Source organism: Agreia sp. Leaf335, assembly GCF_001423605.1.
Taxonomy (GTDB): Bacteria; Actinomycetota; Actinomycetes; order Actinomycetales; family Microbacteriaceae; genus Agreia.
This window is the reverse complement of sequence record NZ_LMOQ01000001.1, coordinates 504405-735090: the sequence shown is the minus strand read 5'-3', so window position 1 is coordinate 735090 and position 230686 is coordinate 504405. Positions and strand designations below refer to the sequence as shown.

211 protein-coding genes, 3 tRNA genes, 1 other RNA gene and 1 riboswitch (2 of these 216 only partly in view) are annotated in these 230686 nt (G+C 65.8%); of the genes, 77 read left to right on the top strand and 138 right to left on the bottom strand.

Annotated features, from left to right (window positions below):
* Together ASF79_RS03545 and ASF79_RS03540 are read right to left on the bottom strand one after the other, a co-directional pair.
* Positions 1–1639, bottom strand: partial view of a hypothetical protein gene (locus ASF79_RS03545; RefSeq protein ID WP_156366145.1) — the 5' portion only. 602 nt of this gene lie to the left of the window's left edge; only the first 1639 of its 2241 coding nucleotides appear in the window; the start codon lies at positions 1637–1639; its stop codon lies beyond the left edge, outside the window.
* A 651-nt stretch (positions 1640–2290) separates the two neighbouring features.
* Positions 2291–3172, bottom strand: a complete 882-nt coding sequence (locus ASF79_RS03540; protein ID WP_055851945.1) for a hypothetical protein — start codon at positions 3170–3172, stop codon at positions 2291–2293.
* A 221-nt stretch (positions 3173–3393) separates the two neighbouring features.
* On the opposite strand from ASF79_RS03540, the gene ASF79_RS03535 reads away from it, so the two are divergent.
* Both ASF79_RS03535 and ASF79_RS03530 read left to right on the top strand, forming a co-directional pair.
* On the top strand, positions 3394–4410 hold the full coding sequence (locus tag ASF79_RS03535; RefSeq protein WP_055851944.1) for a hypothetical protein: 1017 nt from the start codon (positions 3394–3396) through the stop codon (positions 4408–4410).
* Positions 4406–5353: an NAD-dependent epimerase/dehydratase family protein gene (locus tag ASF79_RS03530; protein ID WP_055851940.1), complete on the top strand. Its 948-nt coding sequence runs from the start codon at positions 4406–4408 to the stop codon at positions 5351–5353. Before ASF79_RS03535 ends, ASF79_RS03530 begins: the two co-directional genes overlap by 5 nt.
* Positions 5354–5397: 44 nt before the next feature.
* Here the strand turns inward: ASF79_RS03530 and ASF79_RS03525 are convergent, their stop codons facing one another.
* The 6 genes from ASF79_RS03525 to ASF79_RS03500 form a co-directional block, all read right to left on the bottom strand.
* Positions 5398–6588 (bottom strand): ABC transporter ATP-binding protein, encoded by a 1191-nt coding sequence (locus ASF79_RS03525; protein WP_055851937.1) that lies wholly within the window; start codon positions 6586–6588, stop codon positions 5398–5400.
* A 2-nt stretch (positions 6589–6590) separates the two neighbouring features.
* Entirely contained in the window at positions 6591–7517 is a 927-nt protein-coding gene (locus ASF79_RS03520) for an ABC transporter permease (RefSeq protein WP_055851935.1), read from the bottom strand.
* Entirely contained in the window at positions 7514–8503 is a 990-nt protein-coding gene (locus ASF79_RS03515) for a glycosyltransferase (protein WP_156366143.1), read from the bottom strand. The genes ASF79_RS03520 and ASF79_RS03515 overlap by 4 nt, the downstream gene beginning before the upstream one ends.
* On the bottom strand, positions 8500–9429 hold the full coding sequence (locus tag ASF79_RS03510; RefSeq protein ID WP_055851928.1) for an NAD-dependent epimerase/dehydratase family protein: 930 nt from the start codon (positions 9427–9429) through the stop codon (positions 8500–8502). The genes ASF79_RS03515 and ASF79_RS03510 overlap by 4 nt, the downstream gene beginning before the upstream one ends.
* Positions 9422–10654 (bottom strand): rhamnosyltransferase WsaF family glycosyltransferase, encoded by a 1233-nt coding sequence (locus ASF79_RS03505; protein WP_055851927.1) that lies wholly within the window; start codon positions 10652–10654, stop codon positions 9422–9424. The genes ASF79_RS03510 and ASF79_RS03505 overlap by 8 nt, the downstream gene beginning before the upstream one ends.
* Positions 10655–10767: 113 nt before the next feature.
* Positions 10768–12000, bottom strand: a complete 1233-nt coding sequence (locus ASF79_RS03500; RefSeq protein ID WP_055851924.1) for a rhamnosyltransferase WsaF family glycosyltransferase — start codon at positions 11998–12000, stop codon at positions 10768–10770.
* 72 nt (positions 12001–12072) lie between these two features.
* Between ASF79_RS03500 and ASF79_RS03495 the strand changes: the two genes are divergently transcribed.
* Genes ASF79_RS03495 through ASF79_RS03485 form a run of 3 tightly spaced genes read left to right on the top strand, consistent with a single transcriptional unit; the run spans position 12073 to position 15638 of the window.
* Entirely contained in the window at positions 12073–13173 is a 1101-nt protein-coding gene (locus tag ASF79_RS03495; protein ID WP_162239060.1) for a glycosyltransferase family 2 protein, read from the top strand.
* Positions 13174–13206: 33 nt separating this feature from the next.
* Positions 13207–14754, top strand: a complete 1548-nt coding sequence (locus tag ASF79_RS03490; RefSeq protein ID WP_156366142.1) for a DUF2142 domain-containing protein — start codon at positions 13207–13209, stop codon at positions 14752–14754.
* The gene (locus tag ASF79_RS03485; protein WP_055851916.1) at positions 14751–15638 is read left to right on the top strand and encodes a glycosyltransferase family 2 protein; all 888 of its coding nucleotides are present in this window, start codon (positions 14751–14753) and stop codon (positions 15636–15638) included. The genes ASF79_RS03490 and ASF79_RS03485 overlap by 4 nt, the downstream gene beginning before the upstream one ends.
* Here ASF79_RS03485 and ASF79_RS03480 read toward each other — a convergent pair.
* Positions 15635–16378 carry a glycosyltransferase gene (locus tag ASF79_RS03480; RefSeq protein WP_055853096.1) on the bottom strand — a complete coding sequence of 248 codons (744 nt, stop codon included), beginning with the start codon at positions 16376–16378 and terminating at the stop codon, positions 15635–15637. The two genes, ASF79_RS03485 and ASF79_RS03480, sit on opposite strands and share 4 nt — an antisense overlap.
* A gap of 58 nt (positions 16379–16436) precedes the next feature.
* Here ASF79_RS03480 and ASF79_RS03475 point away from each other — a divergent pair, with 58 nt between their 5' ends.
* Genes ASF79_RS03475 through ASF79_RS03445 form a run of 7 tightly spaced genes read left to right on the top strand, consistent with a single transcriptional unit; the run spans position 16437 to position 23617 of the window.
* Positions 16437–17378 carry a glycosyltransferase gene (locus ASF79_RS03475; RefSeq protein WP_055851911.1) on the top strand — a complete coding sequence of 314 codons (942 nt, stop codon included), beginning with the start codon at positions 16437–16439 and terminating at the stop codon, positions 17376–17378.
* A 45-nt stretch (positions 17379–17423) separates the two neighbouring features.
* A complete protein-coding gene (locus ASF79_RS03470; protein ID WP_055851907.1) occupies positions 17424–18161 on the top strand; it encodes a glycosyltransferase family 2 protein in 738 nt (245 codons plus the stop codon).
* A complete protein-coding gene (locus tag ASF79_RS03465; protein ID WP_055851904.1) occupies positions 18158–18523 on the top strand; it encodes a DUF2304 domain-containing protein in 366 nt (121 codons plus the stop codon). Before ASF79_RS03470 ends, ASF79_RS03465 begins: the two co-directional genes overlap by 4 nt.
* Positions 18520–20073, top strand: coding sequence for a DUF2142 domain-containing protein (locus ASF79_RS03460; protein ID WP_055851902.1), 1554 nt, complete (start codon positions 18520–18522; stop codon positions 20071–20073). The genes ASF79_RS03465 and ASF79_RS03460 overlap by 4 nt, the downstream gene beginning before the upstream one ends.
* A complete protein-coding gene (locus tag ASF79_RS03455) occupies positions 20066–21634 on the top strand; it encodes a DUF2142 domain-containing protein (protein WP_055851900.1) in 1569 nt (522 codons plus the stop codon). The genes ASF79_RS03460 and ASF79_RS03455 overlap by 8 nt, the downstream gene beginning before the upstream one ends.
* The gene (locus tag ASF79_RS03450) at positions 21606–22757 is read left to right on the top strand and encodes a glycosyltransferase family 4 protein (RefSeq protein ID WP_055851897.1); all 1152 of its coding nucleotides are present in this window, start codon (positions 21606–21608) and stop codon (positions 22755–22757) included. Before ASF79_RS03455 ends, ASF79_RS03450 begins: the two co-directional genes overlap by 29 nt.
* Positions 22754–23617, top strand: a complete 864-nt coding sequence (locus tag ASF79_RS03445; protein WP_055851894.1) for a glycosyltransferase family 2 protein — start codon at positions 22754–22756, stop codon at positions 23615–23617. The genes ASF79_RS03450 and ASF79_RS03445 overlap by 4 nt, the downstream gene beginning before the upstream one ends.
* 41 nt (positions 23618–23658) lie before the next feature.
* Here ASF79_RS03445 and ASF79_RS03440 read toward each other — a convergent pair whose 3' ends face one another.
* Genes ASF79_RS03440 through rfbA form a run of 4 tightly spaced genes read right to left on the bottom strand, consistent with a single transcriptional unit; the run spans position 23659 to position 27810 of the window.
* Positions 23659–24603, bottom strand: coding sequence for a glycosyltransferase (locus tag ASF79_RS03440; protein ID WP_156366141.1), 945 nt, complete (start codon positions 24601–24603; stop codon positions 23659–23661).
* On the bottom strand, positions 24575–25807 hold the full coding sequence (locus tag ASF79_RS03435; protein WP_055851887.1) for a hypothetical protein: 1233 nt from the start codon (positions 25805–25807) through the stop codon (positions 24575–24577). Before ASF79_RS03435 ends, ASF79_RS03440 begins: the two co-directional genes overlap by 29 nt.
* Entirely contained in the window at positions 25804–26940 is a 1137-nt protein-coding gene (rffA, locus tag ASF79_RS03430) for a dTDP-4-amino-4,6-dideoxygalactose transaminase (protein ID WP_055851884.1), read from the bottom strand. Before rffA ends, ASF79_RS03435 begins: the two co-directional genes overlap by 4 nt.
* A gap of 3 nt (positions 26941–26943) precedes the next feature.
* Complete coding sequence (gene rfbA / locus ASF79_RS03425; RefSeq protein WP_055775506.1) at positions 26944–27810, bottom strand: glucose-1-phosphate thymidylyltransferase RfbA; 867 nt, start codon at positions 27808–27810, stop codon at positions 26944–26946.
* Positions 27811–28025: 215 nt separating this feature from the next.
* Here rfbA and ASF79_RS03420 point away from each other — a divergent pair, with 215 nt between their 5' ends.
* A complete protein-coding gene (locus ASF79_RS03420; RefSeq protein WP_055851881.1) occupies positions 28026–29168 on the top strand; it encodes a glycosyltransferase family 4 protein in 1143 nt (380 codons plus the stop codon).
* Positions 29169–29218: 50 nt separating this feature from the next.
* Here ASF79_RS03420 and ASF79_RS03415 read toward each other — a convergent pair whose 3' ends face one another.
* The 8 genes from ASF79_RS03415 to ASF79_RS03380 form a co-directional block, all read right to left on the bottom strand.
* Positions 29219–29761 carry a GtrA family protein gene (locus ASF79_RS03415; protein ID WP_082495717.1) on the bottom strand — a complete coding sequence of 181 codons (543 nt, stop codon included), beginning with the start codon at positions 29759–29761 and terminating at the stop codon, positions 29219–29221.
* Entirely contained in the window at positions 29650–31185 is a 1536-nt protein-coding gene (locus ASF79_RS03410) for a DUF2142 domain-containing protein (protein WP_082495656.1), read from the bottom strand. Before ASF79_RS03410 ends, ASF79_RS03415 begins: the two co-directional genes overlap by 112 nt.
* A gap of 145 nt (positions 31186–31330) precedes the next feature.
* Positions 31331–32695 (bottom strand): LCP family protein, encoded by a 1365-nt coding sequence (locus ASF79_RS03405; protein ID WP_055851873.1) that lies wholly within the window; start codon positions 32693–32695, stop codon positions 31331–31333.
* Positions 32692–33192: a 5-(carboxyamino)imidazole ribonucleotide mutase gene (purE, locus tag ASF79_RS03400; RefSeq protein WP_055851871.1), complete on the bottom strand. Its 501-nt coding sequence runs from the start codon at positions 33190–33192 to the stop codon at positions 32692–32694. Before purE ends, ASF79_RS03405 begins: the two co-directional genes overlap by 4 nt.
* A 16-nt stretch (positions 33193–33208) precedes the next feature.
* Positions 33209–34345, bottom strand: coding sequence for a 5-(carboxyamino)imidazole ribonucleotide synthase (locus ASF79_RS03395; protein WP_156366140.1), 1137 nt, complete (start codon positions 34343–34345; stop codon positions 33209–33211).
* 9 nt (positions 34346–34354) lie between these two features.
* Positions 34355–34561: a hypothetical protein gene (locus tag ASF79_RS03390; RefSeq protein ID WP_055775518.1), complete on the bottom strand. Its 207-nt coding sequence runs from the start codon at positions 34559–34561 to the stop codon at positions 34355–34357.
* A 19-nt stretch (positions 34562–34580) separates the two neighbouring features.
* Positions 34581–35342 carry a PH domain-containing protein gene (locus tag ASF79_RS03385; RefSeq protein WP_055851865.1) on the bottom strand — a complete coding sequence of 254 codons (762 nt, stop codon included), beginning with the start codon at positions 35340–35342 and terminating at the stop codon, positions 34581–34583.
* Positions 35343–35349: 7 nt separating this feature from the next.
* Positions 35350–36177: a biotin--[acetyl-CoA-carboxylase] ligase gene (locus ASF79_RS03380; protein WP_055775524.1), complete on the bottom strand. Its 828-nt coding sequence runs from the start codon at positions 36175–36177 to the stop codon at positions 35350–35352.
* A 162-nt stretch (positions 36178–36339) separates the two neighbouring features.
* Here ASF79_RS03380 and ASF79_RS03375 point away from each other — a divergent pair, with 162 nt between their 5' ends.
* A complete protein-coding gene (locus ASF79_RS03375; RefSeq protein WP_044441817.1) occupies positions 36340–37911 on the top strand; it encodes an acyl-CoA carboxylase subunit beta in 1572 nt (523 codons plus the stop codon).
* A gap of 7 nt (positions 37912–37918) precedes the next feature.
* On the opposite strand, the gene ASF79_RS03370 is transcribed toward ASF79_RS03375, so the two are convergent.
* Positions 37919–38734, bottom strand: a complete 816-nt coding sequence (locus ASF79_RS03370) for an SDR family oxidoreductase (RefSeq protein WP_055851861.1) — start codon at positions 38732–38734, stop codon at positions 37919–37921.
* Positions 38735–39040: 306 nt separating this feature from the next.
* On the opposite strand from ASF79_RS03370, the gene ASF79_RS03365 reads away from it, so the two are divergent.
* On the top strand, positions 39041–39991 hold the full coding sequence (locus ASF79_RS03365) for a hypothetical protein (protein ID WP_156366139.1): 951 nt from the start codon (positions 39041–39043) through the stop codon (positions 39989–39991).
* A gap of 89 nt (positions 39992–40080) precedes the next feature.
* Here the strand turns inward: ASF79_RS03365 and ASF79_RS03360 are convergent, their stop codons facing one another.
* Complete coding sequence (locus ASF79_RS03360; RefSeq protein ID WP_055851856.1) at positions 40081–42579, bottom strand: bifunctional lysylphosphatidylglycerol flippase/synthetase MprF; 2499 nt, start codon at positions 42577–42579, stop codon at positions 40081–40083.
* Positions 42580–42622: 43 nt separating this feature from the next.
* Here ASF79_RS03360 and ASF79_RS03355 point away from each other — a divergent pair, with 43 nt between their 5' ends.
* Positions 42623–42865, top strand: coding sequence for an acyl-CoA carboxylase subunit epsilon (locus tag ASF79_RS03355; RefSeq protein ID WP_082495655.1), 243 nt, complete (start codon positions 42623–42625; stop codon positions 42863–42865).
* A 281-nt stretch (positions 42866–43146) separates the two neighbouring features.
* Here ASF79_RS03355 and ASF79_RS03350 read toward each other — a convergent pair whose 3' ends face one another.
* The 4 genes from ASF79_RS03350 to ASF79_RS03335 all read right to left on the bottom strand — a co-directional run bounded on the left by ASF79_RS03350 (position 43147) and on the right by ASF79_RS03335 (position 47532).
* Positions 43147–44166 (bottom strand): hypothetical protein, encoded by a 1020-nt coding sequence (locus tag ASF79_RS03350; protein ID WP_055775537.1) that lies wholly within the window; start codon positions 44164–44166, stop codon positions 43147–43149.
* Complete coding sequence (locus ASF79_RS03345; protein WP_055851854.1) at positions 44163–45479, bottom strand: ATP-binding protein; 1317 nt, start codon at positions 45477–45479, stop codon at positions 44163–44165. The genes ASF79_RS03350 and ASF79_RS03345 overlap by 4 nt, the downstream gene beginning before the upstream one ends.
* Before the next feature lie 4 nt (positions 45480–45483).
* Complete coding sequence (locus ASF79_RS03340; RefSeq protein ID WP_055851851.1) at positions 45484–46182, bottom strand: response regulator transcription factor; 699 nt, start codon at positions 46180–46182, stop codon at positions 45484–45486.
* Positions 46183–46245: 63 nt separating this feature from the next.
* Positions 46246–47532, bottom strand: coding sequence for a class I SAM-dependent RNA methyltransferase (locus ASF79_RS03335; RefSeq protein WP_055851848.1), 1287 nt, complete (start codon positions 47530–47532; stop codon positions 46246–46248).
* Positions 47533–47568: 36 nt separating this feature from the next.
* On the opposite strand from ASF79_RS03335, the gene ASF79_RS03330 reads away from it, so the two are divergent.
* Positions 47569–48213 (top strand): Maf family protein, encoded by a 645-nt coding sequence (locus ASF79_RS03330; protein ID WP_082495716.1) that lies wholly within the window; start codon positions 47569–47571, stop codon positions 48211–48213.
* A gap of 82 nt (positions 48214–48295) precedes the next feature.
* On the top strand, positions 48296–50068 hold the full coding sequence (locus ASF79_RS03325) for an acetyl/propionyl/methylcrotonyl-CoA carboxylase subunit alpha (protein WP_055775550.1): 1773 nt from the start codon (positions 48296–48298) through the stop codon (positions 50066–50068).
* 112 nt (positions 50069–50180) lie between these two features.
* On the opposite strand, the gene ASF79_RS03320 is transcribed toward ASF79_RS03325, so the two are convergent.
* The gene (locus ASF79_RS03320) at positions 50181–51617 is read right to left on the bottom strand and encodes an NAD(P)H-quinone dehydrogenase (RefSeq protein ID WP_055777326.1); all 1437 of its coding nucleotides are present in this window, start codon (positions 51615–51617) and stop codon (positions 50181–50183) included.
* 98 nt (positions 51618–51715) lie between these two features.
* On the opposite strand from ASF79_RS03320, the gene ASF79_RS03315 reads away from it, so the two are divergent.
* Both ASF79_RS03315 and ASF79_RS03310 read left to right on the top strand, forming a co-directional pair.
* Entirely contained in the window at positions 51716–52549 is an 834-nt protein-coding gene (locus ASF79_RS03315) for a purine-nucleoside phosphorylase (protein ID WP_055775552.1), read from the top strand.
* Entirely contained in the window at positions 52546–54246 is a 1701-nt protein-coding gene (locus ASF79_RS03310) for a phospho-sugar mutase (protein ID WP_055851843.1), read from the top strand. Before ASF79_RS03315 ends, ASF79_RS03310 begins: the two co-directional genes overlap by 4 nt.
* A 4-nt stretch (positions 54247–54250) precedes the next feature.
* On the opposite strand, the gene ASF79_RS03305 is transcribed toward ASF79_RS03310, so the two are convergent.
* The 5 genes from ASF79_RS03305 to ASF79_RS03285 are packed head-to-tail and all read right to left on the bottom strand — an operon-like array spanning position 54251 to position 58071.
* The gene (locus ASF79_RS03305) at positions 54251–54523 is read right to left on the bottom strand and encodes a PTS sugar transporter subunit IIB (RefSeq protein WP_055851841.1); all 273 of its coding nucleotides are present in this window, start codon (positions 54521–54523) and stop codon (positions 54251–54253) included.
* Positions 54524–54547: 24 nt separating this feature from the next.
* Positions 54548–55003 (bottom strand): PTS sugar transporter subunit IIA, encoded by a 456-nt coding sequence (locus tag ASF79_RS03300; protein ID WP_055851838.1) that lies wholly within the window; start codon positions 55001–55003, stop codon positions 54548–54550.
* 3 nt (positions 55004–55006) lie between these two features.
* Positions 55007–56128, bottom strand: coding sequence for an adenosine deaminase (locus ASF79_RS03295; RefSeq protein WP_055851835.1), 1122 nt, complete (start codon positions 56126–56128; stop codon positions 55007–55009).
* A 9-nt stretch (positions 56129–56137) separates the two neighbouring features.
* Complete coding sequence (locus tag ASF79_RS03290) at positions 56138–56893, bottom strand: IclR family transcriptional regulator (RefSeq protein WP_055851833.1); 756 nt, start codon at positions 56891–56893, stop codon at positions 56138–56140.
* Positions 56894–56895: 2 nt separating this feature from the next.
* On the bottom strand, positions 56896–58071 hold the full coding sequence (locus ASF79_RS03285) for an adenosylhomocysteinase (protein WP_082495654.1): 1176 nt from the start codon (positions 58069–58071) through the stop codon (positions 56896–56898).
* A gap of 69 nt (positions 58072–58140) precedes the next feature.
* Between ASF79_RS03285 and uriH the strand changes: the two genes are divergently transcribed.
* On the top strand, positions 58141–59088 hold the full coding sequence (gene uriH / locus ASF79_RS03280) for a uridine-preferring nucleoside hydrolase UriH (protein ID WP_055853089.1): 948 nt from the start codon (positions 58141–58143) through the stop codon (positions 59086–59088).
* A 35-nt stretch (positions 59089–59123) separates the two neighbouring features.
* Here the strand turns inward: uriH and ASF79_RS03275 are convergent, their stop codons facing one another.
* From ASF79_RS03275 to ASF79_RS03225, 11 genes are all read right to left on the bottom strand, one after another.
* Complete coding sequence (locus ASF79_RS03275) at positions 59124–59582, bottom strand: hypothetical protein (protein ID WP_156351615.1); 459 nt, start codon at positions 59580–59582, stop codon at positions 59124–59126.
* Complete coding sequence (locus ASF79_RS03270) at positions 59579–60055, bottom strand: LpqN/LpqT family lipoprotein (protein ID WP_055851829.1); 477 nt, start codon at positions 60053–60055, stop codon at positions 59579–59581. The genes ASF79_RS03275 and ASF79_RS03270 overlap by 4 nt, the downstream gene beginning before the upstream one ends.
* A gap of 67 nt (positions 60056–60122) precedes the next feature.
* A complete protein-coding gene (locus ASF79_RS03265) occupies positions 60123–61289 on the bottom strand; it encodes a WXG100 family type VII secretion target (protein WP_055851827.1) in 1167 nt (388 codons plus the stop codon).
* Positions 61290–61415: 126 nt separating this feature from the next.
* Positions 61416–62705 carry a thymidine phosphorylase gene (locus ASF79_RS03260; RefSeq protein WP_055775579.1) on the bottom strand — a complete coding sequence of 430 codons (1290 nt, stop codon included), beginning with the start codon at positions 62703–62705 and terminating at the stop codon, positions 61416–61418.
* Positions 62706–62752: 47 nt separating this feature from the next.
* Positions 62753–63196 (bottom strand): cytidine deaminase, encoded by a 444-nt coding sequence (locus ASF79_RS03255; RefSeq protein WP_055775580.1) that lies wholly within the window; start codon positions 63194–63196, stop codon positions 62753–62755.
* A 10-nt stretch (positions 63197–63206) separates the two neighbouring features.
* Positions 63207–64490, bottom strand: coding sequence for an ABC transporter permease (locus ASF79_RS03250; protein WP_055853084.1), 1284 nt, complete (start codon positions 64488–64490; stop codon positions 63207–63209).
* A 17-nt stretch (positions 64491–64507) separates the two neighbouring features.
* On the bottom strand, positions 64508–65794 hold the full coding sequence (locus ASF79_RS03245; protein WP_235500614.1) for an ABC transporter permease: 1287 nt from the start codon (positions 65792–65794) through the stop codon (positions 64508–64510).
* Positions 65791–67326: an ABC transporter ATP-binding protein gene (locus ASF79_RS03240; protein ID WP_055851824.1), complete on the bottom strand. Its 1536-nt coding sequence runs from the start codon at positions 67324–67326 to the stop codon at positions 65791–65793. The genes ASF79_RS03245 and ASF79_RS03240 overlap by 4 nt, the downstream gene beginning before the upstream one ends.
* A gap of 108 nt (positions 67327–67434) precedes the next feature.
* On the bottom strand, positions 67435–68514 hold the full coding sequence (locus ASF79_RS03235) for a BMP family lipoprotein (RefSeq protein ID WP_055775586.1): 1080 nt from the start codon (positions 68512–68514) through the stop codon (positions 67435–67437).
* A 217-nt stretch (positions 68515–68731) separates the two neighbouring features.
* The gene (locus tag ASF79_RS03230; protein ID WP_055851822.1) at positions 68732–69787 is read right to left on the bottom strand and encodes a BMP family lipoprotein; all 1056 of its coding nucleotides are present in this window, start codon (positions 69785–69787) and stop codon (positions 68732–68734) included.
* Positions 69788–69825: 38 nt separating this feature from the next.
* The gene (locus tag ASF79_RS03225) at positions 69826–70944 is read right to left on the bottom strand and encodes a mannose-1-phosphate guanylyltransferase (protein ID WP_055775592.1); all 1119 of its coding nucleotides are present in this window, start codon (positions 70942–70944) and stop codon (positions 69826–69828) included.
* Between the two features lie 141 nt (positions 70945–71085).
* On the opposite strand from ASF79_RS03225, the gene ASF79_RS03220 reads away from it, so the two are divergent.
* The 5 genes from ASF79_RS03220 to ASF79_RS03200 all read left to right on the top strand — a co-directional run bounded on the left by ASF79_RS03220 (position 71086) and on the right by ASF79_RS03200 (position 75881).
* On the top strand, positions 71086–72237 hold the full coding sequence (locus ASF79_RS03220) for a glycosyltransferase family 4 protein (protein WP_055851819.1): 1152 nt from the start codon (positions 71086–71088) through the stop codon (positions 72235–72237).
* Positions 72238–72422: 185 nt separating this feature from the next.
* Entirely contained in the window at positions 72423–72857 is a 435-nt protein-coding gene (gene sdhC, locus ASF79_RS03215; protein ID WP_082465943.1) for a succinate dehydrogenase, cytochrome b556 subunit, read from the top strand.
* Positions 72857–73309: a succinate dehydrogenase hydrophobic membrane anchor subunit gene (locus tag ASF79_RS03210; protein ID WP_055775601.1), complete on the top strand. Its 453-nt coding sequence runs from the start codon at positions 72857–72859 to the stop codon at positions 73307–73309. The genes sdhC and ASF79_RS03210 overlap by 1 nt, the downstream gene beginning before the upstream one ends.
* Before the next feature lie 11 nt (positions 73310–73320).
* Positions 73321–75123, top strand: coding sequence for a succinate dehydrogenase flavoprotein subunit (gene sdhA / locus ASF79_RS03205; protein ID WP_055775604.1), 1803 nt, complete (start codon positions 73321–73323; stop codon positions 75121–75123).
* The gene (locus ASF79_RS03200) at positions 75123–75881 is read left to right on the top strand and encodes a succinate dehydrogenase iron-sulfur subunit (RefSeq protein WP_044441787.1); all 759 of its coding nucleotides are present in this window, start codon (positions 75123–75125) and stop codon (positions 75879–75881) included. The genes sdhA and ASF79_RS03200 overlap by 1 nt, the downstream gene beginning before the upstream one ends.
* A 74-nt stretch (positions 75882–75955) precedes the next feature.
* On the opposite strand, the gene ASF79_RS03195 is transcribed toward ASF79_RS03200, so the two are convergent.
* Entirely contained in the window at positions 75956–76873 is a 918-nt protein-coding gene (locus ASF79_RS03195; RefSeq protein ID WP_055851816.1) for a DUF559 domain-containing protein, read from the bottom strand.
* A 196-nt stretch (positions 76874–77069) separates the two neighbouring features.
* On the opposite strand from ASF79_RS03195, the gene ASF79_RS03190 reads away from it, so the two are divergent.
* From ASF79_RS03190 to trpS, 3 genes are read left to right on the top strand one after another with little or no spacing between them, the layout of a single operon-like run.
* Positions 77070–78179: a YihY/virulence factor BrkB family protein gene (locus ASF79_RS03190; protein ID WP_055851813.1), complete on the top strand. Its 1110-nt coding sequence runs from the start codon at positions 77070–77072 to the stop codon at positions 78177–78179.
* A 9-nt stretch (positions 78180–78188) separates the two neighbouring features.
* On the top strand, positions 78189–79037 hold the full coding sequence (locus ASF79_RS03185; protein WP_055851810.1) for an exodeoxyribonuclease III: 849 nt from the start codon (positions 78189–78191) through the stop codon (positions 79035–79037).
* 57 nt (positions 79038–79094) lie between these two features.
* Positions 79095–80105: a tryptophan--tRNA ligase gene (gene trpS / locus ASF79_RS03180; protein ID WP_055775618.1), complete on the top strand. Its 1011-nt coding sequence runs from the start codon at positions 79095–79097 to the stop codon at positions 80103–80105.
* Between the two features lie 19 nt (positions 80106–80124).
* On the opposite strand, the gene ASF79_RS03175 is transcribed toward trpS, so the two are convergent.
* Positions 80125–81258 (bottom strand): FUSC family protein, encoded by a 1134-nt coding sequence (locus tag ASF79_RS03175; protein ID WP_235500613.1) that lies wholly within the window; start codon positions 81256–81258, stop codon positions 80125–80127.
* Positions 81259–81300: 42 nt separating this feature from the next.
* Here ASF79_RS03175 and ASF79_RS03170 point away from each other — a divergent pair, with 42 nt between their 5' ends.
* Positions 81301–81735: an RbsD/FucU family protein gene (locus ASF79_RS03170; RefSeq protein ID WP_055851808.1), complete on the top strand. Its 435-nt coding sequence runs from the start codon at positions 81301–81303 to the stop codon at positions 81733–81735.
* A 98-nt stretch (positions 81736–81833) separates the two neighbouring features.
* On the opposite strand, the gene ASF79_RS03165 is transcribed toward ASF79_RS03170, so the two are convergent.
* From ASF79_RS03165 to ASF79_RS03135, 7 genes are all read right to left on the bottom strand, one after another.
* On the bottom strand, positions 81834–82820 hold the full coding sequence (locus tag ASF79_RS03165; protein WP_055775624.1) for a D-ribose ABC transporter substrate-binding protein: 987 nt from the start codon (positions 82818–82820) through the stop codon (positions 81834–81836).
* A 62-nt stretch (positions 82821–82882) separates the two neighbouring features.
* Positions 82883–84004, bottom strand: a complete 1122-nt coding sequence (locus tag ASF79_RS03160; RefSeq protein WP_055775627.1) for an ABC transporter permease — start codon at positions 84002–84004, stop codon at positions 82883–82885.
* Positions 84001–85620 carry a sugar ABC transporter ATP-binding protein gene (locus ASF79_RS03155; RefSeq protein WP_235500612.1) on the bottom strand — a complete coding sequence of 540 codons (1620 nt, stop codon included), beginning with the start codon at positions 85618–85620 and terminating at the stop codon, positions 84001–84003. The genes ASF79_RS03160 and ASF79_RS03155 overlap by 4 nt, the downstream gene beginning before the upstream one ends.
* Positions 85617–86264 carry a DUF2291 family protein gene (locus ASF79_RS17520; protein ID WP_055851805.1) on the bottom strand — a complete coding sequence of 216 codons (648 nt, stop codon included), beginning with the start codon at positions 86262–86264 and terminating at the stop codon, positions 85617–85619. The genes ASF79_RS03155 and ASF79_RS17520 overlap by 4 nt, the downstream gene beginning before the upstream one ends.
* Before the next feature lie 56 nt (positions 86265–86320).
* Positions 86321–88141 carry a hypothetical protein gene (locus ASF79_RS03145; RefSeq protein WP_055851802.1) on the bottom strand — a complete coding sequence of 607 codons (1821 nt, stop codon included), beginning with the start codon at positions 88139–88141 and terminating at the stop codon, positions 86321–86323.
* Between the two features lie 24 nt (positions 88142–88165).
* Positions 88166–88918 (bottom strand): SDR family NAD(P)-dependent oxidoreductase, encoded by a 753-nt coding sequence (locus ASF79_RS03140; RefSeq protein WP_235500611.1) that lies wholly within the window; start codon positions 88916–88918, stop codon positions 88166–88168.
* A gap of 172 nt (positions 88919–89090) precedes the next feature.
* Entirely contained in the window at positions 89091–89621 is a 531-nt protein-coding gene (locus tag ASF79_RS03135; RefSeq protein WP_055851797.1) for a GtrA family protein, read from the bottom strand.
* A 278-nt stretch (positions 89622–89899) separates the two neighbouring features.
* Between ASF79_RS03135 and ASF79_RS03130 the strand changes: the two genes are divergently transcribed.
* The 5 genes from ASF79_RS03130 to ribH all read left to right on the top strand — a co-directional run bounded on the left by ASF79_RS03130 (position 89900) and on the right by ribH (position 94454).
* On the top strand, positions 89900–90673 hold the full coding sequence (locus ASF79_RS03130; protein ID WP_055851794.1) for a polyprenol monophosphomannose synthase: 774 nt from the start codon (positions 89900–89902) through the stop codon (positions 90671–90673).
* Between the two features lie 31 nt (positions 90674–90704).
* A riboswitch (FMN riboswitch) is annotated at positions 90705–90878 on the top strand.
* Positions 90879–90966: 88 nt separating this feature from the next.
* Positions 90967–92022 carry a bifunctional diaminohydroxyphosphoribosylaminopyrimidine deaminase/5-amino-6-(5-phosphoribosylamino)uracil reductase RibD gene (gene ribD / locus ASF79_RS03125; protein ID WP_055851791.1) on the top strand — a complete coding sequence of 352 codons (1056 nt, stop codon included), beginning with the start codon at positions 90967–90969 and terminating at the stop codon, positions 92020–92022.
* Position 92023: 1 nt separating this feature from the next.
* A complete protein-coding gene (locus ASF79_RS03120) occupies positions 92024–92635 on the top strand; it encodes a riboflavin synthase (protein WP_055775647.1) in 612 nt (203 codons plus the stop codon).
* Complete coding sequence (locus tag ASF79_RS03115; protein WP_055851788.1) at positions 92632–93978, top strand: bifunctional 3,4-dihydroxy-2-butanone-4-phosphate synthase/GTP cyclohydrolase II; 1347 nt, start codon at positions 92632–92634, stop codon at positions 93976–93978. Before ASF79_RS03120 ends, ASF79_RS03115 begins: the two co-directional genes overlap by 4 nt.
* A complete protein-coding gene (ribH, locus tag ASF79_RS03110) occupies positions 93975–94454 on the top strand; it encodes a 6,7-dimethyl-8-ribityllumazine synthase (protein WP_055775653.1) in 480 nt (159 codons plus the stop codon). The genes ASF79_RS03115 and ribH overlap by 4 nt, the downstream gene beginning before the upstream one ends.
* A gap of 34 nt (positions 94455–94488) precedes the next feature.
* On the opposite strand, the gene ASF79_RS03105 is transcribed toward ribH, so the two are convergent.
* Entirely contained in the window at positions 94489–95304 is an 816-nt protein-coding gene (locus ASF79_RS03105) for a PfkB family carbohydrate kinase (protein ID WP_055851786.1), read from the bottom strand.
* Between the two features lie 275 nt (positions 95305–95579).
* Between ASF79_RS03105 and ASF79_RS03100 the strand changes: the two genes are divergently transcribed.
* From ASF79_RS03100 to ASF79_RS03090, 3 genes are all read left to right on the top strand, one after another.
* Positions 95580–96980 carry an MFS transporter gene (locus tag ASF79_RS03100; protein WP_055775659.1) on the top strand — a complete coding sequence of 467 codons (1401 nt, stop codon included), beginning with the start codon at positions 95580–95582 and terminating at the stop codon, positions 96978–96980.
* An 82-nt stretch (positions 96981–97062) separates the two neighbouring features.
* Positions 97063–97257: a hypothetical protein gene (locus ASF79_RS03095; protein WP_055851783.1), complete on the top strand. Its 195-nt coding sequence runs from the start codon at positions 97063–97065 to the stop codon at positions 97255–97257.
* 107 nt (positions 97258–97364) lie between these two features.
* A complete protein-coding gene (locus ASF79_RS03090; RefSeq protein ID WP_055851780.1) occupies positions 97365–99197 on the top strand; it encodes an ABC transporter ATP-binding protein in 1833 nt (610 codons plus the stop codon).
* A 73-nt stretch (positions 99198–99270) separates the two neighbouring features.
* Here the strand turns inward: ASF79_RS03090 and ASF79_RS03085 are convergent, their stop codons facing one another.
* The 11 genes from ASF79_RS03085 to topA all read right to left on the bottom strand — a co-directional run bounded on the left by ASF79_RS03085 (position 99271) and on the right by topA (position 113439).
* The gene (locus ASF79_RS03085; RefSeq protein ID WP_055851778.1) at positions 99271–100737 is read right to left on the bottom strand and encodes an NAD-dependent succinate-semialdehyde dehydrogenase; all 1467 of its coding nucleotides are present in this window, start codon (positions 100735–100737) and stop codon (positions 99271–99273) included.
* Between the two features lie 21 nt (positions 100738–100758).
* A complete protein-coding gene (locus ASF79_RS03080) occupies positions 100759–102987 on the bottom strand; it encodes an MMPL family transporter (RefSeq protein ID WP_082495651.1) in 2229 nt (742 codons plus the stop codon).
* Between the two features lie 2 nt (positions 102988–102989).
* Entirely contained in the window at positions 102990–103583 is a 594-nt protein-coding gene (locus ASF79_RS03075; protein ID WP_055851775.1) for an isochorismatase family protein, read from the bottom strand.
* A gap of 101 nt (positions 103584–103684) precedes the next feature.
* Positions 103685–105142 carry a D-alanyl-D-alanine carboxypeptidase/D-alanyl-D-alanine endopeptidase gene (gene dacB / locus ASF79_RS03070; protein ID WP_156366138.1) on the bottom strand — a complete coding sequence of 486 codons (1458 nt, stop codon included), beginning with the start codon at positions 105140–105142 and terminating at the stop codon, positions 103685–103687.
* Positions 105143–105185: 43 nt separating this feature from the next.
* Positions 105186–106172: a Gfo/Idh/MocA family protein gene (locus tag ASF79_RS03065; protein ID WP_268751122.1), complete on the bottom strand. Its 987-nt coding sequence runs from the start codon at positions 106170–106172 to the stop codon at positions 105186–105188.
* A gap of 63 nt (positions 106173–106235) precedes the next feature.
* Positions 106236–106311: transfer RNA gene (locus ASF79_RS03060), tRNA-Thr, on the bottom strand.
* A 74-nt stretch (positions 106312–106385) separates the two neighbouring features.
* A complete protein-coding gene (locus ASF79_RS03055; RefSeq protein WP_055853065.1) occupies positions 106386–107024 on the bottom strand; it encodes a TetR family transcriptional regulator in 639 nt (212 codons plus the stop codon).
* A 2-nt stretch (positions 107025–107026) separates the two neighbouring features.
* Positions 107027–108604, bottom strand: coding sequence for an alpha/beta hydrolase (locus ASF79_RS03050; RefSeq protein ID WP_055775676.1), 1578 nt, complete (start codon positions 108602–108604; stop codon positions 107027–107029).
* Positions 108601–109758, bottom strand: a complete 1158-nt coding sequence (locus ASF79_RS03045; RefSeq protein WP_055851773.1) for a DNA polymerase III subunit delta' — start codon at positions 109756–109758, stop codon at positions 108601–108603. Before ASF79_RS03045 ends, ASF79_RS03050 begins: the two co-directional genes overlap by 4 nt.
* Positions 109759–109792: 34 nt before the next feature.
* The gene (tmk, locus tag ASF79_RS03040; protein ID WP_055851769.1) at positions 109793–110446 is read right to left on the bottom strand and encodes a dTMP kinase; all 654 of its coding nucleotides are present in this window, start codon (positions 110444–110446) and stop codon (positions 109793–109795) included.
* The gene (gene topA / locus ASF79_RS03035; protein ID WP_055851767.1) at positions 110443–113439 is read right to left on the bottom strand and encodes a type I DNA topoisomerase; all 2997 of its coding nucleotides are present in this window, start codon (positions 113437–113439) and stop codon (positions 110443–110445) included. Before topA ends, tmk begins: the two co-directional genes overlap by 4 nt.
* A 223-nt stretch (positions 113440–113662) precedes the next feature.
* Between topA and ASF79_RS03030 the strand changes: the two genes are divergently transcribed.
* The gene (locus ASF79_RS03030) at positions 113663–113905 is read left to right on the top strand and encodes a hypothetical protein (RefSeq protein WP_055775688.1); all 243 of its coding nucleotides are present in this window, start codon (positions 113663–113665) and stop codon (positions 113903–113905) included.
* 11 nt (positions 113906–113916) lie between these two features.
* Here ASF79_RS03030 and ASF79_RS03025 read toward each other — a convergent pair whose 3' ends face one another.
* The 5 genes from ASF79_RS03025 to ASF79_RS03005 form a co-directional block, all read right to left on the bottom strand.
* Positions 113917–114675, bottom strand: coding sequence for a M15 family metallopeptidase (locus ASF79_RS03025; RefSeq protein ID WP_055851764.1), 759 nt, complete (start codon positions 114673–114675; stop codon positions 113917–113919).
* Positions 114672–115061, bottom strand: coding sequence for a TadE family protein (locus ASF79_RS03020; RefSeq protein WP_055775694.1), 390 nt, complete (start codon positions 115059–115061; stop codon positions 114672–114674). Before ASF79_RS03020 ends, ASF79_RS03025 begins: the two co-directional genes overlap by 4 nt.
* Before the next feature lie 13 nt (positions 115062–115074).
* Positions 115075–115305: a DUF4244 domain-containing protein gene (locus ASF79_RS03015; RefSeq protein WP_082495649.1), complete on the bottom strand. Its 231-nt coding sequence runs from the start codon at positions 115303–115305 to the stop codon at positions 115075–115077.
* A 100-nt stretch (positions 115306–115405) separates the two neighbouring features.
* Positions 115406–116341 (bottom strand): type II secretion system F family protein, encoded by a 936-nt coding sequence (locus tag ASF79_RS03010; RefSeq protein ID WP_055851760.1) that lies wholly within the window; start codon positions 116339–116341, stop codon positions 115406–115408.
* Positions 116338–117462, bottom strand: a complete 1125-nt coding sequence (locus tag ASF79_RS03005; protein WP_082495648.1) for a CpaF family protein — start codon at positions 117460–117462, stop codon at positions 116338–116340. The genes ASF79_RS03010 and ASF79_RS03005 overlap by 4 nt, the downstream gene beginning before the upstream one ends.
* Positions 117463–117864: 402 nt before the next feature.
* Here ASF79_RS03005 and acs point away from each other — a divergent pair, with 402 nt between their 5' ends.
* Positions 117865–119817 (top strand): acetate--CoA ligase, encoded by a 1953-nt coding sequence (gene acs / locus ASF79_RS03000; RefSeq protein ID WP_055851757.1) that lies wholly within the window; start codon positions 117865–117867, stop codon positions 119815–119817.
* A gap of 13 nt (positions 119818–119830) precedes the next feature.
* On the opposite strand, the gene ASF79_RS02995 is transcribed toward acs, so the two are convergent.
* Entirely contained in the window at positions 119831–120301 is a 471-nt protein-coding gene (locus tag ASF79_RS02995) for a RidA family protein (RefSeq protein WP_055775701.1), read from the bottom strand.
* Positions 120301–120471: a hypothetical protein gene (locus tag ASF79_RS17515; protein WP_181035762.1), complete on the bottom strand. Its 171-nt coding sequence runs from the start codon at positions 120469–120471 to the stop codon at positions 120301–120303. The genes ASF79_RS02995 and ASF79_RS17515 overlap by 1 nt, the downstream gene beginning before the upstream one ends.
* A gap of 110 nt (positions 120472–120581) precedes the next feature.
* Between ASF79_RS17515 and ASF79_RS02990 the strand changes: the two genes are divergently transcribed.
* The 4 genes from ASF79_RS02990 (at position 120582) to ASF79_RS02975 (ending at position 124974) form a co-directional block, all read left to right on the top strand.
* Positions 120582–123059, top strand: coding sequence for a transglycosylase domain-containing protein (locus ASF79_RS02990; protein WP_162239059.1), 2478 nt, complete (start codon positions 120582–120584; stop codon positions 123057–123059).
* A gap of 13 nt (positions 123060–123072) precedes the next feature.
* Positions 123073–124011: a metallophosphoesterase gene (locus ASF79_RS02985; RefSeq protein WP_055851752.1), complete on the top strand. Its 939-nt coding sequence runs from the start codon at positions 123073–123075 to the stop codon at positions 124009–124011.
* A 57-nt stretch (positions 124012–124068) separates the two neighbouring features.
* A tRNA-Pro gene (locus ASF79_RS02980) sits at positions 124069–124145 on the top strand.
* A 112-nt stretch (positions 124146–124257) separates the two neighbouring features.
* Positions 124258–124974, top strand: coding sequence for an SGNH/GDSL hydrolase family protein (locus ASF79_RS02975; protein ID WP_055851750.1), 717 nt, complete (start codon positions 124258–124260; stop codon positions 124972–124974).
* Here the strand turns inward: ASF79_RS02975 and ASF79_RS02970 are convergent.
* The 4 genes from ASF79_RS02970 to ASF79_RS02955 all read right to left on the bottom strand — a co-directional run bounded on the left by ASF79_RS02970 (position 124971) and on the right by ASF79_RS02955 (position 128516).
* The gene (locus ASF79_RS02970; protein ID WP_055775712.1) at positions 124971–125585 is read right to left on the bottom strand and encodes a thymidine kinase; all 615 of its coding nucleotides are present in this window, start codon (positions 125583–125585) and stop codon (positions 124971–124973) included. The genes ASF79_RS02975 and ASF79_RS02970 overlap by 4 nt on opposite strands.
* A 73-nt stretch (positions 125586–125658) precedes the next feature.
* Positions 125659–126753, bottom strand: a complete 1095-nt coding sequence (locus ASF79_RS02965; protein ID WP_055851748.1) for an Rv2578c family radical SAM protein — start codon at positions 126751–126753, stop codon at positions 125659–125661.
* 51 nt (positions 126754–126804) lie between these two features.
* The gene (locus ASF79_RS02960; RefSeq protein ID WP_055851745.1) at positions 126805–127743 is read right to left on the bottom strand and encodes a ThiF family adenylyltransferase; all 939 of its coding nucleotides are present in this window, start codon (positions 127741–127743) and stop codon (positions 126805–126807) included.
* On the bottom strand, positions 127740–128516 hold the full coding sequence (locus ASF79_RS02955; RefSeq protein WP_055775721.1) for a hypothetical protein: 777 nt from the start codon (positions 128514–128516) through the stop codon (positions 127740–127742). Before ASF79_RS02955 ends, ASF79_RS02960 begins: the two co-directional genes overlap by 4 nt.
* Positions 128517–128812: 296 nt before the next feature.
* Here ASF79_RS02955 and ASF79_RS02950 point away from each other — a divergent pair, with 296 nt between their 5' ends.
* Entirely contained in the window at positions 128813–129583 is a 771-nt protein-coding gene (locus ASF79_RS02950) for a hypothetical protein (RefSeq protein ID WP_055851742.1), read from the top strand.
* Positions 129584–129587: 4 nt separating this feature from the next.
* Here ASF79_RS02950 and ASF79_RS02945 read toward each other — a convergent pair whose 3' ends face one another.
* From ASF79_RS02945 to ASF79_RS02910, 8 genes are all read right to left on the bottom strand, one after another.
* A complete protein-coding gene (locus ASF79_RS02945) occupies positions 129588–130226 on the bottom strand; it encodes a response regulator (RefSeq protein WP_055851740.1) in 639 nt (212 codons plus the stop codon).
* Positions 130223–132550 (bottom strand): putative bifunctional diguanylate cyclase/phosphodiesterase, encoded by a 2328-nt coding sequence (locus tag ASF79_RS02940; RefSeq protein ID WP_055851737.1) that lies wholly within the window; start codon positions 132548–132550, stop codon positions 130223–130225. The genes ASF79_RS02945 and ASF79_RS02940 overlap by 4 nt, the downstream gene beginning before the upstream one ends.
* A 35-nt stretch (positions 132551–132585) precedes the next feature.
* Positions 132586–134076, bottom strand: coding sequence for a malate:quinone oxidoreductase (locus tag ASF79_RS02935; protein WP_055851736.1), 1491 nt, complete (start codon positions 134074–134076; stop codon positions 132586–132588).
* The gene (locus ASF79_RS02930) at positions 134064–135215 is read right to left on the bottom strand and encodes a hypothetical protein (RefSeq protein ID WP_055851733.1); all 1152 of its coding nucleotides are present in this window, start codon (positions 135213–135215) and stop codon (positions 134064–134066) included. The genes ASF79_RS02935 and ASF79_RS02930 overlap by 13 nt, the downstream gene beginning before the upstream one ends.
* Positions 135212–136354 carry a sensor histidine kinase gene (locus tag ASF79_RS02925; RefSeq protein ID WP_156366137.1) on the bottom strand — a complete coding sequence of 381 codons (1143 nt, stop codon included), beginning with the start codon at positions 136352–136354 and terminating at the stop codon, positions 135212–135214. The genes ASF79_RS02930 and ASF79_RS02925 overlap by 4 nt, the downstream gene beginning before the upstream one ends.
* Positions 136355–136425: 71 nt before the next feature.
* Positions 136426–137013: a response regulator transcription factor gene (locus tag ASF79_RS02920; RefSeq protein ID WP_268751125.1), complete on the bottom strand. Its 588-nt coding sequence runs from the start codon at positions 137011–137013 to the stop codon at positions 136426–136428.
* Between the two features lie 126 nt (positions 137014–137139).
* Positions 137140–137844 carry an SGNH/GDSL hydrolase family protein gene (locus tag ASF79_RS02915; RefSeq protein WP_055851725.1) on the bottom strand — a complete coding sequence of 235 codons (705 nt, stop codon included), beginning with the start codon at positions 137842–137844 and terminating at the stop codon, positions 137140–137142.
* A gap of 5 nt (positions 137845–137849) precedes the next feature.
* Positions 137850–140192, bottom strand: coding sequence for a glycosyltransferase family 2 protein (locus ASF79_RS02910; protein WP_082495647.1), 2343 nt, complete (start codon positions 140190–140192; stop codon positions 137850–137852).
* Positions 140193–140290: 98 nt separating this feature from the next.
* On the opposite strand from ASF79_RS02910, the gene ASF79_RS02905 reads away from it, so the two are divergent.
* Positions 140291–141868 (top strand): chitinase, encoded by a 1578-nt coding sequence (locus ASF79_RS02905; RefSeq protein ID WP_055775745.1) that lies wholly within the window; start codon positions 140291–140293, stop codon positions 141866–141868.
* Here ASF79_RS02905 and ASF79_RS17645 read toward each other — a convergent pair.
* Both ASF79_RS17645 and ASF79_RS02895 read right to left on the bottom strand, forming a co-directional pair.
* Positions 141865–142494 carry a DUF1707 SHOCT-like domain-containing protein gene (locus ASF79_RS17645; protein WP_055851722.1) on the bottom strand — a complete coding sequence of 210 codons (630 nt, stop codon included), beginning with the start codon at positions 142492–142494 and terminating at the stop codon, positions 141865–141867. The two genes, ASF79_RS02905 and ASF79_RS17645, sit on opposite strands and share 4 nt — an antisense overlap.
* Positions 142495–142565: 71 nt before the next feature.
* Positions 142566–143633 (bottom strand): aspartate-semialdehyde dehydrogenase, encoded by a 1068-nt coding sequence (locus ASF79_RS02895; RefSeq protein ID WP_268751120.1) that lies wholly within the window; start codon positions 143631–143633, stop codon positions 142566–142568.
* A 271-nt stretch (positions 143634–143904) separates the two neighbouring features.
* On the opposite strand from ASF79_RS02895, the gene ASF79_RS02890 reads away from it, so the two are divergent.
* On the top strand, positions 143905–145029 hold the full coding sequence (locus tag ASF79_RS02890) for a hypothetical protein (protein ID WP_156366135.1): 1125 nt from the start codon (positions 143905–143907) through the stop codon (positions 145027–145029).
* 83 nt (positions 145030–145112) lie between these two features.
* On the opposite strand, the gene ASF79_RS02885 is transcribed toward ASF79_RS02890, so the two are convergent.
* The 4 genes from ASF79_RS02885 to ASF79_RS02870 all read right to left on the bottom strand — a co-directional run bounded on the left by ASF79_RS02885 (position 145113) and on the right by ASF79_RS02870 (position 151055).
* Positions 145113–146408, bottom strand: coding sequence for an aspartate kinase (locus ASF79_RS02885; protein ID WP_055851717.1), 1296 nt, complete (start codon positions 146406–146408; stop codon positions 145113–145115).
* 61 nt (positions 146409–146469) lie between these two features.
* Positions 146470–148167, bottom strand: coding sequence for a bifunctional 3'-5' exonuclease/DNA polymerase (locus ASF79_RS02880; RefSeq protein WP_235500610.1), 1698 nt, complete (start codon positions 148165–148167; stop codon positions 146470–146472).
* A 2-nt stretch (positions 148168–148169) separates the two neighbouring features.
* Positions 148170–148769 (bottom strand): recombination mediator RecR, encoded by a 600-nt coding sequence (gene recR, locus ASF79_RS02875; RefSeq protein WP_055775757.1) that lies wholly within the window; start codon positions 148767–148769, stop codon positions 148170–148172.
* Positions 148770–151055, bottom strand: coding sequence for a DNA polymerase III subunit gamma and tau (locus ASF79_RS02870; RefSeq protein ID WP_055851715.1), 2286 nt, complete (start codon positions 151053–151055; stop codon positions 148770–148772).
* 85 nt (positions 151056–151140) lie between these two features.
* Here ASF79_RS02870 and ASF79_RS02865 point away from each other — a divergent pair, with 85 nt between their 5' ends.
* Together ASF79_RS02865 and ASF79_RS02860 are read left to right on the top strand one after the other, a co-directional pair.
* A complete protein-coding gene (locus ASF79_RS02865; protein WP_055851712.1) occupies positions 151141–151557 on the top strand; it encodes a GNAT family acetyltransferase in 417 nt (138 codons plus the stop codon).
* Between the two features lie 156 nt (positions 151558–151713).
* The gene (locus tag ASF79_RS02860; RefSeq protein ID WP_082495646.1) at positions 151714–154428 is read left to right on the top strand and encodes a helix-turn-helix transcriptional regulator; all 2715 of its coding nucleotides are present in this window, start codon (positions 151714–151716) and stop codon (positions 154426–154428) included.
* Positions 154429–154469: 41 nt separating this feature from the next.
* Here the strand turns inward: ASF79_RS02860 and ASF79_RS02855 are convergent, their stop codons facing one another.
* From ASF79_RS02855 to ffs, 7 genes are all read right to left on the bottom strand, one after another.
* Positions 154470–155654, bottom strand: a complete 1185-nt coding sequence (locus tag ASF79_RS02855; protein ID WP_055851708.1) for an acetate/propionate family kinase — start codon at positions 155652–155654, stop codon at positions 154470–154472.
* On the bottom strand, positions 155651–157801 hold the full coding sequence (gene pta / locus ASF79_RS02850) for a phosphate acetyltransferase (protein ID WP_055851706.1): 2151 nt from the start codon (positions 157799–157801) through the stop codon (positions 155651–155653). The genes ASF79_RS02855 and pta overlap by 4 nt, the downstream gene beginning before the upstream one ends.
* A gap of 95 nt (positions 157802–157896) precedes the next feature.
* Entirely contained in the window at positions 157897–158403 is a 507-nt protein-coding gene (locus tag ASF79_RS02845; protein ID WP_055851703.1) for a hypothetical protein, read from the bottom strand.
* Entirely contained in the window at positions 158403–159014 is a 612-nt protein-coding gene (locus ASF79_RS02840) for a signal peptidase I (protein ID WP_055851701.1), read from the bottom strand. The genes ASF79_RS02845 and ASF79_RS02840 overlap by 1 nt, the downstream gene beginning before the upstream one ends.
* Positions 159011–159682, bottom strand: coding sequence for a SipW-dependent-type signal peptide-containing protein (locus ASF79_RS02835; RefSeq protein WP_055851699.1), 672 nt, complete (start codon positions 159680–159682; stop codon positions 159011–159013). The genes ASF79_RS02840 and ASF79_RS02835 overlap by 4 nt, the downstream gene beginning before the upstream one ends.
* A gap of 2 nt (positions 159683–159684) precedes the next feature.
* Entirely contained in the window at positions 159685–160317 is a 633-nt protein-coding gene (locus ASF79_RS02830; RefSeq protein WP_082465858.1) for a SipW-dependent-type signal peptide-containing protein, read from the bottom strand.
* Positions 160318–160483: 166 nt separating this feature from the next.
* An RNA gene (ffs, locus tag ASF79_RS17005) (signal recognition particle sRNA small type) lies at positions 160484–160580 on the bottom strand.
* Between the two features lie 53 nt (positions 160581–160633).
* On the opposite strand from ffs, the gene ASF79_RS02825 reads away from it, so the two are divergent.
* The gene (locus tag ASF79_RS02825) at positions 160634–161287 is read left to right on the top strand and encodes an SDR family oxidoreductase (RefSeq protein WP_055775780.1); all 654 of its coding nucleotides are present in this window, start codon (positions 160634–160636) and stop codon (positions 161285–161287) included.
* 74 nt (positions 161288–161361) lie between these two features.
* Here ASF79_RS02825 and ASF79_RS02820 read toward each other — a convergent pair.
* The 8 genes from ASF79_RS02820 to arfA (ASF79_RS02785) form a co-directional block, all read right to left on the bottom strand.
* Positions 161362–161449: transfer RNA gene (locus tag ASF79_RS02820), tRNA-Ser, on the bottom strand.
* Between the two features lie 80 nt (positions 161450–161529).
* On the bottom strand, positions 161530–162480 hold the full coding sequence (locus ASF79_RS02815; RefSeq protein ID WP_055851696.1) for a 3-hydroxyacyl-CoA dehydrogenase family protein: 951 nt from the start codon (positions 162478–162480) through the stop codon (positions 161530–161532).
* Between the two features lie 46 nt (positions 162481–162526).
* Positions 162527–164254, bottom strand: coding sequence for a dihydroxyacetone kinase family protein (locus ASF79_RS02810; protein WP_055851693.1), 1728 nt, complete (start codon positions 164252–164254; stop codon positions 162527–162529).
* A 30-nt stretch (positions 164255–164284) separates the two neighbouring features.
* The gene (locus tag ASF79_RS02805) at positions 164285–165298 is read right to left on the bottom strand and encodes a sugar phosphate isomerase/epimerase family protein (protein ID WP_055851690.1); all 1014 of its coding nucleotides are present in this window, start codon (positions 165296–165298) and stop codon (positions 164285–164287) included.
* A 43-nt stretch (positions 165299–165341) separates the two neighbouring features.
* A complete protein-coding gene (locus ASF79_RS02800; protein ID WP_200933518.1) occupies positions 165342–166241 on the bottom strand; it encodes a carbohydrate ABC transporter permease in 900 nt (299 codons plus the stop codon).
* Positions 166225–167127: a carbohydrate ABC transporter permease gene (locus ASF79_RS02795; RefSeq protein ID WP_055775792.1), complete on the bottom strand. Its 903-nt coding sequence runs from the start codon at positions 167125–167127 to the stop codon at positions 166225–166227. Before ASF79_RS02795 ends, ASF79_RS02800 begins: the two co-directional genes overlap by 17 nt.
* Entirely contained in the window at positions 167128–168441 is a 1314-nt protein-coding gene (locus ASF79_RS02790) for an ABC transporter substrate-binding protein (protein WP_055851687.1), read from the bottom strand.
* A 33-nt stretch (positions 168442–168474) separates the two neighbouring features.
* Positions 168475–169986 carry an arabinosylfuranosidase ArfA gene (gene arfA, locus ASF79_RS02785; protein ID WP_055853046.1) on the bottom strand — a complete coding sequence of 504 codons (1512 nt, stop codon included), beginning with the start codon at positions 169984–169986 and terminating at the stop codon, positions 168475–168477.
* A 205-nt stretch (positions 169987–170191) separates the two neighbouring features.
* On the opposite strand from arfA (ASF79_RS02785), the gene ASF79_RS02780 reads away from it, so the two are divergent.
* From ASF79_RS02780 to ASF79_RS02750, 7 genes are all read left to right on the top strand, one after another.
* Positions 170192–171250, top strand: a complete 1059-nt coding sequence (locus tag ASF79_RS02780) for a LacI family DNA-binding transcriptional regulator (protein ID WP_055851685.1) — start codon at positions 170192–170194, stop codon at positions 171248–171250.
* Between the two features lie 139 nt (positions 171251–171389).
* The gene (locus ASF79_RS02775; RefSeq protein WP_055775801.1) at positions 171390–172412 is read left to right on the top strand and encodes a LacI family DNA-binding transcriptional regulator; all 1023 of its coding nucleotides are present in this window, start codon (positions 171390–171392) and stop codon (positions 172410–172412) included.
* A gap of 49 nt (positions 172413–172461) precedes the next feature.
* On the top strand, positions 172462–173721 hold the full coding sequence (locus ASF79_RS02770) for a sugar ABC transporter substrate-binding protein (protein WP_055853042.1): 1260 nt from the start codon (positions 172462–172464) through the stop codon (positions 173719–173721).
* Positions 173722–173776: 55 nt separating this feature from the next.
* Positions 173777–174748: a carbohydrate ABC transporter permease gene (locus ASF79_RS02765; RefSeq protein ID WP_055851681.1), complete on the top strand. Its 972-nt coding sequence runs from the start codon at positions 173777–173779 to the stop codon at positions 174746–174748.
* A complete protein-coding gene (locus tag ASF79_RS02760) occupies positions 174745–175563 on the top strand; it encodes a carbohydrate ABC transporter permease (protein ID WP_055851680.1) in 819 nt (272 codons plus the stop codon). The genes ASF79_RS02765 and ASF79_RS02760 overlap by 4 nt, the downstream gene beginning before the upstream one ends.
* A 49-nt stretch (positions 175564–175612) precedes the next feature.
* The gene (locus tag ASF79_RS02755) at positions 175613–177493 is read left to right on the top strand and encodes a glycoside hydrolase family 127 protein (RefSeq protein WP_055851677.1); all 1881 of its coding nucleotides are present in this window, start codon (positions 175613–175615) and stop codon (positions 177491–177493) included.
* Between the two features lie 47 nt (positions 177494–177540).
* Complete coding sequence (locus ASF79_RS02750; RefSeq protein ID WP_055851672.1) at positions 177541–179286, top strand: amylo-alpha-1,6-glucosidase; 1746 nt, start codon at positions 177541–177543, stop codon at positions 179284–179286.
* Here ASF79_RS02750 and ASF79_RS02745 read toward each other — a convergent pair.
* A complete protein-coding gene (locus ASF79_RS02745; protein ID WP_055851669.1) occupies positions 179267–180307 on the bottom strand; it encodes a LacI family DNA-binding transcriptional regulator in 1041 nt (346 codons plus the stop codon). The genes ASF79_RS02750 and ASF79_RS02745 overlap by 20 nt on opposite strands.
* A gap of 172 nt (positions 180308–180479) precedes the next feature.
* Here ASF79_RS02745 and ASF79_RS02740 point away from each other — a divergent pair, with 172 nt between their 5' ends.
* Together ASF79_RS02740 and ASF79_RS02735 are read left to right on the top strand one after the other, a co-directional pair.
* Entirely contained in the window at positions 180480–181196 is a 717-nt protein-coding gene (locus tag ASF79_RS02740; protein ID WP_055851667.1) for a ThuA domain-containing protein, read from the top strand.
* A complete protein-coding gene (locus ASF79_RS02735; RefSeq protein ID WP_055851664.1) occupies positions 181181–182278 on the top strand; it encodes a Gfo/Idh/MocA family protein in 1098 nt (365 codons plus the stop codon). Before ASF79_RS02740 ends, ASF79_RS02735 begins: the two co-directional genes overlap by 16 nt.
* A 4-nt stretch (positions 182279–182282) precedes the next feature.
* Here the strand turns inward: ASF79_RS02735 and ASF79_RS02730 are convergent, their stop codons facing one another.
* Entirely contained in the window at positions 182283–182816 is a 534-nt protein-coding gene (locus ASF79_RS02730) for an RNA polymerase sigma factor (RefSeq protein ID WP_055851662.1), read from the bottom strand.
* Positions 182817–183054: 238 nt separating this feature from the next.
* On the opposite strand from ASF79_RS02730, the gene pgi reads away from it, so the two are divergent.
* From pgi to ASF79_RS02700, 6 genes are all read left to right on the top strand, one after another.
* Positions 183055–184782, top strand: coding sequence for a glucose-6-phosphate isomerase (gene pgi, locus ASF79_RS02725; RefSeq protein ID WP_055775823.1), 1728 nt, complete (start codon positions 183055–183057; stop codon positions 184780–184782).
* A gap of 27 nt (positions 184783–184809) precedes the next feature.
* On the top strand, positions 184810–185439 hold the full coding sequence (locus ASF79_RS02720) for a dihydrofolate reductase family protein (protein ID WP_055851660.1): 630 nt from the start codon (positions 184810–184812) through the stop codon (positions 185437–185439).
* Positions 185440–185621: 182 nt separating this feature from the next.
* Entirely contained in the window at positions 185622–186110 is a 489-nt protein-coding gene (locus ASF79_RS02715) for a glutathione peroxidase (RefSeq protein WP_055851657.1), read from the top strand.
* A gap of 53 nt (positions 186111–186163) precedes the next feature.
* On the top strand, positions 186164–186757 hold the full coding sequence (locus tag ASF79_RS02710) for a J-domain-containing protein (protein ID WP_055851655.1): 594 nt from the start codon (positions 186164–186166) through the stop codon (positions 186755–186757).
* A gap of 121 nt (positions 186758–186878) precedes the next feature.
* Positions 186879–187208, top strand: coding sequence for a hypothetical protein (locus ASF79_RS02705; RefSeq protein ID WP_055851652.1), 330 nt, complete (start codon positions 186879–186881; stop codon positions 187206–187208).
* Between the two features lie 71 nt (positions 187209–187279).
* Entirely contained in the window at positions 187280–187915 is a 636-nt protein-coding gene (locus tag ASF79_RS02700; protein WP_082495645.1) for a TMEM175 family protein, read from the top strand.
* Between the two features lie 31 nt (positions 187916–187946).
* Here the strand turns inward: ASF79_RS02700 and msrA are convergent, their stop codons facing one another.
* The 5 genes from msrA to ASF79_RS02675 all read right to left on the bottom strand — a co-directional run bounded on the left by msrA (position 187947) and on the right by ASF79_RS02675 (position 191001).
* A complete protein-coding gene (msrA, locus tag ASF79_RS02695; protein ID WP_055851649.1) occupies positions 187947–188465 on the bottom strand; it encodes a peptide-methionine (S)-S-oxide reductase MsrA in 519 nt (172 codons plus the stop codon).
* Positions 188462–188950: a peptide-methionine (R)-S-oxide reductase MsrB gene (gene msrB / locus ASF79_RS02690; protein WP_055851646.1), complete on the bottom strand. Its 489-nt coding sequence runs from the start codon at positions 188948–188950 to the stop codon at positions 188462–188464. Before msrB ends, msrA begins: the two co-directional genes overlap by 4 nt.
* An 89-nt stretch (positions 188951–189039) precedes the next feature.
* Complete coding sequence (locus ASF79_RS02685; protein WP_235500608.1) at positions 189040–189540, bottom strand: DNA alkylation repair protein; 501 nt, start codon at positions 189538–189540, stop codon at positions 189040–189042.
* Positions 189540–189977: an SRPBCC family protein gene (locus tag ASF79_RS02680; protein ID WP_055851643.1), complete on the bottom strand. Its 438-nt coding sequence runs from the start codon at positions 189975–189977 to the stop codon at positions 189540–189542. The genes ASF79_RS02685 and ASF79_RS02680 overlap by 1 nt, the downstream gene beginning before the upstream one ends.
* 37 nt (positions 189978–190014) lie before the next feature.
* On the bottom strand, positions 190015–191001 hold the full coding sequence (locus tag ASF79_RS02675; protein ID WP_055851641.1) for an EamA family transporter: 987 nt from the start codon (positions 190999–191001) through the stop codon (positions 190015–190017).
* Positions 191002–191073: 72 nt separating this feature from the next.
* Here ASF79_RS02675 and ASF79_RS02670 point away from each other — a divergent pair, with 72 nt between their 5' ends.
* Positions 191074–191631, top strand: coding sequence for a CGNR zinc finger domain-containing protein (locus tag ASF79_RS02670; RefSeq protein WP_082495644.1), 558 nt, complete (start codon positions 191074–191076; stop codon positions 191629–191631).
* Between the two features lie 9 nt (positions 191632–191640).
* Positions 191641–192120: a PPOX class F420-dependent oxidoreductase gene (locus ASF79_RS02665; RefSeq protein ID WP_055851638.1), complete on the top strand. Its 480-nt coding sequence runs from the start codon at positions 191641–191643 to the stop codon at positions 192118–192120.
* A 32-nt stretch (positions 192121–192152) separates the two neighbouring features.
* Here ASF79_RS02665 and ASF79_RS02660 read toward each other — a convergent pair whose 3' ends face one another.
* Both ASF79_RS02660 and ASF79_RS02655 read right to left on the bottom strand, forming a co-directional pair.
* Positions 192153–192716, bottom strand: a complete 564-nt coding sequence (locus ASF79_RS02660; RefSeq protein WP_055851636.1) for a manganese efflux pump MntP — start codon at positions 192714–192716, stop codon at positions 192153–192155.
* Between the two features lie 101 nt (positions 192717–192817).
* Positions 192818–193933, bottom strand: a complete 1116-nt coding sequence (locus ASF79_RS02655) for an AI-2E family transporter (RefSeq protein WP_055851633.1) — start codon at positions 193931–193933, stop codon at positions 192818–192820.
* A gap of 51 nt (positions 193934–193984) precedes the next feature.
* On the opposite strand from ASF79_RS02655, the gene ASF79_RS02650 reads away from it, so the two are divergent.
* Positions 193985–195310, top strand: a complete 1326-nt coding sequence (locus ASF79_RS02650) for an MFS transporter (protein ID WP_055851631.1) — start codon at positions 193985–193987, stop codon at positions 195308–195310.
* A gap of 115 nt (positions 195311–195425) precedes the next feature.
* Here the strand turns inward: ASF79_RS02650 and ASF79_RS02645 are convergent, their stop codons facing one another.
* Both ASF79_RS02645 and ASF79_RS02640 read right to left on the bottom strand, forming a co-directional pair.
* Positions 195426–195929: a dihydrofolate reductase gene (locus ASF79_RS02645; protein ID WP_055851629.1), complete on the bottom strand. Its 504-nt coding sequence runs from the start codon at positions 195927–195929 to the stop codon at positions 195426–195428.
* Entirely contained in the window at positions 195926–196732 is an 807-nt protein-coding gene (locus ASF79_RS02640) for a thymidylate synthase (protein WP_055851627.1), read from the bottom strand. Before ASF79_RS02640 ends, ASF79_RS02645 begins: the two co-directional genes overlap by 4 nt.
* Positions 196733–196786: 54 nt before the next feature.
* Here ASF79_RS02640 and ASF79_RS02635 point away from each other — a divergent pair, with 54 nt between their 5' ends.
* From ASF79_RS02635 to ASF79_RS02625, 3 genes are all read left to right on the top strand, one after another.
* Positions 196787–197143 (top strand): hypothetical protein, encoded by a 357-nt coding sequence (locus ASF79_RS02635; protein WP_055775891.1) that lies wholly within the window; start codon positions 196787–196789, stop codon positions 197141–197143.
* Between the two features lie 82 nt (positions 197144–197225).
* A complete protein-coding gene (locus ASF79_RS02630; RefSeq protein ID WP_055851625.1) occupies positions 197226–197531 on the top strand; it encodes an SHOCT domain-containing protein in 306 nt (101 codons plus the stop codon).
* Between the two features lie 83 nt (positions 197532–197614).
* On the top strand, positions 197615–198748 hold the full coding sequence (locus ASF79_RS02625) for a DNA alkylation repair protein (RefSeq protein ID WP_055851622.1): 1134 nt from the start codon (positions 197615–197617) through the stop codon (positions 198746–198748).
* Here the strand turns inward: ASF79_RS02625 and ASF79_RS02620 are convergent.
* Positions 198694–199290 (bottom strand): DUF6328 family protein, encoded by a 597-nt coding sequence (locus ASF79_RS02620; protein ID WP_200933516.1) that lies wholly within the window; start codon positions 199288–199290, stop codon positions 198694–198696. The genes ASF79_RS02625 and ASF79_RS02620 overlap by 55 nt on opposite strands.
* Before the next feature lie 53 nt (positions 199291–199343).
* The gene (locus ASF79_RS02615) at positions 199344–199850 is read right to left on the bottom strand and encodes a GNAT family N-acetyltransferase (protein WP_055851619.1); all 507 of its coding nucleotides are present in this window, start codon (positions 199848–199850) and stop codon (positions 199344–199346) included.
* Positions 199851–200057: 207 nt separating this feature from the next.
* Between ASF79_RS02615 and ASF79_RS02610 the strand changes: the two genes are divergently transcribed.
* Entirely contained in the window at positions 200058–201467 is a 1410-nt protein-coding gene (locus tag ASF79_RS02610; protein ID WP_055777393.1) for a protein kinase domain-containing protein, read from the top strand.
* Here the strand turns inward: ASF79_RS02610 and ASF79_RS02605 are convergent.
* A complete protein-coding gene (locus ASF79_RS02605; protein WP_055851616.1) occupies positions 201464–202405 on the bottom strand; it encodes an aldo/keto reductase in 942 nt (313 codons plus the stop codon). The genes ASF79_RS02610 and ASF79_RS02605 overlap by 4 nt on opposite strands.
* Before the next feature lie 272 nt (positions 202406–202677).
* On the opposite strand from ASF79_RS02605, the gene ASF79_RS02600 reads away from it, so the two are divergent.
* Entirely contained in the window at positions 202678–203229 is a 552-nt protein-coding gene (locus ASF79_RS02600; RefSeq protein ID WP_146077610.1) for a TetR/AcrR family transcriptional regulator, read from the top strand.
* Positions 203230–203352: 123 nt separating this feature from the next.
* Positions 203353–203979, top strand: coding sequence for a hypothetical protein (locus ASF79_RS02595; protein ID WP_055851608.1), 627 nt, complete (start codon positions 203353–203355; stop codon positions 203977–203979).
* Here the strand turns inward: ASF79_RS02595 and ASF79_RS02590 are convergent.
* Positions 203976–204386: a DUF3224 domain-containing protein gene (locus tag ASF79_RS02590; RefSeq protein ID WP_055851603.1), complete on the bottom strand. Its 411-nt coding sequence runs from the start codon at positions 204384–204386 to the stop codon at positions 203976–203978. The two genes, ASF79_RS02595 and ASF79_RS02590, sit on opposite strands and share 4 nt — an antisense overlap.
* A gap of 25 nt (positions 204387–204411) precedes the next feature.
* On the bottom strand, positions 204412–206253 hold the full coding sequence (locus tag ASF79_RS02585) for a helicase HerA-like domain-containing protein (protein WP_055851600.1): 1842 nt from the start codon (positions 206251–206253) through the stop codon (positions 204412–204414).
* Positions 206254–206670: 417 nt separating this feature from the next.
* On the opposite strand from ASF79_RS02585, the gene ASF79_RS02580 reads away from it, so the two are divergent.
* The gene (locus tag ASF79_RS02580) at positions 206671–207324 is read left to right on the top strand and encodes a hypothetical protein (protein WP_156366134.1); all 654 of its coding nucleotides are present in this window, start codon (positions 206671–206673) and stop codon (positions 207322–207324) included.
* An 87-nt stretch (positions 207325–207411) separates the two neighbouring features.
* Here the strand turns inward: ASF79_RS02580 and menC are convergent, their stop codons facing one another.
* The 15 genes from menC to chvE form a co-directional block, all read right to left on the bottom strand.
* On the bottom strand, positions 207412–208521 hold the full coding sequence (gene menC, locus ASF79_RS02575; protein WP_055851592.1) for an o-succinylbenzoate synthase: 1110 nt from the start codon (positions 208519–208521) through the stop codon (positions 207412–207414).
* Positions 208522–208534: 13 nt separating this feature from the next.
* The gene (locus ASF79_RS02570; RefSeq protein ID WP_055851589.1) at positions 208535–209821 is read right to left on the bottom strand and encodes a saccharopine dehydrogenase family protein; all 1287 of its coding nucleotides are present in this window, start codon (positions 209819–209821) and stop codon (positions 208535–208537) included.
* Positions 209822–209830: 9 nt separating this feature from the next.
* A complete protein-coding gene (gene arfA, locus ASF79_RS02565; RefSeq protein ID WP_055851586.1) occupies positions 209831–211342 on the bottom strand; it encodes an arabinosylfuranosidase ArfA in 1512 nt (503 codons plus the stop codon).
* A 54-nt stretch (positions 211343–211396) separates the two neighbouring features.
* Positions 211397–212278 (bottom strand): carbohydrate ABC transporter permease, encoded by an 882-nt coding sequence (locus tag ASF79_RS02560; RefSeq protein WP_055775930.1) that lies wholly within the window; start codon positions 212276–212278, stop codon positions 211397–211399.
* Positions 212275–213195: a carbohydrate ABC transporter permease gene (locus tag ASF79_RS02555; protein WP_055775933.1), complete on the bottom strand. Its 921-nt coding sequence runs from the start codon at positions 213193–213195 to the stop codon at positions 212275–212277. The genes ASF79_RS02560 and ASF79_RS02555 overlap by 4 nt, the downstream gene beginning before the upstream one ends.
* A 100-nt stretch (positions 213196–213295) precedes the next feature.
* Positions 213296–214663: an ABC transporter substrate-binding protein gene (locus tag ASF79_RS02550; protein WP_055775938.1), complete on the bottom strand. Its 1368-nt coding sequence runs from the start codon at positions 214661–214663 to the stop codon at positions 213296–213298.
* Between the two features lie 369 nt (positions 214664–215032).
* Positions 215033–216043 (bottom strand): LacI family DNA-binding transcriptional regulator, encoded by a 1011-nt coding sequence (locus ASF79_RS02545; RefSeq protein ID WP_055851582.1) that lies wholly within the window; start codon positions 216041–216043, stop codon positions 215033–215035.
* A gap of 32 nt (positions 216044–216075) precedes the next feature.
* Positions 216076–216780, bottom strand: coding sequence for a phosphatase PAP2 family protein (locus ASF79_RS02540; RefSeq protein WP_055851580.1), 705 nt, complete (start codon positions 216778–216780; stop codon positions 216076–216078).
* Positions 216781–216832: 52 nt separating this feature from the next.
* On the bottom strand, positions 216833–218074 hold the full coding sequence (locus tag ASF79_RS02535) for a multidrug effflux MFS transporter (RefSeq protein ID WP_235480479.1): 1242 nt from the start codon (positions 218072–218074) through the stop codon (positions 216833–216835).
* A gap of 104 nt (positions 218075–218178) precedes the next feature.
* Positions 218179–219312: a glycerate kinase gene (locus ASF79_RS02530; RefSeq protein WP_055853032.1), complete on the bottom strand. Its 1134-nt coding sequence runs from the start codon at positions 219310–219312 to the stop codon at positions 218179–218181.
* Between the two features lie 25 nt (positions 219313–219337).
* On the bottom strand, positions 219338–220534 hold the full coding sequence (locus ASF79_RS02525) for an ROK family transcriptional regulator (protein WP_235500607.1): 1197 nt from the start codon (positions 220532–220534) through the stop codon (positions 219338–219340).
* A 52-nt stretch (positions 220535–220586) separates the two neighbouring features.
* Positions 220587–221819: an ROK family transcriptional regulator gene (locus tag ASF79_RS02520; RefSeq protein WP_055775950.1), complete on the bottom strand. Its 1233-nt coding sequence runs from the start codon at positions 221817–221819 to the stop codon at positions 220587–220589.
* A 44-nt stretch (positions 221820–221863) separates the two neighbouring features.
* Positions 221864–223075: a multiple monosaccharide ABC transporter permease gene (gene mmsB, locus ASF79_RS02515; RefSeq protein ID WP_055851578.1), complete on the bottom strand. Its 1212-nt coding sequence runs from the start codon at positions 223073–223075 to the stop codon at positions 221864–221866.
* 5 nt (positions 223076–223080) lie between these two features.
* Entirely contained in the window at positions 223081–224646 is a 1566-nt protein-coding gene (gene mmsA, locus ASF79_RS02510; RefSeq protein WP_055775956.1) for a multiple monosaccharide ABC transporter ATP-binding protein, read from the bottom strand.
* A gap of 97 nt (positions 224647–224743) precedes the next feature.
* The gene (chvE, locus tag ASF79_RS02505) at positions 224744–225871 is read right to left on the bottom strand and encodes a multiple monosaccharide ABC transporter substrate-binding protein (protein WP_055851574.1); all 1128 of its coding nucleotides are present in this window, start codon (positions 225869–225871) and stop codon (positions 224744–224746) included.
* 398 nt (positions 225872–226269) lie between these two features.
* Here chvE and xylA point away from each other — a divergent pair, with 398 nt between their 5' ends.
* A complete protein-coding gene (gene xylA, locus ASF79_RS02500) occupies positions 226270–227463 on the top strand; it encodes a xylose isomerase (protein WP_055851571.1) in 1194 nt (397 codons plus the stop codon).
* Positions 227464–227569: 106 nt separating this feature from the next.
* Positions 227570–228973 carry a xylulokinase gene (locus ASF79_RS02495; protein ID WP_055851568.1) on the top strand — a complete coding sequence of 468 codons (1404 nt, stop codon included), beginning with the start codon at positions 227570–227572 and terminating at the stop codon, positions 228971–228973.
* Between the two features lie 74 nt (positions 228974–229047).
* Here ASF79_RS02495 and araA read toward each other — a convergent pair whose 3' ends face one another.
* Together araA and ASF79_RS02485 are read right to left on the bottom strand one after the other, a co-directional pair.
* Positions 229048–230565, bottom strand: a complete 1518-nt coding sequence (gene araA, locus ASF79_RS02490; RefSeq protein ID WP_055775968.1) for an L-arabinose isomerase — start codon at positions 230563–230565, stop codon at positions 229048–229050.
* A protein-coding gene (locus ASF79_RS02485) for an L-ribulose-5-phosphate 4-epimerase (protein ID WP_055851564.1) crosses the window boundary here: on the bottom strand, positions 230562–230686 show its 3' end. Its footprint extends 598 nt past the window's final position; 125 of the gene's 723 nt are visible here — the last part of the coding sequence; the start codon falls outside the window, past its right edge; the stop codon is at positions 230562–230564. Before ASF79_RS02485 ends, araA begins: the two co-directional genes overlap by 4 nt.

Genomic DNA, 230686 nt, shown 5'->3' with positions numbered 1-230686 from the left:
CCGGGCGCATGGTCGATGCATCGAGCATGTAAACGGACGACGAGTTGGTGCCCTTGAAAAACGAGCCCCGCTTTAGTTCAACAGAGCGAGGATAACTCTGCAGGAACTCATCTGTGACGTTGGTGTAGGGCAGGACCGAAACCGGAGTTCCACCGGGCACATCAAGCCGCCCGATGGTAGAGAGCACGCTATTCGTCGTATTTCCCGGGGCCCGGACAACGCCGGAAAACGCGGTCGCAGCCGATGGGATGCGACTCAAACTCGACGCCGACAACGAGCCCGCAGAACGGCCGGGTATGCCCACAACCGTTTCGCTGCCAGCCGAGATGTACGTTTTCCGCCCCCCAGCCAGAAGGAAGTAGTCAGCTGCGCCACGCTGAGCAACATAAGCCGAGTCTCGGAAGATCGGTGAACCGACAGAAAGATCAGCGACCGCGTTCTCGCTGAGCACGTTCATAGGGGCTGGTATGCCCGCCTCTGCTTGCGAACGGGCGTCGAGAATCTCTCTCTTGGAGCCGACGGTGATGTAATAACGACCGCCCGCATTCGTTCCCATAACTGGCGTTACACCGGGGCCGGAGACAAACGATGAAACCTGCGCATCTGTCAGCTGCGTGTATCCGCCCGGCGAGCACGATCCGCCATAGTCAGCGACCAGCCCGCAAGACGGTATCGGCAGCTTCATACCAGAGTCGATAAAGAAGATCGCTCCAGCGTCGCTGCGAACGATTCGGTTGGCGGGCTGCTTTGTCGGGTACTTATCGAGATAACCCTGTGAGACGAAGCCGACTTGCCCGAGAGCAGAATAGCTGGCGATCAGGCCCATATTGGAGATCGGGTACTTTACAGATCCAGAAACAAGGAAAACGCTGGGATTGGCCTCTGTCCGCACGAGCGCACTCCCGACAGTTGGCGAGCCAAACCAGTCGCTATAGATTCGCCAGAAATTACGGTTGCCGTAGGCACTGCAGCCGTCACCCGTGCCGTAGAGATTATTCAACGCGGCGGCGTTCGGCTGGTAGGGAGTGTAATTGTAGAGTCCCGCAGTCGCCTGATTTACGATCAACACAGGACTCGATCCGCACGACGAGTTAGGGCTGAATCTGATGTTGTTGACGCGCCCGGCAATGTGATTGAAGTACGTCGGATTCGCGGAATAGATCTTGAACTGCTTCGCAGCGTAGTAGACCTGGTACATGAATCCGCCGTAGCCCGGGTCACACGGAGCCGTATCGGGGCATCCCATTCCTGTTGCCGACTCGAACCGCCCCTGGCCTGGCGTCGACGAGGTGACGAGGCTCTGCTCTTTCTCCAAGAGAACGAGTAGGGCTTTCTGACTAATTCCGCAAGCAGCCCCGACTCGGGCGATAATGCTTGCCGCCGACTCGTTCGCCTGTCCGACGTAGGTGTCGCATCGACCCGCCGTTCCGGCGATGGTCGGAGTGTTCTGGGAGTAAGTACTCAGACAGGCATAGCTACTTCGACAAACTGGAACTTGAGCGACAAGGAAATTCTGGATGTCCTGCGCACTCATAGCAGTACCATCAAAAAATTGTTCGTCGCTGATGATGTTGCCTGCGTTGAAGTCCGACGCGTCAGCCGCGCTCGCTGTCTGGGCAGGGGCAATGAAGGCGATCAAGCCAAGGAGGAGTGTTACCGCCGCCGTTACCGCCGTAGCCTTCCTGCTGCGAGTTATCGTCACGGGATCTCCAATGTGGTCGGTTCGGAGGCGGTAGCCGACACCGCTTCAGATGAATAAGTCACCGTGACTGTCCACGTGCCTCGGCTGAACGCCTCTATCGGTACCTGAACGAGACCACATGATGTCGTCCGTACGTCAGACCTGCCGACGCTCGAAACGTCCGTGGATGCACCGGACCCGGAGAAGGTAAAGGTGCAGGTGCCCCCGTCTTCGACGATTCCCGCAACATAGCCCGAAGAGGAGACGTGCAAGCCGTCGACGTCGATTCCGGCCACAACTATTACGGGCTCGATTTCGAGAGGGGTTGGCTCTGGGACGACGGTCGACGTGTCATCCGGAAGAGGCGGGCCTGGCGACGTAGAGGGTGCGGTAGATCCGGAGGAGCTGGAAGTTGGTTTGGGATCCCCAGAGGACGTTGGCACGCACGCGCTGACTCCGAGAACGATGACTGCGACCAGAACAAGCGAACGCCCGAAGTTACGCACCTGCCCGCCACCCTCTGCTTTATAGCCGCTAATACCACGTTGTAATAAACGCGCTTTCTTGCAACAGATTAGCGTGACGTTCGCCGCTCGTGCGCAACGAGTGTTAGTCAGCGAAAAGGCGCCTCAATTCCTCCCCAATTCGTTTGGGCGATGTTCGCTCTCGAATCTCAGCCATCCTCCTCAACCCGAAGCACCAGTCGGATGAGCCGACGCTACGGCCGGCGCGTTCGATCGCTGCAAGTATCGAGTCCTCAGAGATCGGCCCCCGGTGAAGGAATGGATAATCCTCGCCGAGCCATTCGACAGCTTCACGCTCGGTGTCCTGGATGAGGATGTTTGCGTTCAGGTGCGCTGCGGTGAACCCCTTCAGAAACGGCTTGAAATTGTCGGCGCCAGGATTTTGTCTCATCGCGTAATGCATGCTGTAGCCCGGAAGCTTCTTCATCCACGCAATACCGGTGTCGGAGGTATCGACGTGGACGACGTCCACATGAGACTCGATGCTCTCACCAAGAATTGCATTGAGCGGTTCTCCGAAGTAGCCGAGCCGCATAGGTTCCTCTCCCGATCGGATAGGTGTGGCGGGAAGTCTCGGATCCACGTGATGATTCACCAAGACGACGGGCACGGCGGGGTAGTCCCTAGAGTGATTCGTGAACGCCACGATAGACGACGCGACAAGTGCATCTGCGAACTCTGACGTCGTCGGAGGGGGTAGCTCGTCGACGGCATCGAAATACAGGCGGTTTCCGTTTCGCTTCAGATCAGCCAACGCTTCTGGTGTCAGATCCTTCAGAGCGCCCTTGGTGAGGAACAAGTCCGACTTTCGGTGAGAATCGGAGATCGAGCTGTATGACACACGCCTTGACCCGGCATACTCAGCCGCCGCAATTTGAGAGAGCTGATACCCCCTCATGATCGTCGAGCCTGCCTTGGTGAACCGATCGGAGTACAAGAATTTCAAGGGTCGGTTACTCCGGAACATTTCACTCCTCTTACCGGGTCAGCGTTATAGCCCAAGGCTAATGGGCGACCTGGGCAAGCCACACCCGGCGCTCGTCTAGCGAGAACTCTGGTCGCAACGGGGCTGATAGGTTGGTTTCTTGCTTCTCATCTTGTCGACGAAAGAGATGCGCGGTGGCTGTCGTGCCGCCGGAATGTCGGCAGAGTTGCCGCAGGTGCGAGTTACCGGAAAGAGACCAACAGATGCCAACAAAGCGTGCGGTCTACACCGCCCTTCTCGGAGGCTACGAGCGTCTCAACGATCAGGCCGTCGCCGAGGAATCCGGAATTCCTTTCATCTGCTTCACGGACGACCCTGAGTTGAAGAGCGACACCTGGGAGATCCGTCTCGTGGAGCCGCTTCTTCCTCTAGATATGGTCCGCAGTCAGCGAGACTTGAAAATCCGAGGCCACGAAAGTCTCGATGAATTCTCCGAAACCCTCTACATAGACAATTCCGTAGCTCTGAAGCGCAGCGCGTCGGACATCCTCGACGAGTGGCTCGGCGGCTCAGACTTCACGGTCGCACACCACAGTTACCGCGACCGAGTCATCGACGAGTTCGATGAGGTTGTCGCCTTGGGATATGACGACGGCGCGCGCGTCAACGAGCAACTCATCCATTACTCAGAGTTGTACCCCGACATTCTGCTCGAACGGCCTCACTGGAACGGCATTCTTGCTCGGCGGCAGTCGCAAGCGGTCAATCGGACGATGGATATATGGTTCGATCATGTCTTGCGGTACTCACGGCGTGACCAGCTGTCCGCGAACGTCGCTTTCTCCCTCGGAGGAGTGCAGCTTCGCAGTCTCGAACTCGACAATTGGCTATCTCCGTCGCACGCTTGGCCTGTAGAGGCACAGCGGAAAGCGCACCTGGGCAAGGTTTCTCGCCGGAAAGTCGGGCCCCTGCTCGCGGAAGTGGCGCGAGCAGAGCGGGAAACCGCCGCCGCTCGTGCGTCACTCGACGAGCTGACCGCGAAAGCGGACGAGGCTAATGCCCACCATGCGACTCAGGTATCGAAGTTCGAGACTGAGGTAGCCAATGCACGTCGCGCGGCTGAGGAGGAACGCTCTCGTGGCGACGTCCTCGAGAAAGAACTCATCGAATACATCCGACAACTCGAGGACCTTCGGAATAGTGCGTCATGGAAAATGACCGCTCCCATTAGGCGCGTTCTTCAAAGACCTCGAGGGCTCGGAAAGGAGAAGACCCATTAAGGCACTCGTCACAGGTGCGGCTGGATTCGTCGGCAGCACTCTCTCTCGCAGACTTCTCGAACAAGGTCATGGCGTCCTCGCCATCGACAATCTGTCGAGCTACTACGATCGCCCACTTAAGACCAGGAACGTCGAATCTTACTCCGCCCTCCCCGGCGCCACTTTCATCGAAGCCGACCTGAACACCGTAGATCTTGATGCACTTTTATCTGACGGAATCGACGTCGTCTTCCACCTCGCGGGTCAACCGGGGATTCGAGGTTCGTGGGGGCAGGATTTTGCCCTCTACACCCGCGCAAATGTAGACGCGACACAGCGCTTGCTCGAAGCCTCCATGCGCTACGGGAAGCTGCAGCGGTTTGTCTACGCATCCTCCTCGTCTGTGTACGGACAGGCAGAGACATACCCGACCACGGAAACGATGCTGCCTCAGCCATTCAGTCCTTACGGGGTGACAAAGCTGGCCGGCGAGCATCTGACAGGCCTTTACCGGGCAAACTACGATCTGCCGACGGTGGCCTTCCGTTTCTTCACGGTCTACGGGCCCGCGCAGCGCCCTGACATGGCGTTCACGAGATTCCTTCGGGCCGCAGCATCAGGCGCGCCTATCTCGATCTATGGCACCGGCGAGCAGGTGCGCGACTTCACCTTCGTCGACGATGTCGTTTCGGCTCTGACGCTGTCCGGTCAAAGCCCTAAAGCACTGCCTCCAGTCATGAACTTGTCTGGCGGCTCGAGCGTCTCAGTCAACGAAGTGCTCGATACGATCAGAGATGTCTCTGGGAAAAACCTCGTCGTCGACTACGTCGATGCGGTGAAAGGCGATGTCACTCGAACCGGTGGTGACAGTTCTCTCGCTCTGACGAGCCTCGGATGGGCGCCCCAGACATCGCTTTCAGAAGGATTGAAACGTCACTTCGACTGGATCCTAGCGACACAGTAGGGCGGTTCGGCGGCGTGGTCACACGCCGCCGAACCGCTCAGAAATTACTGTCTGACTAGCCCTTCGGCGTCAATACTCACCATGCCTGATCCGATCGTGGGTACGTCGACCTCGAAAGTCGAAGCAGGATTCAATCGGTCGAGCGACTTCCCAGCAAGCTCCTCGAGACTTCCGCGAACAAGGTACTGCCCGGCGCCAAGTGACTGGTTCCGCAGCACGAAATCGACCGTGTGCGTCCCAACGACGTCGGGGATGGACATTCCTAACATGCGGGTATTGAGTCCATATACAGGCTGGCCGGTCAACGTCTCAATGGCGATCCCAGCCACAAGGGGTTCCTGTTTGCGCTGAAGCTCGTAGGTGTAAGAAAGCGTGAGATCGGACTTCGCGACGATCGCACCCTTGTCATTCTTCTCACGAGAATCAGCGCTGATCGAGGAAATCTTTGCGTGTGAAACCTCCTCAGGCTTCTTCTCCTCTTCTTCGAGCAGCCGCGCCTGCTCGAAGCCATAACGAAGAACTCGAAGACCGTCGACGGCATTGCCGTCGTGGATCATGTCCCCATGATCCAGCACGACTACGCGATCACAGAGTCGTCCGACCTGTTCAGAAGAATGGCTCACAAGAACAATGGTGCGGCCCTCACGCTGGAACTCGCCGATCTTGTCCATGCACTTGCGTTGGAACGGTTCGTCACCGACGGCCAATACCTCATCAACGAGAAGAAGGTCTGGATCTACGTGTACGGCCACCGCGAAAGCAAGGCGTACGTACATACCGGAGCTATAGAACTTCACCTGCGTGTCGATGAAGTCTTCGATTCCTGAGAAATCGACAATGGCGTCGAAATATTTATCGGTCTGCTTTCGCGTCAGCCCGAGGATCGCCGAGTTGAGATACACGTTCTCGCGGCCCGTGAGGTCCTGGTGAAAACCAGCACCAAGTTCGAGAAGTGCCGCGAGCCGACCTCGTCGCCTCACAGTGCCCGATGTGGGCTCGATGATTCCGCCTATCACCTTGAGCAGGGTGCTTTTGCCGGAACCATTGTGGCCGACGAGTCCTACAGTGCTTCCCGCCTCGATATCGAGGTTGATGTCCTTAAGAGCCCAGAAATCGTCTCGATGCTTCTCGGCCGCCTTGAGGTTTACGAGCCTTTCTTTGATCGTCTTGTCTTTGTGCATAATGAAGCGCTTAGAGACGTCTTGGACTTCAACAAGTGTTCTGGACGATGACATAGTTACAGCTCCTGTGCGAAGTTGCCCTGAAGGCGGGCGAAGATACGTTGCGCTAGCCAAAGAAGTACCAGGCTGACCAAGAAGGTCACTACCAGGCGCAGCTCGAGGTTCGGCGGCCAATACTGTTCAAGAGCACCTGTTGCCGTACTGCCTTCAGCCCAGAGAGCTTTTTGCATCCCCAGCACGGCAGTGGTCACCGGGTTCATGAGATAGACCTGCTCGAGCCAGTTGCCGTTCAAAGCCTTGTGCACAAAAGTGAACGAGTAAACGATTGGCGAAGCCCAGAAGAGGATGATCGTCGCGATCTCGACGAGATGCTGCACATCTCGAAAGTAGACGTTGACGGCAGAGAGAACGAGTCCGATCGCCGTGGCAAATGCGACCAGCGAGAGGATGGCCAGTGGTGCCAGCAGCAGGTTCGGCCCCAGGGGGAAAGTCGAAAGCACCAGAATTGCTGCAAGAAGCACGATCACCTGCATGGCGAAGTTGAAGAGCGCGCCTCCCACCGTACTGAACGGGAATATCTCGCGAGGCAGGTAAACCTTCTTTACCAGGCCCGAGTTGTTCAGAATCGATGTCGTGCTGTTGTTGAGGATCTCATTGAAAAGACCCCACATCGTGATCCCGATGAAAATGAATATCGCGAAGTCGGGCACAGACCGTGCCGCTCCGAGAATTTGTCCCACTGCAAAGTAGTAGATCGCCAACTGAACCAGGGGCCGGAGGAGGCTCCATACGATGCCCAACGAGCTGTCTTTGTATCTTGCTTTGATCTCGCGCCTGACGAGAAGACCGAGCAACTCCCTGTGACGCCAGATATCAGCGATAGACGACGCTGAACCGCGGAAGAACTTTTGCTTTTCCCCGACCGTCACGTAGTCCATCGTCGAGATCTTCTCGGCGCGTCTTTCTGCGTCCGCCAATGTCATACTTCGTCCTTCGTTTTTCGACTGTGCTCGAGCGACCCGGCACGAATTGCCTCATTGTCGCTGAGGTCAACCGATGATGCGACTCGATAGCTCGCCCATTTGGCGACGTGATATCGGGGGTTGGAAGCGAGCCAAAAAAGCTTTCGTTTCCAGCTGTACTCGGAGTCCTTCATAATACGGACGGAATCGGCGAGTATGCCGCGAGCTGTCAGGATGAGCTGTCCTTTCCGAGCCAAGGGCTGAATCGGCTTACCAATCTGCCTCAACGCGACGGTCTCATCAAAAATGCGTCGACGATATTCCGCCAAGGTCAAGTCGTTGGAATGAACGACGGAGGCTCTAGGCGCATATGCCTTCCTCAACCCTGCCTTGATGATGTCCTCACCGAACATCATGTCTTCGGAGTAGCGAACATCGCGATACGGGATATGGTCGCGGAGAAACTCGGTAGTTGTAGCCGAATTCACATCAGAGTAGAAAGCAAGGGCATCGACGAGACCTTGATTATCCGCGAATCCATCGTCGTAGAAAACTGTTGTTCCGAAATCGGGGCCGAACCCAGCGAAGACCATCCTGATCTCATACTTGAGCAGAGGAAAGCATGCGGGCCTGGGGATCTGCTTACCCATGACACCCTTGACCTCGAGTCCACTATCCCGGAGGGGAGCCGTGATCTCGTGCAGCCAACGATCTGTGGCGGGGATGGCATCGTGAGTCAGATACGCGATATATGTACCATTGGCCAACTCGGCAGCAAGATTTCTTGTTCGACCGTGTCCGAAATCGGAGTTCGGAATCTGATGCAGCCTTACTTCAGGGTGCCGCCGAACAATGTCGAGCGTCGCGTCCGTCGAGCCGGAATCGATGACCAGTACCTCGAACGTTCCATCGAAGCGCTGCACCGATAGTGCTCCGAGGATAGCTTCAAGATATGTCTCGCCGTTGTAGGTCAGGATTGCGACTGTTGTGTCAACAGAAGGGGTCATCGGTGTACCTCCGAGACGAGATGATTCCATGTTGATCGAATTCCATCCTCAAGTGTCATGGGCGTTAACACTCCGAACTGCTTCTCGTACCTCGAGGTATCCAGTACCACTCGATCGAGGTAAGTCGACGGGATCGGCTTGTGTTCCACGAGCGGGTCGATGCCGGTCACGGCTCTCATGACCTCGAGGACCTCGGTCAGGGTGGCACCCCTGCCGCTGCCAATGTTGTAGACATCATGATCAAGTTCTCGTCCCACCGTGCCCACCATCATCTTCACGGTGTCGTCGACGTATTGATAATCCCGGACCATGCTGCCGTCTCCAAATACTGTGATTGGAAGACCTTGCTGCATTCGGTTCAGAAAGATAGGGATCACGCCTTGCTTTTTGTGGGCACGCTGTCGGGGGCCGTAAGGATTTGATATCCGAAACGCGACCGTTTCTATGCCGTACTTGGTCCGGAAGTAGCGAAGGTACCCCTCGATGGCGAGTTTGCCGATCGCGTAGGGCGAGACAGGTAGTGGGCGAAGACTCTCGTTGAGAACCGGCTCCGGTTGGTTGCCGTAAATCGCGCCGCCAGTAGAAGCGAAAAAGATCTTCTGGACTCCCGCGTCGACACTGTGCTGAAAAAGCTCGATGCTCGACGCGATGTTCGTTCGAACATCCATGGTGGGATCGTTTTCAGCCGTTGCGGGCGTCGTGGTGGATAGGAAATGGAAGACGAAATCTTGCCCATCAACAGCTTCACCTATGTCCGAGACATTCATGAAGTCCCCGGCGACAGCGCGCACCCCCGGTGAGGTGTACATAGGTGTACTGCCGGAGAACCGATCGAACGCGGTTACCTCGTGGCCGGCTCGAACGAGCTCGTCGACGAGATGAGAGCCGATGAATCCGTTGGCACCGACGACAAGGCACTTAGCCACGAATAGCTTCTTCGAACAGTTTGACGAAAGTTCGGCCGGAGGTCGCCCAGTCAGTGGCCTGCACACTTTGGGACGCTTCGCGCGCGTACTGCGGCAGATCGGTCCGATCGACGATCTCTACCATTCTCTGACCCAAGGCATGGGGCGCTGCGGCCGTGTAGGCGAGATACGGGTTGTCGCTGACGAGGCGATTATTCGGACCCTCGTTGACCACCGGGATCACCCCGGCAGCTAACAGCTCGAGTGGAAGCAACGACATGTTTGTCAAGGAGATGACAAGGCCCGTCGCGCACCTGTTGTAGACCTCATTAAGCTGATCAATTTTGAGGTCCTTCAGGTTCGTGTATTCGAACGGAATATCGTAGGAACTCACGTCCCATCCAGCCAAGTTGATGGTGTAATCCGGTCGAGCCTTGGCGAAATGTTCCAGCGCAAGGATTCCGAGTTCAAATCCCCGACGAGCCGTCACCGGTCGCGCATAGAAGAAGACTTCTTTTCGTCGCGCCTCATTCGTAATTTTGTACATCGTACTGTCGGCGCCGAAGTCGAAAGACGACGTCGTCATACCAAAATCACTGGCGAGTTTGTGAGCGAGGAAGCCACCCGCCGTGATTCCATGGAAGCCGAATCTGTAGGTGTTCTCGGCGAGAATCGCGTCGGAACCAACGGAATAGAAATAAGGCTCGTAGTCCTGCACGAAGTAGAAGCGTCTCGCTGGAGACGAGTCGAGGAAGGATGGATAAGCAGTTTCCCACCCGGTCGCGAATATCGCGTCGACATCACTCGAGACGCCTGCATCCGTGTACGTCTCGATGCTTGCACTGATATTGGGATAGGACGGCGACGACCGGATCATCTCTTTGATGAGCGGAATGGAATACGGAGCGTGGGCGCTGTAGATGTAAATCTTGACGGTGTGCCCCGCCGCCTCTAGGAAGCTCATGAAGCGGAAGATGTTTTGATGTCCTCCGCTTGATTCACCGGGAGGCGACATGATCCACGCCACCGTGACCCGGTCCTTATCAATCACGATCGGGTCTACGACAGCCGGATGCGGGATGCTCCAGTCGACTCGACTGGCGTCTTCCGTCTTAACGAGGAAGCCGATCTTGACAGTCCCCGGAACCGGGGGCGGAACTGCGCGGAAGCGCTGGCGTACCTTATTGATCAGAGCAATGACGCCTTGCTCTTTTAGGACGATCAGGGCCTTATTTAGGGAGCTCACCGATACAGGGTACTAGGCGCCCGCAGTAACCCACGATCCGAACGATATCTACGAGGAGATTGTCGGTGTGTCACGGTCGCGACTCCAACTGACACGACCTCGGTGTCCAAAAGTCACGACTCGGCCATGGCCCGGTCGAAGGCGTCGATGAACATATCACCCGGGTCGACCCAGTCGATGCGGGCGACCGACTCGGCCATCTCGCGTGCGTGCTCAACCTGGCGCGCATCATCCACGATCTCGATCATGCGCCGAGCCATCGCGCCGGGCGACAGCGGCTGGTAGTCCATGTAGGGGCTCTCGAAGATCTCGCGCGTGTTCGGCCCATCGTTCACCACGGGCACGACGCCACTCGACATGACCTCCATCGGCAGCAGCGACATGTTTGTGAGAGACAGAATGAGCCCGGCAGCGCAGCGGTTGTACACCTCATTGAGCTGCGAGATGTCGAGCGCAGTGTGGTTCACGTAGGGAAACGGCACCCAATAGGGCGAAATGTCCCAGCCCACCATGTTGATCGTGATCTCCGGCCGCAGGCGGTGAAGCTCCGTGAGTACGAGGCGACCGAACTCGAAAGCGCGACGGGATGTCGGGGGCCTGGCATAGAACAGCACCTCACCTCGCCGACAGGTATTGGTGAACGAGTAGTGCTGCTTATCGACCGCGTAGTCGTAGTGATCGCCGGGCATGCCGTAGTCGTCGGTGAGCTTCTTCGAGAGCCATTTACCCGCGGAGATTCCGTGAAAGCCGAAGCGGTAGGTGTTCTCGGCGAGCACGTAGTCGCTGCCTGACGCGTAGAAAGCAGGCTCGAAATCCTGCGTGAAGTAGAAGCGGCGGGCGTTCGTCGGATGACGGTGGGCCGGATAGGCGGTCTCCCATCCGGTCGCGAATATGGCCTGGGTGTCGGCATCGAGCCCGGTGGCCTGGTCATAGATACGCAGCTCGCCCCGGAGGTCGGGGTAGGCACTCGTCGTCTGCAGCATGAGCCGGATCGCGGCGAGATCGATCGGCTTGGACTCGGTCGTGTAGAAGTACACCGTCACGGAGTGCCCGGCCTTCTCGAGGAAGTCCATGAACCGGAACGCGTTCTGGTGTCCCCCGCTCGTGCGGCCAGGGGGCGAGATGATCCACGCGGTCTTCACGTTCTTGGTGACCGGAACAGGTGGATCGGTCTCGAACAGGGCCGGAACGGTCCAGTCCACCGCCACGGCATCGTCGGGGTGCACGAGAGACTCGCCGGGCTTGTTGGTGTTGAGGTCGAGGGCGAGTCGGTTGAAGACCCGCGAGGCCGCCTGGCGTGGGCCTTCCGACTTCAGCGACGTGATTGCACGAGAGAACAGACTCACCGGGGCTCCTTCAACTGTGTTCTCGTGATCGACCCCGATCGGTGGTCGCGGAACAGCTAGTAGCCTAACCATGTGCCGATCGACCGAGGAGAAGCCATGCCGCACGCCGACTTGCGGGCAACCGTCGTTGTCGTGAACTTCAACGGCGGGGCCTTTGTACTCGAGTGCATCGAGTCGCTTTCTCAGCAAAAGACGCCCGGCATCCACGTCGAGGTGGTCGTCGTCGACAATGCCTCCACTGACGGATCAGATCGACAGATCGCGCAGTTCTATCCGGACGTGCGCATCATTCGCAGCCCCAAGAACATCGGTTTCGCCGGCGGGGTGAACCTCGGCATCGCGAACTCCACCGGCGATGTCATCGTGCTGATCAACAATGATGCCGTTGCTGCTCCGGGCTTCATCTCGGCGATCGTCACGCCTCTCGTCGAAGACGGCAACGAACGGGTCGCCGCTGTCACCGCGCGGATTCTACTCAGCGGACGCTTCATTCCCACGCCGGGATCGCCCACAGCCTACGTCTCAGCTTCCGGCGCGAGGTGGGAGCGGGTAGCGCGCAATGCCACACCCGGGTCGGGCGTCGCCCTTATTAACAGCACCGGCAATCAGGTCTCTCGCTCCGGAAACGGCCGGGACCGCTCCTGGCTCGACACCACCGACGACGAGGCGAATCCCCAGGAGGTTTTCGGATTCTCGGGGGGTGGCGCGGCTATTCGGCGTACAGCCCTCGATTCGGTCGGACTCTTCGACGAACGACTTTTCATGTATTACGAAGACACCGATCTGGCCTGGCGCCTGCGCCGAGCCGGCTGGAAGGTGTTGTACGCAAAAGGCGCAACGGTTTGGCATCGTCACGCCGCGTCCAGCGGCATCCGATCGCCTTTCTTTCTCAGGCACAATGTGCGAAACCGCATTCTCGTCACAGCCCGTAACGGCACCGTCCGTATGCTCTTATCTGCCGTGGTGCGCACCGGCGGAAGCCTTGCCAAAGCGCTCCGGCGGCTTGCACGCAACCGGCGCGACAAGGATGCTCGAGTTCAGGTCCGAGCGACTACGCTCGGGCTCCTGCAGGCTCTCGCGATGATGCCCGGGTACATTACCGACGGACGACTGCGAGATGCGGGTTCTCGCCTGCCCCGTTCATTCATCAAGCAATGGACAGTTGACGATTAATTCTTGCCCGAAACACCCGAAGAGAATGACCTGATGACGACGACTCCCCCGAAACGCAACCGCGCAAGGCAGACCCGGTTGATGCTCTTCGTGGTGTTTCCCCTCGCCATGTTCCTCAGTTTGGCGAGCTGGGCTCTGGCCTCCCCTGTCGGCGCCAGCCCCGACGATGACTTTCACCTCGCCAGCACATGGTGCGGGCTCGGAATCCGCGACGGGATATGCGAGACAGGCGCCCAACCCAATGAGCGCCTCGTTCCTCAGCTCGTACGTGACGGAGCCGAGTGTTACAAATTCGCACCCGCAGTAAGCGCAGCGTGCCAAGAGCCCATTTCGGGTAGCGCGGCGTCAAAGCTGGTGCCGACCGTCCGGCTCAACTCCACCGGGCTGTATCCCCCCGTCTACTACGCAGTGATGGGAGTATTCGCGTCGGAAGACGTCGAGAGGTCGGTGGTCGTCATGCGAATGGTCAGCATCGCCATCTTCGTCGCGCTCTGGACGGCGCTCTATGCCCTCCTTCCCCGGCGACGCCGCAGCACGCTCGTCTGGTCGTGGGTTGTGGGTATCGTTCCGCTCGGCATGTTTTTACTCGCCTCGAACAACCCCAGTTCCTGGGCGATCATCTCGGGCGGCTCGGTCTGGATTGCTCTCGTGGGCTATTTCGAGACGACGGGCAGGAGGCGCATCGCCCTCGGGCTGCTCGCGCTTCTCGCGGCCGGGCTCGGTGCCGGAGCTCGTGCCGACTCAGCCCTCTACGCGATCATCGGCGCAGGGGTAGCCGTCGCTCTCACGGTCAAGCGGACAGACGGGTATTGGCGCCTGACCATACTGCCGATTCTCATCGTCATTGGGTCGATCGCCCTTTACTTGACCTCGAATCAGGTCGCGGCAGCATCGTCGGGGATGGGTACGGACACCACGATCGCGACGACCGACACAGGCTTCCTCTTGACGAGCAATCTTCTCGACCTCCCGCTCCTCTGGGCGGGCGTTTTCGGCTCCTGGGCGCTCGGATGGTTCGATACGAGGATGCCCGGAATCGTCTCAGTGGTGAGCCTCGCAGCCTTTGCCGTAGTCGTCTTCGCGGCCCTCGCGCACACGACCTGGCGCAAACTTCTGGTTCTCGGTCTCATCGCCGGCGCCCTCGTCGCTATCCCCGTGTACATCCTCGTCCAGAGCAGTACTGTCGTTGGCAGCGGGGTGCAGCCGCGGTACGTGCTTCCGCTCATCATCATGTTCGCCGGTGTCGCTCTCTTCCACCTGCGTGATCGCGAACCTCAGCTCGGCCGGGTTCAGGTCTACCTCGTCGAAGTGTCGATCATCGTGGCGAATGCTATCGCGCTGCATGTGAACATGCGCCGGTACCTCACGGGCGTGGACATGGGCGGCTGGAACCTGAACAATCAACGCGAGTGGTGGTGGGCTCTTCCCGTTCCCCCGCTAGCCGTCTGGGCGATCGGAGCACTGGCGTTCGCTTTCGCCGTTCATCTGCTCCTCCGTTATCACAGCGTTCTCAGCTCGACGCCCCATCAGCAGTTTGGTGACGGCCACTCTTCGCCTCGACTGAGATCCACTGCCGTATGACTCTCGACATACTGATGCCTTTCTACGGAAGGGCGGACCAGTTTCGCCTGGCTGTGGAAAGCGTGCTGGCGCAAACAGATGACGACTGGCGTCTCGTCATCGTCGACGATGTATACCCCGACCTTTCCGCCGGCGACTGGGCACGTGGGCTGAACGACCCCCGCATCACCTATCTCCGAAACGAACACAACCTCGGTGTGAGCGGCAATTTCAATCGTTGTGTCTCGCTCATCGAGAACGACTTCGCCGTGATCATGGGGTGTGACGACGTGATGCGGCCGGGTTACGTGGCGCGCGTAGCGCGACTGCAGTCCCAGAACCCGAATGCCGACTTGATCCAACCGGGTGTCTCGGTTATCGACGAGAACGGAGAACCGTCGAGTCCTTTGCCCGATCGGGTGAAATCGCTTCTTCGCCCTCGTGGATCGAAGCCGCAGGTCCTCGCCGGAGACGAACTCGCTGCCAGCCTCCTCCGTGGCAACTGGTGCTACTTCCCGTCGCTCTGCTGGCGAAGCGACCGGTTAAGAGAGTTCGGTTTTCGCGAAGACCGCCGGGTCGTTCAAGATCTCACTCTGATCTTGCAGATCGTGCTGTCGGGCGGAGCCCTCGTGCTGGATGACGAGACGGTTTTCGATTATCGCAGACACGCGGCAAGCGTCTCCTCATTGGGCGGCGTCGACGGATCAAAGTTCGCTGAAGAGCGCGACGTGTTCTACGAGGCCGCCGACCGCTGCGAAGCGATGGGATGGTATCGAGCTGCCCGTGTCGCCCGGAGGCATGTACCATCAAGGCTCAGCGCGCTGTGGTCGTTGCCTAAAGCTCTCCGATGGCGCGACACGGGTGGCCGACGGGCATTGCTTCGCCACGCTCTAGGCGGGCGTTAGGCGATCGAGCGCGGAGGCCGCCGCCGAACCCGTCGCCGGGCGATCAACATGCCACGCGCGAGCATCAGCCGCGCGGTGAGGATCGTTCCGAGCGGGCGCCACTTCAGCGGAGTGACGTTGTAGTCGTGCAGGCGCCGCTCGACGACCACCTCGCTCAGGTGCGAGATCGAACGCGTCGCATTGCCGAGGATCGCCAGCCAGAGATCGTGCGACTCTATGAAGATCTCTGGGAACGGTACGAGATCGCGCACAAGCTCTCGTCGGAATCCCATCGCGCATCCGAAGTAGGGGCGATACCCCACAAGGATCGCCAGAGTGTTCCAGCCGAACTGCCGGTCGTAACCGGACCTCAGCGGCCGGCGTGCGGGCATCCGGCCGTTTTCACCCAGCACCGAGTAGTTGCCGGCAACGACAAGGTGCGTGTCCAAATGCGCGATCATCAGCCCTAGTCGCCCGGGAGTCCAGACATCATCTTGATCGGAGAGCATGATGTACTTTCCGCGAGCGCGGCGAATGGCGTTCTCGAAGGTTCGCACGTATCCGCGATTGACCGGCTCCGCGTGCAACCGAACGCGCGGATCATCGATGCCCTGGATGACGGCGACCGTGTCATCGGGTGATGCGTCGTCGACGATCACGAGCTCATCATCGTCGTGAAGCTGCTCGAGAATCGACTCGATCTGCTCCCTCACGAACGGCGCGCCTCGGTAGGTGGCCATGCACACGCTCGCCCGGATCATGCCACCATAGTATTCGCCCGCCACAGCTCTTCCGGCGTCCGACGAGAAGGAGGCCGCCGTGCCCCGAGCAGATTCGACCACCCCGTCGACGCGTGTCGTCGCCGTGATCTCAGCGTTCAATCCGGGGCCCGCTCTGCTCGACGCGTGTACCTCGCTGCTACCGCAGACGAGCTCTGTCACGATCGTCGACGACGGCAGCACGATCGATGTGACAGAGATTCTGGATGCGTGCGCTGCGGCCGGGTGCCAGATCGTCCTGCTCGGGCAGAACTCGGGCATTGCATCCGCACTGAACGCGGGCGTCGATATGGCGTTCGCGAGCGAGCCCGATGCTGAGTTCGTGCTGACGCTCGACCAGGATTCGACGCTTCAAAGCGACTACGTCGAACGCGCACTTGCCGCGTTCGGCTCGGCCAGGACGGCGGGCGTGCAGGTCGGCCTGGTCGCGCCTCACTCCGTCGAAGGACTCCCCTCCCGCGTCGCGGAAGTGCGGAACGGGGTCGTCCTGGGGCTGGAGCCTATCCAGTCGGGTCTGGTCATCCCCCGCTCTGTCTGGCAGAGCGCCGGTCCGTTCCGCGCCGGACTCTTTATCGACTCTGTCGACACCGAGTACTTCATGCGTCTTTCCGACCTCGGTTTCGAGACCGTACTCGCGGCTGGTACCCACCTCGGGCATAGCCTTGGCGGTCGATTCCATCCCACGATCTTCGGCCGTCGCTTGCGTTTCGGCGGCAACGAGGTGTCGCTCGTGAGAAGCTCGCCATTCCGCTACTACTACATCGCCCGCAACCGGGTTCTCATGAACAGGGCATTCGGCTCGCGTCATCGCGCATGGTCGGTTAAGGAGACCCTTCTCGATGCGCGGCACTTCGCCATCGTGCTGGCACTGTCGAAGAATCGGGTCGTCCTCGGCCGCCTCATCGTCGCCGGATGGCTCGATGGCATCCGGGGCAGACAGGGTCGCATGCCGAGCTCCGCCGAACGGATCGCTCGCCGCTGACCGCGCCTTCGCTCGCCGGCCACGGCAGGCGCTTATGATGGTCGGATGCCCACCCCCTTCGACGGCACACTAATTGTGATGCCTGCATTCAACGAGGAAGAGGCCGTCGGCAACGTCGTTCGCGAGGTTCTCGGCACTTTTCCCGGCATCCATTGCCTCGTCGTCGACGACGGCTCGACCGATGCGACATTGGCAAAAGCCGCCGCGGCTGGAGCTATCGTCGCGTCCTTGCCGTTCAACCTCGGCGTGGGCGGGGCCATGCGCGTCGGCTTCAAGTACGCGCTCGAACACGGATATGCCAACGTCATCCAAATCGATTCAGACGGCCAGCACGATCCCGTGGGCGTGCCCGCTCTTATCGAGCAGCTCGCCACACACGACCTCGTTCTGGGCGCCCGCTTCGCGGGAGAAGGAGAATACTCGGTGCGCGGGCCTCGGCGCTGGGCGATGCTGATGCTCTCAGGAATCCTCAGCCGTCTCGCGGGCACCAGACTCACCGACACCACATCCGGCTTCCGCGCAAGCGGGCCCCGCGCTGTCCGTCTCTTCGCCGCCCACTACCCCGCCGAGTATCTGGGCGACACCGTCGAATCTCTTGTTATCGCATCACGGGCCTCTCTCACCGTCAGTCAGGTGGCCGTCGCGATGCGCCCACGCGCCGGCGGACGCCCGTCGCACAACCCGTTCAAAGCGGCGATCTACCTCGGTCGCGCGGTGATGGCTCTGTTCATCGCTCTTCTCCGCCCGCCTGTGATCCTGCCCTCGGAGGCGTCGACCCGATGACCATCGCCACATACCTGCTCGGGGTTTTATCCGCCCTGCTCACCCTCGGTGTCGTCATAGAAATGCTGCGTCGGCGGCGACTGCGCGAACGCCACGCCGTGTGGTGGCTCTTAGCGGGAACCCTCGCGCTCCTGGTGGGTCTGTTTCCCGACATTCTCGGCTGGGCTGCTAGCCTCGTCGGGGTCGCAGTGCCGACCAACCTCATCTTCTTTGTGAGCATGGCGGTTCTCTTTCTCGTGTCGATCCAGCACAGCGCCGAGCTCACCGACCTCGAGACGAAGACGCGGGTTCTCGCCGAGACCGCGGCCCTCCAGCAGCTCCGAATCGAAGAACTCGAGAAATCGATTCGGAAAGAGCCGTGAGTTCTGGTTCGCCGAGCATCGGCAGAGGCCGGTGGAGGGTCTTCGCCGGAGCGTGGATTGCGCTTTCACTTCTCGCAGCCGCGTGGGCGATCTCATCGCCGATATCGTCGGGTCCAGACGAACCGGCTCATATCATCAAGGCTGCATCCGTCGTCCGCGGTGAGTTCGTCGGGCCGCAGGGCACGTACGGCAACGAGGTCGATGTCCCGAACTACGTCTCGTGGACCAATGCGCAGACCTGCTTCGTCTTTCAACCGACTGTGCCAGCGAATTGTGCACCGGCGGTCGAAGGCGACCCGGGCAAGATAGTTCCTGGTTCTACGACCGCTGGCTATAACAACCCCGCATATTATGCTCTGGTCGGGTGGCCGACCCTGATCTTCTCCGATTCAACGGGTATTTACGCTATGCGTATCGTGAGCGGAATCCTTTCGTCTGGCATGCTCGCGCTCGCGTTCATGCTCGTTTCCACATGGCGTCGACCGACCATTCCAACTGTCGGCCTGCTCGCGGCGATCACTCCGATGGTCCTCTACGTCAACGGCCTCGTGAACCCGAGCTCGTTTGAGATCTCAGGCATAATTACGGCGTTCGTAGCCATGATGACTATCGTGTCCCAGCCAAATGAGCGGATGCTTCGCGAACAGGCCATTGTTCTGGTCTCCGTCTCTGTCCTGGCGGCAAACACGCGAACGATTTCGCCTTTGTGGGTTGCCCTTGCCATCGTCCTTCCCTTGCTGTTACTCAGGGGCCGCGAACTCGGGGTCCTGCTCAGAAAACGCGTCGTTCTCGTTTCCGCGGCAGTAGTTGCGCTGGGCGCTGCCTTGGCGATCGCGTGGACTCCGATCAGCACGAGGCTCGCTACGGATGCCGCGGCGGGCGCTCCCGCGACTCCGGTGATCACGACGTTGTTCCCCGATGTGGGCCAGAGTCCCTTCTTCGGCTTCGTGAAGATGGTGACGCTGACCTTCACCAATGGCGCGGACATGATCGGTAACTTCGGCTGGCTAGACACTCCTGTGCCCGCGACGACGATCGTGATTTGGACGATGCTACTCGGCGTCATCCTGCTGGCTGGTTTCGTCCTGTTGCGTGGACGGCGCGCTTTCGTCGGCGCCACCCTCCTGCTCCTCGCACTTATTCTCCCCGCCCTCATCCAGGCTGCGTTCATCACAACCGGGGGCTTCATCTGGCAAGGCCGTTATGGTCTCCCGATCTTCGCCATGCTCATCTTCGGTGTCGCCGCTCTCGTCGGTACCTCTCTCGAGAACTCGCGTTTCTCCGCCACCGCCCTCAGCCGTCTGATCTTCGCCGTAATCGTCGGCTTCATTGCGGGTCAGGGTTACGGATTCCTCAAAGCGATGCGCCGAAACGTCATCGGCAGTGACACCTCGTGGAAGCAGCTGATCACCGACCCACAATGGATTCCGCCCGGGGGTGTCGCGCTGTCGCTCGCACTCTTCGTGGTCGGTCTTCTCATCTTGGCCGTCGTAGTCTTCCGCCTGCGTTCGACCGAGCGGCGCATCGAGGTCGTCGGCTCGGATGCGTAAGAGGTTCTCACCTAGGGTCGCCTTCTTCACGGCCTGGATCGCCCTCTCGCTGATGTCTATCGCGTGGGCGTTCGCGTCTCCCCTCGGCTCCGGCCCAGACGAGCCGGCGCACCTCATCAAGGCCGCGTCAGTCGTCCGTGGGGAACTCGTGGGCCCCCAAGGCGACACCGGCAACATCGTCGACGTTCCCGCCGCGGTGGCCTGGACCGCCACGCAAGACTGCTACAGGTTCGACCTCAATCAAGATGCTGGATGCGCGCCGGCCCTCGAGGGTTCCGGTTCCGAGACCGTCACGACCGAGACGTCGGCCGGCTACAACAACCCCGTCTACTACGCCGTCGTCGGCTGGCCGACCTTGCTCTTGACCGGCGAGGCTGGCCTCTACGGAATGCGCATCGTCTCGACGATCATCTCATCGGCCATGCTCGCCTGCGCTTTTCTGCTCGTCGCCGGCTGGCGTCGCCGATCCGTTCCCGCCGTCGGCTTGCTCGTCGCTCTGACCCCCATGGTCATCTACGTCAACGGGGTGGTCAATCCGAGCGCATTCGAGATCTCGGGCAGCCTCGCCGTCTTCGCCGCCATGCTGTCGATCGTGCTGCACCCCTCCCGGGAGCTACTCGCGGGTCGACTGACGATACTCGTCGTCACGGCGGCACTCGCTATGGGCGCACGCACTGTGTCGCCGCTGTGGGTCGCCCTGGCCATCGCGCTCCCCCTTCTCCTCCTCGGATGGCGCGGAGTCGTTCAGTTGTTGCATCAGCGAGCCGTCATCGTGAGCACCGCAGTACTCGCCGTGCTCGCCGTTGCCGCCCTCGCATGGAACCCGATCAGCACCCGCCTCGCCACCGACGCGAGAACGACCTCGACCGGCGGTTTCGAGGTGTTTCCCGATGTCGGGAGCAGCCCGCTCTTCGGCTTCATGAAAATGATCACGCTGAGTGTCACCAATGGAAACGACATGATCGGCAACTTCGGTTGGATGGACACCCCCGTTCCCGACACCACCGTGGTCGTCTGGACCGTGCTGCTCGGTGCCGTCGTTCTGGCCGCCGTCTACCTCCTGCGACGGAGGTATGCCATCTTCGGCATCGCCTTGGTGCTGAGCTTTTTCCTGGTTCCGCCGCTCATTCAGGCCGCCTTCATCACGACCGGCGGTTATATCTGGCAGGGCCGATACGGGCTGCCGACTCTGACCATGCTGGCATTCGGGCTCGCTGTGGTTCTCGCGTGCGCCATTCCGCGCCGTGTTGCAAGCCCGGCTACCTCGGTCGGCGGCACGCGCGTCGTCGCTGTGATCGCGGCCGCGTTCATCTACGCGCAGTCGTATGCGTTCGCTAGTGCGCTGCATCGATTCACGGTGGGTAGCGCGACGGCGTGGAAGCAGATGATCACCCAACCCGCCTGGTCGCCGCCTGGCGGAGCCATCCTGTCGCTAGGCGCCTTCGGGCTCGGCGCCGTGCTGTTGACCCTGATTGTGATGTCATTGCACCTGTCGAAGAATCCGTTCGATCAAGACGAGAAGGAGGGACATCGTGAAGACCTCACCCCGCGTGCTGTTTGACGCCACATCGATTCCTCCGAGCCACGGCGGCGTGGCCCGTTTCATTTCAGGGCTGCTGTCTGGTCTGGAAGAAAATGGCCAGCTCGTCGACGTCGTCGCCAAGCGACAAGACATACCGGCGTTGCACGACGTCGCTCCGGGACACACATACCTCGTTGCTCCAGCGCGGGTCTCGCGACGCGGTGGGCGCTTCCTCTGGGAGCAGACAGGGCTTCCTGCGCTCGCCCGCCGACGCCGGGCAGACGTCATCTACTCTCCGCACTACACGTTTCCCTTGGTCACCCGCGCTCGGCGCGTGGTCACCTTGCATGATGCAACCTTCTTCAGCTCTCCGGATGCCCACTCGAGGCTGAAGGGCGTCTTCTTCCGTTCGTGGATCCGCCGGGCCAATGCCCACGCCGATCGACTCGTCGCCGCCAGCCGGGCCACGGCCGATGAAGTCCAGCGCTACGTTGCGCACGCCCAGAGCACGATCGATGTCGGCTATCTGGGCGTCGATCCCCTCGTGTTCACGCCGCCGACGCCCGACGCCATCGCCGAAGCGCGCCGCGAGATCGGTCTCGCGCCAGAACAGCCGTGGATCGCCTTCCTGGGCACCATCGAGCCGCGCAAGAACATCCCCGCCCTCATCGCCGCACACGCGAGCCTGCGCGAAGCCGATCCGGCTACGCCCGTGCTCGTGCTGTCGGGAGCCCGCGGATGGGATGAGGCCGCGAACGATGCCCTCGATCGCAACGCGCGGCTGGCTGTCGAACAGCGTCCCGTCATCGAGGCCGGTTACCTTCCCCTCGCGCTTCTGTCCGCGTTCCTCGGAGGCTCTGAACTCGTCGTGTATCCGAGTTTGGGCGAAGGGTTCGGTCTGCCCGTCCTCGAGGCGATGTCGAGCGGGGCTGCCGTTTTGACGACCCGACGCCTCTCCATTCCCGAGGTGGGTGGCGACGCCGTCGCTTATGCCGAACCCGACGCAGAATCGCTCGCCGCAGAGATGCGCGCGCTCCTCGATGATCCTGATCATCGGGCCGAACTCGCTCAGTCGGGCCTCGCCCGCAGCTCTCGTTTCACCTGGAGCGAGTGCGCCGCGGTGTACTCCGCTGCCTTCGCCGACGCGGGAGATCGTGCATGAGCGCCGCCACGGCGGGCGTCGTCACGGTCAGTTACGGCTCCGAAGGGGTACTCGACGGCTTCTTCTCCTCCCTCGACGCGGCAAGCGCCCTACCGCTGCAGGCGGTCGTCGCAGACAACCGTCCTGAGGCCGGCGCAGCCGTGCGAGAACTCGCGGAGCGGTATCGGGTGACGTATCTGCCCATGACCGGCAATCTGGGCTACGGCGGCGCGATGAACGCCGCGGTGCGGAGTCTGCCGGCGAACATCTCCTGGGTACTCGTGAGCAATCCCGATATCGAGATCCAGGCAGGTGCCGTCGATGAATTGGTGCGCGTCGGCGAATCGGATGCCCGGATCGGCGCCGTCGGACCGCTGGTCGAGACCGACGGCGAGATCTACCCCTCCGCCCGCGCCATCCCGTCGCTGCGCATGGGACTCGGACATGCCCTCTTCGCCAACATCTGGCCGTCGAATCCCTGGAGCCGGCGGTACCACAGCGACAACGAACGGCCCCCTCGAGAACGCGACGCCGGTTGGCTGTCCGGATCCTGCCTTCTCGTTCGTCGCGAGGCGTTCGACGCCGTCGGTGGCTTCGACGATCGATTCTTCATGTACTTCGAAGACGTCGACCTCGGCTACCGCCTCGCGAAGGCCGGCTGGCGCAATAGGTACGCGCCATCCGCAAAGGTCATGCACTCGGGTGCCCACTCGACCGACGAGCACTCCGCGAAGATGGTACTCGTGCACCACGAGAGCGCCTATCTCTTCCTCTCGAGCAAGTACCGCGGCTGGTACCTGGCTCCGGTACGGCTGGCTGCCCGCATCGGTCTCTCGGCGCGCGCGTTCCTCGTGACGAGGGTCTTCAACCGACGGCGGTAGCCCGCCCTGCGCGCATCATATGTCGGCGGGCCGAAGCCAGCTCAGCGGAGCCGGCGGGACAACGACGGCGGCACCAGACCGTCGCGGCCCCGAAACGAATCCCTGTACCCCGCGGCCATCGCAGCCGCGATCGAGCGCCGGTTCGGGCTGAAGGCCAGACGCAGCACATGCGCCTTGGTCTCCTCGCTGAGCCGGCGCAGCACCCACGACGGGTCCTTCAGAAGGTAGCGTCGTGTCAGGGTCGTCCCGTTGCGGGCGATGTAATAGACCCTCGTCGGCGAGTGGTAGTTGTAACTGATCTCGTGGCCCAGCACGCGCAGCGGCCGCCCGAACAGCCGCGCCGGGTCGCGCCGTCCGAGTTGATGCAGGATGTCACATCCGGCCCCCACGAGCACGTCGAGGCCGGCCGCGCGCGCCCGAGCCGTGTACTCGCTGTCGACGCCGTCGATCACGAGCCCCTCGTCGAGGTGGCCGATGGCCTGGATCGTCTGGCGGGCGATGACGAAGCCCGATTGCATGGGGTCGAAGGCGATGGCGAACCCGTCGACGTTTCCGCGCACGTGCACGGCGTGCCCGCTGTACGACGAGGCGACCACGAACCCGACTCGGCGACCCGCTGCCCGCGCCTGGCGGAACGTCGCCAGCGCCCGATCGGCGTAGTCGTCGACCGGCACCGAATCCTGGTCGAAGGTCACGAAGAAGTCAGGGCGCCAGCTCTCTTCGGCCGCGCGGATTCCGGCGTTCAGGGTTGCGGCGATGCCCGCGTTCCGCGGCCGACGGATGACACGAACACCCGTGGCCTCGATGGCATCGAGACGATCTGCGAACTCCGCAGGAGATCCGTCGTCGACGATCACGACGTGCTCGAACTGCTCGGCCAGAGACACGACGGTGGCGACCAGCTCTGCATCGGGGCGGTACGACGCCACGATCGCGACGACGCTCGAAGCGCTCAGCTCAGCCGACATGGTCTTCGTCTTTCTCACGCCGCAGTTCTCGGAAGGCGGGGATGGCGAGGGCCGCGCACAGCACGGCCTCGCTGAGGGCCATTCCCAGAGCGATCAGCGGAGCATGACCAGACAAGCCGGCCACGAGCATCGCGCCGATTCCGAGCACTGCAGAGATCAGCGTCCAGCGCAGGATCAGCCGTTGGCGTCCGGCGGGAATCAGCACGTTGCGCATCAGGGGTGTTCCGGCCGAGAGGAAGAAGAACGCGATGCCGTAGTAGAGACACACCTCGACGGTGGCGCGGGCCTGCCCCGCGAACAGGATCTCGCTGACCCAAGGCCCCGCCAAAACGAGGATGACGAGGCCCGCCGCGCCGAGACCGATGTGCGACCACAGAGCGAACGCGTGCCGCTGGCGCCTGTTGGCGATCCCGGGCTCGATCGTCCAGCTCTGAAAGGCATTGCCCAGCGCCACAACGGTGAACAGACCGAAGCGATACAGGGTGTCGGCGGTCGACAGGCTCCCGGACGCGAGGGGGCTCGTCGTCGCCGTCGCGATCGGCGCCGGTGTGGATGCGTATGCGCTGCCCGCCATGCTGATGCCGGCGGTGTGACGCTGCGATCGAAGATCGCTGAGCGCTGCGCCGATCGGTTTCGGGAGCCACACACCCCCGGGCGAGAAACGGCGGTGGAAGAGCATGAGGCTGATCACCGTCGCGACCGCGAGGACGAGCGTGTAGCTCCACACCTGCTGCGTCACGAGCAACAGCGGAACGGCGACGAGGGTCGCCGCGAACCTCGGAATGGTGTCGTAGTAGGCGAGCAGCTTGGGCTGGCCGAGCCCTATGCAGAACCAGGCGGGAGACATGCCCACGAGCGCCGTGGCAAGAGTCATCGACACCGCCTCGACACGGAACTCCGGCACGGCGACGAAGGCCGCGATGACGGACGCGATCGGAAGAGCGAACACCATCAGCACGATCCTCGTGCGAACGCTTCGAAGATAGACCGTCGCTCTTTCGTCGGGTGTGGTCGCTCGAGCGATGGCAACCGGCCCATCGACATTCCACCCCCACATGAGCGCGGTGGCAGCGAAGGTACCGATCGCCTGGCCGGAGATCACACTCGACACCCCGTCGCCGCCGACGATGCCGGAGACGATCGGCAGGAGCAGGAACGGGGTGATCAGGGAGAGAAGAGGAAAGACCGTGAAGCCCGAGAGCCGCAGGAGAACGGTCTTCATCGGTGAAACGAGGTGACGGCCGCGATCACTCGGTCGACCTGGTCGTCGCTCATATCGGCCCAGAGCGGCAGACGCACCAGTCGGTCGGAGAAGCTCTGGCTCGACGTCAATTCGCGCAGCCGACGCCCGAAACGCAGGCCCGCCGGTGCCGAATCGAGAGGAATGTAGTGGAACGTGCCCACGACGCCCATCGAGCGCAGATGCGCGAGAAGAGCAGTCTGATAGTCGTGATCGGGGGCTTGGAGAAAGAACAGGTGCGCCGGGTGTCGGCGGTCGTCCGGCACATCCATCAATCGCACGTTCTCTGCCTCGGCCCAGGCAGGAAGGCGATCCGCGTAGCTGTTCCAGATGGCGTGCCTCTTCGCCTGGATCAGGTCGAAGGACTCGAGCTGCGAGTCGAGCACCGCCGCGTTGTACTCGCTCATGAGATAGCTCGACCCGGCGTCGACCCAGGTGTACTTGTCGACCTGGCCGCGCAGGAACCGTGCACGGTTGGTGCCCTTCTCCCGAACGATCTCGGCTCGTTCCAGCATCGACGGATCGTTGATGAGAATGGCACCACCCTCACCGGAGTGCACGTTCTTCGTGTCGTGGAAACTCTGGATGGCGACCACTCCGAACGTGCCCAGCTGGCGACCGCGGTATTCCCCGCCCAAGCCGTGCGCGTTGTCCTCGATGACGGCCAGCCCGTGTTGCTCGGCGATGCGCTCGATCGAATCGAAGTCGACGGCCACTCCCCCGTAGCTGACCACAGAGATCGCCTTCGTGCGCGGCGTGATCGCCTCGGCGACCTGCTGCGGGTCGATGTTGCCGTAACGCAGGTCGACGTCGACGAACACGCACGTTGCGCCGGTGAGAGCGATGGCGTTGGCAGCGGAGGGAAAAGTGAAGCTCGGAAGGATCACCTCGTCGCCCGGGCCGAGGTCGAGGAGCCGACTCGCGAGTTCGAGCGCGTGCGAACCCGACGTCGTCAGCAGCGCCGCCGGAGCTCCGGTGATGCCAGTCAGACGACGCGTGGCCGAACGAGTGAATTCCCCGTCACCGTGAGCGTGATCGCTCTGCACGACGCGCGCGAGATTCTCCATCTCCCGAGGCGCGTGAAACGGCTTCGAGAAGAGGATGTCTGCGGTCATCTGTCAGCGCGCGTCGAGCAGGGTATTGAGGTATGCCCCGTAGCCGCTCTTGACGAGAGGGGCCGCAAGGACCCGGAGCTGCTCGTCGGAGATCCATCCGGCGCGCCAGGCGATCTCCTCGATGCACCCGATCTTGAACCCCTGGCGGTCTTCGACCACGCGCACGAACTCCGTGGCCTGAACCATCGACTCGAATGTTCCCGTGTCGAGCCAGGCCGTGCCTCGATCGAGGACCTGAACGCGAAGGTTGCCCTGCTTGAGATAGCGCTCGTTGACCGTCGAGATCTCGAGCTCTCCCCGAGCACTCGGCTCGATGGTCTTCGCGATCTCGACAACGGAGTTGTCGTAGAAGTAGAGGCCGGGAACGGCGTAGTTGCTCTTGGGCTCGAGGGGCTTCTCTTCGATCGACACAGCAACGTTGGCGTCATCGAACTCGACGACGCCGTAGGCACGCGGGTTGGCGACGTGATAGGCGAAGATCAATGCACCGTCGAAGTCGGTGTTGTTCCGCAGGCTCGAACCGAGGCCCGTGCCGTGGAAGATGTTGTCGCCGAGAACAAGAGCGACGCTCTCGTCGCCGATGAACTCCTCACCGATGATGAAGGCCTGAGCGAGACCGTCGGGCGACGGCTGCACCGCGTACTCGAGACGGATGCCAAGGTCGCTGCCATCGCCGAGGAGCGCTTTGAACTGCTCGTTGTACTCGGGCGTCGTGATGATGAGGATCTCGCTGATGCCGGCCATCATCAGCGTCGAGAGGGGGTAGTAGATCATGGGCTTGTCGTAGATCGGCATCAGCTGCTTGCTGATGCCCTTCGTGATAGGCCAGAGCCGGGTACCTGAGCCGCCGGCGAGAATGATTCCGCGCATGGTCGAGAAGTCTACCGGGCAGCCTTTCAGGAAGCCTCATTTGTCCCTGATAGGGTCGAGCGCACGGACAGTTCGTCGTCTTGTTCGTTCCGCCCCGCGGCTTGTCCACCCGGTTATTTCCAGACCTGTCGCAGGTCCCGAGCGGAATTCGAACGCATGCGCGACCGTCCAGTGAGCTGCACTCTGCTGCTCACTCGGGAAGTATTTGGAGACTGATGACGACCCTCAGGGTGATCATTGATCAGATGGTGGCGACGGTACCGGGGGGCATCGGTCGCTATACAGAAGAATTGACACGTGAGTTGATCGCCACGAGACCACGCGGCTGCGATGTCGAGGGCATCATCTCGAAGGTGCCGAATGAAACGTACGACGAGACTCTCTCTCGCCTGCCTGACCTCGAGAAGCTCACGCGTCTGCCTTTGCCTCGCCGCGAACTCGCCCGTGCATGGCAGCACGGCTTCTCGACCGGCGCCAAGGGTCGCGGCATGATTCACGCACCGAGCCTTCTCGCGCCATTGCGCAAGATCGACCGCGTTAACTCGATCGGCGAGCAGGTCGCCGTCACCATCCACGATGTCGTTCCGTGGACGCATCCGGAGACCCTCACCAAGCACGGCGTGGCCTGGCATAGAGGGCTGGCCAAACGCGCGCGACGCTACGCAGACGCCATCGTGGTTCCCACCCACGCCGTGGCCGCGGAACTGGGTGAGTTCATCAACTTCGGCGATCGCGTTCGTGTCATCGGCGGCGCAGTCAGCTCGAAACTGGTCGTTCCCGGAAACGCCGACGAGCGCGCTTCCGAGCTCGACCTGCCAGCCGAATACATGCTCACGGTCGGCACCCTCGAACCCCGCAAGGGGCTCGCGCCGTTGATCCAGGCTCTGGCCCGGCCGGGAGTTCCCGACCTTCCCCTACTCATCGCTGGTCCCGACGGATGGGGTGACCTGAACGTAGCCCGCGTCGTCGCCGACGCCGGCCTGCCGCCCGAACGCGTGCGCACCATGGGATTCGTCTCCGACTCCGACCTCGCCCTGCTCCTCGATCGCGCATCGCTCTTTGTGTACCCGAGTCTCGCCGAGGGTTTCGGTCTGCCCGTGATCGAAGCGATGAACTTCGGAACCCCGGTGATTCACTCCGACGTCGCGGCTCTTCTCGAGGTCACCGCCGGGGCCAGCGTGTCAGTCGAACGAGACGACGCTGCAGGTTACCCAGAGCGCATCGCCGCGGCGATCACGCGAGTTCTTGGCGACACCCAACTGTTCGAGCGTCTATCTGTCGGAGGCTACGACCGGTCTCGCGCCTTCAGCTGGCGCGATTCCGCAGAAAAAGTCTGGCAGCTCCACGCCGACCTCTAACCGGCGATATGACCATCGGAATCAGACCGACGGCGCCTGTCAAATGAGGGCTACGGAGCCTGAGCGTCGAGGTACGGCGTCGCCGCTGCGGCCCCAGAAGTACCGTGGAAAATCCAGAAGCGGTAGATGAAGTAGTTCCAGATCGTGATGGCGGCGGTGGCGGCAACTTTGCCGAAGACGTAGTTGATTCCGGTCGACTCGACAAGGTGGATGATGAGCAGAGTAGCTCCCCAATTGAAGGTAACGAGGAGCGCATATTTCCACAGACTGTGCCACGACACTTTCGATTGTCTGAAAGTGAAGAATCTCTGCATCAGGTAGCTGGCCACAAGACCAGCCATCAGCGCGCACGCTGTGGCAACGGGAAGAACCCAACGAGCCACGTCTCGCAAAAAGACGAGAGTTCCCAGGTCTATAACGAAGGCTGTTCCCCCGACCAACCCATATACGATGACGGACTTCAGATTTGATCTCGAGAAGATCAACGTGCCACGCCCTCTACCGGACGCGAGGATAGCCCCACGGAACGAGTGGTCAGCACCAGGGCCACGCTGAGATACAGCGCTGCGACAAGGATACAGACGGCGAACCATCCAGTTGATGAGAAGAACGGCGGAATCCACCGCGGGCCTTCGAAGAACACGCTCCAATCCTGCGAAGAACCCACAACATAGCGCTTCAGATTCGTCAGTAAAGATGCGATCTGCGCGACCGTGGTCACGGCCAGTACGACAACGACAAGCCGACGCGAATCGGTGGTAGGCACCTCGGAAAAGCGGTTAGACGCCACGACCGCTGCCATGACCGCAAGCATGACGATCAGAGGCAACGTGTATCGGCCCTGCCAGACGTAGCCCGACACGGTTACAGTCGATGCCTGTATCAGGGGTGGCATGAGTAAACAGGCTGCGAGGGCGACCCACAATGCCGCCACCGCACGGGACCGACGCGAGAAGACGAGCGCGTACGCTGTGATTGTCGTAAGAAGCACGTAATAGAGGACGAGGACCCACGCGGGGGCAGGCGAGTCGAGCCAGCCGAAGACGCCCACCGCCATACGCAGGTAGTCGACGGTGTTCGAGAGCATCGTGGTGAACCCTTGCCCAAAAGTCGAGCCTACCCCCGGGTATTCTCCGACAGCAGGAAGCGAATTCGTCTTGAGGGTCCAAACCAGTGCAAGGCCCGCAGCAACCGCAACGAGCCCGACAGCTATCAGAAACGGGGGACGACTCATCCTTTTGACGAAGGGGAGAACTCCTACAGACACCGCGACGATCACGACCGCGAATCCGAGCCACGCGGGAGCAAGGCCCCGTGAGTTTGCGAGCATGGCACCCGAGAGCACGAGGGACCCCGCGGTCCACCAATCCGCTCGCCTCGATGGCCGACCCATCACCGCGTATAGAAGGGCTGAGAAGAAGGCGCCCGTTGTGACTATCTCGAACGCGTTGGGATTGACAGAGCCGCTTAGGAACAACGTCGTAGGCGTCATCACGACGATTCCTGCAAGCACTGGTAGGACGGGGCGGGCCAGTTGGGAAAGAAAAGTGATCGTCGTAGCAAGGAATAGCGAACACACTAGCGCGCTGGCGAACCGCATGAAATATAGAGCGGATGGCCCCGAATCCAGCAGCGAAGGCCATCCAACGAGCACGTAATACGTTGGGTTGTACAGCCCAGCGGACGTCCTCGTCTCGACCATTTCTTTTGCAGAACCGAAGGATGGGAGACAGTCTCCCGTAGCGTCCGATTTGAACGCGAGACAACTGACATTGAGGGTGTTCGCGACCGTCTCGGGGACACTGACAATACGGTCTTGCGGACGCGGGCCCGGTTCACCGATAAGTTGCCCCCGCACAACCGAGGCGGCCTTGATATAGTGCGCCGGCTCATCCGGACTCGCTCCGATCGGCGACGTCGCCGCCCAGAGGACTGACATGGCTCCGAAGGCCATCAACGACAAGATGAAGACAAACCACGGTCGTCGAACGACTTCTCTAGCCTGTCGTGATGTCATGTCGTCCCCGCGTCCGTATCTATTGCTTCAGCCGAAGCCTCTGCGATACTACCCGCCGATCCGGGCTCCGTTCGCGAACCCTTGTGCACTCCGCGTATCGACCAGCGGTCCCGACTTTACAGGGCGAACGGTACGCCCCGTGCGCCTACTGCGTCGCGGTCTTCGACGAACTGAGCACGAGCGCGTTGCTCACGGACTGCCTCACGGAGTCCCAATCCGGATCCTCCGGGTCGACCGCCGGTGGAACGAGTTCGACGTTGTCGACCGGAAGGTTCTTGGTCTTCAGCGCGAGGTCGAGGAAATAGGCCAGCGTCGACTGCGGTACGTCTGTCTTCACGACGTCGGCACCGGCCTGGGCGATGCCCTGGAACTTGCTCAGTACGTTGGCGGGCTGGAACTGCGTCAGAATCGCCGTCTGCAGCTCACGCTGGCGGCCCATGCGGTCGTAGTCGCTCGTCGTGTGGCGGGAGCGCGCGTACCAGAGGGCGGTGGTCCCGTCCATGTGCTGCTGACCCGGCTCGATCCAGCCCTCGACCTCGTTGAGGTTCTCGTCTCCACCGATGGGCAGACGCTCGGTCACGTTGATATCTACTCCGCCGAGCGCATCGATGAGTTGAGCGAAGCCCTGCATGTCGATCAGCACGTAGTACTGGATCGTGAGATTGAGTGCACCCTCGACCGCATCTTTCGTCGCCTCGATTCCCGCGTTCGATCCCTCGGCTTCGGCGTTCGGGTAGAGGTCCTGGTCGTAGGCCTCGACCCGCGGATAGAGGAAGCTGATCTGGCAGTCGGAGCCGCAGTCGTAGACGCCCGTGCCGTTTTCGTCGTAGTCGGAGCCAATGAGAGGAGAACCCTCGGGGAACGGCACCTGCTGGAGGTCACGTGGCACACCGATCATCGTGGCGCGACCGGTATCGGCTTCGATGCTCACCACAGTGATGCTGTCGGGGCGCAGGCCGTCACGGTCGGCGCCTGCGTCGCCGCCGAGAAGCAGGATGTTGTACCGGCCGTCGACCGGAGGCTCGGCATTAGCCTGCACGGCGAAGATCGACGCGACCGTGTCGCGAGTCACGTTGACGAGGTAGGCGCCGTAGCCGGCGCCACCCGCGAACAGAACCAGGAGCACCGTGGTGAAGCCTGCGATCCAGCCGCGAGCGTTGGGTCGCGTGCGAACGAGCCGCACCAGGCGGAGGGTATCGAGAGCCAGGATGACCCAGAGAACGGCGTAGGCCATGAGGATGATCTGCACTGCCCAGAGGCTCCACTCGTTCGTGAAGACCGAGAAGATCATCTGGGGCCAGATGAGATAGACGATGCCGGCCACGATCGCGAGTCCGACGAGCGCGAGCGTGCAGCCGAGTCCGAAGCGCCCGAGGCGTCTACTGCCGGCGAGCACCTGAGCGGATCCGGGGAGCACGAAGTTGAGTACGACCAGTACCCAGGCTCGGGCGGTCATCACCTTCGGAGAGGCCACATCCGGGTAGCGGATGGGTGCATTCACAGTAGTCATAGGCGTGCTTGCAGGTCCTGGTTCTTCTGCTCGACGAGGGCCGTGAGCTCTTCGCGGTAGTCGCCGAGCTTTCCCGCGAGGGTGTCGTCGAAGGTCGAGAGAATGCTCACAGCGATGAGGCCCGCATTCTTGGCGCCGCCGATAGACACGGTGGCCACGGGGATACCGGCGGGCATCTGCACGATCGACAGCAGCGAGTCGAGGCCGTCGAGACGGGCGAGGGGAACGGGAACGCCCACGACCGGGAGGGTCGTGACAGCGGCGATCATACCCGGAAGGTGAGCGGCACCACCGGCGCCGGCGATGATCACCTTCAGACCGCGATCGCGAGCGGTGCGGCCGTAGTCGATCATCTTCTCGGGAGTGCGGTGGGCCGAGACGACCTGCACCTCGTGGGCGATGCCGAAGTCGTTGAGGACGGCGACGGCGTCGGCCATCACCGAGAAGTCAGAGTCTGACCCCATGACGACACCGACGAGAGGCGTGATTGCGGGCATTGGCCCATGGTAAACGTCAGTTCTGGAAGAAAGCCGCTGCGGCACGCGCCTCGAACACAACCTGGTCGAGGTCGTCGCCGCCGGCGGTGACGTGTCCGACCTTGCGGCCCGGGCGCGGAGCTTTGCCGTAGTTGTGGAACTTCACCGTGGGCTGGTCCGCGAAAGCGGCGGGATAGCGGTCGGCCAGGGTTCCCTCGGCGGGCCCGCCGAGCACGTTGACCATGACTGACCAGGTGTCGCGGCATCCTGTAGCACCCAAGGGCAGATCGAGGACGGCTCGCAGGTGCTGCTCGAACTGACTCGTGGTCGAGCCGTCGATCGACCAGTGGCCGGTGTTGTGCGGGCGCATCGCCAGCTCGTTCACGAGAAGACGCTCGTCGGTGGTCTCGAAGAGCTCGACGGCGAAGACTCCGGTCACGCCGACGCCCTCCGCGATCGTCGTGGCGATGTCGGCCGCGACGTCGGCGACGCGTCCGGCGCTCCGCGGCGCGGGAGCGATGACCTCGGCGCAGACCCCGTCTCGCTGAATCGACTCGACCACGGGCCACAGCTGCATGTCGCCCGAAGGTCGGCGAGCGACCATCTGAGCGAGCTCGCGACTGAAGTCGACCCGCTCTTCGGCGAGCAGCGATCCCCCGTTGCCGTCTTCGGCGAGTGCGAGAAACCAGTCTGCGACCTCGTCGGAATGCGACACGACGCGCACGCCCTTACCGTCGTACCCGCCGCGCGGCGTCTTCACGACAGCGTGGCCACCGTTGTCTGAGATGAATGCGGCGAGCTCGTCTGCGTTCGACACCGCCGCCCAGATAGGAACCGGCACTCCGAGCTGCTCGAGCTTCTCGCGCATCAGGATCTTGTCCTGCGCGTACAGCAGCGCATCCGGCCCAGGCCGCACGTCGTGGCCCGCCTCGACGAGGGCGTGCAGGATGGCCTGCGGCACATGCTCGTGGTCGAAGGTGATCACGTCGACGGTCTGGGCGAAGGCCAGTACCGTGTCGCGATCGAGATAGTCACCCACCTCGCTCGCCGCGAGCGCCGCCGACGATCCGGGGTTCTCGGCGAGCACCTTGAGGTCTATGCCGAGATTCACCGCCGCGGGAATCATCATTCGAGCCAGTTGACCGCCACCGATGACACCTACGCGATATTCCACGCGTCCAGCTTAGTTCGGGCGGCCCAGAATGCTGTCGGAGTGCTGTGCGACCCAGAGCTCTGCGAGGTGCAGGTCGGCCGCCTGATGGATCTCGACGCCGTCGACCGTCTCGATGATGAACGGCCCTTCGCCGTGACCCGAGGCCTCGCGAATGCTCGCGACGTGCTCGTTGCCGACCCAGACCTGCTCGAGTTTCTCGCCCTTGAATTCCAACATGCTCCAGAGGCTACTCCGCCTAACGAGGCTGCTGCTCGTCCCACCACGGATTGTCTTCATCGGTTCGTCGGAATCTCACGGCGTGCGCCGGAACGTGCTGCGCCTCGATGAGGTCTCCGATCGCCTCGGATACCAGGTCGGGCCGAGGCACATCGCGAAGCACCGCGTACTCCCCCGGCGCCGTGCCGATGCGCACGTCTCCCGTGCGGAACATCACCTGGAGCACGGACTTGCGCACGGTCAGGTCGCCCGCACGAGAGAGCATCACCTCGCTGCGGGTATTCACCAGCAGACCGCGGCGCAGGATGACGCGCCGAGTGGTGAGCACGTAGCGCACGCTCAACCACTTCACCGCGGGAATGACGAAGAACAGAACGGCGAGCAGCGCGCCCGCGGCGAGCACAGACCAGTTCTGCCATTCCTCGGCGAACCATCCGGAGAAGTAACCCGTCGCTCCGGCGATGGCGATGAGAAGAATCGTCGGAAAGAACAGGCGCCGACCGTGAGAGCGGAACTTGGCGACTACACGCTCAGGCTCTGCCTGCTCGGCGGCCGGGCCCGTGGCATCCGAGGCGCCGTGGGCGTACTGACCGTGGGCAGCCGGGCTTTGTGGCGGCTGGCCCTGGGGCCGGATGCGTTCGGTCACCACGGTCTCGTCGTAGGCGCTCTGCGCACGGGCCGGGGCTGGCGCCGAGCGCTCGGCCGCGAAGACCTCCGTCTGAGCATCCGAACCGTGGATGAGCGCACCGAAGCTCGGACGCGGATGCTGCGGAGCGGGCATGGGCCTATTAAACCTTCAGGTGGGTGATATCTCCTGCGGCCACGACGACTCTCCAGCCATCCGAGTCGCGATCGATACCGATGCGTCCCAGCTCGTCGATCTCGCGGGCGATGCCCGAGACGACCTCGCCTCCGGGAAGCTCGGCCAGAACGGGGCTGCCCAGCGTGCCGCACAAAGCGGTAACCAGGGCATGCAGCCCGCTCTGCACGGCATCGCCCTCGAAGCGCACGAAATCTCGGTAGAGACGCGACAGGTTGATCACGTAGCCGGCGAGCGCCGCGTCGAGCGAGGCGTGCCGAACTCCGGCGAGAAGCAGAGAGGTGGCCGTGGAGACCGGGAGCTCGTTCTCGGTGAGCGAGACGTTCAATCCGGCGCCGACGATGACCCCGGTCGACGGCACGAGCTCGCTGAGGATTCCGCTGACCTTCGCACCGTCGATCAGAACATCGTTGGGCCACTTGAGCGACGCCACCGGGCGGTGGTGCACGCTCGTCGCGTGACCGATCTCTCCATCGATGAGCGAACGCACGACCTGCGTCATCGCCACCCCCGCCATGAGTGGCAGCCAGCCCAGGCTGTCGGGCGGCAGAACAGACGACCCGATCGGCTGCCGCAGCAGAACGGACACGGCGAGACACTTTCCGGCGGGCGCGGTCCACGTACGGCCGAGTCTTCCCCGGCCCTGAGTCTGCGTGTCTGTGGCGACCACCGACAGATCGGGCCAGGCCGAGGCATCCGGCCCTGTGGCCCGCTCGCGCAGCGCATCGTTCGTCGAACCGACGCGCGGAAGCCACTCGAGGCGCTCGGCGACCGCGGAACTGAGGGGCAGTTTCATAGGCATCACCCTAGGCGCAGCACCTGTCGCTTGTCGGCGCGGCGCACGGGCTCGAACCAATGGATGCGCGGCAAATTTGTAGCAACCAACCAACGGTTGGCGGCGATGGCTGGCCGGTAGAGTGAACCGGTGAGCGAAGACGTAACTGCACAGGCGCCGGACATGTACACCACAGCGGGCAAGCTGGTCGACCTGAAAAACAGGTACCACGAGGCCGTGACCGCCAGCGGTGAGGCGGCCATCGCCAAGCAGCACGCCCGGGGCAAGAAGACCGCCCGCGAGCGCATCGAAGAGCTGCTCGACGCGGGCTCGTTCGTCGAGATCGACGAGTTCGTTCGCCACCGCACCGTGGCCTTCGGCATGGAGAAGTCGCGCCCCTACGGCGACGCGGTCGTCACCGGCACGGGCACGATCCACGGGCGCCAGGTCGCCGTCTATTCACAGGACTTCACGATCTTCGGCGGGTCGCTCGGCGAGGTCGCCGGCGAGAAGATCATCAAGGTCATGGACCTCGCCCTCAAGACCGGCGTGCCGATCATCGGCATGCTCGACTCCGGCGGAGCCCGCATCCAGGAGGGCGTCGTCGCTCTCGGCAAGTACGGCGAGATCTTCCGCCGCAATACGCAGGCCTCGGGAGTCATCCCGCAGATCTCGATCATCATGGGCCCCGCGGCGGGCGGCGCGGTCTACTCCCCCGCCCTCACCGACTTCGTGATCATGGTCGACAAGACCAGCCAGATGTTCGTGACCGGCCCCGATGTCATCAAGACGGTCACCGGCGAAGACGTGGGCATGGAGGAGCTCGGCGGAGCACTCACCCACAACACCGTCTCGGGCGTCTCGCACTATCTGGCCAGCGATGAGGAAGACGCGCTGGACTTCGCGCGCGGACTGATCAGCTACCTGCCCGACAACAACCTGTCGGATGCCCCGGTGTACGACAGCGAGGTCGAGCTCGAGATCACGGATGCCGACCGCAAGCTCAACACGCTCATCCCGGATTCGCCCAACCAGCCCTACGACGTGCACACGGTGATCGAACACATCGTCGACAACGGCGAGTTCCTCGAGACCCAGCCGCTCTACGCGCCCAACATCGTGGTCGGCTTCGCCCGCGTCGAGGGTCGCTCGGTCGGAATCGTGGCCAACCAGCCCAACGCCATGGCCGGAACGCTCAATATCGAGGCCGGTGAGAAGGCCGCGCGGTTCGTGCGCTTCTGCGACGCGTTCTCCATCCCGATCCTCACCCTCGTCGATGTGCCCGGCTACCTCCCGGGAACCGATCAGGAGTGGACGGGTGTCATCCGGCGCGGCGCGAAGCTGCTCTACGCCTACGCCGAGGCCACCGTTCCCCTCATCACCGTGATCACCCGCAAGGCCTACGGCGGCGCGTACATCGTGATGGGCTCCAAGCAGCTCGGCGCCGACATCAACCTCGCGTGGCCCACCGCCGAGATCGCCGTCATGGGCGGCCAGGGTGCCGTCAACATCCTCTACCGCGGCGAGATCAAGCGGGCAGAAGAGGCCGGCGAAGACGTGGCCGCTGTGCGCACGAGGCTCGCCAACGAGTACACCTACAACGTCGCGTCGCCGTTCCTCGCCGCGGAACGCGGAGAACTCGACGGCGTGATCGAGCCGGCGGCCACCCGCGTCGCGGTCGTGAAGGCGCTCAGGGCACTGCGCACGAAGCGGGCGAGCCTGCCCACCAAGAAGCACGGCAACATCCCGCTGTAACGCGGGGTTACTCCGTCGCCGCTCCGCGCCAGTCGTCTGTCGTGAGGTGCGATCCGCCCTGCGGGCCCATCTGCAGCATGCCGCCGTCGACGGCCCACGATGCGCCCGTCACGTAGCTCGAGGCGGGTGACGCCAGGAACGCGATGACCGACGCGATCTCACCGGCGATGCCCGAGCGGCCGAGCGGGATGCCGGGGCGGTGGGTGTTGAACGCGTCCTCGTCGGTCATGTCGTTCATGGGCGTGGCGATCTCGCCCGGAGCCACCGCGTTGACGGTGATGTCGTGCTGCCCCAGCTCGAGCGCCGCCGTCTTGAGCAGTCCGCCGAAGCCGTGCTTCGCCGCGTCGTAGGCGCTCGACCCGACCCGCGGCTGATGTTCGTGCACGCTCGTGACCCCGATGATGCGCCCACCGGCGCCCTGTTCGACCATCGTCTTCGCGGCGGTCTGGATGGCGATGAATGCGCCGTCGAGGTCGGCGGCGATCGTGTGACGCCAGGTCTCCAGGTCCATCTCGAGAAACGGTGCGACATCCATGACGCCGGCATTGTTGACGAAGACGTCGAGACCGCCGAGCTTCTCGATCAACGAGGTGATGGTGCCCGAGACCGAGTCGAGCTCGCCGGTGTCGAGCTGCGCGATGTGCGCGTCGCGCCCGAGGGAGCGCACCATGTCGGCCGTCTCTTCGGCGCCGTCGGAATCGGAGTGGAAGGTGATGCCGACATCCATGCCCGCCTCGGCGAGGGCGAGGGCTGTAGCCCTGCCGATACCCGAGTTCGATCCGGTGACGATGGCGCGGCGTGGTGAGAAGTTCGATGTGCTCATATGTACGACGCTACGGCGGCGACCCCCACCGGCGGCAGGGCTTGACGCATGTGAGCCACTCGCCCGCGAGCGCCTCTCAAGGCTCCAAGCCCGAACGCTCTCTTAGCGGGCGAGCGCGCCTGCCCTGACCGCGCGTTCGCCCGCCGACAGCGCGTTCGCCAACGACATCCTTGTGTTCGCCGTTCCTCCACGGAAGGCGCCGACGCTGAATCGTGCACATTCGCGAGAAAGTCCACCCTCATTGCCTCGACCCCACGGCATTCTGGCGCCATGCCTCAAGGAAACCCCGAAGACAGACTGCTCTACGTGCGCGACCGCTCGTTGCTTGTCGGTGACGACTCGGCTCTTCGCAGACGAGCCTCTCGCGGCGAGCTTCTGCGCGTCAGCCACGGCGTGTATGCGCCCGAACAGGAATGGGATGGCTGGAACGCAGCTGACCGATATCGTGCGCTTGTTTTCGGCGTGGCCAACAGCCGCCGTGCGGAGGCTGTGTTGTGGGGCGTCTCCGCCGCGGCGCTGTGGCGCCTTCCCGCGATCGGAGCATGGCCGACCCAGGTGCATCTGCTCACCGAGAAAGCGGGTGGTGGCCGATCGCACGACCACATTCGACGACACGCCCTTGGGTTTGAGCATGCAGATCTCACCATCATCGATGGTCTTCGAGTGACCGGCGTAGCTCGAACCGTCATCGATATGGCGGCCTCTGCACCCTTTATGTCGGCAGTCGCGGCTGCCGATTTTGCGTTGCACAACGAGATGGCGAACCAGGCCGAACTCCGCGCCCTTCTCTCCGCCCTCGGACGCTTCCGAGGTTCGGCCCGAGCCGCCCGCGTCGTCGACTTTGCAACTCCACTGTCGGAGTCCGTAGCCGAATCCGCGAGTCGGGTGACGATGGCACGCTGCCGTTTTCCTCAGCCCGAGCTTCAGAAAGAGTTCTGGGGCCCGAACGGAGAACACGCCTTTGTGGACTATTGGTTCCGAGGCGCGAAGACCATCGGTGAAGTGGATGGCCGTGCCAAGTACGAAGATCCCGTATTTCTGAGAGGAAGAACGCCGGAACAGGCACTCTGGGACGAGAAGCTTCGCGAGGACTGGTTGCGGCTGCAGAGCGATGGATTCGGCCGTTGGGACTGGTCGATCTCCGTATCTCCTCGCAGGCTCACTCAGCGACTTCTAGAGATGGGGGTGCCCCAGGTGCCGCCAAACCATCCCGACGCATTCCGCATCCGGCCGCTGGACAGCGAAAAGCGGCAGTGAGCGCGCCGTTAGCGGGCCACCGCGCGCTCTAGGGTGGCGCGTTCGCCCGCTAACGGCACGCTCGAGGCTGCGCGAAGGATGCGTGGGCGCTACTTCTTCGCGGCCAGCGTGCGCACCAGCGAGACGGCCTCCTTGGCCGACACGGTAGGCAGGTAGGCCTTGCCCACTGCTGCCCCGATCGCCGGCAGCTCCAGTGGATCGGCGTAGGCCATGTAGATCGTCTCGTACGTCGGGTTGAACTTCGCTTTGAAGCGGAAGAGCGTGGAGAAGCCATACGCGGGCTCGAGCGTCTTGGCGAGGAACTCGAGGAGCCCCGTCAGCACGGTCGGAGCCGGCGGCTCCTCCCCTGCGGCCAGAGGCTTGGACGCCAGCGGCGCCCCCGACAGACTCAGCACCTCGATGCCGTCTTTCTGCATGGCCAGTGCGGCAGATGCGATGAGGAACTCCATCGTTCCGTTCATGCTCCCATCTGCCCGACGCATGAAGTCGATCGTGTACCCCACCGGCACCCCGTCGCGGTACATGGGCAACCAGCTCGTGACGGCCTGGATCGTGCCCTCCGGATCGAGCGCGAGCATCAGCTTCACGTCGGAGTCCTTGATCTCCTCCAGGGCGCCGAGCGTGAATCCCATCTCGGGCAGCTCCTTCTCAGAGACCCAGGCCTCGGAGATCGCGTTGATCTGGTTCGCCTGCGAGAGCGTGAGCTCGTCGTAGCTCAGCCACTGGGTGGTGAGCCCCTCCTTGATGCCCCGGTTCAGTGCCTGCCGCACCTTCTGCCAGGGCTTGCCCGCCATGTCGAGGGTCACCGGATGCATCAGCGTCTCCTCGCCGACGGACATGTACTGCCACCCGAGGTCATCGAACGAACGCAGGTATTGCGGGTGCACGCTGTAGAACACCGGAGTCCAGCTGTTGGCGTCGCAGAAGTCGGCGAACTCGCGGATCGTCTGCGTCGCGCGACCGTCTCTGCACACCGGATCGCTCATGGTGATCGCGATGTCGTTGATCACCCGGTACGCCACGGCCGCCTCGCCATCGGCGCTGAACCAGTAGACGTTGCCGGGCCAGGTGCCCATCCACCCCATGGTGCCGCCGCCGCCGCGCTTGAGCAGCGCCCTGAACCGCTGAGGATCGCCCACCCGCACGGTCTGATCCGTGGCCGCGAACACCCTCAGGATGCCTGCCACCACGATCGCCCAGAACAGCGGACCCACCCAGTGGAAGACAGCCCGGGTGAGCTCGTCGCGTGGAACCATCACGTGTCCGGTGGTTCCGAGGAAGTTGACCGGGATGAAGCGCCGGAACACGTCGGCCGTCAGCTGCGACAGCGTCGCATCCGGCACATAGCTGCCGAGCGTCAGCCAGCCGACGATCAGGTACAGAACCGAGAGCGCCACGAGAGAGACGAGAGAGACGAGCGTGAACCGGATGAGCGCTTCGCGCGGCGCCCTGATACCGAAGTGAGCACGGCGAGCCACGAGCATCGCGGAGATCACGATCGGCACGACCACCGCGCTTCCGAGCCAGACCACGTAGTCGACGACATCGAGCGACGGCCCTCCCTCACCCTGGGTCTGCAGCGTCTGCATCACATCGAGCGAGAACCACGCCAGCAGTGCGAAAGCGATATTCACCAGCACCGCGAGCCACAGGGCGAATCGTCGACCCTTGCGAAGACCCCACGCGGCGACGAGCAGCAACACCAGCGGAATGAAGGTGAGCAGCAGGGGTCCGGGGCCGGCGAGGCTCAGCAGGGCCAGCTGGTGCACGCAACGGGCGCTCGTCGCTCCGGCGCACTCCGCCGTCGTGGAGGCCGCGTCGGGAAAGGTGCGGAACAGCTCGCTGGCGGCCGCGAAAGGCCCGAACCCGTCGGGGTTGATGAGCGCGATGACGGGGCCGACCGCCGTGACCGCCACGATCGTGGCGAGCAGCACCCGCACCTCGGCGTGGGAGCTGCGCTGCGGCGCGACGGGCTCTCCGCGGCGCGCCAGCAGCCGACCGAGAACGAGCCCCAGCACGGCCGCCGACAGCCTGTACGAGTTCGACGAGTCTCCGTCGTAGAGAACGAACATCAACAGAATCGAGAAGGTCACGATGCGAACCCGTCGCCGCCACAGCGCCGACAGAAACGCGGATGCCGTGAGCAGGGTCCCGACGATGGGCGTCAGGGGGTCGAGGGTCAGGTCGAGCGACGTGCCGGCCGCCCACCACTCACCGGCGAGGCTGCCGATCCACTGGAAGAAGACTCCCACGACGAGTCCGAGGACACCCGTGACCACGAACGACGCGATCACTCGTCGCGCACCCATGGCGCGCTCGGCCGTGCCGAGAAGCACGAGAGAGAGAAGCACGCCGGCTACGAGCTGAGCAGGATCGCCCGGAATGACGAGTGCAGTCACGAACGTCCACCACTGACCGTTCGACGCGGTCGCGACGCCCGCGCCCCAGGTCTCTTCGGCCGGATCGGAGTACACGAAGTCGCCGATGGTGCCGGTCACGATCGACGTGATGATGAGCAGCGCGGCGAACCCGACGCTCAAGGGAACGGTGCGCAGATACTGCGCGATGAATCCAAGCGTCGACGACATCCGCCCCTCCCCCAGGTCGTGCTCCTAATGTAGCCTCGACTTCGTGACTGCACCGACACCGCGCCATGCCGCCGAACCCGAGCCGATCGAGTTCACCATCACCACGCCGAACCTCGAGCCCGAAGAGATCGCGGCGGTCACGGCGGTGCTCCAGGCAGCCATCGCGAACCCGTCCGACTCCTCGCCAGACGCGGTCGTACCGGTGGCGAGCGGCTGGGAGAAGTCGCGCCGCGATCTGCGCACGCCCATCCACCCCGGTGCCGGAGAATGGCGCCGCGCGAAGTAGCGCCAGCCCGCCAGAGCCGCACGAGATCTGCGGCTCGGCGGCTTTCGAAAACATGTCCTCATTTATGCCGACTGGTGCCATCCACACGCGGCGGGCCATGATGACTTTGCTAGGTGTTCTCCTTCGGGATGAACATCGCCAGTCCACTGCCATCTAGGGTAAGCGGGCAGTGAACTGGGGGCGAGTCAGAGCACTATTCGGGTTAGTGCTCTGACTCGGATTCGTAACTGTGGGGCCGATGGATTACCGTCGGCCCCACTTTTACGTTCGGGCTCATGCAGTTACGGCCGCCGGATCTCGTGCCACAGGGTCACTTCGTCATCGCCGTCGTCGTCTCCGAGCGCCGCGGCGGTGCCGTCTTCACCGGTCTCCCGCAGGCCCACGACCGATACCGCCGTGTCCGAGCTCTCGGTGCCGGTTCTGATGATCAATCGATCGGCATCGATTCCGCCCACCACGTCGACCAGTTCGGCCAGGGCCGCGAGCCTGTCCGACTCTGGTAGCGCGTCGAGTCCTCCGTCGTCGAGCATCGTGACGTGCACGCCGCGTCGACGCGCCGCCATCACCTCGGCGCGCACGTCGTCGGTGAGCAGCAGCCGGCCTCGGATCTCGTCTCGGATCGCGGCCTCGAGGTGCAGGCACTCTCGACGCTCCTCTGGCCCGAGATCGCCACCGGATGCGACGATGCGGCGCAGCATCGGAGCCGCCAGCTTGTCCATCTGCTCGAGACGGTGCCGCCGTTCGTAGAGGAGCGCCTCCTGGTTGGCCTGCCATTCGGCCGCCTTGATGCCGGCGCGGGCATACTGGGCGGCATCCTGCTCGGCGCGCACGAGCGCGATCGAGAGGGCATGCGCGATCGCCACCCACATGGCACCGCCGAAGACCCCCGTCACGATCAGGGCCAGGGGATCGGCCCAGACCACGATCGCGGCGACCGTGACGCCGACGCCGATCCAGGCGAATACAGGCTGGCCGCGCACCGTGGTGATCACGAGCAGTGTGAAGACTCCGGCCACGAACCACGTCGCGTACCCATTCGCCGCCCGCGGATCGAGCTGGGAGAGAACGAGAATCGAGAGAACGGGGCCGACCGCCACGGTGAGGGCGGCGTTCCAGCCCGGCATGCGTTTCGCCGTCGGGGCCCACAAGCTCACCGCCGTGACGGCGGCGTAGATCACCATGGCGACGACGACCGGCGCGGGGTCGCGCGGCACCGAGATCGACGAGAGAGCGAGAACGAGGTGGTAGGCCGAGAACAGTGCGGCGAGGCCGATGACGATGAATCGAGGCGACGAGATCATGAGGCCTGCTCGCCCAGGTCGAACGCACGTCGAACGTGCTCGGCCGTGGTCTCCGCATTGGGATCGGGCCAGAAGATCACGATCGAGGCCCCGCCGCCGGGAACCGACTGAATCTGAACGGCTCCCCCCACCGTCGAGACACGTTCGCGGATGCTCACGCGCAGCCCCAGTCGCTCCTGCGGAACCTGGGCGGGATCGAAGCCCACGCCCGTGTCCGAGACCTGCACCGTGAAGCCCTCGCCCTTGTCGGCGTGAACGGAGAGCGTGCGCTCGATAGTGACCTTGTCGGCCGTGGGATCGTCGGCGTGCTGGAGGCTGTTGACCATGGCCTGCACCGCGGCGGAGAAGACCGCCTCCGCCACATCGCCGGGCACGACGCGCTGCGGAATCGATCCGTGGGCGTAGTCGAACCCGGGCGAGAGAACGCGGGCGGCGTTGGCGAGGCGTTCGGCCAGTTCTCCGAGCGTGGTCTCGAATCCGGGCTTGCCCGGCTCTCCCGATGAGTGAAGGGCCCGGAGCGCGTCTCGCGCCATCTCGACCACCAGATCGCGTTCCATCGCGCTGGTGCTCTTCGACGCCGACAGCAGAGTCGTGAGTACGCGGTCGTGCACCAGGGCGTCGACGTGCAGGCGCTCCGCCTCCATCGCATCCTGCTTCACGGCGACGGAGTAGCGCAGCATCGCCGCCTGCTGGGCCTGGTCGACCCGGTCTGCTGCGTTGCGCAGCGTCGTGAGCACAATGAGGATGAAGGCGCCGAGGATGAACACGTAGAGCGCGTCCAAGGCCGCCAGCCCCGCATCCGCTCCTCCGCCGGAGGGCAGGGCGCGCAGGATCGCGTACATGATCGGCACGAGCACGACGTACAGGCCCGCGAGCCAGACATTGAACGAGATGGCTGCGTAGGCCGTGGCCACCGTCACGACGTACCAGATCCACGGCTCCGTGGGCGCCGTCTCGTTGGGGTGCACGACCGCCGCGGGCCAGAGAACGAGGGATAAGACAAACACGGTCGCCGTCACACCGGCCGCGACCGCGACACCGCGCGCGATGATGCTGGTGATCAGCACGGAGAGCATGCCGGTGAACAGAACCACGGGCAGCGCGATCGCCCAGGCCGGCGAGAGGTAGTCCCCCGAGGCGAGCAGGTTGGGCAAGGCCTGCAGTGCGAAGACGATGCCGAAGATTCCTGCGATGCGACCCATCACCGTTTCGATTCGCGCCCTCGAGATCGAGCCGCGCGTGCGATTCAGGATGCCGGGCGGCGCCGATGACGCTCGGGTCTCGTCGTTCGCGGGTCGGGCTGGTGCAGACATCCGCCTACCTGCCGTCGGTTTTTTCGCCCAGAGCCAGGATGCCGTCTTCGACGGCCCGCTTCAGGAGATCGACCTTGGTGGGAGCAGGACGCCCCACCTGCACGTACTTGGCTCGCACCCTGTCGAGGTACTCCCGTGCGGTCGGGGTGGCGATGCCGAGCTCGGCGGCGACGAGTTTGAGGGGCAGGCCGGCCGCATACAGGTGCAGAACGTCGCGCTCACGAGCCGTGAGGCGAGCCCGAGAGAACTCTGCGTCTGCGTCGATGGCGCTCGCCCACTCGAGATTGTTCAGCACTCCCCCGGCGGCCACCGTGGCGATCGCGGCGATCACGGTGCTGGTGGAAGCAGACTTGGGGATGACCCCTGCCGCGCCCGCCGCGAGCGCCTCTCGAACGCTCGCGGTTCGGTCTGCGATGCTGTGCACCAGCACGGACGCGCCCGTCCTTAAAGCGGCCTCGACATTGTGCGTGACGCTGAGCCCGTCTCCGATGCTGAGGTCGAGCACGACGACGTCAGACGGCCGTGTGCCGAGGGCGCGAAGGAGGTCGGGAACGGTCAATCCGACGGCGACGACCTCGTATCCCGCCTCGAGGCAGGCGGCCCGGAGCCCGAGGAGGACCGACTCGTGATCGTCGACGATCGCGACGCGCACCGTCGCCTCGGAGAGGCGATCCGCCGAAGCGCTCGTGTCTGCGGGAATCATGCTGGCCTCCCCCCTCCAGGTCTCTCCGATCGTAACGGACAGCGTGCGTCGAGCGTTGGAGCGTCAGTCTTTGGTGAGAACGGCCACGGATTCGACGTGATGGGTGTGGGGAAAGAGGTCGAAGGCGCGCATCGAGCGCACGCGGTAGCCGCCGCGTTCGAACTGTCCGGCGTCACGGGCGAACGCGACCGGATCGCATGCCACGTAGACGACCTGGGCGACATCGAGCGACATCAGGGAGTTGACGACCTGCTTGCCCGCCCCCGCGCGCGGCGGATCGAGGATCACGGTGGCGCGAGACAACCGCTCGCGCTCCGCGGCCTGGGCGTTCTTCTCGAGCTGGCGCAGATAGCGATCGACCCTGTTCGTCTCGGCGTTCGCTCCGATCCACTCGCTGAGGTTCTCGGCGGCGTAGTCGGTCGCCAGCTCGTTGCCTTCGACGCTGGTGATGCGCAGCCCCGCTCCGACCTTCTCCCCGAGCGCGGCGGCGAGGAGCCCGACGCCGCCGTAGAGGTCGAGGTTGAACGCGCTCGGATCGAGGCGGTCGTCGAGGACCTCGCTGCGGATCGCCCGCGAGAGAGTCGAGGCGGCCCCGCGGTGCACCTGCCAGAAACCCTGCTCGTCGAGCAGGAACTCCCGCCCGTCGACCACCTCGGTGATGCTGCGTCCACGACGCGCGGCAGTGCGCGAGCCGCGGGCCTTCTCCGGCGTCTCGGTCGACGTCACGAAGCGAGGCGCACCCTGCGACGGCGCGACCAGGTCGATGTAGCCGTCGGCAGGAAAGTCCGAGCCGTCGACTCGATCGCCGAGCGGAGCCTCGCGCTCGAGCGCGGGCGTCGCCAGCGGAAGGTCGTCGACGGCGATGACCCGATGCGAACGGGCGGCGAAAGGGCCGACGCGGCCATCGGCATCCACATGCAGCCGCACTCGCGTTCGCCAACCGAGCCCACCGCGTTCGTCGTCACCGTCGACGGCCCCGACCTCGATGTCGCGCTCGAGACCGGCGAAGCGCTTCAGCGAGTCGACGATGACCTGACGCTTCAGCTCGCGCTGCCACGGCAGGTCGATGTGACCGAACTCCGCGCCACCGGCCCTGTCGTCGGGGTCGCGGTCGATCGACGCGGCCTGCCACACGTGGGGCACCCGATGCGGCGACGCCTCGAGCACGCGAACGGTGTCGGCCCTCCAGAACGATGCATGCTCGTCGTCGGTGATGCGTGCGAGCACCCGTTCACCGGGCAGAGAATCCGTGACGAACACCACGCGGCCATCGAGTCGTGCGACCGATATTCCGCCGTGGGCTACGTTGGTAATCTCCAGCTCGACCTGTGTTCCCTGCGCGTCAGCCATGGTTCGAGCATCCCATACGAAAGGGCGGTGCTCTCCGTGCGCCTCTATCTCGCATCCACCTCGCCGGCCCGCCTCGCCCTGCTGAGGCAGGTCGGCATCGAACCCGTCGTCGTGCCATCGAACGTCGACGAAGAGGCCGCGGTGCGGCTCGCGACCGACTCCAACGGCGAACTGGATGCCTCGGCGATGGTCACGCTGCTGGCCAGACTGAAGGCCGAGGCCATTCTCGGCCAGCAGCCGGATGGCGAGACGATCGACGGCGTGATTCTCGGCGGCGATTCGGCCTTCGAGCTCGACGGCATCATCTACGGCAAGCCTCATGAGCCCCAGATCGCCCGCGAGCGGTGGCTAGAGCAGCGCGGCAAGACGGGCACGCTGCACTCGGGGCACTGGATCATCGAGGTGAAGAACGGCGAGCCCGCCAGGGCGCTCGGGGCCACGGCTCACGCGTCGGTGGAGTTTGCTGCCGACATCAGCGAGCAGGAGATCGACGCGTATGTGGCGAGCGGCGAACCTCTGCAGGTGGCCGGAGCGTTCACGGTCGACGGCCTCGCGGCGCCGTTCATCCGGTCGGTCACCGGGGCCCCGTCCACGGTGATCGGCATGTCGCTGCCGACGCTGCGCACGATGCTGGCCGAGCTCGATGTCGACATGATGTCGCTTCGGAACATCGACCGATAAGAGGTTCCCACAGGGTCTACACGGCATTTTTGTTCGTGTCTGCCAAAGGACGGCAACCTCGGCCCAATAGGCTGGGTGGATTATGCCGCGCATCACCAAGGTACTCATAGCCAACAGAGGCGAGATCGCAGTCCGGGTCATCCGGGCCGCCAAAGACTCCGGAATCGGATCGGTGGCCGTCTACGCCGACCAGGACCGAGACGCTCTGCACGCCCAGCTCGCCGACGAGGCGTACGCGCTCGAGGGCACGACGAGTGCCGAGACCTATCTCGTCATTCCGAAGATCCTCTCGATCGCGCGGCGAAGCGGCGCAGACGCCGTACACCCCGGCTACGGGTTCCTCGCCGAGAACGCCGCGTTCGCGCAAGCGGTGATCGATGCCGGGCTCGTCTGGATCGGGCCCTCGCCCGCAGCCATCGAGAAGCTCGGCGACAAGGTCTCCGCTCGGCACGTGGCAGAGAAGGTCGGCGCTCCCCTCGCCCCCGGCACGCTCGACCCCGTCAGCGGCGCCGACGAGGTGCTCGAGTTCGTGGCACAGCACGGCCTCCCCGTCGCCATCAAGGCAGCTTTCGGCGGCGGTGGCCGCGGCCTCAAGATCGCCTACACCGAAGACGAGATCGTCGAGCAGTTCGAGTCGGCCACCCGCGAGGCGATCGCCGCCTTCGGTCGCGGCGAGTGCTTCGTCGAGAAGTATCTCGACAAGCCCCGCCACGTCGAGACCCAGTGCCTCGCCGACGCGCACGGCAACGTCGTCGTCGTCTCGACCCGCGACTGCTCGCTGCAGCGTCGCCATCAGAAGCTCGTCGAGGAGGCTCCGGCCCCGTTCCTCACCGACGCCCAGAATGCCGAGCTGTATCGCGCATCCAAAGCCATTCTCAAAGAGGTCGGCTACGTGGGCGCCGGAACCTGTGAGTTCCTCGTCGCCGCCGACGGAACGGTGTCGTTCCTCGAGGTGAACACCCGTCTGCAGGTCGAGCACCCCGTCTCAGAAGAGGTCACGGGAATCGACCTGGTGCGCGAGCAGTTCCGCCTCGCCGAGGGCGGCGTCCTCGACTACGACGACCCGGTGCCCCACGGCCACTCCTTCGAGTTCCGCATCAACGGCGAAGACGCCGGCCGCGGATTCCTTCCGAGCCCGGGCCCCATTCACACGTTCAACGCCCCCGGCGGCCCCGGCGTGCGCATCGACGCGGGCATCAGAGCCGGCGACGTGATCTCGGGCTCGTTCGACTCGCTTCTGGCCAAGCTCATCGTCACGGGCAGTTCACGCGAAGACGCTCTCGAGCGCTCGCGTCGCGCACTCGACGAGTTCGAGGTGCTCGGCCTGCCCACCGTGCTGCCGTTCCACCGATCGATCGTGCGCGACCCGGCCTTCGCTCCCGCAGACGGCCAGCCGTTCTCCATCTTCACCCGGTGGATCGAGACCGAGTACGTCAACGACATCGAGGCGTGGTCGGGTGAGCTCGACGACTCCGCTCCCGCGGCCGAACGAACGACCGTGGTGCTCGAGGTCGACGGAAAGCGCGTCACCGTCGCGATGCCCGCCACCTTCGGCGGCGGTTCCTCGGCCGCGCGCTCGGCGACGTCGGGCTCCGCGCCGAAGCGCCGTGGTTCCTCGGCAGGGTTCTCGTCGGCGACGGGCAACTCGGTCAAGGCGCCGATGCAGGCCACGATCGTGAAGATCGCGGTCGCCGAGGGTGACGCGGTCGTCAAGGGCGATCTCGTGCTCGTGCTCGAGGCCATGAAGATGGAGCAGCCCATCGCTGCCCACAAAGACGGCACGATCGCGAACATCGCAGCCGCGGTCGGTGCCACGGTGTCATCGGGCACCGTGCTGCTCGACATCGCCGACTAGCAGATAGTTCGCCGGTCGAGCAGGCCGCCCGCGGCCGGATCGACACCACCGTGGGGTGATCTCGATACGCCAGCTCCGCAGTCGGAGCGGCTACTCGATCAGGTCCGTGCTGCTAGAGGACGATGTGCATCGCGCGGGCAGCGTCTGAGATGCTGCCCGAGAGCGAGGGGTACACGCTGAACGCGCGCGATACGGCGTCGACCGTGAGGCGGTGCTCAACGGCGAGCGCGATGGGGAAGATGAGCTCGGACGCGTTGGGAGCCACGACGACGCCGCCGATGACCGTGCCGGAGCCCGTGCGCGCGAAGAGCTTCACGAAGCCCTCCTTGATGCCCATCATCTTGGCGCGAGGATTCTCCGACAGGGGGAGCTTGTAGATGTCGCCCTGAGCGATGCCCTCTTCGATCTGGCGCTGGGTCCAGCCGACGGTGGCGATCTGGGGCTGCGTGAAGATGTTCGACGACACGTTGCGAAGCTCGGTCGGATTGACCGCGTCGCCCATGGCGTGGAACACGGCCGTGCGGCCCTGCATCGACGCGACGGATGCGAGGGGCAGGAAGGTCGTGCAGTCGCCGGCCGCGTAGATCGATGGCATCGACGTGCGGGCGACCCGGTTGACGCGGATGTGCCCCGACTCCGTGAGCTGCACGCCGGCCTCGGCCAGTCCGATGCCCTCGGTGTTCGGGATCGAGCCGACGGCCATGAGGCAGTGGCTGCCCTCGACGGTGCGACCATCCGACAGAGTCGCGACGACACCCTTGTCGGTGCGCACGACGGAGTCTGCTCGAGACTTCGAGAGCACGGTCATGCCGTTGCGCTTGAAGACATTCTCGATCACCGCGGCGGCGTCGGCGTCTTCGCCGGGAAGAACCTGGTCGCGGCTCGAGATGAGCGTGACCTTCGAGCCGAGCGCGGTGTAGGCCGACGCGAACTCGGCTCCGGTCACACCTGACCCGACCACGATGAGGTGCTCGGGAACCGTCTTCAGCGTGTAGAGCTGGGTCCAGGTGAAGATGCGTTCCCCGTCGGGCACCGCCGACGAGAGGATGCGGGGGCTAGCGCCGACCGAGACGACGATGGTGTCGGCCTCGATCTCGTCGAAGTCTGTGCCCTCCTCGCCCTTCGAGGTCGAGACGATCACGGAGTTGGGGCCATCGAGACGGCCCTCGCCGGTGACGACGCGCACGCCCGAGCGGATGAGACTGGACTTCATGTCTTCGGACTGCTGCCGCGCGAGGCCCAGGAGGCGCTTGTTCACCGCGGCCAGGTTCACGGCGATCTCCGGGCGCACGGGTTTTCCGGTTCCGCCGCGCGTGAAGAACTGCACGCCGAGATCAGCGGCCTCGCCGATGGCGTTCGTGGCCTCGGCCGTGGCGATGAGCGTCTTCGACGGAACGACGTCGGTCAGAACGGCGGAACCGCCCACGCCGACCCGTTCGATCAGAGTGACGTCGGCGCCCAGCTGAGCTCCCGCAATAGCGGCGTCGTAGCCGCCCGGACCGCCGCCGAGGACGGCGATTCTCTGCTTGCGCTCGAACTCATAGACCATGACGGCCATTCTCCCGTGTCGCGCGGGCCACCGCCAAACCCGCCGCCCCGCGCATCGGCCATCCGCCGGTGAACACCGCGTTAATCTAAGGTGGTTCAATGCTCACCACGACAGCCAATCCTCTCGATTCCTCCGACGCCGATCCCTTCGAGATCGCCCGCGAAGCGGCGGCTCAGATCGCCGAGAAGACGGGCATCGCCCGTCACGACATCGCCCTGACCCTCGGCAGCGGATGGGGCAAGGCCGCCGACCTCCTCGGCGAGACCATCGCCACGGTGGATGCGACGGAGATCGTGGGATTCTCGGCCTCGGCCGTTCCCGGTCACGGCGGCACGCTGCGCTCGATCGCGCTGCCGAACGGAAAGCACGCCCTCGTGATCGGCGCACGCACCCACTATTACGAGAACCACGGCGTGAGGCGCGTCGTGCACAGCGTGCGCACCGCGGCGGCCACGGGCGCCACGACCATGATCCTCACGAACGGGGCCGGCGGCATCCGTGAGACCTGGACCCCGGGGACACCCGTTCTCATCAGCGACCACATCAACCTCACGGCCGACTCGCCGCTCGAGGGCGCCACGTTCATCGACCTCACCGACCTGTACTCGAGCCGCCTGCGCGACATCGCCCGCACCGTCGACGCCGATCTCGACGAAGGCGTCTACGTGCAGTTCCGTGGGCCGCACTACGAGACCCCCGCCGAGGTGCAGATGGCGAAGGCGATCGGCGGACACATCGTAGGCATGTCGACCGCGCTCGAGGCCATCGCGGCCCGCCAGTCCGGCATGGAGATCCTCGGAATGTCACTCATCACCAACCTGGCCGCGGGCATCCAGAAGACCCCGCTGAGCCACGAAGAGGTCATCGAGGCCGGTCGAAACGCCGAGGGCCGGATCGGGTCGCTCCTCGCTCGGATCGTGGGTGAACTGTGAGCGATTCCGAGCTGCTCGAGGCGGCTCGCGCGTGGATCGCGCAGGACCCCGACGCCGAGACGCGCGCCGAGCTGTCGGCGCTGATCGACGGCGCCGCCGCGGGTGACCCCTCGTCTCTCGACGATCTGCGCGACCGCTTCGAATCTCGCCTCGCCTTCGGCACGGCCGGGCTCCGAGGCGAGATCGCCGCGGGCCCCAACCGCATGAACCGCGTGCTGGTGTCACAGGCCGCCGCAGGCCTCGCCGCCTATCTGCTCGAACGGGCCGTTGAGGGTGACAGCACGAGCGTCGTCATCGGCTACGACGGGCGCAAGAACTCGGCCGTCTTCGCGACCGACACGGCCGAGATCATGGCGGGCGCCGGCATCCGGGCCATTCTGTTGCCGCGTCTGCTGCCGACACCACTGGTGGCGTTCGCCGTGCGGCATCTCGACGTGAGCGCCGGCGTCATGGTGACGGCCTCGCACAACCCGCCCAACGACAACGGCTACAAGGTCTACCTGGGCGGCGCCGACCAGGGCTCGCAGATCGTGTCGCCCGCCGACGCCGAGATCGCCGAGCAGATCCTCCGGGTCGCGGCAGAAGAGAACGTTCTCGAGTTGCCGCGCTCGGACGCGTACGAGATCGCACCCGAATCGGTCGTCGATGCCTACGTGGCACAGACCGCCGCACTCGCCGCGAGGCCGACCGTTCAGCCGAAGGTCGTGTACACGGCGATGCACGGAGTGGGCTGGCAGACGTTCCGATCGGTTCTCGAGGCCGCGGGATTCGACGAGCCAACGGTCGTGCGCCAGCAGATCGACCCCGACTCCGCCTTCCCGACCGTCTCGTTCCCCAATCCCGAGGAGCCGGGTGCGCTCGACCTCGCTTTCCAGACCGCCCGCGAGGTCGACGCCGACCTAGTGATCGCGAACGACCCCGACGCCGACCGCCTGGCCATCGCCATCCGTGATTCGTCGTCACCGGCCACGTTCCGCGCGCTCACCGGCAACGAGGTGGGCGCGCTGCTCGGCTGGCGTGCCGCCGAGCTTCTGGATGCCGCGGCGCACGACGAGCAGACGGCCTCGGGCACCTTGGCCTGCTCGATCGTCTCGTCGCCCGCGTTGCGCGCGGTCGCCGCCGCCTACGGACTCGAGTTCGCCGAGACGCTCACCGGATTCAAGTGGGTCTCCCGCACTCCCGACCTCGCGTTCGGCTTCGAAGAGGCGCTCGGCTATCTCGTCAACCCGTCGACCGTTCGCGACAAAGACGGGATCTCGGCCGCTCTCGCGCTGCTCGACCTGGCCAGCGGACTCGCGGCTCGCGGTCTCACCCTCGACGACCAGCTCGACGCGTTCAGCATGCGCTTCGGCCACTTCGCGTCGGGTCAGGTATCGGTGCGCGTCACCGATCTGTCGCAGATCACCCGGGTGATGGCGAGGCTCCGGGCCGAACCTCCCGCCGAAATCGGCGGCATCCGCGTCTCGAGCATTGACGACCTGCTCGGTACCGACGGCGCCCTCCCCTCGTCAGACGTTCTGCGCATCCACCTCGACGACGGCTCGCGCGTGATGGTGCGCCCCAGCGGTACGGAGCCGAAGCTCAAGGTCTACCTCGACACGCAATCGAGCGATGGAACCCTCGAGGAACGTCGAGCCGCGGCCGTCGCCGCGCTCGAACAACTCGAAGAGGGCGTACGCACGCTCATCGCCGAGTAAAGGGTCAGCCGAGGGCGATCTCGAGCTTGCGGGTGATCTCGTCGAGATCGAAGTAGTTCTCGATCACGACGATGTCGGCGTAGGTCTTGCCGATGAACTTCACGAGCTCGGGCGACGCCAGAATCACCTGCGCGTCTTCTGCTGCGACGGTGAGACCGGCGATGTCGGTGGCCTCGATGTCGGCCTCGATGCCCAGCCGAGTGAGGGCACGTTCGGCATTGACTTTGAGGATGGCCGAGGTGCCGATGCCTGCTCCGCAGAAGGCGATGATCTTCATAGGGTCAACGATAGTGGGCGGGGATCACGGCTCGGGTTGGGCGCGAGCCAGCACGGCCCTGATCTCGGCCACCGTCGTCGCCTGCGCGATGGCACGGGTGGCCGACGGATCGTTGAACACGTTCGCCAGCTCTGCCAGCACCGTCACGTGTCCCTCGTTGCTCGTCACGGCGAGCGCCAGTACGACCTCGACGGGGTCGTTGTGCGGATGCCCGAACACGACCGGCTCGTCGAGCGTCACCACCGCGAGTCCATCGCGCACGACATCGGGCCCCGGCCGCGCGTGCGCGAGCGCGAGTCCGGGGGCGATCACGATGTAGGCGCCGAATTCCTCGACGACCTGCACCATGCGCTCGGCATAGGAATCCGTCGTGACCGCGCCGAGAACGAGCGCCTCGCCCGCGAGACGCACGGCATCACGCCAGTCGCGCGCGTGCGCCCGCAAGACGAAGACGTCGTCGGGTAGTTCTCGCAAGCGCATGGGCTACGCGCTCTGGAAGCCCGCGATGATCGTGTCTGCCAGATCCTGGCGCTCGTCGAGCGGCAGGAAGGAGGCATTCGCGGCGTTCAGCTGGAAGACCTCGAAGTCTTCGAGGTCGTAGCCGAACGCGTCGGAGAGCAGCGAGAGCTCGCGGCTGAGCGAGGTGTTGCTCATCAGTCGGTTGTCGGTGTTGACCGTGACCGTGAAACCGAGCTGGTAAAGCAGATCGAACGGGTGATCGTGCAGCTCGTCACCCCAGGCCGCGATCGCGCCGGTCTGCAGATTCGACGAGGGCGAGAGCTCGAGCGCGATCTCGCGGTCTTTGACCCACTGCGCAAGGCTGCCGATGCTGACGAAGGTGTTCTCGTCGTCGCTCGACTCGATGCTGATGTCTTCGGCGAGCCGCACGCCGTGACCCAGCCGAAGAGCCCGTCCATCGAAGAGGGCGCCGCGGATGCTGTCGAGCCCGTCGGCCTCGCCCGCGTGCACCGTGACGGGAAAGAAGTTCTGAGCGAGGTAGTCGAATGCCGCGCGCTGGTTGCCCGCGGGGAAGCCCATTTCGGCGCCGGCGATATCGAACCCCACGACGCCCCGCTCGCGGTGACGAACAGCGAGCTCGGCGATCTCGAGGCCACGATCGGCGTGACGCATCGCGGTGACCAACTGACCCACGCGCAGTGTCTTGCCGTCGTTCCGCGCGTCGTCGATTCCCTGCTCGATGCCCTGCTGCACCGCCTCGACCGTCTGGTCGAGGGTGAGGCCCTTGGCGACATGCTGCTCAGGGGCCCAGCGCACCTCGCCGTAGACGACACCGTCGGCGGCCAGATCCTGCACGAACTCGCGCGCGACACGAGTGAGACCTTCGGTCGTCTGCATCACTCCCACGGTGATGTCGAACGTGGCGAGGTAGTCGACGAGCGAACCCGAGTCGGCCGAGTCTTCGAACCATTCGCCCAGCGATGCCGCATCCGAGGCGGGCACCTCGAAGCCGATCGCGTCGGCCAGCTCGAGGATCGTGGCGGGGCGGAGGCCGCCGTCGAGGTGATCGTGAAGGGAGACTTTGGGGAGAGCGTTGATGCTCGTTCGGCCGTTGGCGAGCGTGTACTGCTCTCGTGAATCGTTCATGGCATCAGCCTACGGCGTCGATGCGGGGAAGAGGCTGCCGGAGATCTGCGACGCCGCGTGCCGCGCGAGCGGCAGGACCTCCTCGGCGCTGAGCACGCTCGCCCGCGTCGCGACATAGGGAACAGTCAACGCGGCGACGGCCGATCCGTCCGCTCTCAGCACGGGGAAGACGATGTCGATCACACCGGCGTGAAGCTCGTCGCCGCGCTCGACGTACCCCGCGTCACGGACCGCCCGCAGGGCCGGCCCGTGCGCATCCGGATCGCTCGAGCGGAACGCCCGCAGAATCTCGCCCGTAGCCGATTCGTCGAGCGGGAACAGCGCGCCGACCCGCACGCGGAACCCGAAGTCGCCGGGGCTCTCGACCTGAGCGACGACGCGCGACAGCCCCGCATCTTCGACGCTGAGACTGCACGACTGCTCCGCCGCGTCGGCCAGGGCGCGCATCGGCCCGGCGGATGCCTGGAGCAGGCCGCGCAGAGGATCGTGACGGTGGGCCAGATCGAAAAGCCGCAGCGACAGGATGTAGAGCCCCGACTGAGCGTCGCGGTGCACGTAGCCGCGCCGCTCGAGGGTGCTGAGTACGCGAAAGATCTGGCTGACGCTCCGGCCCACGCCCGACGCGATCTGGGCCTGACTCAACCCCCCGCTCGTTGCGGCCAGAAGCTCGAGGATGTCGAGCCCTTTGTCGAGCGCGGGGGCCGCGTACTCGGTGTCGGCCGACGCTCCCTTCGCCGAGGTCGACGATGTGCCGAGGCCAGTCATGGCTAGAGGCTCGCGCCCATGGCGGCGACCATGCGTCGGGCGATCTCGCGCTCGAGGTCGTCGGGAACGGGCTGGGCTCCCGCGACCAAGGTGCTCGCACCTGTCGCCACGCGCTCGAGCGAGAGCACCTGCAACAAAAAGCCGAGATCCATGGAGTCGAGGGAGTTGCCCTTCGGCGCCGTGCCCGCGAGATTGAACATGCGGCCGCCCGCGATGAGGATCACGTGGCGCCCGTTCGGCAGCTCGATGCGTTCGATCGTGTCGTCGATGGCGCGGGTCGCGATGGCGGCAGAGCGCAGCGATGCGGTGTCGATCTCCCACGGGAAGTGTCCGCAGTTGGCGAGGATCGCGCCGTCGTTCATACGCTCGATAGCCGACATGGTGAGCACGTTCGCGCGGCCCGTGGCGGTGATGAACACCTCGCCCCACTCGGCGAGTCCGTCGGCGGTATCGACCCGGAATCCGTCGAGGGCTGCTTCGAACGCTTTCAGTTCGTCGACCTCGGCGACCGCCACCTTGCCGCCGAGCGCGCGCAGGTACTGCGCGACGCCGCGGCCGCACCAGCCGTAGCCGACCACGACGAATCGGCGACCGGGAATCATGAGGTTCGTAATGCGCATGAAGCTCTCGACGACCGACTGCCCGACGGCGTGTTTGTTCTCGCCCAACTGCTTGAGCAGGCTGTCGTTGATCACGATCACCGGGAACGGCACCTGCCCCAGGAGCTCGGCTCGAAGCCGGTCGCCGCCCGAGGTCGTCTCCTCGGTGCCGCCGATCAGAGTCTCCCCGGCACCTCGAGCCACGATGCCGGCGGCCAGATCAGCCCCGTTGTCGAGCAGGATGTCGGGGGTCGCGTCGAGCACGGCGGCGACGTTGGCGTGGTGCTGCTCGAGTGTGTCGTCGCGGCGACCGAAGAGCGTCATGCCCTGATTCTGCAGATAGGCCACCACATCGTCCTGAGTGGATCCATGGTTTCCCGTGCCGACGATCTCTGCTCCGCCGGCTGCGAGGGTCTCGAGCAGTACGGCCGTCTTGGGCTCGATGTGCAGCGACATGCCGATGCGGTGACCCTCGAAGGGTCTCGTCGCAGCGAACTGCTCACGCACGGCCGCGAGGAGTCTCATGCGAGACCTGATCCACTCGACGCGGGCGGCTGCGGAATCGATGAGTGCTGTCATGGTCTCAGTGTTGCATATATGAATGTCAGTTTCATATATGATGTTGCCACCGACTTCAAGGAGCCTGCCATGCCCCGAAAGATCATCCTCGACTGCGACCCCGGTCACGACGATGCCATCGCGATCCTGCTCGCGCACGGTAATCCGCAGATCGAGTTGCTGGCCGTGACGACGGTGGTGGGCAATCAGACGCTTGAGAAGGTCACGAGGAACGCTCTCGCCGTGGCCGAGATCGCCGGCATCGTCGGGGTTCCATTCGCGGCCGGATGCCCCCGGCCGCTGGTGCGCACCATCGAGGTGGCCGCCGATATCCATGGAGAGTCGGGCATGGACGGCCCCGAACTTCCCGAGTCGAGCCGTGAGCTCGACGGTCGTCACGCCGTCGACCTGATCATCGACACCATCATGGCGAGCGAGCCCGGCGAGATCACGCTGGTTCCCACGGGCGGGCTCACGAACATCGCGCTGGCGGCGCGCAAAGAGCCGCGTATCGTCTCCCGAGTACGCGAGGTCGTTCTGATGGGCGGCGGCTTCCACGTCGGAAACTGGTCGGCCACCGCGGAATTCAACATCATCATCGACCCCGAGGCCGCTCACATCGTCTTCAACGAGTCGTGGCCGTTGACCATGGTGGGCCTCGACCTGACGCACCAGGCGCTCGCCACTCCCGAGGTTCGGGCGCGAATCGAAGCGATCGGCACCGCACCCTCGCGCTTCGTGGGCGAGTTGCTCGACTTCTTCGCCAGTACATATCTCGAGGCGCAGGGCTTCACCCATCCGCCCGTTCACGACCCGTGCGCGGTGGCCTACGTGATCGACCCGAGCGTGATGACCGTGCGCAAGACCCCGCTCGACGTGGAACTCACGGGCACGCTGACGCTCGGCATGACCGTGGCCGACTTCCGCTCACCCCCACCCGCGGACTGCACGACTCAGGTCGCGGTGTATCTCGACACCGAGAAGTTCTGGGCCCTCATCGAGGACGCCCTGCACCGCATCGGAGAGCCCGCGCGCTGACCGTTCGACCCGTCGACGAGAAGAGGCCTCGACGATCAGATCGTGACGCCCCTGTTCCTCCAACCCGCGCGACCGAGAACGTCGAGGAGCGGTGCCGAGACCTGCTCGCGGGTGTGGATGTCCTCGGTAGAGGCATCCTGCGTCGGACGAGAGAGCCTCCTCACAAGGCCGACGATGATGGTGAACAGGTTGATCGAGACACCGCGGTTGTAGCCGCGGTACGCGCGGAAGCGACCGTTGTCGATACCGGCGTCTTGCTCGAACCACCGGAAGCTCGCGTCGCCCGCGGACAGTTTCACTGTGTAACGGAAGTTCGCGGACGCACCGCGAGACGCGTCGAGACGAGTCGCCCACGCTGGATCGTCGAACTTCCAGCGGGCCGTGACGACGTCGTCATCGATCGTGTAGACGATCGGTCGTTGCGGGTCATTGAGTGCCAGCACCGCGTAGCGCACCTCATCGATGGGCCAAGGCGCGGAGGGCGTCGAGCTCATACCGATGCCGTGAGGCTCTGCTGCACGGCCTGAACCTCCGACCACATGGTCTTCGCTTGAGTGGCTGTGGCGCTGCCCGTCACCGTGACCAGGTCGGACACGCCTCCGTTCGCGACGACGACCACACGCACGGCCTGAACGAGAGTGCCGACCCGAGGGTCGGTGAAACTGAACTCGATACGGAATCCTGGGAAGCCAGCGATGTCGAGAGCCTCTGAGCCCAGGACGACGGCGCCGGGTATCTCGTTCACGCTCTGCTGAACCGCTTCCACCGCTGACTCGACGCGGTAGTCGGCCCCGAATCGAGACGTCGTCACGACGACATTCGGCGTGAACTCGTTGGATGAACCCGGCTTGAATGCCGCCAGCACGGTGCCAGAAGTCGGATTGCCGACCCATCCTTCGGGGAGGTCGAGCGACAGAGCCACCGGCGCCGGAAACTGCGGGCCGGGGTAGGAGATGCGACTCGTCATAGGAGCGGGCCTTTCTACGTGGATGGAAGGTCGGGTTCAGCAGATGAAGCGGGGCGAAGCACGAGCATCAGATGTGGATGCCGAAGCCGCCGAGCACGTCCCTCGGGCTGAAGGACACGTCGAGGCCTGCACCCACTCCCAGACCGTAGGCGATACCGAGGTCGATGCTGAAATGGACATCGTCTTTGGTCACCGCGACATCCGCATTGGCGACGACACCGGCACCCGCGTACCCGGTCACGGAGCCGCCGACATTCGCACCGGCGACCTCCATGCCCGCCTGAGCGGTCGCGGATGCGCCGGCGAGCGCCTGCACTCCGGCGTTGGCACTGATGCCCTCCGGTCCGATGGAACCACCCGAGGCGACGGCCGCCTGCACTCCGACCATTCCGCCCACCGAACCCTCGACCGAAGAGCCGTTCCCGCTGTCGAGCTTGCCGCCTGCGCTTGCCTCACCGCCGAAGAATCCACCGGCACTCGCATTCACGTTCGCCTGGCCGTTCTCGTCGATTCCCGCGTGTGCATCGGCGGTCGTATACCCACCGACGAAAGCGTCGGCCGTGCCGCTCGACGACATGTCGCCGGGGAGGTCGTCATTAGAGCCCTTGACCCCCGCACCCGCGCCCCAGAGCGCCTCGGAGTTGGCGTCGTGCGACACCTCACCGTTGGGCCCGTACGTCGTGCCCGCGCTCGCGTCGGCCTCGCCTCCGCCGAAGCTGTAGCTACCGTCCGGCTGGCCCTCCGTCCACTTGCCCGCGCCGGTGCCGGCGCCGAAACCCGGCTTCTTCGGATCTTCGGCGCTGTGCCGCGGCGGGTCGTCTATGTTGCCTGGATTGCCGTCGATATCGGGCCGAGGAACGTTGTGGGGAATATCGCCGTCGTCGCTCGGCTTGCCATGGCTCGCGCCAGTGCCCGAGGGCTGCGACGATCCGCCTGCCGAGCCCGGAGCGCCGGGCCCGCCCGCACCGTCGGTGCTCGCGGTCGTCTGCTCGGCGGCGTTGCGTTTGAGATCTTCAGCCGCCGCATGCAGGGCACGTACGGTCGACGCGATCCTCTGGCTGTGCTCGCCGTTCCACGACGAGCGGAACTGACTTGCGTCCGGGCCTCTCCAGGCGGCGACGCTGTTCACCACCGAGGTCACGGACGCCGAATTCGAACGCAGTTCGTCGGCGGCCTGGCTGAACCGCTGCGCCAGCGATTTGAGTTGTTCGACATCAGCACCGTATAGGGCCATGTGCGTAAGTCTCCCTGTCGTGACGTGGCTGCGATGTCCTATCGGCGGCCGCACTTACGTGCTGCCTCACTCTATGAGGAGAGGTCCGGCCCGACCATGGGGAGAAGTCCCCATGGTTCGTGCCGACTACTCGATGCGCTCGGCTACCAGCGGTCCCCTCGGCGTCCAGTCGGCGGCGTCGCCGATGCTCCACGCGCCCTCGACAGCCTCGAGCGCCCGCTCGAAGCGCTGCGGCTCGTCGGCGGAGAGGGTGAAGAGCGGCTGGCCGGCGGTGACCGTGTCGCCCGGCTTGACGTGCAGATCGATGCCGGCGGCGTGCTGCACCGGATCTTGCGCACGCGCACGTCCGGCTCCGAGCCGCCACGCGGCGATGCCGAAGGGCAGGGCCTCCTGCGTGAGCAGAACACCGTCGCGATCGGCCGTCACGACGTGAGTCTCGCGCGCGACCGGAAGAGCGGCATCCGGGTCGCCGCCCTGAGCCTCGATGACCCGACGCCACGTGTCCATGGCGCGGCCGTCGGCCAGCGCCTTCTCAACGTCGGCGTCGGGCTGCCCCGCGAGGCGCAGCATCTCTTTCGCCAGCGCGATCGTGAGCTCCACCACGTCGGCAGGGCCTCCGCCCGCAAGCACCTCGACCGACTCGCGTACCTCGTTCGCGTTTCCGATGGCCAACCCGAGCGGCACGTTCATGTCGGTCAACAGAGCCGTCGTCGATACACCGGCGTCATTGCCGAGATCGACCATCGTGCGCGCGAGCTCACGCGACTTGTCGATGTCGACCATGAATGCGCCCGAGCCGAACTTGACGTCGAGAACGAGCGAGTCGGTTCCCTCCGCGATCTTCTTCGACATGATGCTGGATGCGATCAGCGGGATGGCCTCGACCGTTCCGGTGATGTCGCGCAGCGCGTAGAGCTTCTTGTCGGCGGGAGCGAGACCGGAGCCGGCGGCGCAGATCACGCCGCCCACGTCGCGCAGCTGCGCGAACATCTCGTCGTTCGTGAGGTCTGCGCGCCACCCGGGAATGCTCTCGAGCTTGTCGAGGGTTCCGCCGGTGTGGCCGAGACCGCGACCCGAGAGCTGAGGTACGGCGACGCCGAACGACGCGACCAGGGGCATCAGCGGCAGAGTGATCTTGTCGCCCACCCCGCCGGTGGAGTGCTTGTCGACCGTCACCTTGCCGAGGCCCGCGAAGCTCATGCGCTCACCCGAGGCGATCATCGCGAGTGTCAGGTCGCGGATCTCCTGGCGCTCCATGCCGTTGAGCACGATCGCCATCGCCATGGCGGCCATCTGCTCGTTGCCCACGAACCCGCGGGTGTAGGCGTCGACCAGCCAGTCGATTTCGGCGGTACTGAGGGATCCGTGATCGCGCTTGGTGCGGATCAGGTCGACGACGTCGAAGGATTCTGACACGGGTGGAGCCTTTCTGATGTTCCCTTCGACGAGCTCAGGGATCGGGGTTAGTGCGTTTCGACGTAGGCCTGCAGCGTGCGCGGGCCGAAGGCATCCGGCAACACCTCGTCGATGGTGCGGATGCCGGAGACGGTCTGCAGGAGCATGCCGGGAGCCGAGTGTTCATAGAGCAGCTGACGGCAGCGGCCGCAGGGCATGAGCGCGTTGCCGTCGCCGTCGACGCAGGTGAAAGCCACCAGGTGTCCCCCGCCCGTCATGTGCAGCGACGAGACGAGCGCGCACTCCGCGCACAGCGTGAGCCCGTAGCTGGCGTTCTCGACGTTGCATCCGGAGATCACACGGCCGTCGTCGACGAGGGCTGCGACGCCGACCGGGAATCTCGAGTACGGGACGTAGGCCTTCTTCATGGCCACGAGGGCCTCGGCGCGCAGCACCCCCCAGTCGATGGCCGCGTCCTGTTCGCTTCCGGATGCCTGTTCGATGTCGGTCATATCGGCTCTCCTAGGACTTTATATACGCTTTGCCGGATGCGGCAGGCCCTCGGACACGGCCGACCACCCCCGCGACCGCGAAGATCGTCACGAGGTAGGGCAGCATCAGCATGAACTCGCTGGGCACGGGTGAACCAATGATGCTCAGCACACTCTGCAGGTTCGACGCGAATCCGAAGAGGAGGGCGGCGAGCGTCGCCCTGATCGGATCCCAGCGGCCGAAGATGACCGCCGCCAGCGCGATGAATCCGGCTCCGGCCGTCATCTCTTTGTTGAATGACCCGACAGAGCCCATGGTGAAGTACGCACCACCGAGACCGGCGATCGCTCCGGCGAGCGAGACGTTCCAGAACCGGGTGCGGGCGACGTTGATTCCCACGGTGTCGGCAGCCTGCGGGTGCTCGCCCACGGCGCGCAGACGCAGCCCCCAGCGCGTCTTGAAGAGGGCGAAGAAGACGACGGCGACCGCGACGTAGAGGATGTAGACGATGATCGTCTGGCGGAACAGCACAGGCCCGAGAATCGGGATCTCGCTGAGGCCGGGGATCGGGAGACGGGGCAGCCGGATGGTGGCGCTGTTGTTGAGCAGATCGGTGTTCTTGGTCAGCACCTGCGAGTAGAGGAAGCTCGTGAGGCCCGTGACCAGCACGTTGAGAACGACACCCACGATGACCTGGTCGACGAAGTACTTGATCGAGAACGCCGCCAGCACGAACGACACGAGTACACCGGCGGCCATGGCCGAGATGAGACCGAGCACGGCCTGGCCGGTGACCGATGCGACCACGGCCGAGACGAACGCGCCCGCGAGCAGCTGCCCCTCGATGGCGACGTTCACCACACCGACGCGCTCGGAGATGACGCCGCCGAGGGCTCCGAAGACGAGCGGAACGCTCAGACCGACTGCTCCGACGAGGAGACCGGGAACGGGGATCGTGGCGCCGGCCGCTGCCCATGTGAGGAATGCGACGAGGAACAGGAGGGCGAACACGACCGTGATCCAGAGCCGGACAGGCCGGTTGCGCGACACGAGGAACGCACTGTAGGCAGCCAGGGCCACCAGCAGAACGGTGAGCACGATGCCGGTCGCACGCGTCGGCGCCTCGATCGTGGGGATCTGTACGAAATCGGAATCGGTCGACAGCCGGAATCCGCTGACGCCCTCTCGGCCGAAGACGACGAAGAGGAGGATCGCGATGATCGAGAAGATGCCGAAGGCGATCGGTGCCTTCCAGCTCTTGACGACGGTCTTCTCGAGAGCAGGCGGAACGGAGTCCGGATGGTTGTGCTGCAGCGGAGCGTCTTGGATGGTCACTTGGTCGCCTCCGCAGTCTGAGTGCGCGGTCGTCGGAGTTTGACACCGCTCGGTTTGGGCAGCCGGAACACCGCGCGCACGAGCGGGGGCGCTGCGATGAAGAGCACGATGAGGGATTGGATCACGACGACGATGTCGATGGGGATTCCCTCCGACGCCTGCATGGCGAACCCTCCGGCCTTGAATGCGCCGAACAGGATTCCGGCGAAGAAGATGCCCCACGGCTTGGAGCGACCGAGCAGCGCCACGGTGATGGCGTCGAAGCCGATGCCCGCGTCGATGCCCGAACTGAATCCGGTCGTGACCGTGCCGAGAACCTGCGCGACGCCGGCGAGGCCGACGAGGCCGCCCGACAGGAGCATCGCGTAGATGTACATCTTGTTGACGCTGATTCCCGCGACGCGAGCGGCGTTCGGGTTCTCGCCCACCGCGCGGAACTGGAAGCCGAGATTCGACCGATTGAGCAGGTACCAGACGTAGATCGTGGCCGCGATCACGAAGATGAATCCCCAGTGCAGATTGAACTGCGGGCCGAGGAGGTCGGGGAACACGGCTGTGGGGAGCGCAGCCGGAGTCTTCGGGTTGTTCGAGCCGGGAGCCTGGAGCAGTCCGGGGGTCTTCAGCATGAACGAGATCAGGTAGAGGGCCACGAAGTTGAGCATGATCGTGACGATCACCTCGTGCGCTCCCGTTCTCGCCTTCAGCAGTCCGACGATTCCGCCCCAGAGGGCACCACCGATAATGCCGGCGGCGACAGCGAGAATGAGGTGCAGTCCGTAGGGCAGCTCGAACGACCAGCTGACCCACCCGGCGCACGCGGCGGCGATGAGCATCTGGCCGCGGCCGCCGATGTTGAAGAGTCCGACGCGGAACGCCAGCCCCACACCGAGGCCCGCCGCGATGAGCGGGGTGGCGAAGGTGAGCGTCTCGGTGAGCGGCTTGATGCCGGCGATGAAGCCGGGGCGACGGAAGTTGTACACCGCACCCTGGAACAGCGAGGTGTAGGCGCCCGAGACGGAATCCCAGACCGCCTTGATCAGGTCGCCGGGGCGGGCGAAGAAGTACCCCGCGGCCGTCGAGACCTTGTCATCGGTGAGGGCGATCAGGATTCCGCCCGCGAGCATCGCCAGCACGACGGCCAGGACCGAGATCATGGCGCTTCCGCCCACGATCTCGCGCATGACTCCGTGCCAGCGCGGCTCGGCGACGGGTGCGTCGGGCTTCTGGGGCGAGGATGCGACGGGTGGGCCGGAATCGACGGGTGGGACTGTGGGCTGGCTCACGCGGCCGCTCCTTCGGGTGGGGAGGTGACGGAATCGGGTACTTCGCCGGCCATCATGAGTCCGAGCACGTCGCGAGACGTGTCGCCCGGCACGATGCCCACGATCGTTCCCCGGTACATCACGGCGATGCGATCGGCGAGCGCGACGACCTCGTCGAGCTCGGTCGACACGACGATGACCGGAATGCCGGAATCGCGCGTCGCAACGATGCGCTTGTGCACGAACTCGATCGAGCCGACGTCGATTCCGCGGGTCGGCTGGGCCGCCATGAAGAGGCGCAGGTCGCGGCTGAGCTCGCGAGCGAGCACGACCTTCTGCTGGTTTCCGCCGGAGAGGCGGCCGACCGGAGTGGTGATGCCCTGGCTGCGGACGTCGAACTCCTTCGACTTCTGCTCGGCGAATTCCTTGAGGTAGTTCAGCTGGAGCGTTCCCGCTTTGACGAACGGCGCCCCGTCGCTGCGGTCGAGCATCAGGTTCTCGGCGATCGTGAACTCGCCGACGAGGCCGTCTTCTTTTCGGTCTTCCGGCACGAAGCCGATTCCCGACGCGAGCACCTGCTTCACAGACAGACCCCGGATCGACTTGCCGTCGAGCGTGATCTCGCCGCGCACGCGCTGCTGCAGACCCATGATGGCCTCGGTGAGCTCGGTCTGGCCGTTGCCCTGGACACCGGCGATCGCGAGGATCTCGCCCGCCCGAACGTCGAAGCTCACATTGTTGACGACCAGCTGGCCGTGGGGGTCGACCACCGAGAGGTTGGAGACGACGAAGGCGTCTGCTCCCGGGGTGGCCGGATCTTTGTGCACGGTCAGCTCGACCGCGCGACCCACCATGAGCGAGGCCAGCTCGGCATTCGTCGCTGTCGGCGATGCCTCGCCGACGACCTTGCCGAGGCGGATGACCGTGATGCGGTCGGCCACCTCACGCACCTCGCGGAGCTTGTGGGTGATGAAGACGATGGACGTACCGGCGGCCTTCAGCTGCCTCATGATGGCCATGAGCTCATCGGTCTCCTGAGGCGTGAGCACGGCGGTGGGCTCGTCGAACACGAGCACCTTGGCGTCGCGCGACAGCGCCTTGATGATCTCGACCCGCTGCTGCACACCGACGGGCAGATCGTCGACCAGCGCATCCGGATCGACGTGGAAGCCGAACCTCTCGCTGATCTCACGCACCTTCTCGCGTGCGGCGCCGAGGTCGAGCACGCCGGCCGCGTTCGTTTTCTCGTGGCCGAGCATCACGTTCTCGGCGACAGTGAACACGGGGATGAGCATGAAGTGCTGGTGCACCATACCGATTCCCGCCGCCATGGCATCGCCCGGCCCTGCGAAGTGCTGCACGACATCGTCGAGCAGAATGTCTCCCTCTTCGGCCTTGTAGAGGCCGTAGAGCACGTTCATCAACGTCGACTTGCCTGCGCCGTTCTCACCGAGGAGACAGTGGATCTCGCCCGGCTCGATCGTGAGGTCGATGTGGTCGTTGGCCGTGAGTGCGCCGAAGCGCTTGGTAATGCCACGGAGTTCGAGCTTCATAGAGACAATCTACCCATCAGTTCGATGCGTGAAGAGCGCGCTTAACGCGATCGGGGGACCAGCCTTGGCTGGCCCCCCGATTTCACGCGGGTTGAACGGTTCGTACGACTACTTGCTCAGGTACGAGGAGACCTTGACGTCGCCCGAGACGATCTTCGCCTTCAGGTCGTCGATCTCGCCCTGAAGCGAGGGGTTCACCTTCGACTCGAAGTCGTGGAACGACGCCATGCCGACTCCGTCGTTCTCGAGCGTTCCGACGTAGGGCTCGCTCGAGAAGTCACCGGCAGCGGCGTCGGTGACGACCGTGTCGGTGGCCGTCTTGATGCCCTTGAGGATCGACGTCAGGTAGAGGTCCTTGTAGGTGGGGTCGCTCTCGTAGAGGTCGGAGTCGACACCGACCATGGCGATGTCCTTACCGGACTCCTGGATCGCGACGCCCGCGCTCTGGTAGATCGGTCCACCGACCGGCAGCAGGATGTCTGCGCCCTGGTCGATGAAGTTCTGAGCGGTGGTCTTGGCGACGTCGTTGGCCTCGAAGCCACCGGTGAAGGTAGCGGAGTCGGGGTTGTCGAGGTCGTAGCCCAGAACCTTGACGTCCTTGGACTTCTGCTCGTTGTAGTACTTGACGCCCTGTGCGAAGCCGTCCATGAAGATGGTGACGGTGGGGAAGTTCATTCCGCCCCAGGTGGCGACGATGCCCGACTTCGAGTAGTCGGCGGCCGCGTAGCCAGCGAGGAATGCGGCACCGGCGGTGTCGAACGTGATCGGCTTGACATTGTCGGCCGTGATGGAGGCATCGTCGATGATCGCGAACTCGATGTCGGAGTTCGCTTCGGCAGCAGCCTTGGTCGCGTCGGCGAGCGCGAAGCCGACCGTGACGATCAGCGTGCAGTTCTGGTCGACGAGGCTCGAGATGTTCGGAGCGAACGCGGTCTCGGAGTCGGACTGAACGGTGACGGGCTCGACGCCCAGCTTCTTCGCGGCGTCGTTGAGACCCTCGAAGCCAGCCTGGTTGAAGGACTTGTCATCGAATCCACCAGCGTCGGAAACCATGCAGGGAAGCGCGTTCGAAGCGGCGGCGTCTGTCGAACCGGTTTCGGCCGGCGCGGATGCGCAACCGGCGAGGAGTGCGGCGAAGCCGAGGGTGGCGATGCCGCCCATGGCGGCACGGCGGATGGTCTTGCTCAAGATGTCCTCCAAGGATTGCCCCGCGATAAATGCGGAGCGCAGGGCTGTGTGGTTTCTCACGTTACCTAATGTGACGCGAGTCGAGACGCCTGCGCACGGCATCGCGGCCCAGTCGTTACAAAGACGCGTTCGCGCCGAAACAACCCCGAAATGTTCACCGCGAAAAAGCCCGAAAAGACGCCGGATGCGCCGCTCGGCACGGCGTCGAGCGGACCGGCTACGGCGTGCTGGGGCTCGTGACCTCGAGTGCGCCCGAGACGATATCGGCCTTCAGCCCGTCGAGTTCGGCCTGCAGCTCGGGCGTGACCGCGGCCGCCTTGTCGTGGTAGGGCGCCAGCGCCACTCCCCCGTTCTCGAGGGTCCCCACGAAGGGCGAGTTGTCGAACGAGCCGTCGAGGTCGTCGCCGACGATCTGCACGACGGCGTCGCCGGTGTTCTTCAGCACGCTCGTGAGGATGATCGACTTGTAGGTCGCCGGCAGTGTCTCGTAGCCGTCGTTGTCGACCCAGACGATCGACACATTGGGGTTCTCGAGCGCCGCCGCTGCCGCGCCCTCGCCCACCTGGCCGGCCACGGGCAGGATCACATCGGCTCCCTGGTCGATGAACGCCTGGGTCGTGACCTTGCCCTTGTTGATGTCTTCGAAGTCTCCGGTGAACACACCGTCCTGGGCATCCTTGTTCCATCCGAGGGCCTGCACGGCGGTGCCGTGCACCGCGTTGTACTTGGCAACGCCGTCGACGAAGCCGTCCATGAAGAGGGTCACGGGGGGCTGGTTTCCCCCGCCGAAGGTCGCGACCTTGCCGGTCGCGCTCGTTCCCGCCGCGAGGTATCCGGCCAGGTACGCGGCCTGCGCCGTGTCGAAGACGATCGGCTTGATGTTCTCGCCGTCGACCTGCTCGTCGACGATCGCGAAGTGCACGTCGGGGTTCGCCTTGGCGGCAGCCGTGGTCGCGTCGGCCAGCTCGTAGCCGACCGTCAGAACGAACTGGCATCCGCTGTCGACGGCCTGGGTCACGTTGGGCGCCAGGTCGGTCTCGTTGGTCGACACGATCACCTCGGCGTCGATCGAGAGGTCGGCCTTGGCCTTCTCGAGGCCCTCCCAACTCGACTGGTTGAACGAGCGGTCCTCGAGGCCGCCGGAGTTGGTGACCATTCGGGCGCAGTAGTCGCTGGCCGTCTCTGAGGTCTCGGGCGCCGGAGCGCATCCGGCGAGCACGAGGGCCGACGCGGCCACGGCGACGACGGAGCGCAGAACAGAAGAGGTCGACATGCAGAAGACACTAGTGGCTCGGTGGCCCGAGCATGAGGTCAGAGAACGTCGCCCGAACCGCCGAGGCGGAGAGCGTCGACGACCGACTTGACCCGCTGAGCGTGCTCGCTGGTGGTGACGAGCAGCGCATCCGGTGTGTCGACGACCACGATGTCCTTGACGCCGATGAGGCTGATCACGCGGCCGCTCTGCGAGACCACGACACCGCTCGACGAGTCGGAGAGCACGCGGGCGTTCTTGCCCAGGATGGCGAGCTCGGAACCGCGACCGGTGGAGTGCAGCTTGGCGATGGAGGCGAAGTCTCCGACGTCGTCCCAGCTGAAGTCGCCGGGCACGACCGCGAGCGTGCCGTCGAGGGCAGCGGGCTCGGCCACCGTGTAGTCGATGGCGATCTTTTTGAGCTTGGGCCAGACCTGGTCGACCACGGCGCCGCGGCGAGGGGTGTCCCACGCATCGGCCAGCTCGAGCAGACCCGCGAGCAGTTCGGGTTCGGCCTTGCCGAGCTGCTCGAGCAGCTTGTCGGCACGCGCGATGAACATGCCGCCGTTCCACAGGTACTTCTTGCTCTTCAAGTACTTCTTCGCCGTCTCGAGGTCGGGCTTCTCTACGAAGCGCTTCGCGACCATCGCCGTCGAGGCGCCAGGCAGGTCGAGGGCATCGCCGGTCAGGATGTAGCCGAAACCGACAGACGGCTCGGTCGGAGTGATGCCGATGGTCACGATGTAGCCGGCGTCGGCGGCGTTCACGGCCTGCACGACGGTGTCGCGGAAGGCCTCGGTCTGGGTGATCACGTGGTCGGCGGCGAACGAGCCGATGATGACGCCTGGCTCACGGTGCTCGAGGATCGCGGCGGCCAGTCCGATGGCGGCGGACGACTCGCGCGGCTCGCTCTCGAGCACCACGTTGATGTCGGCGAGCTCGGGGATCTGCTGCTCGACGGCGGCACGGTGGGCTCGCCCCGTGACGACCATCACCCGCTGCTCGCCGGAGATGGGGGCGAGGCGCTCCCAGGTGTCGCGCAGCAGGCTGCGTCCCGATCCGCTCAGATCGTGCAGGAACTTCGGCGCGTCCGCGCGGGAGAGCGGCCAGAGTCTCGAGCCGATGCCTCCGGCCGGAATGACACTGTAGAAACGGTCCATCGCAGAGTTCTCAGCCATGGCCCCACCATACCCATCCGAGCGTCGTGGCGATTGAACGGATGCTCACCTCGCCGCCACCGTCTATTAACCCCTGCGCCACCCGCCGCTCGTAGCGTTCGAAGCGTGCCCGGTGCATCCCCGGGCCGACGGGAGCAGCCCATGAGAGTCGCCGTCGTCACGGAGAGCTTTCTGCCCACAGTCAACGGAGTCACGAACAGCGTCTGCAAGGTGCTCGACTTCCTTGCGGACTCGGGGCACGAGGCGATTCTGATCGCACCTGCAGCGCGGAACACGCCGTCGAGCTACCGAGGGTTCGCCGTGCACGCGGTTCCTGCGGTCGCCTATCGGCAGTTCCCGGTCGGACTCCCGAATCCCCAGGTGCAGCGTGTGCTGTCGGCCTTCGCGCCCGACGTGCTGCACGCCGCCTCCCCGTTCCTGCTCGGGGCGCAGGCCATCTCGGCCGCGAACCGCATCGGCGTGCCGAGCGTGGCGATCTTCCAGACGGATGTCGCGGGGTACGCCAAACGCAATCATCTCGGCAAGGCCGCGGCTCTGGCCTGGCGCTTCGTCCGGTGGATCCACGAGGCCGCCGACCTCACCCTCGTTCCCTCATCGAGCTCGGAGCGCGACCTCGTCGCCGCGGGCGTCACCCGCCTGGCGCGGTGGGGCCGGGGCGTCGACACCGAGCGATACCACCCGCGGTTGCGCACGCATCCGGATGCCGTCGACTTGCACACGCGTCTGTCTCCGAACGGAGAGGTCGTGCTCGGCTATGTCGGCCGCGTCGCTCCGGAGAAGCAGCTCGAGCGCTTCGATGAGCTCCGCGGAATCGACGGGATCTCACTGGCCATCGTCGGAGACGGGCCGTCGACGCCATCCGTCGGCCGGCTGCTGCGCGGGATGCCCGTGACCTGGCTGGGCAGGATGGGCGGGCAACGCCTCGCCGTCGCGTATGCGAGCTTCGACGTGTTCGTGCATACGGGAACAGAGGAGACGTTCGGCCAGACGATCCAGGAGGCGCATGCGGCCGGTCTTCCGGTCGTGGCACCCCGTGCCGGAGGGCCCGTCGACCTCGTGCACGACGGGGCGGACGGATACCTCTTCGATCCCGACGCCCGGAGCGGCGACTCGAGCATGCGCACGCTCGTCGAGGATCTCGTCGTGTCGAGAGACCTGCGCCTTCGCATGGGAGAGTCGGGACGACGCGCCGTGCGTGCAACCACCTGGAACTCCGTCTGCACGGAACTGCTCGGCCACTACAAGCACGTGATCGCCGCTCGACGGCCCGTTCCCGTCGTCGAGGCAGTGTAAGCGCCCTTGCTGCTTAGGGATACCTAACAAGCATGGCCAGTCAGAACTTATAAACTGGACAGCATCTTCGCCTTCGCCCGATCCTGATGAACCTGCACGAGAAGACCGGCACGACCGCGACGAGCCATCTCCACCGATGATCTCCACCGCGAGATCAGGGCTTTCTCAACCAAGGAGGGTTGTTCGTGTCCAGAACCGAGACAGGAACCCAAGCGCCGGGTTCCCTTGCGCCCACAGGTAAGAGGCCCCAGGGCACTCTGTACCGCGGCCGCGAGGGAATGTGGTCGTGGGTGCTCCACCGCATCACCGGTATCGCCATCTTCTTCTTCCTGCTGGTGCACATCCTCGACACCGCGCTGGTGCGTGTCGCGCCCGAGGCGTACAACGCCGTGATGAGCACCTACAAGAACCCGATCATGGGGCTCGGCGAGACCGCTCTCGTCGGCGCCATCGCGTTCCACGCCTACAACGGCATCCGGATCATTCTCATCGACTTCTGGACCAAGGGTCCGAAGTACCAGAAGGTGATGTTCTACGTGGTCATCGGCCTCTGGGTCGTAACCATGGCCGGATTCGTTCCCCGCCATCTCATCAACGTCTTCAGCGAGGTGGGTCACTGATGGCCACGACGATCGAAGCCCCCCGCAGTCCATACTCCCGTGCACCGCGATCGCGCGGCATCAACTGGGAAAAGTGGGGCTGGATGTACATGCGCGCCTCTGGCCTCGTGCTGGTCGTGCTCATCTTCGGCCACCTCATCGTGAATCTCGTTCTCGGCGACGGCATCAAGGCCATCGACTTCGCCTTCGTCGGCGGCAAGTGGTCGAACCCGTTCTGGCAGGTGTGGGACTGCCTGATGCTGTGGCTCGCCATGATCCACGGCGCGAACGGCATGCGCACCCTCGTCAACGACTACGCATCTCACCGCACCACCCGGGGCATCCTCAAGGGCGCCCTGCTCTTCTCTGTCATCGTCCTCATAACGCTCGGAACTCTTGTGATCTTCACGTTCGACCCCTGCCCCGCCGGCGCACCCGCCGACCTCCTCGCCTCGTTCTGCTCGGCGAGCTGACGGCACCTGATATGACCGAGTACGCAGACGGATCCGTCGTAGACGGAGTTCATTACCACCAGTTCGACATCGTCATCGTGGGCGCCGGTGGCGCCGGCATGAGGGCGGCCATCGAGGCCGGCCCCAAGGCGAAGACGGCAGTCATCTCGAAGCTCTACCCGACCCGCAGCCACACCGGCGCGGCGCAGGGCGGCATGGCAGCCGCTCTGGCGAACGTCGAGGAAGACAGCTGGGAGTGGCACACCTTCGACACGGTCAAGGGCGGCGACTACCTCGTCGACCAGGATGCCGCGGAGATCCTGGCCAAGGAGGCCATCGACGCGGTCATCGACCTCGAGAACATGGGCCTGCCGTTCAACCGCACGCCCGAGGGCAAGATCGACCAGCGACGCTTCGGTGGCCACACCCGCGATCACGGCAAGGCGCCCGTTCGCCGTGCCTGCTACGCCGCCGACCGCACGGGTCACATGATCCTGCAGACTCTCTATCAGAACTGCGTCAAGTTCGGTATCAACTTCTTCAACGAGTACTACGTGCTCGACCTCGTGATGGTCAGCGACGGATTCGGCGGACAGCAGCCGGCCGGTGTCGTGGCCTTCGAACTCGCCACAGGCGAGATCCACGTCTTCCAGTCGAAGGCCGTGATCTTCGCAACCGGTGGATTCGGCAAGATCTACAAGACCACGTCCAACGCGCACACCCTCACCGGCGACGGCGTCGGAATCATCTGGCGCAAGGGTCTGCCGCTCGAGGACATGGAGTTCTTCCAGTTCCACCCGACCGGCCTGGCCGGCCTGGGCATCCTGCTCTCGGAAGCGGCCCGCGGCGAGGGCGCGATCCTTCGCAACAGCGAGGGCGAGCGTTTTATGGAGCGCTACGCGCCCACGATCAAGGACCTCGCGCCTCGCGACATCGTCGCCCGCTGCATGGCGCTCGAGATCCGTGAGGGACGAGGCGCTGGTCCGCACAAGGACTACGTCTACCTCGACATCACCCACCTCGACCCCGCGGTCATCGACGCCAAGCTGCCCGACATCACCGAGTTCGCTCGCACCTACCTCGGAGTCGAGCCGTACACCGAGCCGGTCCCCGTCCTTCCCACCGCGCACTACGCGATGGGCGGAATCCCCACCAACGTCCAGGCAGAGGTTCTCTCAGACAACACCACCGTCGTTCCCGGCCTGTACGCGGCCGGCGAGTGTGCCTGCGTCTCGGTGCACGGCTCCAACCGACTGGGTACGAACTCGCTGCTCGACATCAACGTCTTCGGCAAGCGCGCCGGCAACGCGGCGGCCGAGTACGTGCAGACCGCGCCGTGGGTCGAACTGCCCGACGACCCGGCGGCGGGCGTGCGGGAGCTCATCGAGAACGCCCGCAACTCGAACGGCACGGAGCGCATCGCGGTCATCCGGCGCGAGCTGCAGGAGTCGATGGACCGCAACGCCCAGGTCTTCAGAACCGAGGAGAGCCTCACCGAGGTGACCGAGGTCATCCACAACCTGCGCGAGCGCTACAAGAACATCCTCGTTCAAGACAAGGGCAAGCGGTTCAACACCGACCTGCTCGAGGCCGTCGAGCTGGGCTTCCTGCTCGACCTGGCCGAGGTGGTCGTGTACTCGGCGCGCAACCGCAAGGAGAGCCGCGGCGCTCACATGCGCGAGGACTTCCCGACCCGCGACGACGCGAACCACATGCAGCACACGATGGCCTATCTCTCGGGCGACCCCATGTCGGCCGACGCAGGAGACCACATCAGACTCGACTGGAAGCCGGTCGTCGTGACCCGTTACCAGCCCATGGAGAGGAAGTACTAATGAGTACAGCAACCCTGGATTCTCCGCCGGCACCCGCTGACGACGTCATCCCCACCTTCACCGTCACGCTCATCATCCGTCGGTTCAACCCCGACACCGACGACGAGCCCACGTGGCAGGACTTCGATGTCGAGATGTACCCCACCGATCGCGTGCTCGATGCCCTGCACAAGATCAAGTGGGAGCAGGACGGTTCACTCACGTTCCGTCGCTCGTGCGCACACGGCATCTGCGGATCAGATGCCATGCGCATCAACGGCCGCAACCGCCTGGCCTGCAAGACGCTCATCAAAGACCTCGACATCACGAAGCCCATCTACGTGGAGGCCATCAAGGGCCTGCCGCTCGAGAAGGACCTCGTCGTAGACATGGAGCCGTTCTTCGCGTCGTTCCGCGAGGTGCAGCCGTTCCTCATCGCTTCGTCGAAGCCCGAGAAGGAGCGCCTGCAGTCGGCGACGGAGCGCGCACGCTTCGACGACACCACGAAGTGCATCCTCTGCGCCGCGTGCACGTCGAGCTGCCCGGTCTTCTGGACCGACGGCCAGTACTTCGGCCCGGCCGCCATCGTCAACGCTCACCGGTTCATCTTCGACAGCCGCGATGAGGGCGCCAACGTGCGTCTCGACATCCTCAACGACAAAGAGGGCGTGTGGCGCTGCCGCACCACCTTCAACTGCTCCGAGGCATGCCCGCGCGGAATCCAGGTGACCCAGGCCATCGCCGAGGTCAAGCAGGCGATCATGCGGGGCAAGCCCTAGCGGTTGCTCTCCCGAGTGTGCAGAAACGGCCCGTTGCGTGAATAAGCACGGGCCGTTTCTGCACACTCGGCGCCTCAGGGGTGCCAGCCGTTGGCGATGAGCGCGTTGCGAACCCGAATGACGACCCTTTCATGGTCGGCGTTCATATGCTCCTTGAGCACGCGAACGACCTTCCAGCCCTCATCGGAGAAGTCCTCCAGACGATCGACGTCGCGACGGAATTGGCGGCGGTCATCGGCATGCTGTGAGCCGTCGTATTCGACGAGCACCTTGTGACGGCGGTAGACGAGGTCGCCTCTGCCGATGAATCTGCCGTTCTTTCCGACTACGTCGACGTTCAGTTCGGGCTCCGGCAGACCGCCGCGGATCAGAAGCAGACGAAGCTCGGTCTCCTTGGGCGACTCCGACCCTGGACGCACCAACTCGAGTGCAGCCACCAGCGCGCGGGAGCCTCGAACTCCTCGTCGAGAGTCGACGGCTCGCCGCAGCTGACCTGTCGTCTTCTGCGGATACCTGCCGCCGACGAGATGGTCACCTGCAATGACGAGCTCGTCAATCGAGAGCAGCGTCGCGCATTGGCACCACGCGTCGAGGATCGATACGACGCGTAGTCGCCGCAGCGACGCAGGCTCGACAGTGCCCGGCTTGAGCCGATGTCCCACGATGCCCACCACCCGCGGGCTCTGCGCTGGCGAGAACGTCGATACATGCAGTGGTGCGGTGTCGAATCGGCGAGGCAGCGGTATTCCGTGCAGCGCGGCGGCGGTGATGTGGGAGAACAACTGGCCGGGCGGCATGCGCACCGCGTACGCACGACACCGCAACCAGACATCGTCGGCGTCGTGCTCTGCCGCCGAAACCCGGACTCCGTGGAAAGGGGCAGTCAGATCCTGGCGTCTGAGCCGGCCCGGGGAGACTCCGAGATCGAGGGCCGCACGCACCGAGAAGGCTCGCCCGTCGAGCCCATCGGGTAGATCGCGCCGTCGAATCATGCCTCGATGATGCCGATGTCGTCGCGCGCCCGCGAAAGTTATCCCCACATCGCTCCGCTGCTCTCCCGAGTGTGCAGAAACGGCCCGTCGCGTGAGGACGCACGGGCCGTTTCTGCACACTCGGTGCCTCGCTCGGGCGACACGGGCGCGCGTCAAGCGGGCGGGGAGAATCCCGACTCCTGCGTAGGGTTGGGGGGTGACCAACAGCAGCGACGACTCCGACAAACCGGCCACCGGCATCCCCGCCCTCGTGCAGAGGGTGATGAAGCTCAAGCCCGTCCGGGTGTTCCAGCACTACGCGTCGAACGGCGGACCGCTGATGGCGGCCGGCATGTCGTATCAGGCCCTGTTCGCGGTGTTCGCCGCTCTCTGGGCCGGGTTCTCGATCGCCGGGCTCGTGCTCGCCTCGAACAGACCGCTGCTCGAGGAGTTGATCACGCTCATCGGCAGCGCGGTTCCGGGCCTCATCGGAGAAGGCGGCGCCGTCGACGCGGATGCCCTGCTGAACACACCCGCCCTCAGCTGGTCGGGCGCCATTGCCCTCGTCGGACTCGCGTTCACGGCCCTCGGGTGGCTCGCGTCCGCGCGCGACGCCATCCGGCGCATCTTCTCGGTCGGCCCCGACACGACGTTCTTTCTACTCCTCAAACTGAAGGATGCCGGGCTCGCCATCGGGTTCGGTATCGTGCTCGTCGTCTCGGCCGGCATCAGCATCGGCAGCACCACCCTCATCGGTCTCGCCTTCGACCTGATCGGCGTGGACAACAAATCAGGGTTCGCGCTGGTCGTGGCACGCATCGTCGGGCTGCTGATCGCGTTCGCACTGGACACCCTGGTGCTGCTCGTCTTCTACCGGGTGCTGACCGGTATCAAGATCCCCTTCCGACGAGTGATCAGCGGAGCGCTCATCGGGGCGGCGGCGCTGGGCCTGCTGAAGGCACTCGGTGGTCTGCTGCTCGGAGGGGCGAGCAACAACCCTCTCATCGCCTCGTTCGCCGTGATCGCCGGTCTGCTGATCTTTTTCAACCTCATCTGCCAGGTCATACTCGTCACGGCCGCGTGGATCTCCGTCGGAGTCACCGACGTGGGGCTCGACGTGCGCGGACTCTCGCCCGAGCAGCTCGACGCAGAGGCTCAGGTGAAACAGGCGGAGGCCCGAGTGGTGATCGCCGCGGCCGAGCGGGCGCGTCTCGAAGACGAGCTCCGGGATGCTCGCGGCCTGCGCCGCCGAGGCATCTCTCGACGTCTGAAGAACGCCGTCCGCGAGGAGTCGCGGTTGAAGAACGAGACCCCTCCGCCTCGCTAAACTGAGGCAATGTCTTCGACGAAAACCGGCACGTCCCTCCGCATCGCCTCTGTCAACGTCAACGGGGTGCGGGCCGCATTCCGCAACGGCATGGGAGCCTGGCTCGACGAGCGCGAGGTCGACATCCTCGCTCTGCAAGAGGTGCGGGCGGCAACGAGCGACCTCGAGAATCTGCTCGGAGACGAGTGGGACATCCTGCACGACGCGGCCACGGCCAAAGGCCGAGCCGGCGTGGCACTCGCCAGCCGCAACAAGGCCTCCATCCACCGGGTAACCCTGGGCGCCGACGACTTCGACAGCGCCGGCCGGTGGCTCGAGGCCGACTACGAGGTGGGTGGCAAGGTCGTCACGGTGGTGTCGACGTACGTGCACTCCGGCGAGGCGGGAACTCCCAAGCAGGTCGAGAAGTACAAGTTCCTCGACGCGATGATCGAGCGGCTGCCCCGACTGATGGAGCACAATCCGCTCTCCGTGGTCGTCGGCGACCTCAACGTGGGTCATCGCACGCTCGACATCAAGAACTGGAAGGGCAACGTGAAGCGGGCCGGCTTCCTCCCCGAGGAGCGCGCCTACTTCGACCGCTTCCTCGGCGCCGAGGGCGACCCCGACTACAACGCTGGTGCGGGCTTCGGTTTCGTCGATATCGGGCGCCGTGCGGCAGGCGAGGTCGAGGGTCCCTACACGTGGTGGTCGGCCCGCGGCCAGGCTTTCGACAACAACACCGGTTGGCGTATCGACTACCAGCTCGCCACCCCAGAATTGGCAGCGAAGGTCACCGATTACACCGTCGACCGCGCTGCAAGCTACGCCGAACGCTGGAGCGACCACGCTCCGGTGGTCGTCGACTACTCGATCTAGATCCCGGCCTCCAGACAGGCTAGGGGAACGAACACCAAGCTCAGGAACGCATCTACCATGACCAGCAAACCCCGTCTCCTCTCCGGCATGCAGCCCTCGGCCGCATCGCTCCACCTCGGCAACTACATCGGCGCGCTGATGAGCTGGAAGACGTTGCAGGAGACGCACGACGCGTTCTTCTTCATCGCAGACCTGCACGCCATCACCGTGCCCCAAGACCCGACGACATTACGCGAGAACACCCGGCTCACCGCAGCGCAATACATCGCCGCCGGCATCGATCCGTCGAAGTCGACACTGTTCGTGCAGTCGCAGGTTCCCGCTCATGCCCAGCTCGCATGGGTGCTCAACACGCTCACGGGCTTCGGCGAGGCGGGCCGCATGACGCAGTTCAAAGACAAGGCGGCGAAACAGGGATCCGACGCGGCGTCGGTCGGCCTCTTCACGTACCCGATCCTGCAGGCCGGCGACATCCTGCTGTACCAGGCCGCCGAGGTGCCCGTCGGCGAGGACCAGCGCCAGCACATCGAGCTGACCCGCGATCTCGCGACGCGCTTCAACTCGCGCTTCGGCGAGACCTTCCGCATCCCGGAGCCCTACATCCTCAAAGAGACGGCCAAGATCTTCGATCTGCAGAATCCCCAGTCGAAGATGTCGAAATCGTCGGAGTCACCGGCGGGCATCGTGTGGTTGCTCGATGACGCCAAGACCACGGCGAAGAAGATCATGCGTGCGGTGACGGATGCCGACGGCGAGATCGTCTTCGACCGTGACGCGAAGCCCGGGGTCGCCAATCTGCTGACGATCTTCTCGGTGCTGGGTGACGTTCCGATCGCCACCCTCGAGGCGGAGTTCGCGGGTCGCGGCTACGGAGATCTGAAGAAGGCGCTGGTCGAGGTCGTCGATTCGACTCTCGGACCGGTTCGAGAGCGCACCCTCGAGCTGCTGGCCGATCCCGCCGAGCTCGACCGCATCCTCGCCGCGAATGCCGACCGGGCGAACGAGGTGGCCTCGGCCACACTCGCCGACGTGTACGACAAGGTCGGGTTCCTGCCGCGATCGAGCTGACAGAGAGCGTGCGGCGCCGTCAGCGCCGCACGCTCTGCCCGGCCTCGACGACGACCTCGTGTACTCGGCGCAGATCCTCGATGAGCGAGCCGATGAGAATCCAGTGCGTCGGGCTCGGAGTGACGACCTGGAACGGTGCCGTCAAGGCGGGCAGCTCTGCCGTGCGCGGCAAGGGCTCGACGGTCCGGAGGTCGGACTCCTGCATCACGAGCCGCAGGTCGTGAGCCGCCTTTCTCATCTCGTCGGCGAGCCCGGCGACGGTGCTCTCGCTGTGCAGTGACTCGTCGTAGTTGTCGGCGAGGCCGCGCACCATGCCCGGCACCCGGCCCACAATGACGCCCAGCATGGCGAGCAGATCGTCATCGAGCTCCAACGCGTCGGAGTTGGCGCGTCTGCGAGGGTTGAACCGCAAGCTCTCCTCGGCACCCGTGACGGCCGCTCGGGCCTTGGTCAGCATCGGCGCGAGCAGCCGCACCTCGACGAGAGCGCGGTTGCGATCGGCAGCGGTCGAAGGTTCGACGAGCAGTCGGGCGAGGCCGTCGAGACACGCGGCAGTCTCCCGTCCGAGGGCCGCCACGGCGTCGTGGGCCGGCTGGAGTCTCACGGGCGGCACGATCAGGAGATTGATCACGACGGCGACGATGGCTCCCAGAGCGGTCTCGACGATGCGACCCGCCGCGTAGCCCGGGGTCTGTGAGCCGATCGAGAGCACGAGCATCGCGCTGATCGGCAGTTGCACGGTCGTCGACTGACTCAAGCGGAGCGCCCAGCCGGTCAGAAGGGCGAGGATGATGGCGAGCAAAACGATCCACGTCGACGGACCGAAGGCCAGCTCCACGAGGTACGCGATGATGACCCCGACGATCACTCCGACGGTTCGTTCGAGAGCTTTGGCGAACGACTGGTTCACGCTCGGTTGAACGACGATGATCGCGGCGATGGCACCGAAAACGGGCACCTGCTCCGGCAGGATGGCCAGGCAGACGATCCAGGCGAGGGAGGCCGCGACCCCCGTCTTCACGATCTGCAGCAGAGGCGCCCTGTCGTCTGACTGCAGCACCCGTGCGTACCGTGCCGGAGCGAGTCCCGCCTCCACCATGCGGCGGGCGAACACGCCTCGTCCGGGAGTCTCCGCCGAACGTGGTCTGGTCACCTCTCCAGCCTATTGCGCTGACGGGGCCGCGATAATGGACGCATGCTCAAGGGAATCGATCCACTGCTTAATGGCGACCTGTTGAAGATCCTCGATGACATGGGACACGGCGACCAGCTCCTCGTCGTCGATCGCAACTATCCCGCCCATGCCGCCGACAAGCCTCTGGTCTGGCTGGGCGAGGTCTCGATGGAACGGGCGGCCTCGGCCATCCTCAGCGTGCTCCCTCTCGACACCTTTCTCGACAAGCCGCTCGCCAGAATGGAGGTCGACGACGACCCGATCATCGTCACCCCCATCCAGGAGGCCGTGCTCGAGCTCGCCCAACGTGACCACGCCTCAGCCCTCGAATACGAGATCGTCCCGCGACTCGATTTCTACGACAGGGCGAAAAAGGTCTTCGCCGTCGTCCAGACGTTGGAGGACCAGCCCTACGCGTGCTTCATCCTGACCAAGGGCGTCATCTTCCCCACCTGACGCGCACGGGTACCGGCCGACGCAGAGCGGGAGTCGAGGTGAGCGGAAACACCCGCTCTACCCCGACTCCCGCGAATCCTGCTGGTCGGTGAGGTCGTCTACTCGATCGCGAAGAGTGTGTACGAGTCGACGTTCGCCTTGTTCACGACGACACAGTCGATCGACTGCTTCTCGTCTTCGCCGGTCTCGCCGGTCGTGATGAACTTATCGGCCTGCTGCACCGCGAGCTGCGAGATGAGCACGGCGGGCTGGAGCCCCGTGGCGAGCATCTTGCCGTCTTTGATGGCCTGAGCGGCATCCGGGCTGCCGTCGAAACCGGCCACCGTGACGTTCGCCAGAAGACCCGCCTGCTCGAGCGCCGCGACGGCTCCGAGCGCCATCGTGTCGTTGCCCGCGATCACGCCGTTGACGCCCGGATTGTTCTGCAGCAGGGTTTCCATCTTGGTGAAGGCCTCATCCTGGCTCCAGTTCGCCGTCTCGACCGCGACGCGCTTGAGGTCGGGATACTGGGAGATCACGCTGGCGTAGGCCTCCGAGCGCACACCGGCGTTCGTGTCCGACTCTTTTCCGGTGAGCTCGATGTACGAACCCGTGCCGTTGAGTGCCGTGACGAAGTCCTCGGCGACCGCGGCTGCGCCCTGGGCGTTGTTCGCCACGATCTGCGCCTTGGCGATGCCCGTCTCGTTGATCTCGCGGTCGATCAGGAAGACCGGGATGCCGGCGTCCGAGGCCTTCTGGATCGGGCCGATCGACGCATCCGCGCCGGCATTGTCGAGGATGATCGCAGCGGCCTTCTGGCTGATGGCCGTGTCGATCAGTTCGCTCTGCTTGTTCGGGTCGTCGTCGTGGCTGGCAACGGATGTCTTGTACCCGAGGCTCTCCGCCTCCGCCTTGGCGGCATCGGCCTCGGCCTTGAAGAACGGGTTCTCCGTCGCGGGAGTGATGATGGCAATCAGGCCACCGGCCTTGCTGTCGCCCGATCCGGCGCTGTCGGTGCTCGACGTGGATCCGCTCGAACATGCGGCGAGTGCAAAGACAGACAGGGTCGCGACTGCTGCGGCTGTGAGTGTGCGATTCAGTTTCATGAAAGTGTCCTTTCGTTCTCAAAGTTCCCGCGGGCGTCATCGTCAGCGGGTGCTGCATCCGTTCAGGTTCGAGACAGAACCGGTTCGGAATCCTTGGTCTTGTTCGCGGCCGCCAGCTCCGCGTTCTTGTTGCGCTTAATGCGCTGCTGGGCCTGATCGAGCATCACGGCGAGGATGATGACCGCGCCCTTGATGAGCATCTGCCAGAAGGTCGACACCCCGACGAGGACGAGTCCGTCCGACAGGAATCCGATGACGAAGGCTCCGATGAGGGTTCCCTGCACGTTTCCCCGGCCGCCGGTCAGCGCCGCTCCGCCGATGACGACGGCCGCGATCGCGTTGAGCTCGAATGACTCTCCCGTCTGAGGCGCCGCACTCGTGAGTTCGGACGAGATGATGATTCCCACGATCGCGGCACAGAAGCCAGACACCATGTACACCCAGAGCTTGACCTTCTTGACCGGAACACCCGCGAGCTCGGCCGCCCGCTCGTTGCCGCCCGTGGCGTAGAGCCAGCGCCCGAACGGCGTCTTGCGAATCACGAACACCGAGATGGCGACGATCACGATCAGAATCCAGATCGCATTGGGAATGCCCAGGATGTTGCCGCCACCGATCGCGAGGAAGCCCTGGTTTCCGAGTTCGGGCTTACCGGCGAGCTTCGGGTAGGTGCTCCCGTTCGAGATGAGCAACGCTGCACCTCGGGCGACGTAGAGCATGCCCAGCGTGGCGATGAAGGGCGCGACGTTGAACCGCGTCACGAGCAGGCCGTTGATGAAGCCGACCAGTGTGCCGATGGCGACCGAGCAGAGAACGACGACCCACACGGCGGGGTAGAGCACCACGTCGAACGAATCGATCTGCAGTCCGTGCAACAGCACACCCGCGATGACTCCGGAGAGGCCGACGGTCGAGCCCACCGACAGGTCGATTCCGCCCTTCAAGATGACGAAGAGCATGCCGATCGCGAGGATCGCGTTGTACGCCACGTGCTTGGTCATCGTGATCAGGTTGCCCGGCGACAGGAAGACGTCGCTGAGCAGCGAGAAGATGATGATCAGCACGATCAGGGCGATGAAAGCGCGACCCTCGAGGATGATCGACAGCACGTCGATGTTCGAGCGGGAGAAGCGCGACGGGCGCTTCTCTCGGGGCGAGCGGGCGGGTGTGGTGGTGGACGTCATCGGCCCTCTCCAGTCAGATCGTCGAGTGAATTCTTTTCGTCGGTGAGCGCATCGGCGACCACCTCGTCGGTTGCCTCGCCAGAGGCCACCATGACCTCTTCGCGGGTCGAGCTACGCGGGTCGAAGTCGCGCACGATACGGCCCTTCGACATCACGATGATGCGGTTGGACGCGCCGAGAGCCTCGCCGACCTCGCTGGTCGCATACAGCACCCCGAGCCCGCGACGGGCCTCTCTCGCCATCAGGCCGAAGATCTCGGCCTTGGCGCCCACGTCGATGCCCCGGCTCGGCTCGTCGAGCAGTAGGACGTCCGGATTGGTCATCAGCACCTTGCCGATAACGACCTTCTGCTGGTTTCCTCCCGACAGCGAGGTGATGGCGGCGGTCGGGCCGGCTGCCTTCACCCTCACGTCGCCGAACTGCTCTGCGACGGCCGCCTTCTCGGGGGCCTTCGCCATCCACAGACCTTTCACGAACGACAGGATGCTCGCCAACGAGATGTTGTCGCCGACCGACATCGTCTGCACGAGCCCGTCGCGCTGGCGGTCTTCGGGAACCAGGGCCATGCCGAGGGCGATGCGCTCGGCGATGCTCTGGTCTCGAAGGTCGATGCCCTTCACCGTGATGCGCCCGCTCTGCACCGGCAGCCGGCCCGCGAGAGCCTCGAGCAGCTCGGTACGACCGGCCCCCATGAGGCCGTAGAGGCAGACGATCTCGCCCTTCCGCACGGTGAGCGAGAGCCTGTCGACGGCCAGCCGGCCCGGGTTGCTCGGGTCGACGATGGTCACCTCGTCGAGCTCGAGCACCGGCTCACCGAACTCCTCGAGCAGATCGGGCGACAGGTCTTCGGCCTGCCGACCGACCATGTTCGAGATGATCCAGTTGAGGTCGATATCGGATGCGTCGGCCGTGGCCACGAGTTCGCCGTCGCGGAACACCACGGCGTAGTCAGCGATCTCCAGCGCTTCTTCGAGGTGATGCGAGATGTAGACGATCGCGACGCCGGCCTCGGTGAGCTCGTGGATGACGCGGAACAGGACCTCCACCTCGCTGCCGGACAGGGCCGATGTGGGCTCGTCCATGATCAGCACGCGGGCGTCGCCCGCGATCGCTCGAGCGATCTCCACGACCTGCTGCTGGCCGAGCCGCAGATCGGCGACGAGGGTCTTCGGGCTGAGATCCTCCTCGAGCCTCTCGAGCAAGGCGCGGGTCGTGGCCGCCTCGGCACCGAAGTCGACCACGCCTCGGCGCGTGACCTCGCGCCCCATGAAGATGTTGTCGCGCACGCTGAGGTTCGGGCACAGGTTCAACTCCTGGTGGATGATCGCGATTCCTCGACGCGAGGCGTCCACCGTGTTCGCAAGGGCGATAGCCTCGCCGTCGAGTTCGAGCACGCCGTCGGTGGGGGTCTCGACGCCCGACAAGATCTTCATCAGGGTCGACTTGCCGGCGCCGTTCTCGCCGAAGAGCACCGTGACCTTGCCTCGGCGGATGTCGAAGTCGACGCCCTTCAGGGCGCGGGTGACGCCATAGACCTTGGTGATGCCGCGAGCGCTCATCACCACGTCGGATGCGGTTGTCGACGAAGCAGCCGGTCCGGTGGATGCGGGGGTCACGGTGACACCTCGAGCTTCACCGGAACAACGGAGACCAGGGCCGGATTGACCCGGGTGTACGCACCCGTGACGGTCACCGTCTTGCCCGCGAGGGATGCGACGTCGAGCGAGTCGAGGACCGTCGCCTTGACCTGGTTGTTGAGCTCGGTGCCGACCTTCTGGTACTCGAGTTGATTGGTGAACTGGTCGAACGAGATCGTCCCCGTGACGTCGCGCAGCGCCGTGCCATTCAGAGCAGGACCGACTTGCAGCTGCACCGTGACGTCGGCGGGCACACCGTCGACGGCGATGGGCACCACTCCCCCGGCGGGCGTTCCTGCCACACCGCTGAAGGTCACGGGAAAGCTGTACGAGCTCGCAGTTCCCGAGCTGTTGCCGAAGTCGGACTCGTCGGCACCGCCGGCGAGGTCGGTGAGAAGTGTCGCCAGCGGCACAGCCTCCTTCTCGATCTGCGGCACGATCTCGGTCTCGTAGTTCTCGACGGCGAACGAGGCCGGGTCGAACGCATCGGGACTGGCCGCGGTCGCATCGGCGATGCTCACGACCTTGACGTTGAAGAACACGGCCACGACGACCACGATGAGGACCACGACCTGGACGTGCCAGGGCCTGATCGGTGAACGGGGCCGGGTATCGGATGCCATCTGGTGCTGCTCCTTTGCAGAGGGTGAAAGAGGAAGGTGGGGTGGATCGACCGGTCTCAGCCGGGTTCGGCGGCATAGCCGTGGCCGCCGGTAAGCCCCGTGAAACGCCGGACCTCGCCGGGACCGATGACGATGGGCACGGCGCTGCCAGGAAGACGGAAGTCGCACGATCGTGGACTGAGGTTGCCGACGAGAACGGCGGCTGATGACACGCCGCCGCGACCCGCCGCGAACGCCGTGAGCCCGGGCGCGTGCACCGATCGGACGGGCTGGCCCTCGAGTTCCGACAGCCAGGAGAGCACCTGGATCGCCGATTCGTGCGCGGGCGAACGCGGACCCCACTCCTCCAGGTACGACACGGAGAGCACCCTCGGCCCGACCAGAGCCGAAAAGCTGGCGAGCAACCAGGCCGCGAGCGAGGCTGCTCCGCCTCTCTCGTCGGTCGCACCGGGCACTCGCGCGGCCGCGTATCCTCGGCGGAGATCGTGCCCGGTGGGTACCGATATAGGAGTGGTCGCGACAGCATTGAAGCGGGCGCCCAGGGTGATCGGGCCGATATGCAGGGGGCGGTGTCCCGCGAGTCGACGGGCGTTGTCCGCGACCTCGCGTTGCATCGCGATCGACTCCACCAGCTGGTGGCCGGACGTGTCGTGCATGAACGGCGTGATGCTGAAGGTCAGAGGTCCGCGCCACGCGTCGAGCCGGTCGATCGATCGATTGAGTTCGGTGAAATGGGCTCTTGTACCCGCGATCACCTGGATGTCGAGCCCGCGCTCGTCGAGCGCGGTCAAGAGCGACCTGGCTGTCTCGGGGTCTGCACAATGCTCTCGTCGGTTGAACAGGGCGATACGGGCGATCTCGGGCGCCGGGTGATCCGCGAGCGCATCGAGAATAGGCCCTGCCTCATCGACGCTGTCAGCGACCAGACGAACGTCGAGGGGGCGACCCGCCGCATCCGCGATCGCCCGGGCGAGAGCCGCCGGCCACCCGCTCCACGACGGATCGAGCTCGACGAGAAGGATTCGTGCCCAGGTCGCCTGTACCCGGTCTTCGTCAGACTCAGCGGAGGCCGCCGTGGAGGCTGTCGTCGTGAGAGCGGGCACGGTCACTTCTCGCACGATGTCACCGATGACGAGCTCGGAGGCGTTTCTCTCGTCATGCGTCGCCGTCACCGAGCCGCGCGATGCGCAACGAAGTACGACAGCCTGTTCCACGACCTCGCCCGATCGAACGGCGACGGGGAACGGAAGGGAGAGGGGGGTGGAATAGGTCTTGTACGACGCGTCGGTCCAGTTGCGCTGGTCTTCCATCTCGAACACGTCGCCCGAGAAGTCGAGGGCACACCTCGTGCTGCCGCCGTCGGCCGCCACGACCCAGTCGAGGCCGCGCACATCGACCGCCGGCTGGTGCGGAGAGATCTCGTCGGGGAAGACGGTCGACGTCACTCCGCCGGACGCATGCCGCACCTCGAGCCCCGTGCCCGCCAGTTCGGGCGAGTGCAACACGATCAGACCCAGCCGGTTGCGAAGAAGATCGCTCTGCGCCTCAGCACGGTACGCGATACTCAACTCGTCGCCGACGAAAGAGACCTCGAGTCGCCAACTGAGCCTTATCCGCTCGTCGTGCGTGCGTGCCTCGATGACGAGCACACCGGCATCCAGATCGGCGCCGTGGACACGCTCGACGATCGATGGCACGGTGCGCCAGTTCTCATCCCGCACGACGGCGCGGATGCTGCGAAGTACGAGAAGACCCCCGTGTCGGATGTCGTCTAGCTCGCCGGCGCGCAGCCCGATCGTCCACGGGCCGCGGTGCACGACGAAGGTCGTCTGCTCGTCGTGGCGGAGCAGATCGTGAGGAGGAGCGCTGGACATCATCGGCCGCGTCTGTCTTTTCGACTTCTACAGCGTCGTCATGCCGCCGTCGACGCGGAATAACGCGCCCGTGGCAAAACTCGACTCGTCGCTGGCGAGGTAGATCATGATGCCCTCGACATCGGATGCCTGCCCCGCGCGCCCCAAGGGAATACGCGAGACGATCGCCGCGCGCGCCTCAGCATCGCCGGAGATGGCCGTCACCAGAGGCGTCTCGGTGTAGCCCGGAACGACGGTGTTGACTCGGATTCCCTCGGACGCGTACGCGGCGGCGACGGTGCGCCCGAGACCGTGGATACCCGCTTTCGAGGAGCTGTACGCGGTGAAGTCCTGTCCCTCTCCGTTGAGACCCGTCGGGCTTCCGGTGAGGATGATCGACCCGCCCCGGCCGAGCATCGAGCGTACGGCGTGCTTCACCGTGAGGAACGTGCCCGTCAGATTGATCTCGATCGTGCGCTTCCACACGTCGAGGTCGAGATCTGCGATCTTCGCATCGTGCCCGAAGAGCTGCACCCCCGCGTTGGCGACGACCACATCGGGGGCGAAGCCGTCGGCGTCGAGCCGCTCGAACGCGTCGGAGACGCTCCGCTCGTCGGAGATGTCGAGTTCGATGGCGATCGCGGTCGGCCACGCTGCAGCGGCCGACTCCGCAGCGGCCAGGTCTCGATCAGAGAACACCACTCGGGCGCCTTCGCGGGCGAAACTCTCAGCGACGCTTCGACCGATACCCGATCCGGCACCTGTGACGAGTGCGGTCTTTGCCTCAAGCCGTGCGGTCATGTCTGCCATCTCCTGTGAAAGCATCTGCGGTCGAACGGCTTCACTGTACACCGGAATTGGTCAACCGGTGTGCCACCGTTACCAAGCGTGATGTAAGGCGCGCGATCAGCGCAGAGAGCTCCCACAGGAGAGAGCGGTCGACACGCCCGCCGGAGCGCGGCGCGTCAGCGCATCAGGAGGAACGAGTCGCGCTATCCGAGACCACGGCGATAGGAGCCGTGACCGAGACGGTGTCGAGCGAACGCGACGCGTTGAAGACCCAGAAGCGGTAGAGAACGAAGCGGAATGCGGCTCCGAGCACGAGGCCGATGACGTTGCCCGAGATGTTGTCCGCCAGCACGCTGCGGAATCCGAGCACGTAGTGCGAGAACCACAGGCATCCGAGGCCGATCATCATGCCGACGACGCTCACGGCGAAGAACTCGACGCTCTCGCGCACGATCTTCGTCTGCCGCTTCGAGCGGAACGTCCAGTATCGGTTGCCGAGCCAATTGACGACGATGGCGAGAAGAGTCGACACCAGCATCGCGAGGATCGGGCCCGCGTGAATCACGGTGGGAGAGAAGACCGTCGAGCGCAGGGCGTTGAACACGGAGACCTGGACGACGAAGCCGACTCCGCCGACCATGCCGAACTGCACGAGTTCGAGCACGAGTTTGCGGTAGCGCGGAGGCACGAAGCCGAGCAGGTCGATCGAAGCCATGAATGTTCCAAACGCAAAAAGGAGTATTGGGTGGTTCAACAGCGCTGTCGAGCTCTATCGAGGCTAGCAACGGCCGCCCCATCAATACTGGGAACCGGCCCAGGCTTGACTTTGCGTTCACACAGAGTCCACTTGCGCGACACCTCCCGTGCGCTCCGCCTCGGCACACTCAACAGAACACCAGGCAACGCCCAGCTATCTCGGCGGTACGGCCCCCTAGAGTGACCACTGCTCCAGCCGCGATCGGCTGCCGTACGGTTTTGTCAGAGAGGCACCCCATGTCATCCACCCTTGTCGTCATCCCGACGTACAACGAGCTGCGCACCCTGCCCGAGGCCATCGAGCGCACGTTGCGCGCCGTGCCGACCACACGCATCCTCGTCGTCGATGACAACAGCCCCGACGGCACCGGGCGTCTCGCCGACGACATCGCCGCCCGTGACGACCGCGTGAGCGTGATGCACCGCTCGGAGAAGAACGGTCTGGGTGCCGCGTACATCGCGGGGTTCCGCTGGGCCGAGGATCACGACGTCGACTTCATCATCGAGATGGACGCCGACGGCTCGCACCAGCCCGAAGAGCTCCCCCTGATGATCGCGCAGCTCGAACGCGGCGCCGACCTCTCGATCGGCGCCCGCTGGATCCCGGGAGGCAAGACCCGCAATTGGCCCCTGTATCGGCGCCTGATCTCACGCGGAGGCACGGTGTACGCCCGCATCCTGCTCCGCTCGAAGCTGCACGACATCACCTCCGGCTTCCGCGGATTCCGCGTCGAGACGCTGAGAAAGATCGACTTCGACAGCGTCGCCAGCCAGGGTTACTGCTTTCAGATCGAGATGGCTTGGCTCATCGAGAAGACAGGTGGAGACGTGCGCGAGTTCCCCATCACCTTCGTCGAGCGGGTCGAGGGCGCGTCGAAGATGAGCTCCGCGATCGTCGTCGAGGCCCTCCTCAAAGTCACGTCGTGGGGCCTCGCCGACCGCTTCGGCTCGTCACGCAGCGACATGGAATATTCGCGACGCCCCGGCGTTGGGGGTATAAGTAGTAAGTGACCTCGCCGCAAGGCAGGTCAAGCTTTTGCACTACGTGCTCCGGGGTCGGTGGAATTCCGAACCGGCGGTTATAGTCCGCGAGCCGCAGACGACGCGTTCTCATCTCGAGAGCGAACACTCTTCGGTTGACCTGGTGAAACTCCGGGACCGACGGTAACGAGGCGAGATTCTTCGCCTCCAAAGTCCGGATGAGAGGATGCACGCGCACCGCAGTTCCGCGCCCTCGCGCGGCTGCATCATGCGAACTCGTCGACCGACGGGGCCCCGGAACACGTCGAACAGACGGAGACCGGATGACCAGCCAGAGACACGAGGCCGACGCGATGCGTCGCGCCATCGAGCTGTCGCGGCGCGGCCCGGCCAACGGGGTGAATCCGCGCGTCGGCTGCGTGATTCTGGATGCCGCGGGTCGCGTCATCGCCGAGGGCTGGCACCGAGGTCGAGGCACGGCCCACGCCGAGGTCGCAGCGCTCGACGACCTGGCGGATCGATCACTCGCCGTCGGAGCCACGGCCGTCGTCACGCTCGAGCCGTGCAATCACACGGGCGCCACAGGGCCGTGCAGCGAGGCCCTCATCGACGCCGGAGTCGGCCGCGTCGTCTACGCGGTGGCCGATCCGGGCGCCTCGTCGTCGGGCGGTGGCGACCGACTTCGGGCGGCCGGCATCGACGTCGAGACCGGACTTCTCGCCGACGAGGCCGAGGCGAACATCCGGCCGTGGCTCACCGCGATGCGACGCGGCACCCCCTTCGTCACCGTCAAGTGGGCGTCCAGCCTCGACGGTCGCGCCGCTGCTGCCGATGGCACCAGTCGATGGATCACCGGTCCGTCCGCTCGGGCCGACGTGCATCGTCGCCGCGCCGAAGCCGGCGCCATCGCCGTGGGCACCGGCACCGTGTTCTCCGACGACCCCTCCCTCACGGCGCGGGATCCCGACGGCAAAGAGCTGTCCGAGCAGCCGATTCCCGTGATCGTGGGCCGCCGGTCCGTGCCGCGCGACTCGCGCGTCCTCGCGCATCCGGCGAGCGTGATCGAGTACCCGAGCCGCGATCTACGGGGCCTGCTGCAGATGCTCGCCGAGCGCGATATACGCCACGTCTTCGTCGAAGGAGGCCCGGCCCTGGCGAGCGCATTCCTTGCCGCCGGACTAGCCGACGACGTGCTGGTCTATATCGCCCCCACCCTGCTGGGCGGGCCGCTGACCGCGATCACCGATCTCGGCGTGCGCACCATCTCCGAGCAGGCCCGCATGCGCTTCGATCACATCGAGCTGCTCGGCGACGACGTGCTTCTCGTCGCCCGGCCCCTCTCTCCGAACACCCTGCCCACGACGAAAGAAGACGACTGACATGTTCACCGGAATCATCGAAGAGCGCGGAACCGTCGTCGAGGTCGTTCCGTCGCACGACGCGCTTCGGCTGACCGTTCGCGGCCCCCTGTCGGTGTCGGATGCCCGGCACGGCGACTCCATCTCTGTGAGCGGGGTGTGCCTGACCGTCGTGGATCGGAACGAGGACACCTTCACCGCCGACGTGATGGCCCAGACGTTGACCATGTCGACTATCGCTTCGCTCACCCCGGGGGCCGAAGTCAACCTCGAGCGCGCTGCTCTGGTGGGCGACAGGCTCGGCGGCCACATCGTGCAGGGGCACATCGACGGCACCGCGACCGTCATCTCGGTCTCTCCCGGCGAAGCGTGGAGCGTACTGCGCTTCCGCCTCGCCGACGACCTCGCTCGCCTCGTCGTCGACAAGGGGTCGATCGCGGTCTCTGGAGTCTCGCTGACCGTGTCGAGCATCGGCCGCGACGACGCGGGCGAATGGTTCGAGGTCTCCCTGATTCCCGAGACGCTGACGGCCACGACCCTCGGGGCCCTCGCGGTCGGCGACCGGGTGAACATCGAGACGGACATCCTCGCGCGACACGTGGAACGTCTCTTGGCGATGGGATCACGCTCATGAGCACCGCACTGTCGCCCCTGGTCACTCCCCTCTCTCCGATGGCGGAGGTGCTCGATGCTCTGCGCTCCGGGCGGCCCGTTATCGTCGCCGATGCTGAGAATCGCGAGAACGAGGGCGACGCGATCCTCGCGGCCGAACTCGCGAGCCCCGAGTGGATCGCGTGGATGGTGCGGCACACCTCCGGATTCCTGTGCGCGCCCATGACCCGGGAGACGAGCGACCGACTCGGCCTTCCGGGCATGGTCGAACGCAATCAGGATTCGCTGCGCACCGACTACACCGTGACCGTCGACGCGTCATCCGGCATCACCACCGGAATCAGCGCATCCGACAGAGCAGAGACCTTCCGTCGCCTCGCCGACCCGGAGTCGACGCCGCAGAGTTTCATCCGCCCGGGCCACGTCCTGCCGGTGCGCTCCGTGCCCGGCGGCGTCCGAGCGCGCCCGGGCCACACGGAGGCCACCATCGATCTGCTCACGCTCGCGGGCCTCACTCCAGTGGGCGTCATCGGTGAGATCGTTGCCGACGACGGAGAGATGATGCGGCTCCCCGGGCTGCTCGCGCTGGGCGCCGAGGCCGGGCTGCCGGTCACGACGATCGCCGCGCTGATCGATTACCTCGACGGGGTGGATGCCGCGGCGCGGCTCGTCGGCACGGAGCCCGAGGCCATCGTCACGGCTCCCGAGGCCGCCGCAGAACCCCTTCGCGTCACCTTCGAGGTCGAGACCACGGTTCCCACCGTGCACGGCGACTTCCGCATCCGGGCCTACCACGACACCTCCACGGGTTACGAGCATCTGGCCCTCGTATCAGGTGACCCGACGGCCGGGTCCGCTGTCGTGCGCATCCACTCCGAATGCCTCACGGGCGAGGCGTTCGGCTCGTTGAAGTGCGAGTGCGGTCCGCAACTGCAGGAGGCTCTGGATCAGGTGCACACCACCGGCGGAGCGGTCATCTATCTCCGCGGCCACGAGGGACGCGGCATCGGGCTCCTCAACAAGCTGCGGGCGTATCGGCTTCAGGAGGACGGACTCGACACGCTCGATGCGAACCTCGCGCTCGGTCTTCCGGCCGACGCCCGCGACTACGGCGCAGCCGTCGCGATCCTCGAAGACCTCGGGGTGCGATCGGTTCGACTGCTCACGAACAATCCCGACAAGGTCAGCCAGCTCGAGGAGCATGGGGTGACCGTCTCGGAACGCGTGCCCCTCATCGTCGGCGTCGACGCCGCCAACACCGGCTACCTCTCGGCCAAGGCTGCCCGCATGGGCCATGTCATTCCCGCCTGGGTCACCGATACCCCTCTGAACCCCACCACCCCCGACGAAAGGCCCTCATCATGAGCGGTGCAGGATCCCCCACTTTGAACACCGACGGCACCGGCCTCAAGGTCACGATCGTGGCCGGTATGTGGCACGAGACCATCACGAACGGTCTGCTCGCGGGCGCGCATCGCGTACTCGATGCGGCGGGCGCCGAGGTCACGGAGATCCGTGTACCGGGCAGCTTCGAGCTGCCCGTCGTGGCGAAGGCCGCGCTCGAGGCCGGAGCAGACGCGGTGGTGGCTCTCGGCGTCATCATCCGTGGTGGTACGCCGCACTTCGAATACGTGTCGGATGCCGCGACTTCCGGCCTCACGCACGTCAGCATCCAGACGGGAAAGCCTGTCGGTTTCGGCGTTCTCACTCTCGACGACGAGCAGCAGGGGCTCGACCGCGCCGGCCTACCCGACTCGAAAGAGGACAAGGGCGCCGAGGCTGCAGAGGCGGCGATCGCGACGGCGCGCGCCATTCAGACGATCATGAAGTTGCGCCGCTGAGGCCTCGGGCGGGGTCTCCGGTCGATCCGGCCGGTCAGTCCTGCTGTGCGCCGACCCAGGAGACGGCGCGACCCGCCGCGTCGCTAGCGGCCTGCATGGCGGCGTGCGCATCCATGCCAGCGGCCAGGCCGGCGGCGAGCGTGCCGCAGTAGCTGTCTCCCGCACCCGTGGTGTCGACGACGTGCTCGACCCGGGCCGCCTGTACCTCGATCGAGCCCCAGCTCGAGCCGGCGGCGCCGAGGGTCACCAGCAGAGACGGCGGTGTCGCCCCGGACTGCTCGAGCTGCTGAGCCTCGTGCTCATTGACGACCACCGGGTCGGCGAAAGCGAGAACCTCGGCTGGAAGCTCAGCGAAGGGCGCCAGGTTGAGCACGACGCGAGCGCCGCGCGATCGGGCGATCCGCGCGGCCTCGGCGATGACATCGAGACCGGATTCCAGGGGCGCGAGCAGCACATCACCCGGCTGCATGGCCTCGAGCGGCCCCAGATCGGCCAGGGCGAGTCTCGCGTTCGCCCCCGGCGACACGATGATGGTGTTCTCGGCCCGGGCATCCAGGGCGATCATCGCGTGGCCGGTGGTGGAGCCGGTCGTCACCGTGACCCCTGCGGCATCGATTCCGCGCTCAGTGAGCCGGGCGATGTAATCGTGCCCGCCGGAGTCGTCGCCGACCCGCCCGATGAAAAAGACCTCGGCTCCGGCAGCAGCCGCCGCGACCGCCTGGTTGGCACCCTTGCCCCCGAAGAAGGTGGCCACATCGCCGCCCATCAACGTCTCTCCGGGCAGTGGATGCCGCTCCACCTCGACCACCGAGTCGATGTTGAGCGAGCCGACGACGTAGACGCGGGGCATTGTCCATCCATCCTGAGCAGCCTCCGTGGCGTGCCCGGCACAATCCTAGGCGAGCCGATCACTGCCGCCGAGAGAGTCCGATCGGCGCTGAGCCCCGCGATTGCGGCCTCTTTCTGCCGAGACACGCCCTAAAATGGTGGAGGCGCGGAACCCGCGCCACCATTTTTCGCATCGATGGCGCCTCCCGAGACGCGACGAACAACGCCGGTCTTGTCGAGCAGCACCCCGATGCCCTCCCTCTCGTCGAGCCTCGACGCATTCACCGAAAGCCCGCCATGTCATCCGCAGCCCCGGCCGCAACCGCGCCCGCGCCCAAGACCAATCCCCGCTCGCGCGTCGTCCTCGCCAGCCTCATCGGCACCTCGATCGAGTTCTACGACTTCTACGTCTACGCCACCGCAGCCGTTCTCGTCTTTCCGAAGCTCTTCTTTCCGAACGCCGACGACACCACCGCGCTGCTGAGCTCCTTCGCCGCGTTCGGTGCGGCGTTCGTCGCCCGCCCGATCGGCTCGATCATCTTCGGCCACTTCGGCGACAGGATCGGACGCAAGGGCACGCTCGTGGCATCGCTGCTCACCATGGGCATCGCGACCGTGCTGATCGGATGCCTGCCCACCGCGAGTGTCGACGGCTGGATCGTGCTCGCCCCGACCTTCCTGGTCGTTCTGCGTTTCTGCCAGGGCCTCGGCCTCGGTGGCGAGTGGAGCGGTGCGGCCCTGCTGGCGACCGAGAACGCGCCCAAGGGCAAGCGGGCCATCTACGGCACGTTCCCGCAGCTGGGCGCCCCTATCGGATTCATCGTGGCCAACGGAGTCTTCCTGTGGCTCTCGCTCGGCCTGAGCCCGGAGGACTTCGCCTCCTGGGGCTGGCGCATCCCGTTCCTCGGCAGCGCGCTGCTGGTGGCGGTCGGCCTCTACGTGCGCTTCAAGCTCATCGAGACGCCGGCCTTCCAGAAGGTCGTCGAAAAGGGCGAGGTCGCGAAACTCCCCTTGGCGCGCGTCTTCAAGACGAGCTGGCAGCCGCTCATTCTCGGCACGTTCATCATGCTCGCGACGTACGTGCTCTTCTACCTGATGACCACGTTCACCCTCACCTTCGGAACCACGCCCTCGACGGTCGAGGCGGGCAAGGCGGCTGCGGAGAAGGCCGGAAAGGCGTTCTCGGCCGACACGTTCGTGGCCGGACTCGGTTACCCGCGCAACGACTTCCTCATCATGCTGATCGTCGGCGTCGTCTTCTTCGGAATCTTCACCCTGGTCGCGGGTCCTCTCGCCGAGAAGTACGGGCGTCGCAAGACGCTCATCTGGGTGACCGTGGCAATCATCGTCTTCGGCCTGCTTTTCGTTCCGCTCTTCGGAGGTGGATTCGTGGGTGTGATGGCTCTGCTCATCATCGGCTTCACACTGATGGGGCTCACTTTCGGTCCCATGGGATCGGTCCTGCCCGAGCTCTTCCCGACCAACGTGCGCTACACCGGTTCTGCGATCAGCTACAACGTCGCCAGCATCCTCGGCGCCGCCGTGGCTCCGTTCATCGCCGTGGCCCTGTGGACTGCGGCCGACGGCAGCACCTGGCTGGTCGGCCTCTACCTCAGCGTCATGGCCGTCATCACACTCGTCGCCCTGATCCTGAGCAAGGAGACGAAAGACGTCGACTACGAGGCGAACGTCTCCTAGGCCCCGTCACCGCACGCATCCACGAGCCTGCGAGCCGCCGATCTATCCGGCGGTTCGCAGGCTCGCGGCGTATGGTTCGACCATGTCGATTCATCAGGGCACGCCGTGGCACCACGCCGGGTCGTGGCGCGGCGCCGAGCCGCACCGGGCCGTTCGCGCCTGGCTCGTCGCATCCGGTCTCGGCGGCCTGACGCTTGCCGCCCTTCTCCTCGCTCCCCCGGTCTCGACTCCGCCGCAGACGGTCGATGGTTCGTCGCTCGTCGTCAGCCCGCGGTGACCTCGCGCGCACCACGCGCGGTGCACAATTACTAGGGAACCGCGCGGCCGATTCAGTCGGTGTCGCGCGGGTTCGACCGCCCCGTTTCACGCATCAGAGAGTTTCGAATGAGCACGAGTACGCAACCACGCCGCAGGATGGGTCGATCGCCGAAACCCGACGATGGCCCTCGCGCCCGCTTCAGCCAGCTTCTGCCCTACCTCGCAGAGCACCGGCCGATCCTCGCCGTCGTCATCGTGCTCAGCATTCTCGGCGCCGCGGCAAGCCTGGCCCAGCCCCTGCTCGTGAGTCAGGTCATCACGGTGGTGCAGGCGGGCGACCCGCTCGGCACGCTCGTCACAGCTCTCGTGGTGCTCGTCGTCGTGTCCGGGCTCATCAGCGGATTCCAGCACTACCTGCTGCAGCGAACGGGCACGGCGGTCGTGCTGTCGGCCCGTCGCCAGCTGGTGCGTCGCATGCTGCGCCTGCCGATCCGCGAGTTCGATGTGCGCCGCACCGGCGACCTCGTGAGCCGAGTGGGCAGCGACACCACGCTGCTGTACGCCGTCATCACCCAGGGGCTCGTCGATGCCATCGGCGGTTCGCTCGTGTTCTTCGGCGCGCTCATCGCCATGCTCATCATCGACCCGGTTCTTCTCGGCCTCACCGTCGCCGTGATCGCGGTGTCTGTCGTCACCGTCGTGCTCATCTCGGGCCGCGTGCGCACCGCGAGCCGCAAGCAGCAGGAGAAGGTGGGCGACCTCGCCGCCTCCGTCGAGCGATCCCTCGGAGCGATCCGCACCGTGCGTGCATCGAATGCCACCGATCGCGAGATCGCCGCGATCGAGGTGGATGCGCGCGGCGCGTTCGACATGGGCGTGCGGGTCGCGAAGATCTCGGCCCTCGTCGTTCCGATCGCGGGAATCGCGCTGCAGGTCTCGCTCCTCGTCGTCCTCGGCGTCGGTGGATTCCGTGTGGCCGACGGCTCCATCACCATCGCCAACCTGATCTCGTTCATCCTCTTCCTCTTCATGATGATCATGCCGCTGGGCCAGGCCTTCGGCGCTCTCAACTCGGTGAACCAGGCGCTCGGCGCTCTCGGCCGCATCCAGGAGATCATCGAATTGCCCGTCGAGACGCAGTTCGACGCTGACATCGCGCGGAGCGCTGCTCCGTCTATCCCCGTCGACGGCATCGCACTCGAGTTCGACGACGTGCACTTCGCCTACGCCGGCACACCCGTCGACGACGCCGACGTTCCCGCCGGCGGACCGATGGCATCCGGTGTTCTGCACGGCGTGAGTTTCGCCGCGCGCCAGGGCCAGCGCACGGCTCTCGTCGGCCCCTCGGGAGCGGGCAAGAGCACCATGCTCGCGCTCATCGAGCGGTTCTACGACCCCACATCGGGAACCGTTCGCCTCGGAGGCATCGACCTCAAGGCGATCGATCGCGAGACGCTGAGGTCGCAGATCGGCTACGTGGAGCAGGACGCGCCCGTACTCGCCGGAACCATCCGGCAGAACCTGCTGCTCGCCTCGCCCGATGCGAGCGACGCGCAGTGCATCGAGGTGCTGCACGCGGTGAACCTCGGAGAGGTGCTCGACCGCAACGACGCCGGGCTCGACGCGGCCGTCGGAGAAGACGGTGTGATGCTCTCGGGCGGCGAACGCCAGCGGCTCGCCATCGCCCGAGCCCTGCTCGCGGCCCCGCCCATCCTGCTGCTCGACGAGTCGACGTCGAGCCTCGACGGCCTGAACGAGCAGATGCTGCGCGAGGCCATCGACGCTGTCGCTGAGAACCGCACGCTCATCGTGATCGCGCACCGCCTCTCGACGGTGGTCGACTCAGACCAGATCGTGGTGCTCGAGCACGGCCGCGTCGTGGGCGTGGGAACGCACTCGGAGCTCGTGGTGTCGACGCCTCTCTACAAGGACCTCGCGAAGCACCAGCTGCTGGTGTGACCGGTTCACGATACGGCCGCTTCGCAGCTCCCTGAATCGCCCGGACTGTTCTGCCCAAGCAATCTGTCCTCCTCTACGAGTTCGGGATGAGCGTGTACTTGGTCGACAGGTACTCGTGGATTCCCTCCAGGCCGCCCTCGCGTCCGAGCCCAGACTGCTTGACGCCGCCGAACGGCGCTGCGGCATTCGACACCACACCGACGTTGAGGCCCATCATGCCGGTCTCGAGACGCTCGATCATGCGCTGACCGCGCGCGAGGTCTGCGGTGAACACATAGCTCACCAGCCCGTATTGCGTGTCGTTCGCGAGGCGCACGCCCTCGTCTTCGTTTGCGAACGTCACGATCGACACGACGGGTCCGAAGATCTCCTCACGCAGAATCTCGCTGCCGGCAACGACACCGGATACGACGGTGGGCTCGTAGAAGCTGCCCGGGCCGTTGACGCGCTTGCCGCCCGTGACCACATGCGCGCCTCGCGACACGGCGTCCTGCACGAGGCCGTCGGCCTTGTCGACCGCCTTGTCGTTGATCAGCGGACCGATGTCGACGCCCTGCTCGGTGCCGCGGCCGATCGACAGCCCCTTCACCCGCTCGGCGATGCGCCGTGCGAACTCGTCGGCGACCGCCTCGTGCACGATGAATCGATTCGCGGCGGTGCACGCCTGACCGATGTTGCGGAATTTGGCGAGCATCGCGCCGTCGACGGCCTTGTCGAGATCTGCGTCGTCGAACACGACGAAGGGCGCATTGCCGCCCAGCTCCATCGACGTGCGCAGCACGCTCGCTGCCGACTGGGCGATGAGCTTCTGACCGACCCCCGTCGAGCCGGTGAAGCTGAGCTTGCGAAGGCGGGGATCGGAGATGATCGGCTCGGAGACCGCACCCGACGCCGACGTCGTGATCACGTTGAGCACTCCGGCGGGCAGGCCAGCGTCTTCGAGCAGCTTGGCGAAGAACAGCGTCGTCAGCGGGGTGAGCTCGGCAGGCTTGACGACCACGGTGCAGCCGGCCGCGAGCGCGGGCGCGATCTTGCGCGTGGCCATGGCCAGAGGGAAGTTCCACGGGGTGATCAGGAAGCACGGTCCCACGGGGCGCTGCGAGACGACCATCGTGCCCGTTCCCTCGGGGTTTTGGCCGTAGCGGCCCGAGATGCGCACCGCCTCTTCGCTGAACCAGCGCAGGAACTCGCCGCCATACGCGACCTCGCCGGCCGCCTCGGCAAGTGGCTTGCCCATCTCGAGGGTCATCAGCAACGCGAACTCGGCCTTGCGCTCCTGGAGCATGTCGAATGCCCGGCGCAGGATCTCGCCGCGTACGCGCGGCGCGGTCGCCGCCCAGTCGGCCTGGGCCGCGACAGCGGCATCCAGAGCGCGGATGCCGTCGGCCGGGCTCGCATCGGCGATGGTGCGGATGGAACGACCCGTGGCCGGGTCATCGACCTCGATGGTGCGTCCGCCCTCGGCGTCGATCCAACGCCCACCGATGTAGAGCTGGTTCGGCACCGATTCGAGAAGCGTGGATTCGGACGTCGTTGTCATGGTTCTCCGTACTGCTGAGCGCTAACGAGATGGCGTGGCGACGCCCTCGGGCGCCTTCGCCAGTTTACTCGGCCACCAGACGACCCGGCCCAGATCGTATGCCAACGCGGGAACCAGGAGCGACCTCACGAGGAGGGTGTCGAGCAGCACGCCGAACGCCACGATGAAGGCGATCTGAGCCAGGAAGAGAACCGGAATGACCCCCAGCGCCGAGAAGGTCGCCGCCAACACGATTCCCGCCGATGTGATGACGCCACCGGTCACGGTCAGGCCGCGCAGGATGCCGCGACGCGTGCCATGCGTGATCGATTCCTCTCGCACACGCGTCATCAAGAAGATGTTGTAGTCGATGCCGAGGGCGACGAGGAAGACGAAGCCGTAGAGGGGCACCGAGGGATCGGCCCCGGGGAACTGGAAGAGGTGATTGAAGACCAGCGCGGAGACACCGAGCGCCGCGGCGAACGACACGACCACGCTGAGGATCAGCAGGACGGGCGCCAGAATCGAGCGCAGGAGCAGCATGAGGATGAACAGGATGACGACAAGGACGATCGGGATGATCGTGTTGCGATCGTGCAGACCTGCCGTGTCGGAATCGATGGCCGTGGCGGTCACCCCTCCGACCAGCGCCCCGGTCGAGCCGTCGGCCAGAGCCGAGCGCAACGCGCGCACCGTGTCCTTGGCGGCATCCGAGTCTGCGGCGTCGGACAGAGTGGCCTGCAGCAGTACCTGACCCTCGACGACGGTGGGTTGGACCGCGATGAGCGTCTGAGCACCGCCCGGCGCGGAGAGCGCGCCGTCGCTGTCGACATTCGCAGACCCCGAGGGCGAGTTCGCGCTCGTCACCGTGAGCGAGGTCACCCCGTCGGTCGACAGCACGGTGGATGCGACATCGCCGAGATCGGCCTCGGGCGCGACGATCAGCGCGGGGCTCCCTGACCCACCGGGGAAGTGCTCTCCCAAGGCGATCTGTCCGTCTCGCGCCTCGGACTGGCCGAGGATCAGATCGCTCTGCGGAACACCGTTGGCCTGCAGCTGCAGGACTCCCGTTCCGGCGGCGAGAAGCACCACCGTGGTCACGATCCAGATCGTGCGGGGCCGCCAGGAGATGAAGGACTCCAGCCGCGGCCAGAAACCCTTCGGCGCGCCGTGCGCCGTCTTGTGTTCCGCGAAACCGTGACGGGCGGGCTCGGCATCGACGCGCACGGCCGCCCCATCCGGCCCCGCGTATTTGGGCCGAAGCGGCCAGAACGACGCGCGGCCGCAGGCGAGCAGCAAAGCCGGCAGCAGGGTCAGCGAGGCGAGCACGCTGAAAGCCACTCCGACGGCGGACACCGGCCCGAGGGCCTTGTTCGAGTTGAGGTCGGAGAAGAGCAGGCACAGGAGTCCGGCGATCACCGTTCCACCCGATGCGACGATCGGCTCGAGGGATACCCGCAGGGCGGCCCACGTCGCATCCCAGCGCTTCTCGTGCGAGCGCAGGGCCTCTTTGTAGCGCGAGACGTAGAGCAGCGAGTAGTCGGTGGCGGCGCCGATCACGAGGATGAACAGGATGCCCTGCACCTGCCCGTTCAGCGTGAAGACCCCGGCCTTCGCGAGCCACCAGACGGTGAGCAGGCTCGTCGTCAGAGCGAAGAGCGACGTTCCGAGCACCAGGAACGGAAGCAGCGGTGACCGATACACGATGAACAGGATCACGAAGACGGCGCCCAGAGCGGTCAGGAGAAGAATGCCGTCGATGCCCGCGAAGGCGTCTCCGATGTCGGCCGTGAAGCCGGCCGGCCCTGTGACGAAACCCGTCACCCCCTCGACGGAGCCCTCTCGAAGCAGGTACGAACGCATCGAGTCGACCGTGTCGCGCACCTCGCCCGACGCATCGATGGGCACGAACACCTCGACCGCCTGCTGGTCTTGAGACGCGATCGCCGGCGAGATGTCGTCGAGGACCCCGCCGACCGTCGAGAGCCCCTCGACCTGGGTCTGGATCTCGGCACGCTGCTGGTCGGTGAGCGCGGCTCCGTCGTCGGTGCGGAACACGACGATAGCGGGGATGGCGTCGGAGTCGGTGAACTGCTTCTGCAGAGCGCTGACCCGGGTGGCATCAGCGCTGGCGGGCAGGTACGTCGTCTGGTCGTTGCTCGACACCTCGTCGATGCGGCCGAAATACGGGCCGCCGATGGCCGCGGCGGTCAGCCACACGAGAATCAACACGGCGGGCAGGAGGACTCTCAGCCACCGTGGAACGCGCATCTCTAGCCTTCGATCTGGTCGGAGCGCACCAGGTCAGCGCCGGCGCGAGCCACCTCGGCGAGCGCCTCGCGGCTCGATTCGGGGGCGACGCCGGCGACGAGATCGGTGATGACCCGCACCTCGCGCCCGTTCTGCAGGGCGTCGAGGGCGGAGGCCCGCACGCAGTAGTCGGTCGCGAGACCGGCGATGTCGATGGCGGTGATACCGCGCGCATCCAGGAGCTCGGCGACGGAGCCTCCCTCCTCCACCGTTCCCTCGAAGATCGAGTAGGCGGGCTTTCCCTGGCCCTTGCGAATGTGCACGTCGATCGACCGGGTCGTGAGTTCGTCGTTGTACTCCGCGCCGAACGTACCGGCGACGCAGTGCACCGGCCAGGTGTCGACGAAGTCCGGAGCCTCGTCGCGGGCGAAGTGCCCGCCGTTGTCGTTGTCTGCGTCGTGCCAATCGCGCGAAGCGGCGACCAGGTCGTAGGCGCCGCGATGCTCGGCCAGCAGGGCAGAGATGCCGGCCGCCACGGCCTGCCCGCCCTCGACGCCCAGGGCCCCGCCCTCGGTGAAGTCGTTCTGAACGTCCACGATGAACAGCGCGCGGCCCATGCCGTCTCACTCTCTCTTGCTCGTCGACGTGATTGGCGTCGAGTCGATGTCGCCGGTCGAATTAGTCAGCCGGCTTACTAATCGATACTAGAGCACGAACGTCACTGATTCGACAGGTTGTTTCCGCAACGATAGGCGGCCGCGGTGATGGTGTCGAGAGCCTGCTTCGAACTGTCCGAGACATCGTCGAGGGCGAAGAAAGCGAAGGTGAGGACGGAGCCGTCGGCCGCATTGATGATGCCGGACAGGGTGTAGCCCGTGTCGATCCAGCCGGTCTTCGCGATCACGTGGCCCGCGGCATCCGCATTCGAGCCGGTGAATCGGCCGCCGAGCGTGCCGCTCTCGCCCGCAACCGGCAGACCGTCGGCGATGATGCCGAGATTGCCTTCCCGCGCGGCGATCTTGGCGAACAGCGCGGTGAGGAAGTTCGGGGAGACACCGTTGTCGTCAGACAGGCCGGACCCGTCGACGATCACGAGCCCCGCCGTGTCGAGACCGTAACTCGCGAGGGCCGACGGGGTGGATGCGCCCAGCGCCGAGAACGTGTTGCCCGAGCCCTGCGCGATCGCGGTGAGGCGCGCCAACATCTCGGCCTCGGTGTTGTCGGAGCGGAGGAGGGCGTCTTGCACCATGGTCGACACCGGCGCCGACTGCACCTGACCGAGCGTCGCCGCGCCCGCCGGAGCCACGCCCTGACTGATCGGTGCACCCGTCGCGCCCAACGCGCTCGCGAATGCCGCGCCCGCCCGACCGATCGGGTCTTCGCTGCGAGCCGATTGACTGCTCGACGGGTCGGCGCGGTCGCCATCGACCTGCAGTGCGGTCACCTCGCTCGACCAGCCGTCGAACAACTCCTTGCGGTTCCACGAGGGCTGCCATGCATCTCCGGCGAACGCCGACGAGTCGAGAACGATCGACGTGACGGGGACTCCCCCGAGAGACGAGTTCACCTGCGCGGCCAGGTCGAGCATGCTGGCGGCACCGGGATAGATGTTGGAAGAGCCGCTGGCCAGGGTGATGTCTCCCCCGCCCACCAGCACGACCTGGCCAGGCTGAGCACCGGCGACGACCGTTGTCGTCGCCCGGTAGTCGGGGCCGAGTACGGCAAGCGCCGCCGCGCTCGTGAGGACCTTCATCACGCTCGCCGTCCGGGAGAAGGTGGTGCCGCCATGGTCGTAGAGGATCTCGCCGGTCGTGGCGTTGCGTACGCTGCCGGAGAAGGTGCCGAGACGCGAGTCGGATGCGGCCTCGGCGATGGAGCAGGTGCGCACAGGCTGAGCCGGGGGAACAGCGGCCGGCACGGCGCGCGCCGCAGGGATCGGCGTGGGAGTCGGGGTCGGCGTCGGCGATGCACTCGCCGTCGACAGCGTCGAGACGCGGGCGACGACATCCGAGTCCGGCGTGCCGACGGCGGCCCCGGCCACCAGTCCCCCGCCACCGAGAACGATCAGCGCGGCGGCCGCGGCAGTCGCGGCGAAAACACGCGGATGCGCTCGGGCACGTCGTACGAGCCCGCTGAGCATCGCGGGCCGCGGCTTCGGTGCAGGCGTCTCGGACATCGCTCCATGCTAACCCGGCCCGCGACAGCCTCGTCGGCGGGTCTTATTCGCCGGGGTAGACGACACCGACCTGGCGCCGGGCCTCGTCGAGCACGGCCATGACCGCGACACTCTCGTCGACGGGAAGGAGGTCGCTCTCGCCGCGACCTTCTCGGACGACGCGTTCGAGCTCCCACGCCTGGTACTGCATGCCGCGGGAGAGCACGTCCTCTTCGTAGCGCTCGAGCACCTCTCCGCTCGTGCCCGCGTAGACGGTGAAGCTCGTCTGGGTGTACCAGACGGAGTCGATCTCGATGCGCGCCTCGGTGCCCACGATGGTGGCGGTGTTCGCGCCCTGCGTGTCGAGCGCGGTATGCAGAACCGAGATCGCGCCGCCATCGTGCTCGAGAATCAGCGCGACCTGTCGGTCGACCCCCGTCGCCGTCTTGTCGCCCTTCGCTGTCACCGAGGTCGGTGCGCCGAACAGATCGACCGCGAACGACACGGGGTAGACGCCGAGGTCGAGCAGAGCTCCCCCGCCGAGCTCGGGATTGTTGATGCGGTGCTGCGGATCGGACGGCAGCAACTGGTCGTGGTCGGCGATGAGCGTGCGCACCTCGCCGAGCGTTCCGGCAGCGATGATCTCGCGAATACGCACCATCGCCGGCAGAAACCGGGTCCACATCGCCTCGAGCACGACGACGCCCGCGTTGCGCGCCGCCTCTCTGACCTGGGCCGCTTCGTCGGCGTTCAGCGTGAAGGGCTTCTCGATCAGCACGTGCTTTCCGGCGGCGATGGCGAGGAGAGCGTTCTCGGCGTGCATCGGATGCGGCGTGGCCACGTAGATCGCATCCACGTCGGGGTCGGCGACCAGAGCCTCGTACGACGGATGCCGGGCTGCGACGTCGAAGCGCGCGCCGAACACATCTGCCGACGCCTGGCTGCGAGAACCGACGGCGGCGATGTCTATGCCCGTGGCCCGCAGGTCGGTGACGAACATCTCGGCGATCCCGCCGGTGCCGAGGATGCCCCAGCGCAATGGAGTGGACACGATTCTCCTTCGAAGTCGGACACCCAACGAAAGAAAGCCCGGATCATCCGGGCTTTCTTGTGGTGGGGCCGCCTATCAGAATCGAACTGATGACCTATTCATTACGAGTGAATCGCTCTACCGACTGAGCTAAGGCGGCCTGGCCACCGCATTTCACTGCGAATGGCACAGCAACAAATCCTAGCCGATGTTGGCAGGCTTCGCTGACACTCTTCAGAGCACCTGCCTCAGCAGGGCGAACGACTCGACGAGCTTCTCGGCGAGCGACTCGTCGTCTTCTCCGTCGGCCCATAGGGTGAAGGCGTGCCGCATGGCCGCCATGGCGACCAGGGCCGTGAGCCGAGCCCGAGCGTCGAACGAGCCCCCGGCATCCACCGAATCGGATGCCGCGTGCTGCTTGATCAGGCGGCGCTCGATCGCGTCGGCCAGCGCGGCTTCGAACCCGCGCATGCCCGAGATCTTCAGGACGAACAGCTCGGGGTAGTCACGCAGAACCTGGCGGCGGAGCTGATGCAGCTCTCGATCGCCGGTGCCGAGGAGGGCCATCTGCTGCATCAGCTCGAGCAGACCGTCGAATGTGTCGCGGTCGGAGTCGTGCGTGACGAAGGCCTCGATGAGCTCGGACTGCACCGCGAGGGGGTTCTCGCCCACCATCGCGGCCTCTTTCGAGGGGAAGTAGTTGAAGAAGGTGCGGGGAGAGATGTTGGCGATGCGGCTGATCTCGTCGACCGTCACCTGCTCGAGACCTCTCTCTGCCGCCAGCTCGAGCACCGTGAATTGAATGCTGCGGCTCGTGGCACGCCGCTTGCGCTCACGGAGGCCGACGCCCTCGTCTAGGACTGCAGAGCTCATCGTCAGCTCGTGCACCGCGGATCGGAGGCGGGCACGGTTCCCTCGAGGAAGTACGCGTCGACGAGCTGCTTGACGCAGCTCGACGTGCCGTAGGCCGTGTGTCCCTCTCCGACGAACGTGATCAGCTGACCGCTCGACAGCTGCCCGGCGAGGCTCTCTGCCCACGCGTACGGCGTCGCCGGGTCGCCTGTGGTGCCGACGACCAGAATCGGCGCGGCCCCCTGTGCCGTCACGGCGTGGGGCGTGCGCGTCGTCTTGTCAGGCCAGGCGTCGCACGAGATGTCGCCGTAGCTCCACCACGGGCCGACGGTCGGGGCGGCCGCGACGAGATCGGCATTCTGCTTCTGCACGGTGGCCGGGTCGTTCGTGTAGGCGTAGTCGAGGCAGTTGATCGCCATGAAGGCCTCTGTCGAGTTGTCGGCGTACGTGCCGTCGGCGCCGCGGCCGTTGTAGCCGTCTGCGAACTGCATGGCGTAGTCGGCGTTGCCCGCGAGGACATCTGAGAACATGTCGCTCAGATAGTCCCAGTTCTGGGCGTTGTAGAGCGGGTAGATGATGGCCGTCAGCATGGTCGACGATCCCAGTTCACGCCCGTCAGATGCCCTGATCGGGCTGGCGTCGACCTGCCCGATCAGCTCGCCGATTCTCGCCATTCCGTCGTCGACGCTGCCTTCGAAGGGGCACGACGACTTCGTGAGGCAGTCGGTGAGATAGGCCTTCAACGCGTTCTCGAAGCCGACGGCCTGACCGACGCTCACGTCGAAGTTGCTCGACGTCGGGTCGAGGGCGCCGTCGAGAACGAGCCGGCCCACCTTCTGCGGGTACAGGTCGGCGTAGGTCGATCCCAGGAAGGTTCCGTACGAGTATCCGAGGTAGTTGAGCTTGCTGTCGCCGAGAGTGGCGCGCAGCAGGTCGAGATCGCGTGCCGCGCTGACCGTGTCGACGTGCCCCAGCAGATCGGCGCTGTTCTTCTCGCACGAGGTCGCGAACTGTGCCGCCGAGGCCGTGTAGGCGTCGAGCCACTCCTGCGAGCCGCGCGCGCCGGGAAGGATGTCGTAGAGGTACGCATCCATCTCTTTGTCGGTGAGGCAGCTGACCGCCGACGAGCGGCCGACGCCGCGCGGGTCGAAACCGACCACGTCGTACTGAGCCTGCAACGCATCGCTGACCGCGAAGTCGAGGCTGTCTTTGACGAAGTCGTAGCCGGAGCCTCCGGGTCCTCCCGGGTTGACGAGCAGCGAGCCGAGGCGTGCGCCCGGGCCACTGGCAGGATGCTTCACGAGCGCCAGGGAGACGTCCGACGCGGAGGGGTCCTTCCAATCGAGCGGGGCCTTCGCCTCAGCGCACTGCAGGCCGTCGCCGCAGTCCGTCCAGGTGAGCACCTGATCGTAGAACGGGCGAAGATCTGCATCGACGTCTTCGGCCGACGGGGTCGACTCGGCCACGGGCCTGTCGCTGCCACCGGACGAGCTGCGGTCGACGAACCACGTCGAGCAGCCGGACACGAGAACCGTGACCGCGAGAGCGGCCACGGCGAGGGAGGCGAACCGTCGCCTGCGGCGCGGAGTGGTGGCGGTCACGGAGTTGTCCTTCGTTGGCGGGTTGCGGTGATGAGAGCGGCCTCGAGGGCGAGGGCAGGTGCGACGTTGGCGGCGATCCGCCGACGCGCGACGGCGAGCGCGTCGAGCACCGCAAGGGTGTCTGCGGGGTCGCTGCCTGCGGCGACCTCGTCGAGCCGCTGCTGGATGGCGGAGTTGATGGTGGGCAGCCCCGAACTCAGCTGCACGAGGAGGATGTCTCGATAGAGCGACATGAGATCGACGAGGATGCGATCGAGCCCGTCACGGAGGCTTCGGGTGGCACGGCGCTTCTGATCGTCTTCGAGGGTCTTGATCTGCGAACGGAGCGCGTGTGGCACGGCCTGCCCGGACTCGACGCCCATGGAACGCAGCGTGCTCTCACGCTCCTCCGCATCGCGCTCGAGAGTGATCGCCTTCGCGTCATCGCCGGCGATCTCCATCAGGCGCGCGGCCGCGACGACGGCCTGCGGCACGTTCTGGATGCCCAGGGCGAGACTCAGCGTCTCGTCGCGACGGGCGCGCGCCTCGTCGTTCGTGGCGAGGCGGTGCGCCATGCCGATGTGGCTCTGCGCCTCTCGAGCAGCTCGCTCGGCAACCTGCGGATCGACGTTGTCGCGCCGTTCGATGAGCGCGGCGACCTCGTCGACGCGAGGCACCCGGAGGCGGACCGACCGGACACGCGAGCGGATGGTCGGGATGAGATCGGCCTCGCTGGGCGCGCAGAGGATCCACACCGTGCGCTCCGGCGGTTCTTCGAGGGCCTTCAGCAGCACGTTGCTGGTGCGCTCGACCATGCGGTCGGCATCTTCGATGACCATCACCCGGTAGCGCCCGACCGACGGCGAGAACTGAGAACTCGAGACGAGTTTGCGTACCTCGTCGATCGAGATGATGACCCGCTCGGTGGTGAGCACCGCCAGGTCGGGATGGGTGCGAGCCTCGACCTGGCGCGTGGTGGCCGGGTCGCCGTCGGCTCCCTGCCTGCTGAGCAGAGCGGCCGCGAATGCATACGCCAGATTGGAACGCCCCGATCCGGGAGGACCGGTGATGAGCCAGGAGTGCGTCATCGAATCGCCCGAGTTCGCGGGGTCTGCCGCGGCGCGGAAAATGGCGATCGCATCGTCCTGGCCGGTCAAGTCGTTCCACACGGTCATAGAGACAACCTACCTGGAGCCGGTGACAGCGACCTCAGGGCGCGTCCGTCCCCGACGACTCGACGCCGAGAAGCGGCTCCACGGCGGCGCGGATCTGCGCGGCGAGCGTCTCGGGGGGCTGCGACGCGTCGAGAACGAGGAATCGCTCGGGCTCGGCTCTCGCAAGCGTGAGGAAGGCGCCGCGAACTCTGGCGTGGAACTCGCTCTTCTCGTTCTCGAGTCGATCGAACCGTGTGCGTGATCCGTCGAGCCGCGTGCGTGCCTCGACTTCGTCGAGATCCAGCAGGATCGTGAGGTCGGGCAGCAGGCCCTCGGCCGCCCAGAGCGACAGGCTCCTGATCTCGTGCGAGTCGAGTACACGACCCGCTCCCTGGTAGGCGACCGAGGAGTCGAGGTACCTGTCCTGGATGACGATCTCACCACGCTCGAGTGCCGGTCGTACCTTCGTACTGATGTGATGCGCCCGGTCTGCCGCGTAGAGAAGCGCCTCGGCCCGCGGGCTGATGTGCCCGCGGCTGTGCAGCACGATCTCGCGCACCTCCGTGCCGAAGTCCGTTCCGCCCGGCTCCCGGGTGCGCAGCACCGTTAGGTGCTGACGGTCGAGCCACTGCTCGAGGAGCGCGGCCTGGGTGGATTTGCCCGAGCCGTCGCCGCCCTCGAGGGTGATGAAGAGTCCGCGTGCGGTCACGTCGTGGGAGCGGATTTCGTCGCAGCGGGCTTCTTCACAGCCGTCGTCTTCACAGCCGTCGTCTTCGCAGCCGTCGTCTTCGCAGCCGTCGTCTTGGCAGCCGTCGTCTTGCGCACGGCAGGCTTCTTGGCCGTCGCCGACTCGTCTCCAGCGGCAGAGGCCTTCGCGACGGGAGCCTTCTTCACCGCAGGCTTCTTGGCCGCAGGCTTCTTGGCCGCAGGCTTCTTCGCAGGAGCCTTCTTGGCCGGCGCTTTCTTGGCTGCCGTCTTGCGCGGGGCAGCCGGCCCCTTCGCGCGCTTGTCCGCCAGAAGCTGCACGGCTCGCTCGAAGTCGACCTCCTCGACGGTCTCCCCCTTCGGAATGGTCGCGTTCGTCACACCGTCGGTGACGTAAGCGCCGAAACGGCCGTCCTTGATGCGGATGGGCTTGCCGCTCTCGGGGTCGGCCTCGAACTCCTTGAGCGCAGACGAGGCGCGCCGCGCCCCGTACTTCGGCTGTGCGAACAGTTCGAGTGCGCCCGGCAGGTCGATCTCGAAGATCAGATCTTCGCTGGTGATCGAGCGGGTGTCGGTGCCCTTCTTGAGGTACGGGCCGAACTTGCCGTTCTGCGCGGTGATCGGCTCACCCGATTCCGGGTCGTCGCCGACGACGCGGGGGAGGTCGAGGAGACGGAGTGCCGTCTCGATGTCGATCGTCGCCAGGTCCATCGACTTGAACAGAGACGCGGTGCGCGGCTTGGGAGCCGTGCTCTTCTTGGCAGCAGGCTTGCGAGCGGGCGCCTTCTTGGTCGTTCCATCCGCGACGACGGCCGGCGCCGGTTCTGCTGCGGCCACCTCGGCGGGCGTCTCGGGCTCAGGATCGACCTCGGTGACGTAGGGCCCGAATCTGCCGTCTTTCGCGACGACGTTCTTGCCTGTCTCGGGGTTCACACCGATGACCCGGTCGACGACCACAGGAGCGTCGATGAGCTCGCGGGCTTTCTCTTCGGTCAGCTCGTCGGGGGCGAGATCGGCAGGAATATTGACCCTGCGTGGCACGGCATCGTCTGCCGCGCCTTCTTCGCGCACCTCGAGATAGGGGCCGTACTTGCCGATGCGAAGCGTGATGTCCGACGCGATGACCACGGAGTTGACCGTGCGTGCGTCGATGTCGCCGAGGTTGTCGATGACATTACGCAAGCCACGATGACCCTCGTTGCCGAAGTAGAACCCGTTCAGCCAGTCGACGCGGTCTTCCTCTCCCCCGGCGATGCGGTCGAGGTCGTTCTCGAGCGTCGCGGTGAAGTCGTAATTCACCAGGTCGCCGAAGTAGTCCTCGAGAAGCCGCACGACCGAGAACGCGATCCAGCTGGGTACGAGCGCCTGGCCGCGGGGCGAGACATAACCTCGGTCGATGATGGTCGAGATGATCGACGCGTAGGTCGACGGGCGGCCGATGCCGAGCTCGTCAAGCGTCTTCACCAGGCTCGCTTCTGTGTAGCGGGGCGGCGGCGAGGTCTCGTGACCCGCTGCATCGACGGACACGGCTCGCAGCGACTGACCCTCGGTCAACGGCGGGAGCTTTGCCTCGGCGGGCTCGGCGGGGCCGTTGCGGTCCTCGTCCTGGCCCTCTTCGTAGGCGTGAAGGAAACCGCGGAAGGTGATGACGGTTCCGCTCGCAGTGAACTCGGCGAGCGCCGGCTCGGCCATTCCCTCGACGCCCGTCGGCCCGGCGGCGATGGTGACGGATGCCGTCACACCTTTCGCGTCGGCCATCTGCGATGCGACGGTGCGCTTCCAGATCAGGTCGTAGAGCTTGAAGTCGTTGCCGCGGAGGGTGGACGCCAGCTGCGTCGGGGTGCGGAACGTCTCACCGGCGGGGCGGATAGCCTCGTGGGCTTCCTGGGCGTTCTTGCTCTTGCCGGCGTAGAGGCGCGGCTTGTCGGGAACGGTCTCCGCTCCGTACAGCGACTTGGCCTGCGACCGGGCTGCGTTGAGCGCCTGCTGCGACAGCGACGGGGAGTCGGTTCGCATATAGGTGATGTACCCGTTCTCGTACAGGGACTGGGCGACGCTCATCGTCTGCCGTGCCGAGAACCGGAGCTTGCGCGAGGCCTCCTGCTGCAGCGTCGACGTGGTGAACGGCGCGGCCGGTCGACGGGTATAGGGCTTGGAGTCGACAGACGAGACGACGATGTTCACACCGGGGGCGGCCAACGCCGCGGCGAGCGCCTTCGCTCCGGCCTCGTCGAGGGCCGTGGCCTTCGACTTGAGCTTGCCGTTCTCGTCGAAGTCGCGGCCTGAGGCGACGCGTTCTCCGTTGATGCGCGCCAGTCTCGACTCGAACCCCTCGGACTTCGACAGCTCGTCGAGCTCCGGAGAGAGGTGTGCGGTCAGATCCCAGTAGCCGGCGGCCGTGAACGCGAGTCGCTCGCGCTCGCGCTCGACGACGAGCCTGGTCGCAGCGGACTGCACCCGGCCGGCGGAGAGGCCGGGACCGATCTTGCGCCAGAGCACCGGTGAGACCTCGTAGCCGTAGAGACGGTCGAGGATGCGCCGGGTCTCTTGAGCGTCGACGAGCGCGCCGTCGATCTGGCGGGTGTTGTCGCGCGCCTTCTCGATGGCCTCGCGGGTGATCTCGTGGAACACCATGCGGTGCACTGGAACCTTGGGCTTCAGCACCTCGAGCAGGTGCCACGCGATGGCTTCTCCCTCGCGGTCCTCATCAGTTGCGAGATAGAGCTCGCTGGCGCCGGCCAGGGCTTTCTTCAGTTCGGCGACCGTCTTCTTCTTGGCGTCGCTCACCACGTAGTAGGGCGCGAAGCCTTTTTCGACGTCGACCGAGAACTTGCCGAGCGACCCGGTCTTGAGCTCGGCGGGAAGGTTCTTGGGCTCGATGAGGTCGCGGATGTGGCCGACAGACGCCTGCACCTCGAAACCGTCGCCGAGGTACTGGGCGATGGACTTGACCTTGGTCGGTGACTCGACGATCACGAGCTTTTTCGGGCCTGGCACTGTGCTCCTCAGCAGGAATAAAGAGAATCGAACCACTCGCGATAATCTCGGGTAAGCGTCTTCGACGGGGTTCGACGGGCACTGATGGCCCATCTGCCACACCATACACACCTCTTTACCCTCATTGCCTAATTGCACAAGCGGCGGGCAAGCGGCGGTGACCCCTTGCGCATATCGCCCGGGTGAGGAAGATGGAAAGCGACCTCAAAGGAGAGGATGCGAAATGACAACGACAGAATTCGGAAGTTACACCGCCAAACTCACGGACGGGCCACTCGAAGGACGCACCGTTCGAACGGAGTTCACCCAGGCGGGTGAGCCCTTGGCGCAACTCGAGATCCCGGCGGGAACGACGAAACGCTACGTCTATCTGCGCGGCAGCGGTGTGGAGTACAACGGCGAGGGCGACAATGCCCGGCTGCCGTCGGCCGTCGACTACCGCTTCATCGAGTCGCGGCTGGGCTGACGGGCGCAGTATCACCCCGCATAATCCCAGTGCCACGGCTCGTCGGGATCGGTGAGCGGTTCGAACCCGAACTGCGCAGCGTTGTCGACGAGCCAGGCATGCGGTGAGGCTCCCCGCACGACGGGTGGATTGACGAAGTCGATGGCGATGGCCAGCCCGTGGTTCGAGGTGCCGGGAATGGCCGCACGGGGCCATCCGTACTCGTTGAAGACCCGCTGCTGACCGGCGAGATCGCGATAGCCCTCGTCGACAGGAAGGTAGTCGCCTGTCTGCGAGTGATAGGAGTCGAGCATCTGCAGAAGTGCGGATGCCGCATCGGAGCGCAGGTAGACGGGCGGATCGGCACGGACGCCCGGATACGAGATGACCACGAGGTCTTCGAGCGGAATCGCTCCGTTCACCCCCGAGACTTGGGCAGCCGGCCGAGGAACCGCCGCCCTGGCTGCGACGGAGAACGTCGTCGCGAGGATCTCCTGGCCGACGGTGACAGTCGCTTCACCGCCCACCACATCGCAGCTCAGCAGTGTGGTCTTGTTGAGCGTCGCGGCCTCGGCCGCGACGGCGCACGACTCGTCAGCCGACCGCACCGACGCCGATTCGGCCGCGGCGATCGCGGCCGAATCCGCTGCGGCATTCGCCCTGGCCTTGGCGGGCAGCACAGAGAAGAGCGACAGGGCGAGCAGGGAGAAGGCCAGCGTTCCGGCGGCGACCATCAGCGCCAGCGTTCCTCCCGCACCGTGGTCACCGGCGAGTCGTCGACGGAGAGTCATTGTCCGCCTCCCAACGCGCAGGTACTCGACGACACCGGAATCGCTGCAAGGGCGAACGGGCCGGCCGCCGCCGCCACGGTGACCGTCGCGCAGACGAATCGCCCGTCGACGCTCGACGTGAGAACCGCGCCATCGCCGAGTAGCTTCGCGACCGTTTCTGTTGCACCCGAGTCGTCGCCGCGGCCGAGCAGTCGGGCCGCCGATGACGCCGCATCGGCGACCCGCATCTGCTGCACGATGAGCTGAAACCCTCCGAGCACGGCCGCGACGATGACGAGGACTGCCGGCAGCACGGTGACGAACTCCATGGTGACGCTGCCGCCGTCGGCACGGAGGGCACGGAAGACAGGGAACATGCCGAGCATGCGCCCCCGGATCTGCTGCATCGCGCTGCCTCGCCTATCCGGCGACGCTCAGCGCTGTGCGCACGAGATCCATGAGGATCTGCTTGACCGCATCGCCGCGCAGCAGCATGACGAGGACGCCGGCCAGACTCACCGCCGCCATGGTGGCGACGACATACTCGGCCGTCGCGGCTCCCTCGTCGTCGGCGAGCGCACGCATGGCGCGCCCGGGAGTCTCGGTCGGCCTCGCCTGTAGCGGGAAGGTCGTGTTCTGGTCGCTCATCATTGCTCGCTCTCTTTCGGTTTCGGCACGAGTGGGGGTGGGGGGGCTCCAGCCTCGCCGCGGAGGTGGGCGAGTTCAGCGACCGGGCCCGATCTGTGCGGGCTCACGAGAGTTCGACCACCGTGGAGGAGAAGATGGCGATCATCATCGGAGCGACGCCGAGCAGCATGAATGCCGGGAGCACGCAGACACCGAGGGGAATCATGAGCGTGGTGCCGAGAGCCGCCGCGCGCGACTGTGCTCGGCTCGTCGCCTCGCGACCGATCTGCCTGGCCTCGCTCTGCAGCAGTTCCGCCGCCGGAACCCCCGCCGCGCGGGACAGTTCGAGCACCCGGTCGATGCGATGGGCATCGTCTGACTCGCCGAGATCGTGCCGAGTCAGCGCCTCGGTCGCGAGGTCGCGGGCCCGTGCCAGCGATCCCCCGCCCGCGAGCCCGATGGCCACCAGTTGGGCGGTCAGGCCCGGTGACGATTCGGCCGGTCTCGCTCGGGCCACGAGCCTGGATGTCCACCGCGCGGCAGCCACCGTCAGCAGTGCTCCGGCGACGAGGCAGCCGACGCCCAAAGGGGTGCCGAACAGCACGCCGATCGTGTCGAAGCCCAGAAGGGCTCCGAACAGCAGCCCGAGCACGGGCATCACGCCGACGAATCGCGCTGTGGATCGAGGGCCGGCGAGGGCGGCATCGACGTCACGATGCAGCTGCCCGAGTTGACGAAGGGTGTCGGCGGTCTCACGCAGGCTCGACGCGAGGGGAGCCCCGCTCTCGTTGGCGACGAACCACGACGCGGCGACCGCTCGCCACGCGGAACCGGCCTGCGCTGCCTCGGTGGACGACGCCGCACTCATGATCGCCTCGGGAATCGAGCCGCCGGCGGCGACAGATCGGGCGACGGCGCCGACGATCTGGTCTGACGGGTCGCCCGCGTCGCGCAGATAGCTCCACGCATTCGTGGGCGCCACACCGGCACCGAGCATCACCGCGAGCCGTTGCACCACCGATGCGACGGCCTCGACGGACAGAGCATCTGCCGCCCTCACTCCATCGCCTCGACCCGCAGCCGCCCGGCGGCGTCGATGCCGAACCGGCCCACGGCATCCAGAACCCGGCGTGAGCCGCGGCGTTCGAGATGGAGCACGAGCCCGATGGCGCTCACCGCCTGCCGCGCCACCGTCTCTGGGCTCATCGCGGCGAGCGAGCCGAGCGCCTCGAGGCGCGCCGGAACATCGTCGAGGGAGTTCGCGTGCAGCGTTCCCGCGCCGCCATCGTGACCGGTGTTGAGGGCCGACAGCAGTTCGCGGATCTCGCCACCCCGGCACTCGCCCAGAACGAGCCGGTCGGGCCGCATTCGCAGCGCCTCCCGCAAGAGCCGATCGAGCCCGACGCCGCCCGCCCCCTCGAGGTTCGGCTGGCGGGTCTCGAGCGCGATGAAGTGGGGATGCTCCACGCGGAGCTCGGCGACGTCTTCGACCGCGATGATGCGATCGGCTCGATCGGCGGCCGCCAGGAGCGCGGAGAGGAAAGTCGTCTTGCCGCTGCCGCCAGCGCCCGTGATGAGCAGATTCGCACGGCTGCGCACGGCCTCGTCGATGAACGTGCGGGCACCTTGCGACTCTGCACCCTCGCCGAACAGCCCGGATGCCGCGAGCGAGTCGAGGCGCGGTCGGTCGAGCGGCGGGATGCGGATGGACAGGAGCGTTCCCCTCGGCGCGATCGGAGGCAGGGCCACGTGCACGCGGATGCCGTCGTGGAGCCGCACATCGGCACAGGGCGTGGCCTCGTCGATGTGCCGCCCGCCGCGAGCGACGATCGCGACGGCGAGCTCTCTGAGCTTGACCTCGCTGGGACACGACCACCCCGGCTGCCGTACGAGTCCGGTACCCCGGTCTATCCACAGATCGTCGGGGCCATTCACGAAGACGTCGGTGACGTCGGGGTCGCTCACGTACCCGGCCAGCGGCCCGAAGTCGGATGCGCCGGCGCGGCTGCGCGGCACGGGCGAGGGCCGCTGTGCCGCGGAGGGGTGCGTGCCCGCGCCGGCGGTGGGGGACGGCGGCGCGGGCACGGCTGGAGGCGCGCTCAGCACGGGAGCTGCGACGAAGGGTTCGCGCTCGCGCGCTGCCTCGCCGGGCCTGTCGTCCGTGAGCTGTCTGCTTGCCATGTCCACGACCGTAGAAGGGCCGAGTGCGGCGTGGCGCGGCGGCCGCAAGACTGTGGACGGTTCGCCCGAGCAACCCCTGGGGAGGAGAAGAGTCGACTCCCGCCGAAGCCCGCGACACGGTCGGTTAAAAAAGAAGGGGCGGCACCTAATGGGGGGAAAAGGTGCCGCCGTAGCAACGCTGGATTGGGGGAATCCGTTAGTGCGCTGCATCTGGAAACGAGTTCCAGTGGGATCGAGTTTACTCGCCGGAAACACAACCGCAACTTCCCTCAGCTTTTTCTCAGCGGCCCCCGGCGGAGTCCCATTCTCCGGGGGCAACGCGATGCAACATCGCCCTCCTTCCGCCCCGCCGAAGGCTGGCTAAGCTTGCACCAGCCGTCGCAAAGGAGCGCACTGAAACTCATGAGCAATCGCATCGACAACCTTCTCCACGAGGCACGCCGCTTTCCGCCCACCGAGCAGTTCGCGGCGACCGCCGTCGCGGGCGCAGACCTCTACGAAGCGGCAGAAAACGACCGCCTGCAGTTCTGGGCCGATCGTGCGCGCGAGCTGCTGCACTGGCACACGCCGTTCACCCGCACCCTCGACTGGACGAACCCTCCCTTCGCGAAGTGGTTCGACGACGGTGCCCTCAATGTGGCCTACAACTGCCTCGACCGCCACGTGCTCGCCGGCAACGGCGACCGCATCGCCCTGCACTGGGAGGGCGAGCCGGGAGACTCTCGCAGCTACAGCTACGCCGAGCTCACCAGCGAGGTGAAGCGCGCGGCCAATCTGCTGACCAGCCTCGGCATTCGCCAGGGCGACCGCGTGGCGATCTACCTGCCCATGATTCCGGAGGCCGTCATCTCGATGCTGGCCGTCGCGCGCATCGGCGCCGTGCACTCGGTGGTGTTCGGCGGATTCAGCGCCGAGAGCCTGCGCAGCCGCATCGACGATGCGAGCGCCAAGCTGGTGATCACGGCCGACGGCGGGTACCGCAAGGGCTCGGTGTTCCCGCTGAAGCAGGCTGTGGATGCCGCACTGGCGGCAGACGGCGACAGCACCGTCTCGCACGTGCTCGTCGTCAAGCGCGGCGGCAACGACGTGGAGTGGGTGGAAGGCCGAGACCTATGGTGGCACGACGAGATGGTGGCCGTCGACGACGAGCACGTGGCGAAGCCCTTTGCGGCCGAGAACCCGCTCTTCATCCTCTACACCTCGGGAACCACGGGAAAGCCGAAGGGGATCCTGCACACCTCCGGCGGCTACCTCACCCAGGCGGCGTTCACGCACAAGTCGGTCTTCGACCTTCGACCCGAGACAGACGTGTACTGGTGCACCGCCGACGTCGGCTGGATCACCGGACACAGCTACGTCGTCTATGGCCCACTGGCCAACGGAGCGACCCAGGTGCTCTACGAGGGGACGCCCGACTCACCTCACGCTGGGCGCTGGTGGGAGATCATTCAGAAATACGGCGTGAGCATCTTCTACACCGCGCCCACGGCCATCCGCTCGTTCATGAAGGCCGGCCGGCAGATACCCCAGCAGTTCGATCTGACGAGTCTGCGCCTGCTCGGCTCGGTGGGCGAGCCGATCAACCCCGAGGCGTGGATCTGGTATCGCGATGTGATCGGCGGCGGTGAGACGCCGATCGTCGACACGTGGTGGCAGACAGAGACCGGAGCGATCATGGTCTCCGCGCTACCCGGGGTGACCACGCTCAAGCCGGGCTCGGCGCAGGTCGCCATTCCCGGCATCCAGATCGAGGTTCTCGACGACGACGGGCACGACGTCGGGCTCGACTCGGGCGGCCTGCTCGTGGTGAGCGAACCGTGGCCGTCGATGCTCCGCGGAATCTGGGGCGACCCGGAGCGCTACAAGGAGACGTACTGGGACAAGTTCGGCGATAAATACTTCGCCGGCGACGGCGCGCGCCGGGATCGCGATGGCGACCTCTGGCTACTCGGCCGTGTCGACGACGTGATGAACGTCTCGGGCCACCGGCTCTCGACGGCGGAGATCGAGTCGGCGCTGGTGTCGCATCCCCTGGTCGCCGAGGCCGCCGTGGTGGGGGCCGAAGACGAGGCGACGGGTCAGGCGGTGGTCGCTTTCGTGATCGTGCGCACGAGCCAGGCCGACGTCGCGTCCGCCGAGGAGGCATCCGCTCTGCTTCGCGCCCACGTCGCCGAGCAGATCGGCGCGATCGCCAAGCCCCGCACCGTGTTCCTCGTCGCCGAACTGCCCAAGACGCGTTCGGGCAAGATCATGCGACGCCTTCTCAAAGATGTGGCCGAGGGCCGTGAGGTCGGAGACACCACGACCCTCGCCGACACGCAGGTGATGCAGATCATCACCGACAAGCTGAAGTAATCGGTCGAGGCGCCTAGGCGAACTCGACGATCACCTCGATCTCGACGGGAGCGTCGAGTGGGAGGGCGGCGACGCCCACAGCCGAACGCGCGTGGATGCCGCGGTCGCCGAACAGCTCGCCGAGAAACTCGGATGCGCCGTTGATCACGCCGGGCTGGCCCGTGAACGACGGGTCGGATGCGACGAAACCGGTCACTTTGACGACCCGCGTCACACGGTCGAGCGAGCCGATCACGTTCTCGACCGCGGCGAGCGCGTTCAGAATGGATGTCCGGGCGAGCGACTTGGCGATCGACGGCGAGACGAGCTCGTGGCCGTCTCCGACCTTGCCGGTGTACTCGAGGCTGCCGTCGACGAACGGAAGCTGACCCGCGGTGAACACGAGGTTGCCCGAGACCACGGCGGGAATGTAGGCCGCGACCGGGGGCACGACCGTGGGGATGCTGACCCCGAGTTCAGCGAGACGCGCAGCGATCGCGCTCATCAGGAGGCCTCGCCCGCCGGCGCTACCGGGCGCTTGAGATAGGCGACGAGCCCACCCTCGGGGCCCGTGACGATCTGCACGAGTTCCCAGCCCTTCGCGCCCCAGGTGTTGAGGATCCCCGTGGTGTTGTGGATCATGAGCGGTGTTGTGACGTACTCCCAAGTGGGCATCCGCGTTCCTTTCTGGGCATTTGCCAGCATCATCGATTACTCTCGAGCATATGTCTGCCCAGAAATCTAAGGTTAGCGGCGTCATCGGAGCGATCCTTGGACTCGTGGGGATGAGCGCCATTGCCGGCGTCCTCGTGACGGCCATGGTCGCCCCCGCGCTCGCAGTCACCGGAATCGCCGCCAACAACTCCATCGGCATGTTCGAGAACCTGCCCTCGAACATCCGCCCCGATGTGCTCGCTCAGAAGTCCGAGATCTACGCCACGGGCAGCGACGGCAACCCCGTTCTTCTCGCGTCGGTCTTCGACCAGAACCGCGAAGAGGTCGGGTGGGATCAGATCTCGCCGTTCGTGAAGGACGCTGTGGTGTCTGTCGAGGACCCGCGCTTCTACACGCACGGTGGAGTCGACATCGTGTCGGCCGCTCGCGCTGCCGCACAGAGCGCGGCCGGCGGAGACGGCCCCGGTGCGTCGACCATCTCGATGCAGTACGTGCGCAACATCCTCATTCAGAAGACCGAGGAGATCCAAGACAAGGCCGAGCGCGACAAGGCCTTCGAAGACGCCACGAAGACCACGGTCGACCGCAAGCTCAAAGAGATGAAGCTGGCCATCGGCCTCGAGAAGGAGTTCACGAAGGATCAGATCCTTCTGGGCTACCTGAACATCTCCAACTTCGGCGGCACCGTCTACGGAATCGAAGCGGCAGCGCAGTACTACTACGGCGTGTCCGCAAAAGACGTGACGCTGGCGCAGGCGACCAGCCTCGTCGCCATGGTCAACGAACCCAACGGCTTGCGCATCGACCAGCCCGACGCTCCGGAGAAGATCACCGAGAACCAGGCTCGTCGCGACGTCAACATCCTTCCGGCCATGCTCAAAGAGCACAAGATCACGCAGGCGCAGTTCGACGAGGCCAAAGCGACTCCGGTCACGCCGAACATCGTGCAGCCGTCGACCGGCTGCAAGACGGCGAACGAGAACATCGGCGCGGGCTACTTCTGCGACTACGTGTCGTACATCGTCAAGAACGACGCGGCCTTCGGCGACAGTGCCGAGTCTCGCTGGCAGAAGTTCCGCACGGGCGGCTACCAGATCTTCACCACGCTCGACCTCGATCTGCAGACCGCAGCCATCACGTCGATGAACGAGAACGTTCCGCAGAACCCGGAGCAGCTGAACCTCGGCTCCTCGATGGTCACCGTCGAGCCGGGAACCGGAAAGATCCTGGCGATGGTGCAGAACAAGACGTTCAACGACGACCCCGATACGACGATGCCGAACGAGACCTCGGTCAACTTCAGCACCGACTACGCCTACGGCGGCTCGACCGGATTCCCCTCGGGATCGACGTACAAGGTCTTCACGCTGGCAGATTGGCTCAAGACTGGTCACTCGCTCAACGAACAGGTCAACGGAAGCGTGCGCACCTTCAACCTCGCGACGTTCAAGAACCGCTGCCAGGGCGCGGGCGGCGGAACCTACAAGTCGGCCAACGACGGCGCAGCGAACCCGGGGTCGATGAACATCGTCTCCGCGACCGCCTCCTCGGTCAACAACGCCTACATCGGCATGGCGCAGAAGCTCGACATGTGCGACATCACCGAGACGGCGGAGTCGTTCGGTATGCACCGCGCCGACGGCACGCCCATGCAGCAGAACGTCTCGAGCGTGCTCGGCACGAACGAGGTCGCCCCGCTCACCGTGGCCGCCGCCTACGCCGGCATCGCGGCCAACGGCCTCTTCTGCCAGCCCAAGGCCATCGAGCGCATCGTCGACGGCACGGGCGCCGAGATCCCCGTGCCCGCGACCACCTGCAACCAGGTCGTCGACCCGAACGTCGCCGCCGCGATGGACGTCGCGATGGCCGCGGTCGTGAACGGCGGAACCGGTGGAGCAGCACGACCAGGCGACGGTATCCCCCTCATCGGTAAGACGGGTACCACCGACGGTGAGAAGCACGTGTGGTTCGCCGGCGCATCCACGAAACTGGCCACCGCCATCTGGGTGGGCAACATCGTGGGTGATGTCTCCGTGCGCTACACCAGCGTTCCTGACTACGGAAACGTCGCCGATATGCGCTTCAGCACGTGGAGCCAGTACATGGGAGCTGCCAACGCCAAGTACGGCGGAGACGCTTTCCCCACCCCGAACAGCTCGCTGACCAGCACGCCGCAGGTCGCCGTGCCCTCGGTGCAGGGAAAGACCATCGCAGAGGCGCAGTCGCTGGTCGAGGCCGCCGGCTTCACCTTCCAGGACGGTGGCGCGACCGACAACGAGGCGCCCGCCGGAACCGCCGCGGGCAGCGTTCCCGCGGGTGGCGAGAACGCCACGAAGGGCGCGACGGTCACCGTCTACACGAGCAACGGAGCGCTGAAGAGCGTCCCCGACGTCATCTCCGGATCGAACAGCATCGGCGAAGCGGCGAACAAGCTCGGGCCCGCCGGCTGGAAGTTCGCGGGTACCAAGTACCAGGTGACCGGCGACGGGTGTAACGAGCAGAAACCGATCGGAACAGAACCCGCGGTCGGCAGCTTCGCCAACCCCGCCAGCCAGGGTGTGTACATCATCGGTTGTAAGAAGAAGTAGCGACGAGGTGGCATTGTCCCGTCAGGCGACGGCCGCCGCGACAGCCCTTGGGCTGACCGTGGCGGCCGGAGCTGCTGCCTTCGGGTGGGGCTCCCTTGTGGAGCGCCGCCTCTTCACCCTTCGCCGCGTCTCCGCCCCCGTGCTCCCTGCCGGTGCGGCGGACATCCGGGTCTTGCACATCTCTGATCTGCATATGGCTCCGTGGCAGCACGACAAGCAGGAGTGGGTGAGGCGACTCGCGCTTCTGGAACCCGATCTGGTCGTCGACACGGGTGACAACCTCGGTCACGTCGACTCCTACGACGCGATCGCGCAATCGCTCGAGCCGTTCAGAGGAGTTCCCGGCGTCTTCGTCAACGGCTCGAACGACTATTTTGCACCGACGTTCAAGAGCCCTCTGCGCTACTTCATGGGGCCGTCGAAGATGCATCGCGACCCGACCAGGCTCGACACGAAGAGGCTCGAGAACACGTTCGGCGACCTGGGGTGGCAGAACCTCAACAACCGCGCCACCAATCTGGTCGTCAACGGCACGCGCATCGAGTTCTTCGGCGTCGACGACCCGCACCGTCACTACGACCGACTCGACCGCATTCCGGGGGCACTCGACGAACTGCGGGAGGACGAAGACGACGACTACTCGGCCGACCTCACGATCGGCGTATCTCACGCGCCGTATCAGCGTGTACTCAACTCCTTCGTGACGCACGGCGCCGACGTGATCTTCGCCGGCCACACGCACGGCGGCCAGGTGTGCGTGCCCGGATTCGGCGCCCTCATCACCAATTGCGACATTCCGAGAGACCAGGTCAAGGGCTTGAGCGTCTGGCGACACGGGCTTCGCGCGGCCTACCTCAACGTCTCCGCCGGTCTCGGCACATCGATCTATGCTCCGTTCCGTTTCGCGTGCCTGCCCGAGGCGACGCTGCTGACGCTCACTGCCTCTCGCTGACCGGTGCACGCGGCACCCGGCGAAATCGGCTAGGATGATTGAGGCCTTCGGGCTGATCGGGGTATGGCGCAGCTTGGTAGCGCGCGTCGTTCGGGACGACGAGGTCGCAGGTTCAAATCCTGTTACCCCGACCACGAAAAGACTCCCTCTCACACGAGAGGGAGTCTTTTTCGTTTACGGAATGTACAGATCACGAAGTAGTCACGCTCCGAGTCGACACTCGGCTTACTCCGCTAGGTTTCGAGAGTGAACACACTCGCTCGCCGCAGTCCGCGACGGAACGGCATCGTGACTCTCCTGACCGCTGTGGCCTCCGTGACCGTTCTCCTGTTCGGCGGGGTGTTCGCCTCGGCGCAGCCCGCGGCAGCCGTCGAGAAGACCGTGGGCGAGCGGCCCTTGGTCGTCTTCATCGGCAACTCGTTCACCGGCGGATCGGCGATGGATACCGGCGGCATCGCCCGCTACCCGTCATTGCTTTCGGCCAAGCTCGGCTTTCCTTATATGACCCTGACCGCGGACGGCTCAGGCTATGCCTCGGCCGGCACCGACTCTCGCACCTTCCTCTCCCTCGCCAAGAAGGTCCCGAAGAACGCGTCCGTCGTGGTCGTGTTGGGCAGCGACGATGACGCCGACAACACGGCGGCCGAGATCCGAGCCGGTGCCGCTGAGACCTATGCCCGCATCCACGATCAAGCCCCGGCGGCGGTGATTCTCGCAGTCGCCTCACCGTGGGGCGAGACGCCCACGCCGAAGGGCATCACGACGGCACGGAACGCCGTACGCGATGCGGCCCTGCAAGACGGCAACGCCTTCGTCGATACGATCACCGACAAGTGGTTGATCGCTGGCCCAGCGGGCCAGGTGGGTTCAGACGGGGTGCACCCGACAGACGTCGGTCACGCAGAGATGGCAAAGTACCTCGCGCCGGCGCTCAGCCGACTTCTGCCGACCCGCTCGGCTTAGGAAGCGCCTCCGAGCACGCCGCCGCTCTCGTCGAGATAGCAGACGCCACACAGCGACTCGTAGGTCACGTGCTCGCCGTCGATCGCGACCTGGGCGCCATCGAAGACGAACACGTCGTCGATCTTGCGCGAGTTGAAGATGGCCTTGCGCCCGCACCGGCAGATGGTCTTGAGCTCTTCGAGGCTGTGCGCGATCTCCATGAGCCGCGCACTGCCCGGAAACGCCGACGTCTGAAAGTCTGTGCGGATGCCGTAGGCCAACACCGGCACATCGTCGAGGATCGCGATACGCAGAGCGTCGTCGACCTGCTCGGGCGAGAGGAATTGCGCCTCGTCGATCAGAAGACACGAGATCGGGCCCGACCCCGTGGCGATGGACAGATCGCGGCGCTCGATGAAGTCGGCGCGGAGATGGGACGACGGCGTCACGAGAAAGTCGACCGCGCGAGTGACCCCGAGTCGAGAGACGATGCGCGTGTCGCCCTTGGTATCGACCGAGGGCTTGGCGATCAGCACGTTCTGATGGCGCTCCTCGTAGTTGTAGGCCGCCTGGAGCATCGCCGTGCTCTTGCCGCTGTTCATCGCCCCGAAGCGGAAGTAGAGTTTTGCCACGCATCCCAGGGTAGTTGCTCGCGCATCGTGCCGACCCCGCACCCGACGCGGCCGGGGACGCGCGCTGCGATGGTCAGAACAGGGTCGGCTGCCCCTCGGCGATCTCCTCTGGGATGATCGACTCCGGCGACAGCGACGGCCCCCGTTTCGTGTAGGGATCGTTCGGCCTGATGGCCGAGCTGCGAATTCCTCCGGATGCGGCATCTTCGATGCCCCGCTGCAGGCCGTGCGCACGAATGAGGGGCTGGATGCGCGCCGCCAACCACTTTCTGTAGTCTTTCGGCGCGTAGCTGTTCGCCCCGTAATACATGCGCCCGTACTGCTCGACGAGTTCGGGATGCGCGGATTGCAACCATTCGAAGAACCAGGTCTTCACCCCCGGACGCAGGTGTAGCGCCGTGTAGAGCACCGTCGTCGCTCCCGCGGCTTTGACCTGACGCAGAGCCTCGTCGAGATGCGCCTTCGTGTCGGTGAGATAGGGCAGGATCGGCATCAGGAAGACACTGCACTCGAGACCCGCGTCTCGTATGGCCGTCACCGTCGCGAGGCGAGCCTTGGTGGAGGGCGTGCCCGGTTCGATCGACTGCTGCAGTTCGTCGTCGTAGATCGCGATCGACATGGCCAGGTCGAGGGGCACCGACGAACTCGCCTCGACGAGAAGCGGCAGGTCGCGCCGGAGGAGAGTGCCCTTCGTGAGGATCGAGAACGGCGTCTGCGACCGGGCGAGGGCCGAGATGATGTCGGGCATCAGTCGGTAACGCCCCTCGGCGCGTTGATACGGGTCTGTATTCGTGCCCAGAGCCACCGGGCTGCGCTGCCACGACGGACGACGAAGCTCTTTCTCGAGCACCTCTGCGACGTTGAGCTTGACGATGAGTTGCGCGTCGAAATCAGCCCCCGCATCGAGGTCGAGATACGTGTGGGTCGGCCGTGCGAAACAGTAGACACACGCGTGGCTGCAGCCTCGGTAGGGGTTGATTGTCCAGCCATGGGGAATGGCCTTGCTCTCGCCGGGAATCTTGTTGAGAGCCGACTTGGCGAGGATCTCGTGGAACGTGACCCCTGCGAATTCGGGGGTTTGCACCGAGCGCACGAGGTTGTTGAGTTTCGCCAGCCCGGGCAACGCCGACGGTTCGGTCGCTGCTATCGCCTGACTACTCCACCGCATTCCGACAGTCGAACATACATTCGAATTCGCGTCAAGCTCAGGCGTCAGCGCTTACGACGCGGATCGCTTCTGCATGTCGGCCGGAGTGTACGAGGCGAGAGGGTTGCGCCCCAGTTTCTGCCGAAGAGCCGCGATCGCGAGATGACGCATGTGAGTGGCTTTCGACGCCTTCACCACTCTGGCCGTGAGGGCGTACGCGTCGATGTAGGCCATCCGCGGCGCCCAGACAGGCTGTCTGCGCCTGCTCGACGACACCGAGCGGGTGAGGTGCAGGAACGCCTGAACCGAACCGATCGCCGATGCGAGGTCGACACCCACCGAGATCGATGGCAGCGAGACGTCACCGGTCTCGTCTTCTTGCAGCGTGATGAGGCTGCGCAGATCGGTGTACGGCGGAATGTAAGGGAGGCACCGACTCAGATCGACACTCCGCTCGCTGATCTGATCGAGGTCCTCGGTGGCGGACAAGCCCATGAACCGCTCGAAGGTCCAGGCGCTCCGGGGCGCGAACGACATGACCTGGGCGGCGAATCCCACGTTCATGACCAAAACGTCGGGGATTCCCTGAAGCCGAGCCTGTCGAGCGATCATGGTGCCGATCTCGGGCCGGGTGAGTTCGGACTCGTCGAAGACCAGGTGAGCTCCGCGCATGAACTCCTGCGTGTTGTCGCGGGTCACACCCTCTCGCCAGACATCCACGGTCGCCCCCGGATTGATGTCGAGCACCGTCTCACGGAAGATGTCGACCTTGGCCCGCCCGATGCTGGAAGTCTTGGCTCCCTCCACGCGGTTCACGTTCTCGCTCTCAAACACCTCGGGATCGGCGACGCTGAACGATCCGACCCCCATGCGCGCGAGCTTCACCCCGAGCTGAAAACCATCTCCGCCGACGCCTCCGATGGCGACCCGGCTGGCGATCAAGGCGCCCTGCTCGGCCTCGCTCCAGAAACCGTAGTTTCGAGAGAACTCGGGCGAAGAGATCGTCTTCATGCGTCGACCCTCTCCGGCTCCGAGGAGCGCCGCGGCGCTCGTCCGAAATATGCCAGCCCCGGATCCGCAGCCTGGAACGCGGCGATGAAGGAATCGTTGCGGGCGTCGACGCACACCGTCGACTCGGGGATGTCGATCTCGATGGGCACGTTGTAGTCGAGATAATGCGCGACGTAGCGTACGTCGCCTATGCGCTCCAGCGCGATGATTCCGCGCAGGTGCCGTTCGAGCCAGGGCTCGATGATGGCGAAGGTCCTGCCGAGTCCGTGCGGCGGAATGTAGGCCAGCATCAGTGCGAACAGCTGCCACTGGACGAGATCCTGCAAGGCGGCCTTCTCGTGCCGCGCGATCACGCGCGATACCTCGACGGCGTTGCCGCTGAGGGGGATGGCGGCGAACGCGTCGGGGCAGAATTCTTCGACCGGCAATGGACGATCGCCCCTCACGATGAGTCGCGACACCCCGACGATGCGCACGCCGGCATCCGCCTGCTCGAAGACGGCGAATGTCACCGAACGCGCATCGTCCTGATCTCTATCGGTGCCGTCCTCGTCGAGCTCGTCGGCGGCCAGCTGCGCCGTCTGATCGACGTAGACGCGGCGGCGGAGCTGGAAGTGAGCGGCGTACTCGGCCTCGAGGCCCGGCACGGCCCGACCGTCGACAGCAAGAATGCCGGCGCTCAGACGCGACTCGGGATTCGACTCGAACACCCTCGACGTCGGCACGACCGGAATGACCTCGTGGTTCGAGACGGTGCGGTCAATGCGCGACATGGTCACCCGCGACCAGAGAAAACCAACGCAATACACTCAGTGCCACAACACGCTCCCACATACAGCACGACGACGTCGTACATCACCTCGGGCTCTCCCCGGGGCCGCTCCCGTGGGGTGCAGAACGCTCTGGCTGATCTGAGCATATGAGCACTCCTCGTTACGCGCAAACTGCGTAGAATGTCATGTGAATCGAGGGAAGCAGGACCAACGTGGCCGGCAAGGGGTTTTGGGCATCGGGTGCCGTTGATCCGGATCGACAGTCTGCAACGCGGCAGGCGATACTCGCCGCAGCGATGTCGCATATCGAGACGACCGGCCTCACGGTGGGCATAGACGATGCAGTGCTCGACGCCCTCCTTCTCGAGGCGGGCGCCACCCGCTCAGAGCTCGACGACATCTGGCCGACGTATCACCAGATGCTCGACGACGTGTTCCTCACCGTGGCAGAGAAGGCCCGAGATGACCGCGCCGACACAGAGACGCTGTTGTCGACCTGGCAGTATTTGAGTTCTCGAACCGACGATCTGCTCTCTTCGAACGGCCGGCGACAGGTTCTGGTCGACGTCATCCGCACCGCGGCCGAATACAACTTCGGTGCGGTGACGGCAACGGGCGCCTGGCGCACCTACGCCGGGCTGTCGGCGACCATCCTGTCTTTCCCCGAGGCCGAGAGCCGCCAGCGCACCCTCGATGCTCTGCGAGCGAGCGAGATGTCGTTCGTCGAGACGATGGAGATGTTCTATCGCAATGTGCTGCCCACGGTGGGCTACCGCCTGAAGCCCCATTTCGGTGGCGACTGGCAGCCGTTCGTCGTCGCCGCCGCGTCGGTCATCGAGGGTCTCGGTCTCATCCGCGCGTCGGTTCCCTCCCTGGTCGAACGCCCGCTCGAGATCCCCTTCAACGACGTGGTCGAACCGTGGTCGTTGGCTTCGCTGGCGTTCATGGGTGTGGTCGACGCCTTCGTCGAACCCGACCCCGACTACGAACCTCACGAGGCCATCGCTCGCCTGAGCGGCGGCGTCGATGTGACCCCGTCCTCCGCCGAAGACCCGCAGGCCTACTGACCGCTCAGTCCGACAGGTAGCCGTCTTCGGCGGCACGCCTCAAGAGGTCGTCTCGCGTCGCGACGACGCGCCCCTGCGTCTCGTACATGGCCCTGATCTGCTTCAGTGCCCCGCGAACACGTTCGAAACGAACCCCCTCGATGAGCGCGATGTCGACGGTGCTCTGCCCGGTGGCGTAGAGGCGGAGCACACGGCGCTGCCATTCGTCGAGGGCGGTCGGCAGAGACGGCGGCGGTGCCGATGGACAATCCTTGCCGGCTTCCTCGTCGCCGAGCACCCGCCGCGCTGCGTCGAGCAGAGCCTCGGCTGGCCGGGACTTGGGTACGAAGGCGTCCGCCCCGGCCTCCAACGTGTCGGCCTCGGCCTCCGGCCCGCCCTCGGTGCTCATGACGACGACCCGCGCACCGGCATCCGAGCAGATGCGGATGCGCTGACTCAATGTCGTCGTCGACTCCATGACCCGCGCCATGAGCACGACGTCCGGAGGAAAGGACTCGTGAGCGATGAGGGCTTCCCAGGATCCCGAGACCGCGACCACGGTGAAGTCGGGCGCATTGCTCTCGATCCACTGGGCCAGCCCATCGACGATGAGAATATGGTCATCGAGCAGGGCGATCGTGCGCGCGGACGCCGCGTCCGTCATGACACCACCGCCGCTGTTCCGAACTTGCGGATTCGGTCCATCGTCTGCCGGAACGACTGCGGGCGCCCGAAGTAGTACCCCTGAGCGCTCCTCACACCGAGCTCGACCATCACGTCGACCATGTCGGGGCTCTCGATACCTTCGACGATCATCGTGTAGTCGAGGTTGTCACCGAAGCTCTGCAGCGCCTTGATCACCTCGCGCTGCCTCACGTCACCGAGGTCGTCGATCAGGCTCTTGTCGATCTTCAGGATGTCCATCGGGAATCGCACCAGAGCGCCGACCGACGAGTCATCGGAACCGTAGTCGTCGAGAGCGATGATCACCCCGGCGTCCTGCATGATCTCTGCTTCTCGTCGCAGATCGTCGGTCACCGAGCGCAGCGACCTCTCGTTGAGTTCGATGCACATCGAGACGTTCGGATGCGATCGGGCCACTTCGCGGATGAACGGCCCCAGGTGATCCTCGCTGATCTGGCCCAGCTCGAGGTTGACCGTCATGCACGCGATGCTCGGTTCGACCGAATAGAACTTCTCTGCGGCGTCCATGGCCTTGACGACGATCTGTCTCGTCAATTCGTCCATCAGTCCGAGGCTCTTGGCTCGCGCGACGAGAGACGAGGGCGAGATGGGGCCGAGTTCGGGGTCGATGTAACGGACGAGCGCCTCGAACGCCCAGATGCGGCCCTGATCGATGCTCACGATGGGCTGGAATGCAAGCGTGAGCCGGTCTTCGGTAATGGCCCGCGCGACGATGTCGTTCGTGCGTGTCGACCGGTGGGAGGCGATGCTGACGCTGCTGCCCTCTGCCGGCCCGCCCTGGCGCCGGGATCTCTTGACCTGCAGCATGCTGCGGTCGGCGTCGACCACCAGCAGCTGGGCGTCGATCTCCCGATGACCCGAGAAGGCGAGCCCCGCGCTCACGACCGGCCGGAACTCCTGCCCGTCGAGGGTCAGGGGCTTGCCGATCTCTTTGATGATGGCATCGGCGAGCTCCTTGCTCTGCGCCACGGTCTGCAGCTCCGTGAGAATGACGACGAATTCGTCACCGCCGATGCGCGACACGAAGTCGCGCACACCCACTGACCCGCGCAGCCGGGCGGCGACGACCTTCAGGAGCTCGTCGCCCGTGTGGTGCCCTCGAGAGTCGTTGAGCTTCTTGAAGTTGTCGAGGTCGATGAACAGAACCGCGATGCCGGAGTGATACGACCGGTTCTCGTTGGCATCGACCAGTGCCGACTGGAACGCGCCGTAGTTCGGCAGGCCCGTCAGCGGGTCGCTGTTCGCGAGACGCTCGAGCTTGTCGACGTCGTTCTGGATGCGCACGGTCTCGCTGGCCATATGGGCGAGCGCGGTCAGGGCCTGCTGCTCCTCGCCGCCCAGCGGCAGGGCACCGAGACGTCGCGACGCAACGATGTATTCGTCGAGGCCCGACTCGAGGCGCACCCGCGAGCCGATCTCGCCCGCTGCCGGCGGATCTTTGCGCACGACGGTGTCGCTGGCCTGCAGCACCATCTTCGCCCGCAGCTCGAGCGCCTTGCGCAAGCCCACCTCCGTGGCCCACGGAAGATCGACAGCCGCCGTGACGACACCGGTGAGCAATTGGTGAACGCGCCGGAAGCGGGATCGTTGGGCGACCATGAAGAAGAACGTGGCCACGAGCAGGAGCACGAACGGGGTCAGTCGCGCATCGGGGTCACCCTCGAGCCAAGGGATCAACTGGGCGTCGAGAGCAGTCATTCCGGTCGAGACGACCGCGATGAGGAGCACGACCCCGATCACCCTCATGGGGCTCAGCGCCGAGATCCCGAAAGTCTGGTTCAAGCTCCACCTGCCGTGGCCCCTGATGAACTCGAGGAACAGGGCGAAGACGAAGTAGGCCGCACTCGCCAGGGTGTATGCCACGAGCGTCCAGACCCCGAGCCGCGTCAGCTCGTTGTGCACCACGACGAAGGCGAGCCCCGTGACCGCGCTGACCCCGGCGACGTAGAGAGCGACGGAGACGCTGCGCAGCACGATCAGCTGCGATACGAGAACGCCCACCACCCAGATGGCGACCGTCAGAAGGTACTCGGACTGCGGCCGAGGAACAGAGAGCAGTGCGACAGCCACGCCGAGCATGGGAAGGCCGCTGATTCGTCCCGAGGGGATCCTCAAGTGCGCGCACATCATGCAGCCCAAAACGGTCACCAGTTCGACCGTCCATGAACGTGGAGCGCTGAAGGCTGCGCCGACGAATGCATAGACGACTGTCACGACCGCGAGGGCCACGAACGGCGCGACGAAGACACGGTCGAACGTGGACAGCTTGAAGCGATTGACCATCAACCCAGGTCTCCTCGGTCGGGGCGCCCTACCCCTCAGGAAGCGAGGTGCAGTGCCTGCGCGGTGCTCTTAAGCACCTTTCGGGCCGTCGCCGGCGAGTCGGTCAATCGGGTACCGAACGAGGGGATCATCGAGCGGATCTGAGGAACCCAGCGCATGTAGTCGTCGGGAAAACAGCGCTCGAGGACGTCGAGCATGATGGGAACGGCTGTGGATGCTCCGGGAGACGCCCCGAGCAGGCCCGCTATCGACCCGTCGGCCGACGCGATGACCTCTGTGCCGAACTGAAGCACTCCCCCGCGCTTCGCGTCTTTCTTCATGACCTGCACCCGCTGGCCCGCCGTGATGAGGTACCAGTCCTTGGGGTTGGCCGTGGGCATGAACTCTTGAAGGGCCGCGAACTTCTTCTTCTTGCCGGCGACCAGCTCGCCGACGAGGTACTTCATGAGGTCGATGTTGTCGCGGGCCACCGCGAGCATCGGGCCGAGGTTGTGCGCGCGGATGGATCCGGGCAGGTCGAGCCACGAGCCCTTTTTCAGGAACTTGGGGCTGAACCCTGCGTAAGGGCCGAAGAGCAGCGATGCCTCTCCGTCGACGACGCGTGTGTCGAGGTGCGGCACGCTCATCGGCGGTGCTCCTACGGCGGCCTTGCCGTAGACCTTCGCTCGGTGCTCCGCCACGACGGCCGGGTTGTCGGTTCGGTAGAACTGCCCGCTGATCGGGAACCCGCCGAAACCGCGGATCTCGGGGATGCCCGACTTCTGGAGCAGATGCAGCGCCCCACCGCCCGCACCGACGAAGACGAAGCGAGCGTTGACCGTCGTCGGGGTCGATCCGACGAGTTCTTTGACAGAGACATTCCAGGTGCCGTCTTTCTGACGGCGGAGGTTCGACACCGAGTGCTCGGTCTTGAGGCTTGCACCGCGGCTGGTGAGGAAGTCGAAGAGATGACGCGACAGCGCTCCGAAGTCGACATCCGTTCCCGCGGTGATGCGGGTGGCCGCCACCGCCTCGTCTTTCTTTCGACCCCTCATGAGGGTCGGAGCCCACTCGTAGATGATCGCGGGGTCTTCGGAGTACTCGATGCCCTCGAACAGCGGCTCGTCGCGCAGCACCTCGTAGCGCTTGCGCAGATACTCGACGTTCTTCTCGCCGCGCACGAACGTCATGTGCGGCGCGGAATTGATGAAGGTCGACGGGTCGGGGATGTCGCCGTTCTCGACGAGGAACGACCAGAACTGCCGGCTCACCTGGAACTGCTCGTTGATGGCGATCGCCTTCGACGCTTCGACGGTGCCGTCGGGCTGCTCGGGCATGTAGTTGAGCTCACACAGAGCTGCGTGACCGGTTCCCGCGTTGTTCCAGGGGTTGGAGCTCTCGCCGGCCACATCCCCCAGCCGCTCGAAGATCCTGATCGTCCAGTCGGGCTGGAGAATCGAAAGGAAGGTGCCGAGGGTGGCGCTCATGATGCCGCCACCGATCAGAACGACGTCTACGGGTTTGCCTGCTGCGCTCACATCTCCCATGATACGGCCGCCTGATCCTCTGGGGAGTCGAAGCGGAAGGTCACGACCAGGGCACCGTCGACAGTGCGGGCGTCTGCCTCGTCGAAGACGAGGCGCACCATGCGCAGAAAGGGAGTCAATGCGGTCGGGGCCGATGCGCCCGCGGGGCGGATGAATTCGATCCGGCCCCAGGCATCCGGCCCCCGTCGCTCGAGCGTCAGCGTCTGCCCTGCCGAGGCGCCGTATTGATCGCCTATCGCGCCGATGAGGGCCCGCAGGGCCGAGATCTGGCGCTCGTCGAGATGTGTGGCCACCCCGTCGTCGTCGCTGTAGCGATCGACCACGTCGGTGAGCGTTCCGCGGGAGATGCGATCGACGATGGCCCGGCGCAACTCGGAGGCGAGTTCGGTGGCCCTGACTGCATCCCCCGGCTGGAGGGTCTTCGATTCGGCCAGTCTCGTGAGGAAAGGCAGCACGTCACGACGCAGCGCGCCGAGCTCCCCCATCGCGTCTGTCTCGGCGAGTCGCAGAACCACCCCGCTCTCGTGCCGCACGCGCTCCACCCGCGCCTCGTCTCGCGCCTTCTCGAGACTCGCGACGAGACTGCGCGCATATGCCGCGGCGCCGAGACCGATGGCGATACTCGGGGTGGCGGCGACCAGCGCGAGGATGCTCAGGGTCGTCGTCGTCGCAGAGCTCAGGTTCTGCAGGAAGGCCAGCGCGAACGTCAGCGCGACAGCCTGCACCGTGAACCAGACGATCTCCTTCGAGCGTCGATAGGGGCCGGCGAGAAGCAACGCCAGGCCCAGGCAGACCGCTCCCCAGTCGTCTCGGATGAAGGTGTTGGAGCCCAACTGGCTGAGGGAATCAAGCACGCTCGCCAGCATCACCCCGCCCAGGAATATCTGGAATCTCGCGCGTGAGACGGCAGGTCCGAACGGGTCTGCTACGCGGACGAGGTACACGTATGACGCAGCGAGCACGAGTTGGGCGAGGACACCCACGACCGGCAGAGAGATCTGCTCTCGTCCCGTCGTGGTGAGAGACAGCGCAACCGACAGAGCCACGCTGACCGCGCCCATGGCGATGACGAACATGCGCGCCGTCACGCGTGAGACCGGATCGAGCTCGGCAGCCGTCGGCCTGGTCGACGACGTCATGCGACGCCCTTCGGCACGGAGAGAAGCACCGAGGTGCCGGCCCCCGGTGTCGACCAGACCATGGCGGATCCGCCGACCCCGAGCATCCGGTCATGCACAGAGAGCCTCAGGCCGAGCCTGTCGGCGGGCGTCGCGGCCGCGCTGAAACCGCGGCCGCCGTCGGCGACGGTCGCGGTGACATCGTCGCCGGAGCTGACGATGGCCAGCTCTGCCAGCGACACCCCCGCGTGCACGACCACGTTGACGAGACACTGCTCGATGGCGGCTACGATCGCCTCCTCGGCCGCGGGATCGAGCGTGTCGAGTTCGTCGACGTCACCCGACACGATCACGCGAAGGCCCCGTGCCCCGACCCTGGAGAGCGCGCCTGCCAGCGCGCTCTCGCTCGTCGTTTCGATCAGCCCGGGAACAGAAGCACTCCCCGGGGCGCGGAGAAGCTCGTCGCTGCGAGAGAGAAGATCGAGATCTCGGCGGATCACCGCGAGGTGGCTGTCGGGAATCGGACCCTGCGGGAGCATGGCGATGGCATGCAGATCTCCCAGGACCGTGTCATGCAGGAGGCTCGACGCGTGTCCCAGGAGGCGGGCCTCCTCGTTGATGCTCTGCTGCTCCCGCGCGGCTCGATCGAGGGCGGGCGCCTCTTGCACCGCGTTCCGACGGGCCAACCACAGAACGATCAAGAGGGCGCTCACGGCGATGAGCGAGCCGAGCGCGGTGAAGTCGACGACGATCTCGCGGTGGCCGATCGCCGTGCCGAGAATAGAGGCGCTCGATGTGGCGGCGTACGACAGCCCGCACACGGCGAGGCAGGATGCGAGCGAGCGACGGCCCACGCCGGACACCGTGGCAGCAACCACGGGGAGGCTGAGCACCACACTGTCGGACTTCTGGCTCATGGCGAGAAGGGAATCGACACTCAAGGAGTACGCGAACCCGGCACAGCACACGACCAGAAGGGCGACAACGGTCTCGAGCGCACCGTGGCGTCGCTGAAGGACATACGCGCCTCCGCCCAAGACGGCGAGCGACAGAACCGGCACGATCGCACGAGCGATTCCCACCTCGCCCTCGTCGACAGGAGCACGGATGGACAGTACGCAGACGATCGCGGATACGGCGGCGAGCAGGATTGACGACAACCAGACGCTCGCATGGCTGAGGGCGCGGCTGGTGAAGACGCCCTCGGCGTCCGTACCGAGCGACAGGGCGGTCAGGACACGAGCCCGTCTTCCGCCGCTCGACGGATGAGATCCTGCTTGGATCGGGTCGGGCGTCCGGTCGCCGCGTAGTGGTCGCGGATGCGCGCCAGGTTGTTCTTGACGACCTCGAACGGTATGCCCAGTTGCAGCCCGATATCGACCGGGGTCAGCCCGTCGGCGTAGAGACGGAGGGTCTCGAGCTCGACGTCGACGAAGGCTGCTTCACCCTGCGTCTCCGACCAGGCCGTGCGTACCGCGTCGACGACCGAATCTGCGGGCGAGGACTTCGATACGAATGCCGACGCGCCCGCCGCGAGCGAGCGCTCACGGATCTCATCGGAGTCGATCGCGCTGACCACCACCACGAGGGCACCGGCCGCGAGGCAAGTTCTCACCCGCGTCTCGATGGAGATCGGCTCTTGCAACTGCAGATCCATCACCACGACGTCAGGAGCGAACGCGGGGTGCCGGATCATCTCGAACCAGCCCGTGACGCTGATGACGACATCGAGATCGGACGCGTTGCTGCGCATGTACATGGTGAGACCGTCGAGGAGAAGCTCGTGGTCATCGACAATTCCGACTTTGCATGATCGCACCGTCGATTGCACTTCCACGTTCTCCCCCTGAGTAGGCTTTTGCGCGCAAGCAGACTCCCCCCAGAGGCGCACGGTCACCTCACACTACTCGCTCGACGACGGGTGCGCCGGGTATGTTTCGCGCGTTTACAGGCCACGTCGATCCAGCTCCTCGTCCATACGCCGAGCCATCTCGGCGTACCCCTCGTCATTCGGGTGAAGCCCGTCGTCCGCCATCCACTCCGGGTGCCCTTCGATCCAATGGGAGGCACCCTCGATGCTCTCGGCACCGATAGCCCGCGCTTCAGCGGCGACCCATTCGCTGATCGTCGTGAGGCTCTGCGGTCGCTCGTCGGTGTACCAGAACGGCTCGACCACGATGATGCGCGTCTCGGGCAGGGCTCGTCGGAGTTTGGCGAAGTCGGCGACGATGGCGGCGTGCACCTCGTCCGACCTCGCGGGCATCGAGAAGTTGTCGTTGAGGCCCATCGTCACGAACAGAATGTCCGGCTCGGATGCGATGACGGCGTCGACGAGATCGTCTCCAGCCGACAACCGGTCGCGGTTGTTCACGAACCCCAGACCGTTCACGCTCGGGTTGAACTCGTTCCACCCTCGCTCTGCGGCGATGATGCTCGACCACCGCTTGCTCGGGTCGCTCGCCCCGGTTCCCAAGGTGTACGAGTCACCGTAGAAGGCCACCACGGGCGCACCAGGGATACCCGTATCCGCCGGAGAACCGGCCTCGCTCGCGGCCCGGGGTCCCAGGTAGGCGTGCACGACTGCTCCTCCGATCACGACCGCCAGCGCGACGAGCGCGACGATCAGAATCGTCGGTCGTCGCAGGGTCATGGCGGTTATTCGGAGTGGTCGGCGTTCTGGATTGCGCTGCCTGAGTTGACCCGGCTCCGGGGGGAGCTGCTGCGGATGCCGATTCTTCGCCGACGGTCTTTCGACTGGCGGAGGTCACGGCCCAGGCGACGGTCGCCGTGGTACAGGATCGTCTGCCAATCGACCGGCGCATCCGGATCGACGAGCGAACGCTGGGGTTCCTTCTTCTTCTTGCGGTCGACGTAGAGGAAGTTCAGGAATCCGAGCCAGACATCCACCGCCGAGTTCCAGAGACCGATGTATGCGCGGATCGCTCCCGCAGCCATGACGGCGTTGAACGCCGCGAACAGGGCGTTGCCCCAGTTCAGCAGGACGATGTCGCGATAGAGCGTGAAGAGCGAGAACAGCACGATCACGTAGGGGGTGATGACGTAAAGGGCGGGTGCCGCCGTGCGGTTCTTCACCTTCGGGGTTCGCACGAACGGGATCTTCTCGCCGGTGATCATCTGCTGGAACGACTTGAAGACTCCGGCGAGGTTGACGGGGAGCAGCACGAGGTTGAACCCGTAGATGCGGAAGATGTCGCTGAAGCGGTGGCCGGCCGAACGCAGATCGCTGCCCATCGCGATGAAGTAGGGCAGCGCTGCGAGGAACACGAAGGGGCTCAGGAGCCGACTGTCATACGGGTACGCGAGCAGGAACAGCAGGCCGAAGCTCGCCCAGGCGATCGATGCCATGTAGTTGCTGCGCAGCAGGATCTCGCTGAGCAGAACACGTTCGCGGTTGAACCGTCGCTCTCTGAGTTGATCCCAGAACTTGGGAAGGATGAGCAGTCCACCGTTCGCCCAGCGACGACGCTGCACGATGAGCGACCCGAAGTCCGGAGGGGTGGCGCTGTAGCTGAGGCGCTCGGGGTAGTTCACGAGAGTCCACCCGTGGGTTCCGAGGTCGATGCTCGACTCGGTGTCCTCGATGACCGTGCGGTCTTGGATGAAGGTCTTCACCTCGAAGCCGGCGACGACCTCGACCTCGACGATGTCTTCGAGAGCGCGCTTGCGGATGACCGCGTTCGCACCCACCCAGAACGTGGCGTTGTAGTACGTCATGCCCTGATGGAGGATGTGCTGCAGGTCGGTCGTCGCACCGGCGACGCGTTCGATCCGCGTCGGGGCTCCGCGGAACGCCGAGTACGGCGTCTGCGTCACGGCCACCCGAGCGTTCTCGGGCTGCTCGAGGAGGTAGACGAGACGCACGCAATAGTCGCGCAGCAGGAGCGAGTCCGCATCGAGCGTGAGCAGGTAGGTGGTGTCGGGGATGACCAGGTCTCCCGCTACGCCGTCCTCGGCCTCTCGGAGGACGACACCGTCGACGGTCTCTTCCGTCGACCAGGCGCGGCCCATCAGACCGATGTACGAGTTGAGGTTCATCGCCTTGTTGGCCTCGTGCGACAGCGAGGCGAACTTCTTGCGCTCGAAGTAGTCGAGTTTGGCGGTGAAGATGCGAGACAAGCGGAGCGCGAGGGTGATCAGGCGATCCGAGTCGGGGTACGAGTACTGATCGAGGGAGCCGCCGAGCGCGACGATCGTGAGCCTCAACTCGCGAGCGAGGCCCATCACGATCTGGTCGACGAAGAACTCGTCGACGTGATCGCCGACCTGTTCGGTATCGGCCATCGCCTCGAGCCACTCGGCTGCAGCGACGTAGTCGTCGACAAGGCTCTGCACGTCGTCACGCGTCACCGCGTCGCCGTCGGCGAACCTCTCCGTCAACGCGTCGACGGAGGCGCGGAAGCGCTCGCTCGGGATCCTCAGCGCCGCCTCGATCTGTGCGGCGAGCGCTCGGGTCGCATCGAGGGTCTCGGCCTTCTCCGGGTCGGTGGGGTGGGGCGGGTCGTCGAGCAACAGCACGATCCGCAGGTCGGGGAACTCCTGCAGAGCGGCGGACCACAGGGTGGCTCGCACCACGTTGGTCTCTTCGGCGTAGCTCGGAACCAGCACCGTGATGCCGTCGGTGTACTCGGCGAAGTGCCGGTCGAGCTCACCGCGAGGCACACGAACGTGGCTGCGGAACCGGTACAGCGCACCCTGTCGCGCGAGCAGATACATCAAGGCGGAGAACGTGAGGATCGTGACGACGATGAGGTAACTCACGGCCTCGACGGTGAATCGGAAGCCGGCTCCCGGATTGTTCACCAGCTCGCGGAAGACGGTCGTGATGACGTAGGCGAGCCAGAATCCGACGGTCGCGACGATGGCGAGACGGCCCGTCGTGACCATGCGCTTGCTCGGCTTGGGGTGAACGATCGACAGCGGCTCGCTGCGTCGCTCAGAACCCCATTGCCGTCGCCGGCTCTTCGTTCCGTCGCCCATGACAAATCTCCCCAGAAAAGTACTCAATACCCTACAAAGTTGACAGTCTCTCACGTTTTTGTGCGAAAGTGAGTACCGATCAACTTTTAGGGGAACTCTTGTCTACACGTTTTCCCGGGCGCCGCTTGTCGATAGTGCGGTTGTCCGGCGTCTTCCTCCTCATTGCGGGACTCGTCTTCTCCGGCTTCCAGGGCTGGAGATGGTTTCAGGACGCGACGAGCGTGACCACGAAGGCCTGGACGGCCGGCTACGTCGATGTCACGGCGACGCCCAGCTTCGCGTTCGAGAACCCGGCCAACTCGGCCGGCGCCAACGTCGTGCTGTCGTTCGTCGTCGCATCCAAGACCGACCCCTGCAGCCCCTCGTGGGGCACCTACTACTCGATGGACGAGGCCGATCAGGCCCTCGACCTCGACCGGCGCATCGCGCGTCGCGACCAGCAGGGCGGCGACGTGATCGTGTCGTTCGGCGGCCTCCTCAACGACGAGCTGTCGACCGGCTGCACCGACCCCGACGATCTGAAGAAGGCCTACGAGTCGGTCATCGACCGATACTCCCTGAGCACGATCGATCTCGACATCGAGGGAACCAACCTCTCCGACGCCGCCTCCGGCGAACGGCGCGCCGCCGCGATCGCAAGCATCCAGAAGGATCGGGCCGGCACCAGCTCGCCCCTGGCCGTGTGGCTCACCCTTCCCGTCGCACCGTCTGGACTCACCACGGACGGCACAGACGAGGTGACCCGGATGCTCGACGCCGGTGTCGACCTGGCCGGGGTCAACCTGATGACGATGGACTTCGGCGGCAGCCGCGAGAAGGGGCAGTCGATGCTCGACGCCTCGACCGACGCCGCCAACGCCACGCACAGCCAGCTGCGCACACTCTACGACCGCCAGGGCATCTCGCTCGGCCCCGTCGAACTGTGGAACAAGATCGGCCTCACGCCGATGATCGGCCAGAACGACGTGGCGGGCGAGATCTTCACCCTTGATGACGCCAAGGGCCTGAACGCCTTCGCTATAAAGAACGGCGTCGCCCGCGTATCGCTGTGGTCACTCAACCGTGACACCACCTGCGGCTCGAACTACCCCGACGTCACACGGGTGAGCGACTCGTGCAGCGGCGTCGCCCAGGGCGATCTCTCGTTCGCCGCACTCCTCGGCGACACGCTGACCGGTTCGCCGGACTCGGCCGCCGGAGCCGTCACCACGTCCGTGCCGACCAGCACGGAAGACCTCACGGACGACGCGAAGACGAGCCCGTATCAGATCTGGGACGCCGACTCCGCGTACGCGAAAGACACGAAGGTCGTCTGGCACCGCCAGGTGTACACGGCCAAGTACTGGACCCAGGGCGACATTCCCGACAACCCCGTGCTTCAGGCATCCGAGACACCGTGGGAGCTCGTGGGACCGGTTCTTCCCGGCGAGACGCCCGTTCCGATTCCCGAGCTGCCGGCCGGAACCTACCCGGAGTGGCAGGGCACGAGCATCTACACGAAGGGCAACTTCGTGATGTTCGACGGTGCAGCGTACGAGGCGAAGTGGTGGACGCAGGGCGACAGTCCGCAGGCATCCGGCAGCAACCAGGACGCCTCACCGTGGCGGGCCCTCACCGACAACGAGGTGCGCACGATCCTCGGCATCCCCACGGTCGGAACCGGCGCAGACGGCTAGCGCTTGCGCTTGCGGTCCGGCTTGCCGTTCGGGCCGTAGACGATGATTCCGGTGATCGGGATCAGCGTGAACCACAGCCAGCTGTAGCTCCAGCCGAACCCACTGCCGGTGACGAAGAAGAGCGCGAGCGAGACGAACGGCACGATGGCCATCACGGTGGCCGCAACACGGCTCGGCTCCTTCGCCTGCGGATCCTTCCAGCCTTCGGTCGCCCTCGCGGCCGGGTGCTGGAAAGCCGGGGTCGTGGCCTGAGGCGCCACACGCTCGACCTCGGGCGCACCATAGACCGGGATGTCGTCGGTGGGACGTGGGTCGGCGTAGGCCGTCGGCGCGGATGCGGGCGCAGCCGGAGTCGTCGGCGCGGGTGCCGGTGTTGGCGCCGGCACCGTCGCCGACCGGGCCACCTCACCGACCGACGCAGGGAAGGTGGTCGCCGGAAGGTCGTCGAACAACGGTGCCAGGTCGCCCCGCGTCACGGCGTTGCGCGCAGCCTTGCTCCGCTCCGCGAACTCGGCCTCTGTCAGCCGCCCCTCGGCGACGTGCTGGCGCAGCTCGGTGACCGCGCGGTCACGCTCGGCCGTGCTGAGGCGATACGAGGGGTTGCCCGAATAGTCCGGAATGCTCATACGAACATTGTCTCAAGGCACGCCCGCGCGCGCATCCACCCGGCAGCGGATGCGCGCGACTCGGCGAACCTCTAGACGGAGACGGCGACCGAGCGATCCGCGGCGATGTACTCGGCGATCTGCACGGCGTTGAGAGCGGCACCCTTGCGGAGGTTGTCGTTGCTGATGAAGAGCGCGAGGCCACGGCCTGCGGGGGCGCCCTCGTCGGCACGGATGCGACCGACATAGCTGGGGTCGTTGCCGGCGGCCTGCAGGGGCGTCGGAACGTCGGAGAGCTCGACGCCGGGAGCGCCCGACAGGAGTTCGGTGGCACGCTCCGGGCTCAGCGCCTCGGCGAACTCGGCGTTGATCGAGAGCGAGTGACCGGTGAACACGGGAACGCGAACGCACGTGCCGCTCACGAGCAGGTCGGGCAGCTCGAGGATCTTGCGACTCTCGTTGCGCAGCTTCTTCTCTTCATCTGTCTCATTGAGGCCGTCGTCGACGATCGAGCCGGCGAGCGGGATGACATCGAACGCGATCGGCCGCACGTAGGTCTGGGGAGCGGGCATCGAGACCGCGTCTCCGCGGTGCACGAGCTGCAGGAGGTCGGCGTCGGCGACGGCGGCCCGCGCCTGGCCCGCCAGCTCTTCGGCACCCTTGAGGCCGCTGCCCGATACCGCCTGGTAGGTCGAGACGATGAGTCGAGTCAGACCGGCCTCGGCATGCAGCACCTTCAACACGGGCATGGCCGCCATCGTGGTGCAGTTCGGATTGGCGATGATGCCCTTGCGCGCGTCGGCGATCGCGTGCGGGTTGACCTCGCTCACGACCAGCGGAACGTCGGGATCCATGCGCCAGGCGCTGGAGTTGTCGATCACGAGAACGCCTGCGGCCGCGAATCGCGGCGCCTGAGCACGGGAGCCGGTCGCTCCGGCCGAGAAGAGCGCGATGTCGAGACCCGAGGGGTCTGCGGTCTCGGTGTCTTCGACCACGATCTGCTCACCGCGGAACTCGAGTGTCGTTCCCGCCGAACGAGCGGTGGCGAAGAACCGGATGCTCGCAATCGGAAAGTCGCGTTCCTCGAGCAGGCGGCGCATGACGGTGCCCACCTGTCCGGTCGCTCCGACAACGCCAACGTTCAATGCCTGTGCAGCCACAACACGTCCTTGAGATATCTCAGCCGCGTGGCACCCCCAGTAGGAGGGGCGGTTCACGCGCGCATAACGCGGCCCGATGCCACGTTGCCCAATGATACCAAGGCATGCAGACGGCGGGACGTGGCTCCATATGCAATGCCAGGATCTCTCAATCGCGACATTCTTTAGCGGAGGGACTGGTTATTTCCTGAAAGGCGTGCCTATGCTCAGGTAATCCCAAGGTTTCGAGCACCGTCGCTCTGGCGGTACCTGAGCAGAAATGAGTACCACCGTGAAATCCAGCAGCACCCTCCTCCGCGGCGCGGCCATCACGGCCGCCACCGCACTCGTGGCCGGCTCCGCTCTCCTCGTCGGCGGCACGGCCTCCGCAGCGACGATCCTCGTCCCGCAGGGACAGACCTTCCCGGCCGAGGTCTCCGATCCGGCCGACCCCGCCTACAACTACAACCAGTGGCACCAGGGCTACGCGACGGCACCCGCCGACCCGCAGACGGTCGAGGCCGATGGCCTGCACATCTCGGGCATCTCCCAGATCCTCAAGGGCTACGACGCGGCCCGACTCGCCGGCAGCTTCTCCGAGGTCATCGACGGGGCTTCTGTCTCGAAGACCGGCGACGACGTCTTCCTGCAGATCCCCCTCTTCGCCACGGAGAATACCCGCACGGGCTACACGACGCTGTACCCCACTGTCGCCGATAGTCTCACCACCTGGACCACGACGGGTCAGATCGTCGGCGAAGACGGCGTGACCTACCCCGCCGGCACGGCGACCCTCACCGTCGCGCAGCTCGACGCAGCGCTCGGCGACTTCGATGTGCTCGGCGCCGGCGTTCTGACGACCGCCGGAACGGCCGCTGTCGTCAGCTCGTTCTCGCTCTTCGGCGACACCTACCAGTTCGCACTGCCGGCCGTTCCTCTCGACGCGAAGGTCACGATCGTGCCCAGCACGATCAGCCAGGCCGACGCGGCGAACGCCGACAAGGGCTTCACGGTCACGGGCACCGACTTCGCGGCTAACACGCCGATCACGCTCAGCTTCCGCGCTCCCGATGGAACCGAGTTCGGCTTCTCCTCCGCAGACGGCCCGATCGTCACCGACGCTCTCGGCGCCTTCACGGTAGAGAACGTCTACTTCACCATCTCGTCGGGCGTCCTCCCCGCCGGCGTCTACGTCGTCGTCGTCACCGACGGCACGACCACGCGTGAGGCGAACATCTCGGTCATCGACCCGAACGCCCCCGCGGTGGTGACTCCGGCAGCACCCACCCCGAAGTCCCTGGCCGCGACGGGTCTCGACGACTCGCCGCTGTTCCTCACCTCGGGTCTCGGACTGCTGCTGGCCGGTATCGCCGCGTTCGGCATCACGGTCGTCGCTCGCCGCCGCACCGCCGAATAACCGAAACACCCGCTAACAGCAAACGGGCCGTCTCCCTTCGGGGAGGCGGCCCGTTCTGTTGTCAGCGGGAGACGAGCGGCGGGTCAGCGGCCCGTTCCGCCGTGCACAACGGCCTCGGTGTCGCCGTCGAGACCGAAAGCGGTGTGAACGACGCGCAGCGCATCGTTGATGGTGTCGGCGCGCGTCACGACCGAGATGCGGATCTCGCTCGTCGAGATCATCTCGATGTTGATCCCCGCCTCGTAGAGCGCGGTGAACAGGCGCGCCGAGACTCCGGCGTTCGTTCGCATGCCCGCCCCTACGAGGGCGAGCTTGCCGATCTGGTCGTCGTACTGCAGGCCGACGAAGCCCACATCGCTCTGATCGGCGCGCAGGGCGGTGAGAACCGTCTGGCCCTCGGTCTTCGGCAGAGTGAACGAGATGTCGGTGAGACCCGTCGACGCCGCCGACACGTTCTGCACGATCATGTCGATGTTCGCGCCCGTCTTCGCGACGAGGTTGAAGATCTGCGCCGCCTTGCCCGGAATGTCGGGGACTCCGACGACGGTGATCTTGGCTTCGCCCAGGTCTGTCGCGACTCCGGCGATGAGTGGCTCTTCCACGGCATTCTCGCTCTCTGTGGGGAGGCCCTCTTGCGGGGTCTCCGTTGGGTTGTAGACGATGGTGCCCTCGTTGTTGTTGAACGAGGAGCGCACATGAAGGGTGACGCCGTGCCGACGGGCGTATTCGACCGCTCGGATGTAGAGCACCTTCGCACCGTTGGCGGCCAGCTCGAGCATCTCTTCGCTCGTGATGCGGTCGATCTTCTTCGCCCTGGGAACCACGCGGGGGTCCGCGGTGAAGATGCCGTCGACGTCGGTGTAGATCTCGCACACATCGGCATCGAGCGCCGCGGCCAACGCCACAGCGGTGGTATCGGAGCCACCCCGGCCGAGCGTCGTGATGTCTTTGGTGTCGCGGTTGAATCCCTGGAAGCCGGCGACGATCGCAATCGCTCCCTCGTCGAGCGCCTCGCGGAGCCGCACCGGGGTGACGTCGACGATGCGCGCAGAGCCGTGCCGGGCATCCGTGATCATGCCGGCCTGGCTGCCGGTGAACGAGCGCGCCTCGTGACCCAGGCTCTTGATGGCCATGGCGAGGAGCGCCATCGAGATGCGCTCCCCCGCGCTCAGCAGCATGTCGAGCTCGCGCGGTGCCGGCATCGGCGTGACCGCGTGAGCCAGATCGAGCAGCTCGTCGGTCGTGTCGCCCATGGCAGAGACGGCCACGACGACATCGTTGCCCGCCTTGCGCGTCTCGACGATGCGCTTGGCGACGCGCTTGATGCTCTCGGCATCGGAAACCGATGATCCGCCGTACTTCTGCACGATCAAGCTCACGTAAACACTCCTGAAATGGCGCTGGATGGGTTCAGCGAGCAATCTTAGCGGTCGACAGGGGTCAGCCCTTGGCCTCGTCGTAGCTGCCGACGATCGCGACACTCACCGGAAACTGCACCGGCGCCGATCCGAACAGGAGCCGCCCGGCCTCGGCCGCCGCCTCGCGCACCTCACGTGCCACCGCCTCAGCCTGGGCGGCGGGTGCGTGCACCACGATCTCGTCGTGCAGAAAGAAGACGAGGTGGGGTCGTTGGCGAAGGGCGGCCTCCGCGCCTGACAGAGCCAGCCTGCGCCGAAGCCCCGCCATCCAGGCGAGTGCCCACTCGGCGGCCGTGCCCTGTACGACGAAGTTGCGCGTGAAGCGGCCCCAGCTGCGCCTCGCGGTCTTCGCACGGGCCTGAACGGCCTCGCTCGCGCCTTCCTGACGCGCGTCGTCCTGCAGCTCCCGCCATTCGGGCGAGGGCTGGGGAGACGTTCGCCCCAGGTGGGTCGACACCACGGCTCCGCTTTCGCCCAACCGTGCCGCCTCCTCGACGAACCGGATGGCACTGGGGTAGGAGCGCGCGAGCCTCGGCAGCATACGACCACTCTCACCCGTCGTCGCGCCGTACATCGCGCCGAGCATTCCGACCTTGGCCGCGGCCCTCGTCTCGACAGCGCCGGATGCGACGATGCCGTCGTAGAGGTCGCGATCACGCCCGGCGAGGGCCATCGCACGATCGCCCGACATGGCCGTGAGGATGCGCGGCTCGAGTTGCGCCGCATCGGCGACCACGAACATCCACCCCGGGTCTGCGATGACGGCGCCGCGAACCTGGTGGGGCAGTTGAAGCGCTCCCCCGCCATCGGCCGCCCAGCGGCCGGTGACGACGCCGCCGGGCACGTAGACAGGGCGGAACCGGCCGCCCTCGACCCACGTGTCGATCCAGTTCCAGCCGTTGGCCGTCAGCAGTCGTGACAGCTTCTTGTATGCCAGCAGGGGTTCGATGACCGGATGCTCGTGGCGCGCGAGTTCCCAGCGGTTCGTACTCGAGACATCGACTCCCGCGCGACGGAGCGACTTGACCAGCTCCACGGGTGAATCGGGGTTCGCCGTCGGATCGTCGATGGCAGCGCGGATCTCGAGGAGCAACTCGTGCATGCGGGCGGGCCGCTGCCCGGCAGGCGGGCGCTCTCCCAACAGCTCGACGAGCAACTCGTTGTGCCGGGACGCGTTCCAGGGCAGACCGGCGAACTGCATCTCGATCGCTATGAGGCTGCCGGCCGACTCCGCCGCGAGCAGCAGCGACAGGCGGTTGGGATCGGCGGCGCCGGCGACGGCCGCGCGCTGCAGGCGGAACTCCTCGACGGGGTCGGCGCCCGCGGCGTCGTCGCGCCCGCGTTGCACGCCGAGGTCGAAGAGCGTGTCGGTCTCGCCATGCTCGGCCCAGCTGCTCGGCGCGTCCCACGACGAGGCCGGCGCGAGGGCGAGCTCAGACTCCGCCGTCGCCGCCGCGTTGCGCAGAATGGCGTGGCACAGGCGCAGGTCGACGCAGCGTTCGACCTCGACACCGGCGTCGAGCAACGCCGGGTACCAGCGTCGCGTGTCGTCCCAGACCCAGCGCGGCGATTGCTCTTCGCGCTGTGCCACAGCGCGCGCGAACTCGTCGCGTGACACCGTTTCGGGCTGGCCGAGGAGCCTGCCCGCCTCGTCGAGCTCGGTGAGCGTCACAGCCTCGTCTGCGTCGGTGCCGGCGGCCGCGCTGACCGCGATGTGCACGATCAGCTCTCGACGAGCCGACGCCCCTCGAAGGCACGGCCGAGGGTGACTTCGTCGGCGTACTCGAGATCGCCTCCGACCGGGAGCCCGGATGCGAGGCGGGTGACCCGGATCTGCAGCGTGTTCAGCAAGCGGGAGAGATACGTGGCCGTCGCCTCGCCCTCGAGGTTGGGGTCGGTGGCGATGATGACCTCGGTGATGTTGACGTCGGCCAGGCGCTGCATGAGTTCGCGGATGCGCAGATTGTCGGGACCGATGCCGTCGATGGGGCTGATGGCACCGCCGAGCACGTGGTAGAGCCCTCTGAACTCTCGTGTGCGCTCGATGGCGACGACGTCTTTGGCCTCTTCGACCACGCAGATGACGGTTTGCTGGCGCCGAGGATCGCGGCAGATCGAGCAGGTCTCCTGCTCCGACACGTTTCCGCAGATCGAGCAGAAATGCACCTTGTCGCGCACTTCGATGAGGACCTCGGCAAGACGGGAGACGTCGAACGACTCTGTCTGGAGAATGTGGAATGCGATGCGCTGCGCCGACTTGGGACCGATGCCCGGAAGCCTGCCCAACTCGTCGATGAGCTCTTGGACGATGCCTTCGTACACTTAGCCGTCGCTTCTCTGCGGGTTGCGAGGGGCAACGGGCTGCTCCTCGATGAAATTGGCGCCCAGGATCTCGCGCACGACGGCCTCGCCGTAGCGCTGACGACCGGAGTCGGTCGTCGCGACGGGGGCAGGACGGGCCGGAGGCGTCTCTGGACGACCTCGGGTGAACGTGGGAACGGACGGCGACTCGGACGCCTGCGCCGATGATGGCGTGGAAGCCGGTGACGACGCGGGCACCGGTGCCTGCCTCGGGGCGGACGCTGCGGGGGCCTGCGTCGGCCTGAACGCGGGCTCTGCGAAGTCGGGCTCGGGCTCGCGGTCTTCTTCGGGCACCGGCTCGGCCGCCGGGTCGAGCGCGGGATCGGATTGCGGGATGGTGACGACGGCCCAGGAGCTGGTGACCTCGGCGGGCTGCTGCGGCGCGCTCGGCGCCTCGGAACGTGTCGCCGTCGGGCGAGCCGCCGGCTCGGATGCGGGTGGCCGCGCAGTTGTAGGCTCGGGCGACCGAGCCGCGTTGCCCTGGGGTGCGGCAGCAGCGCCGGGGTGCTCGACGCGGGCGATGTACTTGACGCGCACACCGAGCAGATCGAGGATCGCCTGGCGCAGGATCTCGCTGACGCCCTGGCCCGGGGCCTGCTGCTGCTTGAACTGGTTGACGTCGTTCTCGCTGGGGAAAGCGAGGGTGAGCACATCGTTCTCGAACGCGCGCACTGTGGCGGTGAACACGACGAGCCATGCACTGCGCTTGGTCTTCTGCACCGCCTCGAGAATTTCGGGCCACGTGTCGCGAACCTGCTGCAGGCTGACGGGCCCGGCCGGAACGGCCGCACGCACCGGAGGCTCGGGCTCGGCGGGCGTGGGGGTCGAGCTGGTAGCTGGCGATGCCGACGGCGCCGGGGCTGTCTCTCTGGCCTCAGCTGCGGGGGCAGCGACGGGCTGGAGAGCGGACGAGGCCGGGGCGGACATGGGCTCCGGGGTGAGCTGCGCGACGGGCTCTCTGGCGACCTGCGGCGCCGGCTCGGCCTGCCGACCGATCGCTGCAGCGGCAGGAGGGGATGACACGGGCGCGGTCGCAGGCGGGGCCGGGGCCGCGGCGGCACGCGGAGCATCGGTCGTCTCGACGCCGACGCGACGCTCGAGGCGCTCGATACGGGCAAGGGACCCGCGCTCGGTGTCGTCGCTGGCGGGAACGAGAACGCGGGCCACCATCAGCTCGAGATGCAGACGCGGGCTGGTAGCACCCGTCATCTCGGTGAGGGCTGCGTTGACGATGTCGGCCGTTCGCGAGAGTTCGGCGTGGCCGAACTGCTGCGCCTGGTGGTGCATGGCCTGCAGCTCGTCGGTGGGAACGCCACGCAAGACCGCCCCGGCCGCCTCGATGCTGGTCGTCGCACTGACGATGATGATGTCGCGCAGGCGCTCGAGCAGGTCTTCGACGAAGCGGCGCGGGTCTTGGCCTGTCTGGATGACGCGGTCGACCGCGCCGAAAGCCGCCGCCGCGTCACGCACACCGATGGCGTCGATCACCTCGCCCAGAAGAGCGGAGTGGGTGTAGCCGAGCAGCGCAACGGCGCGCTCGTACTCGACGGTGTTGTTCTCGGAGCCCGCCATGAGCTGGTCGAGGAGCGACAGCGTGTCGCGGGGCGAACCGCCACCGGCGCGCACGACGAGCGGCAGCACACCCGGCGCGACCTGCATGCCCTCGCTGTCGCACAACTGCTGCACGTACTCGAGCAGTTGAGCGGGCGGCACGAGCCGGAAGGGGTAGTGATGCGTGCGCGAGCGGATGGTGCCGATGACCTTGTCGGGCTCGGTGGTGGCGAAGATGAACTTGACGTGTTCCGGCGGCTCTTCGACGATCTTGAGCAGCGCGTTGAAGCCCTGCGGCGTGACCATGTGCGCCTCGTCGAGGATGAAGATCTTGAAGCGGTCGCGCGCGGGGGCGAAGACGGCCCGCTCGCGGATGTCGCGTGCATCGTCGACGCCATTGTGGCTCGCCGCATCGATCTCGACCACGTCGAGCGACCCCCCGCCGTCGCGGCCGAGTTCGACGCAACTGGGGCACACGCCGCACGGGGTGTCTGTCGGACCCTCTGCGCAGTTGAGGCAGCGAGCGAGGATGCGCGCCGAGGTGGTCTTGCCACAACCGCGGGGACCAGAGAAGAGGTAGGCGTGGTTGACCCTGTTGGTGCGGAGCGCCGTCATGAGCGGATCGGTCACCTGCGACTGGCCGATCATCTCGGCGAACGCCTCAGGTCGATAGCGGCGGTAGAGGGCGGTGACCATGCAGTAATCGTAACGGTCGCCGCCGACACCGTGCCCGTCGCATCCGGTGCCTGTGGGTGGGCCCGCCACCCGGCAGGATAGTGGAATGAAGATACGCCCTTTCGACCCCGCCGACACCGACGCCGTCATCGAACTCTGGCGCGTCGCCGGGCTCGTTCGCCCCTGGAATGACCCCCAAAAAGACATCGAGCGAAAGCTCACGGTGCAGCCCGAGCTCTTTATCGTCGGCGAGACCAACGGTGCCGTCATCGCGGCGGCCATGGTGGGATACGACGGTCACCGTGGGTGGGTCAACTACCTCGCCGTCTCACCGGGCGCGCGAGGTCTCGATTACGGCCGCCGCATGATGGAGGAGGCCGAGCGTCTGCTCGTCGAACTCGGCTGCCCGAAACTCAATCTTCAAATCAGGAGCGACAACGCAGAGGTGCGCGCGTTCTACGAGCACCTGGGGTACACCGAGGATGCGGCCGTCAGTTACGGAAAGCGCCTCATCGCCGACTGACGAGGCCTCGACCCTCGGACGCACTACTGAGGCGCCTACTACTGAGACACCACGTCTCACAACTCAGTAGTAGGTACCGTGACTCTGAGAGCGATCTCGACGTAGGCTCAACAAAACGAAAACGGGTCGTAGGGGATCATGCATGGGGGTGCATAAATGAGCCGAAGGGCAGATCACAGATATGTGGCCTACAAGTCCGAGTTGCGCACCTTCGCAGAGACGGTCGGAGAGCACCGCGAGGCCGAGATAGCCCGAGCGTCGGCGATCGTCCTCGAGGGTGGCTCGGTCATCGTGGCCGCCCCCGCCGGCATGGGCAAGAGCTGGGCGGCTCGCGCCTGCGCCGCGGCGGTTCGAGCCCGAGGCCGCACGGTCGAGACCGTGACGTGCGCGCGCCTGCGCGATGACCAGCTGCTCGATCACATGAACACCCATGCGGGCATGCTGGTCATCGAAGACGCGCACCTTCTCGGAATCGACGACATCCACCGGCTCGCCGATCTCGCGGCCGTTCCAGACAGCAGTGTCCTCATCACCCTCGACTCCGGTGTCTCCTCCTGCACTGCGGCCGACACGGAGCAGAGCCGCCGGGAGCTGACGCTCCTCTGGACGGAGAGAGGCATTCCGCGCGTCGACCTCAGCGGCGTCGGCTACGACGAGGCCGTACGAATCGTCGAGGCGATTGCCGGCCCGAACCGCGTCGACGTCGTCACGAGGGCGCGCATCGTGCTGCTCGCCGAGGGCAACCCGCGATTGCTCGAGGAGTTGACACGCGAGGAGTTGTATCGCGGAACCTACTCGGCTCGCCAGCAGAACATGCTGCTGGGGCCGTCGTACATGTCTCCGCGCATCATCGATTTCGTCCGTCCCCTGCTGCGGGGGCTGAGCTCGGAAGAGGAGTACGCGCTCGTGACCCTCGCCCGGCTGGGGTCGACCCCCTTTGCAAGGGCGGCGAGACTCGTGGGCAGCACGGCGCTCAGATCTCTGTTGCGCCGAGGCCTCGTCAACTATGATCACGGCACCCCGGACTGCATCGTCGGCCGCTCGATCTATGCCCGGGCGGCTCTCGCCATCCAGACCGGCGAAAACCCGCTCGAGGCGCGCCACGTCGTCGAACTGGCACTCCTGAAGGACGCGGCGGCCGGCGTCGACCTCTCCGGTGCGGAATGCGCCTTCGTCGCCGAATACCTACTGAACGATCCGAGTCACGACCCGCTCGACGACATGTCACCGGCCAAGGCCGCCGACCTCATGGCGCGTGCAGCTCGCCACGCGAACGAGAACGGGATGCCGGGCTCCGCCCGGATGTTCGCTCATCGTTCCCTCAGCTTCGAGCCGACTCTCAACGGGGTCGAGCAGCTCTCACGCTGTCTCGTGAGGCAGGGCAAGTTCCAGGAGGCGGTCGACGTCATCGAGCGCGTCCGAGTTCCGCACGGCGATCCCAAGGAAGACGCCCTCTATCTGTCGTGGTGGATGCAGGTCCTCGGCAGGCAGGGCACGTCGGCCGAGCGGCTCGATCGGCTCGAGGCGGAGGCCCGGTCGTGGGGCACCGTCGACTCCGTTCTCGACGAATGGACGGCGTTCTCGAGGGCGCGCTCGCGCATGATGTTCAGCTCTTACGCCGAGGGCGTCGACGAGATGGAACGCATCGTCGACAGTCGCGATTCGTCGACGCCGTTCGTGCTGCGAGCCATCACCGAGTTGATGCCCTGCTACGTCTACCGCGGTGAGACGTCGAAATTTGAACGTGCGCTGAGCCTGGGCTGGTCACGGGTCGCGCCGGCCTTCGCGGCATGCAGCGGTATCAAACGCGGCGACCGCGGCGGGGTCATCACCGAGTTCGTCATGCAGGCGGCACTGGTGCGCGGCGCCATCGGTCACGACCGCGCCGGTCTCGCGCGCGAACTCGAGTCGTTCGCCCTGCGAACCGTCGATTCGTCCGACGAATACGGCATGGCACTGGCGAACCTCGCCTCGGGTCACCTCGCCCTAGAGCAGGGGCAGGCGGAGCGAGCGGAGAACGAGCTGTCCAGAGCCCTCGAGCGCGTCGGGTACAGCACCCAGACCAAGTGGACGACCTGGATGCAGATCCTCCGTTCCAACGCGCTCGCCGTCTTGCACCGCTACGATGACGCTCTTCTGGTCGAGCGTGAGATCTCCCCCATCACCCGAGAGAGCACCCCCTGGCTCGCCCAGTATTCCAGCCACCTCAGCGCGCGGATGAAGGCCCTCGACGGCGACCTGGCCGGATCGGCCGCCGTGTGCCGGGCGATCGCAGAGGCTCGATCCGACTCTCGATTCTTCGCCGTGCGACCGCTGCACGTCGCGGCTGCACTCGGAGAGGATCCCGCGCTGCTGCTCTCGGACATCGAGAAACTGCCAGACCAGGAGATGTGGGAGTCTACCCGGCTGCTCGAGGGTCACCTGCGTGCGTCGGTCGACGGCGATGCCGACGAGCTCGAACGCATCGGCACCGAGCTGGCTGAACTGGAGTTCTGGTGGGAGGCGGCGTTCTCGTTCACCACGGCCGCTGCCATTCATGGCGTTTCGCACGACGAGAAACGCCGTGACGCCGCCCTGGCCCGGGCAGAAACGATTCGTCTCCGGCTTCCCGATCTACAGCCGGTCGATCACGACGCAGAGCCCGAGGACGAGAGCGGCAACCAGGCTGAGGGGCGAGAGCGTTCCCCGCTCGCCGTGCTGACCCCCCGTGAGCTCGAGGTGGTCACGCTCGCCGCCGACGAACTCACCAACGCGCAGATCGCCGCTCGTCTCTTCCTCAGCGTTCGCACCGTGGAGTCGCACATCCTGCAGGCGCGAGCGAAACTCGGCGCCGTACCCCGGTCGGAGCTGAAATCGATCGTGCGAGGGTGAAGCAGCCGACGTCGTGAGCGTCAGATCACGACGAGCGATCGTCAGATCACGGCGAGAGTCTGACGCGCGATCTCAAGCTCCTCGTTGGTGGGGATCACCAGGACGGCCACGCGCGACGCATCCGTCGAGATGAGTCGTGCACCGCGCTCGGGCGAGGCATTGCGTTCCTCGTCGATCTCGATGCCCAGGATGCCGAGTCCCTCCAGCGCTCCCGCACGGATGAGCGGCGTGTTCTCGCCCACTCCCGCGGTGAAGACGATCGCGTCGAGCCGCCCCAGGTGCGCGGCGTAGGCGCCCACGTACTGCTTCAGGCGGTGCAGGTAGACGTCGAGAGCCGCCTTCGCATCAGCGTCGCCCGACTTCGCCGCCGCGATCATGTCACGCATGTCGCCGTGGCCCGACAGACCCAGGATGCCGCTGCCGCGATTGAGCAGGGTGTCGAGATCGTCGAAGGTCTGGCCCGTCTTGCGGTGCAGGTGGAACAGCACGGCGGGATCGAGATCGCCGGAGCGCGTGCCCATGACGAGGCCCTCGAGCGGGGTCATACCCATCGACGTCTCCACCGATTTTCCGTCGGAGACGGCGCAGGCCGATGCGCCGTTGCCGAGGTGCAACACGATCGTCTTCGTGTCGTTGAGCGGGCGGCCGAGAAACTCCGCCGCCGCCTCGGAGACGAACTTGTGCGAGGTGCCGTGAAAGCCGTAGCGCCGGATGCGGTGTTGATCGGCGAGGGCCTTGTCGATCGCGTAGGTGTACGCGGCGGGCGAGAGCGTGGAGTGGAATGCGGTGTCGAAGACGGCGACGTGAGGCACGTCGGGAAACGCCTTCTGCGCCGCGTCGATACCCTGCAGGTTCGCCGGATTGTGCAGCGGAGCGAGGTCGGCCAGGTCTTCGATGTTGATCTTCACGAGGTCGGTCACGACCGTCGCCTCGAAGAACCGCTTTCCGCCGTGCACGACGCGGTGGCCGACGGCGACGGGCGGATGCTCGTCGAGCGACGGTCCGTTCGCCCGGAACGCGTCGAGCATCACCTGGAACCCCTGCGAGTGATCGCGGATGGGAAGGTCGAGCTCGCTCGTGCCTTCGGCGTTGCTGTGCTTCGAGTGCCCGGTCTCGTCGCCGATGCGCTCGACGAGGCCGGAGGCCAGAACCTCTTCTGTCGTCATCTCGATGAGTTGGTACTTGAACGACGATGAACCGGAGTTCACCACGAGGATCGCGCTCACGCGGATGCTCCTTCGGTTGCGACGGCTTCGACGGGCTGCGCCGCCGCTTGGATCGCCGTGATGGCGATGGTGTTCACGATGTCGGCCACGAGTGCGCCGCGCGAGAGATCGTTGATGGGCTTGTTGAGTCCCTGCAGGACGGGGCCGATGGCGACGGCCCCGGCGCTGCGCTGCACCGCCTTATAGGTGTTGTTGCCCGTGTTGAGGTCGGGGAAGATGAAGACCGTGGCGCGACCGGCCACCTGGCTCTCGGGCATCTTCGTGGCCGCCACCGCGGCATCCGCTGCGGCGTCGTATTGGATGGGCCCCTCCACCAGCAGATCCGGTCGGCGCTCCCGCACGAACCCGGTCGCCGCGCGCACCTTCTCTACCTCCGCGCCCGAGCCCGATGTTCCGGTCGAGTAAGAGAGCATCGCGATGCGCGGGTCGACACCGAACTGGGTCGCCGTTGCGCTCGACGAGATGGCGATGTCGGCCAGCTGCTCGGCCGTGGGATCGGGGATGACGGCGCAGTCTCCGTAGACCAGCACCCGGTCGGCGAGCGCCATGAGAAACACGCTCGAGACCACGGATACGTCGGGCTGGGTCTTGATGACCTCGAACGCCGGGCGGATGGTGTGCGCCGTGGTGTGGGCCGCTCCCGAGACCATGCCGTCGGCGAGGCCCAGCTTCACCATCATTGTTCCGAAGTACGACACATCGGTGACGGTGTCGCGCGCCTGCTCGACGGTGATCCCCTTGTGCGCCCGCAGCCGGGCGTACTCCTCGGCGAACGGCTGGCGGTACTGCTCGTCGAACACGCTCACGATGTGGGCGCCCTCGAGATCGAGACCCAGTCCCGCTGCCCTCGTGCGCACCTCGTCTTCGTCACCCACGATGGTGAGCTCGGCGATGCCCCGGGCGAGAACGGTGCTCGCGGCCTTCAGAACGCGGTCGTCGTCGCCCTCGGGCAGCACGATGTGCCGGCGAACGTGGCGGGCCTGATCGATGAGCCCGTACTCGAACATGAGCGGCGTGACCACGGTCGACGAGCTCACATCGAGCAGTTCGAGCAGCTTCGCGCCGTCGACGTGCTGCTCGAAGAGAGCAAGCGCGCTGTCGTACTTGCGCTGGGAGTCCGCGGCCAGGCGCCCCCGAGTCGACGTGATGCGTAGCGCCGTGTCGTAGGTTCCGAGGTCGGTCGTCACGATCGGCAGGGTCGAGTCGAGACCCGAGATCAGCCGCGTAATCGGCTCGGGCAGCTCGAATCCGCCGTTCAGGATGATGCCGCTGAGTGACGGGAAGGTTCCCGAGGCGTTGGCCATGAGAACCGCGAGCAGCACCTCCGAGCGGTCGGCGGGAATCACGACGACGGCACTCTCGGTGAGGCGCGGAAGCACGTTGACCATCGACATACCGGCGACGACCACACCCAGCGCCTCTCTGTTGAGAAGGCTCGGATCACCGGAGAGCAGGGAGCCGGCGGTGGCCTCCACGAGGTGCTGCATGGTGGGAGCGACCAGCACCCGGTCTTCGGGAATGGCCCAGATGGGAACTGATGCGGGGCCGTCGATGGCGGAACCGATCGCATCCCGGATCTCGTCGAGCCGCTCGGGATCGGCGCGGTTCGACACGATGCCGAGCAGGGTGGCGTGCGCCAGTTTGAGTTCGACCTGGGCGAGCTCGGTGAGCTGGCGCATGTCGTCTGGCGTTCGCGATTCGGAGTAGCCGAGCGTCTCGGACGATCCCTGGCCCTTACGGCCTCCGAGCACCAGTAGAACGGGGGCGCCGAGGTTCGCCGCGACGCGCGCGTTGAACGAGAGTTCGGAGGGGCTGCCGACGTCGGTGTAGTCGGAGCCGAGGATGACCACCGCGTCGCACTCGCGCTCGACCGCCTTGTAGCGCTCGACGATGACCGACAGGGCGGCATCCGGGTCGTTGTGCACGTCGTCGTAGGTGACACCGATGGTCTGCTCGTAGCTCAGCTCGACCCCGTCGTGCGCCAGCAGCATCTCGAGCACGTAGTCGCGCTCGGCCACGGAACGGGCGATCGGCCGGAAGACTCCGACTCTCTGCAGCGAATGGCACAGCGTGTCGAGCACGCCCAAGGCGATCGTGGACTTTCCGGAGTGGCCTTCGGCTGAGGCGACGTAGATGCTTCTCGACACTTAGGATCCTTCGAACTCGTGGTTGCTTAGGCGCTCCTAACCCTATTCGCCTACGCCGAGACGCGCCCGGGCCGGCTACCAGCTTGGGAAGGTGTTCAGGTGGCGACGCAACTCGTCGATGCCCCGAGAGCGGCGATGGTCGCGGTCGCGGTAGCCGGGTCCGATGTCCAGGTCGTGGCCTGCGCCACGGGTTCGACCGATTGCAGCGTGATGTAGAAGGTGGCTCCGAGGGTCGATGAGAGCAGCCCCGTGGTCCACTTCGTCGTGATCGAGCCACCCGTCTGCGGGCCGATGGCGGGAGTCACGACCGCAGGCGATCCGGCGTTCCGCTGCAGCGTGAAGCGATTATTCGTTCCCTGCACGTAGTTGTATCCGGGCGGAAACGACCACACCACGGTGATGACGGCCGTCAGGGCCAGCAGATTGGGATCGATGGAGCACGACGAGATAGTCGGTCTCTCGAGCTTTAGCGCGGCCAGAGTGGCATTGGCCGTCTCTCGGTCGCTCCACGCCGCCTCTGTGTGCTCGAGGTGACTGGCGCCCCAGCCTGCGACGAGAGTCGCACCCAGCACCAGGGCCACGATTCGGCTGCCGCGACGCATCAGGCGACGCTCCCTCCGAACGAGCTCGCCCCGTGCCGTGCTCGCGCTCGACGTTCCTTCCGAGCGGAACGCGGCCAGAAGTACCAGGTGATGAACGACGCGACGACGACGGTGACGGCGCCGAGCGCGAGCGGGTTCGACATCGCCACGACGGCGACGGCGAGCCCGGGAATCGATGCCATGACCAGGCGCACGGTCGACACGGTGTACGGGGCGGGATCGTCGACGGGGTTGGCATCTCCGCGCAGCGTCAAGACGCTCTGCCCGTCGGCGCCCGGCTCCGCGGCGACCACCCGGTGCGTGACCGGCAGCTGGCCGGGCCGATCGACGGTCACGACGTCACCGACGCGGGCCTCGGATGCCGGGATCTCGCGCACGATGGCGAGCGAGCCGGCGGGGATGGTGGGCGACATCGAGCCGGTCTTGAACATGATGAGCGTGATGTCGAAGATGAGCGCGGCGAGAGTGAGCGCGATACAGACAGCGCCCAGCACGGCCGCGATGTTCAGAAGCACTTCACGCACCGCCCCACGCCGGCGCGTGGGCGACGCTGTCCGCTCGTTCGCGTCGGCCTCGCCCTCGTCCTGAACTGTCGTCAAAGTCGCGGTCATGAGCTCGAGCTCGCCTTGACTTCCCAGACGGCCGTCACGCTTTGGCCCTGCAGTTCGTTCGCCGCGTCGGAGTTCATCGACACCTCGAAGCAGAACTGAGTCGCCGCCCCCTGATTGGCGGCGACCGATGTGGTCGGCAGGGCGACCGCGTTGGTGAGGGCCACGCTCGTGGCTGCCGATCCCGCGGCCCCCGCGGTACCTACGATGAACGACGTCGGGGCAGGATTCGCTCCTGCCTGGAACAGAGCCGCACCACACGTCGCCCCGACGGGATAGCGCACCACGCGGTAGCGCATGGCACCCGCGAGCGCCGCGTTGCCGTTCGTGGGGGGCTGCAGAGCGAGCGTGCCATCGAGCGACAGCGCCTTGGTGCGTACCCAGAAGGGTGCGTACTTGACCGTGGTCGGAGACATCCCTCCCGCCGGGAACGCGAAGCTCAGCGGAGCGGCGGCCGTGGAATCCGCCCAGCTCGTGCCGGAGTTGATCGACGATTCGGTGTCGAAACGGCTCGCCGTGAACGTAGCCTGGCCGAATTCGCTGTCGGCCCAGGCCGCCATGGTCAGCGAACCTCCCACGCCGAGCACGAGCCCGCCGGCCAGGATCGCCCTGATGCGCGCGAAGCGTCGACGACGATCCTCAGCCCGGCGCGCGTGTGAGCGGCGCGTCATGCTCAGTCGTTGTCCGAGACCGACTCGGCGGCGAACTGCCAGGTCACCGTCGCGTCGGCTCCCTCGATGAGGCCGGCGCCCGCGGTCACGATGAGGCAGAGGTTGACCGGAGCTCCCGCGACGGCGCCGGCGCCCTCGGCCAGGCTGAATGTCGCGGCACCCGCGGTCGTCGGCACGGCGCCGGCCGCGACCAGCACGTCGCCCGTCGTGTCGGCGTCGCACTCAAAGTCTGTGGTCGTCAACACCTCGTACGTGAGATTGGCCACGTTGGGTCCCGCACCCGTGCTGCTGAGGGTGATGACGGCGTCGGCCGTGGTGTCGGCATCGAGGCGCACCGCGAACGGCGCGTACACGACATCCTCCGGAGCGAGGTTGAGCGGCTCGACGACGAACGCGAGCGGCGCACCGGGTGCTGTCTCGTGGTCGCTGAACCCGGCTGCGATCGTCTCCTGTCCCTCGAGGTTGAACGAACCGGCCCCGAAGGCGCCGGTGGCGAACTCCGAGTCGTTCCACGCCGCGAGGGTGACCGCGGCCCCGACTCCGAGCACGAGCCCACCCGCGAGTATGGCTCGAACGATCCCCGCACGCTTCCTCGTGTGCTCTGTCTTCTCGCGCTCGCTGATTGATGTGCTCATGTCGGTGCCCCTCGAGTCCCCCGGATCGGTTGCCGTAACGAACGGCCTGATTCCGACATGGTGGAACGAGAAAGAGCGGCGGACACCACGAATGCGTGATGTCCAGCAGAGAGAGGCCGACATTCCAGTAGTCGCCGTCTCGGGCCCCAGTAGTACTGGGCACAAAAGAAAAGACCCCCCGCGCACCCGCCAGAGCCCGGTTACCCTTGCTACGTTTCCGTCCTGGGGGAGTTGGCCTGGATGGCGCCACGCGGGGAGCCGTCAACCACTTTACGCGAGGTTGTGTGCTCAACGCGACCTGAGGTGTACTTGACGCATGCGTATTGCAATTGCGGGCGGTCACGGCAAGATCGCCCTGATCCTCCAGAAACTCCTCAGCGATGCCGGCCATGAAGCCGTCGGCCTCATCCGTAACCCCGACCACGCGGCCGATCTGCTCGTGGCCGGCGGCATCCCCGTCGTTCTCGACCTCGAGCAGGTGTCGGCCGAGACGCTCGCCGCCGATCTCGCCGGGGTGGATGCCGTGGTGTTCGCCGCCGGCGCCGGCCCCGATTCGGGGGCGGATCGCAAGCTCACCGTCGACCGGGATGCGGCCGTGCTGCTCGCCGATGCGGCCGTGCTCGCCGGCATCCGTCGTTACGTGATGATCTCGGCCATGTCTGCGGACTCGTTCGAGCCGGACTCCGACGACGTCTTCCAGGTCTACCTGCGTGCGAAGAGCGAGGCCGATTCGGCCGTGCGCCAGCGCGACCTCGACTGGACGATCATCAGGCCGGGTGCCCTGACCGACGATCCCGGAACAGGCCTGGTGCACCTCGCCGAGAGCACGGGCCGCGGGTCGATCCCCCGCGCCGATGTGGCCGCCCTCGTGTTCTGCAGCCTGGTCGACGGCGTCGGCCTGCACGCGCAGTTCGAGGCGATCGAGGGCGACGACCCCGTCGCCGAGGCGCTCACGATGGCGCGTTACTGACGCCCTCTCGCCCGAGAAGACCCCCGAACGCACGAACCCCTGATCGAGGCATTTACTGCTTCGATCAGGGGTATTGGCGGTGGCGGAGAGATTCGAACTCTCGATAGGTTGCCCTATACACGCTTTCCAAGCGTGCCTCTTCGGCCGCTTGAGTACGCCACCTCTGTTCGTACGAACCTGACTATCCTAACCGATCGAGCACATCGATCGCGCGCTCTTTCTCGTCGAGCGTCGGATCTCGTTCAGGCGGTCGGGGCAGGGCCGAGTTCGTCGAGCAACTGCTGCATCTTCACGTAGGCCCTGTTTCGGTACGCGATGAGCTCGGGTGTCCTGTCGGCCGCGATGTCGATAAAGCCGCCACCGGTCTTCGTTCCCAGCCTGCCGGCGTCGACCAGATCGCTCAGGATCTTCGGTGTCGCGAACCGCTCGTCGAAGCGAGTCTGCAGCGAGGTGTAGCAGAACGAGTACACGTCGAGCCCTGCCATGTCGGCGATGAGAAACGGCCCGAAGAAGGGCAGTCGGAATCCGAAGGTCGTGCGCACGATGGTGTCGATGTCCTCAGGCGTCGCCACGCCCTCCTCGACGAGTTGGGTCGCCTCGTGAAAGAGGGCGTACTGCAGGCGGTTGAGCACGAATCCGGTGGAATCGGTGATGCGCGCACTCGACTTTCCCGCGGCCTCGAGCAGCTCTTCGACCGGCGGCAGAATCGAGGCGTCCGTCAGTTCGTGCGGAATCAACTCGACTCCGGGGATGAACGGCGCGGGGTTCGAGAAGTGGATGCCGACGAAGCGCTCGGGAGCGACCACGGCCTCGGCGAGAGCGTTGATCGAGATCGTCGATGTGTTGCTGCCGATGATCGTCGTGGCGTCGGCGGCCGCGCTGATCCGCGCGAGCGTCTCGTGCTTGACCGCTAGGATCTCGGGCACGGCCTCTTCGACGAAGTCGACTCCGCCGACCGCGGCCTCGATCGACTCCGCTGCGACGACATTTCGTTCGATGGTGGCGGCGGCCCCGTCGGGAAACAGGCCCTCCGCCTCGAATTGCGCCGCCTCGGAGATGATGCGCGCGAGATTCCTCGCGGCGATCTCCTCTGAGATGTCGGCCAGACGTACCGAGGCGCCGGCGAGGGCCAGCACCTGGGCGATCCCTCCGCCCATGTATCCGGAGCCGATGACGGCGACGGTTCTGATCATGATGTCTCTCCTCGTGTTTCGTGCTGCCGTTCGCGGCTCGATGCAGTCATGCCAGCTCCGTGGCGATTCGTTCGGCTATCAGAGCGAGCGAGGTGGCGCCGGCATCCGGATGCCCGAGGCTCTTCTCGGCGAGGGGGCGCGCGCGGCCGAGTGCCGGCCGCAGACGGGCGGTCTCGACGGCCGCCTGCGTTGCGGCGGAGGCCGCCGCCCGGAGTGCCGCGCCGAGCGGCGCTCCCGCACCCAGCTCGGAGGAGAGCGTCTCGACGTAGGGCACCAGGGCGTCGATCATGGTCTTGTCGCCCGGTTGAGCCTTGCCCAGGTGCTGGATGCTGTCGCGTGCAGCGCGTGCCGCGTCGACGGCAGCCTCGGCGTCGGAGTCGGGATTCCCCTCCGCCGCGTCGCCCATGGCTCGAAGCGCGGCACCCCAGAGTGCACCGGATGTTCCGCCGGCCTCATCGCTCCAGGCCTCGCCCGCGTTCGTCAGCAGCTCCCGGATGCCGATATCGGGAGAGTCGCGGGCGATACGCACGGCCGCGTCGATGCCATGAACCATGCCGACGCCGTGATCGCCGTCGCCGGCGATCGCGTCGATGCGGCCGAGGTCGTCACGGTTCTCGCGCAGCGTCTCCTGCACGGCGACCATCAGGCGCAGCGCGAGGGCGGCTCGGGCCGCGGATATCTCCGAGACCTCCTCACGCTCGGCGGCGGCGTCGACCTGCGGCTCCCCTCGCGACGCGGGCGCAGCCGAGGAGGACTCGGAGGTGACCGCCACCGACGGAGCAGAGCCCTTGCGGTAGGCGGGCGACGAGGCCGGATCACGCCACAGACTCTCGATCTCGTCGTCGAGCCAGACGAGTGTTACCGACACACCGGCCATGTCGAGGCTCGTGACGAGTTCGCCGCACTCCGGCTCGACGATGGTGATGCCGACAGCCTCCAGTTCATCGGCGACGCCCGAATACAGCACGAAGAGTTCTTCGTATTTCACCGTGCCGAGACCGTTGACCAGTACGGCCGCCCGGTCGCCGCGGTCGTCAGGAGCGTCGTCGAGCAGTCGGGCAACGAGGAGTTTCGCGAGTTCTGCGGCACGCATCATCGGCACCTCGTCGATGCCGGGTTCGCCATGGATGCCGAGGCCGATCGACAACTGCCCCTCGGGAACCGTGAAGAGCGGCTCCTCGGCCCCCGGAAACGTGCAGCCGCTGAAGGCGACGCCGAGGCTGCGTGTCCGACGGTTGGTCTCGCGGGCGAGGCGCTCCACGTCGTCTAGCGACAGTCCGCGCTCCGCCGCCGCTCCCGCGACCTTGAAGACCGCGAAGTCGCCGGCGATGCCGCGACGCTTCTCCATCTCGTCGGGTGAGGCGCTCGCGATGTCGTCGGTCACGAGAACCGTGCGCACATCCCGCCCCTCGGCGCGCAGTCTCTCTTCGGCCGCGGCGAAATGCAGCACGTCTCCCGCGTAGTTGCCGAAGCTGAAGAGAACTCCCGCGCCCGAATCGACGGCGGCCGCCACTCTGTAGGCCTGCCCGGCCGAGGGCGATGTGAACACCTGCCCGCACACGGCGGCGGCGGCGAGCCCGGGGCCGACGAGGCCCGCAAACGCCGGGTAGTGGCCCGACCCACCGCCGATCACGAGCGCGACCCGCGACGAGTCAGGGCGCCCGCGCCGCACGACTCCACCGTCGACGAGCTCCACCTCGTCGGCATGCACCCGGGCGAAGCCTGTGAGCGCCTCCGCCGTGAAGTTGTCGGGATCATTGAATAGACGCGTCATTGCATCTCACTTTCTGTACTCGCTCGTTATTCAGTAAGCCGAAGCTCTCGAGGGCGCGCTGGCCGGCACGCTCAACGAGCCCTGCCGCACGCGGCTGGTGCCCAGCGTGTAGTCGGCCGTCTTGGGCAGCGCATGCCTGAGCAGATAGTCGCGGTTCGCCGCGCACACGCTCAGCCCGTCTCCGCCGTAATTCTCGGTGCATAGGATGCCCTGGAACCCCGCCGCTATCGCCGATGCGATCGCGGCTCGATAGTTGATGAGCCCGGACTCCATCGGCGCCGGCACCGCGAAATACTGTTCCTTCGCCCTGTCTTCGTCTCGGGCGTAGTTCTTGACGTGCCAGAAGTTCGCGTAGGGCACGGTCTTGGCCACGAGTTCCTCCCACGACTCCACCGGACGATGCAGTCGGATCAGGTTTCCGATGTCGGGATTCAGACCGACGTTCGCGAGGCCGATCTCCTCAACGAGGCGCACCGACGAATCCGCCGATCCGAGGTAGGTGTCTTCGTAGAGTTCCAGCGAGACGAGTAATCCGAGCTCCTCGGCGTGACGGCCGAGCTCTCGAAGCCTCGACACCGCGAGCTCCCACGCGTCGACGTCGTCGGGGTCGTCGCGATGGCCCTCGACGGTCCAGAACCAGAGCTGCTCACGCTGCTCGGCGGTGAGCGCCTGATGCAGGCCGAACGACACGACCTCGATGCCCAGTCGCGCGGCCGCCTCGAGCGTGCGATGGCTGTACGCGAGGTTCTCTGCGCCGTTCTCTGCATCGATGACGCTGCGCCTGATCGCCGAGATCGAGGCGGGTCGGAGCCCCGCCCTCCGGGACGCCTCGGCGAGATCCTCGAGGCGCTCGGCAGACAGGTCGCCGACCTTGACCCAGTTGTCGGTGAAGTCGACACAGGTGAACCCCGCGTCGGCCACCTCGTCGAGCACTCGTGCCCACTCCTCGGGTTCGGCGTCCTGCACCGGCACGCCGCTCGGGGCGACGGCCGAGAACGGCAGCATGCTGGCGGCGATGGGCCAGTCGGCTCGGGAAAGACTCATCGGTGACCTCGTCGTGATCGATTGCCGTGCGTGTTGTGCATCATCAGTCTTTGATCGCGCCCAGCGCAAGGCCGGACTGCCAATACCGCTGAAGACTCAGGAACGCGATGACCAGCGGAATGATCGTCAGCAGCGACGCCGTGATGACCAGATTCTGAATCAACTCTCCGTTTCCGGCGGTCGAACCGAGCTTGTTCCACTGGTTGATGCCGATGGTGAGCGGATACCAGGCCGGGTCCTTGAGCATGATCAGCGGCAGGAAGTAGTTGTTCCAGATCGAGACGAACGAGAAGAGCAGCACCGTGACGGTGGCCGGTGCGAGCAGGGGAAAGGCGATCTGCCTGAAGATCCGGAACTCTCCCGCGCCATCGATGCGGGCGGCCTCGATGAGTCCGTCGGGCACCGCCTGCGCGGTGAACACCCACATGAGATACAGCCCGAAGGGGTTGATGAACGACGGGATGAGGATGGCCCACGGGGTGTTCGTGATGCCGAGCTGCGCGAACAGCAGAAACTGCGGGATCGCGAGCGCGATACCCGGCACGGAGATGGAGCCCAGCACGACCAGGAGGAAGACCCGTTTGCCGATGAAGTCGTGCTTGGCGAGAGCGTAGCCGCCCAGGGCCGCGAGCAACGTCGAGACGAGCGCGCCCACCACGACATAGAGCACGGTATTCAGCAGCCAACGAGCGAAGATGCCCTCTTGAAAAGTGAAGACCTGCACCACGTTGTCCCACAACGCGAAACCATCGCCGAAGGCGAGTCCGAACGACGAGACGAAATCCTGCTGCGACTTGGTGGCGTTGATCACGAGCCAGACCATCGGAAGCAAGCAGTACAGGGCGAAGAGCCCGGTCAGCAGGGTGAGCGTCGTGCTCTTGCGCGGGTTCGAGAGCGTGTAGAGCTTCTTCGGACGGGCGAGAGTGCTACTTGTTGAGGACATTCTTCATTCCCTTGATCTGCACGACGTACGCGATGGCGATGGTGAAGAGCGCCATGACGATGGCCAAGGCCGCGGCGTACCCCTGTTGCGAACCCGTGAACGCGAGGTTGTAGGCGTACAGATTCGGCGTGTAGTACGAGGTGATGCCGCTGTTCGAGACGAGGGTCGCCAGGATATTGGGCTCGTTGAACAGCTGGAACGTTCCGATGATCGAGAAGATGACGGTGACGACCAGAGAGCCTCGAAGCGCCGGGAGCTTGATGTAGCGCACGATGTGGAACTCGTTCGCGCCGTCGATCGCGGCGGCCTCGTACAACTCGCGCGGAACCGCTCGCAGCGCCGCGTAGAAGATCAGCATGTTGTAGCCGGTGAAGCCCCACGTGACCATGACACCGATCGAGATCATCGTCGTCTCGGGTGCGAACGGATCGAACGACGTGCCGGCGGCCTCGTTCAGGCTGCCGATGAGGCCATAGCGGATGCCGAGCATGAAGCCCCACATGAGCGTGGACACGATCGCGGGAATCGCGTACGGCAGGAAGACGATGACCCGGAAGAACTTGGTGCCGTGCAGTCGAAGCGAGTCGATGGCGAGGGCCAGAGCGATCGCGCTGAGAAGCATGATCGGCACCTGGATCGCCGTGAAGACCACGACTCGGATCGCACCGTCGTAGAACTGGGGATCGTTGAACAGCTTGATGTAGTTGTCGAGGCCGACGAAGGCGTTTCCGCCGATGAGCTTGTTCTGGAACAGGCTGATGTAGGCCGAATAGCCGATCGGAATGATGAGGACGAAGAGGAACAGCACGGCGAAGGGCGCGATGAAGAGCAGGCCGACCTTGGGGCGTGTGCGAACCCTGAGGGCGTTCGTTGTGGTCGACGACATCTACTCGACCGTGAAGCCCTGTTCGTTGCCGTACTCGATGCTGCGCTGCTTCCAGGTCTCCAGCACATCGGCGAGCGTGCCCTTGCCGCTGTTGTACAGCGGCGCCGAGACGTCTTCGTAGCTGGTGCGCGCCCATCCGAAGAACGGCGGGTACTGCCAGCCCGTGGCCACGTTCTTCGAGGACTCGGCCAACACCTCGTTGTACTTCTGGTCGCCGAAGAACTCGTTCGTCGTGGCGAGGAACTCCTCGTCGTCGAGGTTCGAGAGCTTGGGCACGAAGGCGCCCGCATCGATTCGCGGCTGCAGCCCGTCGCCATGCGTGAAGTACTCGAGGAAGGCGTAGGCGGCCTCCTTGTTTTTCGCATCGGCCGGAATCGCCATCGCGCTTCCGCCGTTCTCCGAGCCCGACGCCTCACCGGCCTCCCACTGGGGAAGCGGCGCGATGCGGAAGTCGCCCGCGGCATCCGGAGCACGCTCGGGCAGGGTCGAGGTGAACCAGCTGCCGATGATCTGCGTGGCAATGGTGCCCTCGTTCAGGCCGCGGTTCCAGTCGTCAGACCATCCGCTGACCTTGGTGTTGACCAGGTCTTCGTCGAGCATCCTCTGCCAGTACTCGACCGCGCGGGTGGTTCCGGCGTCAGTGAAGTCGATCGTCACGTTCGAACCGTCGACAGTGAAGGGTCGTCCGCCGCCTTCCCAGATCAACGACAGCAGCAGGAAGATGTCTGCCGAATCGTTGGTGATGTAGTGATCCCCGCCCAACGCGCGAACCTTCTTGGCAGCCTCGTAGAACTCGTCCCAGGTGGCGGGCGGCGCCGTCACTCCGGCCTCGGCGAGGACGGCCTGGTTGTAGAACAGGGCCGCAGGGCCGTAGTCCGACGGGAGGGCGTAGGGCTTGCCGTCGATCGTGACGTTGCCCCAGGCTGCATCGACGTAGTCGGACGCGATGTCCTCTGCTCCGAACTGCGAGAGATCGGTGAGCTTGCCGGGGATCGCGAAGAGCGGCAGGGAGAAGTATTCGAACATGGCGATGTCCGGCACGCCCGACCCCGCCTGGATCGCGTTGTCGAGAGCCGTGTATTCGTCGGTCGACGATCCCGCATTGATGACATCGACGGTGATGTTCGGGTAGAGCTTCTCGAAGCCGGGCACGGCCTCTTTCACTGTGCCGTCCCAGCTCCACACCTTCAGCGTGATCGGCTTGTCGGTGGGAACGCCGGCGCTGGAGGGAGCGTCGCTGCTCCCCGTGCATCCGGTGAGAGCGACCAGAGTGGCGACAGTCGCGACCGCGGCGGCAAGAATTCTCTTTTTCACTGCATACTCCTTTTCGTTGGGTGTGTGATGCGCTCAGTGCATGGCGAGCGCGGTCCACGAGACGGGCGGCAGGCTGATGCTGACCCTGCCGTCGTGCAGTCGCGCGGTGGTGTTCGTCTGGGGAATCACGCGGTCGGGGTGCGAGAGCGTGTTCGCGGCGTGAACGTCGTCGTCGAAGAGGCTCTCCACGCTGTCGAGGCTTCCGACGCCGAGCCGATCGACGTCGATCTGCACCGTCACGGTCTCGCTCAGACTGCGATTGACGAGGAACACCGCCGTGGCGCCCGACGCTTCGTCGTGGGTCGCGACCGCGTCGACCATCTGTACGTCGCCGAAAGCATCCGTGGGTGTGGTGGGCGAATCGAGCCTGACTCGAAGAGCAGCTCCCTTCGCCAGTCGAGAGGTGATGGCGAAGGGGTAGAACGTGGTCTGTCGCCAGGCCGGCCCGCCCGGCTCGGTCATGATCGGTGCGATCACGTTCACGAGTTGGGCGAGGCTCGCGGCCGTCACGCGATCGGCGTGACGGAGGAGAGAGATCAGGAGTCCCCCGAACACGACGGCGTCCATGACCGTGTAGGAGTCTTCGAGCAGGCGGGGCGCCTGGGGCCACGCCTCGGCATCGGTGATCTTCTCGACGTCGTTGTAGCGCGACTGATACCAGACGTTCCATTCGTCGAACGAGACGTTCATCGTCTTCTCGCTGCGTCGCAGCGCCTTCACATGGTCGGCGGTGGCGACCACGGAGTCGATGAACCTGTCCATGTCGACGGCGGAGGCGAGAAAACTCGCGACGTCGCCGTTCACCGGTTCGTAGTACGCGTGGCACGAGATGTAGTCGACCTCGTCGTAGGTCTTCTCGAGAACGATCCGCTCCCACTCGCCGAATGTCGGCATCCCCGCGCCCGAGCTGCCGCAGACCACGAGCTCGAGCGTCGCGTCGACCTGACGCATGGCGCGAGCCGTCTTGGCGGCCAGCTGCGCGTACTCGATCGCCGTCGAATGCCCCAACTGCCAGGGGCCGTCCATCTCGTTTCCGAGACACCAGATCCGGATGCCGTGGGGTTCGGGAGATCCGTTGGCGATGCGCTGGTTCGACAGTGCGGTTCCGGAGCGGATGTTGGCGTACTCCAGAACGTCGAGCGCCTCCTGGACTCCCCGGGTGCCGAGGTTCACCGCGTACATCAGCTCGCTCCCGACCAGGTCGAGCCAGCGAGCGAATTCGTCGAGGCCGATCTCGTTGCTCTCGGTCGAGTGCCAGGCGAGGTCAAGCCGGCTCGGCCTCGATTCACGAGGCCCGACGCCGTCCTCCCATCGGTAGCCCGAGACGAAGTTGCCGCCGGGGTACCGAACCGTCGACACCCCGAGTTCACGCACGAGATCGACGACGTCTTGACGAAAGCCGTCTCTGTTCGCCGTCGGGTGGCCCGGCTCGTAGATTCCGTCGTAGACGCATCGCCCCAGATGCTCGACGAAGGAGCCGAAGAGACGGCGGTTGACGGGGCCGACGAGCGAGGCCGGATCGAGGTCGAGGTGGGCTTGCAGCATGAAGTCTCCGTCGGGAAGGGCATCAGAGTGCGCTCGACCTCGTGAGAAATCGTGCACAACACCGTGCAGGTACATCGTTGTACCTAGATAGTAGGAGGGCGATCTGCGAACGTCAAGGACGAGCCGACATCTCTCTGTCGAGCAGCGGAAGCTATGGTTTACGAGCGGCCCACTCGGCGTTGCCGCAGAGCGGGAGGCATCCGGCGTGAGTACCGTTCCCACCATTCACGACGTCGCCCGCGCGGCCGGTGTCTCGATCAAGACCGTCTCCAATGTGTTGAACGACAATCCCAAAGTCGGTCCGGAGACGCGGGCCAGGATTCGACAGCTCATCGACGAACTCGGCTACCGCCCCAACCTCTCCGCCCGGGGGCTCCGGTCGGGCAAGACAAGCGTCATCGCCCTCGCCGTGCCGTCGCTTCGCGAGAACTACTTCGCAGAACTCGCCGACTCGGTCATCCGGGCCGCCGCCCGACGAGGGTTGCGCGTCGTGATCGAGCAGACAAACGGCGATCGCGAACTCGAGATCGAAGCCCTCTCGGGCGGCGAACTGCGCTTCATCGACGGGTTGCTCTTCAGCCCCGCTCAGCTCGGCCAGAAAGACGTCGATCTGCTCGCCACCCGGGGGCCGGTCGTCCTGCTCGGCGAACGCATCTTCGGCGGCCCCACCGACCACGTGACCATGCACAACAGCTCCTCGTCGCGCGCCGCGGTCGAGCATCTCCTGAGCCTCGGTAGAACCCGGATCGCTTTGATCGGCGCCCCCGTGGAGTCGGAGGACAACGCCAGCTCGGCCAGCCTCCGCGAGCAGGGCTACCTCCGGGCGCTCGACGACGCGAACATCGCGAACGACGATCGGCTGATCGTGCGAGAGGCGCATTGGGGCCGCGAGAGCGGGGCGGCCGCGATCCGCTCGCTGCGGCGGAGCGGGGTGGAGTTCGACGCGGTCTTCGCCCTGAACGACACGCTCGCCCTCGGCGCACTCCGGGCACTCGGCGAGGCAGGGCTTCGCGTTCCCGACGACGTCGCGGTCATCGGATTCGACAACATCGACGAAGGGCGCTTCTCGTCGCCCTCGCTGACCACGGTGGATCCCGGCCGCCTCGAGATCGCCGAAACGGCCGTCGATCTGCTGGTCGAGCGCATCCAGGAGAAGGGCGACCGGATGCCCGCGAGAACCATCAAGGCGGGCTTCAGTATCGTCGCGCGGGAATCCACGGGATTCCCGGACGCCAGCGCAAGCGATACGGCTCTCGACGCCTGAGCCGAGCCGATCCGGCCCTCGCGGTTCGTAGCCGCAGGACAGTCTCTTTCGCGACCCTCCTTGCAAGATCGCCGATGACTCTGTTATCGTCGAACCGGTTCGAGTCGAACCGGTTCGAAACATCGTCAATGGAGACCTCATGGCAACAATCGGAGACGTAGCCCGCGTCGCAGGCGTATCGCGCAGCACAGCGTCGTACGCACTGTCGGGCAAGCGATCCATCTCCGCAGAGGTGCGCCAGAAGGTCGAACAGGCGGTTCTCAGCCTCGACTACACCCCGAATGCCGGCGCTCGAGCCCTCGCCACATCGCAGACGAAGGTCATCGGTCTACTGGCCCGGTTCCTCGAAGACGAGTTCGCGCCGGCCATGCTGCAGTACATCCTCGGCGTCACCAACCGGGCCCGTGAGCGCGGGTACGACACGCTGCTGCTGACCGACGAAGACGGCGTCTCGGCCCTGCGGCGCATCTCCGATTCGCGCATGGTCGACGGCTTCATCCTGCTGAACGTCGCCGAGAACGACGACCGCCTCGGCATCCTCCGTGCAGCCGCGCAACCTGGGTCGCTGGTCGGGCTGCCGGGAGACCCGAGCGGCATCGACGTGTTCGACCTCGACTTCGTGGCAGCGGGTCGCCTCATGGTGGAGACACTGCACGAGCTGGGCCACCGCACCATGATTCTGGTCTCTCAGCCCGAGCACGTGCTCGAGCGTGGCGGCGCCTATGTGTCGCGCCTCGCCAATGCGGCGCAGGATCGGGCTCGAGAGCTCGGTGTCGAACTGCATCACCACTTCGCCCCCTCCAGCCAACCGCAGATCGGGTTGGAGCTCGCGCGACTGCTCGACGCCCATCCGAGCGCCACAGGCCTACTGCTGAACAATGAGGCTGCCGCGGCGGCCCTCCCGAGCGTGCTGCAGTCGCGAGGGCTGTCTGCCCCGGCAGACATCTCGGTCATCGGCCGCTACTCAGACGACTTCGCGCGCACCTTCTCGCTTCCCTACACAGCCATCGACAGCGCGGCAGACGAACTCGGTCGTCGTGCTGTCGAACGCCTCGTCTCCCGCATCGAAAGCACGTCCGATGCGGTGTCACCGATCGTCGATCTGATCACACCACGGATCGATGATCGCGGCAGTACCGCGGTACCGCCGACCCGTCACTGAAAAACACACCAAGAGGTCCGGTATGCCGGACACGTTCAAGGAGGAACACATGTTGAGCACCACGCTGCGAAAGCCGCTCGCCATCGCGGTCACCGTCGTCGCACTCGGAGCCCTCGCGGGCTGCTCGAGCTCGGGCGACGCCGGGTCGACCGACGCGGCCGGAGGAACCTACACCTGGTGGGATCCGTACCCCCAGCACGAGGAGGGCTCCGACTGGGCCAAGCGCGTGCAGGCATGCGGAACGGACGCCGGAGTCACCATTCAGCGCACCGCCTACGACACCACGTCGTTGACGAACCAGGCCCTGCTGTCGGCTCAGGAGGGCACCTCGCCCGACGTGATCCTGCTCGACAACCCCGCCGTCTCCACTCTCGCCGACACCGGCATGCTGACCACGACCGACGAGCTCGGATTGGACACCTCGAAGGTCGACGCCAACCTCCTGGCCGCGGGCGAGCTCGACAGCGCGGACTACGGCGTACCGGTCGGCGCCAACACTCTCGCGCTGTACTACAACGCCGACATCTTGACCGCTGCCGGGGTCGACCCCGCCAGCATCACGAGCTGGGCGTCGTTGACCGACGCGCTCTCGAAGGTGACCGCCGCGGGCAAGAAGGGCATCACCTTCGCGGGGATCAATACCGAAGAAGGGTCCTTCCAGTTCCTGCCCTGGTTCTGGGGCGCCGGAGCGGATCTGACGAAGCTCGATTCGCCCGAAGCCGTCAGCGCCCTGACGCTGTGGACAGACTGGGTCAACAAGGGCTACGCACCGCAGTCGGTGATCGGCAACTCGCAGAACACCAGCTGGGAGGAGTTCCTCACCGGTGACTTCGCCTTTGCCGAGAACGGCACCTGGCAGGTCAACAGCGCCGCCGAGCAACCCTTCAAGACCGGCGTGATCGAGCTGCCCGCCGTCGACTCCGGCATCGCTCCTGCTCCGACCGGAGGCGAGTTCATCACCGCTCCGGTGCAGAAGGACACTGCCCGGTACGAGACCACGAAGAAGATTGTCGACTGCATGACGACTCCCGAAGGCTTCGTCGAGACGGCGAACACCTTCGCGTACTACATCCCGCCGACAACTGACGGCCAGGACCAGCTGCTCGAACAGCACCCGGAACTCGACACCTGGGTGTCGGCCGTCAAGGCCGCGAAGGGTCGCACCAGCGACAACCTGGGCACGAACTACCCGCTGATCTCCGAGCAGCTGTGGACGGCCGTGCAGAGCTCACTCTCGGGAGCATCCTCTCCGAAGGACGCACTGGCAGCTGCTCAGAAGGCAGCCGCCTCGGCAACCGAAGGCAAGTAATCCATCGCCGGGGGCGGGCTCTTCGCCCGCCCCCGGAATCCCCGACGAAGGACACATGATGACGATCAATGCGGCGCCGGCTGTTCGGCCGGCCCCAAGCCCCGGGCCGGACACCCCACGCCCCGAGCGGCGCAAGCGCGGCGGGCTCGACGGCTCTCGATGGGTCGCCGCCGCTTTCGCGGCCCCACTGCTCGTCTACCTGCTCGCGTTCTACGCGTACCCGCTGATCCGCAGTATCGACCTCAGCATCCACGACTACACCGTGCGTGCTTTCGTTCAGGGCAACGCCGAATTCGTCGGTCTGAAGAACTACATCGACGTCATCTCGTCGCCCCTGTTCGGTCAGGCGGCCTGGAACACGGTGGTGTTCGTCTTCGGATCGCTGATCTTCCAATACGTCTTCGGTCTCGCCCTGGCGGTGTTCTTCCGCGGCAACTTCCGTCTGAGCGGGCTTCTCAGGGCCCTGTTCCTGGTGCCATGGTTGCTGCCGCTGATCGTCTCGGGCTCGGCCTGGGCCTGGATGCTGAACAGCGACAACGGCATCGTCAACTCGTTCTTGCAGGCTTTCGGTATCGGCCAGATCAACTGGCTCACTTCACCCGACACGTCGCTGCTCGCGGTGGTCATCGCTAACATCTGGCTGGGCATTCCGTTCAACCTTGTCATCCTCTACTCGGGCCTGCAGAACATCTCGGCCGACCTCTACGAGGCCGCTGCGCTCGACGGAGCAGGACCGTGGCGCCAGTTCTGGAGCATCACCTTCCCTCTGCTTCGCCCCGTCTCGGCGATCACGCTGCTGCTCGGCCTCGTCTACACGCTGAAGGTGGTCGACATCATCTGGATCATGACGAGTGGAGGCCCCGCGAACTCCACCACGACACTCGCGATCTGGTCGTATCGAGAAGCTTTCGGTACCGGCCAGCCCGATCTCTCCCCCGCTGCCGCCGTCGGCAACATCCTCATCGTCATCGCGCTCATCTTCGGGTTCATCTACCTGAGAATGCAGCGACGTCAGGAGCAATCATGACCGCCCGCCGCCCCTGGTGGAAGACCGCTCTCGGAGTCGTCTTCACCGCCCTGATGCTGTTCCCGGTCTACTGGATGGTCAACGTGTCGTTCACGAAGACCGCCGACCTCCGGCTCAGCCCGCCCCACCTCTTCCCCCTCGACCCGACTCTCGACGGTTACGCCGAGGTGCTGCGCCAGCAGCTGCCGAACCTCGGCACGAGCCTCCTCATCGGCCTGGGCACCGTGGCGCTGACGGTCGTCATCGCTGCTCCGGCCGCGTACGCGATCTCACTGTTGAATCTGCGCGGAGGCCGCACCCTCAACTTCGTGCTCCTGGTCGCCCAGATGATTCCCGGCGTGGTCATGGCCATGGGTTTCTACGCGATCTACGTGCGGCTCGGCATGCTCAACAGCGTGTGGGGGCTGATCCTCGCCGACTCGACGGTCGCTGTGCCGTTCGGCGTGCTTCTGTTCACGGCATTCATGAGCGGCCTGCCACGCGAATTGCTGCAGGCGGCTCGCATAGACGGCGCGAACGCCTGGCGCACCTTCACCTCGGTCGTCATGCCGCTGAGTCGCAACTCCGCGATCACGGTGGCCCTGTTCGCGTTCCTGTGGGCATGGTCGGACTTCGTGTTCGCCTCGACGCTCGCGCGCAATTCGGCGCTGAAACCCGTGACTCTCGGCATCTACTCGTACATCGGCAACAACACCACGCAGTGGAACGCCATCATGGCCACCGCCGTCGTCGCCTCCATCCCGGCAGCGATCCTGCTCGTCGTGGCCCAGCGCTACGTCGCGGCGGGCGTGACCGCCGGCGCAGTGAAGGACTGAACTCGTGACCATATCCACTGCACCACAGCAGGGCGCCCGCACAATGCCGATGTCAGGTCCCGTCGTGCCTGACGACTCCGCCCACCGGGGCGTCGGCGTCGCCGAGGTAAGTCTCGACCCGTCGGGCTTCTGGGGCAGCCGGCAGAGCGTGAATGCCGCCGCCACGCTGACTCACTGCCTCGACTGGATGGAGCGCCTGGGCTGGATCGAGAACTTCGATCGCGTCGCCCGAGGCGAGACCACGATCGAACGACCCGGCTGGCAGTTCTCCGATTCGGAGATCTACAAGCTCCTGGAGGCCATGGCGTGGGAGCTCGGCCGGCGCCCCGACGAGACGTTGGCAGCAGCCTTCGAGGCGTTGGTCGACAGAATCGGCGCGGCCCAAGACGACGACGGCTATCTGAACACGGCTCACGGGCATCCGGGCCTGCCACCACGCTATTCCGACCTGGCGATGGGTCACGAACTGTACAACACGGGCCATCTGCTGCAGGCGGGCGTCGCGCGGTTGCGCACGGGGTACGACGACCGTCTCGTGCAGATCGCGCGCCGCGCGGCCGATCAGGTCTGTGAGGAATTCGGGGCGAACGGCCGCGCTGATATCTGCGGTCACCCCGAAATCGAGGTGGCGCTCGTCGAGGCGGGGCGCGCATTCGGCGAGCGTCGCTTTCTCGAGCAGGCACGCCTGTTCATCGAGCGACGCGGCCACGGCACGCTCCCGGTGCGCCCGCTTCTCTCGGCGGAGTATTTCCAGGACGACGTTCCGGTGCGAGAGGCCACCGTCCTTCGCGGGCACGCGGTCCGAGCCCTTTACCTCTCGGCCGGCGCCTTCGATGTGGCCGTCGACACCGGCGATCACGGCCTGGCCGACGCGGTCACCGCGCAGTGGAAGAACACGGTCGCCCGCCGCACCTATCTGACGGGCGGCATGGGCTCACGGCATCAGGACGAGGGTTTCGGCGACGACTGGGAGCTGCCGGCCGATCGCGCCTACTGCGAGACCTGCGCGGGCGTTGCCTCGGTCATGCTCGCCTGGCGGTTGTATCTGGCTACGGGCGACGTCCGCTACCCGGACCTCATCGAGCGCACCCTCTTCAACGTCGTGGCCACCTCGCCGAGCGAAGACGGCCGGTCGTTCTTCTACGCCAATCCGCTGCAGCTGCGCGAGCCTGGTGCGAGCGCGAGCGACGGAGTCAACAACAGGGCGGAAGGCGGTATGCGGGCACCGTGGTTTGACGTCTCGTGCTGCCCCACCAACGTCGCCCGCACCGTGGCGTCGCTGGGGGCATACGTCGCGTCTGCCGACGACGAGGGCATCTCGGTGCTGCAGTACGCGGCCGGCGAGATCCGTGTCGGAGGATTCGTACTGCAGGTCGACACCCGCTATCCCGATGAGTCGACCGTGCGCGTTCGCGTCGTAGCCGCTCCCGAGTCCGAGTCGCGCCTGCGCCTGCGCATCCCAGGCTGGGCAGACGACGCCACGCTGAGTCTCAACGGCGACGACGCGACCCGTGTCGCGCCCGGCTGGGCCGACATCCGGCGTTCGTTCGAACCGGATGACGAGGTCGTGCTCGAGTTGCCGCTCGCTCCGCGTCTCACGTGGCCCGACTCCCGCATCGATGCCGTTCGGGGCACGGTGGCCGTGGAGCGGGGCCCGCTGGTGCTGTGCCTCGAATCGGTGGATCTGCCCTCGGGCACGCACATCGAAGAGGTGCAACTCGACCCCGGTTCCACGCTGTCGGCCTACGCCGACGGCGCACGGGTGAATGGCGTCGTCGCGGCGACGACCGACTCCGGCGTCCTGCCGTTCGGCACGACCAAGCCTGTCGCCTCAGACCCGAGGCCCATCGAGCTCACGCTCGTGCCGTACCACCGATGGGCGGAGCGTGGCCCGGCCACCATGCGCATCTTCATCCCCGTGACAAGCTGACAAGGCCCGCGGCCCACACCTGCCAGCCACCACCTAGGAGAACACCCGTGACAGCGCCCTCGTCTGCACCCTTCGACATCCGCGAGATCCCCTTCAGCCGCAGGGGATCGTGGCTCGATATCTCGCCCGTGGTGGCGCTGCATACCGTGCGCGACAAGCTGCACCTGGTCTCGCACCAGACCGGCATGCACGCCATCTTCGTCTTCGAGCCGCTGCAGCACGGCCGCCCCGTCGACGCGGTCGTGGATGCGACACCCACGACACTGCGCTGGTCGACGCCCGACGGCGAGGTCGAGGCGGTCTTCGAGAACGACAGCGTGCTGAGGGTGCGCGGACGGACGGCGCAGCTGAGGATCGCCGACGCGACACCGGAGTTGACCCCCTTCACCGGCACCTACCTCTTCACCGATCCGATCGACGAGGCGGCCGTCTTCACCTCCTACGAGACGGGCCGGCGCTACCGCATCACCGCCCTCTCCGGCGCCCTGTCGATCACCGGGTCCGAGGCGCTGGGCGCCGGTGAGCGTTCGGTAGACACGACCGGTGACGAGTGGGAGATCGCCATCGAGGAGTTCGACGCGGCTCGAGCGCAGTACCGGGCGCCCGGTTCATTCGACGACGCCGCAGCAGCGGTTGCCGCGGAGTTCGATCACTACGTCGAGAGCATCGCGTCGTGGCGGAGCGAGCGCACGCCCGGCGTCTCGGCGGCCTGCTACGTACTGTGGTCGGCGACCGTCTCTCCGAGCGGCTTCCTCGAGCGGGAGTCGATCTTCATGTCGAAGCACTGGATGGACAAGGTGTGGAGCTGGGATCACTGCTTCAATGCTCTTGCGCTCGCACCCGGACTCCCCCGGGAAGCGCTCGACCAGTTCTCGATCGTCTTCGATTTTCAGGACGGGAGCGGCGCACTCCCCGACTCCGTCACCCACTCCGAGGTGCTCTACAACTTCGTCAAGCCGCCCATCCACGGGTGGGCCTTCCGTAAGATCCGAGCCACCCTCGAGGCCCCGCTCGAGCTGCGGGCCCTCACCGACGTCTACGACTCGCTCGTGCGCTGGACTCGGTTCTGGCTCGAGCGCCGACGAATCGCCGGCCACGTGCTGCCGCATTACCAGCACGGCAACGACAGTGGATGGGACAACTCGACGACCTTCGACCACGACCGAGTGATCGAAGCTCCCGATCTCGCGGCTTTCCTGCTGGTGCAGCTCGAGGTGCTCGCCGAGCTGGCGAACGAACTGGGTCGCGACAGCGAGGCGGCCTCCTGGGCCGATGAGGCGAATGCGGTACGCAGCGCCCTCCTCGACCTCTGGACCGGCGATGCCTTCGTGGCGAGGGCGCCGCTGAGTGGTCGTCTGAGCAAGACGAGTTCGCTCCTCAACACGCTGCCGATCGTGGCCGCCGCGCACCTGCCCGAGAACATCATCGAGGGGCTGTCGGAGCGAATCTCCGAGCATGTCACCGACTTCGGCCCAGCGACTCAGCTGGTCGACAGCGACGAGTACGAGGCGGACGGCTACTGGCGCGGGCCGATCTGGGCGCCGTCGACGGCGATCATCGAAGACGGTCTGCGAAGAGGCGGCCAGACCGCACTCGCAGATCTCATCAGCGAACGCTTCCGACGTCTCTGCGAGGGGTCGGGCTTCGCCGAGAACTTCGACGCTCTGACCGGTGAGGGCCTGCGCGACCGCGCGTACACGTGGACGGCGAGTTGCTACCTCACCTTCGCCCGCGAAGCCGAAGAGCGCCACACGCGGGTGGACGTCGACGAAGCTAGCCTGACCGCGCCGTAGACAGGCGCGTGATCAATCGCGTCTCGAGTTCCATGCGGATGGCGGAGCCGTTCGATGGCCGGGATGCGGCGGCGCGATCGGTTTCGCGGAGCATCCGGAATGCCGCGGCGCCCATCTCGACGATCGGCTGCTGAACGGTCGTCATGGGCGGCGTCGCCCACGCGGACTCCTGGATATCGTCGAAGCCGACCACGCTCACCTCGTTGGGTATCGACAGAGCGGCATCGCGGGCCGCGTCGTAGACGCCCAGCGCCATGAAGTCGGAGCACGCGAAGATGGCCGTCGGCCTGGATGCGCCCGAGAGCATCGCCGCCGCAGCCCGGTGCGCGAGCTCCCGATCCCAGTCGCCATAGGCGAGCCACTCCTCGGGAATAGCGACCCCCTGCTCCCGGAGTGCCGTGATGAAGCCGTCGATTCGCGCACTGCTCGACAACTCTGTGCGCCGGCCCCCGATGACCCCGATCCGTGTGTGCCCCAGCTCGAGGAGGTGCTCCGCGGCCAGGCGCCCGCCATCCCAGTTCGTCGCCCCGATGCTGGCGACGTCTGCGGGGGGCCGGCTGATCGGGTCGATGACCACGACGGGGATGTTCGCGGTCGTCAGCATGTTCAACTGGGCCGCGGTCGTGTCGACGAGAACGATGATCGCCCCCAGCGACGGTCTTCTCAGCAGGCGGCGCATCCAGTCGTCGTCGGAACGGGCGACGGTGAGGACGACATCGATCCCGTCGGCGGCGGCCGCGGCCTCGACACCCTCCAGGACCCGACTGATCCAGCTGCCTTCGACGTGCTTCACGACGACATCGATGAGCGGAACTGCCGGTCGTCTCTCGTCGCCGACGCGGGCTCGCGTCTTGCGTCTGTATCCCAGCTCCTGAGCGGAAGCCATCACGCGGCGGCGCGTCGCCTCCGATACATCGGTTCCCCCGTTCAGTACTTTCGAGACGGTGGGCACGCTGATCCCCGCGAGCGCGGCGATCTGCGCGAGGGTCGGCGCGCGCGGCGGGTCGATCGGTGTCGGCATGGCACGACTCTACAGAAGTTGCGCAAGTTTTTGGGCGACAAACGGTCGGCGAAGGGCTTGTCTCGGTCACTCGCCTGAGTGAGAATAGATGCCGAACGACGCGAACACGAACGTAATTTGCGCAACTTCTGCTCACCTCCACCGCGCGCGACCCAGCACCTCAAGGACGATGATGACTGACACACAACAGACCGCTCCGGAGAAGAGAGCGCTCGTGGTGCGCGGAGGGTGGGACGGACACCAGCCCGTCGAGGCCACCGAATTGTTCCTTCCTTTTCTCGAAGCGAACGGCTTCGAGGTGCGGGTCGAGGAGTCTCCGGCCGTGTATACCGACGCCTCGTACCTGTCGGGCGTCGACCTCATCGTGCAGTCGAACACCATGTCGTCGATCGAGGCGGCCGAGTTCGAGGGGCTGCGAGCCGCGGTCGAAGCCGGCACGGGCTTCGCTGGCTGGCACGGCGGAATCGCGGACTCCTACCGCAACAACTCTGACTACCTCCAAATGGTCGGCGGTCAGTTCGCCTCGCACCCCGGCAAGCACCCGAGCGAACGCACGGGTGAGCAATCCGACAACTACGTTCCCCACACGATCGAGATGACCGAGGCCGCGGCGACTCACCCGATCACCGCCGGCATCAATGACTTCGAACTGGTGACCGAGCAGTACTGGGTTCTGCACGACGACTACAACGACGTGTTGGCCACCACCACGCAGGCCGTGCGGGAGTGGGATCCCTGGAATCGGCCCATCACGTCGCCCGCCATCTGGACCAGAAACTGGGGCGCGGGGCGCATCTTCGTCTCTACGCCGGGCCACCGGGTCGAGATCCTGCAGAACCCCAACGTCAAGACCATTATCGAAAGGGGCCTCCTGTGGGCATCCCGCTGAGCGTCGGCATCATCGGCGTCGGAAAGATCAGCGAGCAGTACCTCGCGAACCTCCCCAGCTTCCCTAGCCTCCGCCTCGTGGCCGTCGCCGACCTCAACGAGGTCAGGGCCCGAGAGATCGCCGAACAACACGGCGTGCGCGCGTTGACGGTCGACGAACTTCTCGACGACGCCGAGGTCGATGCCGTCTTGAACCTCACCATTCCCCCGGCCCACGTCGAGATCGGAACCCGCGCCCTTCTGGCCGGCAAGCACGTCTTCGCAGAGAAGCCTCTGGGGTTGAACGCGGCCGAGGCGGCACCGATGCTCGACCTCGCCGAAGAACTCGGCCTGAGATTCGGCAGCGCGCCGGACACGGTCCTCGGCACCGGCATCCAGACAGCCCGTCGCGCCATCGACTCGGGTCTGATCGGCGATCCGATAGCAGCACAGGCATTCTGGTCGTCGCCCGGCCACGAAGCGTGGCATCCGGCCCCGGCCTTCTACTACCAGGAGGGCGGCGGACCCCTGCTCGACATGGGCCCGTACTACCTCACGTCGCTCGTACACTTCTTCGGGTCGGTCGTGCGGGTCAGCGGCCTGACCAGCCGTTCGAACCGGATCCGCACGGTCGGCTCGGGCGCGCTGGAGGGCACCGAGATCCCCGTCTCGGTCGACACCCACGTCACCGCAATGCTCGAACACGCCAGCGGCGTCTCGTCGACCGTCACCGTCAGCTTCGAGATCTGGAAGACCCGCTCTCCGCTGTTCGAGGTCTACGGCACAGCGGGCACCCTCGCCGTTCCCGATCCGAATCAGTTCTCCGAGACAGTGGAGTTCGCCTCCCAGGAGCGCCGGGAATGGGAGCCCCTTCCCGACTCCGCCGGCTACATCGCCACGGGCCGCGGCATCGGCCTCGCCGACCTCGCCGAGGCGATCGAGCGTGACCTGCCACACCGCGCGTCGGGCAGACTCGCGCTGCACGTGCTCGAGATCATGGATGCCATTCAGCTCTCCAGTACGCGACGAGAGACCATCGGGATCGCGAGCACGGTCGAGCGGCCCCAGCCCGTTCCCCTTCGCGAGGTCGCGGAGCAGGGCTAGCCGGTCAGCGCCAGTCCGCCAGCTCCCGGGCCAATCGGGCACGCGCTCGCACCAAAAGTCCGCGCACGGTCGTGACGGGGATCATCAGCTCGCTGGCGATCTCGGTGTAGCCCCAGTGATCGAGTTGCCTGAGCTGCCAGCATCGACGCTGCAGCTCGGGCATCGACTCGAGGATCCGCCTGGCCTCGGCTGCGAGGGAGCGGCAGTGAGCCACATTCGCCGGATCATCGAGGTCGGGCACGAGGACATCGTCGTCGAGGTCGGCACGCCGTCGTAACGTCGCGGAACGAAGTCGGTCGTAGCTGCGCCGACGCACCGTCGTCACGAGCCACCCGGCGATCCTCTCGCTCTCGATGACACTCTCCGCGTGTGTCCAGGCGGCGAGAAAAGCCTCCTGCACGACGTCGTCGACGTCTGCAGTGCCGCCCAGCGTGCGGCGTGCGACCGAGCGCAGCATCGCCGAGTGGCGGTGCACGATCTGCTGGAACACCGCGTCATCCGCATTGGGTGTGCGGGTCGTGGCAATGGTGGCGAGCATGCTGACTCCAGGTGTCGAACAATATGTGTATGCATGATTCGGACCACCCGTGGGCCGAGATTGGCGCGCCCATACCCCCAAAGCGAGGGACTCTCAATTCGGACGGCATACGCGTCGGATGCAGACGCGTCAAGCAGACGTCGCGAGGTCGGCCGCACAGGAATAGGCTTGTCGATGGCCCGCCTCGCACCGCAGCGAGAGTCGCGGGCTGCGCGCCGCCGGCACTCTGGAGACCCCCTTGACCGAATCTGCTCCCGTCGATCCCACCACCACCGAGGCCTGGAAGAAGCTCGCCGCCATCGCCGATGGCTTCTCCCCCGACCTTCGCGGATGGTTCGCCGACGATTCAAGCCGAGCCGAGCGCTACACCTTCCAGGCGGCGGATCTGACCGTCGACCTCTCCAAGGGGCTCGTGACCGAAGAGATCCTGGCGCATCTGCTCCAGCTGGCGAAAGACGTCGACGTCTCGGGTCGCTACGACGCCATGATCGCGGGCGAACACATCAACGTCACCGAAGACCGCGCGGTGCTGCACACCGCCCTCCGTCGCCCGAAAGACGGGGAGGGCCTTGTTCCCCCGAAGGGCTTCGTCGTCGACGGCCAGGACATCGACGCCGATGTGCACGCGACTCTCGACAAGGTCTACGCGTTCGCCGACAAGGTCCGCGCAGGCGAGTGGACCGGCGTCACCGGCAAGCGCATCGAGACCGTCGTCAACATCGGTATCGGCGGCTCCGATCTGGGCCCCGTCATGGTCTACGAGGCGTTGAAGCCCTACGTGCAGGCCGGCATCGAGGCACGCTTCGTCTCGAACATCGACCCCAACGACGTCTACGAGAAGACGGTCGGCCTCGATCCTGAGACGACGCTCTTCATCGTCGCATCGAAGACCTTCGGCACCCTCGAGACGCTCACGAATGCCCGACTCGCTCGCGAATGGCTGTGGGCCGAGCTGAGCGCCGCCGGAGTTCTCGACGACACTGACGAGGCGCGCAAGGGCGCCGTCGCCAAGCACTTCGTCGCGGTGTCGACAGCCCTCGACAAGGTCGAGGCGTTCGGTATCGACCCTCAGAACGCGTTCGGGTTCTGGGACTGGGTGGGCGGCCGGTACTCGGTCGACTCCGCCATCGGCACCTCCGTCGTGATCGCTATCGGGCCAGACAACTGGCGCGAGTTCCTCGCCGGATTCCACGCTGTCGACGAGCACATGCGCACCACCGAACTCGAAAGCAACGTGCCCGTTCTGATGGGCCTGCTCAACGTCTGGTACACGAACTTCCTCGGCGCGCAGAGCCACGCGGTTCTTCCGTACGCCCAGTATCTGCACCGCTTCGCCGCCTACCTGCAGCAGCTCACGATGGAGTCGAACGGCAAGAGCGTCCGCTGGGACGGCTCGCCCGTCACCAGCGATACCGGAGAGATCTTCTGGGGCGAACCGGGAACGAACGGTCAGCACGCGTTCTACCAGCTCATCCACCAGGGCACCCGTCTCATCCCCGCCGATTTCATCGCGGTGGCCAACCCGGCGCATCCGTTGAAAGACGCCACGGGCGATGGCGCCGGCGTCGAGCCCGGCCAAGACGTGCACACGCTGTTCATGGCCAACTTCTTCGCGCAGACGAAGGCCCTCGCCTTCGGCAAGACCGCCGACGAGGTGCGCGCCGAGGGCACGAAGGAGTCCGTCGTCCCCGCTCGCGAGTTCGCGGGAAACAAGCCGACGACATCGATCCTCGCTCCCGCGCTGACGCCGAGCGTCGTGGGCCAGCTCATCGCTCTGTACGAGCACATCGTGTTCGTCGAGGGAACCGTCTGGGGCATCGACTCGTTCGATCAGTGGGGTGTCGAGCTCGGCAAGCAGCTCGCGCTGCAGATCACGCCCGCGGTCGCCGGCGATGCCGCCGCCCTCGAGAGTCAGGACTCGTCGAGCAAGTCGCTCATCGCGAAGTACCTCGAGCTGCGCAAGTAGCCCTCGCGAGCGCAGGGGAACGACGCCATGGCCGGACGCATCGAGATCGATCTGTTCAGCACGCTCGATGGCGTGATGCAGGCGCCGGGCGGGCCCGATGAAGACCCGTCCGGCGGGTTCGCTTTCGGCGGTTGGCAGGCACCGCTGAATGATCCGGCCGTCGGCGAACAGGTGATCGACGGCATCCGGCGCATGGACGCCCTTCTGCTGGGTCGACGCACCTACGAGATCTTCGCCGCGTATTGGCCGAAGCAGCTCGACAGCCCCGGTGGCACCGACAACGAGATCGCTGCGGCGTTCGACGCCATTCCCAAGTACGTCGCTTCACGCTCGGAGCCTGCCCTGACGTGGAACGATTCGCACCTGCTCGGGACCGACATCGCATCCGAGATCGACATCTTGCGCGATCGCCATCGAGAGATCCATGTGATCGGCAGCGTCGACTTCGCTCGCACCCTCGTCGCGGAATCGCTCTTCGATCAGCTGAACCTCTGGGTCTACCCGATCGTCCTCGGCTCGGGCAGACGCCTCTTTCCGGCCGACGGCCCGGCCGTGCGGCTAGAACCGGTCTCGTCCTCGACGATCTCGCCAGACGGGACACTCCTGCTGCGCTACCGACCGACGGGCGAGGTTCCCGCCACGGGCGATATGACCTGAGCCTCGTGCTCATACGAGTGGCGTGGCAGCGGCGCTGCGCGACCTCATCGAACGTGAGGCTCGTCCCGCGCAACGACGCCGCCAACTGACTGCAACGGTAGTTCGTCGGAGGCGTCCACCGACTGGGACTTGACGCGGCGGTTCCCGAGTGATTCACACCCGTCGATCGTAGACTTCGGCGTATGAACCTCGACGATATTCCCATCACCACGACGACCGGCGAAGAGACGACGCTGGGTGCGTTCGACGGGGTCAGGTTGATCGTCAACGTGGCGAGCCGCTGCGGCCTCGCGCCGCAGTACGAGAAGCTCGAGACGCTGCAGAAGACCTACGGCGACAAGGGCTTCACGGTGCTCGGCTTCCCGAGCAACCAGTTCCTGCAGGAGCTCTCCACTGACGAGGCGATCCAGGAATACTGCTCGATGACGTGGGGAGTCACCTTCCCGATCTTCGAGAAGATCCGGGTCAACGGCCGCAACGCGCATCCGCTCTACAAAGAGCTCACCAAGACGCCCGACGTCAACGGCAAGACCGGCCGCATCAGCTGGAACTTCGAGAAGTTCGTCGTGACCCCCGACGGCGCGGTGCACCGCTTCAGCCCTCGCACCGAGCCCGACGACCCCGCCATCCTCGAGGTCATCGAGAAGTCGCTGCCCGCCGCGACCGAGTAGGAATTCGCCGCCTCGGGGGTCACTGTTCGCCGCGGCGAACTTAGGCTTGAAGCATGGGCAGCCCCACGGAACCTCGTGATTCGCGACTGAATGTCGCACGCTACCAGGTCGACAAGTTGACCCCGGAGAACGAACGCGATGATGCGAGCGATGCCGGCCAGCCGACGATGGAGCAACGGGCGCAGATCGTCGAGATCTCGATCCAACAGGCCATGCGGCGGGGCGATTTCGACAACCTGCCCGGGGCGGGAAAACCGCTCTCCGGCCTGCAGAACGCCTATGACCCGAACTGGTGGATCAGGCAGAAGATCGAACGCGAACGCCTCACCGGCCTTGGGCCGCCCGCTCTGACCCTGCGCACCGAGGACGCCCAGCTCGACGACCGACTCGACGCCGCACCCTCGGAGGACGCGGTCCGAAGCATGCTGACCGACTTCAACGCGCGCATCATCGAGGCGCGTCGCCAGCTGCAGGGTGGGCCGCCCGTCGTGACCGTTCCGCGCGATGTCGATGCCGAGGTGCAGCGTTGGCGTGAGCGACGGGATGCGCGATATCGGCAGTACGCGGAGGAACGGGAGCGTGAGGAAGCCGCCTACCGGGCGATGGGATGGCGTGAACGCCGTCGCGCACGCCGCTCACGACGCTGAGATGGCCGCGTGGCTCCGACAGGATCTTCACGGATCGGACGATTTAGGCTGACCTTAGCCATGGGTCGCACCACGTGCAACCCCATTGCACCCGAAGCAATGAGCGAACGAAAGTAGTCTAATGAGAGAGCTTCACTATGGGGGCGGAACCCTTGTCGTCGGCCGCGAGGTCTGCACGGCAGTATTCGATTACGCCCTGGCGTTGGCACGAATCGGGAGGTCTGACCTCATCACCGTGCCGATCCTGGTGAACGGTCAGATCGACGAATCGAACATCCTGCTGGGACCGACCACGCAGATCTACTGCACGCCCGCAACGCAGACGGCCGAGGGGCTCGACGACTCGGCGAAGATCGCCGAACTGCGCGAGCGCATCGCGTCGCTGCACCGACCGATCACCGCGGTGTCGGGCGACGCCACAGTGTACCCGGACTTCGAACTCGAATACTGATCACACCCGCGCTACAGTTCTGGTCATGTCGATCGAACCGAGCAGCCCCTCATCGGTGACGGAGCGTCGTCCTGGCTGAGCAGACTCCCGGCGACCTCGCACGCCTCGTCACGTTCAGCGACGCGGTCGTAGCGATCGCCGCGACCCTGCTCGTGTTGCCCCTCGCCGAGAACGCCACTCGAGGAGACTCGCCCACACTGGGCGACGTCGTCGCCGAGAGCGGCGGGCAGATTCTGCTGGTGCTGCTGGGCTTCTTCGTGATCTGCCGGTTCTGGCTCAACCACCACGACATCATGCGCAACCTCGTCACGTTCGACCCACCGCTGTTCTGGGTCAACGCCGTGTGGATGGTATCCATCGTCCTGCTGCCCTTCACGACGAGTCTGATCGGCACATCCGACAGCAGCGACCCGGCCACCACGGGTCTCTACATCGGCAACATGCTCGTCACCTGTCTGGCCGCGTTGGCGATGCAGTGGCACGTCACGCGCACCCCGTCTCTGCAGACCTCCGAGAGCAGAGGCACGGCACGACTGACCGGTGGGGTCGTCGCAGCCATCGCGCTCACCGTCGCCCTCGTCCTCGCCGTGCTCGTTCCGTCTATCGGGCCATGGGCTCTTCTGCTTCTCGCCGTCGACGGGTTCGTCACCAAGGCCCTGCGGCGCAGAACGGAAAAGCCGGGCTCACCGCGAAAAAGATCGCGATGAACCCGGCCGATATGCTGCCGAGAGTCAGTCGTTAGGCGACCGACTGCTCCCTGCGGGGAAGCTTCCATCCGGGTCGCACGTAGTGGCACGTGTACCCGTTGGGGTACTTCTCCAGGTAATCCTGGTGCTCTTCCTCGGCCTCCCAGAAGTCGCCGGCCGGCTCGACCTCGGTGACGACCTTCGCGGGCCACAGGCCGGATGCGTCGACATCCGCGATCGTGTCGAGTGCGACCTGCTTTTGCTCGTCAGACGTGTAGAAGATGGCAGAACGGTAGCTCTCGCCCACGTCATTGCCCTGTCGGTTCTTGGTCGACGGGTCGTGGATCTGGAAGAAGAACTCGAGCAGGTCGCGGAAGCTGATCTGCGACGGATCGAACACGATCTCGAGGGCCTCCGCGTGCGAGCCGTGATTGCGGTAGGTGGCGTTGGGGGTGTCTCCGCCGGAGTACCCGGTGCGTGTGGAGATGACCCCCGGACGCTTGCGGATCAAGTCCTGGACGCCCCAGAAGCATCCGCCGGCCAGAATGGCGGTTTCAGTGGTCGTGGTCATCGTGAGATCTCCTCGGTGCTTGTGGATGCGGTAGGTGTGGATGTGGTGAACAGGCCGCGGTAATCACCGTAGCCCTCCTTCTCGAGGTCTGCCTCTGCGACGAAACGAAGCGACGCGGAGTTGATGCAGTAGCGCAGTCCCCCGGCCTCGGTCGGGCCGTCGTCGAAGACGTGGCCGAGGTGGCTGTCGCCATGAGCGGAGCGCACCTCGGTGCGCACCATTCCGAAGGCCTTGTCGGTCTTGATGACGATGTTGTCGGGATCGACCGGAACGGTGAAGCTCGGCCAGCCCGATCTGCTGTCGTACTTGTCGGTCGACGCAAACAGCGGCTCTCCCGAAACGACGTCGACGTACAGGCCGGCGTCTTTCTTGTCCCAGAACTCGTTTCGGAAGGCGGGCTCTGTTGCATCGTCCTGGGTGACGCGGCGTTGCTGTCGCGTGAGACGGGCTATCGCCTCGGGGCTCTTGAGGTACTGGGCTGACACTGTTGTCTCCTTGTGTGTGCGCGGCTGGCTGCCGCGGTTATGAGGTAGAACCAGCGTGACTCGTCGGATGTTCCGGGGTCGGCAAACACTCAGGAATCGTGGGCTGCGGTCTGAGCGGCCCGGCGGAGGAGGAGATCCTCGCTCTCTGTCCATCGGGCGATCACCGTGTCGGCGCGCGAACGATCCCGGTCTGAAAGCGAGTGGAGGAGTGGACGGATCACGTCGCGAGCGAGTGCGAGACCGAGCTCGTCGACACCACTCGAGCGGAGGAAACCCTCGAGCCTCGTCAGATCAGTCACGACCAGCATGTCGAGATGGCTCTGAAGCAGAATCACCGCGGCGAGCCGCCGCTCGTAGACGTCGACCTCCCAGAGCAGGGAGCTCAGGGCCGTGATCTCGTCGTGCGTGAGATCGGGAAAGCGGCGCAGGGTGTCGCGGAGGGTCGCTCGGATCGCCCCGACGGATGCGCCGTAGTAGGCGGTGCCTTCGCCGAACATCGCGCGGTGCTCTTCGGCACGACGCCACGATGACTCGTACTGCAGCGCCTCGTCGACGAGGTCGCAGGCCTCGCGGATGCGCGGCGCCGCCACTACTCGCTCTCGGCGACCAGGGTGCCCATCACGTCGAAGAACGCGTTGTAGCCGATCACGGTCTGCTCGAGCTGACCCTCATCGAAGCCCGGAGACTCCTGCGTCATGATCATCTCGGTGCCGTCGCCGACCGGCGTGAGATCGACCGTGATCACGCCGCGCGCGTCGAGAGCGGGATTATCTGTGATGGTCATGACGAGGTGAGTGGGAGCATCCACCTCGAGGTATTCGCCGACCCAGCTGATCGACGTGTCGTCAGGCAGCTTCATGACCGCGCTCCACGAACCGCCGGGGCGGACGTCCATCGACAGCGTCTCGGAGGGCACATCCACACCGTCGGTGCCGAACCACACCGCGAACTTCTCGGGATCGGTCCACGCGTCGAAGACGGCCTGGGGAGTCGCGTCGAATGTCCTGGTGATGCTGAGCTGTGCCATCGTGATACTCCTCGTCGCTGCTGGTCTGCAGTGGACACTACCCGCTTCGCCCAGGAGGTGTCACTGCGCGGGCCGGCGCCTCCGGATCGCGATCTACCGAGGCCGGCTCGATCGGAGCATCCGTCTTCTCACTGCGCACGAAGCCGATGCCCACCAGGATCAGGGCGCCACCGAGAAGTTGGGGCAAAGTCAGCTGCTCTCCGAGCAGCAGCCAGGCGTAGAACGTGGCCGCCACCACCTCGAGCAGGCCGACGAACGAGGCGAGTCTCGACCCGAGCATCTGGGTCGCGGTGATGCTCGTCGCGTAGGCGATCGCGGTCGAGACGACCCCGACGAGCAGCAACGGGAGCCACCATGGCGCCGCCGAACCGAAGAAGGCGACGTCGTCGAACGTGACGGTGAACGGAACGAGACCCGCGAGTCCGACGGCGCCCAGTGCGAGGCCACCGATCACGAGGCCTGCAGCCGCGAGGGCAACCGGCGGGAGCCCATCGTCGGGTCGCGCCGCGACGACGTAGTAGACGGCGCATCCCACCATCGCTGCGACGGCGAGCGCCAACCCGAGCACGTCGAGACTCGCGGTGCCGCCCGGAGACACGACCATGACCAGGCCGACGAGCGCGACGACCGAGCCTATGAGAACGACGGCCTTGGGCATCCGGCGGGTGCGCACCCAGGCGAAGGCGACGAGCAGCAGCGGCGCCATGTACTCGATGAGGATGCCCGTGCCCACGGGGATGCGCTGGATAGCGGCGAAGTAGAGAAGCTGGGTTCCCGCGACACCGATGAGCGCCATGGCGAGCACCCGGCCCCGCGATCGCCACAGCGCCGACCATCGGCCGCGCAGGGTCAGGATGGCGACGGGCGCCAGCACGACGCCGCCGACCAGCGCGCGTACGGTGACCGCCGCTGCGGGGCTCCAACCGGATTCGAGCAGGGGCTTCACGAGGGCGCCAGAGGTGCCGAACGTGGCCGCGGCGATGACGGCGATGACCAGACCTGCCGAGGTCGACGACCGTTGCATGCGATTCCCTTTCACCCTGCCGTTGAGATGCTCTGATCCAGACGCTAGTCTCAGAATGAGTAAGGAGTCAATTTGCGTTTTGCCCCTGACACCGAAGACATTCTCGGCTTCATCGTCACCCTCGGAAATACGGTCGCCGGCGCCTCGCGGAGCGGCGCCGACGAGATCGGCACGCCCGCGCAGCTCACCGAGCTTCTCGACGCGAACGGCTACACGGGCCGCTTCGACCGCGACGAGCGCGAACTCGCCGAGGTGCATCGAGTGCGCACGCAGCTCAGACACGTCTGGAGCCTCGACCGGGACGCGGCCGCCGTCGAGGTGAACGCCATGCTGCGGCAGACTCGGGCACTCCCCCAGCTCGTTCGTCACGACGCGCTCGACTGGCATCTGCACGCGTCTGAAGACGACGAGCCTCTCGCCGAACGCATTCTCAGCGAGGCGTCGCTGGCCTTCGTCGACGTGATCCGCAGCGACGAGATGACCCGCCTGCGCACCTGCGGAGCCCCCGATTGCGAGGGGATCTTCGCCGACCTCTCGCGCAACGGATCGAAGAGGTTCTGCAGCGTACGCTGCGGCAACCGGGTGAACATGATCGCCTTCCGCGAGCGCGCCGCGGCCGACAGCGCATAGCCTGGGCGCATGGCACGAACGATCTCCACCAACACCTCCGTCGACCGCCAGGGCATGCTCGAGTTCGTACGCCCCCGACACCGGATGCTCATCGCCACGACGCGCGCCGACGGCCGGCCCCAGATGTCGCCGGTCTCAGGCGGCGTCGACGACGACGGGCGCATCGTGATCTCGACGTATCCCGGTCGCGCGAAGACGCGTAATGCCGAGCGGCGCTCGAATGTGTCGGTACTGGTGCTCTCCGACGACTGGAACGACGCCTGGATCCAGGTAGACGGCGAAGCCGAGGTGCTGCACATGCCCGAGGCCGCAGACGCGCTCGTCGACTACTACCGGAGCATCTCGGGAGAGCACCCCGATTGGCCGGAGTACCGCGCCGCCATGGCGCTGCAGAACAAGTCGCTGCTGCGCATCACGCCCACCCGCTGGAGCCCTGTCTCGACGGGCGGTTTCCCCGCAGACGTCGCCGCCCGCCTCGACGGAGCCTAAGCCGCCTCAGGCAGTCCGCCGCAGCGCGGGCGTCAGAGGATCCCGAGGTGGTCGAGCAGAATCCGGGTGCCGATGAGGATCAGGATGAGCCCGCCGGCGATCTCTGCCGGGCGGCGGAACTTCACTCCCGCCCGGTGGCCGATCACGATTCCGGCAAAGGTGAGCACGAACGTCGTCGCGGCGATGAGCACCGCCGTCTCGGTGATCGAGATCGCCAGGAAGGCGAACGACAAGCCCACCGCGAGCGCGTCGACACTCGTGGCCACCGAGAGCACCAGGAGCTCCCTGAGCTTCAGCCTGTCGTCGATCTCGGTGTCCTCCGGGTTCGAGAACGCCTCCCACAGCATCTTTCCGCCGATCAGTCCGAGGAGAACGAAGGCGACCCAGTGGTCGATTCCCGTGATGTACGACGCGAACTGCGTGCCGAGAAACCATCCGATGACGGGCATGACGCCCTGAAACAGCCCAAACGCGGCGGCGATGATGAGCGCGTTGCGCATATTGAAGCGACGCATGTGCAGGCCCTTGCCGAGCGCGACAGCGAACGCGTCGGCCGAGACTCCGAGCGCGACGAAGAAGACAGACCAGAGGGCCATGCGATGGGAGACCTTTCACGACGAACAAGCAATACGCTGCTCGCCGTTGAGGCTTCAAGAATGCCAGGCCGCCTTCCCGCTCACGGCTCAGAATCCGCGATTCACGGCTTTTCGGGCTGCCTAACGGCCGGGGCTGGGGTGCGCGGCGCGTCGTCGTTCCAGGTCTTGACGATGGCCCATCCGACGGCGGCGATCGGAACGGCCAGCACGGCACCGGTGATGCCACCGAGGATCGTGCCGGCGGTGAGGGCGACCAGGATCACGAGGGGGTGCAGCTTCAGCGACTGCGCCATGACCACGGGCTGGAGGAAGTTGCCCTCGAGCTGATTGACGACCACGACGATGAGGACCACGATGAGGGCGACCACGGGTCCGTTCGCCACGAGAGCGACCAGGGCTGCGAGGATTCCCGCGGCGGTCGCACCCACGATCGGGATGAACGCGGTGACGAACACGATCACCGCGAGCGGCAGTGCGAGGGGAACACCGAGGATCGCGAGGCCGATGCCAATGCCGGCAGCGTCGACGAAGGCGATGATGGCCGTTCCGCGAACGTAGCCGCCGAGAACGCGCACCGCGGTGGCACCGATCCGCTCGCCACGGGCCTTGCGGTGGCCTCGGAAAGGCCGTAGGAAGAACGCCCAGATCGCCGGGCCGTCTTTGAGGAAGAAGAACAGGATGACGACGGCCAGTGCCGCGCCCGTGGCCAGCTCACCGACGACGGATGCGCCGGCGAGGGCACCCGATCCGGCCTGGCTGCTCGTCGCGAAATCGATGAGCGCCTGCTTGGCCGACTCGATCTGCGATTCATCGACCGGAATGGGACCATTCGTGATGAAGTTCTGCAGCTGGTCGAGGCCGTCCTTGGCCGACGACGCCAGCGTGTCCCACTGGCCGCGCACGGCGAAGACGATGAGCGTGACGAGGCCGCCGATCACCAGAATGCCCGCGAGCAGGGTGAGCCAGGTCGCGAGAATCGCCGACATGCCGCGCTTCTTGAGGAACCGCATGATGGGAGACGCCGCCGCCGCGATGATGAGTGCGATCAGCACGGGAATCACCACGAGCTTCAGCTGCACGAGTGCGAACACCACGATCACGGCCAATGCCAGAACGATGATGATCTGGCCACTGCGAATGGCCAGTGCCCCCATCTTGTCGGTGAGCAGGGAACGCAGAGACGGAGTAGCCGAGGGCTCACCAGAGGGAACGGTCATATACACACCCTAGGGAAAGATCGGATATTGCCATCCCCCTAGACTTGGCCGGTGTCGACCAGCCCAGATCTTCCGCGCCGGGCGTCGGCCGCCTCCGCCCGAGCCGGTGGCCGAGCGCTCGCTCTCGTCGGCATCGTGCTCGTCGCCGTCAATCTGCGCACCGCCGTAGCCGCGCTGTCGCCGATCTTCTCCCAGATCAGCGTCGACGTTCCCGTCGACAGCGTGGGCGTGGGGCTCTTGGGAACCCTCCCCCCTCTCTGCTTCGCGGTCTTCGGGCTGCTCGCGCCCGCGCTCAAGAGGCACCTGCGCCTCGAGACGCTGCTCATCGCGGCGCTCGGCGCCATCCTGATCGGGCACCTCGCGCGTGGTCTCGCGCCGAACTACGCCGTCCTCGCCCTCGCGAGCGTGCTCACCTTCGCGGGAATGGGCGTAGCGAACGTCGTCCTTCCGCCCATCGTCAAGAAGTACTTCCCGACATCGATCGGCACGCTCACCTCGATGTACGTCACGATCATGGCGCTGTTCAGCCTGATCCCACCCCTCGTCGCCGTGCCTATCGCCGATTCGCTCGGGTGGCGTCTCAGCGTCTCGATGTGGGCGGCGCTGGCCGCGGTGGCGATCATTCCCTGGCTCATGCTCTGGATGCGCGACCGCCGGGCGACTGCCGCGGCGACGCGGGCGGCCACGGCGGCGGCCGGGCCCGCGGCATCCGGATCGCCCTCGAACGCCGGCCTTCTGCCGGAGATCTCACCGGCGGTGGCCGGGCGTGTCTGGCGCTCGCCCCTGGCCTGGTCGATGGGCCTGCTCTTCGGCATGACGAGCCTCAACGTCTATGCGGCCTTCGCGTGGCTTCCCGAACTCTTGACGGACCTCGCTGGGGTGTCACCTGCTCAGGCGGGAGTTCTGCTCTCGCTCTACGCCGGCATGGGCATTCCGTTCTCGCTCGCCGTGCCCGTTCTCGCGAGCCGGATGCGATCGGTAGCGCCACTGATCGCGCTCGGCTTCGTCTGCTTCGCGGCCGGATATCTCGGGCTGCTCTTCGCTCCGGCCGCGCTCCCCTGGGTCTGGGTGGCTCTCGTCGGCGCCGGGCCGCTGACGTTCCCTCTCGTGCTCGTTCTGGTGGGGCTCCGAAGCCGCACGCCGGAGGGGACCGTCGCGCTCAGCGGATTCACACAGGGCGTGGGCTACGCGCTCGGGGCACTGGGACCGCTGCTCGTCGGCGTTCTGCACGAGCTCTCTGGCGGCTGGACCGCACCCCTCGCCTTCCTGCTGCTCACCCTCGTCGTCATCGCCGTCGCGGGCCGAGTGGTCGCACGGCCCCGGATGCTCGAAGACGACTGGCACCGCACGGCCCGCGACGAAGACCCCCAGCGGTGAGATGACGCAGACGGCGGCTTCTCACCCGGTCAAACTCGCCAGATGCGCCACCTCACCATCACAGCGAACGTGTTAGCTCGGTGAGATGTCGCAGAGTGCGGCTCCAGCGGAGGCGCTAACGGCGGCGGTCGTAGCTCACGAAACGGTAGCGGATGCCGGTGCGCGACTCGAGCCAGTCCGTCGCCTCGGCAGGGCTCCAATCGGCGGGGTCGACGGCGGGCGCCCGGGTGTCTCCGGCCACCTCGAGGTCGACCTCGGTCACCTCGAGACGGGATGCTCGGGGCAGGGCCTGCGAGTAGGTCTCACCGCCGCCGATGACCCAGACGGGAGCCGACGAATCGTCGCGACCCGTCGCATCCAGGATCTCGTCGAGCGAATGCTCGACATCGGCGCCGTCGGCGGTGAAGTCGCGATCGCGGGTCAGCACGACGTTGCGCCGCCCGGGGAGGGGCCGGAAGCGCTCGGGCAGCGACTGCCAGGTGCGGCGGCCCATCACGACCGTGCCTCCCAGCGTCACCTCTTTGAAGTGGGCGAGATCTTCTGGCAGGTGCCAGGGGATCGTGCCGTCGTCGCCGATGACTCCGCCACGGGCCTCGGCCCAGATGAGCGCCACACTCATACGGCGACAGGCGCCTTGATGGCCGGGTGGTGCACGTAGTCGACGATCTCGAAATCGTCGTACCGGTAGTCGAAGATGCTGTCGGGTGTGCGCGTGATGCGCAGTTTCGGCAACGCGTACGGCTCGCGGCTGAGCTGCTCGGTGACCTGCTCGACGTGGTTGTCGTAGATGTGGCAGTCGCCGCCGGTCCAGATGAAGTCGCCCACCTCGAGGCCGGCCTGCTGCGCCACCATGTGGGTCAGCAGCGCGTAGCTCGCGATGTTGAAGGGCACACCGAGGAACAGGTCGGCGCTGCGCTGGTACAGCTGGCAGGACAGCTTGCCGTCGGCGACGTAGAACTGGAAGAGGGCGTGGCAGGGGGCCAGCGCCATCTCGGGGATCTCGGCGACGTTCCATGCCGAGACGATGATGCGCCGCGAGTCGGGGTCGGACTTCAGCGTCTCGATGACCTGGGAGATCTGGTCGACGTGCCCGCCCGACGGAGTGGGCCATGAGCGCCACTGCACGCCGTAGACCGGGCCGAGCTCACCGTCGGCGTCGGCCCACTCGTCCCAGATCGTGACGCCGTTCTCGCGCAGCCAGCCCACGTTGCTCTCACCACGCAGGAACCAGAGCAGCTCGTAGGCGATCGACTTGAAGTGCACCCGCTTGGTGGTGATGAGCGGAAAGCCCTCGCTGAGATCGAAGCGGAGTTGCGCGCCGAAAACACTCGTCGTTCCCGTTCCCGTGCGGTCGGACTTCGCAGCCCCCGTCTCGAGCACATGGCGCAGCAGGTCTTCGTAGGGCGTCTGAAGTGTGGGCACCCTGCGAGCTTAATCCAACGGATGCTCTGACGGGACGAACTATCGTTGACCACGATGATCACTCGACGAGAAGCCGCCCTCCGCCTCGACATCTCGATGGAGATGGCACGCAGACACGGCATCGCCGCCAAGATCTCCGAGACCGAGCTCGCGGAGATGAACGACAATCCCCCGCCGTGGCTGGCACAGTCGCGGGCCAACCGCACGGGCAAGAAGGCCGTCTGGGTGCAGCTTCGCTGCGATGTCTGCGGCTTCGAGGAATCGGTTCGCCCGAAGAAATGGTGGCCGGAGTTCACCTACCTCACCTGCGATCACCACAGCATCGGCGACATTCCTCTGCCGGCCGAGGGCCTCAAGCGCAGTGAGATCGACGGCATCGGCACGCGCTTCATCGCGATCATCGATGCCTGACGCACCTCCGAACTTCCTCCGCATGACCCCCATTCGGGGTTGACCCCGGGCAGGATGGGCTGATCGAGAGAAGGGAAGCACCATGCCTGGAAGCACGACCCCCGACTTCATGCCGATCATCTTATGGATCGTCGGCGGCATCATCGCCCTGGTCTTCGTCTTTGTGATCGTCAGTGTGATCGCAAATGCCTCGCGGGCTCGCCGGGCAGGGCACAACCCGCTCACGCTGCAGACCGACATCGCCACGAAGCTGCTCGACAGCGATGCCCTGAGCTCGCAGCCCAGCGTCGAGGCGCGGCTCGAGAAGATCGAACAGTTGCGCGCGGCCGGCACCATCAGCGCCAACGAATACGACGCCGCTCGCGCCCGACTGTTGACCCAGCTGTAGCGCTTCGACCCGACGTCGCCGACCTGGAGCGAGACGAGCGCCGGTTTTGCCGATATCCGCGTCAATCCTTGTAGCGTGACGCCATGGGCGCGATGAACGAGTTGATCGATAGAAGCACGGTTCTGAGCTTGGCCGGGCTCCTTCGCGAGGCGGACGGCACCCGCGCCTGGGGCGCCGTCGAAGAGTCTGCCGATCGCGTCGACGGCCTGCAGTTGCGAGCACGAAGCGATCTCGTGGCGGTGGCCATGCTGAGCGACGAGTCGAGCTATGACGAGCTCTCCACGGCAGTGCGACGAGCGCTGCGTCTGCCGGCATTCACCGGCTGGATGATCTGGCCCGTGACGGAGGCGGTCACGACAGCGGCACTTCGCGGCTTCTCCAGCGACTCGCACCAGGCTCTCGTGCGCTTCGATGACGGACTCCGACTGTTGGCCGAACTGACTCCGCGGCTCACCGCGGAGTTCGCCATCCGGCGCTTTCTGGCCGCGGATCTCGATCGCGCGTTGGCGAACATCCTGCCCTGGACGCGCAGTCCCGACGAGCACGTGCGACGCCTCGCGTCCGAAGGCACCCGCCCGTTCCTGCCGTGGGCGGTGCGCGTCGCCTCTCTCACCTCGTCACCCGAGAAGGCGGTGCCGATCCTCGATGCACTCCGGACGGATCCGAGTGAGTATGTGCGACGCTCCGTCGCCAATCATCTGAACGACCTCAGTCGACAGAGCCCGGCGCTGGTCGCGCGGACGGCTGGGCGCTGGCTCGCCGAACCCGACGCGAACACGGCATGGGTCGTTCGGCACGGTCTCCGGACTCTGATCAAGAAAGCCGACCCCGCCGCGTTGGCGCTGATGGGCTTCTCGGATGCCACGCTGCGGGTCTCGCCGATAGCGCTCGCCGACGAGACGGTGACTCTGCCGGGGTCACTCGACTTCTCGCTCACCGTCACCAACGAGGGCGATGCCGCCACGAGACTCGCGATCGACTACGTCGTCTCGTACGTGAAGAATTCCGGCGCACTGGCGGAGAAGGTGTTCAAGCTCAGCGCGAAAGACCTGCAGCCGGGCGAGACCGTCGGCCTGCGCAAGAGGCACGCCATCCATCAGATGACCACCCGGGTCCATTACCCGGGCACCCACCTGATCGAACTGCAGATCAACGGGCGACGCTACTCGCGTCGCGCCTTCGAGCTCGAGGTCCCGTCGTCAGTCTCCCCGGGCTGAGCACTCGGACGAGGGGCCTCCACGCCGACGCCAGCGGTGGCAGAGACACGCGAACGCAGACGACGAGGCACGACCACCCATAGCAGCGTGACCACGAGCAGCACCCCGACCCCGGCAACGATGCCGCCTGCCCGGCCGAACACGAAATCGAAGATGAGCATCGCCGTTCCGGCCAGAGTGATGGCGACACCGGCCATGGTCACCTGGAGAAAGCGATCCGTGGCGCCGACGATCGTCGCCTTCGCGTGCTGTCGAAAGAGGATGCGGTGCAGGCTCACCGGCGCGAGCCCCATCACGGTCGTGAGAATGGTGACGACGACCAACGAGGCGTAGACGCCCTTCTGATAGTCGTCGAGGTCGCTGAACCTGCTCTGAAAGACGGCGGCGAGAAGAAATCCGGTGAGGATCTGCGTTCCGGTCTGGATGACGCGGAGCTCCTGGAGGATCTCGTCCCAGTTGCGGTCGAGCCTCTCGGTCACCGTCTCGCGGCGACCGTCGTTCGGGTCGGCATCCAGATCATCCGGGCCGGTCTTCGTGTCCACGATCGCTCCTCACACTGTGTGTGCCGCCAGAGTACCGAAGAGCGCGGGTCGGGTCAGCGAAGAATCAACTCGAAACACAGCGATTGCGGCATGGACTCCGCGTACGGCGCGTAGACCGGAATCGGCGTGAAACCGAGCGTGGAATAGAGACCCACGGCCTCCGGCTGTCGGTCACCAGCCTGAAGGATGAGGCGCTCTGCGCCGCCACGCCGAGCGATGTCGATGATCTCGCTCATCAACGCACGGCCAAGACCTCGTCCGCGTCGTGTGCCATCGACGATGACCCTCTTGACCTCCCACTCCGAGCCCGAATCCGTCTGCAGCATCCGCAGGCCGGCGTGGGCGACGGGCACACCGTCGTCGACGAGCAGCACCGTGTCGACGACGGTCGACTCGTCGACCGCGAGCGCACGATGAATCGCCTCTGAGAGCTCGGCGTCGGCCGGACTCGACAGGCCGTACCGCACCTCCATCTCCGCATCCATAACGTCACGGAGTGCGATCGCGCGCGGGTCTGACCATGCGACATGCTGGATGTCGAGTTCGATATTTTCGGGCATCAGACAATCCTCGCAAACAAATAGGAGTTTTGTCCTTGCGCGGCACCCCCGGCGGGATGCACGATGTGCAGAGAAAGCGGTTGCGCCCGCTGCAGCACGGGTGTATATCGCTCGTCAACCCCCGCTGTCATTGGTGAGGTTCCGTCGGATCCGCACCTACGATCGCATAGAGGGGTGAACGGCATCCACGGGGATGGGGGCTGCACGATGAGCGAAACGGCATCACGCCATCCGTACTCCGTGCTGCACAACCGGTATCGCATCGATTCGTTCGTCGGCAAAGGCGGCATGGCCTCGGTCTACCGTGCCCACGATCAATTGCTCGGCAGAGACGTGGCCGTGAAACTCTTCGAACCGGCCCCGGCGAATACCGAGGAGCTCGCCCGCCAACATCACGAACTGGCCGTGCTCGCCAGCCTGAATCATCCGAGCCTCGTCACGCTTCACGACGCGGGAATCGATCGCACCGACGCCGCGAATCCGCGCCGCTTCCTCGTGATGGAACTCGTGAAGGGCAAGAACCTCAAGCAGGCGCTCGACGAGGGGCCGATGGGCCGACGCCAGGTTGCCCAGCTGGCCTACGACCTCGCCGAAGGGCTCGAGTACGCCCATCACCACGGGGTCGTGCACCGCGACGTGAAACCCGCCAACATCCTGTTGGCGGAGTACACGAGCCACGGCGTGCGCACGCGTGCCAAGCTCGCCGACTTCGGCATCGCACAGTCACGAAACGGGTTGCCCGCCAGCCAAGGCTCGGCCACCGGCACCGCCGCGTACCTCAGCCCGGAGCAGGCACGGGGAGAAGCACTCGGGCCGGCCAGCGACGTGTACTCATTGGGACTCGTTCTGCTCGAATGCCTCAGCGGGGCACCCTCGTTCACCGGGCCGAAACTCCAGGCGGCGATGGCACGCCTCATCGACGATCCCGAGGTTCCCGACGACTTGCCCGTCGATTGGCGGATCCTCCTCACGAGCATGACGTCACGCACCATCGCCGACAGGCCGGCGCTGGGCGACATCATCCTGTTCTTCCGTCGCGCCTTCCTCACGGACTCGGGTCGGCACAGCGCCCCCGACGCGGGCGTCTTGCCGAGCGACGAGGCGACCCGGCTCGCGGCAGTCAGACGCTACGACGTGCTCGACACCCCGCCCGACGGGGCGTTTGACCGCATCACCGCGCTGGCCGCCCGCCTGTTCGATGCGCCGGTGGCCATCGTCAGCATCGTCGACTTCGACCGCGTCTGGTTCAAATCGCATCACGGGCTCGACATCTCCGAGGTCGGTCGGGACGCGGGACTCTGCGCCTCCGCGATCCTCGGAGGCGAGCCGTGGGTGGTGGATGACGCCACATTCGACCCGCGAGCGATGGCGAACCCCCTCGTGGCAGGAGAATTCGGACTCCGGTTCTACGCCGGGGTTCCGCTGACCACCCGCGACGGGCACAATCTCGGCACCCTGTGCGTTCTCGATTTCGAACCGCGTGAGGCGAGCGCGCGCGATCTCGAGACGCTCGGCGATCTCGCCGCCATGGTCATGAGCGAGCTCGAACTGCGCCTCGAGGTGCGCCGGGTGTCGGGAAAGGCCCACCCGGCCGCAGCCCCGGCCGTTCAGGCTTAGAAGCCCGCCGACGCCTCGTCGAGAAGGGTGATCTCCGAGCCCGTCAGCTCGAGACGCGCCCCTTCGAGCAGATCGGGCAGCTGTGCCAGCGTTCGGGCGCTCGCGATGGGCGCGACCACGGTGGGTCGAGCCAGCAACCAGGCCAACGCGACGCTCGCGATCGCCACACCCCGCGCATCCGCGATGGTCGCCAGAGCCGAGACCACGCCGAGGCCCTCGTCGGTCAGGTAGTCCTTCGCACCGGCACCGCGATTGCTCTGACTGAGATCCGCGGTTGTGCGGTACTTGCCGGTGAGGAACCCGGCGGCCAGACCGAAATACGGCAGCACTCCCAACTCCGCACGCTCGGCCACGGGTGCGAGGTGCTTCTCGAAGTCTGATCGGTGCACGAGGTTGTAGTGCGGCTGAAGCGCGACCGGCGCCGCGAATCCGTTGCGCCTGGCGATGCCCACCCACTCCGACACACGCTCGGCGGAGAAGTTGGAGATGCCGATGTAGCGGACCTTGCCTGCGGTGACCAGCGCGTCGAACGCGGCGACCGTCTCTTCGAGCGGGGTGTTCTCGTCGTCGAAGTGGGCGTAGTAGAGATCGATGTAGTCGGTGCCCAGGCGAGCGAGGCTCGCGTCGGCGGCCGCCGCGACGTTCGTGGCGGAGAGTCCGCGGAACTCGGGGTGCTGGCTGACCTTGGTCGCGATGACGACGTCGGACCGATTGCCGCGGTCCGCCATCCATCGGCCGATGATCGACTCCGATTCGCCGCCCGAGTTGCCGGGGACCCAGGCCGAGTAACTGTCGGCCGTGTCGATGAGGTCGCCGCCGCCCGACACGAAAGCATCGAGCACATCGCGGGACGACCTCTCATCGCTCGTCCACCCGAAGGTGTTGCCACCCAGGGCGAGGGGAAAGACGGTCAGATCCGATGAACCTATGGCGGTCATGATGACTCCTTCGCGTTATAGACGATCTGTATTATAAGTAACATTGACCCGGCAGCGACTTTCAGTTCCGGATGTTGCTCGCGCGATGTTCCCGATGCCGGGAATGGCACATACAGGGTGATTCATGAGGTGAAATTCTCGCCCTGGAGTTGATCGCTCTTCCCCTGGGACCCGATCGACGCTAATGCAAAACCTTGGAAGATACCTACAGGGCCCCGCCTGTGCCGTCAAGAGCATGCTGCAAAGAATACGTACCGTCTATCATTATTTTCGTGACCGATCCTCGAATCAAAAGAACCCGTTTGCACGTGCTCGAGACCACACGCCGCATGCTGTCCGAGCGCAACGGCGAGACCATCACCCTGAGCAGCCTCGCGAAAGAGGCCGAGGTCTCGCGCCGCACCCTCTACGTGCACTGGGGAACGATCGAGCAGGTCATCAGCGAGGCCGTCAGTCTCGCGTCGGGCGCCGACGGATTCGATCCGGAGGGCCTGTCGAACCGCGAGAGGGTCGTGCACTTCCTCACGAGCGTCCGCGACGGAATCCACGAACCGATCACCAAGGTCGCCCTGACATCGTTGATTCACCACGCGACCCAGGAAGACAAGGCCGTGGCGTCGATGGACGACATGAGCGACAAGCGCCTCGAGCAACTGCGCGAGCTGGTGGGACCTCTGACGACCGAGCAATTCGCCGAGCTCGTCGGCCCGGTGTACTTCAGCGAACTCGTGCTGCACACGCCCGCCTCCGACGAACTGATCGAGCGCCTCGCCGACGTCGCCGTCGAGCTGATCGGTTCAGGCGACTCGCCCTCCTCCAGCTGACGAGCGTCGTGCCGCAAGGCGTGTCCTCATTAATGCGGCTGTCCGTTGCCGTGGACCGCGATTTACGATGGACACAGTCGGGGGTGTCGATTCCCGTCTGTGCATCGAAGGATCGAGGTCACTGTGATACCGAATCCCTCGTCGCGCACCGATCGCGTTCTTCGCCCGATCGCACAATTACACGGGCAGACGCGCCTCGTCACGGCCGCCCTCCTCATTCCCGTCTTCGCCGCCGTCTTCTGGTTCTCGATTCCGCGAGGCACGTGGCCGCGGGTCTTCGTCGCCCTCCTCGTCGTGACCGCGGTCTACGCGACCGCGTCGTTCCTCCTCTCGAGGGTGTCGATCCGCATCGCGCACGATTGCGTCTCGGAGCGGGGCTTCTTCACGACGAACCGGGTCGCGAGCAAGCGCATCGAGAGCGTGCTCATCATCACGGCCTATCGCGGCCAATCGCTCGAGACGGTTCCCCAGCTGTTCCTTCTCGACACCACGGGCGAGGCTCTTCTCCGCATGCGGGGCCAGTTCTGGTCTACCGACAGCATCGAGGCCATGGCCTCGGCGTTCGATGTTCCCGTCAGACGAATCGAAGAGCCGTTGACGCGGACCGAGCTTCGCCGTGACTACTCGTCGATCCTCTACTGGTTCGAGCGCTGGCCGTGGCTCGGCGGTGCTGTTGCAGCCGGCACGATCGCGGCACTCTCGCTGGTGCTCATCCTTCTGATGTCACCCGAGACGCTCGTGGTGCGCTAGGCCGACTCCGCGACGAAGCGCAGGGTCAGCGTGAGCGTGTGCCCTTCTTCGTTGTTCGCGTAGATCGCCTCACCTCTGACGCCGACTAGCTCTCCTGTTCCCGAGCCGGGCACGATGCTGCCGAAGGAATGCGCATCATCGCCGTCGACCAGTCCACCGTGCTGCACGACGAACGATCCTGATCGAGCGCCGACCTGACCGGTGAACAGTTCGGATGCGACGTAGCCGGCACCCGCCGGATTGCCCGCCATCAGCAGCCGTGCGACGCTCTGCCCCTCGATGTCTCCGGTGAAGACCTTGGTCACCGTCACCTGAGCGAGTTCGTTGCGCTCGCCCTCGTCGCCATACGGCTCCTGTTCCCAGCCGGTGATCTCGAACGGGGCGATGACGGGAGCGACTTCGATCATGAGCCGATCCTAGAGCGTCGACGGGTCAGCGTCGACGGGCGTTGCCGAAGATGCCCCGCATCACCTCGGTGAGGATCGTCTTCGTCACCGACGATCCGAGAACCTGTTCGATCGGAGTCTTCGACGACCGGCGAGACGAGGATGTGCGTGGCGCGCGACGTGGTTGGCTCTGCCTGGCGAGGCGGTCGTACTCGGCGTCGATCTTCTTCTGCGCGGCCAGCCGCTCCTTCTCGCTCTTCGCCGCCTGCTCGGCGGCGGCCTCCGCGGCTTCCTTCTGCGCGGCCGCGGCGGATGCGGCATCGAGACGGCGCGCCAGCATCTCCTTCGCCGAGTCCGGGTCGACCGCGGCCCCGTAGCGTGCCAGCAGCGGCGACGACTGCACCGTGGCCTGCAGGTCCGCTGCCGGGGTCGGATCCATCGATCCCTGGGGTGCGCGCATCCGTGTCCATGCCACGGGAGTCGGCGCGCCCTTCTCATTCATCACGGTGACGATCGCCTCGCCGATAGCCAGACTCTGCAGCACCTCGCCCAGGTCGTACTCGCTGACCGGATAAGTCTGCACGGTCTGCCGCAGAGCCTTGGCATCGTCGGGAGTGTGGGCCCGGAGCTGGTGCTGCACGCGGGAGCCCAGCTGCGCGAGCACATCCCCCGGCACGTCCTTCGGCGTCTGGGTGACGAAGAAGATGCCCACACCCTTTGATCGGATGAGTCGCACGGTCTGCGTGATGGCCGCGAGGAAGTCTTTCGAGGCGCCCGAGAACAGCAGGTGCGCCTCGTCGAAGAAGAACACGAGTTTGGGCTTGTCGAGATCTCCGACCTCGGGGAGGTCGTTCATGAGGTCGGCGAGCAGCCACATGAGAAAGGTCGAGAACAGGGCGGGCTTGTCTTGCACGCCCGGAACCTCGAGCAGACTGACGATGCCGCGCCCATCGGCCGCGAGCCGCAGGAAGTCGGCCGTGTCGATCTCGGGCTCGCCGAAGAAGACGTCGGCGCCCTGATCGGCGAAGGTGATGAGCTCGCGCAGGATGACGCCGACGGTCGCGGACGAGAGACCGCCCAGCTCCTTCAGTTCCGCCTTGCCCTCGTCGCTCTGCAGGTAGCTCAGAACCGAGCGCAGATCGGAGATGTCGATGAGCGGCAGCCCCTGCGCGTCGGCGTAGTGGAACACCAACCCCAGGCTCGACTCCTGCGTCTCGTTCAGACCGAGGACCTTCGACAGCAGCAGCGGGCCGAAGCTCGTGATCGTGGCCCGGATCGGCACTCCGGTGCCGAGGCCGCCGAGCGTGAAGTACTCGGTGGGAAATGCGGTCGGCTGCCAGTCCTGCCCGATTCCCCGGGTTCGCTCGGCGAGCTTGTCGCTGGATGCGCCGGCCGTGGCAAGCCCCGAGAGGTCGCCTTTGATGTCGGCCGCGAACACGGGAACGCCCGCGGCGGACAGCTGCTCCGCGAGGCCCTGCAGCGTCTTCGTCTTGCCGGTTCCTGTTGCTCCGGCGACGAGCCCGTGACGCGCGATCATGCTGAGCGGGATGCGCACCTGCACGTCGGCGCGCGCCTCACCGTTGACCAGCGCACCCATCTGCAGCGCCTCGCCGGCGAAGTCGTAGCCCGCGCGAACCGATTCGACCGCCGCGTCGCTCAGCGGGCCGGATGCGATGGGCTGGCTCGAGGAGGCGGGTTGCGCGGGCGCGGGCTCGACTGGCGCGGACTCGGTCTCGGCGGCCGCGGCCTCGGCGGCCGCAGCCCGCCGTGTCGCCTCGTCGAGCGCGGCCTGGGCCGCATCCGCCGCAGCCTGAGCGGCCTCGGCCGCAGCCTTCGCCTGCGCGAGTGCGGCAGCAGCATCCAGAACAGAACCGTCGGCGTTCGTCATGAGCAAACTCTACCGAGGCAGCCCGACCCCGGAGCGCCGAATCCAGTTGCCCGATTCAGCCGCCTCGACCTGCGATGAGGCGACAGATTCAGGCAACTCGACGGCGCTGTGGACAACTTCTGCAGGGATTCTGCGGGCTGGGCATAGTGAGCGGGTGAGTCCGATCACTCCGAAACGAATCGTGTTTCCGCCCCGCGCGTTCACGGTCGCCGAGGCGAGGGCCAATGGTGTCAGCCCCAGACGCCTGCGAGCCCGCGACCTGACGACGCCGTTTCATGGCATCGCCTCCCTGCCGGGTGGGAGGACGGTCTTCCACCGGCGATGCTGTTCGAGGAGCGGTGCCGCGCTCTGACACAGGCTCTTCCGCCCGAGGCTGCTTTCAGCCACGCGACGGCCGCAATCTTGCACCGTCTGCCCATGCCGCTCGATCTTCAGGATTCACCCCTCCACGTGTCAGTGCCTCGCGGTCGGCGCGCGCCCCACCGTCACGGGGTGATCGGGCATCAGGCCACCCTGTCGGCCGACGATGTCGATAACCGCTTCGGATTCGGCGTGACCACGCCCGAACGCACCTGGTGCGATCTCGGTGCTGTTCTCTCCCTCGCGCCGCTCGTCGCAGTCGGTGACCGCCTCATCCACCGCGCCCTCCCGCTGACGCACCTCGACCGGCTCGCTCGCGCCGTCGACGACTACGGGGCCGGGCGGGGCGCCAGACTTCTACGGAAGGCACTTCCGATGCTCGACGACGGCAGCGAATCGCCGATGGAGTCGTGGCAGCAAGTCATCATCATTCTGGCGGGGCTCCCCGCCCCCGTCACCAACTACGACGTGTTCGATGAGAGGGGCGTCTTCGTGGCCCGCGTCGACCTCGCGTACCCCGAGCTGAAGATCTCGATGGACTACGAGGGCGACCATCACCGCACCGACAAGAGGCAGTGGCGTCGCGACATCGCTCGTTTCAGAAGGCTGAAGGCCATCGATTGGGACGCGAAGCGCTACACCGCCGACGATCTCGCGGCGCCCGACGAGTTCATCGCCGAGTTGGCGGCCTCGATTCGTGCTCGGTCGTAATCGAGTTGCCCGTTTTCGCCGCCTCGACCTGTGATGAGGCGGCAGATTCCGGCAACTCGGCGGCGAACATAACGAAACGCAGCTGGATCAGCGGAGGAGTAGCGGCGGACGGGTGGCCCACTCGGCGACGAGCTCCTGTCGCACGGCCACGCCCGTTCCCGGCCCGGTGGGAACCCTGAGCCGCCCGTCGACCAGCTCGAAGGGCTCCGTCAGGTCTTCCGCGTAGTAGCGGCGGGATGCCGAGGTGTCTCCGGGAAGTGTGAATCCGGGCAGCGCGGCGAGAGCGACGTTGGCAGCTCTGCCCAACCCCGTCTCGAGCATGCCGCCGACCCAGGCGGGCACGTCGCGCTCCACGCACACGTCGTGGATGCGCACGGATTCGAGGTATCCCCCGACCCTGCCCGGCTTCACATTGACAATGGAAGTCGCATCCCGCTCGATCGCATCGCGTGCGATGGCGGCCGACGTGATCGACTCGTCGAGGCAGATCGGAGTGTCGATGGCGGCCGCGAGAACGGCGTGGCCCGCGATGTCGTCTTCGACGAAGGGCTGCTCGATGAGCAGCAGGCCGAACTGATCGAGTTCGCGCAGGTGGTCGATGTCGTCGGGCGTGTAGGCCGTGTTCGCGTCGACCTGCAGCAGAGCGTCGTCTCCGAGCAGGGCGCGCACGGCGGCCACGGGCTCCAGGTCCCATCCCGGCCTGATCTTCAGTTTGATGCGCCGATACCCCTCAGCCACGTAGCCCGAGACCTCGTCGAGCAGCTCGTCGAGAGTCGGCGCGATGCCCACCGAGACCCCGCAGTCGACCTCCTCGCGCACGGCGCCGAGGTAACGCCCGAATGAGATGCCGGATGCGCGCAGCTGGGCATCCAGAACGGCCGCCTCGACGGCGGCCTTCGCCATGCGGTGGCCGACCACGAAGCGCAGCCGCGCATCCAACGTCTCGGCCGTGATGTCGGGTTCGGCCAGAATCGCGGGCGCCAGGTAGTTCTCGATGAGGTGTTCGCACCCCGACACGTACTCGCTCGAATACACGGGGTCGGCTCCCGCCACGCACTCGCCCCACCCCTCGACTCCGTCCGAGGTGACGAGGTGCACGAGGAGCACGTCGCGATCGGTCTGCGTTCCGAAGCTCGTCTCGAAGGGCCTGACGAGGGGCATGGCAAGGCGATGCAGGGTGACGCGCTCGACCTTCATGCGCGCAACCCGCTCACGAGATGAGAGGAACGAGTCGGTCTTCGAGGCCCCACGCCTGCCCGTAGCCGCCTTCAGACTCGGGAGCCCGCATCAGCTCGAGATACGCGCGGGCCTCGAATGCCTCCGGGCCCAGAACGCCGACACCCGACCAGACGCCGGTACTTAGCAGCTCGAGTGCGATCACGGGGTTCAGCGCGGTCTGCCACACCACGCACTGGGCCTCGTACTCGCGCATCGTCCACTCGTTGTCGGCCACGTGGTAGAGGTAGACCTCGCGGGGGCGACCATCGACGCCGGTGCCCGTGACCCAGAGTCCGGCACACGTCTTGCCCGACATGCGCGGGCCGAGAGTCGCCGGGTCGGGAAGACCGGCAGCGACGACGTCGCGGGGCGCGACCTCGACAGGACCGCCCGACGAGCGCACCCGCACGGGCACGGTGGAGTCGAGACCGAGTTGATGCAAGGTCTTGAGAATGCCGATGAACTCGTTGCCCAGCCCGTACTTGAAGGTCACGCGCTTGGCGTCGACCCAGCGGGGCATGAGCAGGACCTCTTCGTGCTCGACGTTGACGCACTCGACGTCGCCGATGCCCTCGGGGAAGGTGAAGATCTCGGGCTCGGAGAACGGGGGCGTGGTGAACCAGCCGCGCTCCTTCTCCCAGACGACGGGAGGGTTCAGGCACTCCTCGATCGTGGTCCAGATCGAGAAGCTCGGGGCGAAGATCTCGTTGCCGGCCTCGTCGCGCACCACGAGGTTGGCACCGTCACGGGTGCCGAGCTCGTCGATCTCCGAGAAGAGGTGGTCGGCGGCGTAGCGGGCGAACACATCGCTGAGTCCTGGCTCCACTCCGATTCCGACGAGCGCGAGCCGTCCGGCGGTCTCCCAGTCGGCCGCCTGAGCGAACTGGTCGTCGCCGAGCTTGACGCCGGTCTCGGAGTGGGGGTCGGTGGGGTGCGGCTCCGACAGGCTCATCGCCATGTCGAGATAGTCAGCACCTGCGGCGAGCGCGCCCGCGAAGATCGTGGGCACGAACTTGGGCTCGACGGCATTCATCACGTGGCTGACGCCGTGCTTGCGAGCGACGTCTGCGACGTTGTCGGGGTCGGATGCGTCGATCGCGTCGACCGCGAATCGGCCGGCGACCTCGCTGCCGTGCTTCGACGCGATCCAGTCGACGGTGCGCTGGGCGCGCGAGACGTCGTAATCGGTCACCACGATCTGCTCGAAGAACGACCGCCGCGCTGCGATCTTGGCAATGGCGTCACCGACGCCGCCGGCACCGACCAGGAGAATTCTCATGGGTGAACGCTACCCCAGGCTCACCGCGCTCCACGAGACGGCGGGCAGGGTGATCGTGACGACGCCGTCGACGATTACGGCCGACGTGTTGGGGCTGAGCCCGACGCGATTCTGGTCGGCGAGAGTGTTCGCCGCGTAGACGTCGTCGTCGGCGAGCGTCGACGCCTCGAGCAGGCCCAGATCTCCCAGGGCGGCGACGTCGATCGTGACCGTGGCCTCCTCGGTCTCGCTGCGATTCACGAGGAAGACGGCGGCGGTTCCCGCTTCGGCATCGACCGTGGCGACAGCGTCGACGGTGGCGACGGTTCCGTACTCCTTGGTCTCGTGTGTGTCACTCTCGAGTCGCACCTCGAGAACCGTGCCCCGCGCGAGGCGCGAGGTGACCGCGAAGGGGAAGAACGTGGTCTGGCGCCACGAGTCGCCTCCCGGCTCGGTCATGATCGGGGCGATCACGTTGATGAGCTGGGCGAGAGACGCGGATTGCACGCGATCCGCGTGCTTGAGCAGCGAGATGAGCAGGCTGCCGAAGACGACGGCGTCGGCCACGGAGTACACGTCCTCGAGCAGCCGCGGTGCGACCGGCCACTCCTCGATATCGGTGATCCGGTCGACCTGCTGGTAGCGGTCGATGTACCAGACGTTCCACTCGTCGAACGAGATGTTGATCTGCTTCGACGAACGCAGCTCGGCCTTGACGCTGTCGGCCGTGGCCACGACCGACTCGATGAAGTGGTCCATGTTGACGCCGGAGGCAAGGAAACTCGTGAGGTCTCCCCCGCGCTCCTCGTAGTAGGCGTGGCACGAGATGTAGTCGACGTCGTCATAGGTGTGCTGCAGCACGGTGCGCTCCCACGATCCGAAGGTGGGCATCTGGGCGCTCGACGATCCGCACACGACGAGCTCGAGGCGCTCGTCGAGCTGGCGCAAAGCCTTCGCCGTCTGGCTCGCGATCTTGCCGTAGTCCTCGGCGCTGCGATGACCGAGCTGCCACGGGCCATCCATCTCGTTGCCGAGGCACCACATCGTGACGCCGAACGGCTCGACCTGACCGTTGGCGATGCGCTGGTCGCTCAGCGTCGAGCCCGAGCGGATGTTCGTGTACTCGACCAGGTCGAGGGCCTCTTCGACACCGCGCGTGCCCAGATTGATGGCGAGCATGAGTTCGCTGTCGACCTTCGCGAGCCACGACGAGAACTCGTGCAGTCCGATCTCATTGGTCTCGGTCGAGTGCCAGGCGAGGTCGAGGCGGCGCGGCCGGTCTTCTCGCGGCCCGACGCTGTCCTCCCACTTGAATCCCGAGACGAAGTTTCCGCCGGGGTACCGGATCGTGGTGGTGCCGAGCTCCTTCACCAGATCGATGACATCGCCGCGAAAGCCCTCGGCGTCGGCCGTCGGGTGGCCGGGTTCGTAGATGCCGTCGTAGACGCAGCGTCCGAGGTGTTCGACGAACGAGCCGAAGATGCGACGGTTGATCGCACCGACGGCGAAGTGGGGATCGAGGATGAGGCGTGCAGTGACCATGGGTGTCTCCCGAGTAGAAGGGGTGGAGAAGGATGGGTGTTGAGCGAGCAGCGATTACTTGAGAGCGCCGAGCGAGAGACCGCCCTGCCAGTACTTCTGCAGCGAGAGGAAGGCGATCACCAGCGGGATGATCGAGATGAGCGACCCGACCACGATGAGGGTGTAGAGCGAGGTTCCGCCGCCGTTGTTGGATGCCGCGAGCGCCTGCCAACCGCCCAGCCCGACGGTGACGGGGTAGAGATTCTGGTCGCTGAGAACGGCCAGCGGGAGGAAGTAGTTGTTCCACGTTCCGACGACCGAGAGCAGCAGCACGGTGACGACGGCGGGTCGCATCAGCGGCAGCGCGACCGTGAGGAAGGTGCGTAGCTCTCCCGAACCGTCGACGCGAGCCGCGTCGAGCAGTTCGTCGGGAACGGCGTCTGCCGCGTAGACCCGCATCAGGTACACGCCGAACGGGCTGAGCAGTGACGGCAGGATGACCGCCCAGATCGTGTTCGTGAGGTGCAGCTGAGACATCAGCATGAACGTCGGGATGACCAGCGCGGTGAGCGGCACCATCACCGAGCCGAGCAAGACGGCGAACGAGAAGTCTCGCCCCTTGAACGGGAACTTGGCGAAGCCGTAGCCCGCGAGAACCGCCAGGATCGTCGCGCCCACCCCACCGAGCAGGGAGTAGAGAGCCGAGTTGCCCAGCCAGCGGAAGTAGATGCCGCCCTTGTAGGTGATGAGCTCCTGGATGTTGGCCAACAGGTTGAAGTTCTTGTCGAACCACAGGGCGCCGCCCGTGCCCGTGAACAGTCCCTGCGGATCTTTGGTGCTGGCCACGAACAGCCACCACAGCGGAAGCAGGAAGTAGATGATCAGGGCCACGAGGAACACGTGCGCCGTGATGTTCGGCCTCTTCTTCGCCGTGGGAATTCTGGTGATGGTCGTCATGACAGTCCTCCCCGGCGCTTGCGGCTGGCGAATAAGAAGATGTACACCGCGATGAAGACCACGATGCCGAGCGAGAACGAGATGGTCGACGCGTAGTTGAACTGCGAGAAGCGGAAGGCGAGATCGAACGCGTAGATGTTGGGAGTGAAGCTCGACGTGATCGAGCCGTTCGAGATCGGCCTCAGCACCTGCGGCTCCGTGAAGAACTGCAGTGTGCCGATGAGGGCGAAGACGAGGATCAGCGCCATGGCGCTCGAGATCATGGGCACCTTGATGCGGAAGGCGATCTGACGGGGACCAGCGCCGTCGATACGCGCGGCCTCGTAGATGCTGGGGTCGATGCCTCGCAGCGCCGCGTAGATGATGATCATGTAGTAGCCGGCCCACTGCCAGACGACGATGTTGAGGAGCCCGCCGAAGATGTTTCCCGAACTCAGGATCTCGGGTGCGCTCTGATTGACCACCTTGAAGAGGTCGGTGAGCGGGCCGAAGGTCGGGCTGTAGAGAAAGCCCCACATGAGGGTGCCGACCACGGCCGGGATGGCGTAGGGCACGAAGATGGCGAGTCGTGCGAAGCGCGAGAGCCGCGTGGTGAGTGCGTCGAGCACGAGCGCCGCCGCCAGAGAGACGGCCATCTGGATAGGGATGAGGATGACCGCGAAGCGGATCACGAACCAGATGCCGGAGAGGAACTCGGGATCGGTGAACGCCTTGACGTAGTTGCCGGCCCCGGAGAAGGTCGTACCGGTGGCGAGACCCTTGGAGAAGAGGCTGAGGTAGAACGCGTAGACGAGGGGCGCTACGAGGAAGACGAGGAAGATCACTCCGAACGGAGCGATGAAAAGCCAGCCTATCCAGGGGCGACGCAGATTGCGGCGCCGGGACGGTGCTCTGAGCACGGCGGCGGGGTTGGTCATGTCAGTCCTTCTATCGACTGCGGGCGAGGTCTCGGGTGGGTGCCCTTCGACGGCTCAGGGAACGAGTGTTCCCTGAGCCGGTCTCAGGGGTGGAGCTGCGTTACTTGACGGTGAAACCCTGGGCCTTGGCGTAATCGGTCATCGTCTTCTGCAGATCATCGAGTGACTCCGATCCAGACTTGCTGCCGTCGATGATCGAGACCATCGACTTGGTCAGCTCCGAGTAGTAGTACGTCGTGAATGGGCTGTAGGTGTAGCCCTCGTACGCGTTCTCCGCCGGGATGTAGACGTCTTTGTTGGCCGTCTGGCCGTTGAAGAACTTGACGGGGGTGTCGGCGAATGCGTCAGAGGCGAGCATCTTCTGGTTGAGCGGGAAGATCGTCTGGGTGTCGACGCCGTCCTGCAGTTCCTCGTCGGATGCGTACAGCTCCTTGGCGACGGTCGCAGCGAGATCTTTGTCCTTGGCCTGCGTCGTGACCGCGAACGTCGACCCACCCCAGTTCACGGAGACGGGATTCGCCGGGTCCCACTGGGGAAGCGGGGCCGCCTTCCAGTCGGCGCCGTCTCCCTCGGTCGAGGCTCCGGCACCCGTCAGGTATCCGGGAGCCCACGCCGCCGAGACGTACGTGGCGTACGAGCCATTCGCCAGACCGCCGATGTAGTCGGTGTTGAACTGGTCCTTCGTGTCGACGAGGCCCTTTTTCACGAGGTCCTGCCAGTAGTCGGCGACCTTCTTGCTGCCGTCGTCGTTGAGATCGATGCCGATCTTCTGGGGGTCGGCCGACTCGTAGTCCCAGGCCGTCTGACCGTTCTGCGTCATCAGAGCGGTGAACCAGGCGGGCACATTGCTGCCGAAGTCACCCATGAACGGGCCGCCCGCGTCTTTCAGCTGTTGCGCCGCAGCGGCGTATTCGTCCCACGTCGTGGGAACCGCGATGCCGTACTTCGTGAAGATATCGGCGCGGTAGATCATGGCCATGGGGCCACCGTCGACCGGAATGGCGTAGACCGAGTCGCCGCTCGAGACGTCTTTCCAGGCTCCGGCGCTGAAGTTGGCCTTCACGTCGTCGGCGCCGTGCTCGCTCAGGTCGACGAGGGCATCCTGCAGGATGAAGCCGGGTACGACCTCGGCCTCGAGCATGACGACGTCGGGGGCACCCGTGCCGGCGGCGATCGCGGTGGAGAACTTGGCGTATTCATCGGCACCCTGGCCCGCATTCGACCAGCAGACCTGCACATCGTCGTGCGACTTGTTGAACATGTCCACGACCGTGTTGATGTTCGGGTACCACGCCCAGACAGACACCTGGGGGGCGTCTTTGTTGACGATCGTGTTGCTGCACGAGCCCGCGTCCCCGCCGGCGGAGTCGGTGCTGCCTCCTCCCGCACTGACATCGGGCGAGCAGCCGGCGAGAGTGACCAGGAGAGCGCCAGCGCTCACCACGGCCAGAAGTGATTTGGTCTTCACTGTGAATGGTTCCCTTCGAAAGAAGAACCGCGACGATGCTGTCGCGAGTTCGGTGGGGTGCGTCGTCTCCCTAGCGCAGCGAAGCACGCGCTGAGGCAGGAGAGGGGTGGGAGTGTTCGGCGAGAGAGCCTGCCCACAGGGTGCGGCATGTGACCATCAACGAATCCTCCTTGATTCGAGCAATCGATCATGGCGGGTGCCACCACATCGAATTTCTGTCATTTACAACGTTGTAAAGTAAACGTTGTAAAAGTGATTCTGCACTGCACTCGGATGGGTGTCAAGAGCGAGATTCTTTGCGCGGCTCAATCGACACAGAACGCGTCTATCGGGCTTCCCGGCGACGCGCACGTAGCACTCAGCGGCCTGTCAGTCGGCGCTCGACTCGCGTTGCACGACGCGGAACTCGGTCGCGAGATCCCGGGCCGGAGCATCCGAATCGGGATTCTCGATGCGCTCGAGCAGCAGAGCGACAGCGGTCTCGGCAATCTGATCCTTCGACGGATCGATCGTCGAGAGCGAAGGGATCGAGTATCGGGTCTCATCGATATCGTCGAAGCCGATCACGGCGACGTCGCCGGGAATCTGCAGGCCAGCCTCCTGCATCACGCGCATCGCACCCAGCGCCATGGAGTCGTTGAAGCCCACGAGGCCATCGAAGGCGACGCCCTCGGCGAGAAAGGCCCGCATGGCCTCGGCCCCGTCTTGCCGGTGCCAGCTGATGACCGGAATCACCAACGAGGGGTCGTACTCCACCCCGTGTTCTGCGAGGGCCTGCCTGTAGCCGTCGAGCCTGAGGCCGGCCGAGCCGACCACCTCGCCGGGATGCGCCCCGAGCGCGGTGATGCGTCGGCGCCCCAGAGACAGCAGGTGGTCGGTCGCCGCCCGGGAGCCCTCGATGTTCTGCATCGTCACATGGTCTTTCGGACCATTGAAGATACGGTCGCCGAGCAGCACCATCGGCATCGTGCCGTCGAGGTGATGCGCGTCTTCTTCGCCGAGCGCGAGCACGCTGTACAGGATTCCGTCGACGAGCTGCATGCGCGGCCCGCGCAGGATCTCGAGCTCTTCCTTCTTGCCCCCCGGCATCTGCTCGATGATCACGGACAAGCCTTTGGCCCGCGCGGCCCTCATGACCGCATCGGCGAGCTCGGCGAAGTAGGCGTTGCGCAGGTCGGGGATGAGCAGGCTGATCACTCCGGATCTGCCGGAGCGAAGGCTGCGCGCCGAGAGATTGGGCTGATAGCCGAGCTCGTCGATCGCCGCCTCGACCTTCGTTCTCGTGGCCGGCCGGATGTGCGGGTAGTCGTTGATGACGTTCGAGACGGTCTTGATCGACACGCCCGCCAGTCGGGCTACGTCATGCAGGGTTATGGCCACGGCTTGAGACTACAACGTTGCAGAAACTCCCACTATCGGGCACGAGCGAGCACGAAGCGGTGTCGCCGCTCGTTCTCTCGGAACAATCTGTTCGCCATAGGGGCCCACACGATCACGGCCACACCGACGCCGAGCAGCAGACCGCCGAAGGTGTCGCTCAGCCAGTGCGCGCCGAGATAGGTGCGGCTCAGGAGCATGAGGATCACGTAGACGATGCCGGCGACCCAGATCCAGCTGCGGCGCAGGATGATCGCGAGAACCACCGCCATGGTCGTCGCGTTGGCGACATGGCCGGATGGAAATGAACCGAAGTCGGCGTGCACCAGGATCTCCTCGGGCCTGGCCCTGCCGAAGAGGCTCTTCAGCAGTTGGACGAGACCGGCGGACAGCACCGTGGCCGCCGTGAAATACAGCGCGGCCCAGAACCTGCGAAACAGACAGAGCGCCGCGATGATGGCCATCGGAACAATGAACACGCCGATGACGCCGCCCCCGAGGTAGTTCATCGCCAGCGACGGGATCTCCCACACGGGCGAACGGTGCTCGAGGATCTCGTCCATCCACTCGGTGTCGAAGCCGAGGGGGTTGCCGGCGCCGCGCAGCATCACGAGCGCACCGATCAGCACCGCCACGACTAGAACGGCGAAGGCACTGACAAGTGGCCAGAACCTCTGCACCTTGCGGGTCTTCTGGTCGGTGCTCGGCTGCGCGCTCTCGCCGGGAGGGTCGTTCGTCATTCCCCGACCGTACCGGTTGCGTCGAAAACGCGCGCAGGGCTTGCGATCGGCGTCAGCGCCCCAGCGCGGGCACGGTCGACGGACGCACGATCACCCAGAGCGACACCACGGCCACGGCCGCCGTGACCGCCATCACGGCTCCCATGGGTACGGCGCTGGTGATGCCGAGAAAGCCGACGATCGGAGAGATGAGCCCGGCGAGACCGAAGTTCACGGCGCCGAGGAGCGACGCCGCCGTGCCCGCTTCGTGACCGTGTCGGTCGAGTGCGAGAACCTGCACGCACGGGAAGCCGAAGCCGCACGACGCGATGAAGAACCAGAGCGGGATGAGGATTCCGATCAGGCCCGCGCCGGCCGAATCGAGGACCACGATGGCGATGGCGCAGAGCAGCATCATCGTGGTCGTGCCCGCCAGAATCCACTGCGGAGCCACGTACTTCGTGAGCCGCGCCGAGATCTGCGTGCCCGCAGCGATGCCGATCGAGTTGACCGCGAACAGCAGACCGTACTGCTGGGGATCGAGCTCGTAGACGAGCTGGAAGAGGAACGACGAGGCCGAGAGGTAGGTGAAGAGACCCGCGAACGTCATGCCGCCGATCAACGCGACGCCGATGAAGATGCGGTCGGTGAGCACCGATCGATAGCGCTGGCGCAGGGTCGAGTGGCCGGCGTCGTGCGGGCGCTCCTTGGGCAGCGTCTCGACGATCCACAGCCAGACCGCGACCACGACGAGCACCCCGTAGATGGCGAGGGCCCAGAAGATTCCCCGCCAGTCGGTGAAGCGCAGCATCTGCGACCCGATGAGCGGAGCGAGCAGCGGCGCGAGGGTGGTGATGAGAGCCAGCCGCGACAGCATGCGCACCAGCGGGCGACCTCCGAACAGGTCGCGCACCATCGCCATCGCGACGACTCCGCCGGCCGCGGCGCCCGCGCCCTGCAGAACACGGAAGATGCCGAGCGTCACGATCTCCGGAGCAACCGCGGCTCCGACGCAGGCCGCGATGTGCAGCAGGGTCGCGACGATCAGGGGAATCCGTCGCCCGACCTTGTCGCTCCACGGGCCGACGACGAGTTGACCGAGGGCGAATCCGATCGTGGTGCCGGTGAGCGTCAGCTGAATCGCACCCGCCGAGACCCCGAGGTCTTGCTCGAGAATGGGGAACGCCGGCAGGTAGAGGTCGATCGTCAGGGGGCCCAGCGCCGTGAGCCCGCCGAGCAGCAGAACGTAGACGAGGCGCTGGCGGCGCGACAGTGCGTCGCCCGGGTGGACGACGGTGATGGAGTCGGTGGTCACAGGTTTCCTTGCGCACGTCGGTGCAGTGGACGAATGGCAACTACCTTACCGAATCGATTCGACTTCCGATTCGGATTCTCTGCATCTCGTTCTGGGATGGCCCCTCAGCGGCCTTGGAAGCGCTCGGCCAGGGCGGCACTCGCGACCTCGGCCCACCGCTCCGCCTCCGCCTGCGCGCTCTCGGCGGAGCCCGCGAGCGCGGCGAGCGACACTGCATCGACGAACTGCTCGGTCGACGCCGAGATGACGCCGGCGATCAGGCTGACCTCCGTCGCACTCGGGGCGGCCGCGGCCAGCACGGCCGATACGACCTTGCCGGATGCCGACTGAGAATCGAAGCTGCCCTCGCCCGTGACGACGGCGTGGCATGACGCGAGCGCGGCGGCGAGCCCGCTCATCTCGGCTATTCCGGTCGAACCCGCAACGAGCGCCGCGCCCCACGCGAGAAGACCGAATCCCACTCCCCCTGCGGCTCCCGCACCCGGATGCGACGGGTCGACACCCGCACGCCCGGAACCGACCGCGTCTCGATCCAGAACTCGAGCGAACGTCGCCAGACCGCGCTCGAGCGTACGCGTCGACCTCTCGGTCGAGGCCCCCTTCTGCGGTCCGTATATCGCGGCCGCGCCGGTCGCGCCGAGCAGGGGGTTCGTCACGTCGCACAGCACCTCGACCCCGTCGGGCGGCAGAGGCCTCATCGACCGGAGGTCCGCAGAAACGAGGTCGTGCAGCCCGCGGTTGCCCGCGCGCACGGGCCGACCCGCGGCATCCAGAAACCGGGCGCCGAGCGCATCGAGAACCCCGGCTCCGCCATCGGTCGACGAGCTGCCGCCGATGGCGAGCACGAGCCTTCGCACCCCGTACTCGAGCGCGGCGACGATCGCCTGACCGAACCCGCGGGAATGGGCGTCGTCGGGGCGGAGCGCGCCCAGCAGCGTCAGCCCGCTGGTGCTCGCCAGCTCGATCACCCCCGTGCCATCGGCCAGCAGAAGCCAACTCGCGTCGACGGCGAGGTCTCTGGGCCCCGCCACCCGCACGGGTATTCGCGTCGCCCCCGGCACCGCGGCCTCGACGGCGTCGAGCGTACCCTCGCCGCCGTCGGCCATCGGCTTGAGCACCAGCGTGTCGAGCGGGCGAACGGAAGCCCACCCTCGAGCCATCGCGGCTGCCGCTTGTCGCGCCGTCAGCGAGCCCTTGAAGGAGTCCGGTGCGAACACGATCGTCGACGGCGCGGTCATGATCGCCACGTTAGTCGGTGAGCTGTTATCCGAGTGCCCCGGCGGGGTCGGCGAGCACCGGAGCGAACGCGAGCTCGGCCGCTCCGACCATCAGAAGGCGCGTGCGCAACTGGGCACGCTCGAGCGTGACCCCGTCGCCGAGAGAGCCGAACGACGCTCGGCGAATCCCTGCCTGCAGGCGCTCGGGGTTCGCCGCGTACAGCGATCCCAGGAAGCCGCCGAGGATGATCGACGACGGGTTGAAGATCGACACGAAGTTGCCCAACGCCGTGCTGAGCACGTCGAGCTGGCGGTCGATCTCGTGACGCACGGTGTCGTCGGCGGCGGCCACGAGCATCCGGTCGAACTCGTCGCCGTCGACCGGCGCGGTGCCGAGCACATCGAGGAGCCGGGCGAGGCTGACCTCGGTCTCGAGGCATCCGCTCTTTCCGCAGAAACAGGTGACCCCGTCGCTGTTCACGAGCGTGTGGCCGAGCTCGCCGGCATAGCCCTGCGCGCCTCGCAAAGCGTTGCCCGCCACCAGCACGCTGCCGCCGATGCCCGACGTCGATCCGTTGAGGTAGACGATGTCCTCCACGCCGCGGCCCGCCCCGAACAAACTCTCAGCGACCAATCCGAGCTGGGCGTCGTTCGCCGCGAAGGCCGGGATGCCCAGGGCCTCGGCGACCGGCTCCGCGAGGGGCTGGTCGTTCCAGAGCAGGTGCGGCGCGAGGGTGACGACACCGTCTGAGCTGCGCACCAGACCGGGCACCGCGATGCCCACGCCCACGACGACCTGGTCGTCGGCAAGGCCAGCGACGAGGCTCGAGACCTCTCGTCGCACGATCGCCACCGTCTCGTCGATACCCGGCGCCCGCGTGGTCTCGTGGCGAACGCGGGCGAGCACCCGGCCGCCCAGCTGCACGAGGCCGATGGTAACGGCGTCGAGGTCGGGGTTGACCGCCACCGCGAGGAGGCGGTCGGTGAGGTGGACGAAGGGGCTGGGCCTGCCGACCGTGCCCGGGTCGGTCTGCTGCGTCTCGTAGACCAGCCCCAGGTCGCCCAGCTCGCCCACCAGCGCGGCGATCGTGGAGCGGTTCAGGCCCGTTGCGCGGGTGAGCTCCGCACGGGTGCGCGACCCGCTGTGGTGCAGCAGGGTCAGGACGGTCGAGAGATTGTGCCGCCGCGCCTGGTCATTGCTGTTGCCGATCCGGCTGAGCGGGGCGGGCTGCTCGACGCTCACGTGCTCCCCCTCGCCGACCGCGGCAGGGCGCTGCTGTCTCGTCTATTCTGACTCACCCGCGCGGCTGACCGACCCGCCCGGCGTCGCCGCGGGCGAAGCCGGCGGGGTCGTCGAGCAGACCCGCGAAGGCGAGTTCCGCCGCGCCGACCATGATGATGCGCGAGCGCAGGCTGGCCTTCTCGATGACCACGCTGTGACCCATGCTGCTCATGGAACGCAGCCGAACGGCATCCGCCAGTCTTTCGCGCCCGACGCTGAGGAGCGACGCGAGGAACCCGCCGAGGATCACGATCTCGGGATCGAACATGTTCACGAAGTTGGAGATGGCCTCGGAGAGCATGTCGATCTGCCGTTGCACCTCGCGCATGACCTTCGGGTCGCGGGAGACACCGAGCGCGATCTCGAGCTCATCCTGATCGGCCCGGGGAAGCTTGAGCACGGCGAGGAGCCGGCTGAGGCTCACCTCGGTCTCGAGGCATCCGGTGCGGCCGCAGTGGCAGCGCGAACCCATGTTGTTCACCAGGGTGTGGCCGAGCTCGCCCGCGTAGCCGCTCGTGCCACGCAGCGGAGAGCCGCCGATGATGAGTCCCCCTCCGATGCCGCTCGCGCTGCCGTTGAGGTAGACGAGATCGTCCATGCCGCGGGCGATGCCGAACAGACTCTCGGCGATGGCGCCGAGGCTCGCGTCGTTGCCGGCGAACACCGGGTAGTCCAGCGCCTTTGCGAGCGCCGCGGCGAGAGAGGCGTCGCGCCATCCGAGGTGCGGGGCGATGAGCACCCGCCCGTCTTTCGAGTTCACCAGCCCGGGAACGGCGACGCCCACGCCGGCGACCCTGAAGCTCGACTCGATCTCGCCGCGCATCCCGTCGACGATCGCCTTGACGACGTTGACCGTCTCGTGCACCGTCGGCACCCGAACGGTGTCGTATCGGATGCGGCGGATCACCTCGCCGCCGAGCCCGACGATGCAGACGGTGATGGCGTCGACGTCGGGGTAGACGGCGAGCGCCACGATGGCCGGATTCGGAAAGACCTGCACGCTGGGGCGACCGACCCGGCCGGAGACCGACTCGGGCTCGCCCTCGAAGGCGAGCCCGAGCTCGACCAGCTCGGCGACGAGCGCCCCGACCGTGGAGCGGTTCAACCCCATGCGCCGCGTGATCTCCGCCCTCGAGCAGCCGCCCGAGTGATGGATGAGCGTCATGACCATCGACAGGTTGTAGCGCCTGAGCTGGTCGTTGCTCGAGCCGCCCCTGCTGCCGAGGGCGAGTGATGCCGTACTCATCCGACCTCACTCTCCCCTCGTGGTCTCGATATGCGGGCTCCGGATCAGCGTCCGCCTGCGCGCCGCTTGTTGAAGATATCGAATGCGACGGCCAACAGCAGAACGAAGCCCTTGATGGCCATCTGCCACGCGGCATCGACCGACAGGATAGACAGTCCCATGTTGAGAACGCCCATCACGAGACCACCGATGACGGCACCCACCACGGTACCCACGCCACCCTGAACGGCCGCGCCTCCGATGAAGACGGCCGCGATCGCATCCAGCTCGTAGTTCTGACCTGCCGATGCGACGGCACCGCCGGCACGGGCGGTCGAGACGACGCCGGCGAGGCCGGCGAGAATGCCCATGTTCACGAAGATCAGGAAGTTGACCCGCTTCGTCTTGACACCGCTCATGACGGCGGCGAACAGGTTGCCGCCCATGGCGTAGACGTGACGGCCGAACACCGAGCGGTTGAGCAGGAAGGTGTAGAGCAGGATCAGGACGGCGAGGATGATCAGGATGATCGGGGTTCCGCTGTAGTCGGAGAGCAGCCAGGTGAACGCGAGGATGGCGACCGCCGCGATGCCGTTCTTGATCCAGAACGACACCATGGGCTCGCGAGGCAGGTCGAGCTTGCGCAGCGTGGCCCGCGAGCGCAGACCCTGAGCCAGCAGCACGACCACGGTCAGGACGCCGAGAACGAGGGTGAGCACGTCGCGGCCGGCGACCTCGCCGAGCCATGCGGGAAGCCATCCCGCGCCGATCGCAGTGAACTCGGCGGGGAGACCGCTGATCGTTCCGCCGGTGAGCAGCACGAGTGTGAGGCCACGGAAGATGAGCATGCCCGCGAGCGTCACGATGAACGCGGGTATGCCGACGTAGGCGACCCAGAATCCCTGCCAGGCGCCGACCACACCTCCCACGACCAGAGCCAGGATCACGGCGGCCCACCACGGGAAGCCCCAGGAGTTCATGCTGATGGCGGAGACCGCTCCGACCATGGCCACGACCGAGCCGACCGACAGGTCGATGTGGCCGGCGATGATCACGATCACCATGCCAATGGCGAGGATCAGAACGTAGGCGTTCTGCTGGATCAGGTTGTTCACGTTGCCGGGCAACAGGAGGCGGCCGTTCGTCATGATCTGGAAGAGGATGACGATGACCGCGAGGGCCGCCAGGATGCCGTACTGCCTGAAGTTGATGGAGAGCTTGGGTATGCGCCGTTTTCCGGGCACCGGGGGTGTGAGGGTGGGGGTTGTCGTGCTCATCGGGGTCAGTCCTTTCCCGCGGTCATGTAGTGCATGAGGGTTTCCTGGGACGCGTTCTCGCGGGAGACCTCACCAGTGAGTTTTCCCTCCGAGATCGCATAGATACGGTCGGCGAGTCCGAGCAGCTCGGGCAGTTCGCTCGAGATCACGACAACGGCTTTGCCCTGCGCGGCGAGCTCGTTGATGATGCCGTAGATCTCGTACTTCGCTCCCACGTCGATGCCTCGCGTGGGTTCGTCGAGAATCAGCACGTCGGGGCCCGCGAAGATCCACTTCGACAGCACGACCTTCTGCTGATTCCCGCCCGACAGCTTGCCGGTGATGGAGGCGACGCTGGGCGCCTTGATGTTCATCTTCTCGCGGTAGGAGTCGGCCACCTTGTACTCACGGTGGGAGTCGACGACGCCGGCCTTCGCGAGTTTGGCGAGGGCCGCGGCCGACACATTCACCTGGATGTCGCCGATCAGGTTGAGGCCGTACTTCTTGCGGTCTTCCGTGGCGTAGGCGAATCCGTTGTGGATCGCCTCGTCAACGGTGCGATTCTGGATCTCGACGCCGTTCTTGAAGATGCGCCCCGAGATGTTGGTTCCGTAGGAGCGGCCGAAGATGCTCATGGCCAGCTCGGTGCGACCGGCGCCCATAAGACCCGCGAATCCCACGATCTCGCCGGCCCGCACGGTGAACGATGCGCCGTCGACCACCACCCGCGAGGTGTCGACCGGGTGGTACACGGTCCAGTCTTCGACGCGCAGCACCTCGTCTCCGATGTTGGAGTCGCGGGGCGGGAACAGGCTGTTGAGATCGCGGCCGACCATGGCGCGGATGATGCGCGCCTCGGTCGCGTCGGGCCCGTCCATCGGGATGGTCTCGATCGTCCGGCCGTCTCGGATCACCGTGACGGTGTCTGCGATCCTCTTGATCTCCTTCAGCTTGTGGCTGATGATGATGCAGGTGATGCCCTGCATGCGCAGGTGATCGATCAGGCTGAGCAGGTGAGCCGAGTCCTCGTCGTTGAGGGCCGCGGTGGGCTCATCGAGGATGAGCAGCTTCACCCGCTTCGACAGCGCCTTCGCGATCTCCACGAGCTGCTGCTTGCCGACGCCGAGTTCGAGGATCTTGGTGGCGGGGTTCTCGTCGAGGCCCACGCGGGCCAAGAGGAGGGCTGCCTCGCGGTTGGTCTTGTTCCAGTCGATGACTCCCCGGCTCGAGAGTTCGTTGCCGAGAAAGATGTTCTCGGCAATCGACAGGTAGGGGCTCAGCGCGAGCTCCTGGTGGATGATCACGATGCCCTCGTGCTCACTGTCGTTGATGCTTCTGAAGGCCACCTCGTGGCCCTCGAATTCGATCGACCCGCCGAAGCTGCCCGCGGGATACACCCCGGAGAGCACCTTCATCAGGGTCGACTTGCCCGCGCCGTTCTCGCCGCAGATCGCGTGGACCTCGCCTCGCCGCACGGTGATCGAGACACCGTCGAGCGCCTTCACTCCACTGAAGTCCTTGACGATGTCGTTCATGCGCAGAATCACGTCGTGCTGCTGCACGCTGTCGCTCACGCTGTCCTGGATGCTCATCGGGCTCCCTCCTTTTCACATCTGTCTGAGATCGTCGGCTCCACGCCGACGGAGAAGGTCGGCCCCGCCATCGTGGCGGGGCCGACCGGGTGGAACTTTAGAGTCCGACGTCGGACGCCTTGAGGAAGCCGGAGTCGATCAGCTTCGTCTGCACGTCGTCCTTGACGACGACCTCGGGGTCGAGCAGGTACGAGGGAACGACCTTGTTGCCGTTGTCGTACGTCTCGGTGTCGTTGACCTCGACCTCTTCGCCTGCTGCGATCGACTTGATCATCTGGAAGACGCGGTCGCCGAGGGCGCGCGTGTCCTTCCACACGGTCATCGACTGCTCGCCGTCGAGGATCGCCTTGACGTTGGCCTTGTCGGCGTCCTGTCCGGTGATGATCGGGTACGCGTCGCCGGGCGTGTAGCCTGCCGACTTCAGCGAAGCCTCGATGCCGATGGCCAGGCTGTCGTTCGGGGAGAGGACGACGTTGACCTTCTGGTCACCGGTGTAGAACGACGACAGACGGTTGTCCATCTCGGCCTGGGCCTTGTCGCTCGCCCAGCCCTGGATACCGATCGAGGCCCAGTCGTCATCGCTCTTCGGCGCCTTGCCGCTGGGGACGACCAGCTGGCCCTTCTCCACGTACGGCTGCAGGACATCCCACGCACCGGAGAAGAAGAACTTGGCGTTGTTGTCGTCGGGGCTGCCGGCGAAGGGCTCGAGGTTGAACGGGCCCTTGCCGTCCTTGAGGCCGAGCTGCTCTTCGATGTACTGGCCCTGCAGGGTGCCGACCTTGTAGTTGTCGAAGGTGGCGTAGTAGTCGACGTTGTCGGTGCCGTTGATCAGGCGGTCGTACGCGATGACGGTGGCGTCCTGCTTCTTCGCCTCGTCGAGCACGGGAGCGAGGACCTTGCCGTCGATGGCCGCGATCACGAGGATCTTCGAGCCGCCGGCGACCTGGTTCTGGATCTGGCTGATCTGCTGGTCGGTCTTGTTGTCGGCGTACTGGAGGTCGACGGTGCAACCGGCGCCCTCGAGGGCCTTCTGCAGCTGCTCGCCGTCGTTGATCCAGCGCTCGAGCGAACGCGTGGGCATCGAGATGCCGACGTTGCAATCCTTGATCGCATCACCGGATGCGCCGTCGGACGTCGCGGGGCTGCTCGCACATGCGGCGAGTGACAGAGCCACCGCTGAAGTGGCGAGAACGGCCAGGAGCCGTCTCGTGGGTTTCGTGGTCATGGTGCTTTCCTCTCTGAATGCTGCCAGGGTCCGGCCCGATCGATGGGGGCCGGCGTCAGACGCGGAGGAAGACTGCCTGTCGACAGTTACTCCCTCGTAACGGGGCATCGCTGTGATAGCCCCGGTCGTTTTCACGACCTTTGTTGACGGAGCGAACATATCCCACGATCTCGGCGTGCGTCTACGCAAAACCTCGATGTTGATCTCGAAGCGACGTCGGCGCGTCTCCATGTGACCGTTCACACTCCCGAAAATCAGCGCCGCGGCGTATTAGTTTGCGGAGATAACAATTCGATCTCGGAGAAAACGACCGCCGCGCATCTGGCCCACGGGGATCGAAACTGATATGTTTTCGACAGCAACAATTCACCAACGACGTTGAAAGACGGGTATCCACCATGGCTCTCGAGCCCACACGCGATGACAAGTTCTCCTTCGGCCTCTGGACCATCGGCTACAACGGAGCCGATCCGTTCGGCGGCCCCACCCGGGCCCCCCTCGACGTGGTCGAGGCCGTGCACAAGCTCAACGAGCTCGGCGCCTACGGCCTGACGTTCCACGACGACGACCTGTTCGCCTTCGGTTCCACCGACGCCGAGCGCCAGACGCAGATCGACCGCCTCAAGCAGGCGCTGGCCGACACCGGCGTGATCGTTCCGATGGTCACCACCAACCTGTTCTCCGCCCCCGTGTTCAAAGACGGCGGCTTCACCTCGAACGACCGCGCTGTTCGCCGCTTCGCCCTGCGCAAGGTGCTGCGCAACATCGACCTCGCCGCCGAGCTCGGCGCGAAGACGTTCGTCATGTGGGGCGGCCGCGAGGGCGCCGAGTACGACTCGGCGAAAGACATCCGCCAGGCCCTCGAGCGCTACCGCGAGGCAGTCAACATGCTCGGCGACTACGTCACCGACAAGGGCTACGACATCCGCTTCGCGATCGAGCCCAAGCCGAACGAACCGCGCGGCGACATCCTGCTGCCGACGCTCGGCCACGCTCTCGCGTTCATCAACACGCTCGAACGCCCCGAACTCGTGGGAGTGAACCCCGAGGTCGGTCACGAGCAGATGGCCGGGCTGAACTTCGCCGCCGGCATCGCCCAGGCCCTCTACCAGGGCAAGCTCTACCACATCGATCTCAACGGCCAGCGGGGCATCAAGTACGACCAGGACCTCGTGTTCGGTCACGGCGACCTGCAGAACGCGTTCGCTCTCGTCGACCTGCTCGAGAACGGCGGCCCGAACGGCGGACCTGCCTATGACGGCCCGCGTCACTTCGACTACAAGCCCTCACGCACCGAAGACATCACCGGTGTCTGGGATTCCGCCGCCGCGAACATGCGCACCTACCTGCTGCTCAAGGAGCGCGCGGCCGCGTTCCGCGCCGACCCCGAGGTGCAGGAGCAGCTTGCCGCGTCGCGCGTTCTCGAGTTGTCGCAGAACACGCTCGGCGACGGCGAGAGCTACGACGACCTGCTCGCCGACCGCAGTGCCTATGAGGAGTTCGACGCCGACGCGTACTTCAACGGCAAGGGCTTCGGCTTCGTGCGTCTGCAGCAGCTCGCGCTCGAGCACCTGCTGGGAGCTCGCGGCTAACAGCCCGTTCATCCGTTCGTAATTCAGGAGGAGACGCTCACCGTCGACACTATGTCCTCGGTGAGCGTCTCCTCCTGAATAAGAAAACAACAAGGAATCAGCCATCATGCCCCTCGTCGCCGGCGTCGACTCGTCCACCCAGAGCTGCAAGGTCGTCATCCGTGACGCCGAGACCGGTGCGCTCAAGAGAATGGGCCGCGCGCCGCATCCGGAGGGCACCGAGGTCGACCCGGCAGCCTGGTGGCAGGCCCTGCGCCAGGCGCTCACCGCGGCCGGAGGCCTCGACGACGTGGCGGCGCTGGCCGTGGGCGGCCAGCAGCACGGCATGGTCGCTCTGGATGCCGACGGCCGGGTCATCCGCGACGCCCTGCTCTGGAACGACACCCGCTCGGCGCCCGCCGCCTCCGCACTGATCGCGGAGTTCGGAGCGGCGGACCTGGCGCGACGCACGGGGAGCGTTCCCGTGGCCTCGTTCACCATCACCAAGCTCCGCTGGCTGCGCGATGCCGAGCCGCAGAACGCCGAGCGCGTCGCCGCCGTGGCCCTCCCCCACGACTGGCTGACCTGGCGCCTTCGCGGCTTCGGCCCCACCGGCGACGACACCAGCCCGCTCGGCCCGGTGCTCTCCGAGCTCACCACCGACCGCTCCGATGCCAGCGGAACCGGCTACTTCGACTCGGTCTCCGGCGAATACGACCGCGAACTCCTCGTGGCAGCCCTGGGCCACGATTGCATCCTCCCCCGCGTCCTCGGCCCCGCCGAGTCGCCCGGAACGACTCCGTCGGGCGTCGTTCTCGGCGCGGGCGCCGGCGACAACGCGGGCGCCGCACTCGGACTCGGCGCACGCGCCGGCGACGTGGTCGTCTCGATCGGCACGAGCGGCACGGTCTTCGCCGTGACCGAGACCCCGATCAACGACACCACGGGCACCGTCGCCGGCTTCGCCGACGCGAGCGGCCTGTCGCTGCCGCTGGTCGCCACCCTCAATGCCGCGCGCATCCTGGATGCGACAGCGCGACTTCTCGGCGTCACCCACGACGAACTCGGCACCCTCGCGCTCGCCGCGGAGCCCGGCTCGAAAGGGCTCGTGCTGCAGCCGTACTTCGAGGGCGAACGCACCCCCAACCTGCCCGACGCCACCGCCACACTCTTCGGCATGACGCTCGCGTCGACCACGCGCGAAGGACTCGCACGCGCCGCGATAGAGGGTCTGCTCTGCGGTCTGGCCGACGGCGTCGCGGCGGTCACCGCTCTCGGCGTGCAGGCGGAGAGACTGCTCATCATCGGCGGAGCCGCCCTGAACCCGGCCGTGCAGGCGATCGCCGCCCAGGTCTTCGAGCTGCCCGTGAGCATCCCGACGCCCGGCGAGTACGTGGCCGACGGCGCCGCGACCCAGGCCGCCTGGGCTCTATCGGGCACGCGTCCGTCGTGGAGGGTCGCCACGGTCGCGACCCCGGCTCCTGACTACCGCCCGATCATCCGGGAGCAGTACGCGGCTCACGCGGTCTGAGCCGGCCCGTTAACCACCGCGACGGATGCTGCCGGGTGACCGGCAGCATCCGTCGCTTCGTGTGTCAGCGGGCGCTAGATCGCCTGCGCCAGGCGGTAGTACGCCGCGTTCCAGCGCACCTCTTTCGCGAACTCGCGCAGCTCGGTGTTCTCGTCGATGACGAGAAGCTCGGTCTTCGCGATCTCGGCGAAGTCCTGGAACACCTCGAGCCCCAGCGCGGTCGACATGACCGTGTGGTGCGCCGCACCGGCCGTCAGCCAGGCTGCGGCCGAGGTCTGGAAGTTGGGCTCGGGCTTCCACACGGCGCGGCCGACGGGAAGCTTCGGCAGCGGAGCGGTGGGCTGCACGACCTCGACCACGTTGGCGACGAGGCGGAAGCGGTCGCGCATGTCGGAGAGTGCGACGACGACGGCGGGGCCGGAGTCGGCGGTGAAGACCAGGCGCACCGGGTCGTCTTTTCCACCGATGCCGAGCGCGTGGATCTCGAGCGTGGGCTTCGTGGTCGTGAGCGCCGGGCTGACCTCGAGCATGTGGGCGCCCAGGATGAGCTCCGCGCCGGGAGTCATGTCGTAGGTGTAGTCCTCCATGAGGCTGGCGCCGCCGGGCAGGCCCGCGCCCATCACGTTGGCGGCGCGCACGAGAACGGCCGTCTTCCAGTCGCCCTCGGCGCCGAAGCCGTAGCCCTCGGCCATGAGGCGCTGAACCGCGAGGCCCGGGAGCTGCTTGAGTCCGCCGAGGTCTTCGAAGCTCGTCGTGAATGCCGAGAATCCGCCGGCCTCGAGGAAGGAGCGCAGGCCCAGCTCGATGCGAGCGCCGTCGCGCAGCGACTCGTGACGCTCGCCACCCTTGCGCAGTTCGGGCACGACGTCGTAAAGCTCTTCGTACTCCGCCACGAGAGCGTCGACATCGGCGTCGCTCTGCGCATCCACGGCCTCGACCAGCTCGTTGACGCCCCAGGTGTTGACCTGAACGCCGAACCGCAGCTCGGCCTCGGTCTTGTCGCCCTCGGTGACCGCGACGTAGCGCATGTTGTCACCGAAGCGGGCGAGCTTCATCTCGTGCGTCGCCGCCCATCCTGCAGCCGCGCGGCTCCAGTCGGAGATCTGCTTCTGCACGCTCGGGTCGGTGACGTGGCCGACGACCGTCTTGCGTGCGACGCCCAGGCGGGCCTGGATGTAGCCGAACTCGCGGTCGCCGTGGGCAGCCTGGTTGAGGTTCATGAAGTCGAAGTCGATCTCGCCCCAGGGCAGCTCGACGTTGGCCTGCGTGTGCAGGTGCAGCAGGGGCTTCCGCAGCAGGTCGAGACCCGTGATCCACATCTTGGCGGGCGAGAAGGTGTGCATCCAGGCGGTGACGCCGATGACCTTGTCGTTCGCGTTCACCTCGAGGGCCATGCGACGGATCGCGTCGGAATCGGTCAGAACCGGCTTCCACACGATGCGCACCGGGATGCCCGTGGACGCCTCGAGGGTGTCGGCGATCGTCTTCGACTGCTCGGCTACCTGGCGGAGGGTCTCTTCTCCGTAGAGTCCCTGGCTGCCGGTGAGGAACCAGATCTCGTAGTCGTCGAGAGAGGTGCGGAGTGTGCTCATGCGAGGGATCCTTCGGGGTTCTGTCCGTAGACGTTCTGGTAGCGGTCGAAGAGCGAGTCGATCGCGGGCTCGGGAATCTCGACCGGTGCGCCGAGCTGGCGGGAGATGTGCACGGTGCGGG

What these genes read in the sequence shown, in the direction of transcription:
- ASF79_RS03220 (WP_055851819.1), top strand. Translation starts at nt 71,086, where the DNA reads ATGAGAGTCGCCGTCGTCACGGAGAGCTTTCTGCCCACAGTCAACGGA.
- ASF79_RS02660 (WP_055851636.1), bottom strand. Translation starts at nt 192,716, where the DNA reads ATGGCCCTCTGGTCTGTCTTCTTCGTCGCGCTCGGAGTCTCGGCCGAC.
- ASF79_RS03300 (WP_055851838.1), bottom strand. Translation starts at nt 55,003, where the DNA reads ATGCGCTTGCGAGAACTACCCGACGACGTCTTCGTCTTGCGGGCGCAC.
- ASF79_RS02710 (WP_055851655.1), top strand. Translation starts at nt 186,164, where the DNA reads ATGGGCAGCCCCACGGAACCTCGTGATTCGCGACTGAATGTCGCACGC.
- ASF79_RS02960 (WP_055851745.1), bottom strand. Translation starts at nt 127,743, where the DNA reads ATGAAGACGATCTCTTCGCCCGAGTTCTCTCGAAACTACGGTTTCTGG.
- trpS (WP_055775618.1), top strand. Translation starts at nt 79,095, where the DNA reads ATGACCAGCAAACCCCGTCTCCTCTCCGGCATGCAGCCCTCGGCCGCA.
- ASF79_RS02495 (WP_055851568.1), top strand. Translation starts at nt 227,570, where the DNA reads ATGCCCCTCGTCGCCGGCGTCGACTCGTCCACCCAGAGCTGCAAGGTC.
- ASF79_RS02720 (WP_055851660.1), top strand. Translation starts at nt 184,810, where the DNA reads ATGGCCGGACGCATCGAGATCGATCTGTTCAGCACGCTCGATGGCGTG.
- purE (WP_055851871.1), bottom strand. Translation starts at nt 33,192, where the DNA reads ATGCCCGCAATCACGCCTCTCGTCGGTGTCGTCATGGGGTCAGACTCT.
- msrA (WP_055851649.1), bottom strand. Translation starts at nt 188,465, where the DNA reads ATGACCACGACCACTGAAACCGCCATTCTGGCCGGCGGATGCTTCTGG.
- ASF79_RS03005 (WP_082495648.1), bottom strand. Translation starts at nt 117,462, where the DNA reads ATGGCAAGCAGACAGCTCACGGACGACAGGCCCGGCGAGGCAGCGCGC.
- ASF79_RS02955 (WP_055775721.1), bottom strand. Translation starts at nt 128,516, where the DNA reads ATGTCGCGCATTGACCGCACCGTCTCGAACCACGAGGTCATTCCGGTC.
- ASF79_RS03535 (WP_055851944.1), top strand. Translation starts at nt 3,394, where the DNA reads ATGCCAACAAAGCGTGCGGTCTACACCGCCCTTCTCGGAGGCTACGAG.
- ASF79_RS03520 (WP_055851935.1), bottom strand. Translation starts at nt 7,517, where the DNA reads ATGACATTGGCGGACGCAGAAAGACGCGCCGAGAAGATCTCGACGATG.
- ASF79_RS03445 (WP_055851894.1), top strand. Translation starts at nt 22,754, where the DNA reads ATGAGCGCCGCCACGGCGGGCGTCGTCACGGTCAGTTACGGCTCCGAA.
- ASF79_RS02605 (WP_055851616.1), bottom strand. Translation starts at nt 202,405, where the DNA reads ATGACCGCCATAGGTTCATCGGATCTGACCGTCTTTCCCCTCGCCCTG.
- acs (WP_055851757.1), top strand. Translation starts at nt 117,865, where the DNA reads ATGAGCAATCGCATCGACAACCTTCTCCACGAGGCACGCCGCTTTCCG.
- ASF79_RS03090 (WP_055851780.1), top strand. Translation starts at nt 97,365, where the DNA reads ATGAGCACGAGTACGCAACCACGCCGCAGGATGGGTCGATCGCCGAAA.
- ASF79_RS03470 (WP_055851907.1), top strand. Translation starts at nt 17,424, where the DNA reads ATGCCCACCCCCTTCGACGGCACACTAATTGTGATGCCTGCATTCAAC.
- ASF79_RS02760 (WP_055851680.1), top strand. Translation starts at nt 174,745, where the DNA reads ATGACCGCCCGCCGCCCCTGGTGGAAGACCGCTCTCGGAGTCGTCTTC.
- ASF79_RS03275 (WP_156351615.1), bottom strand. Translation starts at nt 59,582, where the DNA reads ATGAGCTCGACGCCCTCCGCGCCTTGGCCCATCGATGAGGTGCGCTAC.
- ASF79_RS03480 (WP_055853096.1), bottom strand. Translation starts at nt 16,378, where the DNA reads ATGATCCGGGCGAGCGTGTGCATGGCCACCTACCGAGGCGCGCCGTTC.
- ASF79_RS03160 (WP_055775627.1), bottom strand. Translation starts at nt 84,004, where the DNA reads ATGACGTCCACCACCACACCCGCCCGCTCGCCCCGAGAGAAGCGCCCG.
- rffA (WP_055851884.1), bottom strand. Translation starts at nt 26,940, where the DNA reads ATGACCGCAGACATCCTCTTCTCGAAGCCGTTTCACGCGCCTCGGGAG.
- ASF79_RS03080 (WP_082495651.1), bottom strand. Translation starts at nt 102,987, where the DNA reads ATGCGCGTTCCACGGTGGCTGAGAGTCCTCCTGCCCGCCGTGTTGATT.
- menC (WP_055851592.1), bottom strand. Translation starts at nt 208,521, where the DNA reads ATGAAGGTCGAGCGCGTCACCCTGCATCGCCTTGCCATGCCCCTCGTC.
- ASF79_RS17515 (WP_181035762.1), bottom strand. Translation starts at nt 120,471, where the DNA reads ATGCCCACTTGGGAGTACGTCACAACACCGCTCATGATCCACAACACC.
- sdhA (WP_055775604.1), top strand. Translation starts at nt 73,321, where the DNA reads ATGACCGAGTACGCAGACGGATCCGTCGTAGACGGAGTTCATTACCAC.
- ASF79_RS02655 (WP_055851633.1), bottom strand. Translation starts at nt 193,933, where the DNA reads ATGACCGTTCCCTCTGGTGAGCCCTCGGCTACTCCGTCTCTGCGTTCC.
- ASF79_RS03055 (WP_055853065.1), bottom strand. Translation starts at nt 107,024, where the DNA reads ATGAGCTCTGCAGTCCTAGACGAGGGCGTCGGCCTCCGTGAGCGCAAG.
- ASF79_RS03420 (WP_055851881.1), top strand. Translation starts at nt 28,026, where the DNA reads ATGACGACCCTCAGGGTGATCATTGATCAGATGGTGGCGACGGTACCG.
- ASF79_RS03200 (WP_044441787.1), top strand. Translation starts at nt 75,123, where the DNA reads ATGAGTACAGCAACCCTGGATTCTCCGCCGGCACCCGCTGACGACGTC.
- ribD (WP_055851791.1), top strand. Translation starts at nt 90,967, where the DNA reads ATGACCAGCCAGAGACACGAGGCCGACGCGATGCGTCGCGCCATCGAG.
- ASF79_RS03085 (WP_055851778.1), bottom strand. Translation starts at nt 100,737, where the DNA reads ATGACAACGACGTCCGAATCCACGCTTCTCGAATCGGTGCCGAACCAG.
- ASF79_RS03525 (WP_055851937.1), bottom strand. Translation starts at nt 6,588, where the DNA reads ATGTCATCGTCCAGAACACTTGTTGAAGTCCAAGACGTCTCTAAGCGC.
- ASF79_RS03385 (WP_055851865.1), bottom strand. Translation starts at nt 35,342, where the DNA reads ATGCCCGCTCCGCAGCATCCGCGTCCGAGCTTCGGTGCGCTCATCCAC.
- ASF79_RS03515 (WP_156366143.1), bottom strand. Translation starts at nt 8,503, where the DNA reads ATGACCCCTTCTGTTGACACAACAGTCGCAATCCTGACCTACAACGGC.
- ASF79_RS02730 (WP_055851662.1), bottom strand. Translation starts at nt 182,816, where the DNA reads ATGCTCGCCACCATTGCCACGACCCGCACACCCAATGCGGATGACGCG.
- ASF79_RS03120 (WP_055775647.1), top strand. Translation starts at nt 92,024, where the DNA reads ATGTTCACCGGAATCATCGAAGAGCGCGGAACCGTCGTCGAGGTCGTT.
- ASF79_RS03345 (WP_055851854.1), bottom strand. Translation starts at nt 45,479, where the DNA reads ATGTCTGCACCAGCCCGACCCGCGAACGACGAGACCCGAGCGTCATCG.
- ASF79_RS02590 (WP_055851603.1), bottom strand. Translation starts at nt 204,386, where the DNA reads ATGATCGAAGTCGCTCCCGTCATCGCCCCGTTCGAGATCACCGGCTGG.
- ASF79_RS02865 (WP_055851712.1), top strand. Translation starts at nt 151,141, where the DNA reads ATGAAGATACGCCCTTTCGACCCCGCCGACACCGACGCCGTCATCGAA.
- ASF79_RS03075 (WP_055851775.1), bottom strand. Translation starts at nt 103,583, where the DNA reads ATGGGCCGCGCGCTGTTCATCGTGGACGTTCAGAACGACTTCACCGAG.
- ASF79_RS03295 (WP_055851835.1), bottom strand. Translation starts at nt 56,128, where the DNA reads ATGAACGATTCACGAGAGCAGTACACGCTCGCCAACGGCCGAACGAGC.
- ASF79_RS02800 (WP_200933518.1), bottom strand. Translation starts at nt 166,241, where the DNA reads ATGTCCTCAACAAGTAGCACTCTCGCCCGTCCGAAGAAGCTCTACACG.
- ASF79_RS03170 (WP_055851808.1), top strand. Translation starts at nt 81,301, where the DNA reads ATGCTCAAGGGAATCGATCCACTGCTTAATGGCGACCTGTTGAAGATC.
- ASF79_RS03025 (WP_055851764.1), bottom strand. Translation starts at nt 114,675, where the DNA reads ATGACTCTCCGTCGACGACTCGCCGGTGACCACGGTGCGGGAGGAACG.
- ASF79_RS02680 (WP_055851643.1), bottom strand. Translation starts at nt 189,977, where the DNA reads ATGGCACAGCTCAGCATCACCAGGACATTCGACGCGACTCCCCAGGCC.
- ASF79_RS03455 (WP_055851900.1), top strand. Translation starts at nt 20,066, where the DNA reads ATGCGTAAGAGGTTCTCACCTAGGGTCGCCTTCTTCACGGCCTGGATC.
- ASF79_RS03350 (WP_055775537.1), bottom strand. Translation starts at nt 44,166, where the DNA reads ATGATCTCGTCGCCTCGATTCATCGTCATCGGCCTCGCCGCACTGTTC.
- araA (WP_055775968.1), bottom strand. Translation starts at nt 230,565, where the DNA reads ATGAGCACACTCCGCACCTCTCTCGACGACTACGAGATCTGGTTCCTC.
- ASF79_RS03130 (WP_055851794.1), top strand. Translation starts at nt 89,900, where the DNA reads ATGTCATCCACCCTTGTCGTCATCCCGACGTACAACGAGCTGCGCACC.
- ASF79_RS02990 (WP_162239059.1), top strand. Translation starts at nt 120,582, where the DNA reads ATGAGCGCCATTGCCGGCGTCCTCGTGACGGCCATGGTCGCCCCCGCG.
- ASF79_RS02810 (WP_055851693.1), bottom strand. Translation starts at nt 164,254, where the DNA reads ATGACGCGTCTATTCAATGATCCCGACAACTTCACGGCGGAGGCGCTC.
- ASF79_RS03435 (WP_055851887.1), bottom strand. Translation starts at nt 25,807, where the DNA reads ATGAAGACCGTTCTCCTGCGGCTCTCGGGCTTCACGGTCTTTCCTCTT.
- mmsB (WP_055851578.1), bottom strand. Translation starts at nt 223,075, where the DNA reads ATGAGCACGACAACCCCCACCCTCACACCCCCGGTGCCCGGAAAACGG.
- ASF79_RS02765 (WP_055851681.1), top strand. Translation starts at nt 173,777, where the DNA reads ATGATGACGATCAATGCGGCGCCGGCTGTTCGGCCGGCCCCAAGCCCC.
- ASF79_RS03135 (WP_055851797.1), bottom strand. Translation starts at nt 89,621, where the DNA reads ATGGCTTCGATCGACCTGCTCGGCTTCGTGCCTCCGCGCTACCGCAAA.
- ASF79_RS02805 (WP_055851690.1), bottom strand. Translation starts at nt 165,298, where the DNA reads ATGAGTCTTTCCCGAGCCGACTGGCCCATCGCCGCCAGCATGCTGCCG.
- ASF79_RS02965 (WP_055851748.1), bottom strand. Translation starts at nt 126,753, where the DNA reads ATGCGGTGGAGTAGTCAGGCGATAGCAGCGACCGAACCGTCGGCGTTG.
- ASF79_RS03375 (WP_044441817.1), top strand. Translation starts at nt 36,340, where the DNA reads ATGTACACCACAGCGGGCAAGCTGGTCGACCTGAAAAACAGGTACCAC.
- ASF79_RS02665 (WP_055851638.1), top strand. Translation starts at nt 191,641, where the DNA reads ATGGCACGAACGATCTCCACCAACACCTCCGTCGACCGCCAGGGCATG.
- ASF79_RS02835 (WP_055851699.1), bottom strand. Translation starts at nt 159,682, where the DNA reads ATGACGCGCCGCTCACACGCGCGCCGGGCTGAGGATCGTCGTCGACGC.
- uriH (WP_055853089.1), top strand. Translation starts at nt 58,141, where the DNA reads ATGCCCCGAAAGATCATCCTCGACTGCGACCCCGGTCACGACGATGCC.
- ASF79_RS02560 (WP_055775930.1), bottom strand. Translation starts at nt 212,278, where the DNA reads ATGACGACCATCACCAGAATTCCCACGGCGAAGAAGAGGCCGAACATC.
- ASF79_RS02625 (WP_055851622.1), top strand. Translation starts at nt 197,615, where the DNA reads ATGGGCGCGATGAACGAGTTGATCGATAGAAGCACGGTTCTGAGCTTG.
- ASF79_RS02845 (WP_055851703.1), bottom strand. Translation starts at nt 158,403, where the DNA reads ATGCGTCGCGGCAGCCGAATCGTGGCCCTGGTGCTGGGTGCGACTCTC.
- ASF79_RS02630 (WP_055851625.1), top strand. Translation starts at nt 197,226, where the DNA reads ATGCCTGGAAGCACGACCCCCGACTTCATGCCGATCATCTTATGGATC.
- ASF79_RS03380 (WP_055775524.1), bottom strand. Translation starts at nt 36,177, where the DNA reads ATGAAACTGCCCCTCAGTTCCGCGGTCGCCGAGCGCCTCGAGTGGCTT.
- ASF79_RS03230 (WP_055851822.1), bottom strand. Translation starts at nt 69,787, where the DNA reads ATGTCGACCTCTTCTGTTCTGCGCTCCGTCGTCGCCGTGGCCGCGTCG.
- ASF79_RS03360 (WP_055851856.1), bottom strand. Translation starts at nt 42,579, where the DNA reads ATGTCGTCGACGCTTGGATTCATCGCGCAGTATCTGCGCACCGTTCCC.
- ASF79_RS03100 (WP_055775659.1), top strand. Translation starts at nt 95,580, where the DNA reads ATGTCATCCGCAGCCCCGGCCGCAACCGCGCCCGCGCCCAAGACCAAT.
- ASF79_RS03305 (WP_055851841.1), bottom strand. Translation starts at nt 54,523, where the DNA reads ATGAAGATCATCGCCTTCTGCGGAGCAGGCATCGGCACCTCGGCCATC.
- ASF79_RS03325 (WP_055775550.1), top strand. Translation starts at nt 48,296, where the DNA reads ATGCCGCGCATCACCAAGGTACTCATAGCCAACAGAGGCGAGATCGCA.
- ASF79_RS02775 (WP_055775801.1), top strand. Translation starts at nt 171,390, where the DNA reads ATGGCAACAATCGGAGACGTAGCCCGCGTCGCAGGCGTATCGCGCAGC.
- ASF79_RS03410 (WP_082495656.1), bottom strand. Translation starts at nt 31,185, where the DNA reads ATGACATCACGACAGGCTAGAGAAGTCGTTCGACGACCGTGGTTTGTC.
- ASF79_RS02815 (WP_055851696.1), bottom strand. Translation starts at nt 162,480, where the DNA reads ATGATCAGAACCGTCGCCGTCATCGGCTCCGGATACATGGGCGGAGGG.
- ASF79_RS03225 (WP_055775592.1), bottom strand. Translation starts at nt 70,944, where the DNA reads ATGGCTGAGAACTCTGCGATGGACCGTTTCTACAGTGTCATTCCGGCC.
- ASF79_RS03255 (WP_055775580.1), bottom strand. Translation starts at nt 63,196, where the DNA reads ATGACCGACATCGAACAGGCATCCGGAAGCGAACAGGACGCGGCCATC.
- rfbA (WP_055775506.1), bottom strand. Translation starts at nt 27,810, where the DNA reads ATGCGCGGAATCATTCTCGCCGGCGGCTCAGGTACCCGGCTCTGGCCT.
- ASF79_RS03270 (WP_055851829.1), bottom strand. Translation starts at nt 60,055, where the DNA reads ATGACGAGTCGCATCTCCTACCCCGGCCCGCAGTTTCCGGCGCCGGTG.
- arfA (WP_055851586.1), bottom strand. Translation starts at nt 211,342, where the DNA reads ATGGTCACTGCACGCCTCATCCTCGATCCCCACTTCGCCGTCGGTGCG.
- ASF79_RS03315 (WP_055775552.1), top strand. Translation starts at nt 51,716, where the DNA reads ATGCTCACCACGACAGCCAATCCTCTCGATTCCTCCGACGCCGATCCC.
- ASF79_RS02520 (WP_055775950.1), bottom strand. Translation starts at nt 221,819, where the DNA reads ATGAGTACGGCATCACTCGCCCTCGGCAGCAGGGGCGGCTCGAGCAAC.
- ASF79_RS02935 (WP_055851736.1), bottom strand. Translation starts at nt 134,076, where the DNA reads ATGGGAGATGTGAGCGCAGCAGGCAAACCCGTAGACGTCGTTCTGATC.
- ASF79_RS03390 (WP_055775518.1), bottom strand. Translation starts at nt 34,561, where the DNA reads ATGTTGGAATTCAAGGGCGAGAAACTCGAGCAGGTCTGGGTCGGCAAC.
- mmsA (WP_055775956.1), bottom strand. Translation starts at nt 224,646, where the DNA reads ATGAGCATCCAGGACAGCGTGAGCGACAGCGTGCAGCAGCACGACGTG.
- ASF79_RS03405 (WP_055851873.1), bottom strand. Translation starts at nt 32,695, where the DNA reads ATGACTACTGTGAATGCACCCATCCGCTACCCGGATGTGGCCTCTCCG.
- ASF79_RS03095 (WP_055851783.1), top strand. Translation starts at nt 97,063, where the DNA reads ATGTCGATTCATCAGGGCACGCCGTGGCACCACGCCGGGTCGTGGCGC.
- xylA (WP_055851571.1), top strand. Translation starts at nt 226,270, where the DNA reads ATGGCTCTCGAGCCCACACGCGATGACAAGTTCTCCTTCGGCCTCTGG.
- ASF79_RS03370 (WP_055851861.1), bottom strand. Translation starts at nt 38,734, where the DNA reads ATGAGCACATCGAACTTCTCACCACGCCGCGCCATCGTCACCGGATCG.
- ASF79_RS02635 (WP_055775891.1), top strand. Translation starts at nt 196,787, where the DNA reads ATGATCACTCGACGAGAAGCCGCCCTCCGCCTCGACATCTCGATGGAG.
- ASF79_RS03185 (WP_055851810.1), top strand. Translation starts at nt 78,189, where the DNA reads ATGTCTTCGACGAAAACCGGCACGTCCCTCCGCATCGCCTCTGTCAAC.
- ASF79_RS02795 (WP_055775792.1), bottom strand. Translation starts at nt 167,127, where the DNA reads ATGTCGTCGACCACAACGAACGCCCTCAGGGTTCGCACACGCCCCAAG.
- ASF79_RS02745 (WP_055851669.1), bottom strand. Translation starts at nt 180,307, where the DNA reads ATGCCGACACCGATCGACCCGCCGCGCGCGCCGACCCTCGCGCAGATC.
- ASF79_RS03210 (WP_055775601.1), top strand. Translation starts at nt 72,857, where the DNA reads ATGGCCACGACGATCGAAGCCCCCCGCAGTCCATACTCCCGTGCACCG.
- ASF79_RS02585 (WP_055851600.1), bottom strand. Translation starts at nt 206,253, where the DNA reads ATGACGAACGCCGACGGTTCTGTTCTGGATGCTGCTGCCGCACTCGCG.
- arfA (WP_055853046.1), bottom strand. Translation starts at nt 169,986, where the DNA reads ATGCTGCAAGCCCACCTCGACCTCGATCCGGCCTCGCTCGTCGGCCCC.
- ASF79_RS03335 (WP_055851848.1), bottom strand. Translation starts at nt 47,532, where the DNA reads ATGGCTGACGCGCAGGGAACACAGGTCGAGCTGGAGATTACCAACGTA.
- ASF79_RS02530 (WP_055853032.1), bottom strand. Translation starts at nt 219,312, where the DNA reads ATGACCGCGCCGTCGACGATCGTGTTCGCACCGGACTCCTTCAAGGGC.
- ASF79_RS02645 (WP_055851629.1), bottom strand. Translation starts at nt 195,929, where the DNA reads ATGAGTGTGGCGCTCATCTGGGCCGAGGCCCGTGGCGGAGTCATCGGC.
- ASF79_RS02755 (WP_055851677.1), top strand. Translation starts at nt 175,613, where the DNA reads ATGTCAGGTCCCGTCGTGCCTGACGACTCCGCCCACCGGGGCGTCGGC.
- ASF79_RS02675 (WP_055851641.1), bottom strand. Translation starts at nt 191,001, where the DNA reads ATGCAACGGTCGTCGACCTCGGCAGGTCTGGTCATCGCCGTCATCGCC.
- ASF79_RS03020 (WP_055775694.1), bottom strand. Translation starts at nt 115,061, where the DNA reads ATGCAGCAGATCCGGGGGCGCATGCTCGGCATGTTCCCTGTCTTCCGT.
- ASF79_RS03290 (WP_055851833.1), bottom strand. Translation starts at nt 56,893, where the DNA reads ATGACTGGCCTCGGCACATCGTCGACCTCGGCGAAGGGAGCGTCGGCC.
- ASF79_RS03465 (WP_055851904.1), top strand. Translation starts at nt 18,158, where the DNA reads ATGACCATCGCCACATACCTGCTCGGGGTTTTATCCGCCCTGCTCACC.
- ASF79_RS02945 (WP_055851740.1), bottom strand. Translation starts at nt 130,226, where the DNA reads ATGACGGACGCGGCGTCCGCGCGCACGATCGCCCTGCTCGATGACCAT.
- ASF79_RS03045 (WP_055851773.1), bottom strand. Translation starts at nt 109,758, where the DNA reads ATGACCGTGTGGAACGACTTGACCGGCCAGGACGATGCGATCGCCATT.
- ASF79_RS03115 (WP_055851788.1), top strand. Translation starts at nt 92,632, where the DNA reads ATGAGCACCGCACTGTCGCCCCTGGTCACTCCCCTCTCTCCGATGGCG.
- ASF79_RS03195 (WP_055851816.1), bottom strand. Translation starts at nt 76,873, where the DNA reads ATGATTCGACGGCGCGATCTACCCGATGGGCTCGACGGGCGAGCCTTC.
- ASF79_RS03340 (WP_055851851.1), bottom strand. Translation starts at nt 46,182, where the DNA reads ATGATTCCCGCAGACACGAGCGCTTCGGCGGATCGCCTCTCCGAGGCG.
- ASF79_RS03540 (WP_055851945.1), bottom strand. Translation starts at nt 3,172, where the DNA reads ATGTTCCGGAGTAACCGACCCTTGAAATTCTTGTACTCCGATCGGTTC.
- ASF79_RS17520 (WP_055851805.1), bottom strand. Translation starts at nt 86,264, where the DNA reads ATGGCATCCGATACCCGGCCCCGTTCACCGATCAGGCCCTGGCACGTC.
- ASF79_RS17645 (WP_055851722.1), bottom strand. Translation starts at nt 142,494, where the DNA reads ATGAGCATTCCGGACTATTCGGGCAACCCCTCGTATCGCCTCAGCACG.
- ASF79_RS02915 (WP_055851725.1), bottom strand. Translation starts at nt 137,844, where the DNA reads ATGACCCTGCGACGACCGACGATTCTGATCGTCGCGCTCGTCGCGCTG.
- ASF79_RS03415 (WP_082495717.1), bottom strand. Translation starts at nt 29,761, where the DNA reads ATGGTTCGCCGTCTGTATCCTTGTCGCAGCGCTGTATCTCAGCGTGGC.
- ASF79_RS03240 (WP_055851824.1), bottom strand. Translation starts at nt 67,326, where the DNA reads ATGAAGCTCGAACTCCGTGGCATTACCAAGCGCTTCGGCGCACTCACG.
- ASF79_RS02615 (WP_055851619.1), bottom strand. Translation starts at nt 199,850, where the DNA reads ATGCCCGAAAATATCGAACTCGACATCCAGCATGTCGCATGGTCAGAC.
- ASF79_RS02930 (WP_055851733.1), bottom strand. Translation starts at nt 135,215, where the DNA reads ATGACGTCGTCGACCAGGCCGACGGCTGCCGAGCTCGATCCGGTCTCA.
- ribH (WP_055775653.1), top strand. Translation starts at nt 93,975, where the DNA reads ATGAGCGGTGCAGGATCCCCCACTTTGAACACCGACGGCACCGGCCTC.
- ASF79_RS02950 (WP_055851742.1), top strand. Translation starts at nt 128,813, where the DNA reads ATGTCGCATATCGAGACGACCGGCCTCACGGTGGGCATAGACGATGCA.
- ASF79_RS03105 (WP_055851786.1), bottom strand. Translation starts at nt 95,304, where the DNA reads ATGCCCCGCGTCTACGTCGTCGGCTCGCTCAACATCGACTCGGTGGTC.
- ASF79_RS03285 (WP_082495654.1), bottom strand. Translation starts at nt 58,071, where the DNA reads ATGACAGCACTCATCGATTCCGCAGCCGCCCGCGTCGAGTGGATCAGG.
- chvE (WP_055851574.1), bottom strand. Translation starts at nt 225,871, where the DNA reads ATGACCACGAAACCCACGAGACGGCTCCTGGCCGTTCTCGCCACTTCA.
- ASF79_RS02555 (WP_055775933.1), bottom strand. Translation starts at nt 213,195, where the DNA reads ATGACCAACCCCGCCGCCGTGCTCAGAGCACCGTCCCGGCGCCGCAAT.
- ASF79_RS02840 (WP_055851701.1), bottom strand. Translation starts at nt 159,014, where the DNA reads ATGACCGCGACTTTGACGACAGTTCAGGACGAGGGCGAGGCCGACGCG.
- ASF79_RS02825 (WP_055775780.1), top strand. Translation starts at nt 160,634, where the DNA reads ATGCGTATTGCAATTGCGGGCGGTCACGGCAAGATCGCCCTGATCCTC.
- dacB (WP_156366138.1), bottom strand. Translation starts at nt 105,142, where the DNA reads ATGTCCGAGACGCCTGCACCGAAGCCGCGGCCCGCGATGCTCAGCGGG.
- ASF79_RS02940 (WP_055851737.1), bottom strand. Translation starts at nt 132,550, where the DNA reads ATGGTCAATCGCTTCAAGCTGTCCACGTTCGACCGTGTCTTCGTCGCG.
- ASF79_RS03145 (WP_055851802.1), bottom strand. Translation starts at nt 88,141, where the DNA reads ATGATGTCCAGCGCTCCTCCTCACGATCTGCTCCGCCACGACGAGCAG.
- ASF79_RS03030 (WP_055775688.1), top strand. Translation starts at nt 113,663, where the DNA reads ATGACAACGACAGAATTCGGAAGTTACACCGCCAAACTCACGGACGGG.
- ASF79_RS03140 (WP_235500611.1), bottom strand. Translation starts at nt 88,918, where the DNA reads ATGACCGCACGGCTTGAGGCAAAGACCGCACTCGTCACAGGTGCCGGA.
- ASF79_RS02580 (WP_156366134.1), top strand. Translation starts at nt 206,671, where the DNA reads ATGCCGCTCGATCTTCAGGATTCACCCCTCCACGTGTCAGTGCCTCGC.
- ASF79_RS02870 (WP_055851715.1), bottom strand. Translation starts at nt 151,055, where the DNA reads ATGGTCACCGCCCTCTACCGCCGCTATCGACCTGAGGCGTTCGCCGAG.
- ASF79_RS02770 (WP_055853042.1), top strand. Translation starts at nt 172,462, where the DNA reads ATGTTGAGCACCACGCTGCGAAAGCCGCTCGCCATCGCGGTCACCGTC.
- ASF79_RS02910 (WP_082495647.1), bottom strand. Translation starts at nt 140,192, where the DNA reads ATGGGCGACGGAACGAAGAGCCGGCGACGGCAATGGGGTTCTGAGCGA.
- ASF79_RS02570 (WP_055851589.1), bottom strand. Translation starts at nt 209,821, where the DNA reads ATGAGAATTCTCCTGGTCGGTGCCGGCGGCGTCGGTGACGCCATTGCC.
- ASF79_RS02610 (WP_055777393.1), top strand. Translation starts at nt 200,058, where the DNA reads ATGAGCGAAACGGCATCACGCCATCCGTACTCCGTGCTGCACAACCGG.
- ASF79_RS03320 (WP_055777326.1), bottom strand. Translation starts at nt 51,617, where the DNA reads ATGGTCTATGAGTTCGAGCGCAAGCAGAGAATCGCCGTCCTCGGCGGC.
- ASF79_RS03265 (WP_055851827.1), bottom strand. Translation starts at nt 61,289, where the DNA reads ATGGCCCTATACGGTGCTGATGTCGAACAACTCAAATCGCTGGCGCAG.
- ASF79_RS02830 (WP_082465858.1), bottom strand. Translation starts at nt 160,317, where the DNA reads ATGAGCACATCAATCAGCGAGCGCGAGAAGACAGAGCACACGAGGAAG.
- ASF79_RS03015 (WP_082495649.1), bottom strand. Translation starts at nt 115,305, where the DNA reads ATGATGAGCGACCAGAACACGACCTTCCCGCTACAGGCGAGGCCGACC.
- ASF79_RS02740 (WP_055851667.1), top strand. Translation starts at nt 180,480, where the DNA reads ATGACTGACACACAACAGACCGCTCCGGAGAAGAGAGCGCTCGTGGTG.
- ASF79_RS03165 (WP_055775624.1), bottom strand. Translation starts at nt 82,820, where the DNA reads ATGAAACTGAATCGCACACTCACAGCCGCAGCAGTCGCGACCCTGTCT.
- ASF79_RS02705 (WP_055851652.1), top strand. Translation starts at nt 186,879, where the DNA reads ATGAGAGAGCTTCACTATGGGGGCGGAACCCTTGTCGTCGGCCGCGAG.
- ASF79_RS03490 (WP_156366142.1), top strand. Translation starts at nt 13,207, where the DNA reads ATGACGACGACTCCCCCGAAACGCAACCGCGCAAGGCAGACCCGGTTG.
- ASF79_RS02540 (WP_055851580.1), bottom strand. Translation starts at nt 216,780, where the DNA reads ATGACGAACGACCCTCCCGGCGAGAGCGCGCAGCCGAGCACCGACCAG.
- ASF79_RS02715 (WP_055851657.1), top strand. Translation starts at nt 185,622, where the DNA reads ATGAACCTCGACGATATTCCCATCACCACGACGACCGGCGAAGAGACG.
- ASF79_RS02860 (WP_082495646.1), top strand. Translation starts at nt 151,714, where the DNA reads ATGAGCCGAAGGGCAGATCACAGATATGTGGCCTACAAGTCCGAGTTG.
- ASF79_RS02995 (WP_055775701.1), bottom strand. Translation starts at nt 120,301, where the DNA reads ATGAGCGCGATCGCTGCGCGTCTCGCTGAACTCGGGGTCAGCATCCCC.
- ASF79_RS03485 (WP_055851916.1), top strand. Translation starts at nt 14,751, where the DNA reads ATGACTCTCGACATACTGATGCCTTTCTACGGAAGGGCGGACCAGTTT.